Origin of the sequence: Rhizobium sp. NZLR1b (assembly GCF_019685155.1) — a bacterium.
Taxonomy (GTDB): domain Bacteria; phylum Pseudomonadota; class Alphaproteobacteria; order Rhizobiales; family Rhizobiaceae; genus Rhizobium.
The window spans coordinates 92436-323121 of sequence record NZ_JABDWC010000001.1; the positions used below are offsets into that span (position 1 = coordinate 92436).

A 230686-nucleotide genomic window follows, 5' to 3' on the forward strand; every position below is an offset into this window, starting at 1 on the left:
CCAAAGCTTTCAGCGCCGCCTCCATGACTGCTTCACTGCGGGTCGGATGGGCGTGGATGGTGCCGGCAATATCTTCCAGGCGCGCACCCATTTCGATCGCCAGCGCAAAGGCCGCCGAGAGTTCGGAGACCCCTGCTCCCACCGCCTGCAGGCCGAGAACGAGATTGGTGTCGGCGCGGGCGACGACGCGCACGAAGCCCTCCTCCGACAGCATGGTCATCGCCCGTCCGTTGGCGCTGAACGGAAACTGGCCGGTGCGGATTTGATAGCCCTGCGCCTGCGCCTCCGCCGGCGAGAGGCCGGCGCTGACAATCTCCGGATCGGTAAAGCAGATGGCGGGAACGCATCGCTTGTCCCAGGCACGCTTCTTGCCGGCGATGTGATCCCGGCCACCATCTCCGCTTGCGAGGAAGCTATGTCGATGCCAGGTCACCGCAGCTGCAGTTGCTCTCGGATGGGCGGCAAAGCCAAGGTGAGGAGCATGGCGAAAACCATGACGACGCCGTAAGGCACCTTCCGACTTGCCCGGATTTCCTCGATGCGCATGAAAAAGGCGAGATGTGCGACGCGCAGCGGCACAGGCAGCCGCAGGATCAGGAGCGTCACGATGCCGAGGACGAGGAGCAAAAGCGAAAACGGCAGCATTCCGTGCCATCCGACAAAAAGGCCGATCGGCATGAAAAGCTTGGCGTCTCCTGCTCCAAACAGCCGGAACGCCCAGAGCACCACCCCAAGCATAAACATCAGCAGACCGGCCCCTACATCGCCGCCGATTCCGCTCGACGCAAACAGCGTAGCGCCGACATCCTCGGAGCCAAGCATCACGGCCACCGCGCGCAGCGCATAAAGTGTCACGAGTGCAAGCACGAGCGTGTTGGGGATCTTCCATGTGCGGAAATCGGTCCAGGCGGCGTAGAGAAAAATAAATACTGAGAGCGAAATAATAAAGTCGGATGCCTGCAGCATAGTACTTAACCTTTTGGGCTATGATAATCTACAACGTGAGTTTGTGTTTCACTGCATGCTGGAAAATTACTCTCGTTTTACGACCAGCTATTACTTTTTAGTCTTAACTATAAGTATAGTTCCAATTTCGTCAAAGTATAAAACGATTGACTAAATTAGAATTAACAGATTATTAATATTCCCAGTCGCAGGGGCGGTCTCGACGACAAGGCAGCCGGGGGATTACGGCGCACAACTTATCTGGAGGAAATTCTCGATGAAAGCATTTGTAAATAGCGTACGCGCTTTCGCGCGGGAAGAAGATGGCGTCGCACTCACTGAATACCTCATTCTGCTTGCCCTGCTGGTTGGCGGCGTGATCACGGCGGTGACGTTGGCCGGCACCAATCTGGCTGCCGTTTGGACGGGATGGGCCGGGTGGTTCACCACCAATCTGACCGTCCCGGCTGCCTGATTGGCGTTCGAAGAAGCGAGGGGTTTTTGTTAACCCCTCTCTCCTAAATTAGCATCAATGGATGGATGTATTCCGTCCAGTGTAGCGAGTAACCGCGATGCGTTCTTCAACCATTTTTAGTTTGGTTATTGCATTTGTGCTGGCGGCAGTCGCAGTTTTCGGCATGCGCGAGTATCTCTCTGATCAGAAGGCCCGGCTGCTGGCGATGAACGGCACGACGGCCGAGGAAAGGACACTTGTCGTCGCCGCCAAGGCAATGCGCTTCGGCGACCGAATCCGGTCCGAAAATCTCAAGGCCATTCCGTGGCCCTCAAACGAAACACCTACAGGCTCGTTCGTCAGCATCGAGGCGGTCGTTGGCAACGATGCCCAGCCGCATTATGCCATGGCGGCGATTGACCCTGGCGAGCCGGTGCTATCCTCGAAAATCACGGGTACCGGCGAACGCGCCACACTGTCGGCGGTGCTCGACCAGGGCATGAAAGCGGTTTCCATCCGCGTCAACGACGTGCTCGGCGTGGCCGGCTTCGTAAGGCCCTCCGATCGCGTCGACGTGCTTCTGACCCGGGTCGTGCGCGGGCCGGCAGGCAACGATCAGACCTTCGTTGACGTGCTGCTGCAAGGCGTCAAGGTGCTAGCGGTGGACCAGACGGCCGACGAGCGCAAGGACGAGCCATCCGTCGTCAAAACCGTCACCTTCGAGGTCACGACCGATGAGGCGCAGCGTCTTACCCTCGGCTCCAGTATCGGCACGCTCTCGCTGGCGCTTCGCAATGTTGCCTCTTCCTCTATCGAACAAACCCGGCCGATCACCGTTGCCGACCTCGGTGGCGGGCCGATGGCGACGGAGCTAGGTAAGGATTTGGAAAATATCAAGTTGCCAGAACCTGAAAAACAAGTGCAGATTGTGGAGCAAAAGGTCGAGCCGGTGTTGGCGGTCGAGCCGAAGTGGGTGACAGTGGGGGTCTGGAACACGACGAAGCGCGAGGAGCACAGAGTCGGCCTGGTCCAGTGATATTTAGGCGGCATGCCGCAGGTGCGGTTAGCCGAATGAGGGGGCTAAAGCAGGCATGGCGAACGGCAAGAGAAGAATCGCAAGGACGAAAAGCCTTGCGGCACTGGCGGCAGTGTTTTCGGCCTGTGTGTGTTTAGTGCCCGGATTTGTCCGCTGCGCCAGCGCACAGGAAAAGTTTGTCACGCTGGGCAAATCGGTCCAGCATGTGACGTTACCTCCGAATGAGACGCTGACGCTCAATACCGGCCAGCCCTTCGGCGATCTCGTCATCGGCAGCGCCGATATGATCGACGTGGTGCCGCTTTCCGACCGGTCGCTGTTCATCCGCGGCAAGAAGACCGGCGCCACCAATATCTCGGTCTATGGCGACGACAAGTCGCTTCTCGGCGTCATCGACATCCGCGTCGCCAGCGATTTCAGCGAAGTCGCCGCCGCCATTCGCTCTGCCGCGCCTTCGGCCCAGGTCAGGGTGGTCAACTCCAACGACCGCATTCGCCTGACAGGCATGGTCCGTGACGGCATCGAATTGCAGCGGGTGATGGAAATCGCCCAGTCCTATTCCGACCAGCCGGTGCTCAATCAGTTGCGCGTCAGTGACAGCCAGCAGGTGATGCTGGAGGTCCGTATCATTGAAGCCTCACGCCAGACGGGTCGTGACCTCGGGATCGGGTGGTCCGGGCGCGGCAACAACGGCATCGGCAAGGCAACGACCAGCCAGGGTATCGGCGTGAACGATGACGGTAGCCTGGCCCGTACCCTCGTTGACCCCAAGGGTGCGGCAACGGGTATGCTGCCCTTCGGCCAGTTGATCGCCAAAGTGCTGGAAATCTCGGGCGGCCGCATCGACGTGGTCATCAACGCGCTCGAGCAGAAGGGATTGGTGCGTCGCCTGGCTCAGCCGAACCTCATCGCAATGAGCGGCTCGACCGCCAGCTTCCATGCCGGCGGTGAAGTGCCGATCCTAAAGACGACGAACAACGGCACGACGGTGGCCACCGAGACGGACTATCGCCCCTTCGGTGTGCGGCTGACCTTCAAGCCGGTGGTTCTTGACGACGGCGTCATCAATTTGGAGATCGAGCCTGAGGTTTCCGAGCTTGATCCATCGATCAACGTCAACGGCAATCCGGGATTCATCTCGCGCGCTGCCAGCACCACGGTAGCGCTTCGCGACGGCCAGAGCTTTGCCATGGCGGGCCTGCTGCAGTCGATCAATGCCAAGGACATCCAGCAGTTGCCGGGCCTCGGGAAGATACCGATCCTCGGCGCACTGTTCCGTTCGACGAGTTTCCAGAAGAAGGAATCCGACCTCGTTATCGTCGTCACCCCGCACATTGTGCGACCGGCCCGCCCGGGTGAGGACCTCTACAGTCCGCTCGATCAGACGCGTTCGTCTAACGACGTCGAGCTTTTCGCACTCGGCGTCTTGGAAGTCGACAAGGACATGCTCCGACGCTTTCGCAATGGCGTAGGTGTGACCGGGCCTTACGGCCATCGTCTCGACCTGAACCAGGGAGGCCAAGTTGTTTTTACAAAACGCTAAGCGCGTCCTTCTCATCCTTGCCGCCACCGGCCTCGCTTCCGGCTGCGCCGACTACATGAACCATCGCGACACGATCACCTTCGGGGCGGGGAACGCCATGGAAGCAAACAAAGCCATCCACACCGAGGACCCCTTCCCGCCGGAAGCCCAGCGAACCCGGATCGCAAGCGACGGCAAGGTGATCCGCAGGGTGGTCACTCAGTACCAGAACGGCGGCGCGGGCGTTATTCAGCCGTCGCCGGCCATGGGGGCTGATGGGACGTCGAATGGGGCGACCGTCAGCCAGTAGATATTTGAAGGGCATGAACGGCGGCAGCGCCGGAAGGGAAAATGCACAAGACAGGGTGGTCACGGCGATAGCGCCGTGATGGGGGTGTGCCAATGCTGAGTAGGGTTGTCAGACGGTTCTGGAACGATCATCGCGGCTATGTCATCGCCTTGACGCTCATCGCCATGCCAATGCTTCTCGGTTTTTCGCTGCTGGTCATCGATGTCGGCCGCAGCGGTAACCTGCATACCGATCTCCAGAACGCGGTCGATGCGATGGCGTTGGCCGGAGCCCGCGAGCTCGATGGCCGCGATGATGCCATTTCGAGGGCGCAGACCGCGATCGAGAAAATCGCCAATGACGCGGCTTTTTCCGGGGGCGGGACCGGCATGTCGCTTGGCTCGCATATTACTGTGGCCTATGACGCCGGAAACGATGCCGGGAGCACGGTTGAAGTGCTTTTTCTGAAGAGCATCCCGGCCAACGACGATACGCCCATCCCGTCTTCGATGGAAACCACAGCGGCCAGCGAAGCTTCCTATGCCTGGGTCATCGCCAAGCCGCAGGCGATGCAGACGATCTTTCCGATCCCGGTTGGCTTCACCCGCAATACGATCAACATCGCTGCCGACGCCGTGGCGGTCTACCACGCCAGCGCCTGCGACGTCACGCCGATCTTTATCTGCAATCCGTTCGAGCCGGCGGGGAACACGAGCGAAAGCGCCAGCGACGTTGCAGCGGCGGCCTTGCACACCAATTTTGCGGCCGGCAATCTCTACGGGCGACAGATCGAGCTTCACAGCACCTCGGCGTCCAGTCCCGGTCCCGGCAATTTCGGGTTCCTCCGGACCCCCTTGGGCAACGGTGCGTCTGTGCTGGCGGAGGCTCTTGCCACCGGCAATCCCGGTACCTGCTATACACAGGACAGCCTCGATACGGAGACCGGCGCAAAGGCGGGGCCCGTCGAGGACGGCGTGAATACGCGCTTCGGCTATTACTCCTCATCGTTCAACAAGACGAACGGTGACTATCGTTACCGACCTGCCCCAAACATACGCTCGGCTCAGACAATCACCGGTAAGGCAAAGAAGGGTTGCGATACCTACAATCCAGTCATGGTCGGAGCCGTTGTCGGCGATGCGACCAAGGCTCTGCCGCTAGGCTACGGAGCGGCCATGACCTCGCTTTCCGGCGGCAAGATCAGCAGCGGCAACAATTGGAAATACACGACATACTGGAACGTCGCGCAGGGAACGACAGCGCCCTCGGTGGGCACGATCCTCAGCAACTACTCCAGTTATCCCGCGCAGGCGACCGGAACACCAGGCCAACCCTCCGCTTACGATGTTTATCGTTACGAGCTTGCAAGCCCGTCTCTCATCAACCATGCCTCGGCGAATGGTGAGACCGGAACACCGGCAACTGGCGGACAGTGCTATAGCGGCCCGGATCTTTCGAACTATAGGGCGGCCGAGTATGGTGATCGCCGCGAGATCTTCTCGGCTATCGTCAATTGTGGCTATGAAGCCTCGGTCGGCCATTTAAACGGTCACAAGGCCACGCGCGCCGTGGCTTTCGCGCGCATGTTCCTGACCAAGCCGGCGATAAAGGATGCCGGCGAACGATACCTTTCCCTGGAGATGATCGATATCACCGGCAAAGGTGGTCGCGGTACGCTGGACGAATTCCTGCGGGAAGAAGCGGAGCTTGTCAGATGATGGCGCTCCGCAATTTTATCTGGCATCGGCTTTGTCTCGGCTTCTGGCGGCGGGAGGAAGGCGCGGTGCTGGCCGAAGCGCTGCTCGCAATCCCCTTTGTGACGCTCTTTGCGGCCGGGGTCCTGGAGTTTGGCAGCATCTTCTGGGAGCGTATGCAGATCGACGCTGGCTTGCGCGATGCGGGGCGCTACCTTTCGCGATGCCGACCGGTGTCGGGAACCTACGTTCCGACATGCAATCAGTCGACTGCGAAGACGATCGCCTTTTACGGAACGCAGACACCCACGGCAGACGCCAAGCCCCGTGTACCCGGCTGGAACGACCCTGCCGACATCACCATCACTGCACCCGATGCGGACGGGAACATCACCGTTTCCACTGCTCATCTCTACCAGACATCGCCCGTGTTCGGCTTTCTGGGAATCGGAGCCATCACTATCAATTCCTTCCATGAGGAAAGGTACATCGGATGGTGACCTTTCGGGCAATCAAGTCATTCTGGCAGGATAGCAGTGGTGTCAGCCTTGTCGAAGCATTGCTTACCTTTCCGATCGTCATGCTGGTATTCGCCGCCTTCATCGAGTTCGGCTATGCCATGTCGCAGTGGAATCAGACGGTCAAGGCACTGCAATATGGTGCCCGTTTGGCGGCGGTATCCGATCCGTTGACAACGAATTTCAATGCCACCTTCCCGATCGAAGCTGCCGATCCACTCAACAACGGCAAAGCGGCGCCGAACAATGCAACGATATCCTCGACCTGCGGACCGGCTCTTGCGAACTGCACGGCTGCATTGAACCGAATTGTCCTGGGAAGCGACGGCGTTTGCCAAGCGGGAACCGATCCTCACCCCGGCATTTGCGACCTCAACTGGCGCATCCAGCCGCAGAATCTGATGGTCACCTACCAGCGATCGGGGCTCGGCTATTGGGGCCGCCCGGACGGGCCCGTGCTGACGATGCGGCTGGAGGTGCGCAACATCACCTTCGATCTGCCGATCCTCGGCGGGTTGTTAGGACTTAACGACATCACCATCCCGGCCCATCCGGTGACGATCACGACGGAAGATCTAAAGACCTGTTCAACCTGCTGACTTCTTATCACGCGTAGGAAAGCGAAATGACAGCTCACATGAACATTGCTGCATCCACCAAGATCCTGGTCCTCTCCGACGACGCGGCTGCAGCGAGCTTCATGCTCGATACGTTCGGGTCGCTTTCGCGTTATGATGTCCGCCATCTGGCACTGAAGGCGCTCGGTGAAAAGGGCCGGTTCGATCCGACGCAATTTAACCTGATCGTTCTCGACGTCGACAACGGTGAATTGCTGCACCATCCGGAGCTCTCCGCGTTTCGCACCAGCTATCGGGACATCCCGCTCGTTGTCGTTTCCGAAGATTTGCCGGACGACATGCTGCGGCTGCTCTTCCGCCTGAACGGCAACGACTGGCTGAAGAAACCACTCGAGCGGCGCGCACTCATCGACATGATTTCGACCCATGCGCCAGGCACTGGGGCGAGCGACAGCCGGGTGCATGCCGTGGTCTCAGCCGTCGGTGGTGCCGGCGCCAGCATGATTGCTTCATCGCTCGCGCATGTGCTGGCCCAGCCGACCAAGAATTCCAATCCCCGGGTTGACTTGTTCGACACGGATTTTTGCGCCGGGACGCTTGGCTATTATCTTAACCTTGTCAACGACTACGACTTGAAACCGGTCATCGCCAATCCTTCTCGCGTCGATCTGGAATTCATCGATTTGGTCAGAAAGCGTCATTCGGGTGGCTTTTCACTGCTGTCCTTCAAGCAGCCATCAGTCCTTCTGGCGCCGAAGGGCGGTGAACTCGTGCTGCGTATGCTCGACGTGGCCGCCTTCGAGAGCGACCACACGATCATCGACATTCCCTATTATGACACGCCGTGGAAATATGATGTGCTCACATCGGTCAACAGCATCTGCATCGTCACCGAAATGACGGTCCCCGCGCTTTCTCAAGCCAAGGATTTGTTTGCCAATCTGGTACGGCTGCGAGGCAGTTCGGCGCAGATATTCATCGTCATCAACAAATACCGCGCCAAGCTTTTCGGCCTCGGCGTGCGCCGACAACAAACGGAGAAGATATTCAAGGATATCCCAACGCATGTCATTGCGGATGACTGGGATACCTTGAGCGAGGCGGCCAACCGCGGCGTGCTGCCATTTCAAGTGAATTCCCGGGCGCGCTTCTGCACCGCGGTCGGCAAACTCGGAGCACTGGTGCGATGAAGGCGATCGACAGTGGGCGCATGAGGTCCTGCGCCGCCCATGTCGGCCTTGTGGTTTTGGCAATTCTGGCCGTTGCCGGGGATGCCGCGGCAGCCGGGCTTGTGCCACGAAGCCTTGGGCCGACGACAAGCGCCGTGGTGGCGATCGAAAAGAACTATGCGGCTGGGACAATCGTCATCGTCACTGCGAACCGTACGCTGGATCTCGTCATCTCCGATGGACGCGCGATCCGTTACAAAATCGGAGTGGGACGAGACGGATTTCGTTGGAGCGGGACCGTCAAGGTTGGACGCAAGGCTGAGTGGCCTGACTGGCGCCCGCCTGCCGAGATGAAGGCGCGCGCAGCCGGACTTCCGGACATGGTGCCTGCCGGGCCGCTTAATCCATTGGGCGCTCGCGGGATCTATCTCTACAAGGACAGGACCGACACGCTCTACCGCATTCATGGAACGAATGAGCAGTCGACGGTCGGCGGTTTCGCATCATCGGGCTGTTTTCGCATGAGCAATGCCGACGTCATCGATCTCTATGAGAGGGTGAAAGTCGGTTCCACGGTCATTGTTAAATAGTTCAGGGGTGGGAAGCATGGCGAACGGCATCATGGGGCGTTTCTACAAGCAGCGGGAGCCGGAAAGCCGGGAACATCTGGAGGCGGCCGAACTGTCTTTAGCCGCCGCAGTTCAGAATACGCCTGCCCAACCGGCCTCTGGCAGCGCCACGGCGAGTGGCGAAGAGGCTTCGCTCGGGCCGGACATGGTTTCCGAGCGGGTCAATCTGCACCGCTACCTGCTCGATCGTATCAACCTCGGGATCCTCGACACGCTCGACAACGAGGAGATCGCCACCGAGATCCGGCCGTTGGTCAAGGACTATATCCGGAGTAACAACTTTCCGCTGAATGCCAAGGAAATCAATGATCTGATCCGCGATATCACCCACGAGATGCTCGGGCTAGGACCGATCGAGCCGTTGCTGGCCGACGACACAATCGCAGATATTCTCATCAACGGCTACAACAGCGTCTATGTCGAGCGGAGCGGCAAGCTCGAGAGCACCGCCGTGCGGTTCAAAGACGAGGACCATCTACTTCGGGTGATCAACAAGATCGTCTCGGCAGTCGGCCGTCGCGTCGACGAGTCAACGCCGATGGTTGACGCCCGCCTCAAGGATGGCTCGCGTGTCAACGTCGCCATCAGGCCGATCTCGGTCGATGGTCCGCTCGTTTCCATTCGCAAATTCACCCGCAAGCCGCTGACAATGGAGCGCCTCGTGCAATATGGTGCCATGGCCGATGCGATGCGCATCCTTCTTAGCGCCGCGGTCAAGGGCAAAGTGTCCATGGTCATTTCAGGCGGCACCGGTTCTGGCAAGACCACCTTGCTCAACGCTCTCTCGTCGCAGATTTCTCCAAAGGAGCGCCTGATCACCATCGAGGATGCGGCCGAGCTTCAACTGCAGCAGCCACATGTCGGGCGTTTGGAAACTCGACCGCCGACGCTCGACGGACGCAACGAGATTCGCCAGCGCGAACTCTTGAAAAATGCCCTACGCATGCGTCCCGACCGCATTATCGTCGGCGAGGTACGCGGCGACGAGGCGTTCGACATGCTGCAGGCGATGAATACCGGTCATGAGGGGTCGATGACGACCATTCACGCCAATACGCCCCGCGACGCTGTCGGTCGGCTTGAGCAGATGGTCGGCATGGCGGGGATGCCGATGTCGCAGTTGAGCATTCGCTCGCAGATCTCGTCCGCCATCACCATCATCGTGCAGGTCCAGCGCCTGAGCGACGGCAGTCGCAAGATTGTCTCGATTTCCGAGATCACCGGCATGGAGGGCGAAGTCCTGCAGATGCAGGAGATTATGAAATTCAAGAAACTCGGCACCGATGAAGGCGGGCGGATCCATGGAGAATTCCGCGCCACCGGCATTCGGCCGCGGTTCGTCGAGGAATTTGCCGAACTCGGGATCGAGATCCCCGGGACGATTTTTGATCCCGGTAAACCGCTGCAAACGGGACCTGTTCAATGAGCCTGACTCTGCTTTACGCGGCCGTTTTCACCGCGGCCCTTGTTGCTGTCGAAGCGATAATGCGCGGCTACTTCAAGACATCCGAACGCCACCGCGCTGTAAACCATCGGCTGAGCTTGCTCGAGGTCAGCGATGATCATCGTAAGACCTATAGCGACATGCTCAAGGAGCGCGGTGTCGGCGGCAGTTGGCGGCAAACCCCCATGATGCAGCGGCTGCTGCAGTTCTACGCCCAGTCGGGAATTAAGTTCGATGCAAGGCGATTTGCTCTCTTCACAATCGCGGGCGCACTCTTGACGTGGCTGGTCGTTCAGTTCCTCGTGCCGAGCACTCTGCTTAGAGTGCCGGTCTTTCTCCTGATTTGCCTCCTCATCCCCGCACTCGTCGTCTGGCGCGCTCGGGCGCGCCGCATGAAGAAATTCGAACTGAAGCTTCCTGAAGCGCTCGATGTCGCCAATCGCAGCTTGGCCGCCGGCCACCCGCTGCCGGCGGCGATTGCTTTGGTGGCACGCGAGATGCCTGATCCGATCGGCACCGAATTCGGCCTCCTCTCGGATGAACTCACCTACGGCGTTACACTGGACGACGCCCTTGTGAACTTGACGGACCGGGTCGGCGTCGAGGATCTGAACCTGCTTGCGATATCGTTGAGCGTACAGGCGGGAACCGGCGGCAATCTGGTGGAGATCTTGCAGAACCTTTCGAAGACGCTGCGAGACCGGACAATGCTCAGGGCAAAGGTCAGGGCGATTTCCTCGGAAGGACGCATCACGGCGATCTTCATGTCGGTCTATCCGTTTCTGCTCTACGCGATGATCAAGGCGTTGTCGCCGACCTACTTCGATCCTGTCTGGGATAGCGGCCACGGAACCACCGTGGTGAGCGTTTTGCTGGCCGTCATGGCCATCGGGAATGTCATTCTCTACAAGATGGTCAACTTCGAGTACTGAGGCGGTCATGTCGAGTGAGTATGGAATCTACCTCATCGTCTTCTTTGCAGTGCTGATCTTCTCTGCAGCAGCATCGGAGTTGTTTTTTCGGCAGCGCGAGGTCTCGGTTCGGGTGTCGAAGAGCTCGGCGGCGGCCGGCGAGGAGGTCCACCTTGGCGATACGACGATTGCCGATCTCGGCGAGGCGGAAAACCGCCTGATCCGTCGCTATTTCGAAATTACGCGACGTGACACCAATGTGAACTCCACCCAGAACCGGCTGATTCGAGCGGGGTATTTCGCTGCCGGCGCCGTAACCACCTTCCAGGTGGTTCGCGCGGTCGTCTGTATCAGCGTGCTCGTCGCGGCGGTCTGGGCCGCAAACCGGGTCGCGCCGGACATGTCGCATATCGCGACCCTGATCATTGCCATGTTTGCTGCGGGTGCGACCTTTATTCTCGTCAACATCTATATCGACCGGCGTGGCGCCGCCAAAGAGAGGGAGTACCGCCGCCTCTTTCCCGATTTTATGGATATGCTGATCGTCTGCCTCGATGCGGGGATGAGCATCGAGGCGGCGGCGAACCGTGTTGCCCGAGAATTCGTTAGCAAGCAGCAGGACTTCGGCCTGCATCTCTCGATCATGATGCTGGAAGTGCGGGGCGGCCGGCGATTGCGCGAGTCGCTCGCCAACCTTGCCACCCGCCTAAGGATTGACGAGGCCCGGTCCCTTTCCGTTCTGTTCCGCCAATCGGAGGAACTCGGGACGAGCGTAACGCAGACGCTCCGGGTCTACAGCAAGGAAATGCGCGACGTCCGCATTGTTCGCGCGGAGGAAAAGGCAAACGCCCTGCCGGTCAAGATGCTGCTGCCGCTCGGCGCGTTCCTTTTTCCGGTAAGCCTCGTCATCGTTCTCGTTCCCATTGTTATCCGTGTCGTCAGTCTTCTCGTCAGCATGAAACCCGGCGGTTGAGCCAAGCGAGGTCGTATGCAGTATTCGCTCGAACAGAATCGTAACGATGCCATCATTTCCCTCGACCCGCGAATGCCGATCGCACCGGCAAGCATAGAACAAGCCGGACTGGATTCGTCGTTCCTGCTTCGGCTGGCGTCAAAATGTGCGGCCGAGCAGGATACAATCACGGCATCTCATCTGGCTGCGCGCATGAAACTGCCGAAGGTGATCGTCAACATCCTTATCAAGGAACTCGTGAAACTTGCATACCTCGAGGCTCGCGGCCTGGCTGGTGAGGATGTGAGATCCGATATTCGATATGCGCTTTCAATGAAGGGGTTCGAATATGCCCACGCGGCCTCGCGTCAATGCCAGTATATCGGGCCCGCGCCGGTGTCGCTGGACGCGTTCTGCCGACAAGTGGGTTTGCAGTCCATCCATCACGAGCGCGTGACACCGGAGCGGCTGACCGAGAGCCTTGATGGGCTGGTGCTCGCAGACGCCTTGGTCGAAAAACTCGGGCCGGCCCTGAACTCCGGTCGCTCTATCCTGCTTTACGGACCCGCCGGAAACGGAAAGACAAGCATCGCCGAGCGGACGTCGCAGCTGTTTCGCCAAACAATCTGGGTGCCTTATGCCATCGAGGTCGGCGGCCATGTCATCAGTTTCTATGACGAGGCAGTACATCACCCATTGTCGGAGTCTGACGCAGAATCCTATCCGAAAGGGGATCAACGATGGATCGAATGCCGCCGTCCGGTGATCAAGACGGGCGGGGAATTAACCCTCGATCAGCTCGATCTCACCTTCAACGACGGACCGAATGTCTATGAAGCGCCCATACACTTGAAGGCGTCCGGCGGCGTTTTCATCATCGACGACTTCGGGCGCCAGCAAGTGGCGCCGCAGGCGCTCATCAATCGCTGGATCGTGCCGCTCGAGCGCGGATATGACTTCCTGACGCTGCATACCGGCAAGAAGTTCAGGGTTCCCTTTGACGAGCTGGTCGTATTTTCGACGAATATCGCACCGAGGGACCTTTCCGACGAAGCGGGCTTGCGGCGCCTCAAGTATAAGATCTTTGTGAACACTCCGTCGCGCGACGAATATATCAGAATTTTCAGATCGTATGCCAGCGGCAGTGGATTGGTTGTCTGTGATCCGGACCTGAACCTGTTCTACGATCGCAAGTACAATGGCGATGTACTAGCGTCTTGCTATCATCCGAAATATCTTTTGGATTTCGTCGATTCCTACTGCGAATTCAACGGTGTAGAAAGAATCGCGTCGCTCGATATGCTCGAACGGGCGTGGGAAGGTGTATTCACGTCTGGATGATTGCGGACTTCGCGCTAAGCACGGAGTCCTGAATCTATCCAATTAACGACTTACGGGGAGTGAAACGAATGACCAGCATCCCGAATATCGACGGCGAAGTAGGCGGCGCGAGACCAAGCAATATGCGAGTAATTGAGCAGAGAGGCTCAAAAAGCCCGCTCCTCGTCGGTCTTGTCCTAATGCTCTTGCCTATGAGTGCTGGCGTTCTCATCTATACTGCCAAAAACTCAGCGGATGTTCGCGAGAGCCGCGAGACCATAGCCGCGCTTAAAAGGTCCATCGATGGCCTGAGAGGACAAATGGAAAAGCAGTCGGGCAATATCGCAAGCAATGCCAAGGCCGACGAACTCGCCGTTATCCGCCAGGAGATGGATAGCCTCCAAAAGGCGATTCTTTCGATGAATGAACGGATGGGTAACGTCACAAGCGGTACACGCATGGGTTCAGCTTTGGTCCTGAGCGCGCCCGGCAAGGAACCAGCACAATTTTTCGCACCATCGCGCGGTGCCCTGCCAGCGGAAACTCAAAATAGCAGTCTTGCGTCCATCGAAGCCGGGGGCATTGCTGTCAGTGACCTGCCGCGTTACGAACGAACACTCTCGCCGGAAGGCCAGCTCATACTTCGGAAGGCACGATAACAACGACCTCAGCGAAATCTCCAAGGCAATCGCTGGACGCGGCAAGGGGCGCGGCCCGATGCTCGCAATGCGGCAAGGGCGCTAATCTCGACCCAGACGATCGCTGAAGGAACCTATCCCCGCTGAGCGAAATTCGCGCTATTCTTCATCAATTCGAGATTACGGGCAGTGACTTCGTTTCCGGGATCAAGCTCATAGGCTTTCAGGAAATACCCTCTGGCAACGCGCAAGTCACCGCGTAAAAGGTGAGAATATCCGATATTGTTGTAGTAGACCGGGGTGTTGCCGATCATTCGCGAGAGTTGCTGGTAGGCGCGGTCGGACGTATCAAAGCGGGCAACCATGTCGGCCGAGGCTGCTAAGCCCAGCCAAGCGGCCGGATCTTCCGGAAAAACGTCAACCGCTCGCTTGTAGATGGCGTAAGATTTTCCGTAGTTCTTTTCCTGAAACTGCAGTTTTCCGGTGGTTATCAACTCGTCGTTCTTATAGAAGGCGACGGCTGAATCATCCTCGAGGGTCTTTGCACTATCGCCAAAAGCAGCGAGACCATCAACGCTGGATGACTGGCAACCGGCTAAAATTGCTCCGGTCGCTATCAAAAACGCAATGCATTTAGTCCCAGCTCTGATCTGCAACATTCAACTTGATCCCCCATCAGACATTCTTGCCTAAAATTCGGATGCGTTCACCGGAAATCATCGTAAAAAAAAGCTAACAACTCAAGAATTTGAGCAAATAGTCGCAAAAAAGCGACAAACGCGGTATCCGCCGGAATGCGCCAGAGTGATAAACGCCAACGATCCACACGGCGCGAGCTCGCCGAGGAACAGGACTGACATCTCGCCGATGCCTTTCCCCGCGACCAGCATCGAGAGCGCGTATGGTTCAACACGCTGAACGAGGCATATGTTAAGGCGCGGTATTCCAGGCATTTTGAGATCGGCGAGGAGGCTCTCGCCCGGCTTGGAGAGCAATGCCTCATTGCTTGGGCTGGTCGACACGGTGTGCTCCGAGTATCTGGCGATCCTTGCGCGGAATAGCGGGTAGCAGCGTTGTGTGAATGCCTTTTGTACGTACCATTCAGTTAAACTAACCGTGCAAGCGAAGCCTTGAGGTTGGCGTTCTTCGCTTGTTCGGAAATCCTGAGACACCTCTTCTTTTTCTTTGTAATTTCCGACATATATTAAATATTATGTACGTTCCGCAGATTGTCACGCGCGGATTAAGGTGTTGGCGATGGCAACCGCCAATCTTCACTTTGTTGTTTTTGCTGTTCTCAGCCTTGGGCTTCGTCGCACCGTCGGCGTCCAGCCGCGTTGCTGTCGTCCTCAAGGTGAACGGCGCCATTGGGCCTGCGATAGCTGACTACGTGATACGAGGCATTCAGCGTGCTGGCGAACGTGGAGCGGTCTTGGTCATTCTGCAAATGGACACACCAGGTGGTCTTGACACCTCCATGCGGGAAATCATTCGCGCGATCCTTGCCTCACCAGTGCCTGTCGCGGGCTTCGTCGCACCGAGCGGGGCACGGGCTGCCAGCGCCGGCACCTATATTCTCTACGCAAGCCACATTGCGGCAATGGCGCCTGGGACCAATCTAGGTGCGGCGACACCAATCGCGCTCAGCGTAAAGCCTTTCGGCGGTGATGCGGAACCCGAAAAGAAGCCGGGCGAACCTAGTGACAAGCAGGCAGAAGCTCCGGGCAATGCCAGCGAAGCAAAAGCCGTTAACGACGCAGTCGCTTACATTCGCGGGCTTGCGGAATTGCGCAATCGCAACGCCGACTGGGCAGAGCGTGCCGTGCGCGAAGCTGCGAGCCTTTCATCCACTGCGGCAGTGCGCGAACATGCCATCGATTTCACGGCAGTTGATGTCAACGATCTCCTTGCAAAGGCACAAGGGCAGGTGGTGCGGGTCGGTCAAACGGACGCCCGGCTCGATACCTCCGGTTTAGTCGTGCAGGAATTCGAGCCCGACTGGCGCACGCGCCTGCTTTCCGTCATTACCGATCCGAACATCGCAATCATCCTGATGATGGTCGGGATCTATGGCCTGATCTTCGAATTTCTCGCACCTGGGACAATGCTTCCTGGCACGATCGGCGGCATCTGCCTCCTCCTTGGTCTCTATGCCCTGGCATTGCTGCCGGTGAGTTTTGCCGGCCTTGGGCTTATTTTCCTCGGCGTGGGATTGACTGTGGCTGAGGCGCATTCGCCAAGCTTCGGCGCTTTCGGCATTGGCGGCGGGGTAGCCGTGATCCTGGGAGCAACCATTTTGTTTGATACCGATATACCCGGCCTGGAAGTGTCGCGCGCCCTACTGGGCGCAATTGCATTTGCTGCTCTTGCTTTTAGCCTTGTCGTTGCTCGCCTGGCGTTCACCTCGCGCTTGCGCCGGGTTGCCACCGGTGCAGAGCAGATGATTGGCATTTCCGGTAAAGTTGAGAGCTGGATGGGGCTCACGGGGTATGTCATCGCACATGGCGAACGCTGGAAGGCGGTTTCCGCCGAACCACTTGTTGCCGGTGACCCTATCAGCGTGACCGGCCGCAATGGGCTGGCGCTCGAGGTCGCCAGCCGTCCTAAGGACACTTAACGGCACTCAGCAAGCAGGAGGAGAAGTCATGGATATGTTTGCAGATCTTGCCTTCTATTTGGTGGCCATCGTCATTTTGGTCGCCATCCTCGCATCCGCGGTTAAAATCCTGAGGGAATACGAACGCGGCGTCGTGTTCACACTTGGCCGCTTTACCGGAGTCAAGGGACCCGGCTTGATTCTGCTCATCCCCTATGTCCAGCAGATGATGCGGGTCGACTTGCGCACGCGCGTACTCGATGTCCCTAGCCAGGACGTCATCTCACATGACAATGTCTCGGTTCGTGTCAGCGCGGTGATCTATTTCAGGGTTATTGACCCCGAGAAGTCGACCATCCAGGTCGAGGATTTCATGATGGCAACAAGCCAGCTTGCCCAGACGACGTTGCGCTCCGTGCTCGGCAAGCACGACCTCGATGAGATGCTGGCAGAACGTGACAGGCTCAACTCGGATATTCAGGAAATCCTTGACACTCAGACGGATGCTTGGGGAATTAAAGTAGCCACTGTCGAGATCAAACATGTGGATATCAACGAGTCGATGGTTCGTGCAATTGCTCGCCAAGCGGAAGCCGAACGCGAACGCCGCGCAAAGATCATTAATGCCGAGGGCGAACAGCAAGCTGCAGCGAAGCTACTAGAAGCGGCCGAAATTTTGGCCAGGCAGCCGGAGGCGATGCAACTTCGTTACTTGAGCACTTTGAACGTCATCGCCAGCGAGAAGACTTCGACGATTTTATTCCCCTTCCCGATGGAGTTCGGCAATCTGATGGCCATTAAGCCGAAGTGATCGAACGGCTCTGGCGGTGCTCCGTCGGGCGCGACTTTGCGCGAGACGATAGCTGTCGCCATTCATCTCGAGGATGTTGACGTGGTGGGTGATACGATCGAGTAGCGCACCGGTCTTGGAGAGCGGCACGAAGCCCAGCTCATCGATGATGAGAAGCTGGTAGGTCCGGCGGAACACCGCCACCCCGTGGTCTTGGTCAGCTCGGCTCAGATGTGCAAAGCGCTTCCCAAAGCTTTCAGCGCCGCCTCCATGACTGCTTCACTGCGGGTCGGATGGGCGTGGATGGTGCCGGCAATATCTTCCAGGCGCGCACCCATTTCGATCGCCAGCGCAAAGGCCGCCGAGAGTTCGGAGACCCCTGCTCCCACCGCCTGCAGGCCGAGAACGAGATTGGTGTCGGCGCGGGCGACGACGCGCACGAAGCCCTCCTCCGACAGCATGGTCATCGCCCGTCCGTTGGCGCTGAACGGAAACTGGCCGGTGCGGATTTGATAGCCCTGCGCCTGCGCCTCCGCCGGCGAGAGGCCGGCGCTGACAATCTCCGGATCGGTAAAGCAGATGGCGGGAATGCAGCGCTTGTCCCAGGCCCGCTTCTTGCCGGCGATGATCTCGGCTACCATCTCGCCTTGCGCCATCGCCCGATGGGCCAGCATCGGCTCGCCGGTGACGTCGCCGATCGCATAGATGCCGCGCATGGAGGTGCGGCAGCGATCGTCGATCCTGAGATAAGGGCCGGCGCGATCGAGATCGAGCTCTTCGAGACCGGAGCCTGCCGTCCTCGGGCGGCGGCCGACGGTAACGAGGATGCGGTCCGCCGGCAGGCTCTCTCGCCGGCCATCGGATGTTTCGACGATCAATGTCTCGCCATTATCGGCAAGGCCGATCGCCTTCGCACCTGTCAACACCCGGACGCCGCTTTCGGTCAGCTTGCGCATGACGGGCCGCACCAGCTCGGCATCATATAATGGCAGCACCTGTGGCGTTGCCTCGACCACCGTCACCTCCGATCCCATCTTGGAAAAGGCCGTGCCAAGCTCCAGCCCGATATAACCGCCGCCGACGACGACAAGTTTTTTCGGCAGCTCCGTCAGCGACAGCGCCTCCGTCGAGGAGATCACGCGGCCGTCGAACGGCAGGTTGGCAAGCTCCACCGGATCGGAACCGGTGGCAATCACCACGGTCTCGGCGCGGATGATCTGCTGGCCGGTCTCCGTCTCCACCTCCACCGTCTTGCCGTCGCGGAAGTGGGCCCGGCCATGGACGATCTTGACCCGCGCCTTCTGTAATAGCCCCGAGACGCCGCCTGTAAGCCGGCCGACGATGCCGTCCTTCCAGGCGATCGTCCTCAAAAGATCGATCGAGGCGCCTTCGACGCGGATGCCCATCGGGTTCTTGCCGACAAGCATCTTTTGCGTCGCGTCGAATTCCTCGGCCGCATGAATTAACGCCTTGGAGGGAATGCAGCCGACCGTCAGGCAGGTGCCGCCCGGCTTGCCGGCCTCGACGATGACCGTATCGACGCCGAGCTGGCCGGCGCGGATGGCGCAGACATAACCGCCAGGGCCGGCGCCGATGACGAGGAGCTTGCAGACGATTTCTTTCATGGCTCAGCCTTCGATGAAAATGAGCGCGGGCGATTCGAGCAGCGTACGGATGCGCTGCACGAAGGTTGCCGCATCCCAGCCGTCGATGATGCGATGATCGAAGCTGGAGGAGAGGTTCATCATCTTGCGCGGTACGAACTGCGCGCCGTCCCATACCGGCCGTGTGGCGATCTTGTTGACGCCGATGATCGCCACTTCGGGATGATTGATCACCGGCGTCGAGACGATGCCGCCGAGAGCGCCCAGCGAGCTGATGGTGATGGTCGAGCCCAAAAGCTCATCGCGGGTCGCCGTCCCCGATCGCGCCGCTTCCGCCAGCCGGTTCATTTCCGCCGCGCAATCCCAGATGCCGCGCGCTTCCGCATGCCGCACCACCGGCACGGTCAGACCGGCCGGCGTCTGCGTGGCGATGCCGATATGCACGGCGCTATGACGCGTGATGATGCCGGCATCGTCGTCGAAGGTGGCGTTGACGTCGGGCTGCCCGGAAATGGCCTTGACCAGCGCCCGCATCAGGAAGGGCAGAACCGTCAGCTTCGGATGATCCGGCCTGCGGTCGCCGTTCATGGTGGCGCGCAACTCCTCGAGCGCGGTCATATCCACTTCCTCCACATAGGTGATGTGGGGGATGCGCGAGGTGGACAGCACCATTTTTTCGGCGATGCGGCGGCGCAGGCCGGTCAGCTTGATCTGCTCGGTCGCCGTCTTCCTGGCAGAACCGTTCCTTGCCGTTGCCGGAGCGGCGCCCAGGGTCAGGAATTGCTCGATATCCTCGCGCAGGATGCGGCCGGCCGGTCCGCTTCCCTGCACCTGTCTGAGATCCACCCCCTTTTCCCTGGCAAACAGCCGCACGGAGGGCGCGGCAAGCGGCTTTTCAACCGGCGCTGGCGCAGAGGCCGGCGCTGCCGGAGTGGGCTTTGCAATCTCGACCTTGGCCGTTTCGGCAGGTGGCGTCTGCGAGATCCGCACGGGCTGGGCGTCGCCGTCGCCGACATCGCCCGCCGTCTCGATCCGCACCAGCGGCGCCTTGACCGCGATCCGGTCTCCGACCTCGCCGGCAAGCCAGATGACGGTGCCGTTGACGGGAGAAGGAATTTCCACGGTGGCCTTGTCGGTCATGACGGCGGCGATCACCATATCCTCGCGAACCGGATCTCCCGCCTTCACATGCCATTCCACCAGCTCGGCCTCGGCCACCCCTTCCCCGACATCGGGCATCTTGATGATGAATTCGCCCATGGCTCAGGCCTCCATGACTTCGGCAAGTGCCCGCCCGACCCGGGCGGGACCGGGGAAATAGTCCCATTCCTGCGCATGCGGATAGGGCGTGTCCCAGCCGGCGACGCGCACCACCGGCGCTTCGAGATGATAGAAGCAATGTTCCTGTACCAGTGCCGCAACCTCGGCGCCAAAGCCGGAGGTCAGCGTTGCCTCATGCACGACGACGCAACGGCCCGTCTTGGTGACCGATTTGACGATCGTATCGAGATCGAGCGGCAGCAGGCTCCTGAGATCGATCACCTCGGCATCGATGCCGGCATCGTCTGCCGCGGCAAGCGCCACATGCACCATCGTGCCATAGGCAACCACGGTCACCGCAGACCCGGCGCGCCGCACTTCGGCCTTGCCGATCGGGATGGTGTAATGGCCGTCGGGCACCTCTCCCAGCTCATGTTTCGACCACGGCGTCACCGGCCGCTCGTGATGGCCGTCGAAGGGGCCGTTATAGAGCCGCTTCGGCTCCAGGAACATGACGGGGTCGGGATCCTCGATCGCCGCGATCAGCAGGCCCTTGGCGTCATAGGGATTGGAGGGAACGATCACTTTCAGCCCGCAGACATGGGTAAATAGCGCTTCCGGGCTCTGGCTGTGTGTCTGGCCGCCGAAGATGCCGCCGCCGGTCGGCATACGCACGACGATCGGGCAGGTGAAATCGCCGTTGGAACGGTAGCGGATGCGCGCCGCCTCCTGCGTCAGCTGGTCATAGGCCGGATACATGTAATCGGCGAACTGGATTTCGACACAGGGCTTCAGCCCGTAGGCGGCCATGCCGATCGCCGTGCCGACAATGCCGGATTCGCTGATCGGCGTATCGAAGCAGCGCGTCCTGCCGTATTTTGCCTGCAGACCTTGCGTGCTGCGGAAGACCCCGCCGAAATAGCCGACATCCTCGCCGAACACCACGACATCGTCGTCGCGCGCCATCGAGACGTCCATGGCGCTGCGCACCGCCTCGATCATCGTCATCCTGGCCATGTCAGTACCCCGCCGTCTGCCGCTGGCGGCGGATATGCGGCGGCATCTCGGCATAGACGCCCTCGAAAATGTCGCGCACCGAAGGCCTGCCGCCGGCATGCAGCGTGCCATGCGCTTCCGCCTGACGCTGTGCCTCGATCACCTCGTCGGCAATTTCAGCCTCCGCCTGCACATGCCGCTCCTCCGACCACGCGCCCTTGACGATCAGATGTTTCTTCAGCCGCAGCACGGGATCGCCGAGCGGCCAGGCCTCCGATTCCGTCTTCGGCCGATAGGCGCTCGGATCGTCGGAGGTCGAATGCGCGCCGACGCGGTAGGTGACATATTCGATCAGCGTCGGGCCGAGATTGCGCCGGGCGCGTTCGGCCGCCCAGCGGGCGACGGCATGGACGGCGAGATAGTCGTTTCCGTCGACGCGCAGCGCCGGAATGCCGAAGCCGAGGCCGCGGGCGGCGAAAGTGCCGGAACCGCCACGGGCGATGCCTTGAAAGGTGGAGATCGCCCATTGATTGTTGACGATGTTGAGAATGACGGGCGCCTTGTAGGTCGAGGCGAAGACGAGCGCCGAATGAAAGTCCGATTCCGCCGTCGAGCCGTCGCCGATCCATGCCGCGGCAATGCGGCTGTCATTCTTGATCGCCGAGGCCATCGCCCATCCCACGGCCTGCACATATTGGGTGGCGAGATTGCCGGAGATGGTGAAGAAGCCGTGTTCCTTGGAGGAGTACATGATCGGCAGCTGCCGGCCGCGAAGCGGATCGCTCTCGTTCGAGTAGATCTGGTTCATCATCTCGACCATCGGATAGTCGTCTGAAATCAGCAGGCCCGCCTGGCGATAGGTCGGGAAATTCATGTCTCCCTTGATGAGCGCCTTGCGGAAGGCGCAGCTGACGGCTTCTTCGCCGAGATGCTGCATGTAGAAGGAGGTCTTGCCCTGGCGCTGCGCCATCAGCATGCGAGTGTCGAAGGCACGCAGCTTCATCATGTTGCGAAGCCCGGTCAGCAGTTCCTCGTCGGAGAGCGAGCCTGCCCAAGGGCCAACCGCCTCGCCGTCGCGGTTCAGCACGCGGATGATCGAATAGGCGAGCTCGCGGATGTCTTCCGAAGCGACGTCCACCTCCGGCCGCGGCACGGCACCAGCCTTGGCGATCTTGACGTTGGAAAAATCGGGCTGGCCGCCCGGGCGGACGGCGGGTTCGGGGACGTGCAGGCTCAAACGAGCGGAATCCACCATGTTTTTTTATTCCTCCCTTTGCCGGCCATGCATCCCTCCCCGGAAGCAGGGCCGGATATATTGTTACAGATTGCGGGCGATCACCATGCGCTGCACGTCGCTCGTTCCTTCATAGATCTGGCAGATGCGCACATCGCGATAGATGCGCTCGACCGGGTAATCGGCCATGTAGCCATAACCTCCATGGATCTGGATCGCGTCGGAGCAGACGCGCTCGGCCATCTCGGAGGCAAAAAGCTTCGCCATCGAGGCTTCCGACAGGCAGGGCAGCCCGGCTTCCCTCAGGCAGGCGGCGTGAAAGGTGAGCTGCCGGCCGGCCTCGATCCGCACCGCCATATCGGCCAGGCGGAAGGCAACCGCCTGGTGCTCGACGATCGGCTTGCCGAAGGCGGTGCGCTCTCCGGCGTAGTCGCGCGCCGCCTCGAACGCCGCCCGCGCCATGCCGACCGCCTGCGCCGCAATGCCGATCCGCCCGCCTTCAAGATTGGCGAGCGCGATGCGGTAGCCTTCGCCTTCTGCGCCGAGCCTCAACTCGACAGGAATGCGCATGCCGTTGAAAGCGATCTGGCAGGTATCGGTGGAATGCAGGCCAAGCTTATCCTCGACGCGGATCACCTCGTAGCCTGGCGTATCCGTCGGCACGATGAAGGCGGTGATGCCTTTCTTGCCGGCATCAGGATCGGTGACGGCAAAGACGATGATGACATTGCCGTTCTTTCCCGAGGTGATGAATTGCTTGGCGCCATCGAGCACGTAGTCGTCGCCGTCACGCCGCGCCCGGGTCTTCAGGTTTGAGGCATCGGACCCCGCCTGCGGCTCGGTGAGCGCAAAGCCGCCGATCCATTCGCCGCTTGCCAGTTTCGGCAAGAAGCGCTGCCGCTGCTCCTCGGTGCCGAACTTCAGGATCGGCACGCAGCCGACGGAGCTATGCACGCTCATGATCGTCGAACACGGCCCGTCGCCGGCGGCAATCTCCTCAAGGGCGGCGGCATAGGCGACCACACCGGTATCCGAGCCGCCATAGGCCTCCGGAACCAGCATGCCGAGCAGCCCGAGTTCGCCCATCTCCTTCAGTTCCTCGCGTGGGAAGAGATGCTCCCGGTCACGCTTGGCCGCCCCCGGCGCCAGCCGGTCGCGGGCAAAATCGCGGGCGAGATCTGATATCTGCTGCTGAAGATCGGAAAGAATCATCTGTTCAACCTCTCGCCTCGTGCCGCTCGATGGCGATGGCCGTCGCCTCGCCGCCGCCGATGCAGAGCGCGGCCATGCCGCGCTTCAGGTCGTAGCGCTCCAATGCCGAAAGCAGCGTCACCAGAATCCGGGCTCCCGAAGCGCCGATCGGATGGCCGAGGGCGCATGCGCCGCCATGCACATTCACTTTTTCATGCGGCAGGTCGAGATCGCGCATCGCCGCCATGGCGACGACGGCGAAAGCCTCGTTGATTTCGAAGAGATCGACCTCCGAGAGCGCCACGCCGGTCCGGTCGGACAGTTTCTGCAGCGCGCCGATCGGCGCAGTGGCGAATAGATTGGGCGCCTGTGAATGGGTGGCATGGCCGAGAATGGTGGCGAGCGGTTGGAGGCCGCGATGCTCCGCCTCGGAGCGGCGCATCAGCACGAGGGCCGCCGCGCCGTCGGAGATCGAGCTGGAATTGGCGGCGGTCACCGTGCCACCCTCGCGAAAGGCGGGCTTCAGCGTCGGGATCTTGTCGAGCCTGGCCTTGCCGGGCTGTTCGTCGCGGCTCGTCACCTGCTCGGCTTTGCCCGATTTCACCGTGACCGCCACGATCTCGCTTTCGAAACAGCGCTCCGCAATCGCCTTCTGCGCCCGCGTCAGAGAGGCGATGGCGTAGTTGTCCTGCGCCTCGCGCGTAAACTGATAGGCCTCGGCGCAATCCTCCGCGAAGCTGCCCATCAAGCGCCCCTTGTCATAAGCATCCTCCAGCCCGTCGAGGAACATGTGATCCACGACCCGCCCATGGCCAAGCCTGTAGCCGGCACGGGCCCTGTCAAGGAGATAGGGCGCATTCGTCATGCTTTCCATGCCGCCTGCGACCGCCACCGAAGCACTGCCGGCGGCGATCAGGTCATGCGCCATCATCACCGCCTTCATGCCCGAACCGCACATCTTGTTGACGGTGCTGGCCGCTGTCGCAAACGGCAGGCCGGCATGGACGGCCGCCTGGCGGGCGGGCGCCTGCCCCTGCCCGGCCGACAGCACGCAGCCGAAGATGACCTCCTCGATCGCCTCGGCCTCGACGCGGCTGCGCTCAAGCGCTGCGAGGATCGCCACTGCTCCGAGTTCGGGTGCTGTCGCCTCCTTCAGCTCTCCCTGAAAGCTGCCGATCGGGGTGCGCGCCGCCCCGACGATGACGATGGGGTCCTGCAATGCCATCTTTCCTCCTCGGGGGCCGCTCACCGCGCACCCATTCGCAATGCGCCGTCGAGGCGGATGACCTCGCCGTTCAGCATGTTGTTTTCAAAGACATGGCGCACCAGCCCGGCAAATTCCGCCGGCCGGCCGAGCCGCGGCGGAAAGGGCACGCTCTTGCCGAGTGCGGCCTGAACCTCGGCCGGCATATCAGCCATCATCGGCGTCTCGAAAATCCCGGGCGCGATCGAAACGACGCGAATGCCGTAACGGGCAAGCTCGCGGGCGACCGGCAAGGTCATCGCCGCCACGCCGCCCTTGGAGGCGGCATAGGCCGCCTGGCCGATCTGCCCGTCAAAGGCGGCAACCGAGGCCGTATTGACGATGACGCCGCGTTCGCTTTCCGCATCCGGCTCCGCATTCTGGATCGCAGCAGCGGCAAGCCGGATCATGTTGAAGGTGCCGATGAGATTGATGCCGATGGTGCGGGCAAAACTCTCCAGCCGGTGCGGCCCGTCGCGGCCGATCACCTTTTCGGCCGGTGCCACGCCGGCGCAATTCACCAGGCCGCGTAGGCCGCCGAAGGCCTCGACCGCCGCGGCAACCACTGCTTTTCCCGCCTCGCCATCGGTCACATCCGCCTCGACGAAGCGGACATCGCGCCCGAACTCGCGGGTAATTTCCTCGCCCGCCTGCGGATTGAGATCGGCAATCGTCACGCGCCCGCCCGCCTCGACCAGCGCGCGCACCGTTGCCGCGCCGAGCCCCGAGCCGCCGCCGGTCACGATGAAACCTGCACCTGCGATTAGCATGAACCTATTCCTCCCGCCGCCGCGCCGTCCTCCAGGCACAACCGGCAGCCGCGATTCTATTCGCTCCACCTATTGCAAGCGATGACAGAACTGCTCCATTATCTCGGCCAGTTTTGCCATAGTGGGGATTGATATGGCCGAGATCGAGCGACGCATGATCGCGCCGGGTTTCGTGGAGGAAGCGCTCGACAGCCTGCGGCGGTTGGGCAAGCCGACGGCGCCGATCCTTGCCCGCGTCAGCCTGCCGCCTGGCATCGACCAGCCGGTTTCGGCGGAGACCTATGGCGCGCTCTGGCTGGCGATCGCCGCCGAGCTCGACGACGAATTCTTCGGCATGGGCGCTCGCCCGATGCGCAGCGGCAGCTTCACCCTGCTTTGCCATTGCGTGCTGCATGCGCCGACACTCGGTCACGCGCTCCGCCGGGCGCTGCGCTTCCTCGATGTCGTGCTCGACGATCCCCGGGGACGGCTCGTCGTCCGCGACGGCATGGCTGAGGTCGAGCTCAGCGATGCCGGCGCGCCGCGTTCGGCCTTCGCCTACCGCACCTACTGGATCATCCTGCACGGCATCATTTGCTGGCTGGTCGGCCGGCGCATCCCGATCCGCCTTGTCGATTTCCGCTGCGCCGAGCCCCGCCAAGGCGCCGACTACCAGCTCTTCTTCGGAGCACCGGTGCGGTTTTCTCAAGCCATCAGCCGGCTCGGCTTCGACAGCGCCCTGCTCGACCTGCCGATTTCACGCAGCGAGCAGGCGCTGAAACAGTTCCTGCGCGGCGCGCCCGCCAATATTCTGGTGCGTTATCGTTACGATGCCGGCATCGCCGCCGCCGTCCGCCGGCGCTTGTACCTGGCAACGCCCAATGCCTGGTCGAGCTTCGCCAAGCTTGCCGCCGATATGCGCATGCCGCCCTCCACGCTTCGCCACCGCCTGCACGATGAGGGGCAAAGCTATGCCGCCATCAAGGACGACATCCGCCGCGACCTCGCCGTCGACCTTCTGCTGAGCACATCGAACACCATCGGCGAGATTGCCGTGCAGCTTGGTTATTCCGAACCCAGCGCCTTCTTCCGGGCTTTCCGGAAATGGATGGGCAAGAGCCCCGAGGCTTTCCGGCGGGAAGAAGCGGAAAATCGAAGCTAAGTCAGTCGAACCGCTTGACGCGACCCGACTGGGTTCGCGCTTTCGCGAACGTCGCGCCAATCTTCATCACGAAGGATTTGCTGAAGCGACCAAGAATCTCTTGATGCGGCTCGATGTACCAGGAGTGTTCGACGATATCATAGTTATATTCGTCGACGACGATCCAACTCTGTTTGAGATCACCAATACCGGCCCGCCGGCATTCGATATCGGGAATTTCCAGGGCGATCCGCTCCGCCTGCGGCGGCTGCGTTGTGATTGCCAGAAGCACAAGATGCGTATTTCCATCGCCTGCGCTGCGGATTGCGACAACGACACAAACTGGTCGTTGTTTACGCCCTTCGGTCTCGCCCCGCTGCTGCTGCCATGCCCAGAGATAGGGATAGTATATCACTTCCCCGGGGCGAAACTCATGGCTCATCGTCGTAACCGTCACCCTTCGCCAGCCGCTCGATCGCCTCGCCGAATAACTCGGCATGTTCGTCCGGCATCTCCGAGAGGTGATGAGCACGACGTGGGTCCTTGCCGCTGCGCATGCGCTCGTAATGTTCATAGCTCATCAGCACGAAACGCGGCTTGTTATGTCGAGTGAGAACGATCGGCTCCCGGCTTGCAGCATCGGTGACGTCGCCGACCTGCTTGTTGAGATCCCCTGTCGTGAACTGTCGCATGATAATCTCCGGCTTTGTTTCCATATATTCCATATTTCCCATATTTTCAAGAAAACGGCACAACTTCGATACGGAGGCCGTCACCCGCATCCAAATCAGAGACACTTTGAACCTTCCGCAACCCGCGCTACATATTTCAGCGGGAGGACTGCCATGTTTGATTTTTCGCTCGGCGACACCGCGGACGCGATCCGTGAAACGACGGCGCGGTTTGCCGCCGATCATATTGCTCCGATGGCCGCGGAGATCGACGAAAACAATACGTTTCCGCGCCAGCTCTGGCCTCGGATGGGGGCGCTCGGCCTGCATGGGATCACCGTCGAGGAAGAATTCGGCGGGGCCGGTCTCGGTTACCTCGAGCATGTCGTCGCCATGGAGGAGGTTTCCCGCGCCTCCGCTTCCATCGGCTTGAGTTACGGCGCCCATTCCAATCTCTGCGTCAATCAGATCCGCCGCTGGGCCTCGACGGAGCAGAAACGCCGCCATCTGCCGAAGCTGATCTCCGGCGAACATGTCGGCGCGCTTGCCATGTCCGAGGCCGGCGCCGGTTCCGATGTCGTCTCCATGCGGCTGCGGGCCGACCAAAAGGGCGACCGCTACATCCTGAGCGGCACCAAGTTCTGGATCACCAATGCGCCGCATGCCGACGTGCTTGTCGTCTATGCCAAGACCGATCCGGCCGCCGGCCCGAAAGGCATTTCCGCCTTCATCATCGAAAAAGGCCTGCCTGGCTTCAGCGTCTCGAAAAAGCTCTCCAAGCTCGGCATGCGCGGCAGCGACACGGCCGAGCTGGTCTTTCAGGATTGCGAGGTGCCGGCCGAGGCGCTGATGGGGCGGGAGGGGGAAGGCGTGAAGATCCTGATGTCCGGCCTCGATTACGAACGCGCCGTGCTTGCCGGCGGCCCGCTCGGCATCATGCAGGCCTGCCTTGATGTCGTGCTGCCCTATGTGCGCGATCGCAAGCAGTTCGGCAAACCGATCGGCGATTTCCAGCTGATGCAGGCAAAGATCGCCGATATGTATGTCGCGCTGAATTCGGCGCGCGCCTATGTCTATGCCGTCGCCCGCGCCTGCGATGCCGGCCGCGCGACGCGCACGGATGCTGCCGCCGCGATCCTTTTCGCCAGTGAGAATGCCGTCAAGGTCTCGCTGGAGGCGATCCAGGCGCTCGGCGGCGCCGGCTATACCAAGGAATGGCCGGTCGAACGCTTCTTGCGCGATGCCAAGCTCTACGACATCGGCGCCGGCACCAACGAGATTCGCCGCTACCTGATCGGCCGGGAGCTCATTGCGTCATGACGGTGATTTCGACTGCGATCGACCGCGACAGCGACAGCTTCAAGGCCAATGCCGTCAAGAACAAGGCCCTGATCGACGAGCTCCACGAGCGTTCGGTCAAAGCGCGCCAGGGCGGATCGCCAACGGCGCGCGAGCGCCATACCGGCAAGGGCAAGCTCCTGCCGCGCGACCGCATCCAGCTGCTGATCGATGCCGGCAGTCCTTTCCTGGAGATCGGCACGCTGGCCGCCAACGGCATGTATGGCGACGAAGCGCCGGGCGCCGGCATCATATCAGGCATCGGCCGCGTTTCCGGCCGCGAGGTGATGATTGTCGCCAATGACGCGACGGTGAAGGGTGGCGCCTATTACCCCCTGACGGTGAAGAAACATCTGCGGGCGCAGGAGATCGCCATGCAGAACCGATTGCCCTGCCTCTATCTGGTCGACAGCGGCGGCGCCAATCTTCCGCATCAGGCCGAGGTCTTTCCCGACCGCGACCATTTCGGCGCGATCTTCTACAACCAGGCACAGATGTCGGCCGAAGGCATTCCGCAGATTGCCTGCGTGATGGGAAGCTGCACCGCCGGCGGCGCCTATGTGCCGGCCATATCCGACGAAACGGTCATCGTTCGCAATCAAGGCACGATCTTCCTCGCCGGCCCGCCGCTGGTCAAAGCTGCCACCGGCGAGATCATCTCGGCCGAAGAGCTCGGCGGCGCCGAGACCCACGGCCGCCGCTCCGGCGTCGTCGATCATGTCGCCGAAAACGACGAACATGCGCTGCTGCTGATGCGCGATATTACAGCAAGCCTCAACAGTGTGAAATCAATCGATATCGACATCACGCCGCCGCGGCGGCCGAAACTCGGTCCGGAAGATCTCTGCGGCCTCATTCCGGACGACGTCCGCTCGCCCTATGACGTGCGCGAGGTAATCGGCCGGATCGTCGACGGCTCGGAACTGCACGAGTTCAAACCGCTTTACGGCACCACGCTGGTCTGCGGCTTCGCCCGCATCTGGGGCATGCCGGTCGCCATCATCGCCAATAACGGCGTGCTGTTTTCCGAAAGCGCTCTGAAGGGCGCGCATTTCATCGAGCTCGCCTGCCAGCGCCGCGTGCCGTTGCTCTTCCTGCAAAATATCTCCGGCTTCATGGTCGGCGGCCGATACGAGGCCGGCGGCATCGCCAAGGACGGGGCAAAGCTGGTGACGGCGGTGGCAACCGCGACCGTACCGAAAGTGACCGTCATCATCGGCGGCAGCTTCGGCGCCGGCAATTACGGCATGTGCGGCCGCGCCTATCGACCGCGCTTCCTTTTCACCTGGCCGAACAGCCGCATCAGCGTCATGGGCGGCGAACAGGCAGCCTCGGTGCTCGCCACCATCCGCCGCGATGCGATGGAGGCGCGCGGAGAGGACTGGCCGGACGAAGAAGAGGCCGCCTTCAAGGCGCCGATCCGGGCCGCCTACGAGGCCGAGGGCAATCCCTATTATGCGACGGCCCGCCTCTGGGACGACGGCATCATCGACCCGCGCCAGACCCGCGATGTCCTCGGCCTTGCCTTTTCCGCCTGCCTGAATGCGCCGATCCCGAAAGGGCCGCGCTTCGGCCTGTTCCGGATGTGAGGCGGCCATGATGGAAAGCCTTCTCATTGCCAACAGGGGCGAGATCGCCCGCCGCATCATCCGCACCGCCAAGCTGCTCGGCATCCGCACGATCGCCGTCTATTCCGAGGCCGATGCCGGCCTACCCTTCGCGAGCGAAGCGGACGAGGCGATCGCCATCGGCCCGCCGGCGGCCCGCGAAAGCTACCTCTCGCAGCAACGCATCCTGGAGGCCGCCCGGAAAACCGGCACCGCCGCCATCCATCCCGGTTACGGTTTCCTGTCGGAAAATGCCGAATTTGCCGAAGCGGTGGAAAGCGCCGGCATCCTCTGGGTCGGCGCGCCCCCGGCCGCCATCCGCGCCATGGGGCTCAAGGACGCCGCGAAAGAATTGATGCAGGCGGCAGGCGTCCCCGTCACCCCCGGCTATCTCGGCCCGGACCAGAGAGAAGAGCGGCTGTCGGCAGAAGCCGATGCCATCGGTTATCCCGTGCTGATCAAGGCGGTTGCCGGCGGCGGCGGCAAAGGCATGCGCCGCGTCGACCGCCCGCAGGATTTCGCAGAGCTTCTCGCCTCATGCCGCCGTGAGGCCGCCGCCTCCTTCGGCGACGATCGCGTTCTGATCGAACGCTACATTGCCAATCCGCGTCATATCGAGGTGCAGGTCTTTGCCGACAAGCTCGGGAATTGCGTTCACCTCTTCGAACGCGATTGTTCGCTCCAGCGCCGTCACCAGAAAGTCATCGAGGAGGCCCCCGCCCCAGGCCTCGATACCGCCACCCGGGCGGTAATCTGCGATGCGGCGGTGAAGGCTGCAAGAGCGGTAAACTATGTCGGCGCCGGCACTATCGAATTCATCGCCGATGCCTCCGGTGGCCTCAATCCCGACCGCATCTGGTTCATGGAGATGAACACGCGGCTGCAGGTGGAACACCCGGTCACCGAAGCGATAACTGGCGAGGATCTGGTGCTCTGGCAGCTGAAAGTCGCCAGCGGCGAGCCCTTGCCGAAAAGCCAGGACGAGATTGTTGTCAACGGCTGGGCCTTTGAGGCCCGGCTTTACGCCGAAAATCCCGCCGCCGGCTATCTGCCCTCGACCGGCCGGCTAGACCATCTCAAGCTGCCGAAAACGGTCCGCGTCGACAGCGGCGTCGATGAGGGCGATGAGATCACCGCCTTCTACGATCCGATGATCGCCAAGATCATTGCGCATGGGCCGAACCGCGAGGCGGCACTGTCGAAACTCGCGGCCGCCTGCGCCGACGTCGAGGTCTGGCCGGTCAGATCGAATGCCGGTCTTCTCGCCCGCATCGCCGCCGACCCGGATTTTCACGCCGCCCGGATCGATACCGGCTTCCTCGACCGTCACGGTGAAAGCCTTGTGGCGACCGAGCCTGATGAAACCGTGATCGACAGCGCCGCCACCGCGCTTGCAAAGAGCGCATCTGATGAGCCTTGGTCCGCCCTCACCGGTTTTCGCGTCGCTGGGCCGAGCGACAGACGCGTCCGGGTGCGCGTCGGCGGCCACCTCTATTGGGGGCGTCTGCGCCCCGACCTCGAAGCAAAGACCATCGAGACGGACGAGACGACGGTGCTTTTCGACGCCGGCAACGCCTGGCCGATCGGCCTGCCCGTCGCAAGCGAGGTCGAGGCAAGCCACGGCGTGGGTGATGGCGCCATCCTGTCGCCCATGCCCGGCCTGGTCATTTCCGTGGATGTCGCCGAAGGCGACCCGGTCGCCAAGGGCGATCGTCTGCTGACGGTCGAAGCCATGAAAATGGAACATTCGCTGCGGGCGCCCTTCGACGGCATCGTCGGAAAGCTGCAGGTTTCCCCCGGTATCAGGGTCTCGGAAAACCAGCTGGTCGCCAGCGTCATGAAGGGAGAGGATTGATGGCCGGTCGCTACTTCGACGAATGGACGGTCGGCGACCGCATCGCTCATGAGATCCGCCGAACGGTCACCGAGACCGACAACCTGCTGTTTTCGACGCTCTCCCACAATCCGCAGCCGCTACACCTCGATGCCGAGTATGCGGCCAGCACCGAATTCGGCCGGATCGTCGTCAACGGCACCTTCACTTTTGCGCTGACCGTTGGCCTTTCTGTCGGCGACACGACGCTCGGCACGCTCGTCGCCAATCTCGGCTACGACAAGGTGACGATGCCGAAACCGGTCTTCATCGGCGATACGCTGCGGGTGGAAACCGAGGTGATGGAGCTGCGCCGCTCGAACTCCCGCCCAGACGCCGGCATCGTCATCTTCCGGCACATCACTCTGAACCAGCGCGATGAGATCGTCTGTCAGTGCCTGCGCACGGCGATGCTGAAGGTGAAACCGTCATGAGGCTGCGCTCGCTGCTCTTCGTGCCCGGCGACCGGCCGGAACGTTTCGAAAAAGCGCTCGCCTCGGGCGCCGATGCCGTCATTCTCGATCTGGAAGATTCGGTTGCGCCAGCGAGCAAGCCGAAAGCGCGCGAAAACGTACACGAGTTCACCCTGCGCCAGACCGGCGAGACCGCCCTTCTTATCCGTATCAATCCCCTCACCTCCCCGGCATTCGAGGACGACCTTGCCGCTCTGAGCGGCCTTCGCCCTTTCGCGATCATGCTGCCGAAGGCCGAGGGCGCGGCTTCCGTGCGCAAACTCGCGGCCTCGCTGACGTCGGCCGTTCCCGTTTTGCCGATCGCGACCGAAACGCCGTCGGCGATCTTCGAGATCGGCAGTTACCGGGAGGTCTCGACCAGCCTCTGCGGCCTGACCTGGGGTGCTGAGGATCTGCCCGCCGCGATGGGGGCCACGACCGCGCGGAGGACGGATGGCCGTTATACGCCACCTTACGAGCTTGCCCGCTCGCTCACGCTATTCGCAGCCCATGCCGCCGCCGTTCCCGCAATCGAAACCGTCTATCCCGATTTCCACGATCTCAAAGGTCTGAGCGCCTATCTCGGCCGCGCCCGGCGAGACGGCTTTTCCGGCATGATGGCCATCCATCCGAGCCAGATCGAAACGATCAATCACGCCTTTATGCCGGATGCATCCGAGATCGCCTGGGCCGAGAAAGTCGCCGCCGCCTTTGCCGCCAATCCCGACGCAGGCGTCATCCAACTGGACGGGCGCATGCTGGATATACCGCATCTGAAGCTCGCGCTGCGCATTCTGGCAATGGCAGGGCAAATCACTCCTGCCAACTAGAGAATTTCCATTTTTCTTCGAACCACCGAATTGTTCTATCTCGTTGTTTTCACGCAATTCCGGGCGCAAAACCGCTGCGCACTTTTGCGGGAATTGCTCTAACCCGACTTCGCAATCTGCTTGGAGGCGGCGTGCTCCGGCTCGAGGTAACCGGCACCGATGGCGACATACAGATCCACATAGTCCTTGGCGACCTGTTGAACGCTCGCGGCAAGGCTTGCCTCCGCATCGGAGACCGAACGCTGCGCGTCCAGAATATCGAGCAGCGACGAGGCGCCATCCTTGTAGCTCGTGGTCGAAAGTGCCAGCGATTCCAGCGCCGTCTGCACCTGCCGGCGCAACGGCTCCAGCGTCTGCGTGTCGCGGCGAACCGCCGACAGCGCGTTTTCGACCTCTTCGACCCCGTTCAGCACCGCCGCTTTCCACGCGAGATATTGGGTCTTCGCATCGGATTTTTCGATATCGACATTCGCGCGCAATGTGCCGCCATCGAAGATCGGCAGGTTGAGCGATGGCCCGAAAGACCAGCTCGTCAGGCTTGCGCCGCTGCCTGATGATTTGACCCAGCTCGGCGAGATCGAACCGGACAAGGTGATCGACGGGTAGAGCTGGGCTTCGGCTGCGCCGATATCGGCGGCGGCCGCCGCCAGCTCGCGCTCGGCCTTGCGAATATCCGGACGATTGCGGATGAGATCGGCGGGAATGCCAGCGCGAATGTCGCCGCGGAAGACCGGTTGGCCGGCACTCTTCTTCAGCTCGTCCGTCAGCGAAGCCGCTGGCATCCCGAGCAGCGTGGCGATGTGATGGGCCGATTCCGTGAAGCTCTTTTCGAGGCCGGGTACGTCGGCCTTTGTCGACTGCACCAGGCCCTCGGCCTGAACGACATCGAGGCGGGAGGCTGCACCGGCTTTCAGCTGCAGCTGCGTCAGTTCATAGGTCTGCTGGCGGGATTTCAAACTCGCTTGGGAAAGCGCGATGCGCTCCTGGTAGTAACGGGCGTCGATATAGCTCTCGACAAGGTCCTTGAGGAAGGTGAGCTTCGCATTGTCGGCCGTCGCATAGGCGGCCCCCAGCGAGGCGATTGCGCTCTCTTTCGAGCGACGGTACTGGCCGAAGACGTCGAGCAGCCAGGAGAGGCTGGCGTCGCCGCTCGTCGTGTTCGTAGTGCCGATTGTCGTGCGGAGCCGGCCCTTCTCGCCGGATAATGTGTGCGATGCATCGACAGTCAGGCTCGGCAAGCCGCCGGCGCCGGCGACCGTGACATTGGCGGCGGCCGAGTTGATGCTTTCGAGCGCCTGAAGCACATCGAGATTTTCGCTGAGGCCATGGGCCACCAGGCCGTCGAGCCGCTTGTCGCGAAAGGCCGTCCACCACTCAGCCACCACGACATTGCCGTTGCTCTTGTTACCTCCCTCTGCGAATTTCGCGGGAAGCGGCATTTGCGGGGGAACGTGATCCGGGCCGCTGACGCAGCCCGTCAGCAGAATTGTCAGTGCGGATGCAGCGTAGCGGAGGGATGATGGTCTTGTGGGAAACGACGTACTCACGGGCGAGCCTTCTGAACCGGGATCGTGGGTTCAGGCTTAGCGATGCCAGCGTTAATGGCGGTTAAGAAACTGTAAAGTTAGGTAAAATCCGGCACCGCCTCGTCAGGCGATGCGGATCAGGTTTCATCATTGGCCGCGCCATAGGGCGCCGGCACCCTCGGAAGCTCCAGGGTGATCGCCAGGCCGCCGGCCTCCGGCAATGATGCACGCACGCGCCCGCCATGGCGTTCGATCGCCTGCCTGCTGATGGCGAGACCCAGACCGTATCCGCCTCTCGGCACGGCGTCTTTCCCGCGTGAGAACGGCTGGAAGATCCGTTCGAGTTCGTCCCGTCCGACACCTGGCCCCTGATCCGTCACGCAGATCTTGAGGCGGTCGGCCGTCGCCTCGCAGGAGACGGTGATGCGCGAACGATCGGCTGTGTATTTTACGGCGTTGCGGACGACGTTTTCGAGCGCCCGGTAGATCAGTTCGCCTTCGACCTCGGCGCGGAAGATGCCGTCGATACTCTGCGTGATCGAGACCTCGCGCGCCTGGGCTTCGAATGCCGCATCGCCGAGGATTTCGTTGAGCAGCTCAATGACATCCAAGGTCTGCGTTTTCAGCGGCCGGCCGGAACCCGCCGTCAGCCTGGCAAGCGTCAGCACCTCGCCCACCAGCATGTCGAGCCGTTCGACCTCCCGGTCCATACGGTCCAGCATGGCGGTAAGTTTGGCCGGGCTCTGCCGGAGCACGCCGACGGCGGCCTGCAGGCGGGACAAAGGCGAACGCAGTTCGTGGGAGACGTCATGGAACAGCCTCTGCTGCGCATCCTGGAGCTCCTGAAGCCGGGCGGCGCTGGAATCGAAATCATAGGCCAGTGCCGTCACCTCATCCTTTCGGCCGGCCATTTTATCGCCGATGCGGAAGTCGAAGCGGCCATGGGCAAGCGCGCTCAAACCGTCGCGCAGATGGACGACGGGACGAATGAGGTATCGTGCCAGTGCGCCCGCCGCGATCGTGCTCGCGATCAGGATGGTGAGCCACGGCATGAACGGGCCAAGGTTGTCGAAGGTGGAACTGGCCGGCGCCGACACGGAAAGCCGATAGCAGTCGCCATCCTTCAGCACGGATCGCGTAATGACCGTGTTCTTCTCGGCGCAGGCGGCAGCTTCCCCAGGCTTCGAAAGGCTCAGGCCGAGCGGCTGCGTCTTCTCGCTTGTGGTCACGAAACGCGCGGCTGCGGCTTCGCCGTCCTCAACCAGAATGTTTGCAGTCAGGTTCAGCACGAGCGTCCGCCGCTCCTGGTCCAGCTCGCCTGCGAAGGGAACCGCCTGAACAAGTTTGACGATAAGGATAATGACAGCGAGGCTTGCCGCCAGCGTCAGCCAGATGATCCTGAAGAATTTCCAGAAAAGCCGGGGCATGATCAGTCCACGAGAAGTTGATAGCCCTGGCCGCGGACGGACTGGATCCAGGATTGCCCGTCCTCCCTCAGCCCGAGCTTCTGGCGAACACTGCTGATATGGACATCGATACGGCGGTCGAACGGCGTGAGCGGCTTGCCGAAGGCCCGCTTCGAAATCTCCTGCTTCGATACAAGCTGGCCGGCGCTGCGGGCGAGAACCTCGAGCAGGCTGAATTCGGTGCCGGTCAACTCCAAGGTCTGGCCGCGCCATTCGGCGCTTCTGCTGCCGGAATGGAGCACGAGCTGTCCTGCTTTGATCGTGTCGGTCGATACACCGGCCGCCGGCTGACCGGCGCGGCGCAGGATGGCCCGCAACCTCGCGGCCAATTCGCCCGGCGAACATGGTTTCGGCACATAGTCGTCGGCGCCGAGATTGAGGCCCGATATCCTGTCGACGTCGTCGCCTCTTGCGGTCAGCATCACAACGGGGACCTGGCTCAGCTTCCGGATCCTCTGCAGGACTTCGATCCCGTTCATCCGGGGCATCATGATGTCGAGCACGATGATATCGACCGTATTGCCGGCTGCCGCGGCAATGGCGGCGCGGCCATCCGTATCCGTTACGACGTCATATCCTTCCTCGACCAGATATTCCTGCAGAAGCGTCGTCAGCTCGGCATCGTCGTCGATGAGGAGAACCTTGTTCATTCGCATTATCCGTCATTAGAACAGGATGATTTTAGACCGGGTCGGCCTAAAATCTGAATCCTGTTCTACATTAAAGAGTGAGAGCATGATGTCGTCCGAAAACCGCTCACACTTTTCGGCATCATGCTCGAATCCGGGCAAGCCATACAGCACGAACACGCTCGCGCGGCCAAGTTTTACCTAACTTAACGCCAACTTGACCGCACTTAACATTCGCCCCGTTACCTATCCTGCCATGACATCGACGCGAGCTGCGATCGGATTGCCGTGCATCAGCCGCAATCCTTCATCGAGCTGATCGCGGATCGGGAAAGGCAGCGATGCCTTTGACCACAAGGAGTGCATCGTTGAGAAAACCATCCAAACCACTCGCCGCCGCGTTCGTTGCGGTCGCGCTTTTCTTCCCCCTCCGCAATGCCGCAGCCGAGCAGGTGGCAGCTCCCGCTCTCAACGTCTCTCTGACGGCGCCGGTGCAGCGGGACTGGCCTGAAACCGTTCCGGCGAGCGGATGGCTGAAACCCTGGCAGGAAGCGGTCATTGCCTCCGAAACCGGCGGCCTGCGCATAACCGATGTCCTGGTCGATGTCGGCTCCGTGGTCACGAAGGGACAGCCGCTCGTCCTGCTTTCCCAGGAAAGCGTGCTCGCCGATCTTCGCAAGCAGGAGGCCGCCGTCGAGACCGCCAAGGCAAGTCTTTCGAAGGCCAAGGCCAACGCCGACCGGGCGCGGCAGCTCCGTCCCTCGGGCGCGCTTTCCGACGAGAAGATTGTCGAATATCTGGCCGACGAGCAGACGGCGACGGCAAGTCTCGCATCTGAAGAGGCGGCACTCGACAGCGAAAAGATCAAGCTTGCGCAGACCACCATCACCGCCGTCGACGACGGTCTCATAACGTCCCGTTCCGCCAATCTCGGCGCTGTCGTCTCCGCCGGCACCGAGCTGTTCCGCATGGTTCGCCAGCAGCGTGTCGAATGGCAGGCCGAAATTTCAGCGCGTTACCTCCCACGCATTTCGGAAGACTTGAGCGTCAAGATCAACGGGCCGGACGGCCATGCCATTGACGGCAAGGTGAGACTTGTCGGGCCTTCGGTCAGCACCGATACCAGTCGGGCAATCATCTATGTGGCGCTTCCCACCGACGTCCGTCCGCGCACCGGCCTCTATGTCACCGGCAACATCGAATTGCAGACCTCTCCGGCGCTGACCGTTCCCGAGACGGCGATCGTGTTCCGGGACGGCATCAGTTACCTCTTCACTTCAGGTGAGGATCAGCGGGTGCAAAAGGTCAGGGTGGAAACCGGCCGCCGCAACAATGGTGAGGTGGAAATCGTCTCCGGAATAGATCGCTCGTCGAAGGTGGTGAGCTCAGGCGGCGCGTTCCTGTCGGACAACGACCTCGTGAAGATTGCGGAGACAAACTGATGAACTTCTCAGCCTGGTCGATCCGCAATCCTGTACCGGCGATATTGCTGTTTGTGATGCTGACAGCCGGTGGGCTCTTGGCCTTCAAACAGCTGCCAATCCAGAATTTCCCCGACATGGACCTTCCCACAATCAACGTCACCGCTACCCTCGACGGCGCGGCGCCGACGCAGCTCGAAACCGAGGTGGCTCGTAAGATCGAGGATAGTCTTGCCGCGCTCAGCTATCTCGACCACATCACCACGACCATCACGGACGGCACCGTTTCGATCAAGGTGTCCTTCAAGCTGGAAAAAAACAGCGAAACGGCCCTGAACGAAGTCCGCAATGCCGTCGACAGCGTCAAGGGCGACCTGCCGGCGCAGATGGAGACGCCTAGCGTCAGCAAGGTCACCGTACAGAGTTCCGCGCTGGTCACCTTTGCCGTTCGCTCGACCGCTCTCAACGAGACCGAACTTTCCTGGTTTGTCGACAATGATCTGACCAAGGCGCTGCTTTCGGTGTCGGGTGTCGGGCAAGTCAACCGCATCGGCGGGATCGACCGTGAGGTTCATGTGGATCTCGATCCCGCGACGATGGCGTCGCTGGGCGTCACCGCGGCCACCGTGTCGTCGCAGCTGAAGGCCGTGCAGACGGATACATCGGGCGGCCTTGGCGAAATCGGCGGCACCCGCCAGACCTTGCGCACGCTCGGCGCCCTGCCATCGGTCGAGGCGCTGAAGGGGCTCAAAATCCCCCTGGCGAACGGCCAGCAGGTTCGCCTCGATGACGTCGCATCCATCACCGACAGTTTCGCCGAGCGCTCCTCGATGGCCTATCTCGACGGCAAGCCGGTGATCGCGGTCGAGATCAAGCGCTCGAACGGATTTTCCGACAGCGGTGTTGCCGCCGATGTCGACAAGGCGATCAAACAGTTCGCCGCCAAGCATTCCGACGTGCAGATCGACGAGGCTTACAGCACGATCGGCCCGATCATCGGCAACTACGATGGTTCGATGCACATGCTGTACGAAGGCGCGATCCTGGCGATCATCGTTGTCTGGCTTTTCCTCCGTGACTGGCGGGCGACGATCCTGTCGGCCGTGGCGCTGCCCTTGTCGGTCATACCGACCTTCCTTGTCATGTACCTCACCGGCTTCAGCCTGAATATCGTCACGCTGCTCGCGCTGTCGCTGGTAGTCGGCATCCTCGTCGACGATGCCATCGTCGAGATCGAGAACATCGCCCGCCACCTGCAGATGGGCAAGCGGCCGATCGATGCCGCCCTCGAAGCGGCCGACGAGATCGGACTTGCCGTCATAGCAACCACCTTCACGCTGGTCTCGGTCTTCCTGCCGACGGCGTTCATGAGCGGCATACCGGGCCTTATATTCCGCCAGTTCGGCATCACCGCCGCCGTCGCCGTGCTCGCCTCGCTCGTGGTCGCGCGCCTGCTGACGCCGATGATGGCCGGCTATTTCATGAAGGCCCATCCGACCGAGGAGAAGGATGGCCGGATCATGCGTGCCTATATCGCCATCGTGAAGGCCGCCATGAACCGCAGGAAGACGACTGTGGCCGTCACTGCCATCGTCGTGGCGCTCTCGCTTTCGACCATCCCCTTGCTGAAATCGGGCTTCCTGCCCGCGTCCGACGATGCGCGGACCCAGATTACGCTGACCATGCAACCGGGCGCCACCATCGAACAGACGGATGCCACGGCCAGGAAAGCCGCGGATATTATCGGCAAGCTTCCCGACGTGACGCATGTCTTCTCAGCCGTCGGTTCGACGTCCTCGGGCGGCGGTCCCGACGCCAGCACCACGAGCGATGTCGGATCGGCCACAATCGTCGCCGTGCTGCCGCCCATCGACGAGCGCTATCGCAAGCAGTCTGAAATCGAAAACGACATCCGACAGGCGCTCTCCGTCCTCCCCGGCGTGCGTGTGGAGGTCGGCGGCGGCGGCAATGGCACGAAACTCGAGATCACGCTGGCGAGCGACGACGCAAACGTGCTCGACAGCGCCAGCACGGCGCTCGAGGAACAGCTCCGCACACTGCAGGGCATCGGAGCGGTGACATCGACAGCCGCCAGACAGGCGCCCGAGATCCAGATCACACCCGACTTTGCGCGCAGCGCAGCACTCGGGGTAACCTCGAGCGCCATCGCCGAGGCCGTGCGCGTGGCGACGAGCGGGGAATATTCCTCCGACCTGCCGAAGCTCAACCTGCCTCAGCGGCAGATTCCCATCGTCGTCCGCTTCTCGCCCGAGACGCGCACCAATCTGGACGATATCAAGAACATGCGGGTGGCGGGAACCAACGGCAACGTCGATCTCGGATCGATTGCCGACGTGAGGATTGGCGGCAGCCCCTCCCAAATCGATCGTATCGATCGGATGCGCAATGTCACCCTTTCCGTCGAACTCAATGGCCGCATCCTCGGCGACGTCAATCGCGAGGCGCAGGCGCTGCCGGCGCTCCGGCATCTTCCGTCGGGCGTCACTCTTGTCGAACAGGGCGAACTTCAGCGCAGTTCGGAACTGTTTCAGAGTTTTGCGCTGGCGATGGCAATCGGCGTCTTCTGCATCTACGCGGTCCTCGTTCTGCTCTTCCACGATTTCCTGCAGCCGCTCACCCTTCTGATGGCTCTGCCGCTCTCGCTCGGCGGCGCGTTGGTGCCGCTCGTGCTGACCGGAACGAGCTTCTCCATGCCCGTAGTCATCGGCCTGCTCATGCTGATGGGCGTGGTGACGAAGAACTCCATCCTGCTCATCGAATATGCGATCATGTCGCGTCAGCGTGGCATGGCCAGGTTCGACGCCTTGGTGGATGCCTGCCACAAGCGCGCACGGCCGATCGTCATGACCACCATCGCCATGGCATGCGGCATGCTGCCGGCCGCGCTCAGCCTGATGGGCGGGGATTCGAGCTTCCGCCAGCCGATGGCGATCGTGGTGATCGGCGGCGTGGTGATGTCGACGCTGCTCAGCCTCATCGTCATCCCCGTCATCTTCACCTTCGTCGATGATCTCGAACAGGTCCTCAAACGGTTGCTGCGCCGGATCGGCCTGGCTGAGGAGATCGCCGGAGATGAACCGCATGCGTCCAACGATCACGCGGCGGTCGCCTTCCAGCCCGAGCAGTCAAGGCGAGGGCAAGGTCAGAGATGATCTCCGCTCCTCATCTGATCGGCCAGATTGTCCAGCGCCAGACGACGGCCGGTGACGGCAAGCTCTTCGGCCGCGTTCCTCTCCCCCGGAACAAGGCCGCGGGACGTGTTCCCCCGCAGGCGGCCACAAGCCGCTTGCGCGTCCTGCTATCCGACTGACAGCGGCTCCATCGCTTCGAAATCGGGCAAGGCGCCGCTCGCATAGCCGATCGCCCCGAGCGAACCGATGGTAATCCGGCCGTCGCGGATCGACAGGAACGGTCCGTCGGCGCCCTGTTCGTAGAGATCGGCATGGGCTGCGGCAAAGCGCGCCCTCTCCGCCTGCGGTGCAGCTTGCATGCCGGCCACATAGTGATGGCCGTTGCGCTCGGCATGGGAGAGGCCGAGCAGGGAAACCAGCGCCAGATCCTGCTGCACGCTAAGCCCGGCCTGGCAGGTCAGATCCTCGCCCGAGAGGAACAAACCCGGCACCGTTCCTGTTTTGATGCGGATCGCCTTCAGCAGCGAGCGGTAAATGCCCTTGCAGGTTTTTGAGGAGACCCCGGTGTAGCCGAGCCGCCGGGCGTGGGCAAAAGCGCCGTCGCTATCGTCGCTCTCGTCGATCAGGAACGGCAACTGCGCCGCCAGATCCCCGAGCGGCGTTTCCATGGTGATCGCGCGCGCGAACGGCTGCTCGACAAAGGTAATGGCCGCACGCAGCCTCGCCAGCCGGGGCATGGCCTCGATTTGCGCCAGCAAGGCGCCGAGCTGTTCGGCAGCGTCGAACTGTTCGTTGCCGTCGACCGTCACCTGGTAGTCGGGCAGGCGGTCCAGCACGGCGGCAATCCGCGCCAGGCGGTCGATATCGGCATCGACCGTGCCCGAAAGCTTGATCTTGAACCAGCGATTGCCATAGCGCGCGATCACCGCCTCAAGGCTCTGCGGCAGGCCGTCATCGACGGGATCGATGATTTCGCCCTCGGTGATCGGGTCGAGAAGTCCGATCGTATGCCGGGCCGAGATCGACCCGGCCGGGCGAAGGCCGGCAAGCACCGCAGAGGCGCCATCCGCGTCGATATCGCCAGGCAGCATCGGGCCGCCAATGCCGACGAGGTTTTGGCGCACCGCATCGAAGAAGGAAATGCCGGCAAGACGGCAATAGGCATCGAGTGCTGCGCGGGCGATCAGCGAAGGTCCGAAACCGGCGGCCAGCGGATTTCCGGGCAGGCGCCGCACGGTTTCCATCTCGTTCAGGCGGGCGGCGGCAAACAATGTCGTCGGCGCTGAAGCTTCGAGCGACGCAGCGGCAGCGGTGCGGATCGAGCCGCGCAATTGATCGACATTCTGCGCCGGTGTCAGCGCCGGGTTTTTGTCGAACCATTTCGGCACCATCATTTCGGCGGCGGCGCCGATGGCGGTTTTGCCCTCTTCATTCTCGACGCGGACCCTGAGGAAGGCTTGCGGCGCCTTTTCCAGCGTCGCCGCGCCGAAGCGGAACGGCAGACGCAGGTTGACCTCGCGCTCGAAAGCGTCGATCTCGACGATCCTGATGCGCGGCGCCGTCACCGAACCTTGCGTGTTTCTGTCCATGCTCATGCCATCCGGTCGAGCATGGCGCGCGACACTTCGTGTTGGAGCGGCTCCCGGCGCAGCAGCCGGCCGATCTCGTCCACCATAGCCTGGCCTTGGGCGAGATGCGCCTCTTCGGTGTGGCCGGCGGCATGGGGCGAAATGGTGACATTGGCGAGACCGGGGTCGCGGAACGGGCTTTCCGGCGGCAGCGGTTCATTGTCGAAGACATCCAGAGCCGCCTCGATGCGGCCGGCGCGGATCTCGGAAAGCAGCGCCACCTCATCGACCAGCTCTGCGCGCGCCGTATTGATGAACAATGCGCCGGGGCGCAACAGCGCCAGTTCGCGGGCGCCGATCATCCGGCGCGTCTCGGGCAGGACGGGCGCATGCAGGGAAATCACATCGCTCTCAGTGAGCGCATCGTCCAGTCCTGTCCTGACGACGCCGAGCGCGGCTGCCTCGCTGCCACTGAGATAGGGATCGACGACCAGCACCCGGCAGCCGAATGGCACGAGCAAGCGCATCACCGCCCGTCCGACATATCCGGCGCCGACGATGCCGACCGTTCTGGCGCCCAGCAATCTTTGCGGCACGGCGGCGCGAACGTCGAGCCATTCACCGCCGCCGCGCAATGCATGATGCAGCCGGTGGATGCCGCGCATGGCGAGCAACGCTTCGGCGACGACGAACTCGGCAACCGAGGCGGCAATTTTCGAGGCGGCATGGGTGACGCGAAGGCCGTCGTCGAACAGACGGGCCGGGACGAGCGTACGGATGCTGCCGGCCGAATGCGCGACAAGGGCGAGTTGCGGATGGCGCTGGCGCGCGGCGAGATCGAAGGGCGGCGTGCCCCATCCGGTAAGGCAGGCCGTAGCGCCCTGCAGCAGCCGGTCGGCATCGACGGCGTCGATCGTGGCGCCGGCCGGCCAGCGCACCTCGCCGAGGGCGTTCAACTCAGCGGTCGCCGCATCGTCCAGCATCATGCGGCGGGTCTTTTCGGTCAAAAGCACGGCAATGATGGGAGCTTGTTTGCTCATGGCTCTACTCTTTCGCTGCGGCGACCAGGCGCCTGAGATGGGCAAGATCGGCGCGGACTTTAGCGAGCGCCTGTTCCCGTGGAACCCGGTATTGGGAATGCATCGAGAGCACGCCGGCAAATCCGGTGGTCACCAGATGCGCAATGATTTCGTTCCAGGGCACCATACCGTCATCGAGCCCATACCAATCCGAGTGCCAGGCACGTTGGCCGTCGGCTCCGTAAGCGCCTGGAAACCAGCCGCAGTTCTTGACGCCCATGCAACAGAACCACGGATCGAGAAGCTCAAGGCTCAGACGCCAGTCCTCGCTCCCCTCGCGAATGATCTGATTGGCCGGATCGGGATAGGCGCCGATCCTGATGGGATCGCGCCCGACGAGCAATTGCATCGCCAGCGCGCCGGAACTGTGCAGGGTCCCGCCGTGCAGCTGGATGGTCAGCTTGACGGCGAACCGTTCGGCGAGACGCTCGAAACCATCCAGGTCGCGCCGCGCCTCATCGACCTGAACCTTCCAGCGCCGCGACGGATCATAGCGCCAGAAGCCGAGCCGGACCTGGCCGATGCCGGCTTCGCCGCAATAGCCGAGAAGCCGGGATGCCGCATCGTCGGGCTGCGTCGAGTCGATGGTCGCCATCGGGCTGCGCAGGCCCGCCGCCGCAAAGAGCTTTACGGCGTTGACGATTTCCTCCGGCCGGTCGGGGGAAACGGCGTGGCCATCGCGAACGAGAAGGTCGGCACAGTCGAACCCCAGGCCCGCTGTGATCTCCGCCGCCTTCTCCAGCGGCAGGCCTTCCAGGGTTTTGGTGAAATAGGCGATATCCATGGTTCAGATCCCAGACAGGAAGGCGCTGTTCAAGCGAGAGAGATACTAAGCTCGCTGCGGCGGCCAAACGCATCGCGGGCGCACACCGCATAACGTGCGCCCTCCAGCGGCGACATATGCAGGAACGCCGTCGAGATCAGCGGCGCGGGACTGACCTTTTCAAAAGCCTTGCCGTCGGTGCTAGTGAGGACATCGTAGAAGATGGCCGGGCTCGCATCGCCGGCAGCCCAGAACAGCATGCGCTCCTCCCGGCCGCCGAGGCCGAGGTAACGTTCGACGACGAGACCGGTTGGCGCGGCCGGGGGCGCACCTGTGTCGTGCACAACAAGCACCTGCGTCAGCGACGGCAACGGCAAGTCCAGATCGACGCTGACCCGGCCTTCGTCGCAGGCGATGACGCTGATCGGATGCAGTAAGGCCGGCTCCTGGGCGCGGCGCAGGTCGGCAAATTGCGCCTCATCAGGTTCGGGCGGAGCGCCGACCGGCTCGAAGGGGCCGCGCGGATTGTTTTCGTCGCGCTGGGCCTCCCAGACCTCCATCGGATTGGTGAACTCCTCGTCGATCCGCAGCAGGCAAAGCGCGTGGCGGCCGGGAACCAGCCCGTTGACCTCGAGGCGGACGGCAGTCCGGCCCGAACGGTTGATGGAGTCGACGCTGTGGATGAGGCTGATGGAAACGCCGCCGCCCGGCAGCCGTGTCGGCAGGATCGCCAGGCCATCCTGGTCGGGCGTCAGCACCGGTTCGGCCGTCACCCTGCAGACGGTATCGCCGAGCGTTGCCAGCAGTTCCATCGCTGTCAGGCCGGGCTTTTTGATGATGTCGAAGGGCGGCGCACGATCGACATCCGTGACCAGCATGGCGAGATCGGTCTTGTGCTCCCACTGCGCCTTGGTGAAATTGCGCGAACCGAAATAGGCAAAGATCGTGCGCTGGCTCCAGCCGCCGATAAAGGCATGATCATTGCTGAGGAAGGTGAAATTCGCCGCTTTCGGGGCGATGATGCGCCGGTCGTGCTGTTCGATGATGCGGGCGATGATACCGGCGTAATAGGCTTTGCCGTGCCAGCTATGATGATCGCTCCAGCCGAGCTGCGGATCGCATTCGTCGTTGACGATCGGCAGGCCCGCAAGCCGCGGATGATGCTCCTTGAGATAATCGACGACGAGAAGCGTGCGATCGACGATGGCGTTGGTTTTCGGGGTCAGGTCATCCTTGCTGCCGTTGACGCCCTTTTCGTGGATCGAGATGTAATCGATGCGCGGCGGGCCGTCCCCGCTCAGGCAACTCGTACCGCTGTCGCAATGGGCCATGAGAGCGCGAAAGATCGGCGAGAGCGTACGGGCGGTGCCGGGTCCGCCCATCGGCAGCCCGGGATCGATGGCGTCGAGCCCAGCGACGCAGGCGTCGTAATAATTGGTGTAGCCCTTGATGCCATAGGTCCACCAGCCGGAATCGGCCTCATTCGTCGTTTCGAAATACCATGTGCGCAATTCGTCCATGCCGTAGCGGGCGCCATAGCGCTCCACCGTCACCGTCACGAGATCGCGCCAGCGCTTGACCTGGTCCATGTCCTCGTAGTCGGTGAACAGGCCCGACGGGTTGCCCATCAGCTCGAAAAACGGCTTCAGCCGATGTTCGATCATCACGTCGAGAGCGCGGTCAAGCAGCGACCAGTCGTAGCCGCCTGCGTCGCTGGTCGAGCGCAGCAGGTTGTAGAGGTAGTGGACGCGCAGGAACCTGATGCCTTCGTTCGGCAGGCCGCCGATATAGGCGAGCATCTGGCGCATCTCGGGTTCGAGCAGCAGCTCGGCAGGCGAAAAGCCGGTGCCGCGCCAGAACCGCTCGAAGGGGCGCACCGTTTGGCTGGCATCAACGTTTATTCGCGTCCGTTCACGCATGGATCGTCTCTCCTTGGGCGGAAATCTGTCCGTGCCCCGCAAAGCCGGCACGGGAGGTCAAGAGCCTGATTATTTGAACTTTTCACGCATCGCATCGATGCCGGGAATGGTTTTGGTCAGATGCTGATGGGCGGGATCGAAGCGCTGGATCAGCCCGCGGCGATGCTTGCCGACAAGAATGGTGAAGATATAGCCGCGATGGCCGGGCGACGTGACGGTCGGGTGGTAGCCACGATCGACCAGGACAGTATCGCCGTTGCGGGTCATGAGGATCTTGACCGGACCGTCGTCGTCATAAGTAATCTGGCTGCCGAAGCCGGTTTCGGGCTGGAAGCGGTAGTGATAGAGCTCCTCGTGCAGGGTCTCGGCATCGCCGTCTTCCGTATCGTGCTTGTGGGGAGGATAGCCTGACCAGCAGCCCTCGCCGGCATAGAGCTCGCTCACCAGGAGGTTGCCGCAGCGGCCGTTCTGCCGTTGCCCAAGCAGGTGGACGATCCGCCGCTGGCTATGCGTGTCGGGCGAGCCGACATTGACCGCGTCGACCTCCTCGGGCGTGACCCGGAACGGGGCGTAGCGCGTCTCGCAGAGGCCGCCGGCGATCGCAATTTCCGCCGGGCCGCCACGGGCCGATATCCGGACATTGACGTCGACGGGCGCGTAAACCGAGTCCGCATCGCCTCCCCAGATATCGGCTCGCCGGCCCACAGCTTCGAACGTGATCTCATCCACCTCGATATCCACCTGCCCCGACAGCACGACGTAGAGGCTTTCGTGCAAGGGCAGCCGCCGCGTGTCCCGACCATCGGCCGGAAGCGCGAGGAGGTCGAAGTAGATGAGATCGAGCGTCCTGGAGGAGGTATCCACAATGGGACGCTGCTCGGAGCGTGGAATGAATTCGGGCATCAATTGAACTCCGGAACGGTACGATCGGTGAAAGGATTGAGGGTCAGGGATTCGGCGTGGTGACAGGCCACTTCGTGTCCATCGACGGTGACGGTACGCAACGCCGGCAGCTCCTGCCTGCAAAGCTCGGTGGCGTAGCGGCAGCGCGGATGAAAAGCACAGCCGGGAGGCGCATGCGCGGGGTCGGCAACCTCGCCCGCCAGCCGGATGCGCCGGCCGTGGCGGCGCATCCTCGGATCGGCGATTGGCACCGCCGAGAGCAGCGCTTCGGTATAGGGATGGAGCGGACGCGAAAAGATCTGCTCCGTCGGCGCCTTTTCGACGACTCGGCCCACATACATGACGGCGATATTGTCGGAGATGTGCCGGACGACCGAGAGGTCGTGGGCGACGAAGAGATAGGTCAGGCCGAACTGTTCCTGAAGGTCCTGCAGCAGGTTGATGGTTTGCGCCTGCACGCTGACATCGAGCGCCGAGACGGCCTCATCGGCGATCACCAGCCGCGGATTGGACGCCAGCGCCCGGGCAATGCCGATGCGCTGGCGTTCGCCGCCGGAGAAGGCATGCGGATAGCGGCGCATATATTCAGGCCGCAGACCGACGCTCTGCATCAGCTCGGCGACCCGGTGCTCGAGTTCCCGTCCCTTGGCGATGCCGTTGACACTCAGTACTTCGCCGATGATGTCGATCACGGGAAGGCGCGGATTGAGCGAGGATTGCGGATCCTGAAACACGATGCGCAGGTCCCGATGGATTTCCGTGAGGGCGGGGCCTGAGAGTGCCGCGAGATCCACCGTGCCGCCGCTGCGGTCGCGATAGCGGATTTCTCCGCTGGTCGGCCGATAGATGCGCAGGACGGTGCGGGCAAGCGTGGACTTGCCGCAGCCGGATTCCCCGACAATGCCGAGTGTTTCGCCATCTTCGACGCGAAGCGAAACGCCGTCGACCGCCTTGACATGCCCGACCACCTGCCGGAATGCACCCTTGCGGATCGGGAAATGCATCCTGAGATCGTTCAGTTCGAGCAGCGGGCTTCGTTGCGTCATGGGATCGGCCATCATTGTCTTGCCTCGTAAAGCAGGCAGCTGGCGACATGCCCGTCGCCGATGGCGACGGGTTGCGGATCGCTTCGGTCGCACAGGCCCGCCCTCGCCTCTCTGCATCGCGGATGAAAGCTGCAGCCCTCGGGCCGGTCGAAACGCGAGGGCACCATGCCCTCGATGATCGCGAGCCGTTCGGTCGGCTGGCCATGCATGCGCGGCACCGATTGCAGCAGGGCCTTGGTGTAGGGGTGGGCGGGTGCATGGAAGATCGTGTCGACATCGCCCGCCTCCACCACCCGGCCGACATACATGACGACGACTTCGTCGGCGATTTCGGCCACGACGCCGAGATCATGGGTGACGAACAACACCGAGAGCCCGAATTCGGCCTGTAGCGAGGCCAGCAGGTCGAGGATATTGGCCTGGGTGGTCACATCGAGCGCGGTGGTCGGCTCGTCGGCGATCAAGAGCTTGGGACGGCAGGCGAGCGCCAGCGCGATGCAGACGCGCTGGCGCATGCCGCCGGAAAACTGGAAGGCATAATTTTCCATGCGCTCGGCCGGCCGCGGAATGCCGACCAGCGCCAGCGTCTCGATCGCATGTTCGCGCGCCTCCTTCTTTCCCATCTTGAGGTGCAGGCGGATCACTTCCATCATCTGGTTACCGATCGTATGAACGGGTGAAAGTGCGGCCATCGGCTCCTGGCTGATCAGGCCGATCTGGGCGCCGCGGATTGCCCGCATGTCGCGGCCGCGCGGATCGAGCGAGGCGAGATCAATGGCGGGTGCGGCCGGATCGGGCCGATAGCGGATCGCACCCGAGACGATCCGCCCGCCCCGCGGAACCTGATTGAGGATCGAGCGGCCGGTGATGCTCTTGCCCGAACCGGATTCGCCGACGACACAGACCGTCTTGCCGCGGGGGATGGAAAAGGAAACACCGTCGACCGCCCGCACCGTGCCCGCACCGCCGAAGAAGTGGGTCCTGAGGTCGTCGACCGCGATCAGCGCGTCGCCATCGGCGCGCCCACCGCCGGCCGCGGCGAAATTGGAATTAGTATTCATAGGGATCTGCAGCATCGCGTAATCCATCACCGAGGAAATTGAGGGCGAGCACGGTGACGATCACCGCAAGACCAGGAAGAAACAGCCATGGCGCGCTCGAGACCGCGAGAATGTTCTGCGCCTCCTGAAGCAGCACGCCCCAGCTCACCACCGGCGGGCGCAGGCCGATGCCGAGGAAGGAGAGCGCGGTTTCGGCGAGAATCATCGTCGGGATGGCGAGCGTCACCGAGGCGATGATGTGGCTCATGAAGGAAGGAACCATATGCCGCCAGATGATGCGCATTCGCGAACAGCCATCGAGATGAGCGGCGATGACGAAATCCTCAGTCTTCAACGACAGGAACCGTCCGCGCACTACCCGCGCGAGGTCGGTCCAGCCGATCAGCGACAGGATGACCGTGATCCAGAGATAGACCAGGATCGGATCGGCGCTGATCGGAACGGCGGCCGCAAGCCCCATCCACAGCGGGATCGTCGGGATCGAGTTGATGAGTTCGATGCAACGCTGGATGACATCGTCCACCCAGCCGCCATAGAGCCCGGAGATGCCGCCGAGGATAATGCCGAGGATGAGGCTGATCGTGACCCCGATCAGCCCGACGGACATCGAAACACGGGTGCCGTGCACCGTCCGGCTGAAGACGTCACGACCCAGACGGTCGGCGCCGAACAGGTAGAATGGCTTGCCGGCCTCGACCGGGCCGATCAGGTGCCGGTCCAGATCGAACAGCCCCCAAAGCCGATAGGGTTCGCCTTTGACGAAGAAGCCGACGGGAATGACTACAGCTGGATCCGGCACGTAGTTGCGGCTGAGCGCGATCGGATCGATCGTCATCGAATAGCCGTTGACATAAAGCGGGTGGAATCCGCCCGCCGGGTCGTAGCCGGCGAACCTCAGCTGCTGGGGCGGCGCATAGGTGTAGCGGGAATCGTAGGTCTGCGATGAAACCGGGGCGAGAATCTCGGCAAAGATGGCGACAAGGTAGATCAGAAAGATGACGACGCCGGCGGCCAGCGCCAGCCGGTGGCGACGGAAGCGCCGCCAGATGAGTTTCCACTGGCCGGCAACGGCGTCGGAATTGCGGACGGGTTCAGGCGATAGCGCGATGGCTTGATCGGTCATATCTATCGTCCTTCAGCCATTGCGGATACGGGGATCGAGCCAGGCGAGCAGCAGGTCTGAGATCAGCGTGCCGATCAGCGTCAGCATGCTCATCAGCAGGATGAAGGTGCCGGCCAGATACATGTCCTGGGCAAACAGGGCATTGAGCAGAAGCGGCCCGGTGATCGGCAGGCTGAGAACGATGGAGACCACCACCGAACCCGAGACGAGGTGCGGCAGCACCCAGCCGACGGTGGAGACGAAAGGGTTGAGCGCCACCCGCACCGGATATTTCAATAGCAGCCGGATTTCGCTGAGGCCCCGAGCCCGGGCCATATCGACATAAGGCTTGTTGAGCTCGTCCAGCAGGTTGGCACGCATGATGCGGATCAGCGCAGCCGTAGCGCCGGTGCCGAGCACGACGACCGGGATCCACATATGTGACACGAGATCGCCGAGTTTGGCCCAGCTCCAGGCGGCATTTATATAGCTCGGCGAATACAGCCCGCCGACGCTTTGGCCGAAATACTGCGCCGAGACGAACATCAGCACCAGCGCCAGCAGGAAGTTCGGAATGGCGAGGCCGAGGAAACCGAAGAAGGTGGCGAAATAATCGCCCACCGAATATTGCCGCACCGCCGAATAGATGCCGATTGGAAAGGCCACCGCCCAGACGAAGAGCAGCGTGGTCACCGAGACCACCATCGTCAGGCTCATGCGTGCCCAGATCAGTTCGCTGACCGGCTTGTTCCAGTCGAAAGACTGGCCGAAATCGCCATGCAGCAGAATGCCGCTGATCCATTTCCAGTATTGCACCGCCCAGGGCTGATCGAGGCCATAGCGTTCGCGCAGGCCGGCGATAACGCCGGGGTCGATGGTTTCGCTCTGCGAGGCGAGGCGCGCGGTCATCGCGGTCAGGAAGTCACCCGGCGGCAGCTGGATGATGATGAAGGTCACGACGGAGATCGCAAACATCATCGGGATCATGTAAAGCAGACGTCTGATGATGAAGCCGGCCATGTTCAAGCTCCTTCAACCGGCGATCGCCGATCGGTCTGGGTGATTGGGGCGGGGCTGGTGTCGGAAGGGCGCCCGCGGACGCCATTCCGGCCGATCATGTGTCTTATTGCTGGTAGTAGAAGGTCTCGGGCTTCGCCGGTCCCGGCGTCATGTAGAACGACGTGCTGGGGATGACCTTGGGGACGTTGCGCATAGCGGTCTTGACGATGCCGACGCGGTCCGGCTCCAGGTTGGTGCCGATGACGTAGAATTCGTCACGCGTGATCGCCAGCAGTTCTTTCATCGCTTCAAGCTGCTTTTCGAGCGTCGGGGCTTCCTGCACCTGCCGATAGAGATCCATCTGCTTCTTGGCGGCTGGGCTGGGCTCCTCAGCGTTCGGATCCTTGGGGTTCTGGTAGTAGAGGCCCCAGGCTGTCGCGAAGCTTGATTCATACTCATGCGGGAAATACCATTTGGGATCGAGCAGGCCGAGGAAATCGTAGCCCCCGCCGCCGACCCAGGCGAGACCGTCATTCTCGTTGTTCTGCAGGCGGGAGAAGATCAGCGAACGCTCGGCCGGCCGGGGCTGCATGTCGATGCCGACCGCCCGCCAGTAGCGCTGGATCATTTCGAGCGCGTCGACCTGGATCGGGCTTCCGGTCAGCGCATCGATCGCAAAGGTGATCCGCTTGCCGTCCTGACCGAGGCGATAGCCGTCGCCGTCTTTTTTGCTCAGGCCGGCCTTGTCGAGATACTGGTTGGCGAGGTCGACGTTATATTCCAGATATTGCGTCGCCATTTTCTCGTCGTAGAGCGCGGTGCCTTCGCGGGGTGCCGCCTGATAGGGCTTGGCTTGTCCGGCATAGATCAGCTGGTTGAGCTCCTCGCGGTTGATGGCATAGCTGAGGCCGATGCGAAAATCCTTGTTGGAGAAGACGGCGCGCAAGGCCGGATTCTTGTGGGTCTCGTTCAGGGTGATCAAAAGGGCGTTCGACCATGCCGGCCGGGCGATGAACAGGCCGTAACCGGCCTTCTGCTGGTTCTGCACGATGACAGTGCGGGCGTCCGTCGTCTCGATGAAGCGGTTCTGCATGTCGATTTCGCCGCTGATCGCCTTCAGGATGATCGCCTGGGTATCCTGCATCACGTCGATGGTGATGCGATCGAAGTAAGGCAGCTGATTTCCTGAAGTATCCACCTTGGCATAATAGGGATTGCGTTCGGCGACGACCTGGGTGGTGCCGTTATAGGGCGCGGTCAGCACCCAGGCGTCGAGCGTCGGGCGGCCGAGATCACGCCAGCGGCCGGGGAAGCCGATCTTGTTGTTGAAGAGCTGGACCCAGTCGGTCGCGCCGGCCGCCTTTACCAGGGCGTCGACGCCGTCGGGATTGAAATCCTTGTGGAACTGCTTGAGGTAATGGGCCGGTGCGGCAGCGAGGATATCGGAACCGCGCACGGTCGCCATGTTCATCAGGAACAGGCCGTTCGGGGCAGCGAACTTGAAGACCACCTTGTCGTCGGCGAGCTTTTCGACCTTGACGGTCTGACCACCCGCGGTCAGCCAATCCGGCGCTGCAGGCGTGATCTTGGTGTTGCGCAGCACGTTCTCGTTCCACCACACCAGATCGTCGGCGGTGAAGGGCTCGCCGTCCGACCAACGCGTGCCTTCCCGCAGGGTGAACGTGTATTCGGTGGCATTCTCGTTGACCTCGACGCTCTTGGCGATGTCGGGGATCACCTCGGTCCATTCCGGATTCCAGCGGACCAATCTCGTATAGCCGATCGAACGTTCGATCTCGCTGTCGCCGCCGCCAAAGGTGGCCGTGCGCCAGGTGCCGCCATAGGTACCGACCGATTCAAGCGGCGTCAGCACCAGTGGCTCCTTGGGCAGCCGCTTTTCAACCGGCGGCAGCTTGCCGGCGTCGACCAGCGCCTTCAATTCCGGCGACTCCTGAAAGCCGAAAGCGGCGCCGGCCCAACCGACACCCATGAGGATCGCCGCGGCAACGGTCGAAACAACCTGCCGTCTTAGAATTCTGACGTGCTGCATTCTGTCCTCCCAACATTCTGCATAGGCTATCGTTAACGTATTCTCCTCTTTTGCGAACGTTATCGTTATCGTAATCTCTTGTCAAAAAGATTCGTTCCGCCCGATACTCGACCCACAAGGCTTGGCTTTCTCGAAAATCCTGTTAGTTATCGTTATCGTAAATTCCCCGCCCTTCTCAGAGACAGCCGTTGAGCCGCCCCAAAGAACCAGACTCCAAAATAACCATCGCCGATGTCGCCCGCGCCGCAGACGTGTCGCCGATGACGGTATCGCGCGTACTCAACGGCCAGGGCGGCGCCAGCGCGGAAACCAGTCAACGCATCATTTCAGCAGCAAGCGAACTCAATTACCGGCCCAATCCCTTTGCGCGCGGATTGCGGTCCGACCGGTCGAAAACCATCGGCCTTCTGGTTCCAGACATCACCAATCCGTTTTTTCCCGAGGTCATCCGGGGGGCCGAGGATGCCGCGAGCGCCGCCGGCTACAATCTGCTTCTGGCCAATGTCGTCGAGAACAGCAAACGTGAGGAAGAACTCATCGAAACGCTGCTGCGGCATCGAGTCGACGGGATCATCGTCTGCAGCGCCCGACTGCCCGATGCGGCGCTTCATAAGGCGCTGGCGCCCCACCGCGCCGTGGTCCTCATCAACCGCGAGGCGCCCAACGAGATCGCCGGGACGATCGTCACCGACTACGAGACCGGGGCATCGCGTGCCGTCGATCATCTGGTCGAGCGCGGCCGCCGCAAAATCGCGATCGTCGCCGGGCCGCGCAGCTCGTTCGGCGGCAAGAGCCGTCTCGTCGGTTTCCGCAAGACGCTGGCGGCCCATGGGCTGAAGGCGCATGGCATCGTCTATTGCGATCCGACCGCGGCCGGCGGGCAGACGGCGGCCGCGCAGTTGCTGGCGGAAACGCCGGGCATCGATGCCCTTATCTGCTACAACGACCTCAATGCGATCGGCGCCATGAAGGCCTGCCGGGCAGCCCACATCTTGATCCCCGAGCAGATCGCCCTCATCGGCTTCGACGACATCCCGACGGCCGAACTGCTGTCTCCGGCGCTCACCACGCTGCGGGTGCAGAAACGGGAAATGGGAGAGGAAGCCGTGCGCCTGCTGCTCAGCCGCATCGCCACCAAGAACCGTCAGCACGGCATCGTCATCGTGCCCGAACTCATCGTCCGCGAAACGACCTGATTCCACTATCAACAGGAGGAATATCCCATGGATGGCGACAATCTGCATTCACTGGCCTTGCCCGAGGAGAAGAAGGCCTGGTTCGTCCACGAGCGGTTCGGCATGTTCGTGCATTGGGGGCTTTATGCCCTGCCGGCGCGCCATGAATGGGTTAAGAGCCGCGAAGAACTGAACGACGCCGACTACCAGAAATATTTCGATCATTTCGATCCCGATCTCTATGACCCGCGTGAATGGGCGAGACGCGCCAAGGCTGCGGGCATGAAATACGTGGTGCTGACGACCAAGCATCATGAAGGCTTCTGCCTCTGGGATACCAAGGCGACCGACTTCAAGGTGACCAACACGCCTTATGGCAAGGATCTGCTGCGCCCATTCGTCGACGCCTTCCGCGCCGAGGGCCTGAGGATCGGCTTCTACTATTCGCTGATCGACTGGCATCATCGCGACTTCACGGTCGATCCGCGCCATCCGCAGCGCAATCATCCCGATGCGTTAGAGATCAACGAAGGCCGTGATATGCTCCGTTATGCCGCCTTCATGCGCGAACAGGTGCGCGAGTTGCTGACCGAGTTCGGGCAGATCGACATCATGTGGTTCGATTTCAGCTATCCGCAGTGGAAGCTCGGAGAGTTGGTCGGAAAGGGCCATCGGGACTGGGAAAGCGAGAAGCTCGTGCGCATGGTGCGCGAGCTTGCCCCCGACATCATCATCAACAACCGCCTCGATCTCGCCGGTCTGCAGCCCGACATCGTCACGCCGGAACAATATATGCCGCGCGCCTGGCCGAAACGCGACGGCAGGCGCGTCGTCTGGGAAGCCTGCCAGACGCTCAGCGGTTCCTGGGGCTATCACCGCGACGAGGACACCTGGAAAAGCACGGAGCAACTGGTGCAGATGCTGGTCGGCACCGTTGCCATAGGCGGCAATCTGCTGATGAATGTCGGGCCGACGGCGCGCGGCACGCTCGACCACCGCGCAATATCAGCCCTTGCCGCCTATGAGGAGTGGATGGCGCTGCACGAGCGCAGCATCGTCGGCTGCACCCAATCGGACTTCACCGCCCCGCCCGATTGCCGCCTGACCCAGAACGGCGATCGCCTCTATATCCATCTCTTCAACTGGCCCTATAAGCATTTGCATTTCGATGCTTTGGCCGGAAAAGTCGAATATGCGCAATTCTTGCATGATGCCAGCGAAGTGACCTGGCTGCGCCCCTCCGCCAATACCTTATGGACGAACACCCAGTTCGCCGTCGCCGACGACGAACTGACATTCGTCCTGCCGGTGCGCCGACCCGGGGTCGTCGTCCCGGTCATCGAAGTCAAGCTTAAGGCCGGAAGCGCGCCCGCCGTTCAGGATTAAGATGCAACGGCTTGGGCGGGCGAGGCATGGCGTCTGCTCAGGAGAACGGCTCGGTCGGCCCCGTCGCGGGATTGGTAAACCAGCGCGGTCCCTCGGCGGTCATGTAGATATGGTCCTCCAGCCGAATCCCGAATTTTTCGGGAAAGACGATCATCGGCTCGTTGGAAAAACACATGCCGGCGGCAAGTGGCGTGTCGTTGCCGCGAACGATGTAGGGCTCCTCGTGGATCTCCAATCCGAGCCCATGACCGGCGCGGTGCGGCAATCCCGGCAGGCGGTAGTCGGGGCCGAGGGAATGTTTGGCAAGTACCTTGCGGGCGGCATTGTCGAGGCTCGAGCAGGCGGCGCCGATCCGGGCGGCGTCGAAGACGGCCTGCTGTGCCTCGCGTTCGATCCACCAGGCGCGTTCAAAGGCGCTGTTGCCGCCCTCCAGCATGTAAGTCCGGGTAATATCGGAATGATAACCGTCGATCCGGCAGCCGGTGTCGACGAGGATGACGTCGTCACGGCCAAGCACCTGATCGCCGTCGGCGCCATGCGGAAGCGCGGTCGCGGCGCCAAACGAGACGATGCAGAATGTCGAGCCGGAATCGGCGCCGGCCTGGCGATGCCGGTGATCGATGAAATCGACCACTTCGGATGATTTGATGCCGGGTTTCAACAGCGCATGCACCTGCCTGTGGACGTCGAGCGTCAGGTTCATCGCATATTGAATGAGCGCGATCTCGGCAGCCGATTTGATCCGACGCAGATCGCGGACCAGCCGTCCGCCATCGACAAGCCTTCCGGCGCCCATCGCCGCGGCCAGGGCGTGATAGAAGAAAAGCGGCAACCCATCATCGAGGGCGAGCCTGCCGCCTTGGCCGACAAGGCGCGCGATGAGCGCAGCGCTGCTCTCCTCCTCTTCGCAGACCAGGATTTCCCCCGGCAGATGCGGCAGGGTTTCGACGCGGCTGCGCTCGAAACCCGGAACGATGTAGGAAACCGCCGTCGGCGTAACGAGGGCGCCGAGAAACCTTTCGCTCGGATGCCCGACGAGCCCGGTGAAATAACGCAGGCTTTCGGTCGGTCCGAGAAGCATGCCAGCCAATCCGTGGACTTCGATCACTTGCCGAAGCCTGCTGAGGCGGCGCTGCCGCTCCTCATCGGTTATGCGGGGTACGGGGTGCTGCCACGACATTTCGTTTTCCTGCTCTTGCTGTGCGTGCTGACGGGGCCGGCGAGTGTGGACAGCCGCTGCCGGTCTTACCCATCAGCGCTATTTCGTATCGGACCGGGCCAGGCTGTTGCGGCTGACCAGCGACGGTGTCTGGAGAATATGCTCGGATGCGGTGCGACCTTCAATTCTGGAAATGAGGGCCTGGGTGGCAACCTGGCCGAGTTCCCTGCCCGACTGATCGATGCTGGCGAGATTGACAAGGCCGAGGGCTGCGGTCGATGAATTGTCGTATCCGATGACGGCGAGGTCCTCGGGCACGCGCACGCCCATCTCCATCGCCAGGCTGAGAAGGGTGATGGCGTCGAGATCGCTCCAGCAGAACACGGCGCGCGGCCTGTCTTGCCGCGACAGGAATTTTCGCATCGCCTCTTCCCGCTTTGGCGAGGCCATGGGAATTTTGACGATCGGCCCCGGCGAGCCGAGCCCGCCGCGCTGCATCGCCCGGCGGAACCCGATCTCACGCTGGCGGACGACGGAAACCGCGTGCCCCTCGCGCTCGCCGAGGCTCAGCATGCCGATATCGCGGTAGCCGCAGGCAAACAGCGCTTCGACGGCGATCTCCGCCCCCCGCTGGTCGTCGGCATTGATGGTATCGAAGGCCGTGGCGCTGGCATCGTGGTAACCGACCGTGACGATCGGTACCTGAACCGCAAATTTTGCGAGGATCTCCGAGGGCAGCCGCGGCGCAACCAGGATAAGGCCGTCCATCTTGTAGTCGATCATCGACTCGATCAACGAGGTCTCCAGTTGCACGCGCGCATCGCTGACGCCGATCATCGCCTGATAGTGCGACGGCGCCAGCACCCCGTTCACGCCGGCGATCACGTCGGGCAGGAAGGGGTTGCGGATGTCGATCAGCAGCACGCCGATGGTGAAACTCTGGCCGCGCAATCCGCGCGCCGCCCGCGAGGGGCGATATCCGAGCTCCCCGATGGCCTCGGTAACCTTTGCGCGCAGCGCTTCGCTGACGCCGTAGGCGTTCCGCATCACCTTGGAAACCGCCGCGACCGATACGCCTGCATGCGCGGCCACCGTTCGGATCGTCGCGCGATCGTTTCGTTGCGGCTTGTGTTTGTCTTCGACTGACATGAAATCCCGGGCTTGCGGCTACGGGTCGTCAATCGCCCGCAAAACCACCATGGCAGACCGGCAACGAAATTTCTATTGCGCTTTCGAAAAAAATGTAGAACGTTATACGGAGACCGTTCTACAAATCATTGGGAGGTTTTGATGAACTTTCAGCCGGCAGCCATCAGCGGCAACCGCGTTTCGCGCACCTGGTCGGGAGAGATGATCGCGCCGCTGTCGGATGGCGGCCAGGGAACGGCCGCAAGCTTCGTCGCCCAAACCTTCGAACATGACGGCTCCAAGCTTCCGGTCGAGCTGTTCATCTCGGCCCTCGGCCTCTATCGCTGCTTCATCAACGGCGCCCGGGTCGGCGACGACCTGCTGACACCCGGCTGGACGAATTACGACGATCGCCTTGCCTATCAGCGATATGACGTGTCGAACCTGCTCAAGCCAGGCCAGAACCGGATCGAGATCTGGCTTGCCGACGGATGGTACCGCTCGCCCTTGATGTGGGGCGCCAAGGCGATCGCGAACTGCTGGGGCGACAGAATCGGCGCCATCGCGGATCTCATCGGACCGGACGGCACCCTTCTTTCCACCGACACCACATGGCGGAGCGGTCTGTTGCCGATCCTGAAGTCGGGCATCTATTTCGGCGAGATCTACGATGCGCGCGCAGAAAATCTTGTAGGGACCCATGGCACCGAAAGATTGCCGTTCGACAGAGCGCTGCTCGTCGCCCATGAAACCGCGGCGGTGCGGGAATTGCCGCCGCTTGCCCCGATCGAAAGCTGGACCGACGAAGACGGCAGGACGGTTTACGATTTCGGTCAGAATGCCGGCGGTTATATCAGATATACGGTTCGGGGAGCTAGCGGTGCCGAAGTGCAGGTGGAGCATTCGGAAGTGCTCGGCCCCGACCGTCACTTCGACAATCGCAATTATCGCGCGGCCGTGGCGCAGACCGTCTATACACTGCGCGGAGACGGCGACGAGACCTACGCGCCGCATTTCACCTTTCAAGGTTTCCGCTATGCCAGGGTGACCATCACAGGCGATGCTGAGATTCTTGCAATCGCATCCATCCCGATCACGTCGGTGCCCGAGCCTGCCGGCGGCTTCACCTGCGGCAATCCCCTCGTCAATCGCCTCGTCGAGAACACCATCTGGTCGCAGCGCGCCAATTTCGTCGAAGTGCCCACAGATTGCCCGCAGCGCGACGAACGCCTGGGCTGGACGGGCGACGCCCAGGTATTTGCCGCAACCGCCTGCTGGCTGAGCGACAGCCAGTCTTTCCTGAAAAAGTATCTGCGCGATGTGATGGCCGACCAGCGCGAGGACGGCGCCGTCTCGCATTTTTCGCCGGATCCGACACGTCTGCATCCCGCCGATTTCCCGGGCTATGCCGGCTCGACCGGCTGGGGCGACGCGATTGTCGTCATCCCCTGGGTTCTCTACACCCATTACGGCGATCGGGCCGTGCTGTCCGAGTGCCTGGATTCCATGGTCCGCTGGGTCGATTTCGTCTGGTCGATCTCGGATGGTCCGCTGGTGCGCCCGCCGTCCCGCTGGGGCGATCGCGGCTTTACCTTCGGAGACTGGCTGCAGCCGGTCGGCGACAACAGAAAACCCCGTCCGACGATCGCCGACGACTGCGCGGCGACACTCTATCACTTCATCTCGACCGACCTTCTGGCGAAGATCGCAGCCGTTCTCGGCGAGCATAAGCTTGAAGATGAGATGAAGCGGCGGGCCGGCGAGATCCGGCGGGCCTTCGCCAACGAGTTCATCACGCCGGCGGGACGGCTGGCGCATAACGACCAGACGTCCTATGCGCTGGCCTTCCTGCACGATCTGATACCGGCAGAACATCGGCCAGCCGCCGAGCAGCATTTCCGTCAGGTGATCATCGATGCCGACTACAGGATCGGCACCGGCTTCATCGGCACACCTGCCCTGCTGCCGGCCCTGACGAAGCTCGGGATGGACGACCTGGCGGCAAAGGTCTTCCTGCAGGAAGACGTGCCAGGCTGGCTCTACCAGGTCTCGAAGGGGGCGACGACGATCTGGGAGCGCTGGGATTCGATGGCGCCGGACGGCACGATCTACGAACCCGACATGAACAGCTACAACCACTACGCCTATGGCGCCGTCTGCCAATGGCTGTTCGAATCCGTTGCCGGAATTTCGCCGAGCCCTGATGCACCCGGATTTGCCGAGGTGATCGTCGATCCCGCGCCGATTGCCGATCTCTCGCCGGTTGCGGCCCATCATGACATCGACCAGGGCCGCATCGAGGCCGGCTGGCATTGCACCGGCAACAAGGTCACCTATGTGCTGACCCTTCCGGAAGGATGCATCGGCCGCTTCCGGCCCGGGCGGCGGCACCGGAACCCGTCGCTCAACGGCGAGCCTGTCGTCGAGGAAGCCGTCCTTCCCCCGGGCACGCACCAGTTGGTTTTTTGGATACCGGATTCTTGAGGAGCATACACGTCACATCGTTCAGAGGAGGAACGTCATGACACATCGGATAAAGCTTATTCTCGCCGGCGCATCCGCGCTTTTGGCGTTGGTCGCGGCCGGCCCGTCGCATGCGGAAACGACGCTGTCGTTCCTGATCGACAACAACCCCGACACGGTCGCAGCGGCCGAAGCGCTGGTTGCCGCCTACCAGGCCAAGGCGCCTGACGTGACGATCGAAATCGAGCCGCGGGCGGGCGGTGGCGAGGGTGACAACATCATCAAGACGCGCCTGGCAACGGGCGAGATGTCCGATGTGTTCCTCTATAATTCCGGTTCGCTGCTGCAGGCGCTGAAGCCGGCGCAGACGCTCGTCGATCTGAGCGGGCTCGCGTCGCAGGCGAAGGTGGACGACGGCTTCAAGTCGGTGGTCAGCGCCGACGGCAAGCTCTACGGCGTTCCCTTCGGTACGGCGATGGCCGGCGGCATCCTCTACAACAGGAAAATCTACCAGGACCTCGGCCTCACCGTTCCGAAGACATGGGCTGATTTCATGGCCAACAACGCCAAGGTCAAAGCCTCAGGCAAGGTCGCCGTGGCGCAGACCTATCGCGATACCTGGACCTCGCAGCTATTCGTTCTGGCCGACTATTACAACCTGCACGCGGCGGTGCCGAACTTCGCCGCCGACTATACCGCCAACAAGGCGAAATACGCGGAAACGCCGGCGGCCATGAAAGGCTTCGAACGGCTGAAGGACATTCACGACGCCGGCCTGATGAACGAGGACTTCGGCGCGGCAAGCTATGACGACGGCCTGAGAATGGTGGCGACCGGCGAGGCCGCGCATTATCCGATGCTGAGCTTCGCAGTCGGCGCGCTCAAGCAGAATTATCCCGAGAACCTCGCAGATGTCGGGTTCTTTGCGCAGCCGAGCGACGATGCGGCGACGAACGGCCTGACGGTCTGGATGCCGCCGGCCCTTTATATTCCGCTGACCAGCCAGCACGCCGAGGAAGCGAAGAAATTCGTGGATTTCGCCGGAAGCGTCGAAGGCTGCAAGATCATGGTTGAAACCAACACCGTGCAGGGGCCTCCCTTGATCGACGGCTGCGATCTGCCTGCTGACGTACCGCCTGCGGTAAAGGACATGCTCCCCTATTTCGACGCCAAGGACAAGACGACCCCGGCGCTGGAATTCGTTTCGCCGGTCAAGGGGCCGGCCCTCGAGCAGATCACCGTCGAAGTCGGCTCCGGCATTCGCCAGCCGGCCGAAGCGGCGAAACTCTATGACGACGATGTGCGCAAACAGGCCAAGCAGCTCGGCCTGCCGAACTGGTAGCGGTCTTTCGAGACAACCTCGCTCCCGAGGGGCGAGGTTCCACCCGATCGAAGAGATAGATATGATCGAGACACGCCCCCGCTCGCGCAAATCGCCCTACCCGCTGTGGTTTTTCATTCCCGCCGCCATCATCTACGGCGTGCTGTTTCTGGTTCCGACGGTATCGTCTCTCTGGTTCAGCCTGACGCGCTGGGATCTTTCGACGGCCGAATTCATCGGGCTCGAAAACTTTCAGCAGTTCTTTTCCGAACCGTTCCTGGTCAGGGGGCTGGTCAACACGCTGATCTATGCCGTGACGACATCCGGCCTGAAGACGGTCTGCGGGCTGCTGCTGGCGGTGCTCTTGACCAGCAATATCTTCGCCCGCGGCTTCCTGCGCACGCTGGTCTTCTTTCCCGTCCTGGTCTCGACGATCGGCATCGGCATCACCTTCACCGTGATGATGCATCCGACCAAAGGCATCATCAATGTCACGCTCGAAACGCTCGGCATCCCAGGGCCGGGATGGCTCACCAATCCGGCGCTCGCGCTTTTTTCGGTGGCCCTGGTCGACCTCTGGAAGGGTGTCGGCCTCGCCACCCTGATCTTCATCGCCGGCCTTGCTGCGATCAGCCCCGACTATTATGAGGCGGCGAGAATTGACGGAGCCACGCGTCTTCAGCAATTTTTCCGGGTTACCCTGCCGCTTGTGCGTCCCGCCACCGTCACCGTCGTGACATTATCGCTGATCGGCGGGCTTCGCTCATTCGATCTGATATGGGCAATGACCCGCGGCGGGCCGGGTTTTTCCTCCGATGTGATCGCCTCGGTCATCTACAAGCAGTACCAGGCAGGCTTCTACGGTCTGTCGACCGCCGGAAACGTCATCCTGTTTGCGCTGATTGCCGCAATCATCCTGCCACTCACCCTATGGCTCAACCGGCGCGGGGTCGAAGAATGAGAAGCATCCGCCCTTATGTGACCGGCGCGATAGCCCTTGCCGTCGCTGCCGTCATCTTCGTCATGCCCTTCGTTTTCGTCGCTCTCCAGGCGGTCAAGTCGAAGTCCGAAGCGTCCCGCCTCGATTTCGAACTGCCTGCGCAGTGGCTGTTCTGGGACAATCTTGTCGCCGTCTTCAAGGCGCGCGATTATCAGCTGGTGCTTGCCTATTTCAATTCGACCCTGATCACCGTCGTCTCCGTCACCATCCTCATCCTGCTGTCGGCGATGGTCGGATATGTCATGCAGCGCCGCAAGACCGCCTGGAACAGGGTGGCATCCATTGCCCTTTTCATGGGGCTGATGATGCCGCCCGCCGTCGTTCCGACGATCGGCCTGCTGCAGGATATCGGCCTCTTCAAGACCATGACCGGGATGATCCTGATCCAGGTCGCCTATAATCTCTCGTTCTCGACCTTGCTCTACCGGTCGTTCATTTCGACCATACCGCGCGACCTCGACGAGGCGGCGCTGATTGACGGCGCAAAGCCCCGGCAGATTTTCTTCAGGGTGATCCTGCCGCTGCTGAAGCCGGTGACCGTCACCAACATCGTCGTGCAGTCGATTGCGATCTTCAACGATTTCACCAACCCGCTCTACTACCTGCCCGGCAAGGAGAACGTGACGGTGCAGCTGACACTCTATAATTTCCAGAGCATGTATACGAGCCAGTACAATCTTCTCTTCATGAACATCCTCCTCGTTACGATCCCGCCGCTGATCGTCTTCATCTTCTTCAACCGCCAGATCGTCGCGGGCATGACATCAGGCGCAGTCAAAGGGTAGTGGAATGGCTGAGCTCACTCTCAAACAGGTTCGCAAGAGCTTCGGCGCCCTCGAAGTCATCAAGGGGGTCGATCTGGAGGTTGCCTCCGGCGAGTTCGTCGTTTTCGTCGGCCCGTCTGGATGCGGGAAGTCGACGCTGCTGCGCATCATCGCCGGCCTGGAGGAGACGACGTCGGGCGCGCTGACCATCGGCGGCAAGGACGTGACCTATGCCGAACCCTCCGAGCGCGGCATTGCCATGGTGTTCCAGAGCTATGCGCTCTACCCGCATATGACCGTTGCCGAGAATATCGGCTTCGGACTTTCGCTTGCCCGCCGCCCGAAGGCGGAGATCGCCGAAAAGGTTGCTGCCACGGCCGAAACGCTGCAGCTCACCCATCTCTTGCAGAGAAAACCGAAAGCGCTCTCCGGCGGCCAGAGGCAGCGCGTCGCCATCGGCCGCGCGATCGTTCGCGATCCCCAGGTCTTCCTATTCGACGAACCGCTCTCCAATCTGGACGCGTCGCTTAGAGCTCAGATGCGTCTTGAGATCGCCGATCTTCACGCCCGCCTGAAGTCGACGATGATCTATGTCACCCACGACCAGGTCGAGGCGATGACGATGGCGGACAAGATCGTCGTGCTCAACGGCGGAGCAGTCGAGCAGATCGGCAGCCCGATGGAACTCTACCGCAATCCCGCGACACCCTTCGTCGCCGGCTTCATCGGCAGCCCGAAGATGAACCTCTATGGCGGCGAAACCGCACGGCGATTGAACTGCACAACCTACGGCATCCGTCCGGAACATATCAGGCTTTCGGAAGATGCCGGACAATGGCAAGGCAAGATCCGGCATGTCGAACGGCTCGGTGCCGATGCGATCCTCTATCTCGATGTCCCGGAACTCGGCGAGATGGTCGTGCGCGCTGAAGGCGAGACGCCGTTTGCGCCTGACATGACGGTCTGGGCAGACCCGGTCGAGGGAGCCGAACATCGGTTCTGAGGCCGGACCGAAGCCATCACGGCAAGCCGACGAAAATCCGTGTCACGCTTGTTTGTTCAAGAGAGCCGCCAGGTCCTCTTTGAGCCGGATCGGCAGATTCATCCGTTCGTGAAGAATGCTCATGACACCAAGATCACCGTTCTGAAGCTCCCGAAAGAACACATAGTGATGTTCATAGCGACCGAAATAGGCCGAACGCTGGATGTCTGCCGGAACCGCCAGACGTTGCGGAAGCTGTCGCCAGATCGACCGATCCTCGCATAAACGCCGCAAAAAGGCGTGCAGCCCGAGAATATAGGCGTCCGCCTGCTTCTCTCCCCACGCCTCGACCGTGTCACGCCAAATCTTGTCCTGCGCGACGTCGGCGCGCGGATAAAATCGATAGGCCATCACCATGCTTATCGGCGCTTGTTACGGCGGATGACGTCTTCGGCCGAAACGGCGACAAATTCGCTGTCTTCGGCCCGCATCGCGGGCGCAAGCTCCTTTTGCAGCATATCCCAGGCCTCATCACGGGTCTGCAGGTCGCGTCGAATGAGAGCACGAATATATTCGCTGGCGTTTTCATAGAGGCCGTCGTCGCCGACCTGCTGCTGGATATGATCCTGCAACTGCCCGCTGACCTTCACATGAATGCTACCCGATGCCATCGCCATACCCTTTCGTTCTTATTTATCATGGGTAGCGTAGCATATATTGTCAATATTCATCACACCCGCCTTCGCTCATCCGAGCGCATCCGTGGCTCAGAACCGGTCGGGACGCAGCGGCGCCAGATCGATGGCCGGAGTCCGTCCGGCGACAAGCTCAGAAACGAGATAGCCGGTCAAGGCGGACAATGTCAGGCCGAGATGGCCATGACCGAAGGCATAGGTGACGCGGGGCAAGCTGCGGGAGTTGCCGATGACGGGAAGCGAATCCGGCATGGATGGGCGAAAACCCAGCCACTCGTCGCTGCCTTCTCCGGCCGCCGGCAGGAGCTTTTTCACGCCCGCCCGGATCATTGCGGTCCGCCTGGGATTCAAGGGAGCGGCAAGCCCGCCGAGTTCCACCGTCCCGGCCGCACGCAGCCCGTCCGCCATCGGCACCATGTAGAAGCCGTGCTCGGGATAGCAGACCGGGCGCGACAAAAGATGACCCGCCTGCGGGAACAGGACGTGATAGCCGCGCTCGGTGTCGAGCAGCACGCGATCGCCGATCGATGCGGTGAGCTTGCGCGAATGGGCGCCGGCGGCGACGACGGCGTGGTCCGCAAGCATTCCCTTGCCCGCGATCCTGAGACCGATGCCGTCCGTGTGCGGCTCGATTGCCGAGACCTCGCCACAGACGATGTCTCCTCCGCCGTCTACAAAAGCCTGGGCGAGCGCGAAGGCGAGTTGTTTGGGGCTGGAAAACACATACGCGTCGCGGAACAGCACGCCCCTGTGGTAGAGCGGCGCGAGATTGGGCTCGATGCTGCGGATATCGGCTTGGCCCAACCGATCCATGGCGACGCCATGGCGTTCACGCAGATCGTTCTCGGCATTGGCCGCTCGGAATTGCGCTTCGGTCTTGTAGAGATAGAGGCAGCCGTCATGCCGCTTCAACCGCTCGGCGCCCGCCTGCATCACAAGCGGTTGCCAGGCGGCATCGGCGTGAGACAGCAGCACCGCCAATGTCGCGGCGATCCGCTCGACCTCGGCCTTCGTGCTCGATGCCAGGAAGGCGCGCAGCCACGGGACCAGTTGCGGCAGGTATTTCCAGACGATTGCCAGCGGACCGAGCGGATTGAGCAGCATGCCCGGCACGCGCCAGATGACGCCCGGTGTCGCGACGGGGACGACGCCGTGCGGCGCAAAGGTACAGGCATTCCCGTAGGAACAGGCCTGCCTGTAGGATGCGTCGCCCAATGGTGGCGCCGGATCGATGATCGTGACCCGGTGCCCCATTCTCTGCAGCCAGAGAGCCGAGCAGAGGCCGACCAGTCCCGCGCCGACGACTGCCACATGCCGCCGCTCGGCGTCGGGCAAGGGTGAAAGCTCGGGGAGCGGCGTGTGCATCGCCTAAACCAGGCCGGCCAGAGCGCGGGGACGATCGTTCAGCGTGGCGGCGATGATGCGCAGGGCCGTTGCCAGTTCGTCCCGCGACGATGCGCAGCCGACATTGACGCGAACGGCATGCTCGACCGGCTGGCGGTCGCAGGCAAAGGCGGTTGCAGCCATGACGGCAACGCCGTGAGCGCGCAGATTGGCGGCGAAATCCTCGCATCGCCACGGCGCCGGCAGTCTGAGCCACAGAAACATGCAGCGCGGATCGGCGGAGAAGGAATGGCCGGCGAGGATCGTCGTGACGATCGCGTGGCGCGCCCGCAGCTCTGCAAGCTGAGCCTTGAGGATCGCTTCGGCCGTGCCGTCCTCCAGCCAGCGAGTCGCCAGCAGTAGCGGCAGCGGAGAGGGCATCCAGGCAGTCGTGCGGACCGCCTCGGCAGAGAGCAGCGCGCGGCCGGGCGGGCAGGTCAGATAGCCGACGCGCAGACCCGGCGCCAAGGCCTTGGAGAGCGCGGAAATATGATAGGTCCTCGCCGGAGCAAGCGTGATCAGGGCGCTAGCGCGAGCCCCGAGCATCGGCCCATAGACATCGTCCTCGATGATGACGAGATCATGCTTTTCCGCGACCTCGACCAGTTCCCGCCGGCGGGCCTCGCTCATGGTGACGACGGTCGGGTTGTGCATCGAGGGAACCGTGAAGACGGCGCGCACCGGCTCGCGGCTGCAGATGTCGTCCAGTTCCGCCGCCGACATGCCCTCATCGTCGCTTCCAATGCCGATAATGCGGAAACGGAACATCTGGGCGAGCGCGATCAGGCCGTAATAGGTCAGCCGGTCGCAGACGATGGTGTCGCCGGGCTCTATCAGGCTGCTGATGACAGCCAGAAGAGCGTGCTGCGCGCCACTGGTGACCACGATATCGTCCTCGGACGGGTCGAAGCCGTTGAGCCTTATCCATTTCTTCGCCGCGTGACGCGCCCAGGCCGGCCCTTCCGGTGGCTGGTACTCCTGCATCTGGCGGAAGCGTTTGTCCGAGGACAGATCCGGCAGGGACTGGGCGAGGCGCTGCTGAAAATCGTCGACGGCCGGCCGGTTGACCGTCAAGTCGATGACGCCGGCCGGGCTCGCCGCCCGGTCGACCCGCGGCATGGCGCCGTCGCCAATGACGATCGTGCCGCGTCGGGTGCTGCCCATCACAAGATTAAGGTTCTGCAATTCGCGGTAGGCGCGCGTGACCGTGGAGACATTGAGCGACCGCTCCCGTGCGAGGTCACGCTGTGGCGGCAGCTGGCTGCCCGGAGGCAAGGCGCCCGAACGGATCCTCGCCTCGAGCTCGCTTGCAAGCTCCAGATAGGCCGGTATTCGCGCCTCCCGCTGCTGATTTGTCCGGGTTACTTCCGATCTTTCAGACATACAATTCCTGTAACAGGGATACAAATTCCATGTGCATCGTGCACCGCATTGGCTACCCGTGCTGCGATTCAACATCGTTTTGTGCCACATAGCACGCTTTTTCAGTATTTTCGAGATCCGTAGCCGCCACCGTACAAAATTATTTGTGTGGCTTGACAAGCGGAAATAGACCGAGACAATATAGACTAGCATCGAGACAAAGAGGCAGGGACCCGGCCGATGCAAACAGGAGGAATTCATGAGCGAGCGCTTCATTGCCTTCGAAGGCGTGCGTAAATCCTATGACGGCGTCAGCTATGTCGTGCGCGGCCTGGACCTCGATGTCGCCAAGGGCGAGTTTCTGACCCTTCTCGGTCCGTCCGGTTCCGGCAAGACCACGACCTTGATGATGCTGGCGGGCTTCGAGGCTCCGAGCAGCGGGACCATTACCCTTGCCGACACCAGGATCGACAGCGTTCCGCCACATCGCCGCAACATCGGCGTCGTATTCCAGAATTACGCGCTCTTCCCGCATATGACGGTCGGCGAGAACGTCGCCTTTCCACTGAAAATGCGCCGGCTCGGCAAAGCGGAAATTACCGAACGGGTTCGCCGCGCGCTCGACATGGTGCGCATGGCGAGTTTCGAAACGCGGCGGCCCAACCAGCTTTCGGGTGGACAGCAGCAACGCATCGCGCTTGCCCGCGCCCTGGTATTCGAGCCGCAGCTGGTGCTGATGGACGAGCCACTCGGTGCGCTCGATAAGCAGCTTCGCGAACATATGCAGCTCGAGATCAAGCATCTGCATGCCCGCCTCGGCATCAATGTCGTCTACGTTACCCACGACCAGAGCGAGGCGCTGACCATGTCGGATCGGGTCGGCGTGTTCAATGACGGCATCCTGCAGCAGATCGCGCCGCCGCATGCGCTTTACGAAACGCCGGCAAACCCTTTCGTCGCAACCTTTATCGGTGAGAACAATGCGATATCGGGCGAGATCGTCGCAATCGACAATGCGGTCTGCCGAATTCGCGCGCCTGACGGTTCGATCATCACCGGCCATGCCGGAGAAGGATTGAAGGAAGGCGCACGGGCAACTCTGGTTCTGAGGCCCGAGCGGATTCAGCTGTCGCCCGCAGCCGACGTTGCGAACCGGTTCACAGCCACGCTCAGGGAAATCATCTATCACGGCGATCATGTGAGGTTGCGCGTCTCAGCCTGCGGCTGCGATGACATCTTTGTCAAAGTTGCCGCCGCCCAGGACATTCCGGTTCAGGGATTAGGCTCGCATGCCCTCATCGGCTGGGCGCCGGAGGATTGCCGCGCGCTCGCGCTCTCCTGACCGAGTATTGATTCTTTCGTAAACGCAGCAACAAAAAGGGGAACCACCATGATGCGTTTCAACTGCATGCTTCTCAGTTCCGTCATGACTCTGGCAATCGCGGGAGCGGCGTTTGCCGAAGATACGCTGACCGTCACATCCTGGGGCGGCGCCTATACGAAGAGCCAGGAGGAGGCCTTTTTCAAGCCCTTCGCCAAGCAAACCGGCACCAAGATCCTTCAGGATGAATGGGACGGCTCGACCGCCAAGCTGAAGGGCATGGTCGAGACCGGCCAAGTAACCTGGGATGTCGTCGATGTCGAACCCAGCCATGCGCTGCAAGGCTGTGACGAAGGCTGGCTCGAAGCCATCGACTATTCGAAGCTCGGCGGCAAGGACGCCTTCATCGATGGCGCAGCGATGGATTGCGCGGTCGCGACGATCGTCTTCGGCACCATCTATGCCTATGACGCCGCCAAGTTTCCGAATGGCGGGCCGACAACCATGGCCGACCTGTTCGATACCGCCAAATTCCCAGGGCCGCGCGCCTTGCGCAAGTCGCCGAAGACCACGCTGGAATTCGCGCTGATTGCCGATGGCGTCAAACCGTCGGAAGTCTACGACGTGCTCGGGACGCCGGAGGGAGTCGATCGCGCCTTCAAGAAGCTCGACACGATCAAAAAGGATGTGAAGGTCTGGTGGACCGCCGGTGCGCAGCCGCCGCAGCTTCTCGCCGACGGTGAAGTCGTGATGACCACGGCCTGGAACGGCCGCATCTATGACGCCGTCAAGAACAGCGGCAAGAACTTCAAGATCGTCTGGGATGGCCAGGGAATGGACTTCAATCTCTGGGCCGAGCCGAAAGGCTCGAAGAACAAGGAACTGGCGGACAAATTCGTCGCCTTCACCGTCAATCCCGATGTGATGGCGCAGCAGTCGAAATATATCTCCTATGGCCCGACCCTGAAAGCGGCCATCGCCAAGGTTCCGCCGGACATTCTCGTCGATCTGCCGACAGCACCCGAGAACACCAAGACCGCATTCGTCGTCTCCTCCGAGTTCTGGGCCGACCATGATGAGGAATTGACCGAACGCTTCAATAAGTGGCTCGCACAGTAACCTCGTCGGGCGGGCGAGTGTCCCCCGGCTTCGCCCGCCCCTTTTCTCTACCGCAAAAAGGCAAGAGCGATGGTGACCGCGACAATGAATGAAGGCGACGGCTCGATGATTGCCGCCCGCATGCGGGTGAAAAGCCTCGGCAGTGCGAAAAGCAAGGCGCAGCTGCGAGCGCTGCTGCTGGTCGCGCCTTTGCTGATCTTCCTGCTGATCGTCTTCGTGCTGCCCATTGCCCTGTTGCTGACGCGCGCGGTTGACAACAGGGCAGCTTCGGCCGCCCTGCCCTACACGATGTCGGCTCTATCAGCCTGGGATGACCAATCCCCGCCGGACGAAGCGCTGTTTGCCGCCTTTGCTACCGATCTGAAACAATCGCCTCGCGACCAGATCGCCGAGGTGGCCAAGCGTCTCAACTATTATGAGACAGGCATGCGCTCGATGCTCTTGAAAACCGCACGCACGATCCGCAACGCCGAGCCGCCCTACAAGGCCGCTTTTGTTGCCATCGATCCCAAGTGGGATAGCCGGCATTACTGGACGATCATCAAGAATGCATCCCCACCCTTCACTGACTACTACCTGCTCGCCTCCCTCGACCTGGAGCGCGACGCGTCGGGCGCCATCGGCAGGGTCTCGGCGGAGAATGCGGTGCATGTCGACGTGCTGATCCGCACATTCGTCGTCAGCGCTTCGGTCACCGTAATTTGTCTGTTCCTCGGCTATCCCCTCGCCGCCCTGATCGCCCGGTCGAAAGGGGCGGTTGCCAATACGCTGCTGATCCTGGTGCTTTTGCCATTCTGGACCTCGCTTCTGGTCCGCACCAGCGCCTGGGTCGTATTGCTGCAGGGGCGCGGCGTGATCAACTCGGCACTCATCTGGTTTGGCCTGGTCGATCCCGCGCATCCCCTCGACCTGATCTACAATCGCATCGGCGTCCTGATCGCCATGACCCATATTCTGCTGCCCTTCATGGTGCTGCCGATCTACAGCGTCATGAAGAGCATACCCCCGGTCTATCTGAGGGCCGCCTCGTCGCTCGGCGCCCCGCCGGTATCGGCCTTCTTGCGCATATACCTGCCGATGAGCATGCCCGGTGTCAGCGCCGGCGGCTTGCTCGTCTTCATTCTGGCGCTCGGCTATTACATCACGCCGGCTCTGGTCGGTGGACCGGGAGACCAGATGGTGAGCTATTTCATCGCCTATTATTCCAACCAGGTCACGAACTGGGGCATGGCGGCGGCTTTGAGCACGATCCTGCTGGTGGCGGTGCTCATCCTCTACGCCGTTTACAATCGCATCGTCGGCATCGACAGGCTGAGGATAGGCTGATGACAAACTTCCTTTCTTTCCCGCGGCTGTTTTCGATTCTCTTGTGGCTGGTTGGCGGCCTGGTGATCCTGTTCCTGATCGCGCCGATCGTCGCGATCGTGCCGCTGTCCTTCAATGCCGAGCCGTTCTTCACCTATCCCATGCCCGGCCTGTCGCTGCGGTGGTATCGCGAATTCTTCGATTCCAACGTCTGGCAGCTGGCGCTGAGGAACAGCATCATCGTCGCCGTCTGCGCCACGCTTCTGTCGACCTTTCTCGGCACGCTTGCTGCGATCGGCCTCAGCCGGCCATCCTGCCCGGCGCGGGCAACGCTGACCGCGATCCTGATTTCGCCGATGATCGTGCCGGTCATCGTTTCGGCGGTCGGCATCTATTATGCCTTCGCTGCGGTCGGACTGCTCAACAGCCTGACCGGACTGGTGCTGGCCCATACGGCCATCGGTGCCCCCTTCGTGGTGATCACCGTGACGGCGACACTCGCAAGCTTCGATCACAATCTGATGCGAGCGGCATCCAGCCTCGGTGCAACCCCAGTCGAAGCGACGTTGCGCATCATGCTGCCGGTCATCGCCCCAGGGGTGGCATCCGGCGCCCTCTTCGCCTTCGTCACCTCGTTCGACGAAGTGGTGATCGCGCTCTTCATCGCCGGCTCCGAGGAACGCACGCTGCCGCGCCAGATGTGGAGCGGCGTGCGCGAAACGTTGAGCCCGACGATTGCCGCCGTCGCCACCCTCCTCATCCTGTTTTCGACGCTGTTCCTTGCCACGATCCAATGGCTGCAGCGCCGCGCCGAACGCCAGAAGATTGCGCATAGGGATTGATGAAGGAGTTGAACATGCAGATCGAGCGTTACGAAACCGGAAAGCGAATGAGCCAGGCCGTGACCTATGGCGGCTTCGTCTTCCTCGCAGGGCAGGTCGCAATCGACGCGCCGGGTGCGTCCGTCCGCGAGCAGACGACCAACATCCTGGCGCGGGTCACGCGGCTTCTGGACGGCGCGGGCAGCAATTCGACACGAATCCTCAGCGCAACGATCTGGCTTGCGGATATGTCGAGGTTCGAAGACATGAATGCCGTCTGGGATGCCTGGGTGCCTGCGGGCCATGCGCCGGCGCGCGCCACGGTCGAAGCAAGGCTCGCCGGGCCGGAATTCGCCGTGGAGATCGGCATCGTCGCAGCGATCAGGAACTGACGATCGGCCCCTGCTGGAAGGGACTGCCAACCCCTCGCCCACCTGCATGGCATAACCAGCGCGAGCGCTGAAAAGCGCTTGTCGTCGCGGCTCAACTCGATCGGCCGCCCTGAGCCCCGGGCGCAGTCGGTGAATTCAATGCCTGGCGTGACACCCTTAGTTGCAAAGCCGTGACAGTCGCCGACAACCCTTAAAAGAGCGGGTGAGCAACTTGCCTTTATACCATTTAGTCTTTAAGGACGCCCCAATTTCCAAGGCGCAGGACTGAACGAGCATGTCACATCACGAGAACACGTCTTCGGGGCTCGGTGTCACAGCCGGCGATCTGGATCGCTACTTCACATTTCTCCGCCACGCTCTTGTGAATACGACCGCCACGAGGGCAGCCGGAAAGCCGCTGGATTATGCGGCGGCAGTGACGGAATCCATGCAATTGGCCCGTGCCACGCACGATGCCGGCCGAAAGATCATGTTCATCGGCAACGGCGGCAGCGCGGCAATTGCCAGCCATATGGCGACGGACTACTCGAAAAACGGTGGGCTGCGCGCGATGGCGATGAACGATGGCGCAACGCTGACATGCCTGTCCAACGATCTCGGATATGAGAATGTGTTCGCGACGCAGATCGACATGCACGCGAGCGAAGGTGATCTGCTGGTGGCAATCAGCAGCTCTGGGAGATCGGAAAGCATTACCCGGGCCGTCCGTACGGCACGCGCCAAAGGCTGCGCCATTATGACTTTGAGCGGGTTCGCGCCAGGCAATCCGCTGCGCGACCTGGGTGACCTGAACTTTTATGTCGCTTCCGATCAATATGGTTATGTGGAGATCGCGCATCTGGCGATCTGCCATGCCGTATTGGATTTTTCCTGCGGACTTGTGCCGCCTACCCTTTCTTAAAGAGCCGTTTCACGCGCATGAATTTCCCCCGCATCCACGATCCGGAATTGACGCTTCTGACGCCCGACGATGATGTCGCCAATCCTGAAGTGACGATCCTTGTTCCTTCTCTCAACGAGGAATTGACGATTGGAACCTTCGTCGACTGGTGCCGCGAGGGTATTGCGGCAAGCGGTGCGGCTGTCGAGATCCTCATCGTCGACAGTTCGACCGATCGCACACCCGAAATCGCCCGCGACAGGGGCGCCCGCGTGTTGCGGACACCAAAGCGCGGTTTGGGCAGAGCTTACATCGATGCCATTCCACTCGTGCGCGGCAAGTTCATCATCATGGGCGATGCGGACTGCACCTACGACTTTCGGCAGATAGCGCCGTTTATCGAGGCCTTTCGGAAGGGCTACGACTTCGTGATGGGCTCTCGGTTCAAGGGCTCGATCGAAGACAACGCGATGCCGCCGCTGCATCGCTATTTCGGAACGCCACTGACCACGTGGATCCTCAATCGGATGTTCAGCAGCCGCTTTTCCGACATCCATTGCGGCATGCGGGGCATCAGCGTCGATGCCTTGCTGCGGATGGATCTTCGGTCGCAAGGATGGGAATATGCGTCGGAGATGGTGCTGAAGTCCGTGCATATGGAGCTGCCGACCACCGAAGTGCCGATCCACTTCCTGAAAGATCCGGACGGTCGGCTGAGCCATATGAAGCGGCGGGGTTGGATGGAGCCGTGGCGCGCAGGCTGGCGCAATCTCCAGGCAATGTTCGTCTACGGGTTTGATTTCTTTCTCATCTGGCCGGGCTTCCTGCTTCTGGCCCTCGGCTTGATAATTATGCTGCCCCTGCTCGCCGGGCCTATGTCCATTGCCGGTGTGCGGTTCTCGTCCAATGCCATGCTGTTTTCCATGGCCCTGGCCGTACTTGGTCAATCCATGCTGGTTTCGGCGGCAATCGGACGAGTGATTTTCGACTATTCGGGACGCGCGCAGGCCCGTTTCGAGCGGATTCTGCCTTACAATGCAACGATCTGGGGATCGGTTATCGCCGTTCTGGCAGGTGTTTTGTTGGCGGTTCCGCTCTTCGATTCCTATGTCGGAAACGGATACGTGCTGCCTGAGATCGGCGTCGAGACCAACTGGGCCGTCTTCGGGCTCTGGCTCATCATTACGGCGTTTCAGATCTTTATATCAGGGCTCATGATAAGAGCACTTGGGGTCATGCTGCCCCTCAAGAAGCCTGTGCCTCCTCTCGCGGGATAGGAGCCACGAAAGGGGCGATAATGATCGTAGGCTGGTGCACGGTTCTCTCCATAATTTTATGGGGCCTCGTGGTCGACAGAGGCATCGTTGCTTGGCTCAACCGGCGTTGCGATCAGCCCTTGCGGGACGGTACTGACTTTCTATTAAGCGGTATTCTGCCGTCCCTGGCGATCGCCGGCGGCGCGGCTACCATCCTTGGCGCATTTCACGGGCTGCGATGGGAAATCGTTCTTCCGATCGTGGCTGTCTCGATGATCTGGCGGCGGCGCGATCTCGTCACCGTTCTTCGCGACGTGGGTTCCCTGTTTCGCAAAATCGCCGCTGAATGGAAAAACGGAAACCCGTTTCCGGTGCTTGCGGCTCTCACATGCATCGTACTTTGCTATGTGTGGAGTGTTCTGGCCCTGTTTCCATCGAGCATTGCCGACGTTTGGGTTTTCCACATCCCGCTCGCAAACAGTATCATCGAGCATGCCGGCTTTGTGTCGCCGCAGATCGACCATCCCTTCTACGGCAATATTCCACTTTTCTTCAATGTGCTGTTTGCGCTCGTCATGATGGTCAGCGGTCACTGGACCGGCGCGGCGGTGGTAAATATCGCAATTTTCTTCGGATTTCTGTTCCTGCTTTCAAGCTGTGCCAGTCGTTGGCGGGCATGCGGTTTTTTCCTGGTGGCCGCTCTGATCCTCAGCATCCCGTTCTTCAGGGGGAGTGTCGGCGAACCGATGACGGATCTGGCCCGGTCGTGCTTCTCAGTCGCAGCCGTGCTTTTCCTATGGCGTTATCTGGAAACCCGGCGTCCGGCGGAGCTTTTTCATTGTGCGCTCGTGTTGGGAGGAGCGGTCGGAGGAAAATACACGGAACTGCAAATGGTTGGCCTTATCGGGCTGGCACTGATGCCAACGCTTTTCAAGGGAAGGGTATCGCTGCCGCTTTTTGTGTCATGCCTTTGCGCATTCCTCGCAGTCGCGGGCTACTGGTATGCGAAAAACCTGATCGTTCTCGGCAACCCGATCTATCCTTTCATGTTCGGTCATCCGGGCCTCACCGACGCGTGGATGGCGGATTACATGCTCGAATTGGGCCGGGCCTTCGATCCTGCCAACCGACATTTCGTGACGAACCTCGCAACTCTGCAAGGTTGGCGCGACTTCCTCCATATCCTTTACGACTGGTTCCTCGCTCGCAAACCGAATGCTTTCGTCGCTCTCGCTTTGATACTAGCCGGTCTTGCCGTGGCTTTTCGGCGCATCGCATTTCTCGCAGCGATTGTCGTTGCCATGCTTGTGATATGGTACACTGTTATGTTCAATCACATACGGTGGGCAACGCCAGCCTATCTGCTTTTCTTTTCGACCGGGTTTATCGGCGCCTCCCTGGTGCGGGAACGGCTTGATCAATGGCTCGACCGGCAGGTCCTGCCGCGGATAACCCCGCTCAAGAAAATTGTCTCTTCGCCAGTCTGCATGGTCGCCAGCCCGGTGATCATCAGCGTGCTGGCCGGGGGGCTTTGGATCTGCCATTGGTATCGCGTCGGCGGCAGCGACATCGATCCCGTCAAGGCGAAAGAACTCGACGTCGCGCTTGGGATGATAAGCGTCGACAAATATATGGAGAGCCACCGCGAAGCCTATTTCATGTATCGCTATATCGCGGACCATGACCTGCGGGCGGTTTTTCAACCTTTCGACACCGCCAACACACTTTTGTCCACGGTTTACAACGGCGGCCGCGACGGCGGCTGGCAATTGCCGCGCTACGTGCTGCCTGCGCCGGGTTCGGATATCGGCGCGTTCATCAGGGACAATCATATAGGCTACTTCATCACCACCCCTGACGTCGGCAGCGCGTTCCTCGCCGAACGCCTTGGAGAAGACAAAATGGTGATGGCCAAGACCGTCATATCCCATATGTTGCCCCGCTCCTCCCTGGTACTGACGGATCGGTTCGGCTGGAAACTCTATCGTTTTGATGCGGATCAAGCACCTTGACTATTCCGTCCGCCCAAACCTTGCTTCGCATCGGCATACCGGTCCTGAACGTGGCCGTCGCGCTCGGCCTCGTCATATGGATCGCACGCAAGGTAGATTTTTCGGAAGGGTGGGCTGCAGTCCAAGCCCTGTCGGCGACAACCATCTGGGTCAGCGTCTTCCTTCTGCTCCTGCAGGCCCTGCTTTCGGCGTGGCGATGGTGCCTTCTATCGGAAATGATAGGGCAAAGGCTGAAAATATCAGGCGCGATGAAACTCTTCATGCAAAGCCTGTTCTATAATCAAGCTCTTCCAAGTCCCATTCCGGGCGATGCCGCTCGCATATTTGGCGCCGTGAAATACGGCCTGACGGTCGGCGAAGCCACGCTTGGTGTCGTCATGGACCGCATGCTCACACTTTTCGGACTGGCGGTCGTTGCACTGATCGGGCTGATCATCATGCGTGCCGCCTACGGGCACGACTTTCCCATCCCCTATCTGACCGAGTTCACCGCGCTCGGCGTCGTCGGAACCACCGCATTGGCCATCGCCTTCGGCTGGCGTCAGCAGCTCTTCATCCGGTTTCTTCCGGCGAGGCTGCACACGCTGAGCGCCGTGTTGCGGGCTTTTATCACGCACCGGAGAATGGTCGGCATATTTCTGTTGACCCTGGTCATTCACGGGTTGAGCGTCGTCTCCTTGGAGATCCTCGTTCTCGGCCTCGGCCTCCCGCTTGGCTGGGGCCAGGCGGCAGCCGCTTTCCCGCCAGTGCTTTTGATCGCGATGGTTCCGATTTCCGTTGGAGGATGGGGCCTGCGGGAAGGCGGCATGATCATTTCACTTGCGGTGTTCGGCATAGGCACGACGGATGCCGCGACGCTATCGGTGGTTTTCGGCCTGTTGCAGCTTGTGGTCGGGTTGGCCGGTGGTGTATTCGTCCTTTCGCGTCCTCATTCGGGAAAGATCAAAGCGCTCTGATGAGCCTTAGCAGATCACATGGAGCTGCCGACATGCATGCCTTGGTAACGGGAGGGGCCGGATTTATCGGCAGCCACCTCTGCGATCGCCTTTTGAAGTTGGGCTATCGGGTAACTGCGATCGACAATCTTCATCTTGGCCGGATGCGGAACATCGACCATCTGATGGGTCTAGCGGATTTTCGTTTCCAGAAGCTGGACATGCTTGATCGGGAGGGCATGGACCAGCTCGTCGCGACGGATCGTCCTGACGCCGTTTTTCATCTCGCCGCCAATTCCGATATTGCCGCAGGCAACGCCAATGCGGAACTCGACCTCCAGCTGAACCAGCTGACGACGACGACGCTGCTTGCCATCATGCGCAAGTATGAGGTCGGCAGGCTTTTTTTCGCCAGCACCTCCGCGGTGTTCGGAGAAGCCGAAGGAAACATTCACGAGAACCACGGCCCTCTGCGGCCGATCTCGCTCTATGGCGCCAGCAAGCTTGCTGCTGAGGCCTATTTGTCCGTCTACGCGCTGTCATTCGGCATCAGGACGCTCGTGCTGCGCTTTCCCAACGTCATTGGGGAACGTTCCACGCACGGCGCAATCTACGACTTCATCAACCGGTTGAAAGCTGATCCGACGAGGCTTCAGGTGCTTGGCAATGGAAGGCAGACCAAGCCTTATCTCTATGTCGGCGACCTCGTAGACGCGATCCTCCTCGCCTGGGACAAGGCGCCCGGTGCCTATGAGGTGTTTCACGCAAGCGGCATCGGCGAAACGTCTGTCCGCGATATCGCCGAAATCGTGGTTTCCAAGGTCGCGGCCGGAGCTGCCATCGAATATGGAAGCGAGGACCGCGGCTGGCTGGGCGACGTGCCGCGCTTCAGCTACGACATAAGCCGGCTCGTAACGCTGGGCTGGTCTCCGAGGCGGAAATCGACAGAAGCCGTTGAACTTGCTGTCGAGCGGATCCTGGCGAATGGGTTCTGAGGACACTATCCGCCAGGCCATTATCATCGCCGGGGGCCTTGGAACGCGCGCTCGCAGTATGACGGGCGATGCCATTCCGAAGGCCCTTTTGCCGCTTGCCGGCGTGCCGATCATTCTGCGGCAGATCCGTATCCTGGCTCGCGAAGGTGTTCAACATGTGCGTGTGCTCGGCGGCCACCTCGGCAGCCAGCTGGAGCCTGCTCTTGCTCCGGAAGCTGAAAAACTCGGCATCAAGGTGGAAGTCTTCGTCGAGAAGTCTCCGCTCGGCACGGCAGGCTGCTTGACGACTTTGGACACGATGGCCGGCGACGTCCTGATCGTCTACGGCGACATGCTTTTCGATATCGATCTGTCGGCACTGGCGCGTCATCGCCGGCAATTTCCTGCCGCTCTGACCATTATTGCTCACCCCAACGATCATCCCCGCACATCAGATCTCGTCGTCCAGAAGAACGGTTATCTTCAGCGCCTTTTGCCCCGCAAAACCCCGCGAGATTCGGATTGGCGGAATCTGGTGCCTGCCGGTTTGTATGTTGCCTCTGAGCAATTTTTCCAGGCGCTCTTTCCGGGCCAAACGGCTGATATGATCCACGACGTCATTCCCGGTCTCCTCGAACGCTCCGTTCCGATCGCAATTTATGACACGCCGGAATATATGAAGGATACCGGGTCGCCGAACCGGCACGCTGCCGCGGAGGATGACCTCCGGCAGGAACGGGTTCATGCGGCGCATCTGTCGGTGCGAAGGCCCGCGGTTTTCTTCGATTGCGACGGCGTGCTCAACGAAGATGTCGGAGGCCATGGCGTCATTCATCCCGACCAGGTGAAGCTGATCGACCGGGCAGGCGAAGCGGTGCAGCTCGCCCGTGACGCAGGTTTCCTGACGGTTGCAGTCACGAACAGGCCGCAGGTCGCCAAAGGCTTTCTGGATGAGCCCGGCCTGGATCATGTTCTTGGTCGTCTGGAAGCTGAGCTTGCCGAGGAAGGCGGCGTCCTGGACCGTATTTACTTTTGTCCGCACCATCCGGACAAAGGATTTCCCCGTGAAGTCGCGGCGCTCAAGATCGATTGTGCCTGCCGCAAACCGGGCGATCTGATGATCCGCCAGGCAATGACGGAACTGCCGATCGAAAAAGAGAAATCCGTCATCATCGGAGATAGCCTGCGCGACATAGGCGCGGGCCGCAAGGCAGGCATCTGGGCTTACGGCGTTCGGACAGGCTATGGCCTGCGCGATGGCAAGAGCTATCCTGCCGCGGAGGCTGATATTCCACGCGCGGATCTCATCTTCGACACGGTCTATGACGCCGTTCGCTTTCAATGCAGTTATCAGGATATCGGCCACGAGCTGTCCGGAGCCATCCATCAACGTCTTTCAAATGGCGCCGGCCCGCTGCTCGTCGGCATATGCGGCCGTTCCCGCTCCGGGAAAAGCACGCTTGCGCATGCGGTCGAGCGTCTGCTCTCGGAAGCGGGACGCCGGGTAGCGAGGCTCGAGCTCGATCGCTGGATACTGCCGCTCGAACATCGGCGCCCTGATATGAACGCGGAAGAACGCAACCGGGTCGAACTCTATCCCGAGATCATCAGCATGCTGCGCCAGTCGGGACGGGTCGAAGCGCCCGGTTACGAAGCGGCAAGCCGAAGTCAGCGTAAGCACACGACCATCTATGACGCGCGCGAAGCCGACGTCATTCTCCTGGACGGCATCTTTGCCGGACATGCGTCAATCCGCGACGATGTCGATATGGCTGTCTTTGTCGAGGCTTCGCAGCAGACATTGCTCAACCGCTTTCACAAGTTCTACGCCTGGAAAGGCCTCACGCCAGCTTCCGCCGAAGGACTCTGGGTGTCGCGCATTCAGGAGGAGTGGCCGAAGATCGATCTGCAGCGGGCAGCGGCCGATATCGTCATCAATTTCGAGGAGGCAATCCTTTGATCGTTTCATCCGCACCTTTTCGGGTCAGCTTTGCCGGTGGCGGCTCGGACATAGCGTCCTATTACCGCCGTCAGGCGGGCGCGGTGTTGTCCTGCGCGATCGCCAAGTACAGCTTCGTGATCGTGCACAACTACTTCAATGAAAACAAATATCATCTGAAATATACGCGCACCGAGCTTGCCGGCACGCTCGAGGATATCGCGCATCCGCTGCTGCGTGAGGCTCTGCGGATGCATCGGGTCGAGCCCGGGATCGAAGTCGCCTCCGTCGCCGACATTCCCTCCGGGACCGGCCTTGGATCATCCAGCTCCTTTTCCGTGGCGCTGATCAACGCGCTCTATGCCCACAGGTCGCGCTTTGCTTCCAAGGACCAGTTGGCGGAAGAAGCCTGCAAGCTCGAAATCGATATCCTGAAGGAGCCGATCGGCAAACAGGACCAATACGCAGCCGCGCATGGCGGCTTGAACTTCATCGAATTCAATTCCAATGGCAGCGTGAATGTTCAACCCGTCGTTCTCAGCTCCGAAAAGATGGCTGAGCTCGAGAGCAACATCCTCCTGTTTTTCACCGGAAGTCAGCGCGATACGCGTTCGGTGCTGTCGACGCAGGTGCAAGCCATGGAAGCGGACGAAGAAAAATTCCGGACCGTCGAGCGCATGGTGCAGTTGGCTTACGAAATGCGCGACATCCTGATGGATGGGGATCTCGGCGCCTTCGGCGAAGCGCTGCATCGCGGATGGATGATGAAAAGATCGCTGACGTCGAAGATTACCAACAGCACGATCGACGAGTTTTACGATGCGGCCCGCGCTGCCGGTGCCATTGGCGGCAAGCTGGCAGGTGCCGGCGGAGGGGGATTTCTCGTCCTCTATTGCCCGAAAGACCGCCAGGAAAAAGTCCGCCAAGCGCTGTCGCATCTCAAGGAAATCGAGTTTCGCTTCGACTGGAGCGGCGCGCGCATCGCCTTTGCACAATAGAGGCTGTAAATGGCACCGCGTCTCATCATCACCGGATCGACCGGCTATATCGGCGCAAGACTGGTAGCGATGGCGCGCGAGCGCGGCTTCGAGGTGATTGAACTCGGCCGGCGGTCCGGAGCCAAGTGGCGCATCGGTGACGAGCCTGCTGCCTCCGAGCTGGAAGGGGCGGTTGGAATAGTCCATCTCGCCCATGCCTGGGCCACCGAGCCGCAGGCAGCCGAGGAAGACAACATCAATATATTGGGCACCGAGAAATTGGCGGAAGCGGCAAAGGCAGCCGGCGTGCCGCGTTTCGTTTTTTCCTCTACCACCTCGTCCAGGCAGGAAGCGCTCAACGTTTACGGCCGCACCAAGTTCAGGATCGAACAGCATTTGGCTGCCAGCCCTGCAGCGCCGATCGTTCGGGTTGCGCGAATAGGGCTCGTCTATGGCGGACCACGGACCGCCATGTACGGACTGATGGCCAAGTTGGCCGCTTTAAGTCCGGTTCTGCCAATGATAGGGCTCGGCCGCGAGGTCCAGCCCATTCATCTCGACGAAGTCGCTGAAGGCCTGCTGGCGCTGGCGACCCAAGAGAACCAGCCGCCGCAAACATTCGTGCTTGCGCAGGAAAAACCGATGAGCTTTGCTGCCTGGCTCAGAGTGCTTCGTCGCAGTCAGGGCAAGGGAAATCTCCATTTCATACCGGTTCCCCTGACCGCTGCACTCTTTGCCTGCCACATGACGAAACTCGTGCCGTTGATCCCAGCGGTCGATCCGGAGCGCGTCCTGGGGCTTGCGGGTGCCGCACCCATGGAAAGCGGGGAGAGCCTCAGGCTTCTGAACTTGAACTTGAATGACCCGATGACTGCGCTTGCTGGCGAATTCGGCCAAACAGGCGAGGAGCGATCGCGGAGTGAAGCGCGGGCTCTGCTGCAATATCTCGACGCAACAGCCACGGAAATGCAACTCCAGCGGCTTTGCGAAGGGCTTCGGCGCGAAGGGCTGTCGCCGCTCGGTCTTTCCACGACGGTGATCAGGCATCCGCGCCTGCTGGCGCTCTTCGAGCCGTCGGCCAATCGGACGCAGCATCGCCTCGCGCGAGCCCTCTACCTGGCTGACCTCGCGAGCGAACCGGAGAGGCATGCAGGCCACAAGGCCGGGTTTTTCGGCGCAGCATTGACCATCGCCAGCGATGTCCTGCTCTTTCCGCTCCGCGCGCTTTTGGCCGGGAAATATCGATGAATGCGCCCGACGCCGACTTCATCATCATCGGCAGCGGTCCTGCGGGCGTCTCCGCTGCGTTTCCGCTGATAGCGGCCGGCCGTCGAGTTCTGATGCTGGATGCCGGCGATGACGCCGGATCGCAGGAGGAAAACCGCAGCGTCCGCGTCCTGGGAAGCGATCTGGAATCGCTGCGTGCCGACGATGGCAGCTCGCCGAAACTGCAAACCCCTGCGTCACGCGGGATTCTCGAACGGTTCAAACGCGTGTCCGGAATCTCAGGCGTTGGCTTCAACCCGATTGGCAGCCTCGCGCGCGGCGGGCTCTCCAATATCTGGGGTGCGCAAGTCAGCTATCTCGACGCTAGGGATATCGCGGATTGGCCGATCGACCTCGCTTCCCTGCAGAACTCTTACGAGCGGGTATCCCAACGCATCGGGATAAGCAGCAATGCCGATGTTACGATCCACGCCAACGGCCGGGCCAGCCTACCGCTTGGTGCGACAGCCGTCCATGTTCTTCGTCGACACGAGGCCGCACAGCCGGCGGATCGGTCGTTTCGGCTATTTCCCGCCGTCAATGCCATGCTCTCCAAAGCGCAGCCTGGACGTGCGGCATGCGATCTGCGCGGCGACTGTCTCTACGGTTGCCCGAGCGGTGCGATCTATAACAGCAGGCAGGACCTGCTTGCGTTGCGCAGATCACCGCATTTTCGTTTGCTCGACAACATGCGGGCCGTCTCGTTGACACGCGGCTCGGGCTGGACGGTCGAAACGGCGGATGGATCGTCATTTTCCGCACCGCGGATCATTCTTGCCGCAGGGGTGCTGGGAACGGCCGCCCTGCTCACCGATCTCCTGCCGATTGGCGAGGAGGGATTGCGTCTCCTGAACAGTCCCACGCTGGCTATTCCTCTGCTCTCTCCCGCGAGATTGCTGCGTTCGGCGACGCCGACGCACAGCCTTGCGCAGCTCGGATTGTCTCTGCGCTATGGCGATAGCCCATCCGATTACGTGACGGGAGCGGTCTATGAAGTCGGCTCCCTGCCGGCGCAGAGTTTCGTCAACAGGATGCCGCTCGGCCGAAAGGCCGGGCGAGCCGCGTTCGAACTTATTGCCGGAAGCCTCCTCGTCGCGACGATCTACTATCCCGGCGATCAAAGCCGGAGCTACATTCATCGCGAGGTAACGGCGAAAAAAGGACTGACGGTCCGCGGCGGTTTCGCGGAAGGTTTCGACATCCGCGCCGAGGCTTTGAAAAACGCGCTTCGCCGTGAATGGAAACGGTTGGGGCTCATTCAGCTCCCGGGCGCATCGCTGGCGGAGCCGGGTATCGACGCCCATTTCGCCGGCACTCTGCCTATGGGCGAAGCCGGGCCATTTGGCACCTCCTCGGACGGCGAACTGAATCTCCATCCGGGTCTCTACGTCGTCGACGGCTCCATTCTTCCCGATCTGTCTTCGAAATACGTCACGATGACGATCATGGCCAATGCCGATCGCATCGCCCACCGTCTCGCCGAAATGGAAGCAGCCTCGGCGCTCTGAAATCCGCTGCCTCTTCAAGCTCTCAATTGCGGCAATGCCTCACCGGCCAATGATAGAAGCGGCTCGTAGTCGGCTTCGGAAAGCACGGCAAAATCGGTGAGGCCGAGTATTGCGCGCGTCGCTGTCAGCGATGGCTCGCTGATGGCGGCGTCGAGCGCATTTCGCAGCAGAAGGACCCTGTCGTCCGAGGCATCGCCCGAGGTGATGAATGGCAGGCCTGGACCTTTGGGCGTTTCGGCGATGATGCGGACCCCTTCAATCTGGCCGGGATCGAAGCGGCGAATATTGGCGTAGGTGATGCAATCGATCGCCGCGCTGTCCGCCCTGCCCTCGAGGACGGCGGCGATGCTGCCGCCGTGGCTGCCGGTTTCGATGATCCGGTCGAAGAAGCGACCGTCGCGGGCAAGCGGAGCCACGGCGGCGCGAAAGAGATTGCTGCCGGAATTGCTGTCAGGACTGTTGATCGCAGCCGTGGTGCCGCGCAAATCCTCAAGCGAGCGAAGCGAAGAATCTTTGCGGACGACGATGAAGCTGCGCATCAACGGGCCGTCGCAGCCGGGATGGTCATACACCGGCGTCGCCACCAGGCGAACCCTGCCGCGCAGGCGCCTGGCAAAGGGATAGCCGCATGTCTGCGAGAGGAGAAGGTCGGGCCTCAACCAGGCTTCGTCATAGGGCACCGTCTGGTCGAGCACCTCGGGCAGATCCGTCAGCCCGGCTTGTAAGAGATAATGTCGGAGGAATGACCAGAGTTCGGCCGTCGCATCCGCAAGCGGCGGGGATGTGAGATACATGGCAATGCTGACGAGGTGCATGCTGGGTCTTTCTTTGCGGCAAGGCGCAAATGACGACCAAGGTCAGGCAATGCCGCCCAGGCATACATACTTAAGTTCGGTATATTCGTCCAACCCGTGCCTGGAGCCTTCGCGACCGAGACCCGACATCTTGACGCCGCCGAACGGCGCCTCGGCGGTGGAGACGAGACCGGTATTGACGCCGACCATCCCATATTCGAGCGCTTCGGCGACGCGGAATACCCGCGACAGATCGCGCGCGTAGAAATACGAAGCAAGCCCGTATTCGGTGTCGTTTGCCTGTTCGATGACGTCTTGCTCGTCGCGAAACCGAAAGAGCGGCGCAAGAGGCCCGAAGGTTTCCTCGCGGGCGACCTGCATGCCGGCAGCGACATCGCGCAGAATGGTCGGTTCGAAGAAAAGGCCGCCGAGTGGGTGACGTTTGCCGCCTGAAACGAGTGCTGCACCCTTTGCGACGGCATCGCTGATATGCGTCTCGATCTTGGCGACAGCATTTTCGTCGATGAGCGGGCCAAGCACGACGTCGCGCTCCAGGCCGTTGCCGACCTTCAGCGCCGAAACGGCGGTCGCGAGCTTGGCGGCAAAGGCCTCGTAGACGCCGTCCTGGACATAGAGCCGGTTGGCGCAGACGCAGGTCTGGCCATTGTTGCGGAACTTGGCGATGATTGCGCCTTCGACCGCAGCGTCGAGATCGGCATCATCGAAGACGATGAAGGGTGCATTGCCGCCAAGCTCGAGGCCGAGCTTTTTGATCGTCGGCGCGCATTGCCGGTAAAGCAGCTCGCCCGTCCGCGTGGAGCCGGTGAACGTCAGGACCCTGATGTCACGGCTTGCCGTCAGGACCCCACCAATTGCCGCTGCGTCACCCGTGACGATGTTGAGCAGGCCAGCCGGCAGGCCGGCGCGCTCGGCGAGAATGGCGATGGCGATCGCCGAGAACGGCGTCTGCGGCGCCGGCTTGAGAACGACGGCGCAGCCGGCGGCGAGTGCGGGGCCGACCTTGCGGGTGATCATTGCGTTCGGAAAGTTCCAGGGCGTGATGGCGGCCACCACTCCAGCCGGCTGACGCAGGACGAGAATGCGCTTGTCCGGTTGGTGCCCCGGTATGGTCTCGCCGTTGATGCGTCTTGCCTCTTCGGCGAACCATTCGATAAAGCTCGCGCCATAGGTGATCTCCCCCTTGGCCTCAGCGAGCGGTTTTCCCTGCTCCAGCGTCAGGATCATCGCCAGATCGTCGCGGTTTTCGATCATCAGACGATGCCAAGCCTTGAGAACGGCGGCGCGTTCGCCGGCGGTCTTCTTCGCCCAAAGCTTCTGGGCAATGACGGCAGCTCGAATGGCCTCCTCCGTTTCCGCGGCCCCGAGGTCGGGGACCGCGCCCAGCTTCTCGCCTGTCGCCGGATTGCGGACGGTCGTCGCCGGACGGCCTTCCGCTTCGATCCAGCGGTCGGCGACCGGGCATGCTTGACGGAAAAGCGAGGGATCACTGAGTTTCATAGGACGACTTTCAACAGAAGACGTGAGCGGCACCCGGATCGAATTCCAGATGCACCGTGTCTCCACGGCTGAGCCCGGTGATCGCTTCGTGACCGAACGGCAGGCGAACCGCCAGCGCCTCGCCCCTCGCCGTTTCTGTGGAGACGTGGATATTGTTGCCGAGGAAGGTAATGTCGCTGACGGTGGCGGCGAGACCCGCTCCCGCTTGGGCGCGCGACAGCCGAATGCGCTCCGGCCTCAGCATCAAGGCTGCTTTTGTGCCGGCAGTCCCTTTTCCATGCACCGGAATGCTGTTGAAGACGGTGCCGCCGCCAAGGGAAATTGTGGCCTGCCCGTGGGAGGACGTCAGCAGGTCGCAGGAAATGAAGTCGCTGTCGCCGATGAATTCGGCGACGAAGCGGGTCTTAGGATTGGCGTAGAGTTCAGGGCCTGTGCCGATCTGGTCGATGACGCCCTTGGAAAAGACGGCGATGCGGTCGGAGAGCCGCAGGGCCTCCTCCTGGTCGTGGGTGACGTAGAGGATCGTCACTTCGGTCTGCTGGTGGATACGGCGGATCTCGTGCTGGATTTCCTCGCGCAGCTTCTTGTCGAGCGCCGACAGCGGCTCGTCCATCAAAAGCACCGGCGGATCATAGGCAAGAGCTCTGGCAAGGGCGACACGCTGTTGCTGGCCGCCGGACATCTGCGCCGGCTTGCGGTCCTCGAAGCCCTCGAGCCGGACAAGGCGCAGCATCTCCTTCACCTTGCTGTCGACCTCGGCCTTGGACTTGCGCCTGACCTTCAGCGGAAATGCGATGTTTTCGCCCACCGTCAGATGCGGAAACAGGGTGTAACGCTGGAAAACCATGCCGATATTGCGCTTGTGCGACGGCGTGGCGAGCAGGGTCTTGCCCTCGAGCGTAATGTCGCCTTTCGTCGGATTATCAAATCCCGCCAGAATGTAGAGCGTCGTGCTCTTGCCGGATCCGGACGGTCCGAGAAAGGTGAGGAACTCCCCGCGCCGAACGTCGAGCGTGACGTCGTGCACGGCGACCACGGGGCCGTATTCCTTGCGTATTCCGCGGATCTGAAGGAATGGTTCGTTCATTGTTTCAGTACCTTACGCACGACGGCAACCAAAGCCATCAAGATGATCGTCAAAAGGATGAGAAGGGTCGACGCGGCTGCGACAACAGGCGTCAGGTCTTGCCGCAGCGTCGCCCATACCTTCACGGGCAGCGTCTGCAGGGTTGGGCTGGACATGAAGATCGCCACCACCACCTCGTCCCAGGATGTCAGGAAGGAGAAGACGGCCGCCGAAAACAGCCCATGGCTGATCGCGGGAAGGGTGACCCTGATTTTTGCCTCAAGGGGCGAGGCGCCACAGAGCACCGCCGCATCCTCGATCGACTTGTCGAAACCTTCAAGCGCACTCGATATCGACAGGATCGAGAAGGGCAGCGCGAGCACGAGGTGCGAAATGACAAAGCCCGTCAAGGTGCCGCCAAGGCCGATCCTGAGAAAGAAGGCGTAGAGGGCGACCGCGAGAACTACGACGGGCAGGATCATCGGCGTCAGGAACAGCGCTTTCAGCGCATCGCGGAACATGAACGAACCACGCACCAGTCCGAAGGACGTCACAAGCCCGAGCAGCACCGACAGAACGGTGACGATGACCGCGATCTTCAAGCTCGTCAAAGCCGATTCCAGCCAGCGCGGATCGGCGAAGAGTTCGCCGTACCATTGAAGCGTCCAGCCCGGCGGCGGAAAGATCAGCCACTGCGACGAGCCGAAGGACAGTGCTGCGATAAAGACGATCGGCATCAGCAGAAAGGCTGCGGTCAGAAGCGTAATGCCGAGAAGGGCGTATTTCCACCAGCCGAGACGGTCGAAATTGAGCAACATATCAACGTCCCCCCGGATTCTGGTTGCCGAAGAATCGCAGCTGCACGGTATAAAGCGACAGGGTCACCACCAGCAGGACCAGCGCCGCAGCACCCCCCATTCCCCAGTTGACCAGCGACTGCACGAATTGTGCGATCAATTCGGCGAGCATCATGTTGGCGGTGCCGCCGAGAAGCGACGGCGTGACGAAATAGCCAAGCGACATGACGAAGACCATCAGTGCGCCGGCCGCCATGCCGGGCGTCGCCAACGGCAGGAGAACACGGGTCAGGCACTGCCACCGATTGGCGCCGCAAAGTGCCGCCGCCTGCAGCGTCGACGGGTCGATCTTCTTGATCACGCCATAGAGCGGCAGGATGATGAAAGGCAGCATGATATAGGTCATGCCGATCGTCACGCCCGTCAGATTGTTGACGAGCGCCAGCGGCTGGTCGATCAGGCCCATTCCCATCAGCATCTTGTTGATCAGCCCGGTCCGCTGCAGGAGCACCATCCAGGCATAGGTGCGGGCCAAAAGGTTGGTCCACATCGACAGGAGCAGGATCGCAAAAATCACCGACGTCAGCCGTCCCGGCATGATCGCCAGCGCCCAGGCGACGGGAAAACCGATCGCGAGCGAAATCACCGTGACGAGACCCGAGACGATGAAAGTATTGGCGAAAATCTTGAGATAGGTCGCAGACCCGATCAGCTGCGCATAGTTTCCCAGACCCGGCACGGGTTCCAGCACGCTTCGCAACAGGAGTATCGCCACCGGCACGATGAAAAAGATGCTCACAAAGGCGAAAGCCGGAACGACTCCGCTAAAACCTGTTGGCCTGCGGACCTTTGGCAAGGGCGTAATTACGCCGGAGAGATCGCTATACGTCGACATGACAGTCCTTCCCACCCGTCAATTTCCGCAGGCGCCGAGGTGCAATCGATTTCGCACCGGCGCTGCGCGGGACACGGCGAACCTTCGCCGTGCCCGTTGATCTCAAGTTTCAGCTTATTTCGCCTGCCAAGCGTACCACTTCTCGCCGATGGCATCGCGATTATCGGCCCAGTAGCTCATATCGGCGTTGACCTGGCTTGCCGTCTGCTGGTCCGGCAGGGTCTTTGCCGTTTCCGGATCCATCAGCTTGGCCGAGTCAAGGTTGATCGGCGCATACCCGGTGGCTTTTGCGAGGGCGGCCTGCGGTTCGGCCGAGGTGGCCAGTGCAATGAACTTCATCGCAGCTTCGACATTCGGCGAACCCTTCGGCACGACGAGCGCATCGGCGGCGGTGATGTTCTGTTCCCAGGAGGTTTCCACCTTGATGCCCGTCGCCGCAAGCGCCGTCATGCGGCCGTTCCAGACGCTGCCGAAGGGCGCTTCGGCCGATGCCAGCAGCTGCTGCGACTGTGCGCCGCCCGACCACCAGATGATGTCCGATTTGATCGTATCGAGCTTCTTGAAGGCGCGGTCGAGATCGAGCGGATAAAGCTTGTCGGCAGGCACGCCGTCGGCAAGTAGTGCGGCTTCGATCACGCCGGGAGCCGACCACTTGTAGAATGTGCGCTTGCCGGGAAACTTGGCCGTGTCGAACAGATCGGCCCATGTCTTCGGGCAGGCTTTGACGGCATCGACATTGCAGCCGATGACGAAGGAATAATAGAAGCTGCCGACCGAATAGTCGGTGACGAAACGCGGATCGAGCTTGGATTTGTCGATGACGGAGAAGTCGAGCTTCTCGAGCTGGCCGGTCTTGCCGGCCTGGGCGGCATAATCGCCTTCGACGTCGACGACGTCCCAGGTGACTTCGCCGGCCTCGACCATGGCCTTGAGCTTGCCGTAGTCGGTCGGGCCGTCCTGCACGACGGTGATGCCGGTCTTTTCGGTGAAGGGGCTTGCCCATGCCGCCTTCTGGGCATCCTGGGTCGTTCCGCCCCAGCTCGAGAAGACCATGTTGTCGGCGTGTGCCGGCGCGGAGACGGCCACGAATGCGGCAACCGCCGCGAATGCAAATGTCGTTTTCATGTTCCCTTATCCCTGTTTTGGTTTGTCCTACGGGTATGCGTTATGTCGTCAGTGCGCGTTGCTCCTGGGAGAAAAGCTTGCTGGCTTCATAATCTTGTTTTCCGCCACCTCGATGAGGTCGCGAATCTTGGGCAGAAAGGCCTGCCACCGGGGATCGGCCAGAAGCCGCTGGCGTCTCGCCTCTCTGTCATCCAGGCTTGTAAACGCCCAGATGTGGACGATCTCGTTGATCGTGCCGATCTCCGAGAAGAAGTAACCGACCAGCGTGCCAAGATGGCTCTTCTGGATCTCGATCCCCTCTTCCTCGACGACCTTGAGATATTGCGGGATCGTTCCGTTCTTCAGCCGATAGGTGCGGATTTCGTAAAACATCGGCGTCACCTCATCACGAAGGGATCGGGGATCGGATCGTCCGAGGTCCTCAGCCAGATCGTCTTGGTCCGGGTATAATCGAGAGCCGCGGCCATGCCGCCTTCCCTGCCGTGGCCCGACAGGCCGAAGCCGCCGAACGGCGCGATCGGCGATACGGCTCGGTAGGTGTTGACCCAGACGATGCCGGCGCGGAGCCCCTTCATCAGCCGGTGCGCCCGGGTGAGGTTCTGGGTGAAGACGCCGGAGGCCAGGCCGTAGCGGGTGTCGTTGGCAAGCCTCAGCGCCTCCGCCTCGGTCTCGAAGGAGACGACGGAGAGAACCGGCCCGAAGAATTCCTCGATCAGCGAGGGCGAGGCGACATCGTCGCAGTCGAGGATCGTCGGTTGGAAGTAATAACCTTCGCCATCGATCTTGCGTCCGCCCGTGACGAGATGGGCGCCGCTTTCGATCGATCTCTCAACGAGGGCGCCGATATTGTCCTGCTGGCGCTTGGTGGCAAGCGGGCCGACTTCGGTCGCCCTATCAAGCGGCGCGCCGATCCGGATCGCCTCGGCCTTCTCCCGCAGCAGGGCGACGAATTTGTCCTTGACGCTGCGTTCGACGATCAGGCGCGATCCGGCCACGCAGCTCTGCCCGGTCGCAGCGAAAATGCCCGCAACCTGGGCATTGGCCGCACTTTCGAGGTCGGCGTCGGCAAAGACGATGAAGGGGGACTTGCCGCCGAGTTCAAGCGAAGTGGAGGCGAGGTTTTCGGCTGAGTTTCGAACGACGTGCCGCGCGGTTTCAGGACCGCCGGTGAAGGCGACATGTGCGACCTTCGGGTGACGGCCGAGGGCGGCCCCACAGGAGGAGCCGAAACCGGTGATGATGTTGACGACACCGGCGGGAAAGCCCGCCTCATGCACCAGGCGTGCAAATTCGAGAAGCGGCGCCGGCCCGTCTTCCGAGGCCTTGACCACCATCGTGCAGCCGGCGGCGAGCGCCGGGCCGATCTTCACCGCAGACAGGAAGAGCTGGCTGTTCCAGGGCACCACCATCGCAACGACACCGATCGGCTCGCGGCGAAGCCAGACGTCCATATCCGGCTTGTCGATCGGCAGGTAGGCGCCTTCGATCTTGTCTGCGATGCCGGCATAATAACGATAATATTCGGCGACATAAGCGATCTGCGCGGATGTCTCGCGGATGATCTTGCCGGTGTCGCGCGTCTCCAGTTCCGCGAGGATCTGGGCGTTGACGGCAACCAGGTCTGCCAGCTTGTAGAGCAGCTTGCCGCGTTGGGTGGCCGTCAGTTTCGCCCACGGGCCGTCATAAAGCGCCCGGTCGGCAGCATTCACAGCCCGATCGACATCCCCTTCGCGCGCTTCGGGCATATCGGCCCAGACCGCGCCGGTCGCCGGATCGATGCTCGGATAGGAAACCTCGCCGTCCGAGAATTCTCCATCGATATAGTGCTGAAAACGCCGCATGGTCTTACTCCTGAAATGCCGGCATGACCTCGGTAATGAAGCGCTCGAGCGACGCTTTCTTGCGCTCGAAACTCATACCGGTGTCGATCCAGAAGGAATATTCGTCGTAACCGAGCGCCTCATAGGCCTTCAGCCGGTCGATGACGGTCCGGGCGTTACCAACGACATTGTTGGTGCGCATGACCTGATCCGAAAGCATGGCGTTCGCTCGGATTTGCTCGTCCGGAATCCGTTCGATCAGGCCTTGGGTAACCGGCTTCTCATTCTTGAACCAGGCAAAGAAATAATTGTAATAAACGCTCAGTTCATGGGCGGCCTGGGCGACGTCTTCTTCTGACGAGCCGACATAGGTGTGGCGCAGGAGCATGATCTTCGGCCGCTCGATATCCGGGTTCTTGGCGCAGGCATCGTTGAAGCGTTCCATCAGCGACTGAACCTCGTCGTCACCCTGCCAGAGCGGTGTGACCTGAACGTTGCAGCCGTTGGCGACGGCAAATTCGTGCGAGTTCGGATCGCGCGCCGCGACCCAGATCGGCGGGTTCGGCTGCTGCAGCGGCTTCGGCGCCGAGGTGGTTGCGGGGAATTTGAAGAATTCCCCGTCATGGGCATAGTCGCCGTTCCAGATGCCCTTGACCGCCGGGATGAGTTCGCGCATGCGCTGGCCAGCCCCCCAGGCATCGAGGCCGGGCAGCAGGCGTTCGTATTCGAAAGAATAGGCGCCGCGCGCAATCCCGATGTCGAGCCTTCCGTCGCAGATGATGTCGGCCATAGCAGCCTCGCCGGCGAGCTTGATCGGATGCCAGAAGGGGGCGATCACCGTGCCCGTCCCGAGCCTTGCCCGCGATGTGCGGCGGGCGAGATCGGCAATGGTCACGAACGGGTTGGGTGCGATGGTGAAGTCCATGGCATGGTGCTCGCCGGTCCAGATCGCATGCATGCCACCCTCGTCGGCGATCTCGCAGAGCGCGACGAATTCCTCATAGAGGCTCTTATGGCTCTGGCTGGCGTCGAGCCGTTCCATATGGACGAAGAGGGAGAACTTCATGCTTTTGCGCCCTTGGCTGGAATGGGATGAACGGTGCCGCCGGTCTCGTCACCGAAATAGACGCCGAAATTGCCGATCGAGCTTTCCATCGCAAAACGATTGACGATATCGGCGGTCGAACTGGTCTTGAATTTTGCCGCAGCCAGTGCGTCGGGTTTCACGAACCTGCCGCCGGTAGGCTCGCCGTCGCTGGCAACGGCGTGATAGACAATGTGCTGCTTGCCGTCGCTCTTGCCCTGATAAACCGAATAGAGGAAGCCGATGCTGACCTTCAGCCCGGTGAGCGCCTCCAGATACTTTTCCAGCGTCTCGGTCGGGTTGCCGTCATGGGCGTCGACGCTTGGCAGGGAGAGCACATCCTCGCCGAGCAGCAGAACCTCTCCACGGCGCTCAACGACGGCCGCGAGTTCGATATTGCCTTCGCTTGCCGCGGAAACCGCCTTGCTGGCGAGCGTTGGGGTGAAATAACCGCCACGCGCATAGCCGAGACCATTGCGGCCGCTATTGTCGAACGCTTCGATGCGCCCCATCAGAATGACATGGTCGCCAGCCTCGACGACCTGATCCATGGCGCATTCGAACCAGGCCGCCACATTTGAGAAGATCGGGCAGCCCGCCGCCCCCTTGTTCCATTCGACCGCTGCAAACCTGTCTTCGACCGGCCGCGCAAAAGTGTTCGACACGTCTTTCTGGGTTTCCGAAAGCACGTTGATCGCAAAATGCTGTGCTCCGGTCATCGTCGCGAAATTGCGCGACGTCTTGGCAAGACAAACGAGAAGCAAAGGCGGATTGAGCGACACTGATGTGAAGGAGTTCGCCGTGAAGCCGATCGGATTTCCATCCGCGTCGCAGGCAGTGACGACCGTCACGCCGGTCGGAAAAGCTCCGAATGCATCACGCAATGCTCTTGGGTCGACAGTCTGGATTGTCATCGCTCATCCTCCCCGAACGACAGCCACTCAGCGAGCAGCGAATTGACGATATCAGGCGCGGTCAGGTTCACCATATGACGATGACCCTCCACGATGCGGGCCCAGCCCCGGGGCGCGAGCGCCGCCATTTGCGTCGCCATCAAGGGCGTCGAATTCGGATCATCGGACCCCGTCAGAAACAGGGCCGGACCAGCCACGTCTTTCCAACGATCGGCATAGGTCTCGTCTCCTCCGGCGAAGGCGGCGTAAGCGACAGCATACCCTTCCGGATCGACGAGGTTGAGCCATTTCCGCGTCCGTTCCCGCGCAACGACGCTGTCCGGATCATCGCCGAACCAGCGAACCAGCGGGCCTTCCTTGTCCACGCCCGTCACCGGAATGGCGGCTGCCCGTGCGAGCACGGCAGCCTTTGCTTGCCGGTCACGCCTGTAGACGCCGTTGAGGTAAGCGACACGGCTGATACGTTCGCCGAACGTCGCAGCCGCCCCTCCCGATACCAGCGCTCCCATCGAGTGGCCGGCAACGTTCGCTGTGTCGATCGCCATCTCGTCGAGAAAGCGCCCGAACCAGGCGACGAACTCCTCGAGGCGGCTGCCCGCCGGCAATTTTACGCTCTCGCCATGTCCCGGCATGTCGACGGCGATGACACGATGGCCGGCCGACAGAAATGCGATCTGCGGCGCCCAGGCCTCAAGCCGCATGCCGACGCCATGAATAAGAACCAGCGGCTCGCCGCTGCCGGCCTCGTGATAGGCCGTTCCACTTGCCGTCTTCTTTCGGGGCAGGTCACCGGCGGCGCTCTTTGCTGCAGCGGCGCCTGAGATCGATCCGGCTGTCAGCATCTCAGCGCCCACACTTTCAAACGCCCGCAGGATTGGCGACGTCCTGCCCAAGATCTTTTAGATCCTGATAGCGATCGCCAATGCGGTGATGAGGACGTCCACCCACCGAAGCGCCAAGCGCCACGACGATCTCGTCGGCGGCAGGCGCGTCGGGGATCGAGGTCTGGATGGTCAGATAATGCGAGCGGCGGCCTTCGTCGTTCTTGTCCATCAGCGGGATCATGATCGGCGCATTGGCGGGGCCACGGGTGTTGCAGAAGGCGAGATAGGACTTGGCGCCGACGGCATGACGATAAAAATTGCCGAAGCGCAGCGTGTGGATCAGCGCGGAGGCATGTTCGATCTCGCCGTCCAGGCCGACGACGGCGGCCTTGCCATAGGCTTCGACAGCCTCGCCGGAACCGACCGCATCGATGATCATCTTGGTCAGCAATTCGCCGAGAACCGGAGCGCCCGCATGGATTTCGGGCTTGAGGTCTTCGACGAAGCCGCGGCTCGCCCAGGGGTTCTTCACGACCGCGAAGGCGGAAAACAGCTTTAGCGGCACCGCCGCGGTCTTGCCGCCTTCGATCAGCGTCGTTTCGATCTGCAGTCCGGTCTTGCGAATTTGAATGGCCATGGAGCACCTCATCTCTCTATTCAGTATTATGGTATACCATAATATATGAGTGTCAACTTGGTTTCGGCGAAGACGCAGCAAAGTCCGACGAATCACGAATTTGGCGCGTATGCGCTCCAACGCCCGAAAGCGCTTTGTTCATTCAGCGTGTTGTCGAGAGCCGGACGGCACGGCGGCGGCCTGCAGCGGCGCGACACGTCAGAACGTCAAAATTATCCCAGACTATATGATACCGCCTTATATATTATTGATTATGGCATACCATCACATCGAGCAAAGTTGGGTGTCAAGCTTGGAGTTTGAATTCTCTTCATTCCGCGGAACGTGATTGCGAAATGCGGCAGAGGCATCGACAAATGTCGATGCGACAACTCCATGCTGGCCGTCTTCCAGCGAGACAGGTGCGCGCGAAGAGATGCAACAATAGAGTAGTAGGACGGCGACCGTCTTGAAAACCGCGCGGCGCTACGCCCTATTCGGCAGTCTTCTGGGCGGACAGCACCGCTTCGGCAATTACGCTGGCGGCCGCGACATGATCCATCGCCGCCCGCTGGGCGCCCTCGCCGTCGCCGCGGCGGATGGCGTCGATGATCTTAGACATCTGCAGCGGCCCTTCAATGTCGCGCCTTTCCGTCTTGATGGTCATCGAGCGCAGGTGGTTTATGCGCACGGTGAGGAGGTTGACGACGCCCCAGGCGACATGCCTGTCAACCCTGGTGAACAGCGTTTGATAGAAGGAAGAGGTATTGGCTAGCACAGCCGTCATATCGCCGTCGCGATAACTGTTGCGGATTGCGGTCAGCGATTCTTCGAGCGCGGCGACGATTTCCGGGCTGCCACGCTCCGCACACAGCCGCGCCGCCATGCCTTCGAGCGCACCACGGATCTCATAGATCTGTTTGGCTTCCTCGATATCCAGCAGGGCGACGATCGGTCCCTTGTTCGGCAGATTGGCGACGAGCCCTTCCGATTCCAGATGTCTCAGCACCTCGCGCACGACCGTCCGGCTGACGCCGAGCTGGGCGCAGAGGTCGCGCTCGACAAGGCGGTCTCCGGGACGAAAGTATCCGTTGACGATGGCTTCGCGGACCTTGTCGAGCGCCAATTCCCGCAATGTCTTTGCAGGACGCTCGACTCTGATTGCGTCCTTAAGAGCACCGCTCATGCTGTACCTCAGTGTTGGATTGACTTTCGCATGCTCAAGTTCCGCTGCGGCAGCCGAATTCAGGAATCGTATTATGGCCTACCAAATACTGTAGCCGTCGGCGGCCAGCAATTCAACAGCACCGTGCCGAGGATATTGTCAGCCTAAAGCGCGTCGCGATCTTTCAGATTCGCTTGCCACGCTTTAGGTCTTTGGTTTTGCGCAGGTCGTCATCGCAAAACCGCTGCACACTTTTGCGCGACATGTTCTAAGCGTCGGAATTGGGCCTCGCCCTGACGATCCCTTCGACCACGGCTTTTGCCTGGACCCGAATGTCGGGAACGGCGGTGATCTCCCAGAATTGCCCTGCCGTCAAGGCGCCGACAGCAAACAGCCGAGGAGGCGAGATCCGGGACGGAGCCATCACCTCGGAAGCCGCATCCACCCGGATGCCGAGGCCAAGAGGATCAGGAACGATCAGCTGAAGCCGGTTCATCTCCTTCAAAAGCGGCGAATGGCTGATCCCGGCACGCTCCATTCCCGTGCAGTTGACCAGCCAGTCCGCCCTGATCTCAGCGATCTCACGTTGGGCTCTGACCCTGTAGCCGGCGACGAGCCCGTCTTCCCAAGGGCCGAGCGATTTCAGGAAACCTGCATGGAAGCGAACGGTTCCTTCCGAGATCAGTTTCTCGAACCCGGCGAACACCTCCGGCGCGACCCGGTGACGGTGGATGTTCCACCAGGGAAGCGCATGCCGCAAGAAACGCACCCGCTCCTCGCTCGAAAGCCGCTGCCAGAGAGCCTGTGTGACCGGCCTCAGGCCGTCCATCACGGCGCGCCAGTCGGCGACCTCTCTGCTCCTCGCCCGCAAAGTCTTCAATAGGCCGCTGATCGTACCGGGAAGCGTCTCAACGTCGATCGGCACAGGCGCCGGCGGCGTCCTCGCATGTCCGAGCGGTGCCAACCCGCGCCGCGAAAGCACGTCGATCCTGCCTCTATGGCCATGGGCGCGAAGGGCGAGAACCTGATCGATCATCGTCAGGCCGGAGCCGAGGATGCAGACTGCATCAGACGGTGCGACGCGCCTCAGCCACGAGAGCCGCCACGGGTTCTCGATGATCCGCGATCGCAGAGATGATGGGACGCCGGCCGGATCGACCGGAAGGTTCGCATTTCCGACGCCAAGGCACAGCACGACATTCTTCCCGGCAATCTCGTCGCCGTTGCCGAGTTGGAAGGCGAGCGTAGTCTTGTAGCGTTCCACGCATCCCGCCGCTTTGGCCTTGATGAAATCGACCCGGCAACGGCCGTCCCGCTTTCGAAGCAGCCGCGCAAGCGTGTCCCTGACATAAAGACCGTAATCGCCGCGCGAGGCGAAATCGCCTGCCTGCGTCAGGCGTCCACGGTTTTTCAGCCAGTCGACAAAATCGTCGGGATGATGGGGCAGCAGGCTCATGCGGCCCGCGGGAACGTTGAGGCGATGGAGATAGAGTTCCGTCCGGTATGCCGTTCCGCGCCCGAAACCGGGATCGTCACCCACGACGGCAACCTTCGCCGAAGCGGGAAGCTGCTCGATGAGATTGCAGGTCACAGCTATCGCTGAAAAACCGGAACCGACGACGATCACATCGTATATCAACGCATTCTCCCTGAAGCCTGGTAATCTTTCGTCATTCGGGCCCTGCCGCCACTCGCCGGTCCAGCAGATTGCACAAGCGGCCGAATCGCGAAAACAATTATCTGTATAGTCTATAAATATAGTTTGTTATTTCTCCCGCCAGCCCATTCTCAACCTTAGGCTTTTGAGGGTGAAATCAAGGGGCCGATCGGCTCTCAAACAACGGGGCTCAAGATGAATTTCAGAAATTTGGTTGCCGCAATCGCCGTCGGCGTCGGCACTCTGGCAACGGCGGCCGTCACTGAGGCGGCGGACAAAAAGGTCGTCGTCGGCTATCAAACCGATGCCTTGCCGTCTTCGGTGGCGATCGCAAACGGCGAATTCGCTAGGGATACCGGATACGACATCGATTTCCGCAGGTTCAATTCGGGCGCCGAAATCTTTGCGGCTATTGCCTCAGGCGACGTCCAGGTCGGCTATGTCGGCTCCAGTCCGTTTGCGGCTGCGGTATCGCGCGGGCTCGAGGTCAAGGCCTTCTACCTGGCGTCCATCTCCGGCATCGACGAGGCGCTCGTCGTCCGCAACGGGTCCGGCATCGAAAGCCTGAACGATCTGAAGGGCAAGAAGCTTGCCGCCGCACCTGTTTCCACGGACCACTATCAGCTGCTGGCGCTCGTCAAATCGCTTGGTCTAACCGAGAAAGACGTTCAGGTCTTCGCGATCCCTCAGCCCGAAATCGTCGCGAGCTATAATCGCGGCGATATCGACGGCGGTTTCGTTTGGGATCCGGCTCTGACCGAACTCAAGAAGACCGGAAAGGTTCTCGTGACCTCCAAAGACGTGGCGGACAAGGGTGCGCCGACGTTCTCGGCCTGGGTTGCGACCTCGGCGTTTGCTGCCGACAACCCGGAATTCCTGAAGGGCTTCGCCTCGGTCATCAACAAATACTACGCGTCCTTCGCCTCGGACAAAGCCGCCTGGGGTCCCGACAGCGACAATGCCAAGTCGCTCTCCAAACTTCTCGGCGGAACGCCGGAGCAGCAGGCCTCGGCTCTGAAGAACCTGACGCTGCTGACACCCGAGGCCCAGGCATCAGACGCCTGGCTCGGCGGCGGGGAGAAAGCGGGTGCCGGAAAGATCCTCAAGGACACGGCATCGTTCCTGAAGGAACAGGGCAAAGTCTCCGACGTGCTGGAAAATTACGGCACGTTCGTCACCGCAGACGCGCTTGCCGGCGTCAGCAACTGATCCTCCATGACGCCGGCGCGAAAGTCGCGCGCCGGCGTCGAAACTGCGAGTGGCACCATGCTTAAAGTCGATCACGCCTGCGTTTTCTTCGCAGCCCGCGATGGGCGGACCGTTCACGCGCTCGACCGCGTTTCCTTCGATATTCCCGAACGTGGTTTCGTCGTCGCGCTCGGCGCCTCGGGATGCGGCAAATCAACTCTTCTCAACGCGATTGCCGGCTTCCTTCCGCTTTCCGATGGCCGGATCACGCTCGACGGCCGCGCGGTCGAACGGCCAGGTGCCGATCGCGGCGTCGTCTTTCAGAAAGATGCGCTGCTGCCCTGGAAATCGGTGGCCGACAACGTCGCCCTCGGCCTAAAATTCGCCGGCATAAATCGGAAGGAGCGCCGAACGCGCGCCCTCGAGCTGCTCCGGCTCGTCGGCCTCGACGAATTCGCCGGCGCCTTTCCCTACGAGCTGTCGGGCGGCATGCGCCAGCGGGTCGGCATCGCCCGAGCTCTCGCGACAAATCCCGACATCCTGCTGATGGACGAACCGTTCGGCGCGCTTGACAGCCTGACACGCGAGCAGATGCAGGAACTGCTGGTTTCCATTTGGGATAAAACGGCAAAGAAGGTTTTCTTCATCACCCACTCGATCGAAGAGGCCTTGTTCCTGGGCACGCAGGTCCTGGTCATGTCGCCTCGGCCAGGGCGCGTCGTGGCGCGCTTCGATCTCGATTTCATCCGCCGCTTCGCCGAAACCGGCGATGCAAGATCGATCAAGGCGTCGCCGCAATTTGCCGAGCTGCGCGAGGAAATCCGCGCCATTCTGCACAGCACCGAAGACCTCAGGAGCGCCGCATGAGCGATATCGTCCAGGCTCCGCCGATTGCGGCTGATGTAGAAGACCGCCAGGTCAAGCTGGTGAAAATGGCAAGCTTCGGCGCCGGTGAGAAATCGACTGTGGCCGTCAGCATTGCCGCCGCCCTGGCGATACTGCTGCTGTGGTGGCTTGTGTCCACGCTCGGTGTCGTACCACACCTGTTCCTGCCGCGTCCGGATGAGGTGCTGACGCAGATCGGCGTCATCTATCGCGACGGTTATGCCGGCGCGTCGCTGTCCGAACATGTCTTTGCAAGCCTGTTCCGCATCGTGGTCGCAGCCCTCGTCGCCATCTCCGTCGGCATTCCGCTCGGATTGCTCATGGGCCTGAACCGCTGGGCGAAAGGTGTGCTCGACGCGCCGATCGAGTTCTACTGGCCGCTTCCGCCCCTCTCCTACCTGCCGCTGATGATCATCTGGCTCGGCATTGGCGAAACGTCGAAGATCACGCTGCTCGTGCTTGCGATGTTCGCACCGATCTGCCTCTCGGCCCAGGCGGGCGTTCGGTCACTGCCGATCGAGCGGGTCAATGCCGCCCGTTCGCTGGGCGCGAGCCGGCTGCAGCTTTTCATCGATATCGTCTTTCCCTCCGCCCTGCCCGAGATCCTTACGGGCATCCGCATTGCGCTTGGCGTCGGCTGGGGCACGCTGGTCGCCGCCGAACTGATCGCGTCTACGCGCGGGATCGGTTTCATGATCATGTCGGCGTCGCAGTTCCTGGCGACCGACGTCGTCTTCGTCGGCATCGGCATCATCGCGATCTGCGCCTTCACCTTCTCGGCCGCCCTCCGCTTTCTGGAGGCATTCCTCCTGCCCTGGAAAGGCAAGCTCTGAGGAGGATCAATGCACCGTAAATCTGGCCGCATCGGCCTGACGCCGCTGCAGGCTGCGGATCAGCACCGCCGCCTCCCTGACGATCGCCGCAAATGTCGGATCGTCGGCCTCCGCGATCGTGCCCGTCATGTCGCCGATAATCGTCGTTAAATGGATGATCGAATGGCGATGTTGCGCCTCTTCCGGCCCAATTTCGGCATCGGCCATGGTGAGCAGCGTCTGCACCAAACGCTCCATGGTTTGCCGGCGCCTACTTTTAGGGTCGCTATTCGGATCTTCGCTGAGGCGCAGGAGATCATCGACAATGTCCGACATTCCGCCTCCATTCACATCGCAAAAGCCGGCCGCGCGGAAACGATGCGCGCCGTCAAGGCATCCAGCAGCCGATAGCCGTTACGCCAGCGGCCAAAACCACTGGCGATATTGATGTGCCCGGCAAGGCCGATATTCCTGGTTTCGGCCTTCCACAGCCGGCCGAAAAGGGTCAGCCGATCGACCGTCATGTAGGCGTCGTTCATGCTGCCGACGACGATGCTCGGAAACGGCAGCGGCGCCGTCGGCATGCCGTCGAAGGCGATATGCCCCGGATGCAGAATTTCCGTGACCGGCAGATCGCATGGCGCAACGAGCAATGCCCCTTTCACGCGCCGGGCAGCGCTTCGCCCGGCCAGCCTTGCGGCGAGCAGGCATCCAAGACTATGGGCAACCAGATATGCCTCACCGGCCTCTTCAAGCGCGCCTTCCAGCCGCGGCAGCCAGTTGTCGAGGTCCGGATGATCCCAGTCATCCTGGACGACGCAACAACTGCCCGGCTGATCCTGTAGCCAGTGCTGTTGCCAATGCCCCTCTCCCGAGCCGAAAAGTCCTGGAAGAATAAGAACGTCGCTCATCAGATCAACCCGATCACCAGGGCGAACAGGAAGGTGAAGGAACTGACGACCGTGCGGATCCCTGCCGCATGCCTGAACTGCGAGATGACGCTGCCCGTTGCTCTTCCCTTATCGGGCCGACGGAAGCCGGTCTCAATGACGATTGCCATTACACCACCCTCCTCAATACCAAAGTCCGGGCATCGCGCCCCAATAGTGAAGCTCGTATTCGTGCGCCGACCGGTCCCGCTCTTCGTCCCGGGAGAATGCGTTTACGGGCTCCCGCGCCTTAGGCTCGGGGAGGCGGCCGATCGTGCGCCTCAGCCAGAAATGGAAATCAAGTTTCATGCGAACCTCCTGTCTGGAACCATCTTCCGCGGTTAGGAAATCAGCGAATGACGTCGCGCATTGGCGAGCAGATCGCGAAGCGATGCTGTTGGTCCGTAGAGCATCAGCAGGCGATTCTCTTCACGTTTGGCGAGGCGATATCGCCGAGCAAATTCGAATACGCTCCAGATTTGCTCGCTTGCCCCCGGTCTTTCCGTATCGTTCATCGTGGCCTCCCGAGATCGAACCATGGGAACGATCCCTATTGGGCGGCCGCTATTACCGGTCTTGCTTCAGGAAAGAAGGCTGCCAATTCGCCGATGACTTCGCTGATGCGGCTCGAAAGCGCTTCTGATGAGACCGCGTAATCCGCGAAATCGCGATCGGACGCATAAACAGCCGTCGGCAGCGTATGGGACATGAAAAAACCGAACAGCGGCCGAAGTTGATGCTCGACCATCAATGCATGTCGGTCGCCGCCACCCGTCGCCGTGATGATGATCGGCTTGCCCCGAAGTTCCTGCGGGTCGATCAGATCGATCAGGTGTTTGAACAGACCGGGATAGGAACCCTTGTAGGTCGGCGAGCCGATAATCAAAGCATCGGCCTTGACGATCTCGTCGACGACACGCCTGGCTTGCTCGTCGAGGTCCTTGCGCCACAAGGCGCGGCCGAGCGACGGACCAAGATCGTGCAGATCATAGGTCTTGCTCGCAAAGCCGTATCGGAGGCTCGCGCGGTCGGCGACATGCCGAACAAGTGCCAGTGTCTTCGACGGACGGTTGAAGCTGCCGGCGATGCCGACGAGTTTGAAACCTGACATGGTTTTTCCTCTCTATGGTTGCTTCAAATATTGTCTATAAAATTACTGGATTAAAGGAATGGGCGTCTCTCGTTCGGCGCTCGGTTGAAAAAACATTCGTCTTGATGATCCAACCTAAGGCCTGTCGCCGCGAAGATGACGTTCGAGGAAAGGCAAATTGTCCTGCCCCCAGTAAATCTCGCGATGATAGACATAGGTGGGAAAGCCGAAGACGCCGCTGTCGCGCGCATGCACGCGGTCTGCCGACCATTTATTCTGGACATCGTCGTCGGCTTGCCGCCGGAGAAGCGCTGCGCCATCGAAACCCGCTGCGGCAACGATCGCCTCGCGCACATCGGGCTTGCCGATATCTCTCGCCTCGCTCCAGAAGGCATGCTGCAAGGCCCTGGTAACGCCGATCCAATCTTGCCCGTCGAGATAGGCGGCAATCACGAAGAGGGAGGCCGGCGTCGGATCGCTGAGCTCCGGGCGATGTTCGAGCCGCAAATCCTTGCCGCGCACGCGCGCCCAGCGTTTGAGGTCCCGCGTCCAGTAGGCGCGCCGGATCTCCGGACGGTTGCGTGAGAAGATGCCACCATTTTCCTCGACCACCGTCGTCAGATAGGGCGTGATGACGACGTCGTTCTCTGCGGCAAGTTCGGTGAAGGCGTCGAAGCCGATGTAGGACCAGGGGGACCCAATCGAAAAGAAGTATTCTATCGTTCTGGCCACTGATGGCGTTCCTCGTAGATGATCGTTCTGGCGTCGAATAGGGCATCGGCTCGATGGCCTTCAGGAAGCGGCCTGAATTTCCGGCTGCGCTTTCCATCCGAGTTCCGATGCGATTGTTGTCACGAAGTCGTGGAGGATCTGGCGATATTCCTCGTGCTCGAACTCGTAAGGAAGCTCCAGCCGCAACTCGCCGACGTCAGGCAGGATCGGATCGGCGAAAAGCTGCTCCAATATCTCGTCCGACGTGCCGATGACATCGCGGGCGAACAAGGTCCGCCGTTCGCCCTGGGGCGAAAGCGTCCGTTCATGGCGGCCCTCGGCATAATCCCGGTAGCGGCGGCGCGTGACCGCGTCGGCATTGTCGAAAGGCACGATGACGCGGCGAGCGCGACGCGCCGCGCGGTTCCGGCGGCGCGATGGGTTTTGATCAATCTGGATTGAGCGACGAAGAAATCATCCGTCCCCTCACCCGTTATCACGTTGCCGGTCAACAGGTTGAAGCCGTTGCGGCCGGCCCACTCGGCCGAGCGTTGCGACCCGCCGCCATACCAGATCCGGTCAATCAGGCCCTTGGCATAGGGCTGCAGGCGCGGCCGCTGCTGCCCGAAAGGCGTTTTGATGAAAGTCTGCTCGTCGCCGAGATAAGTGCCGCGCAGATTGTCGGCAAAGCGCAGCACGCGATCATGCGAGAAATCGTAGCCCGTCCAGTCACCGTCGAACACGAGCGGGGCAATCAGGTCGGCATGCAGCGGCCGGCCGGCGCTGACGCCGATATTCAGCCGGCCGCGCGACAGAATATCGACGGTGGCGAGATCTTCGGCCAGCCGGTAGGGGCTTTCATAGCCGATCGGAATGACCGCGGTTCCGAGTTCGATCCGGCTGGTTCGCTGGGTCGCCGCCGCCAGGAAGGCGCTGGCGGAAGAGATGCCCGGCTCAAGATGCCGCTGGCGGACCCAGGCACTGTCGAAGCCCAACTCCTCGCCATATTGCAGTTGCTGGAGCGTCTGCTCCAATCCCGACAACGGATCGTCGGTGATATAGTTGCCGGGAGTGAGGAAGCCTATATGGCTGATGGATATATTGCCGGGGCTCATGTCGTCCCTTCCACAGGTGCTATCCGATATCAATATTTTGGAAGGCCGGGCGGGTTGGTCTCGGATGCCGGCAGGGCTTCCTCGGAGAGATGCCAGTGGTCGAGGATTTTGGCGTAGGTGCCGTTGTTGATCAGGCCATTGGTGGCAACGGTCAGCGCATCGGCGAGCCCGCTTCCCTTGCGGGTGGTGATCGCGACGTCGGAACGATCAGGCCATCCGGCGCTCAGCGTGCCGACGCGCTTGATGTTCTTGTCGCGCGCGGCGATGAAGACGAGCTCGGCGTGCGGCTGGACGATGACATCGGCCCGGCCGGAACGCAGTGCGAGAAGGCTTGCCGCCTCGTCGTCGTAATATTGCAGTTCGATCGGCTTCAGCCCCGCGGTGACATCCTCGTCGCTCCATTTCAGTAGAATGCGCTCCTGGTTGGTGCCGGCACCGACGATGATCCTGAGGCCCGCCGCATCCCTGGGTTCCTTGATTGAGATGACCGGGTTGTCGGATTTCACGAAAAAACCGTGCAGTCCCTGGCGGTAGGTGGAGAAATCGAACTTCTCCTTGCGCTGCTCGGTGACCCCGACATTGGAGATGACGGCATCATACTTGCCCGAGGTGAGGCCGAGCGGCCAGTCGATCCAGGCGACGGGCACGATTTCCAGCGTCAGGCCAAGGCTGTCGGCGATGGCATAGGCATAGTCGGGATCTGCCCCAACTACGGTTTTGGCGTCGGTGGCATAGGTGCCAAGCGGAGCACCGCCGGGGCTGACGGCGATGGTGAACTTGCCTGGCGTGACGAACTTGAAGTGCTTCGGGATCGCGGTGATCGCCGCCTCGTTCCTGGCGGCATGCAGCCTGCCCGGCTGTTGCGGGCTGAGGTCGAAATCGTCGGCTGAATGGGCCGCCCCGAAGCCGGCCAAGGCAGACGTCAGCGCCGCAAGCAGCAAGGCGCGGATTGTCGAAAAAATCGTCACGTTCGATATCTCTCCGTTTGCATTGAGAAGCAGCGGCGGACCGGCGTTTGAACGCCAGCCCGTCGGGCAATGTCAGGAGCCGCTCTTCGGCAGGCCGGGAGGATTGGTCTTTGCTTGGTCGATCGCCTCGGGGCCAAGATTCCAGGTATCGAGGATCTTCTTGTAGGCTCCGCTGGCGATCAGGTCGTTGACAACATCGGTCAAGGGAGCCGCCAGACCGCTGCCTTTGCGCGTCGTGACCGCAATCTCGGCAGTGATCGGCCAACCGCCGCTGACGGTGCCGACGAGCTTGGTCTTGCCATTGATGCGCGCCGAGTAGGCCTGCGTCGCGTTGACGCTGAAGACCGCGTCGGCTCTGCCGGACTGGACGGCGAGATCCTTGACCGCGTCGTCGTCATAATATTGCACCTCGATCGGCTTTAGGCTGGCCGCGACGTTCTCGCGGTCCCATTCCAGCAGGATCTTCTCCTGGTTGGTTCCGGCATCGGTGATGACCTTCAGGCCGGCAATATCCTTCGGCTGCTTGAGCGCCGTAATCGGGCTGTCGGCCTTGACGTAGAAGCCAAGCTCGTCCTTGCGGTAGGTCGAAAAGTCGAATTTCTGCTTGCGCTCTTCCGTGACGGTCACGTTCGAGATCACCGCGTCGAACTTGCCCGACGTCAGTCCCAGCGGCCAGTCGGCCCAGGCAACGGAAACCAGTTCCAGCTTCAGGCCGAGGCTGTCGGCGATGGCCTGCGCTAGATCGACGTCATAGCCGATGACCGTCTTGGAATCGGAGGCATAATCATGCAGCGGCAGATTGCCGCTCGAGCTGATGCCGACGGTAAAGGCGCCGTTTTCGACGAACTTGAAGCCCTTGACTTCGTCAACGCGCTTCTCGTTCTTCTCGACCCGCAGCCGGTTCGGCTGCTCGGGGCTGAGATCGAACTTCTGCTGCGCCTGAGCCGAACCGAAACCGAGTGCGGCGATGGTGACGGCCCCTGCTATGAGAAGCCTTGTTCTATCTGCAAATGCCATGTCCCGTCTCCATTTTCATTTTTAAGTTGTGGTTGTTGTCAGTCGGCCGGTGCAGCCCGTCGCGGCCCGGCATTTCGCCAGCGCTGTCGGGCGCTAGAGAACCTTGGCGAGGAATTCGCGCGTGCGGGGATGTTCCGCTTTGTTGAAGATGCGCGCCGGCGGGCCGGCCTCCAGAATGTGGCCACTGTCCATGAAGACGACGGTGTCGGCGACTTCGCGGGCAAAGCCAACCTCATGGGTGACGATGACGAGCGTCGTGCCGGTACGGGCAAGCTCCTTGATGACATCGAGCACTTCGCCGACGAGCTCGGGATCGAGCGCCGAGGTCGGCTCGTCGAAGAGCAGCACCTTAGGGCGGAGCGCCAGTGCGCGGGCGATCGCCACACGCTGCTGCTGGCCGCCGGAGAGCTGGCGTGGATAGGCGTCGATCTTGTTGCTGAGCCCGATGCGCGCGAGCAGCTCCTGCGCCAGCTGCACCGCTTCCTCGCGGCCGATGCCGCGAACCTGGATCGGTGCCTCGATGAGGTTTTCGAGCACGGTCAGATGTGGGAAGAGATTGAAGTTCTGGAAGACCATGCCGATATCGGCGCGGCGTTTGAGAATTTCGTTTTCCTTGAGTTCGTAGAGCGTATCGCCCTTTCTGCTGTAGCCGACGAAATCGCCATCGACGGAGATGAAGCCCTCATCGACACGCTCCAGATGATTGATGGCACGCAAAAGCGTCGACTTGCCGGAGCCGGACGGGCCAAGGATGGCGGTCACGCTGCCGGCAGGCAGGCTGAGCTCGATGTCATCGAGCACCTTCAGCGAACCGAAGCTCTTCGAGATACCGTGGATGCGCACCGCGCCGCCCGCGGCCCGCAGGGCCGCCGCATCCTGAAAGCCGATCTTGCGCACGGTGTCGATCGCCGTATCGAGGACAGGCAGCGGACGCCGGAAGCGCGCGAAAAATGCCTGAAAGGGAAGCGGCGTCGGATTGCGCACGGCGCCTTTGGAAAAATAGCGTTCGATATAGTGCTGGGCAACCGACAGCACCGTCATGATGATCAGATACCAGACGGTCGCGACCATCAGCAGCGGAATGACTTCGAGATTGCGGCGGTAGATCACCTGGACCGTGTAGAAGAGTTCCGGCAGCGCCAGCACGTAGACCATGGATGTGCTCTTCGCCAATCCGATGAGCTCGTTGAAGCCTGTCGGCAGGATGGAGCGCATGGCCTGCGGCAGTACGATGCGGAAGGCCTGGCGGCGGTGCGGCAGGCCGAGTGCGGCTGCAGCCTCCAATTGCCCATGATCCACCGAAAGAATGCCGCCGCGCACGATCTCGGCGAAGAAGGCCGACTGGTTGAGCGTGAGGCCGAGGAAGGCAGCGGCAAAGGGCGTCAGCAGTTGCACCGTCGGATAGTCGATGAAGACCGTATCGGTGAAAGGGATGCCGATCTTGATCGTCTCGTAGAGGTAGCCAAGATTGTTCAGTATCAGCAGCAGCACGATGACGGGGATCGAGCGCAGTAGCCAGATATAGCCCCATGAGAGACCGGAAAGCAGCGGCGACCTGGAAACGCGGGCAAGCGCCAGAGCCGTTCCGAGAATGGAACCGGATATGGCGGCAAGCGCGGTCAAAAGCAGTGTCCTGCCGAGGCCGACGAGCACCGGTTCGGCAAAGAACCATTCGGCAAAGACGCCCCAACCCCAGCGTGGATTGGTGAAGGTGGAATAAAGCACGGCGATGATGACGAAGGCGGCGAAGATCGTGCCCACGAGCTGGCCGGGATGGCGCGCCGGTACGATGCGGTAACGGGAGTGATCCTGCTTCGGTTCTGCCGTCCTGCTGCCGGGGTCGATGCCCACGAAATCCGTCGTCAGTGCCATTGTGCTTCCCTTTTATGATTGTCGGTCTTTGCCGCTTTCAGTGATTTGCGCTGGCGACGCGCAGGCGTGGCTCGGCCGCTTCGTTTTCGGGAGCCGGCTGAGCGAGATGGGTGATGTCCTTCTCGAAGGGCAGGCTCTTGTAGATCTCGGGATCGACAGCAGTGTCGAAGAGAGCGGTGTAGCCATAGGTCAGATAGAGGCCGACTGCCTCGGGCTGGCGAAAGCCGGTCGTAAGATAGATGCGGGCATAGCGCTGGCGGGCGGCCTGGGCCTCCAGTTCCACCAGCACCTTGCGGGCAAGGCCCTGGCGGCGCAGATCGGAGCGCGTCCAGATGCGTTTGAACTCGGCCGTGCGCTCGTCATACTGCTTGAAGGCGCCGCCGCCGATGGTTTGACCATTCCGCATCAACAGGAGGAAGTTGCCGTGCGGCGGCGCAAAGGCTTCGGAGGGATAGCGATTGAGCTCGGCCGCTGCACCTTCGGCATTGAAATAGGTGCCGTAGCGGCTGTCATATTCGTGGATCAACTCATCGATCAGCGGCTTGGCGCGGGGGTCGAGAGGGCTCGTATAGAGAAACGTATCGCTCATATCGTTCATCACCCGTTGTCATCAGTGAGGAAGGCCTCAACGAGCCGCACCCAGTAGCGGGCGGCAGGCGCAATGACCGAGTCGTTGAAATCATAGTGGGCGCTGTGGAGGGGAGCGCTGTCGCCATTGCCGACGAACAGGTAGCTGCCGGGATTGGCCTTCAGCATGAAGGCGAAATCCTCACTCGCGGTTCTCGGCCGGAAATCCTTCTCGATCGCCGCCAGACCGAGTGCGTCCTGTGCGACATCACGGGCAAATGCCGTTTCCTTGGCGTGATTGACCAACGCCGGAAAGCCGAGGCGATAATTCACGTCCGCTTCGGCGCCGAAGCTTTCGGCCTGGGCGCGGGCAAGGGCTGGAATACGCTCCTGCAGCAATTGGCGAACCGTCTCGCTGAAGGCCCGCATGGTGAGCTTCATCTCCACGCTCTCAGGGATGACGTTCGAGGCGGAGCCGGCATGGATCGAGCCGACGGTGGCAACCGCCATGTCCTGCGGATCGACATTGCGCGAGACCACGCTTTGCAGGGCGGTGATGAAGGAGGCGGACGCCAGCACCGGATCGACGGCGCGGTGCGGTTCCGCGCCATGGCCGCCCTTGCCGACAATCTTGATCACCGCCTGATCGACCGAAGCCATGGCAGGACCGGTGACGAAGCCGAATTGCCCCGTCGGCACACCCGGCCAGTTATGCAGCCCGAAGACCGCATCGACAGGAAACCGTTCGAACATGCCTTCCGAGATCATCTTGCGTGCGCCGGCGCCGATTTCCTCGGCGGGCTGGAAGATCAGCCTGAGCGTGCCGCTGAGATTACCGCTCTCTGAGAGATAACGGGCGGCCGCCAGCAGGATCGAGGTATGCCCGTCATGGCCGCAGGCATGCATGACGCCGGGATTGCTGCTGGCATAGGCAAGACCGGTTGCCTCCTCGATCGGCAGCGCGTCCATGTCGGCGCGAATGCCGATCCGCTTCCTGCCGTCGCCGCGCCTGAGGGTGGCGACGATGCCGGTGCCGGCAATGCCCGTCGCCACCTCGTAGCCCCAGGAGGAAAGGCGGGATGCCACGAGCTTGCTGGTCCTGAGTTCCTGGAACGCAAGCTCCGGATACTGGTGCAGATCGTGGCGAAGCGCGATGATCTCGTCGAGATAGGCGGCGATGCCCTTTTCGACCGGATCGTTGCTGCGCGGGTTCCGAGCGATGATGTCCATGACGGTTCGTCAGCGCCTCAGGCGCCGACGGCCTTTCCGCGCTCGAGGCGGTCCGCACCGGCCGCATACCGGCTTTCGCGGAAGGGCAGACCCAAATGGTCGCGCAGCGTCTCGCCTTTCAGGACCGGATCGAAATAACCGCGCTCCGTGAGGATCGGCAGGACGTATTCGGCAAAGTCGGCGAAACCCTCGGCGATGACGGGAAAACCGAGAATAAAGCCGTCGGCAGCGCCATGGTCCACCCAGCGGATGATCTCGTCGGCGATATGCTCCGCGGTACCGATGAAGGCGGTGCGCGGCGTCGCGGAATCAAGCGCGACCTGGCGGAGCGTCAGGCCCTTATCGCGCGCCGTCCTCTTGATGCGGTCGGTGGTAGCGCGGAAATTGTTTCTGCCGATATCGCCAAGTTCGGGGAACGGCTCGTCCAGCGGATAGACGGCGAAATCATGATGATCAAAGAAGCGGCCGAGATAGAGCAGCGCCTCCTCGATAGTGACGAGGTTGCGGATCGCTTGGTACTTGGCTTCCGCTTCCTCGGCCGTCTTCCCGACGATCGGGCCGATGCCGGGATAGATGCCGACCTCCGCCGCCGGGCGGCCATGCGCAATCACGCTGTCCTTGAGCTGGCGGTAGAAGGCCTGCGCCTCCTCGATAGGCCCGCCATTGGTGAAAACGGCATCGGCATGTTTGCCGGCGAGCCTGATGCCGGAATCCGAAGCGCCCGCCTGGAAGACGACCGGTTGACCCTGCTTCGAACGGCCGATGTTGAGCGGCCCCTCGACGCGGAAGAAGCGGCCCTTATGGTCGAGGCGATGCATCTTGGTCTTGTCGACAAAGACGCCGGTCTCGCGGTTGCGGACGAAGGCGTCGTCGTCCCAGGAATCCCACAGACCCTTGATCGCATCGATATAGTCCTCGGCGATCTCGTAGCGCAGTTCATGTTCGGGATGTTCGCGGCTGTAGTTGCGCCCCGAGCCCTCGAGCGGCGAGGTCACCGCGTTCCACCCTGCCCGGCCGCCACTGATGAGGTCGATCGAAGCGAACTGCCGGGCGATGGTGAAGGGATCGCTGTAGGAGGTCGAGACCGTGCCGACGAGACCGATTTTCGAGGTCGATGCCGCCAGCGCCGAGAGAATGGCGATCGGCTCGAAGCGGTTGAGGAAATGCGGAATCGACTGCTCGTTGATATAGAGCCCGTCGGCGACGAAGGCGAAAGCGATGCCGGCCGCCTCCGCGCTACGCGCCGTCGTGACGAAGAAGTCGAAATTGACACTGGCATCCGCCGGCCCGCTTGGATGCTTCCAGGCATTCATGTGACCGCCGGGACCCTGCAGCATGATGCCGAACGTGACGTGTTTCTGAGCCATGGGATCGATCTCCTTGAAAACGGTCAGGCGACGAGGGAAAGCCGCTCCTCGGCGAGCAGCTCGATGGAGGCCAGGCGCTCGGCGGTTGAAAGCGCCGGCGTGTCGAGCACGAATTCGTTGACGCCGTAGCGGCGGTGAAACTCGTCCAATTCCTTGCGGATCTGCGTTGCGGTGCCGTGCAGCACACTCGGCACCTTCTCCTCGATGCGGTAATCGGTGACGCCGGCCTGGCGGGCAAATTCAGCCGCCTGCTCCTCGCTGCCGACATTGACGGTCTGGCCGTTCGGCAGAAACACCTTGACGATGCGCAGATTGCCGACGCGCTCGCGGGCATAATCCTCGCTTTCGGCGGCAAAGGCTGCGAGCGCCAGGATCGGCCGCTTGCCGCCGGATGCCTGCTCATAGGCCTCAAAGGTCCTGCGCAGATTGTCGGGATCGCCGTTCAGGTGACCGGCAAAAACCAGTTCCCAGCCCTTCTCGGCAGCAAGTTTGGCGCTGTCGACGCTGGCGCCGAGCAGGAAACGTTCGGGAGCGGTGGGCGGGAAAGGGGTCGCCTGCGCACCCTCGTAATTCGGGTCGGCTGCGAGATAGGTGTTAAGATCGGAAAGCTGGCTGGCAAAATCCGGTTTGCTTGCCGGATCGACGCCAAGCTGCAGCGCGCGTGTCGAAAGCGGAAAGCCGCCCGGCGCCTTGCCGACACCGAGATCGACGCGGCCGGGTGCAAGCGATGCCAGAAGATTGAAGGTCTCGGCAACCTTGTAGGCGCTGTAATGCTGCAGCATGACGCCGCCCGAGCCGATACGGATTTTCGAGGTCCTGGCGAGAAGGTAGGCGATCAGCGCTTCCGGCGCCGAGCTCGCCAGATTGGACATGTTATGATGCTCGGCCACCCAGAAACGGTGATAACCGAGTTCCTCGGCTCGGGCAGCAATCTTGACCGTCGTCCGCAACGCATCCGCAGCGGTGAAACCCTGTTCGATCGGACTTTTGTCGAGAAGACTGAGGAGATAGGTCATGACATCACGAGCCGATCGCTGGTTGCAAAGTATAATCTATAAAATCAGTAGACAAACTTCGTTATAAGAAATGACATTCTCTTTCGCAGAGGTTTCGTGAAAAAAGCGGCCGCGCCTGAGATGGAAATCGGAGCCTCTCCAGGCCAGGCCTGGGGCGTTCGATATTCTGGGCCAAAGGGCGTTACCGCAGGACGCTGTCGGCGCATGTCAAGCCGATCAGCTACCTCAAAGCGCATGCGCCCGGGAATATCCGGTCACTCAAGGACAAGCTGCAGCTGATCGCCATCACGCTTCAGTCGGTCAATACGAAAACCCACGAGGCACCGGCGCCCCTGAAGGTGCCGGCGCCTATCAACCGGCAAGTCGAGGCAGGCAATTCATCCCGCTGCCAAGTCCTTCGCGACGCCGCGAACGTCTGGCAGACAGCCAATCTTGATGTGGGCGGGTCCTCACGAACCGGGGAGTAAAGATCACTCAGCCGCTTTTCAACTGCGCCATTGCAAGCAGCGTGTCAGAGCTTATCGTCGCTGAGCCGGTGAGGATCGAAAGTGCTGTCGACGTGGTGCCGGTGCCGTTGGCGACATCATACATGGCGGTGAAGCGTTTGATCAGATCGTCGACTTTGTCAGGATCCGCCAGATCCTTGATGTCGATGAAATTGTTGACCATCTCGGCTTGCTTGTCGACGTCCATGTTGGAGACATAACTGGACAGGTTGAAGGTCGTGGTAAAAAACTCGAAGAGCGCGCTGTCACCCAGAATGTCATAGGCGCTCGAAATCTCCGGCGCCTTGCGCTGGAAATAGAGCGCGAGGCGCACGCCGGTGTTGCTATCGCCCTGATCGTCCTCAAGCGTCAGCCTGACATAGGAGTCGATGGTGTCGAGCACATCGCCGCGCTGCTGCACCGTCCCGGTGGGATCGGTGGAAATATTGCCGTCCTGGTCGAAATTGAACGAGCCGACGAGTTCGGCGAAACGATTGTCGTCCAGCTTGTTGACATAACTATCTTCGTCGTCGAGATCGGAAGAAAACATCTTCTCCAATTCGTCCGACGTGACATCGTCAGGGTCGAGCCCCTTGGCCTCGAGCGCCAGGGAAACCAGGCGATCGTCGGCCAGAAATTCGCTCGCCGTGGTGATCGTCGCCATCTGCTCGCGAAAATAGCTGATCTCGTCATCCGCCGCATCGGTCGCCTCGGTCAGTTCGTTCCCTTCGAGGTAGCGGATCTTGTTCTGCTTGTAATAGGCGGCATAGTCGTCGACGACGGATTCCGACATGGCCTGCAAGGGAACGGTGACGTCGCCGTCGCTGTCGAAGTTGAAGGCTTTGCGAAAGGCGACGAACCGGTCATCGTTCAGGCTGTTGACATAGCTTTTGGCGTCCGTTGGATCGCTTTCGAGTATCTTCCGGACCTCGCTTCTCGAAACCTCGGTGGAATCGATGCCATAGGCGCGCAACGCCATTTCCCACATTTCCGGGAGATCGTCGTTGTCGTCATCGTCGTCATCGGCATTCGATACGAGGAAATCATCGATCGAGGTAACGCTGGCGATGCGCGTCGTATAGTTGTCGGTGGCGTCTTCCGTGCTGGTATTGGCGACCAGCACCTGGTAATTTTCATCGAAGGCTGCCGTGGTCGTGGCGGTCTGTTCCGACGTCTGGGCGGTGTCGCCATCGGCAAGCGCGCCGTCTTCATCGAAATTGAAGGCGTCGTGCAAATCGGACAGGCCGATCGCGTCGGCGATGTCGGCGCTTTTCAGCGCCGCGGAAATGAAAGTGTCGGATTCGTCGTCGGTCAGCCCGTAGGCGATCCTGAGATAGCCGACCAGCTTATCGTCGCTCATCAACTGATCGACGGAGGTGACGTTTCCAATTTCTGCAGCGAAATAGGTGTCATAGGCCTCTCCGGTGTCCGAAGACGCAGTGGTCGACGAGGCCACCGCATACCCACTCGTCATCAGCGAGATCTGATCTTCCGACATCACGTCGCCGTCGGTCGAGCCGTCCTCGTTGAAGTTGAAGGCTTTTGCCAGGCTGACATAGACGTCGTCGCCGAGCTGGTTGACGAAACTGTCGGGATCGTCGAGATCGCTCGTCAAAACCTCCTTCAAGAAGCTGCTTGAGGTATAGTCGGTGCTGAGACCGAAGGCCGTCAGCGCATAGTTCTTCAGCCTCGAACTCGACAGGAAATCATCGACGGAGGTGATCGACGAGATATTCTCTTCGAAATAATCCGTCTCATCCGCGATGTCGTCCGCCTCGGTGTCGAAGGACGTCTCATAAGCATCGAGCAGATTGTCCCGCTGCACGTCCGATTGCGCCGTCTTCGTCTCGCCGGAAAATTTGAAGGCGGCTGCAAACTCGGCATAGCGGCTGTCACTCAAGCTGTTGGCGAAGCTCGATGAATCGCTGAGGTCGCTTTCCAGCACCTTCTTCATGAAGGCCTTGGCATAGGTCATGTCGTCGAGCCCGTAGGCCTTCATGGCATAGGAATAGAGCTTGTAATCACCCATGAAGTCATCGACCGTCGTGACCTTGCCGATGTTTTCCTTGTAATAGGCGCTGTCGCGGGCAACCGTGGCCTGGGATGCGACGTTCGAAAGACTGGCGCCGAGATTTCGAGCGACCGAGAGGTAGCTTACATAAGTGGAAACCAACGTTTGTCCCTCTAACCTCTGGTTTTTACGCGTTTCCGAACGCAAAATCGCTCTGCGGCTTTTGCTGGATTTGCGCTAAAGCGCGTCGCATCAAACTTGATTCATGCGACGCGCTTTAGTCCTCTGTTTTTATGCATGTCGTTATCCCGGAACCGCTGCACACTTCCGGGCGACATGCTTTAAGCACGGCGGCGCCGCGCGAAAGCCTGCCGGCAATCACGGGGGAACTTTTCATCTCTGCGGGAATGTCGGCGCCGATCATGGCGAAGCACAGCCACGTCCATGTGGCCGAATCAATTTAATAGAACTCCATAGTTCTATAATTCATCTGATGCGGAATTGGAAGTTGAAAAATGCGATGCGCTTCAGGCGGCGCCGACGCCAGCGGCAAAGATGGCGATGCAACGGCGAAGATGGGCAAGCAGCCTTGCCCGATCGGGCCACGCCTGGGCCCGCCCTTCCGGCGGGCCCATACCGCCGAAGATCATGTCCATCAGCATGCGGGCGCCGCTTGCCGGGTCGTCGAGCGCCAACCTGCCTTCGGCCCGGCGATCGTTCAACCAGTCGGCAAGGTGTTGGCGGCTGGCAAGCATGCCTTCATGCTGCAGAATGTCGACAAGCTCAGGAAACTGAGCCGCCTCGCGAAAGACGAGCTGCAGGAAACCGGCACGATCCGCGTCCTTCTCCTCATCCATGTCGATCATGAAGATACGTTCGAGGCTCTCGGCGATCGAGAGATCTTCCGCGGGCCTGGGCAGATCGAGCATCATGCGCCGATGCGCGCCGACGACGGCGGCAAACAGCTCTTCCTTGCTCTGGAACAGTTTGTAGAGCGTCTGTTTCGAAACGCCTGCCTCCGTGGCGACGACCGCGGTCGTGCTTCCGGCATAGCCGCATTTTACAAAAACACGGCGAGCGATTTCGACGATATGTGCCCGCTTGTCCTCATCGCTGGAGACTTTCGGCCGGCCTCGCTTGCGCGGCTCATCTGCGGGCTCGTCGACACCATCCATGACGATCTAGACCGCCTTACCGAAGCGCATGCCGACGAGCCTGAAAAGCGGACTGCGATTTCTGAGGGATGATTTTTTCGGTTGTGGCATTAGCAATTTCGATTTAGAGAACTCATAAGTTCTGTAATGCGTTGCATCCCCACCCTCTAGCGATGGAGCGCTTATGACGACCATTTCGGCCGCAACATCAATTTCTTCCTATTCCTATAGCAAGAGCTCGACATCCGCATCCCAGGACATCCTATCCTGTAATACGGTTTCGGCAAAAAAATCAACCACAAGCCAGCAGTCCGACGAAGACACGACCAACAGTGCCGAGAAACTCATGGCCCAGTTGATGTCGCTGGCGATGAACGGCCTCACCGGTCAGTCCGGCTCCAGCCAAGAGCAGGGCGGCGGCGCCGGCATGGACGTTGCGCAGTTGGACAGCGATGGCGACGGCTATGTGAGCAAGGCCGAGTTCGTCGCAGCCCGGCCGTCCGACGTGACAGAGGATCAGGCCGGTACGCTGTTCGACAGCTTCGACAGCGAAGATTCCGGCTCGCTATCGGTCGATGCGCTCACTGAGGACATGTCCGCCCTGCAATCGCAACGTCCCGACGGACCGCCACCGCCGCCGCCGGCCGACGACGATCAGTCTGCATCCCTGATCTCCGATCTCGATACCGATGGTGACGGGCTGGTGAGCAAGGCGGAGTTCGTCGCAGGCCGGCCGTCCGATGTGACGGAAGATCAGGCCGGCACGCTTTTCGATAGCTTCGACAGCGAAAGCGCCGGGTCCCTATCGGTCGATGCGCTGACCGAGGCCATGTCCTCTCAGTCATCGCAACGTCCCGACGGACCGCCGCCACCGCCGCCCGCCGACAATGACCAGTCTGCATCCCTGCTCTCAGATCTCGATACGAATGGAGACGGACTCGTGACATTGGACGAATTCATGGCCGGTAGGCCGGACGACGTCACCGAAAGCCAGGCGAGCCAGCTCTTTGATCTGCTCGACACATCCGGCACCGGTTCATTGTCCACTGCCACGGGCTGACGACCGCCTAGTTGTTTAGACCAGGATGATTTTAGGCCCGGGCGGCCTAAATTCTGAATCCTGTTCTAAATTAGAGAGTTAGCGCATGATGTCATAAGAAAACCGCTCACACTTTTCGGCATCATGCTCTAGCAGGAACGCCGCCATAGCCGTCAGCCGAACAAATGGTGCGCCGCAATAGGCGCACGACACCAGCGCACGGATGAGCCGAAGCGCCTATCGCCATCACGGGGTCAGTCCAGACAATCAGATCATCGACCGGTGTGGGCTTTGCCCGGCGCCAGCGATGTCGTGCGCCCGCAATCCGGGATCTGGAAGCCTGTCGCCACATGGCATGTTCCCCAACCTTTAAGGATTGAGCCATGAGCATTTTTGGAAGTATGAAAACCGCCGTCTCAGGCATGAGCGCCCAGGCAAACCGGCTGAGCACGGTTTCCGACAATATCGCCAACGCAAACACGGTCGGCTACAAAGCCGTTTCCACCTCCTTCTCGTCGCTGGTCCTGCCGTCGTCCTCAGGCAATTACAATTCCGGCGGCGTCCAGACATCCGTGCGCCAGGCGATTTCCGAACAGGGCGACATCTCCTATACGACCTCGGATTACGACCTGGCGATATCAGGAGACGGGTTCTTCATCGTGCAAAGCCCCGACGGCACGCCGGTTCTTACCCGGGCCGGCGACTTCTCGGTCGATAGCGACGGCAATCTGGTCAACAGCGCCGGTTTCACCCTTATGGGGTATTCTTATGATTCCGGCGTGCCGGCGGTTGTCGTCAACGGTTTCGACGGCCTGGTGCCGGTTAACGTCGCCCAATCGGGCTTGAGCGCGATCGCTTCGACCAGCGCCTATTTCAGCGGCAACCTGAATTCCGAGGCAATTGTCGTCACGGATGCGACGACGCTGCCGAGCGCCAATTCCTCTGGTGTCACCGACGATACGCAGAAGATGTCGCTGGTTGCCTATGACAGCCTCGGCGGCACCGTCCAGTACGACTACTATTTCACCAAGACGGGTGTCACGACGGATTCAGCCGGCGCGGTCACTGGAAGCACCTGGGAAGTCTCGGTTTACCGCAATGCCGATGCAGCGACCGGCGGCACGACGTCCTTCCCCTACTCCTCCAGTGCGGTGAGCGTCGCGACGCTCTCCTTCGACGCCGACGGCCAGCTGACGTCTGCGACCGACACGGATATCGTCGATCCGGTCACGGCAAAGACGATCACCATGGATTATTCGGACTTCACCCAGCTTGCCTCCGACTTCTCGGCGACGGGCTCTGCCGATGGTCAGGCAGCCAGTGCCGTCAGCTCGGTGTCCATAGGGACGGACGGCGTGGTATCGGTCTCCTATGCGAATGGCGCGACGAAGGCGCTCTATCAGATCCCGCTTGCGACGGTCGCCAGCCCCGACAATCTGACGCTGCTCAGCGGCAACGTCTACAGCGCCAACGGATTGTCCGGCGTCACGGTCACCGGCTTTCCGCAGACGAACGGGCTCGGCTCCATCCAGTCCGGCGCCCTCGAGAGTTCGAACGTCGATCTCGCCGGCGAACTGACGGAAATGATCGAGGCGCAGCGCAGCTATACCGCCAATTCGAAGGTGTTTCAGACCGGCTCCGACATCATGGATGTCCTCGTCAACCTGAAACGATAAAGGGAGCGCCTAGATGTCGCTTACCTCCGCCTTGAACAGCGTCCAAAGTATTTTCAACAATACCGGCCAGCAAAGCAGCGTCGTCTCGACCAACATCGCCAATGTCGGAAATTCCGACTATGTCAGACGCGAGGCGTCGATAACGACGTCTCTGTCCGGCGCTCAGGTCGTCAGCATCAGCCGGGCGCAGGAAACCGCGCTGCTGGCCCAGTATCTGCAATCGAACGCCAAGGACAGCGCCCAGCAGACGCTTGTGACCGGCCTCGAAAGCCTGAAGTCGCTGACGGGCGGCAATGACTACGAGACCTCGCCGAGCACTTATCTCTCGGCATTTCAGCAGGCGCTGCAGACATTCGCTACATCGCCGAGCAGCACGACCGCCGCGCAATCGGCTGTCACCGCCGCGCAGGATCTGGCCAATTCGCTGAATACCGCAAGCGACGGCGTCCAGTCGATCAGAGCCGATGCCGATGCGGAGATCGCCACGCAGGTCTCATCGCTGAATACGCTATTGTCGCAGTTCGAAACCGCCAACAATGCGGTCAAGGGGGCGACAGCGACGGGCGCCGATACGTCCTCGGCTCTCGACGAGCGTGAAAAGCTTCTGAAGCAGATCTCCTCGATCGTCGGTGTGACCACCGCCGTCCGCGACAATAACGACATGGCGCTCTACACCTCTGACGGCACCGTGCTGTTCGAGACCATACCGCGCACCGTCACATACGTGCCCACGACAACCTACGTCGCCGGAACGGAGGGCAATTCCGTCTATATAGACGGCGTTGCGCTCGACGCCGGCGAGGGATCGACGACAAGTGCCTCGGGCAGCCTGCAGGCGCTGCTGCAGCTTCGCGACGAAATCGCCCCGACATTCCAGGCTCAGCTCGACGAGCTCGCCAAGTCCCTCGTCCAGGCCTTCTCGGAAACCGACGGCAGCACCAGCGCACCCGCACTTTTCGTCTGGACGACGGCGGCCGGAGCAACTGGAGGAACACCCTCGGATTCCGACGATATCACCGGCATCGCGTCCTCGATCTCGGTCAATCTTGCCGTCGTTACCAGCGAGGGCGGGGATGCAACGAAGCTGCGCGACGGAACGATCAGCGGCATCACCGATCTCAACAGCTCGGGCGACAGCGGCTTCTCGGACAATCTCGACGCCCTGTATACGGCGTTGACGGAACAGCGCTCGTTCTCCTCCGACGCCGGTCTTTCCACATCGCAAAGCCTGATGGACTATGCCAGTTCCTCGATCGGCTGGCTCGAACAATACCGCAGCGATGCGACGGCGGCCTCCGAAAACACATCTGCGGCGCTATCGCGCTCCGACGAGGCCTATTCCAACGAGGCCGGCGTCAACCTCGACGAGGAGCTGACGCTCCTCCTCGATATCGAACAATCCTACAAAGCGGCGACAAAGATCCTGAACGTCATCGACGAGATGTTCCAGTCGCTCCTCGATATAGCGAGCTAGTCATGAAAGCCTCTTTTGTCTCGTCATCGGCGATGCAGAACGTCCTGCGTCTGACCATCAGCCAGTCCCAAACCAAGCTGCAGCAGGCCTCGACGGAGGCGACGACCGGAACCTACGCCGATATCGGCGTCTCCCTTGGCGCCGGCGCCGCGAAAACGATCAATCTGACCAGCGCCATCGACCAGGCCGCCTCGTTCCAGTCAAGTAATGCCGTCGTCGGATTGCGCATGGACGCATCGCAGACCGCCCTTTCGAGCCTCAAGGATGCCGGCGATAGCCTGGTCTCGAACCTGACAGCGCTCCAGGCGAGCCAGGATACGACCAGCATCGCCGTTGCCCTGCAGACGGCGGGCGCCACGATTTCTCAGCTGATCTCGACGGCGAACACCGAGGTGAATGGCGAGTTCCTGTTTGGCGGAACGAACCTCGACAGCCAGCCTCTGACCGATCAGTCCTCTACGGTCTCGGATGCGATCGTGACCGCGCTGGGCGATTATGCAACCGGCCTTGGAAAAGACGTCAACGATCTGACCGGCGAGGAAATCGGCACTTTCATCACCGATACCGTCGAGCCGATGTTTTCCGAAAGCGCCTGGACGGACGCTTCGGGAGGCTGGTCGACCGCTTCCAGCACCGACATGACAAGCCGGATCAGCGGCTCGGAAACCATCACCTCGTCCACCAACGCCAATTCCGAAGGCATGCGTTATCTGGCGCTTGCCTCCGTCGTCGTCTCCGCGCTCTTCGGCCAGGATCTCAGCGCCGACGCACAGAGCACGGTGGCATCGAAGGCGATCGGTTATGCCGCGCAGGCGACTTCAGGCATCGTGACGCAGCAAAGCCAGCTCGGCCTCTCGCAAGAACGGGTCGAAAAGGCAAATGACGCGCTCGATGCCCAGTCGAGCCTGCTTCAGGGAAACCTCGTCGATCTCCAGGGCGTGGATGCCTATGAGGCTTCGACGCTCGTCAACCAGCTGCAGACGCAACTGGAAACGGCCTACACGCTCGTCTCAAAACTCCAGGGCCCGAGCCTGGTCAACTATCTCTGACGGATTGAAAATGCGGGAATTCAAGCGGCTGCAAATACCGGCCTTAACGAGAGAGCCCAACACGAGCTGCTCCGAAATCGTGGCTGAGGCCGCCTTTGCGCTTGCCTCAGGCATCATCAATACGATCCCTTTCGTCGGCAGCAAGCTCGACGAGCAACAGGCCCAGGCGTGGCCGCGATCGGGGATTTTCACCGACGACGGTGTAGAGATGACGGGAACGCCCCCCGAAATCTTCGAGCTTTGCGAGCTCCTGGCCTCCTACATCGAGAAAGGCTCGTCATTCGACGTCTTCGAGGTTTTCCACAAGATTGCTCGAATCGACCGGTTGATCGACTGGCGCCAGGGCGCCTTGCTGTCCCCCGAGTCGGAGAACACAAGACATTGATAGAATAAGAAAAATACCTTCAGGAAGGCGTCGCGATCGTGCGCGCGCCGCCAGGGAGCATGGCAAGGACCGGGCTTGCTTGTCGCCTGTGCGTTGCGGCAGTGTGGACTTTGCCATAGGGAAGACCAAGGACGATTGTCGAAGTCTGCCGGCAATGGTCTTTCACAGGCCGAGTGTTTCTTGATGTCAAAGCCGCGCGCGAAGCTTCCGTTCTCCGAAGAGACCTTGCAGGCCATGCTGGTCCGCGTGCTCCGCCCGCTGGTCAAACTCGCTCTCGCCTCCGGCTTCAACTTCACCGCTTTTTCGGTCGTCCTTCGCCGGCTTTATATCGAGGTGGCGGAGAAGGAATTCGCGCTGCCGAACAAGCAGCAGACGGATAGCCGCATCTCGCTGCTGACAGGCATCCACCGCAAGGACGTCAACCGGCTGCGCGGACTGGCGCTTGATCCATCGTTCCTGACCGTGGGCGTTTCGCAGACGAGCCGCATCCTTGCGCGGTGGCTTGCCGATCCGCTTTATTGCGATGCCGAGGACAGGCCGAGCACTTTGCCCCGGACGTCCAGCGATGGTGTTCCCTCATTCGAGAGCCTGGTCAGCGACATCACCAAAGACGTCCATCCCCGCTCCATCCTCGACGACTGGCTGGACAAGGGCATCGTCGTTGTCGACGACAACGGCTGGGTCCGGCTCAACCTTTCATCGATCGTGCCCAATGCCGGCGACGAAGCCCGCCGGCATTATTTTACCCGCAACCTTCGTGACCATGTGCAGGCGTCGGTCCTGAACCTGATGAACGACCCTCCTCCCTATTTCGAACGTGCCGTTCATTATGATGGGATGTCGCCAGCGCTCGCCGCCCGGCTCGACGAAATCGCGCGCGAGGAAGGGATGGCGATGCTTCTCAAGCTCAACAAGATCGCCCATCAGGCCATCAAGGACGATCCGGGCGGCAGCAGCCGCTGGATCTCGGGCCTCTACGTCATGACCGAGGAGCGTGAGCCGGATCCTCAGGCAGACGCCGCTTCCGAGACGGAGGCGGACGAATGAGCCCGTCAACGATCTCGAGACGACAGTTTCTGCTGGGCGGAATTGCGCTTCAGGTCCTGATACCGGCGATGACAGCCGCGCAGCCGACCGGCACCAGCGATCATGGAATCGGCGGGTCCGGTCTTTCCATTCAGGGAGGCGGCGAGAACGAAGATCACGGCATCGGCGGAACCGGCATCGTCGGGACCATCCAGGGTTTCGGCAGCATTATCGTCAACGATATCCACATACCGTTCAGCGCCACGACGCCGATCGAGATCGATGGACGACGCGTTCCCGCCAGCGCGATGAAGGTCGGTCATGTCGCCCGGGTGCTGCTCACAGGCAAGCGCGCCGCCCGCATTACGATCGTCAGCGAGGTCCAGGGCCGCATCGACCGGATTGATAAGACCGGGATAAGAATACTTTCGCAAACCGTCGACGCATCAGGTTTGGCGACGAAGGGCCTGCGGAAAGGCAAGCGGGTTGCCGTGTTCGGTATCCGCAAACCTGACGGCACGATCATTGCCCGGCGCATCGAGCCCCGCTCCGTTTCCGATGGCGTCCATGTCCGTGGTGTCCTCGTCAAGAGCGGCAATCACGTCCTGATCGGCGGCCTTTCGCTTGGAAGCACGCATGGGTATCTGGCCGGCAAACAAACACTCGTGCGTCTGAAGGCGGTTGCCGATCGATTGATCGTCACTCGTATTCAGGCCGAACCTGTCGTGCCGGGCCTGAAACGCGGTACCGTCAACATCGAGACCTTCCGGCCGGGGGACAGAGGCATGGCGGGTTCTGGACCTGGAGGTTCGGCGCCTTCCGGGTCGATGCAACTCTCCCCCGATGGTCATGGCTTCGTCGATATCGGCGTGCGGGATTCGAGCAGAATGACTGGCTTTCCCGGACCTGGTCCCAATGGCGTTGGTCCGCGCCCGCCGAATGGTCCCGGGAACGGACCGGGGCCCGATCACTCGCCTTTCGGCAGAGGCGGGCCGGGCGGCGATTTTCCCGATCCGGGCAGGCGAGGTCCGCCACCCGGCCCTGGCGGCCCGCCTCCCGGCTCGGGGCCTCCCGGGTCGCCGCCCCCCGATCCGGTTCCGCACTGAAAACGCTGTCACCCACATTGACAAATGGGAAATATTCCCATTTTATTGCTCCTGCGAATCCTGCTTTGGGTGATTCCGGGAAGGGTTTGCCGATTGGCTAACGGGTCCGCCCCATACCCGCTAGCCAATCGTTTCAAACGCTTTTTAAGTCGAACCGTATTCCCGCGTAGTTGCAGAGATGGCCCACCGCCGACCCGATGGCGCCATCCGAACCAAGTCATCTTCGCCCAAGAGGAATCAGAAATTGCTTTTGCTGGAACGCGAACCGGATATTTCGATCGAGATGGACGAACCAACCGTCGTTGCAACCTGGGAAAACCGCGCGCAAATCATCGGCATAATGAACAGCGCGCTCCAGATGAGCCAAGAATTCCAACAGCTTTGGAACAGCAGCGGCGAAACCGGCCGGCTCAGCCAGGACAATACAGATAGATTGGTCGAGCTGCTGCGCAAGATCGGCGACCTCAACGAAATGCTGATGCGATTGGCCTAAATTCTCACCGGAACGATCCAATCCAGAATTTAGACCTTTATGCCCTTGTGAATCTCGCGGCTTCCATCGACGACTGCTTCGAGATCGAGATCCGCCCCGCTTTGCGGTGAAAGGCGGGCATAGAAGGACATGGCTGGCTCTGGCCCGACTTGACAGATCTCATAGTGTTCGAGAGCCCGCTCGACAATCTCGGCGACTGAACGATTTTCGCGGCGGGCAAGCCGTCGCGCAAGATCACGCGCCTTTGCACTCCGTACGGCAAGCTGAGGTTCGGTCATACTGATCTCCTTTCTGATAAATATGACGCTCAGCATCCCGGCCAGTGAGTTGACGGATAATGGCTTACTACCAAAGTGGCCGTTGTTTGCCATCACCCCAATTTTGGACGGTTGCACCGGCCTTTCACAGGTGAGCCAACCCCCTGCCAACGAAAGAATTAACCATATCTCAGCGTTCTTGCGAAATAATGCTGCACGTAGATCAGGCGTCTCGAAGAAGAGAGGCCATAAGTTATTTGGAGACGGTCTTGGCCTTTACTATTGCGCGCAGTTTGGTGGCGTTTGGCGTCGCCGTTTCGGCCGGCCTCTTCATGTCGATCGGATTGCAGCAATCGGCGCTCGAACGGCTGAAGGTCAATGGCCCGGTTTACGAACAGGTCGTTTACGGAAAGGATCTGATCGCCGATATTCTGCCGCCGCCGCTGTTTGTCGTCGAGTCCTACATGCTCTCCTTCGAGGCGAGCAAATTTCCCGAACTGACCGATACCAATCTGGCCAAGATCGCGAATCTCAAGGCTGCTTACGACGATCGCCGCGCCTATTGGAAAACCACCCGGCTGCCGCAGGCTTTGAAGGACGAGCTTGAAAACGATGTCATCGCCAAGGGCGATGTATTCTGGGACGTGATGAACCGCGAGATCATTCCCGCCCTGACCGCCAAGGATGAAGACAAGGCGCATGGTGCGATCGAGCAATTGCGCGTCGCCTTTCATTCGCATCAGGATGCGGTCGAGAAACTTGTCGCAAATTCCGATGCCTTCCTGAAGGGCGAGGAGCGCAATGCCGCCTCGGAAATCGTCACCTGGACGATCTATGCGGGTGCCGCGGGCTTCGGCTCATTCGGCCTGTTGCTGGTGGGTCTCTATCTCTTGCGTCGCCGGGCAATCGTGCCGCTCGACGGTATGAAAGCCTATATGGGCAACCTCGCAGACGGCGATTATTCGACAGACGTTCCCTATGCCAGCCGCTCCGACGAAATCGGCGCCATGTCCAAGGCCGTGGCCGTCTTCCGCCGCAACGCGCTGGAACGCGAGGGCGCGCAGAAGCGCGAGACGGCGCTTCGCGATGCGGAATTTGAACGCGAACGCAGCCAGATGGCCGAAAAAGCCGCCGACGAGCAGATCCGCGAAATGGTGATCGATCAGCTGACGTACGGCTTGGACCAGCTATCACACGGCAATCTCGATTGCCGGATCGCCACACCCTTCGCCGCCGCCTACGAGACTTTGCGCGCCAAGTTCAACGACAGCATGGACGCACTTTGCGCCTCGATGGCCGAGATCGCCCTGACCTCCAGGCAAGTGGGCAGTTCCTCGGACGGCATTACGGGCGCAACCGAGAGTCTCGCGTCGCGCACGGAACAGCAGGCCGCGATGCTCGAACAGGCCACGGCTGCGCTCGATGAGATGAACGTCAAGGCGAAAGACGCCGCCGAGCATGCCGGCAAGGCAACCGGCATGATGGCCGAGACCCGCACCAGCGCCGAACATTCGGCCGCCGTCGTTCGCGAAGCGATCGCCGCCATGGAAAGGATCGAAGGTTCGTCGTCGCAGATCGGCGACATCGTCAACGTCATCGATGAAATCGCCTTCCAGACCAATCTTCTGGCGCTCAATGCCGGGGTCGAAGCCGCCCGTGCTGGCGAAGCGGGCAAGGGTTTTGCCGTCGTGGCGCAGGAAGTGCGCGAACTCGCCATGCGCTCGGCCAACGCCGCCAAGGAGATCAGGGCTCTGATTTCCACATCCTCGGCTCAGGTTTCCAGCGGGGTGCAGCTTGTCAACCGCACTGGCAAGGCGCTTCTGGAAATTGAAGGACAGGTCGAGCAGGTCGCCGGCCTGATTGCCCGCATCGTTTCGGTGTCCTCCGAACAGGCGGTGGCGATCGGCGAGATCAACGCCTCCGTCAATGCTCTGGATGAAGTGACGCAACGCAACGCGGCCATGGCCGTCGAAACCGCCTCGGCCTGTCGAGCGCTCGGCACTCAGACGCAGACGCTGGAAGGGGTCGTCAACCGCTTCCAGGTTGATGCGAGAGCCAGCGCGTCAAGACCGCAGAAAGCGGCTTGACGTATGAGCTGCCGCCGGAACTCCGTTCACCTCAGCCTGTAACGATCGCCACGACGGCAACGCAATCGCCTGGTTTGACCAGCCCCGAGAAATGCCGGGCACAGAGAATGCCGCTCATTCCGGCGCGGATCTCGCGGGGCGCCACCCCGGTCCGCCCGGTCGGATGGATGCGCGCAATGACGGCATCGTCAGTGACTGCGTCACCGAGATCGATGACAGGTTCGATCAGTCCCCCTTCCTCCGCGAAGGAGAAGCAGCGGCCGTCCGGCATGTCGAGCCAAGTCGTCGGACCGGCATCGACAGCGCCCGCGACGATCCCCGCGTGGCGCAAAACGTTCATCGTGCCGCGCTTGGCAATCGCCGCACTTTTGGCCGTCGCGGTACCGCCACCGCCGAGTTCCGTGGTGATGAAGACCTTGCCCATCTCCTCGGCCGCGGTGTCGTACATGCCGACCGCATCGATCTCCAGCATCTTCATCGAATAGGGCGCGGCAAAGGCAGTCACGAAGTCGAAAGCCTGCGCCTCCTGCTGCTTGTTCGGCAGGATATGGGCTGCGCAGAACGGCAGAAAATCGAGCGTCTTGCCGCCGGAATGGAAGTCGAGAACGATATCCGCCATCGGCAGAAGCACACGCTGGAAATAATCGGCGATCTTCTCCGTCACCGTGCCGTCCGGCCGGCCCGGAAAGCTGCGGTTCATGTTGCCTTTGTCGATCGGCGAGGTCCTGGTTCCCGTCTGAAACGCCGGATAATTCATGGCCGGCACGATGATAACCGTGCCCTTCACCGCCTCGGCCTTCAGCGTGCGGGCAAGATCAAAGAGCGCGATCGGTCCTTCATACTCGTCGCCGTGATTGCCGCCGGTCAGAAGGGCCGTTGGCCCCTTGCCGTTCCGGATGACGGTTATCGGGATCATCACCGACCCCCAGGCGGAATCGTCACGGCTGTAAGGCAGCCGCAGGAAGCCGTGCTGGACACCCTCGGCGGCGAAATCCACCGTCGCGCTGATCGGCGACGGTCGCAAGCCAATCTCGTTCATGACACCTCAATCCTTGACCATCAGTCTGCGCGGCACGTTGGCGAAGCATTCGACGCCGCTCTCGGTGATGAGGATGCTCTCGGTCGTCTCGAAACCCATGTCGTCGAGCCAGAGGCCGGTCATGAAGTGGAAGGTCATGCCGGGCTTCAGCTCCGTCCGGTCGCCCGGCCGCAGGCTCATGGTGCGTTCGCCCCAGTCCGGCGGATAGGATAGGCCGATCGGGTAACCGGTGCGGTTGTCCTTGACGATGCCGTATTTTTTCAGGACCGCGAAGAATGCATTGGCGATGTCCTCGCAGGTGTTTCCGGGTTTCGCGACCGCAAGACCGGCCTCCATGCCTTCCAGCGTCGCTTTTTCGGCATCGAGAAAGGCCTGCGTCGGCTTGCCGAGGAAGACGGTGCGTGACAGCGGCAGATGATAGCGATTGTAGCAGCCGGCAATCTCGAAGAAGGTGCCCTCGCCCTTTTTCAACGGCCGGTCGTCCCAGGTCAGATGCGGAGCAGATGCTTCGACGCCGGACGGCAGCAGCGGTACGATCGCCGGATAATCGCCGCCGATGCCGTCGACGCCGCGGGTGCCGGCGTCATAGATTTCCGCGACCAGATCGCATTTGCGCATGCCGACTTCGATCTTGTCGAAGATGCGCGCGTGCATGGCTTCGACGATCCGGGCGGCATTGCGCATGTATTTGATCTCGGTCTCGCTCTTGATCGCCCGCTGCCAGTTGACCAGCGCGGTCGCGTCGACGAAGCGGGCGTTCGGCAGGTGCTTCTGCAGGGCCGCAAAGGCTGCCGCCGAGAACCAGTAATTGTCCATCTCGACGCCGATCGTCAGCTTGCCGAAGCCGCGTTCGGTCAGGATCCCGCAGAGGACGTCCATCGGATGACGTTCGGTCGACTGCACATAGTGATCGGGATAGCCGACGATGTTGTCATGCTTCAGATAGGCGGTGAACTTGGCGCCGCTGGCATCCTGGCCGCGGCCGAACCAGATTGGTTCGCCCTGCGGTGGCACGATCACCGCCTGGTGCACATAAAAGGACCAGCCGTCATAGCCGGTCAGCCAGGCCATGTTCGACGGGTCACTGACGATCAGGAGGTCTACGCCCTTCGCCTCCATGGCGCGCCGTGTCTTTTCCAGCCGCGCGGCATATTCGCCGAGCGAAAACTTCAAATTGGGCTGGGTCATGTTTCTTCCCTTCTCCGGCGAATGCCGGTCAGCTTTCGAATGGGGTCCCGGCATTCGCCGCGCCGGCGCGGGCAAAAGCGAGCGTGGCGATGGCGGTATCCTGGATGCCGGTTCCCGTGAGGTCGGCGATGGTGATCTGGTGGTCGCTCGTCCGTCCTTGCGCCTGGCCGGCAACGATCTGGCCGAGTTCGGCGAAGACTTCTTCCATCGCGACCAGGCCGGCATCGATTGCGTGGTGCAGCTCGCCCAGACACCGCGTCTGTTTCAGGCTGTCGGCGACATAGAGGCCGGCGCCGGCGATGGCGGCCGGATCGATCTCGTTCTTGTGTTCCGCATCCGAGCCCATGGCCGTCAGATGCTGTCCGGGTTCCAGCCACCCGGCCTCAATGATCGGGCTTTCCGCGGGTGTGGTGGTGACGATGAGGTCGGCGCCGCCGATTGCACCCCTGGAGTCCAATGTCACGGTGACAGGAAAACCGAGCTTTCCCGCGAGTTCGGCTGCCGCGGCTTGCGCTTTGGTGGCATCCCGCGCCCAAATCCGGGCTTCGCGGATCGGCCGCACCAGCGTCAGCGCTTCGAGCTGCAGCCTCGCCTGAACGCCTGCTCCGAAGATGGCGGCTACGGAGGCATTTTCCCGCGACAGATGTTTTGCCGCGACGGCGCCGGCTGCGGCGGTGCGCACATCGGTCAGATAGCCATTGTCCAGCAGCAGCGCCTGCACCAGGCCCGTTCGGCTCGACAGCAGCACCATCATACCGTTGGTGCTCGGCAGGCCGATCTTCGGATTGTCGAAGAAGCCGGGGCTGATCTTGATTGCGAAACCTTCGATGCCGGGCACATAGGCGGTCTTCACATCGACTTCGCCGCGATATTCCGGAATGTCGAGCCGCAGGATCGGCGGCATGGCGACGGTCTTGGTGGCAAGCGCTGCGAAAGCTTGCTCGATGCAGGCGACCGCATCGCGATCGAGCGCGATGATCTTCCGCAATTCTGCTTCCGTTAGAATGATCATCCGGCTCATGGCCCACCCTCCCCGAAGATTGCCGTCTCGCCGTTGATCACCCGGCGGTGCTGTTCCATGTCGACATTCCGCCCGGACAGGATCGCGACGACGGGACCGCGGGAGCTGATCTTTCCCGCAAGCAGCGCTGCGATGCCGACGGCGCCCGCGCCTTCGATGATCTCGCGTTCGCTGAAATAGGCGTGGCGCATGCCGGCAGCGATTTCCGTTTCCGTCAGCAGGATGACGCCGTCGAGAAGTTCGCGGCACATCGCGAAGGTCACGCGATTGTCGAGGCCAATGCCGCCGCCGAGCGAGTCGGCAAGGCTCGGCACCTCCTCGACCTGCACCGGCCACCCCGCATCGAGGCTCGCCTTCATCGCCGCACCCCGCTCCATCGTCAGGCCGATCACCTTGGTCTTCGGACTGACGCCTTTGATGGCGGCGGCAACGCCCGCCGCCAAGCCGCCGCCCGAGAGCGGTACCAGCACAGTCGCGGCGTCCGGCAAGGCATCGATGATTTCGAGCCCCAGCGTCCCCTGGCCTGCGACAACAACCGGATGATCGAAGGGCGGAACCATCACCAGCCCCTCCTCACGGACCAGCCGGTCGACCTCCTGCTGCGCCTCGTCCTGTGATCGTCCGACGATGCGCACATCGGCACCGAGGCGGCGGATTTCTAAAATCTTGTTCTCCGGCACCAACCGCGACATGCAGATGGTTGCGACGGCACCTTGCGCCTTCGCCGCATGGGCAAGCGCCCTGCCATGATTTCCGGTCGAGGCTGCAACGACGCCGCGCAAGCGTTGCTCCGGCGACAGGGACAGCACCGCATTGGTCGCACCGCGCAACTTGAAACTGCCGGTCGTCTGATAATGTTCGAGCTTCAGCCAGATGGGAGTGCCGGCGATCTCGCCGAGCGATGCCGACTGCACGATCGGTGTGGCGAGCACCCGGCCGGTAATGCGCCGCGCCGCCGCACGAATGTCCTCCAGCGTAACAGACAAAGCGCTCACCATGATCTCAGCCTTCGCGATAAGGCTTGGTCATCAGCTGACCGAGTTCGGGCCGCGGCCGATCATCGCCGCAAAGCCTGAGGCAAGCCCAGGCCGTCGCGAGATTGCTGGTGACCACGGGTTTGCCGGTCTCGACTTCGATCCGGGCGGCGACCTGAGCGGCGCGCAGGGCCGTGCAGGAGATGAACAGCGCATCGGATTGCGGCGCCAGCACCTGGCGCGCGAAAGCGGCAATTTCATCCGGCGCGATCCGCGCCATTTCGCGATCATCCGTCAGGCCGAGACAGGTGAAGCGGTCGATCGTAAAACCGAGATCCGCGAAATAATCCGCCATCGGCCGGCTGGTCTCGATCGTATAGGGCGTCAGCATCGAAATCCGCCTGGCGCCGAGCGCCTTCAGACCCTTCACCGCCGCAGCCGTCGGCGTCACCACGGGAACGCCGGGTTTGGACGCGTGGATCGCCGCTTCGATGTTGCGGTCGCCGATGACGACAGAGGCGGAGGTGCAGGAATACATGACGGCATCGAGCGCCTCATCCGGCAGGATCAGGGCTGCGCCTTGCGTCAGCGACGGCTGCATCTTCAGGAGGTTTTCCGGTGTGACCGGATTGGCGTAGTGGATGCGGCTGACATAGACGCCGATGCGATCGCTGGCGACCATGCGCTGAAAGTCCACCTCCGTCGTGTGGTCCGTCGCCAGAATGACCAGGCCGATGCGCTTTTCGAGCGGCCGATCGTCCAGTCGCGGCAGCCGGCCGGCCGGGATGATTTCGATCTTTGCGGGCATGGTCAATCATCCATCCTGGCGTAACGTTCCTCGAGCCAGCGCAAGCCCACGACCGAAATCAGGCTGATGACGAGGAAGAATACGCCGACCAGCGTCATCGGCTCGATGTAGCGGTAGTTGCTGTTGGCGATGCTCTTTGCCTGGTTCATCAGTTCGAGCACGGTGATCGCCGAAAGCAGCGGCGTCTCCTTGAACATGGCGATGAAATAATTGGCGAGTGCCGGGATCATCGGCGGGATCGCCTGCGGCAGGACCACGTGGATCCAGGCCTGGCGCGTCGTCAGATTGGTGGCCTTGGCCGCTTCCCATTGTCCGCGCGGCACATTCTCGATGCCGGCGCGATAGACCTCGGCAGTATAGGTTGCATAATGAATGCCCATACCGATGACGCCGGCGACCAACGGCGCCAGCCGGATGCCGATATCCGGCAGCACGTAGAAGATGAAGTAGAGCTGCACCAGCAGCGGCGTGCCGCGGATAAATTCCGAGATGAAGCCGACCGTGCGCGACACGGCGGCGACCGGTGACCGCCGCGCAATGGCAAGACCCAGGCCGACAACCATGGCAACGGCAGCGCCGAGGATGGTCGCAAGAAGAGTGATCTTGAACCCTTCGAGAAGGGTCGGCATGATTTGCCAGACGAAGTCCCAATCCCATTCCATCCGATCAGGTCCTTATGCCGTCGAGGCTGCGCGCCATCCGCCGTTCCAGCCAGCGCATCGCCGCCGAAATCGCCAAGGCCATGAGGAAATAGAGAATGAGGATCGTCGCGAAGGGCACCAGCGTATTGCCGGTCTGCGCCCGCACCACCTGCGCCTGAAAGGTCATATCCGTCAGCGAGATCAGCGATACGACTGCCGTGCCCTTCAGAAGCTCGATTGCGTTGTTGCAGAAGGTCGGCAGCATCAGCGGCAGCGCCTGCGGCAGGATGACGTGGCGCATGCGCTGGTATCGTGACAGGTTGAGCGCAACGCAGGCTTCCGACTGTTCGCGCCCGACGGCCTTGACGGCACCGCGTACCACTTCCGCCGCATAGGCGCCGACGTTCAAGCCGAGCGCCAGGACACCCGCCTGCAGCGGCGTGAGGGTCAGGCCGGCAAAAGGCAGCACAAAATAGACCCAGAAGAGCTGGACGAAGATCGAGGTGCCACGGAAGAACTCGATATAGGCGGTTGCCAGAGCCCGCACGGCTAAGAAGCGCGACAGACGGCCGAGGCCCGCCAGGAAGGCCATGACAAGCGCCAGCGCAGATCCCATGATCGTCAGCTGGAGCGTCACCAGGGCGCCCTCAAGGATCAGTGTCAGATAGCCGGACCATACCGACATCGGCAACTCACTTCTCTGGAGATCGTTCGGGGATAAGCCGGCCGTGCCCAAGGCACGGCCAGCTGCTCGCCTCGATTACTTCGCCGCGGCGCAGAGCTTGTCGCGGCTTGTCGACATCGCCGCCTTGGCCGAGAAGCCGTAGGGCTCGATGATCTTGGCGAATTCGCCCGATTCCTTCAGCTTCTTAAGCTCGACGTCAAAGGCGTCGCGCAGTGCGACGTCCTGCTTGCGGAAGGCGGCGCCATCGCAATAGACCGGCGCATTGACGACGGGAGCGACGGTTTCGAGATTGGGATCATTCGCCTTGGCCATCAGGTCGTGGATCGACAGAACCGGCAGCGAATAGACGTCGATGCGGCCGTCCTGCAGCATCTTGATACCGCTCTGGCCATCCGGAACGACGATGACACGGTCGCGCGGCACGCCGGCCTCAAGCGCCAGCTTCTCCTCGGTACCGCCGCCCGGCGCGCCGATCTTGGCGTCCGGATTGTCGGCGATGTCCTTGTAGCTCGTCAGCTTCAGCGGGTTGCCCTTCTTCAGAGCGAAGGCCTCGGCGTCGCAGAGGATCGGCTCGGAATAAGCAACGGCATTGCAACGCTCGGGCTTCATGAACAGCCCCGCCGTAATCGCGTCATGACGACCGGCCTGTAGGCCGGGGATCATCGCGCCATATTCCGAGATCGAAGCCACCACTTCCTTGACGCCGAGTTTTTCGAAGATCGCGCGCGCCACATCGGGCGCGGCGCCCGACACTTTGCCATCGGCGCCGACGGCCGTAAACGGCGGCTCGTTGGCGATGGCGATACGGGCAAAGCCCTGCTCCTTCAGCTGCTCGAGCTTGTCATCGGCGGCGGATGCCGGGCCGGCCGCCGCCATCAGCAGCACCGACAGGCTGGCGGCGGTCAAAAGATATCCTGCTTTCATCGTTCCCAACTCCTCTGGCTTTCCTTGAGTTTGTTCTTTGCGGGCAATGTCTGTGGTCAGACGCGGTGCCCCGCCGCAATGATCTTGCGCAGGAAGGTCTGCGTCCTCTCCTGCGTCGGATTGCGAAAGATATCGCCCGGCTTGCCTTCCTCGACGATCTTGCCGCGATCGAAGAACAGCACACGGTCGGCGAAATCATGGGCGAAGCCCATTTCATGGGTGACGAGAAGCATGGTCATGTCGGTTTCGGACGCCAGCCGGCGCATGACGTTCAGCACCTCCTCGACCAGTTCCGGGTCAAGCGCCGAGGTCACCTCGTCAAACAGCATGATCTTCGGCGACAGCGCCAGCGCCCGGGCAATGGCGACGCGCTGCTTCTGCCCGCCGGAAAGCTGCGCCGGGACGCTTCTCGCCTTGTCGGCCAGGCCGACCATGTCGAGAAGCTCCATTGCCCGCTTTTCGGCCTGCGGCCGTTTGATGCCCTTTGTCAGCATCGGCGCCAAGGTCACATTGTCGAGCACGCATTTGTGCGGAAAGAGATTGAAGTGCTGGAAAACCATGCCGATCTTTTCGCGCATGCGATGCAGGTGCCGCTCATTGGCTGCCACCAACCCGTTGCTATCAGGCATGTGATAGAGCTGTTCGCCATCGACCTCGATATGGCCGCCGCTGATCGTCTCCAGCGTCATCAGGATGCGCAGGATCGTCGTCTTGCCGGAGCCGGACGGCCCGATCAGCGCCAGCTTTTCGCCCGGCATGACATTCATCGACAGGCCGTCGAGCACGGTCAGCGGGCCGTATCTCTTCACGATGTTGTCGATGCGGATGATGGGCTGAGGCATTCATGTCTCTCCCTGTTGAGACAAGCAATGCCCTAACGATGACGGCCGATCAAAATCATGTCAATTCGTAAAATAATATCATGACAATTATTCTGCGTGTGCTCAAAGGCACGGCAACGGCTTAAATCGCAAGCAGCAGCTCTTCCGGATTTCCCTGCGCCAGTGAGGCGACGATACCAAGCCCGGTGCGCAATTCGTCTTCCGTCGTCGAACCCAGCGAAATGCGCACGGCCGGCGTCCAGCCCTGATCGGCGGTGCGGAACGATTTGCCAGGCGCGATCGCTACGCCGCGCAGCCTTGCTTGCGAGACGAACCCGTCTTCCTCATGGTTGCCGGAGAGCGGCAGCCAAACGTGCAGGCTTTGCGGATGCGCCCGGTAGGACAAACCGGCCAGCATCTCCGCCGCAATCGCATGCCGGCTGGCAAGGGCGCGGCGCTGCCAGTTGACGAGTTCCATCGCCGTGCCGTCGCTGACCCAGCGGGTAGCAATCTCGGCCATGGCAGGTGTCGCCATCCAGCTGGAAACGAGATGCCGATTGGCGACGGCGGCGACATAGCGGTCGGGTGCGACGAGGTAGCCGATCCGGAGCCCCGGAACGGTGATCTTGGTGAAGCTCGTGACGTAGAGCGTCCGCTCCGGCGCAAAGGCGGCCATCGGCGGCGCGCGGTTTTCGACCATCGGACCGAGAACATCGTTTTCGATGATCGCGATGTCATGCTTTGCGGCGACGGCGGCGAGCGCCTGCCGGCGCTCCGCGCTCATCAGCGCCGCCATCGGATTGATCACCGAGGGCTGCAGGAAAATTGCCCGGATCGGCCCCGTGCGACAGGCTTCATCAAGCGCCTCGGGGATCATGCCCTGCTCATCGATCGCCAGCCCTTCGAGGTGCAGGCCGAGATAGCCGCAGAGCGGCACGAGCGTATGGTGACTGACCGCCTCTGTCGCGATGGTCGAGCCGGGCGGCGCGACGCTCATCAGCGCCACCGTCATGCCCGAGGTCGCGCCGTTCGTCACGCTGATATTCAGCGGCGACACCTCCAGTCCGCAGCGCGCCAGCCATTCGGTGGCAACGGCGCGGTGGCGCGGAAAGACCATGTTCGGCCGGAACGACAGGGCCGAGCTGGAGGGCAGGTTTTCCGAAAGCCAGCCGAAGGCCTGGCGCAGCCTTTCCAGATGGATCTGCTCGCAGACCGGCTTCAGGATCGACAGATCAATCACCTCGCCCAGCCGTTCCGGCAGATAAGGCGGCTCCGGCTCGCGCGGCCTGGTCTGGACGAAGCTGCCGCGTCCGATCTCGCCGGAGATCAGCCCCCGGCGGCTGAGCTCGTCATAGGCGCGGCTGACCGTCTGCACCGAAAGCTGCAGGTCATCCGCCAGTTTGCGGTGCGGCGGCAATTGCGTGCCGTCGGAGAGCTTGCCGTCGGTAATCGCGTTGGCGATCTGCTCGGCAAGCGAGAGATAGGCCGGCCTGCGGAGTTGCGAGGGATCGGGGCGCCACTTTGTCATGATTTCAACACTGCTGAAAATCAGTTCAATTGACAATGCCAAAATGCGCTTCCATTGTCTTTTCGCTGCGTTTGAAATGATTTCTTTCTAAAGAAAGCACCATGAAGCTCGACGCCATCGACCTGCGCATTCTCGACGCCGTCCAGCGCGACGGCCGCATCACCAAGCTGGCGCTGGCCGAAAAGGCCGGACTGTCGCCGACGCCGTGCTGGATGCGGCTGCGCAAGCTCGAAAAGGCAGGCATCATCACCGGCTACCACGCCCGCGTCGCGCCGCGGCGCATCGCCCCGGTCGCCAGCGTGATGATGGAGGTGACGCTCGCCAACCATCGTCAGGCGGATTTCGAACGCTTCGAGCGCGCCGTCGCCGCAATCGCGGAGATCGTCGCCTGCTGGTCGGTCGGCGGTGGCGTCGATTATATCCTAAAGATCATCGCCCCCGATATCGACGCCTATCAGCGGCTGGTCGACGGGCTTCTCGACCGCGAACTCGGCATCGACCGCTATTTCACCTACATCGTCACCAAAACGGTGAAGGAGGAAACAGTGCTTCCGGTGTCTTCCTTCGCCGCCATCGGCGATGAACAAAGCGCGCGCTAGAGCGCCGCGCGTCCAAAAGGACGCGCTAAGGACGCTCTAACACCTTTAACTGGCGCATAATCCTTTCCGAAAATCGATTTTTGGGGTTATGCGCTAGCCAATCTCTCTGTTAAGGCGCCATCCTTTAGACCATCTCTCTCTTTTCGCCTCCGCCAACAGACAATCTCTCGTCCGCTCCCATGGAAGACTTCATGTCACCGCAAAGGAGATTGGACATGACCGCCGTTTTTGCCCGCCCCGCCTATCATGACGCGCTGTCGCGGCTTTCCGACCGTCATCTCCTGCGCGATCTTGCCTATGTCGGCGGCCGATGGATCGCCGGCACGACGGGCAAAAGTTTCGAAGTTACCGATCCGGCTTCCTCGGGGACGCTGGCCTGGGTTGCGAACCTCGGCGCGGAGGAGACGGTAGCGGCGATCGATGCAGCATCGGAGGCCTTTGCCGCCTGGCGCGCGATGCTGCCGCAGAACCGCGCGGCGATCCTGCGCAACTGGCACGCGCTGATGCTCACGGCCAAGGAGGATCTGGCGCTGATCATGACGCTCGAACAGGGCAAACCGCTGGCGGAATCGCGCGGCGAGATCGATTACGCCGCCTCCTTCGTCGAATGGTATGCCGAGGAAGGCAAGCGGCTGAACGCCGAGAGCGTCACCAGCCACCTGCCCGGCGCCGAAATGATCGTCCGGCGCGAGGCGCTCGGCGTCGTCGGCATCGTCACGCCGTGGAATTTCCCCGCTGCGATGATCACCCGAAAGGCAGCTGCCGCGCTTGCCGCCGGCTGCGCGGTCGTCGCCCATCCCTCCTCCGAGACACCGCTTTCGGCGCTTGCCCTTGCCGAGCTCGGCGAACGGGCCGGCATTCCGGCCGGCGTCTTCAACGTCGTCACCGGCAATGCCGCGACGATCGTCGGACGCATGTGTGCCGACACCCGCCTGCGTGCCATCAGCTTCACCGGTTCCACCGGGATCGGACGGCTGATCGCTGCCCAATGTGCGCCGACCCTGAAGCGGCTGGTGATGGAGCTCGGCGGCCACGCCCCGCTGATCGTCTTTGACGACGCTGATATCGCCAAGGCGGTCGAGATCGCCGTCGACGCCAAGTTTGCCACATCGGGCCAGGATTGCCTTGCCGCCAACCGGATCTTCGTCCAGCGGCGGATCGCCGATGCATTCGCCAAGGCTTTTGCCGCCCGAATTGCCAAATTGAGGGTCGGCGCCGGGCTCGAGGATGGCGCCGAGATCGGGCCGCTGATGCATGAACGCGCCGTCGCCAAGGTCGAGGAGCAGGTCTCCGACGCGCTGGCGCGCGGCGCCCGGCTCATCGCCGGCGGCAGGCGCCACAAGGCCGGCCAGCTTTTCTATGAGCCGACGCTGCTGACCGAAGTGCCGGCGGATGCACTGATCATGCGCGAGGAAACCTTCGGGCCTGTGGCGGCCGTGACCACCTTCGACACGGAAGAAGAGGTCATTGCCCGCGCCAACGATACCGAATACGGCCTCGTCGCCTATATCGTCACGGAGAACGGCGCCCGCCAGATGCGCCTCGGGCGCGCACTGGAATATGGCATGGTGGCAGTCAACCGCGTGACGATCACCGGCGGCCCCATACCCTTCGGCGGCTGGAAGCAGTCCGGCCTCGGCCGCGAGGGTTCCCGCCATGGGCTCGAAGCCTTCACCGAGCTCAAATATCTCTGCATCGACACGGCGGCCTAAAGCTCTTTGTTTTTATGCATGTCGTTGTCCCGGAACCGCTGCACACTTCCGAGCGACATGCATTAAGCCGCTCCATTTCAAGAAGAGGATAGAACATGCTCGAGAAAAGCAACGAACTCGCCGCCTGGGACCGCGATCACTTCTTCCATCCCTCGACGCATATGGGTATGCATGCGCGCGGCGAGACGCCGACCCGCGTCGTCGCCGGCGGTGAAGGCGTTTACATCACCGACACGACGGGACGCAAAAGTCTCGACGCCTTTGCCGGCCTCTATTGCGTCAATGTCGGCTATGGCCGCCAGAAGATCGCCGACGCGATCGCCGAACAGGCAAAGAACCTTGCCTATTACCACGCCTATGTCGGCCACGGCACCGAGGCCTCGATTACGCTTTCGAAGATGATCATCGACCGCGCGCCTGATGGCATGAGCCGCGTCTATTTCGGTCTCTCGGGTTCCGATGCCAACGAAACCAACATCAAGCTCATCTGGTATTACAACAACATCCTCGGCCGGCCCGACAAGAAGAAGATCATCTCGCGCTGGCGCGGTTATCACGGCTCCGGTGTCATGACCGGCAGCCTCACCGGCCTGGCACTCTTCCATAATGCCTTTGACCTGCCGCGCGCACCGGTGCTGCACACCGAAGCACCTTATTACTTCCGCCGCCCCGACCGGTCGATGGACGAGGAGCAGTTCTCGCAATATTGCGCTGACAAACTCGAGGAGATGATCCTCGCCGAAGGCCCGGACACCGTCGCCGCCTTCATCGGCGAACCCATTCTCGGTACCGGCGGCATTGTGCCACCGCCGAAGGGCTACTGGCAGAAGATCCAGGCCGTGCTCGACAAATATGACATCCTGCTCGTCGCCGACGAAGTCGTCACCGGCTTCGGCCGTCTTGGCACGATGTTCGGCTCGGATCATTACGGCATGAAGCCGGACCTGATCACCATCGCCAAGGGCCTGACCTCGGCCTACGCTCCTCTTTCCGGCACGATCGTTTCGGAGAAGATGTGGCAGGTGTTGGTGCAGGGTTCCGACCAGATGGGGGCGATCGGCCACGGCTGGACCTATTCCGCCCATCCGATCTGCGCCGCCGCCGGCATTGCCAATCTCGAACTGATCGACGAACTCGGCATCGTCGAGAATGCCGGCACGACGGGCGCCTATTTCCGCTCGGAACTGCAGAAAGCGGTGGGCAGCCACCGCAACGTCGGCGAAGTCCGCGGCGACGGTCTGATGGCGGCGGTCGAATTCGTCGAGGACAGGGATGATCGCAAATTCTTCGATGCCAGCCGCAAGATCGGCCCGCAGGTCGCCACTGCTCTTCTCGAACGCGGCGTCATCGGCCGCGCCATGCCGCAGGGCGATATCCTCGGCTTCGCCCCGCCGCTCTGCCTGACGCGCGAAGAGGCCGACATCGTGGTCAAGGCGGCGGCGGACGCGATCGACACCGTCTTTAAGAACATCTGAGGGAGACGATCAACATGACGATCCCCGAAAAGATGGCGGCCGTATTGCTGACCGGTCATGGCGGCCTGGAGAAGCTCGCCTATCAGAGGAACGTGCCCGTCCCGAGGCCGGCGGACGGCGAGGTTCTGATCCGCGTCACGGCTTGCGGCATGAACAATACCGACGTCTGGGTTCGGCAAGGCGCCTACGGCACCGAGGACGATCCGTCCGCCGTCTCCACATGGCGAAGGCAGGGCAACACGCTGACATTTCCGCGTATTCAGGGCACCGATACGGTCGGCCATATCGTCGGCGTCGGCGCCGGCGTCGATCCGGCCCGCATCGGCCAACGCGTCATGGTCGATTTCTCGATCTACAACCGCGACGACGACAGCCTCGCCGATATCGATTACATGGGCCATGGCCGCGACGGCGGATATGCCGAATATATGGCACTGCCGGCCGAGAACGCTCATGTCGTCGCAACCGATCTGACCGACATCGAACTCGCCACCTTCTGCTGCGCCTATCTGACCGGCGAGCGCATGCTGGAACGTGCAAGGCTTGCCGCCGGCGAACGAGTCCTCGTGACCGGTGCCTCGGGCGGCGTCGGCTCGGCAATCATTCAGCTCGCACGTGCCCGCGGCGCCATCCCGATCGCAGTCGCTGGTCCCGGCAAGGAGGCGGCGATGCTCGATATCGGCGCCGAGGCAGTCGTGACCCGCGGCAAGGGCGATCTGGTCGAAGCCGTCCATTCGGCCAGCCGTGGCCAGCCGATCGATGTCGTCGCCGATCTTGTCGGCGGGCCGCTGTTCAACGACCTCTTGAAGATCCTGCGTCCCGAAGGCCGCTATACGACGGCCGGCGCCATCGCCGGCCCGGTGGTCCAGCTCGATCTGCGGACGATGTATCTGAAGCAGCTGGAACTGCATGGATCAAGCCAGGGAAGCCGCGCCGACTTCCGCCGGATCGTCGGCTATATCGAAAGCCGGAAAATCCGGCCCCTCGTCGGCGGTGTCTATGCGCTGTCGGAATTCCACCGCGCCCAGACCGATTTCATGGCAAAGAACTTCGTCGGCAAATTGGTCGTGGTTCCCGACGGAAGATAAGATCGAGATCTCCGATCACGCCGCAGACGAACCTTATTGAGTTTGCGGCGTTTCACGGTCATGGAAAATCTTTGCGGTCGCATCGGAACTTCGCTGCTTCGGAAAATCCACTTCGCGCCGGGCGGTCGCTGATGCCGACGGGCAGCACGACATACCTCACCTCTGCCGAACTCGGACGGATTCGGCGCGCCGTCGGCATAGCCCGTCTGATGGATACCGCAGTCAGATTGCCGGTCATCGGCGTGCGGATTGGTGCGGACTCGGTCCTCGGCCTCCTCCCGGCCATCGGCGACGTTGCCGGATCGCTGATCGGTCTGTTCATCATCGACGAGGCAAGGCGGCTTGGTCTTCCCGCCCACAAACTCGCCCGCATGGGCGTCAATCTCGGCGTCGACGCCGCCTGCGGCACGGTCCCGCTGATCGGCGATATCTTCGATATCTATTTCAAGTCTCACCGTCGCAACGTCGGCATCATCCTCGACCACTTTGGCGTAAGCGAAGACGAGCTGAACCGGCGAACCTGACGAAACCAATCGTCCCGGGATTGTATCACGTCCGAGCAACCTTCCCCGCCAGGAACGCCAGAGCCGCAGCACCGATTAGGCCCGAGTTCTGATCCAGTGCTGCCAGCATCACCTTGACATCCTTGAATGCCGGCATTGCCCACTGGCTGATATAGGCTTGAATGCCCGGTTGCAGCCGGTCGAATTCGTGGGAAAGCCCTCCCCCCATGACGATGATATCGGGACTGAAGATATGGATCAGGCTGGTGAAGCCGCGGCCGAGAATTTCCGCTTCCTCATCGATCAGCTGATTGGCGAGACGATCGCCATTTCTGGCTGCCGCGAAAACGCTGCGGCTGTCGATGGCGCCGCCGTTGGTGCCTAACGTCGTCTCGTGGCTTTCCATCGCCCGCATTTGCGCGCGCCGCGCAAAAGCCGGTCCGGATCCATAGGCCTCGAAACAGCCCCTGTTGCCGCAAGGGCAAAGCTCTCCGTTCGGCACGACCGACATGTGGCCGACATGCGCCGCCATGCCCTTGCGGCCGCGCACGACGCGGCCGTCCGAGATAACGCCACCGCCGATCCCGGTGCTCACCGTGACATAGACGAGGTTATCAAGCCCCTTGCCGATACCGAATTGCCACTCGCCGATCGCCGCGGCAATAGCATCGTTTTCGAGGTCGACCGGGAACGGAAACCGCTTCTGCAACTCCGCCTTCAGCGGAAAATCGACGAAGCCCGAGAGGGTCGGAATGTCAGTCGCGACACCGGCGACCGTATCGAGCGGGCCCGGAGCGGATACGCCGACGCCGACCACCGAAGCGGGGTTCGATGCTGCAAGCAGTCTATCGGCCAGGCCGCAAATCTGGACGAGCACCCGGTCGGGGCCGGCCAGCGCATCCGTTGGTTCGGCTAAGCGCGCCAGGATCCTGCCCTGCTCATCGACAAGGGCGGCCCGCACCTGCGTTCCGCCGAGGTCTATACCAATGGCAACCTGCTGCATGTGAAGACCAAAAGTTAGAGTGCGCGGACCCATGCCATCCGCTCTTCGAGCGATGGCGCATTGAAAGCCAGGGAACCGAGAACCACCGTTTCCGCACCCGACTGGCGCAGGAGAGGCACAGTGTGCTCGCGAATACCGCCATCGGCCGCAAGCACGATTCGATCGGCCGCGCCGCAGCCGGCGATGATCTGCTTTGCCTGTTGAAGCCGGGCGCCGGCCTTTTCGTCGAGGCCCTGGCCCTTGACGCCGATCGCCGTGCCAAGCAGCGTCACAAAACGCAGCCTGGAAGCGTATTTTTCGATCCGCTCGACGGGGGTATCGACCTTGAGGACCATTCCGGCTGCAATACCGCGGCGATCGAGAAGATCTAGAGCCTCGTCGGCGACGCTTTCGTTTTCGACATGAAGGCTGATCAGATCGCTGCCGGCATCGGCGAACTGCTCGACCTGCGACAGGATGATACTGTCCGCAACCATCAGATGAACGTGGATCGGGTGCGTGGAAACTTTGCGCACACCGGCGACGACATCGGGGAAAAACAACATTGCCGGCGCGAAATGCCCATCGGCGACATCGATGTGGAGGATGTCGACGTGAGGATCGACACGCGCGAGATCATCGGCGAGACGCATCAGATCGGCCGACCAGACGGAGAATTCGGCAATCAATCGATCCTTCGGAAGATCGGCGATCCAGGTTTTTTCGGGGGTAGGCATTGTTTCAGAGCTCCTTCAGAAAATTACCGACGGCAAGCCGAAAGTCGGCGACGTATTGCGGACGGCTCTCAGTTTTCGGCGTGATCTGTACGAAACGCGCGCCGGCAATCCGCGCGGCAAGAGCACGCGCGTAGGAGAGAGGATGAATGCTATCGTGATCATGGCCGATGACGAGCGTCGGCAAGGCGAGATTGCGAACGTCCGCGTCAGTCACATCAGGGCCGCCATTTGAGATCCTGGTCAGCAGTTCGGCGGTCACGTCCAGAGGCGTGCGGGAGAAAAAACCGGCAAGCGAGGCGAGATTGTCCGGGGCCTCGGCGGCGAGCCGCACTCCGACAGGACCGGCAAGAAATGCCTGCTTTGCTTCATCCGGCGGCAGGGTTTTTAGAAGCCGCCCGACTTCGGCATTGGGCGCCATATTGTCCGGCGCCGAAGCCGTCAGCCAGGCCGACCTTGCAATGATCAGAGCGTTGACAAGATCGGGCCGCTTGACCGCGAGACGCAAGGCGATCGCAGCACCCATCGAGATGCCGCCAATCACGACCGGCACCGCAAGGTTTTTCTCGATATAAGCGGCGATATCATCGCAGAAGGTCGAAATCGACAACTGCTCCAGATTGCCGGCTCGAGAACGGCCGTGACCGCGGGCTTCGACCGTAACCCGGCGATATCCGGTTTCGCGCGGAAAGACCTCATCCGTCTGCGCCGCGTCGCCGCATAGGCCGTGCTGGAATATTGCTGACACGCCCTCGCCCGCCATGTCGACGTTGAGAATGGTCCCATCGTTGGTTTCGAACGATTGAGCCCGTCTCACCGTCCTCTCCCCGCGCCTTCGCAGTCGAGCGCACTCTTCAGGAAGGTCGCCGCACCCGCCGCCTCCGAGGCTGAGAGACCATGCGTGACAAGACTGCCGGAAAAGCCAATCGCCTTGAGGCAGCGAAGATAATGCGCATAGTCGAGGACGCCCTTGCCGGCGGTCGCGAAACTGCCGTCGGGATGGCGGTCTTTCGCATGCGCCATGACGATCCGATCGGCCAGAAGATCGATCGCGGAAGACACGATGCGCCGCTGATCGTCCAGCGTCGCAACCTCGAAAAGATTGGCCGGATCGAGCACGATCTTGATGCGAGGGCTCTTCAGCGCCGAGATCAGCCGATGGGCTTTCTCAGCCGAGTTGACCACATTGGCAAGCTCGGGCTCGATACCGAGATCCACATCGTAGCGCTCGGCGATTGTGACGGCCGCTTCCATGGCTTCGAGGAGATCGCGCCAAGCTGCCGGCGTGTTGTTGTCGGCATGCGCCTTCCATTGGTCGATGGAGTCGCGTGTGCCGGTGCAGAGCGTGATCAAGCCCGTTGACATGCCGACGCAACGCTCGGCCAACGTCGCCAATTTTCGAAGCCCGACCTCGCGCATGGAAGGATCGGGATGGATCATGTTGTAGGTGCCGGATACGGCGACGATCTCGACGCCGCTGCTACGCGCCGCCTCAGTGACCGAGCGGGCCTGGGCCTCGCTAATCGTCTCCGGCATTGGTGGCAGGCCCGAGCAGGCCATATTGTATTGCGCCGAGGTGAACCCGGCCTCCGCGACCGAATTGAGGACGATCGAGGGTTTCGTACCGTCGAAGGTCTTTGCGAAAATGCCGAGCTTCATCACACGCCACCCGTGACGTCAGCCAGCGCAACCGCCTTGCCGCTTTCGACGGAACGCGCGACGGCGACCATCGCCCGTACGGAGGCCAGGCCATCATCGATGTCGGCGCCTTCCATCACTGCGCCATCCAGAATGGTGCGGGCGAAGCCTTCGACCTGACGGCGGTAGAAATGACCGTCGGCACCGAGAACGCGATGGGTCGCGCCGTCCGCTTCCCGGAAAATGTCGACCTCGCTGGTCTTGTAGTACCACGGGTTATAGGTCTTGCCCAAAATGCTGCCGTTCCTGCCGTAGATCTGGAAACCTTCGTGCCAGTCCATGCGCACCTGCACGGTGAGATCGAGGTGGCCGAGCGTGCCGGTGGCAAATTCCACCTCGACGAACCAGCACCAGATACCGGCTCGCTCGGACAGACGAGCCGCGACGGAAACGATATCGCCGGCGAAATACCGTGCCGTGTCGATCAGGTGGCAACCATGCGCAAGCATGTAGTAGCGGCGCAGGTCGGCTTTCGGATTGGCGGAGGGTTTTCGCGCATTGGCGCTGCTGACGATCAGGGGCTGGACTGCATCGGTCATCGGATAGCGATGGGTGCTGTCGCAATACCATGCTTTCAGAGCGACCATCTCACCCATCTCATCGCGGATGAAGGATTTCGCCGCCTGGAGCCCTGCGTCGAAACGCTTCATATGCCCGACTTGAAACACTTTTCCCGACCGATCGACCGCCGCCTTCAATTCAAGGCATTCCTCGACGGTGACACCGACGGGTTTCTCGCACAAGACATGCTTGCCGGCCTGAAGGGCGCGGATGGAGGCCGGGACGTGAAAAGCATCGGCGGTCGCGATGATCACGGCATCGAGGTCGGGATCGGCCAGCATCTTGTCGTAGTCGTCATAGGTTTTGCCGGCCCCATGAGTGATTGCCATACGCTGGCGAAGATCCTCGGCTACGTCGCAGATCGCATAGAGATCGGCATTGGCAGCCTTCGTGCAGCTCTCGAAGTGGGCCGCCTGGGCAATCTGGCCGGCTCCCAGTACGCCGATGCGGAGGCGTCGTTCCTGTTTTGCTGGCATCGATAAGCCCTTTGTCGGATGTTGAAGATGAACGCCGGTTTCGGCGCCGAATGGGGTGGCTTTCAAGACGTCAAACGCCGAAGACGTCTTCTGCCGGCCGAACCGCCATCGGCGCCTCTCGGCTTTTCCCAGGTCAGTTCAAAGCCATGTGCGTTTGAGGATGGAAGAAATGAAGTTTCGCCGGGTCGATTGCCAGATTGATCGATTGGCCCGTCTCGACCGCGCTGACAGCTTCGAAGCGAGCGACGGCGTTGGCGGCGCCGCTCAAGTCTTCGACGGCGTCGGGGTCGCCCGAGTCGATCCGGACCGCGTCGATCTTCAAATGCACGATCAACTCCGAGCCAAGCTCCTCGATCGACTTCACGACAACCGGGATCGTCGGATAGGACGCCCCGGACGGCAACTGGCTGTCGTAGAGATCCTCGGGCCGGACGCCAAAGATCAGGGCTTTTCCCTCGAAAGCGGAAAGGCCGGGAGCCCGCTCAAACGTGCCGTCGGACAGGGGGATGGAGAAGCCCGGCAGATGGATCCGCATGCCCTCCAGACGCCCTTCGAATAGGTTCATCGAGGGCGACCCGATGAAGCCTGCGACAAACGCATTGACCGGGCGGTGATACAAAGCCTTGGGCGTGTCCACCTGCTGTAGCACGCCGCCCTTCAGCACCGCGACGCGATCGCCCATGGTCAAGGCTTCGGTCTGGTCGTGCGTCACGTAAATCGTCGTGACGCCCAGCTGTTTCTGCAGGCTTGCGATCTCCGCGCGCATTTGAACACGCAGCTTGGCATCGAGGTTGGAAAGCGGTTCGTCCATGAGGAATGCCGCGGGCTCGCGGACCATGGCGCGGCCCATCGCAACACGCTGGCGCTGGCCGCCGGAAAGCTGTGCGGGCTTGTTGCCCAGCAAGCTTTCCAGCTGCAAGGTCTTGGCAATCTCATGCACGCGCTTGGTTCGCTCGACCTTGGTCTTTCCGGCCAGCTTCATCGAAAAGGCGATGTTGTCGAACACCGTCATGTGCGGATAAAGCGCATAACTCTGGAAGACCATGGCAATGTCCCGGTCCTTGGGGGCGAGATCGACGACGTCCTGACCGCCGATGCTCAAGGTTCCACTGCTGATTTCCTCAAGCCCGGCAATCATGCGGAGCGCGGTCGATTTTCCGCATCCGGATGGACCGACCAGGATCAGAAACTCGCCATCATGGATCGTCAGGCTCAGATCCTTGATCGCATGGTAGCTGTTTCCATAGGTCTTGCAGATTTTGTCCAGTACAACCACAGCCACGTCTCATCCTCCCATATCAGTCCGGATCACGTCTTCAAACGGCGCTCCCACCGTCTCCGATGCTTTCGACAAGAAGGCTCAGGCCTGACCTTAAAAGTCAACAAAAGAATCGATGTCAAAGCGCCATGCGTTATCGACTATTTACTATATCTATTTGAATTTGTTCATGTTTAATCCGATAACAATGGGCTTTTTTGCGAAACAATATTTTTTAACGCGCGTAATTTTTAAGGTCGGCACGGCAGCTATTGGAGGATCTTTCAACCCCTTACAATCAGCCGTGCGACTCCCCCGGGCAGTGGACGACGTCGGCACGCACTACCTCGCGCTAATCGTGATATCGCGGAATCGGGCGCGGCACGGGTGCATTTTCCGCCGCCATCCATGTCAGGCATGTTCGATTGTCTGGCAGGCCTCTGCGCCCTCCCCGTGCGGTCACGGAAATGGCGGCAGCCGTCGTGGCATAGGCAACGCAATCAAGCGGGCTCTTACCCTCAGCAAGCGCAAGAGCGTAGGCACCGTGAAAGCAATCGCCGGCGCCGGTCGTGTCGACCGCCTGAACCTGATAGGCCGGCAAATGCCAGCGGGTGGCGTCGCCTTTCTGGCGCAGGTTGCTCCCTCGTTCGCCATCGGTCAGGACAACAGCGGACCGATCCGTTGACCAAAGCTTCTCCAGGATGATCGCTGGATCATTTTCACCGGTGTAATCTCTAGCGAAAGCGAGCGGCAGCACCAGATGGTCGGCGAAGGCGAGGATTCGGTCCGTCGCGGCACCGACCGTCCATTCGATATCGGCTATCACGGCTAGGCCAAGCGCGCGCGCCCGCGCCACAACACTTTCCGAGTGCGTCGCGTAACCATCGATCAGCAGGACCGGGGCCTGCATCAAAACATTGTCGGGCAGCGCGTCCGACGTGCCGTGCAGCACATCGTCGTCATAGGCTATGAACCGGTCGCCGTCAGGACCGACCGTGATCACCGAGCGGATCGGCGCGGCAGCGGCATGGCGTGGCGCCAGAGATATGTCGACACCCTCGCGCTCGAGCTCGGCACCGGCCAGATCGGCCGCAGGCTCATCGCCGAGCCATCCGATGAAGCCGGCGCGCCCGCCAAGCCGGGCGACGGCGACAAGAGCCGTCGCCACGTTGCCGCCATGGTCCGTAGTCCGCTTCGTCACCTTCCCCTTGCCGGCCGAAAGCCCTCGATCAACATAGATGATGTCATCGATTGCCAGGGCGCCGAAGCCCAGAACCTGGAGCGAGCGCGACATGTCTCAAGCCCCGGCAGCCGCCAGTGCCTCCTCTGGCGCCATCCCCTTATGAATGACGAGCTTGAAGGCGCGCGCCGCCATGGTCGTATCGCCGTGCCCCCAGAGGTTGCGGCCGACGACCGCCCCCTTGGCGCCAGCGCGCAAGGCTTCCGAGGTCTGGACGAGCGCTCCAAGCAGCGTATCGGTCTTCGGGCCGCCGGCAATCACAACCGGGATCGGGCAGGTCGCGACAGTTTCCCGGAAGGACTCGAAATCTCCGGTGTAGCCGACCTTGATCACGTCGACGCCGGCTTCGAAACCGATACGAACCGCATAAGCAATTTCATCCGGGGTAAACACGATCTTGCCGCCGTCGGAGAAATCCCGGGGATAGACGTGGGCGACAACCGGCATCTCGTAGCGAGCGGCGGCGTTGACCGTGTCGGTGAGCCAGCGGATGTACTCTCCTTCGGTGGCGCCGCGCACCGGAATGGCGACAGCCAGGGCGTCTGCACCATAGCGCACAGCGTCTTCCGGGGTCGCAATGAGCTGGCGAATCCGGTCGTCGGCGGTGAAGCAGCCACCCTGAATGACGAGGGCTGCCTTCCCGGCGTATTCCGACCAAAGGTGCCGCGCCGCGCCAGGCTGGATGCTGATGTAGTCGGGGCCTCCCGCCATGACGCGTTTGAGCGCGCCCGGCAGATCGGCAAGCCCGCCCTCACGAACATTGCCATAACCGACAAAATGATCGACCGCGCCTCCAAACAAATGACCCGATGGGTTCGAGAACAGGCGTGCGAGGCGGATTTTGGTTCCGAGACCCATGGCGATACTTCCTTTAAGATTGCTGGCTTTACGATTGCTGGCTTTGCGATTGACGGCTTCGTTGCTGGAAAAACCCTAACTCGAAAACAAACAAATGTTCAATATTTCGAATTCTTTCGTTTCCACGCGGCAAGAAAATTTTTAACGTGCTTTTTTCACTCCAAGGAGCTATTTCTGCAGCAGAAGCCGTACAAACACGCGGCTGGCTTTCGTTTTTCAAAAGTCGCTTTATCGCAACGGCGCGCGCGGCAGTCGGGATCGCATATGCTTGCAGAACAGAGGCGGCAGCAGATCATGCTGGAACTTCAACGGGTCGGCCAGGCTCGCACCCGCCAGCTCGCGGTATTCTTCGAGGTCTCGGAAGTCACGATCCGCTCCGACCTCGAGATCATGGATGCAAAGAAGCAGTTGATCAAAACCCATGGTGGGGCAATCGCTTTGCCGTCCGACTCGCCGGCCGCAGCCTTCGAGGAACGCATGCAGCGTAATTTCGATGCGAAGCGGCGCATCGCCCAGATGGCCGCGCGGCAGATCATCGACAACCAGTCGATCGTCTTCGACAGCGGTTCGACGTTGCTGCAGGTGGCCATGCAGATGCCCCAGGTCAACAACGTCGTGGTCGCGACGACGGCGATGAACATCGCGCAGCACCTGATGTACCGGCCGGGACTTGACGTGCACATGATCGGCGGCCGGGTGTTTCCCAGCACCGTCAGCACGATCGTATCGGACTCCGATAAGGCGGTCGGCGGTCTCGTCGCCCACCAGGCCTTTGTCAGCGCTCACGCGATCGATCAGGCCTTCGACGTCGTCGATGTCTCAGAAGATATTGCGCGGACCAAGCGCAACCTGGTTCGCATGGCCCGGCGTGTCGTACTTGTGGCGGATTCGAGCAAATTTGACATCGGCGCCTCCTCCAAAGCCTTCTCGCTGTCGCGCGTCGATCTGATCATCACGGACAGCAACATGCCGCACAGCATTCGCCACCGATTGGACAAGCTCGGCGTGGAGGTGCGCTACGCGTGACCGGCAGCCAGCCTCGCCAATTCAGCCGCGAGCCGGGAGAGGCATTGTCGCGCGCGGAAGATTTTCGTCGACCCCAAGGGAAACGAGGCGCGTTAGAACCCCAGCTGTCGAAGCGTCTCGCGGTTCACGCGAACGGCCGCCGCCGGATCGGTTCCGGCATGGTCCGATTCTTCCTCCACCACGATCCAGCCGGTGAACTCCGGCGCATCCCGAACGGCCGAGATCACGGCGGGCACGTCGCAGACGCCTTCGCCGAGCATCGCCCAGATCCCGCCGGCGTCGACATCCTTCAGATGCACGTAGCGGATACGGTCCCGGTAGGCCGAAAGCGTTTCGTCGATCTGCTGGCCGCCGCGCAGAATATGGCCGGTGTCCGGCACCCAACCCACCCGTGGATCGAGGAGAACAAACAGGCGGTCATAATCGTTCCGGGTGAAGAGAAGCGTATTGTGGTGCGAGGAAGGGTGGACAGCAACGGCGACACCGGCCGACCGTCCGATCTCGGTCGCGCGATTGTAGCACTCCGCTGCGATGGCGAATTTCTCATCGCGCGGGCCATCCGAAACGACGGTGGCCGATCCCATCGACACCATCGCACCGGGAAAGTTCGCCACGAAATCCACCCAGCGCCGCGCCGTCTCCAGATCGGAAGCGATTTTTTCCGCCACCGTGAAGCCGCTGGCGGAGCCGAAGGCAAAGGAAACCAGCGTCAAACCGGCGTTTGTCAAAGTACGGGCAAAGTCGGCAGGCTTAAGCACGTAGTGACCGATCATCGTGTCGGTGATTTCGAGACCGGCATATCCGCCATCGGCGATGGCGCGCACCAGATCATCCGGCCCCCCGCCCCAACCCTTGCCCAGCATCTCCCAGGTGAATGTCTGGCAGCCGATTTTCAGCGCAGCATTGTTCATAATTTGGTCCTGACCTATTCGTTGGTGACAGCCGATATCGAAGCCGGCGCCTTCGCGGAGGCGATCATCGAGGCACTTGGTGTCCGCATTGCCGAAACGCATTCTTCAACAAGAGGGTCGAGACCCTCTTCATCGGGGAGTTGCGACGCCTCCCAACGTCTTGTCATTTCGTAGGGGAAAATGTTAGCGTGCGTCAACATAATTTATATCTCGCGCGTCAAACATAGCATTCCTCAACTCTGTGAGCACGCAACGGCAAGGTCAGGTCTAGATGGAAGGGACCAATGAAATGAAACTCAAGATCGGCGTTGTGGGATGCGGCAACATTTCGCTCGCCTATATGCGCAATGCGCCGCTGTTTCGCGGCGTCGAGATCACCGCCTGTGCCGATCTCAATGCAGACGCCGCCAAGCGCCGCGCCGCTGAGTTCAACCTGCGGGCGGCCGACGTCGATGCCCTCATTGACGATAAGAACATCGACCTGATCCTCAACTTGACGATCCCGGCTGCCCATTTCGACGTCTCGATGCGGGCGGTGTCGGCGGGCAAACATGTCTTTACCGAGAAGCCGCTCGGCGTCACGGCCGCAGAAGGACGCCGATTGGTGGATGCGGCCGCCGAAAAGGGCCTCATGCTCGGTTCGGCGCCGGACACCTTCCTCGGGGCAGCCGGACGTCATGCCCGGCGGCAGATGGAAGCCGGCGCCATCGGCAAGCTGGTGACGGGGACAGCCTTCATGATGGGCCGCGGCATGGAGCACTGGCATCCGGACCCCAGCTTTTACTATCAGGCCGGCGCCGGCCCGGTCATGGATATGGGCCCCTACTATCTCACGATGATGGTCAATCTGATGGGGCCGATCCGACGTGTGCAGGCCGTTGCCACAAGCGGGCAGGAAGAGCGGCTCATCACCGCCGAAGGGCCGAAGCAGGGCACCAGGTTCAAAGTGGGAACACCGACCAGCGTGCTTTCGCTGCTGGAATTTGATTGCGGCGCCACAGTCACCTTCGGCACCTCCTGGGACGTCTTCCGCCACTCCAACCACCCCATTGAGCTGCACGGCACCGAAGGATCGCTACGCCTGCCCGACCCTGATAATTTCAGCGGCCGTGTCGCGCTCTCCAGTCGTGGCGCGCCCTGGCAGGAAACCGATACATCAGGCGAACTCTTCGGTGCGGCCAATTGGCCGATCGCAGCACCGGACCGCGCCAACTATCGCATGCTTGGTCTTGCCGATCTTGCCCGCGCCATCATCGAAGGCCGTACGCCGCGCGCTTCAGGCGATCTCGCGCTGCATGTGCTAGATGTCATGGAAGCAACCCTCCGGGCAGGTGAAACCGGTGTCGCGCAGACCATTCCAGGTACTGTTGCCCAGCCAAGGGAATTGCGGGAAGACGAAGCACGGAGCCTGCTTGCATGACACAACTGGATGAATCCGCAAAACGCGCACTTGCGTGGCCGGGCGATCCGCAGGAGCCTGTGGAAAGCTGCACGCCGGCGCTGGCGCGGCAACAATATCTGGACGGTTTCGCAGACATCCAGTGGCCGCTCGAGGATGTGGCCGAGATACTGGAAAGGCATGCCGGCGCCATCCGGCTGAAGATATGGCGCGGCCGCACAACGCCGCGCGAGCGGGCTCCCGCCTTGCTTTATATCCATGGTGGCGGCTTTGTGATCGGCGCGCCGGAAACCCATGAGGACATTTGCCGGACGCTTGCCAATATCGCTGGCGCCGTCGTGGTTTCGCCCGACTACCGCCTCGCCCCGGAACATCCCTTTCCGGCGGCGATCGAAGACTGCGCAGCCGCGCTCGTCTGGATGACGGATCAGGCTGCTGCACTCGGCATCGATCCGGCGCGAATTGTCGTTGGCGGCGACAGCGCCGGCGGAAATCTCGCCGCCGTCATCGCTCTGCTGGCACGCGACGGACAGGTGCCGGCTGTCATCGGTCAGGTGCTGATCTATCCGGTGACCGACCAGTTGCAGGCAACCGACAGCTACTTGCGTTACGATGAGGGTTTCGGCCTGACGTCAGCGGCGATGCGATGGTTCCGGGACCACTATCTGCCGGACCCTGCTAGCCGGTCCGACTGGCGGGCCTCGCCGCTTCGCGCCGCGTCACTGGCGGGCGTGGCGCCCGCCGTCGTGATCCTTGCCGGCCACGACGTGCTGTTTGACGAAGGGGCCCTCTATACCGAGCGGCTGAGCTCCGAAGCCCAGGCCACAAGCCACACCTGGCCTGGACAGATCCATGGCTTCGTCTCGAAGCGCCGGGCCATTCCGGAGGCGCAAGAGGCTCTTGAAGCCATTGCAACGGCATGGCGCACCATGGACCCGGCGCTCACGCGTTGAGCCCGCCTCAAGCCGAGTCGCGCATCACCAGTGTTGCTTCCAGGATGACCCTCTTTATCGAAGGGGTCGTCCCCTCGTCCTCGCTTTCGATATGAGACAGCAAAAGCTCCACGGATTTCGCTGCGATCTCCGGCGCGTTCTGGGCCATCGTCGTCAGCGACGGACAGGTATATCGGCTCAGCGGATGATCGTCGTGCCCGGCGATGCGCACGTCGCAACCGTCGTTGCGCCCGATTTTCAGGCCGGAAGCGAATGCGGCCGCCATGGCGCCGAAAGCGAAGCGGTCGTTGGCGCAGAGCAGTGTTTTGCCGGGCAGGCCGCCACGCGCAAGAATTCTCTGCATCTGCTCGTATCCGAGACGCTCGAACTCCCAGGACGGTGGTGCGTCACAATCGATGACCAGCGGTGAATGCCCTTCCCTTGCCATGGTCGCGCGGTAGCTCGCCTGCCGCTCGCCGGCGTTTTCCGTCAGATGCGGAATTTCCAGGAATATCGGCGGCTCACCGGACCGGCAGAGATATTGCACGATGGCTGCCATGCTTTGTGCGTTGTCGTTGCCGACATAAGGAAGGTCGCCGCTGGCCGGATTGTCGAAGCAGACGACGGGGATTGCGTCCTTCAGTCTTTCCAGCGCGGAGCGGCGCAAGCCGGCTCCGAGCGGCGCCACGATCGCACCTGCAACCTTCAGCGAGAGCAATGTCCGCACCGCCTCGGCCTCCAGCTCCGGCCGCGTGTGCGAAGAGATCTGGACCGGCCAGAAGCCTTTTTCGCGCAACTCCAGCTCGATCAGCGACACGACCTGCACATAAAAGGGATCCGACATGGTCGGGACCAGGATCCCGATATTTCTGGTCCGCTTGCGATTGAGGTGCCGCGCGAAAAGGTTCGGCTCGAAATTCGACTTCTTGAGGGCCGCCTCGATACGCTTGCGGGTCACCTCCTTGATCTGCGAGGGATCATCGAAATATTTCGACAGCGTCGGACGCGATACGCCGGAGGCGGTCGCGAAATCGTCCATCGATTTATAACTTTTCTTGGCCATTCAGTTCCTTATCGGCGGGACGAGGCGCCGGATCAAAATGATTTCGCATCAACGGCAAATCCACTGACGCGCCAAATCACGCATGGGGCAATTTGTACAGAGCGTTTTTGGCGCCCGGAATTGCAGACTCGGCTCCCTTTCGAAAACCGAAATATTCCCTCCACCTGCGATTTGCAGCGGCTGCGCCTCGTGGCTGCAAAAACGCTTGTTTCAGGCCGCAAATCGGAAAATTTCGCAGTGAAGATGACGCACTTCCCATGTTTCGTCTTGTTGAGCAAACTTTCATTTGTTTACGAAAGTAAAGAAAAAATGAGTCACAAGCAACACAAATGCTTGAAAAAAGAATTGATTCCAACGGTAGATTTTATCCTGTCTTGTCAGTTACTTATCCTGTTATTCGCCGCCAACGCAGGTCTCTCATCCTTTCTCGATCGCAGTTCTTCGTTGACAGATAGGTGCCTCAGGGAACCTACTTTGTCTACGGTCTTGAGGAGGATCGATTAACTGAAATCTATGGGAGGCACAGATGAATATTAGAAAATTCAGCATGACGATGCGGGCTGCCGTGGCTGTATGGGCGCTTTGCGCCACATCGGCATTTGCCGACACCACCATCGAATTTATTCAATGGTGGGAACCGGAAATGCCGTCCGGGGCCCTGCGCGGCATCATGAACGATTTTGAGGCGGCAAACCCCGGCATCAAGGTGACGCTGGTTAGCGGCCCCTATGCCACGACGCGTGACCAGATCGTCGTCGGCGCCGCCTCCGGAACCCTCAGCGACGTCGTCGGCCTGGATGGCGCCTGGGTCAACGGGCTCGCCAAGCAGGGCGCGATCGCCTCCATGGACGAACTGATGGAGAAGGCGAAATACGACAAGAGCCAGATCACCGATATCGTCAAGGTCGATGGCAAGAGCGTGATGTTCCCGCTGGCTTCCTTCGTCTACCCGGTCTTCGTCAACCTGGATATCGCCAAGGCGTCTGGCGTCGACAAATTGCCGACCACGCGCACGGAATTCGCCGAAGCCGCCAAGAAGATGACCGACGGCTCGAAGAACCAGTATGGTTGGGTTCTGCCGCTATCGCTGCAGTCCCCGAGCGGAATCCAGAATGACGTGATGTCCTGGGTCTGGGCCTCCGGCGCCTCGATGATGAAGGACGGCAAGCCCGATCTTGAAAATGACGCCGTCGTCGGCACGCTCGACTATCTTGCTTCCCTCAACAAGGAAGGCGTTATTTCTCCCGGCATTTTCGCCAAGAAGGAACAGGACAAGGTCGAGGAATTCGTCAATGGCCGCGTCGGCATGATGGTCGATTCCCTCGCACATGTGAACCTTATCCGCGAGCGCAATCCGAAGCTCAAGTTCGGCATCTCGGCCCTGCCCGCAACCGACGGCTACACCGGCAAACGCGGCATGCCCTATGCGTCCTGGGGCATCGGCATCAGCGACGGCAGCAAGCACAAGGAAGAAGCCTGGAAGCTTGTGGAATATCTGATGAGCCCCGACGTCAATGGCCGTCTGGTCTCGATTGCCAACGCCTTCCCCGGCAACGTCCATGCCAAACCGGACTTCGTGGCATCGGACCCGATCTTCGCGGAAGCTTTTAAAATCTTCCAGAGCGGCTATCCTGCCAACGAATTCGTCGGCCTTCCGGTAGCCGAAGAGCTGATGCGGGACATGAACGTCGAAGTTCAAAAGATGTTCGACGGCGGCCAGTCGGCCAAGGATGCGGCTGCCAATACCGAGAAGGTCTGGCTCGCGAAGTTCTAATGCATGTCGCCCGGAAGTGCGCGGCGGTTCCGGGATAACGACATGCATAAAACAAAGGACTAAAGCACGTCGCTTTCACGAGATCACCGGCAGAGCGACCTGGCGCTGCCGGTGAAAGTCGTCAAATCTTCGCATAATGGGAAGTCACAGCTCATGAATCATTCCGCTCCGGCTCTGGTCGCTGCGCAAGTCAAAGCGCGAAGGAAAGGAAGACTTCGTTACAGCACCTTGAGGAAGCTGGTGCCGTATTTCTACGTGTCGCCGGCCACCCTGCTGCTGGTTCTGCTGATGCTGTTCCCCATGGTGATGGTCTTCAAATATTCATTGATGGACGGCGCCATCATGAAAAAGGACGCTGCGTTCGCAGGGGTCCAGAATTACCTGACCATCTTCGAAAATCCGGTGTTCTGGCAGTCGGTCGCCCAGACGATGTATTTCACGATCATGAGCGTCGTCTTCCACTTCATCATCGGCTTGGCTTTCGCGCTGCTGTTGAACACCAACCGCGTCGATCCGCTTATTCGGAGCGTCCTGCGTGTGCTCTTCATCCTGCCCTGGCTGTTCACCGCCGTGATCATCGCCATCATCTGGCGTTTGCTGCTCGATCCGAACGGCGTCGTCAACAGCGTGCTGATGGCGCTCCACATCATCAATTTCAAGGTCGAGTGGTTTTCCTCGACCCGCACCGCCATTCACGCCTTGACCTTTGCAAACATCTGGGCGGGTTATCCGCTTTATATGGTCAGCCTGCTTGCCGGTCTCCAAGGCATTTCGAAGGAGCTTTACGAGGCAGCCGGGATCGATGGTGCCAACGAACTGGAAAAATTCTGGTACATCACCATCCCGCAACTGATGCCGATCATCATCAGCATCGCGCTTCTCGATTTTATCTGGACGATGCAGGTTTTTCCGCTCGTCTGGATGACGACGGGCGGCGGTCCGATCTATTCGACGGAAGTGCTATCCACCTTCACCTACAAGCTCGCCTTCTCCCAATATGAATTTTCGCTGGCTTCGGCGAGTGCAATGATCATCCTCATCATTTCGATGAGCGTCACCTACTTCTACATCAAACACCAGCAGCGAAGGTGACCGTCATGGCAAAGCGTTCCTTCAAGAACTCGGCACTGCCGACCATCCTGACCTATCTCGGACTGGCGATCGGCCTGGTCTTTTCGACCTTCCCGATCGTCTGGATGTTTTTCAGTTCACTGAAATCGAATACCGAAATCTTCGCTCTTCCGCCGCGGCTTTTGCCGAAGGATTTTACCCTGGCCGCCTATCTGACGATCTTCAACGATCCGGTGAAGGTGCGGTTCTTCATCAACAGCTACTTCGTCGCCGGCGTCGTCACCTGCCTCACCCTCGTCATCGCTATCCTGACTGCTTACGGCTTCAGCCGCTATTCCTTCCGCTTCAAGAATACCTTGAACATCTTCATCATCAGCACGCAGACCGTTCCGCCCATCACCCTTCTGATCCCCTATTTCGGAATGGTAGTCGCCTTCAGGATCTTCGACACATATCTGGCACTGATCCTCACCTATATGGTCTTTACACTGCCTTACGCAGTCCTGCTGATGACGGGCTATCTCAACACCTTACCGAAAGAGCTGGACGAGGCCGTTCTCGTCGATGGCGGTTCGAGCTGGACGGCACTTTGGCGCGTCATCGTGCCCGTCTCCATCCCCGGGATTGTTGCTACGGCGGTCTACACTTTTCTGCTGGCGTGGAATGAATTCCTCTTCGCACTGACGCTGACAAAATCGATGAATCTCAGAACCGTTCCGATCGGCATCCAGCTGCTGATGGGCCAGCATGCTTTCGAATGGAATGAAATGATGGCAATGAGCGTGCTCGGCTCCCTTCCCCTCCTGGTGCTTTACCTGGTTGCTCAACGCTACTTCCTGGCGGGCATGACCGCCGGTTCGGTCAAAAGCTGAGGGAGCGCAAACTCATACCGCGGGCGGATCGCTTTTTTAATCTACCTGCCCGCACGATTGCCGCTCGACGCCCCAACCGCGGAGGGCATCGCAGACCTCGGCTCTGGTTGGTGCACCGATGCGTCCGCCGAACACCTGGCATTTCAGCGCCGCCGCCATCGACGACAAGCGCATCGTCTCGGCGATCGGCACGCCTTCTGCGATCGCCAGAGCGAAAGCGCCATGGAAGATATCGCCTGCTGCGAGCGTATCGACGGCCCTCACCTTCGGAGCCGCCAGATGGAAAATCTCGCCGGTTTGGTCATCGAACCAGAAGGAGCCGTTTTCCCCTGATGTGACGCTGATGAAGGCCTGCTCGAACTTTCGCTTCAGGAGGCCAACGGCCTTCGCCGTCTCCGCAGTTCCGGTAAGGCGCTCGGCGGCCGGCTGTGAAAACACGATGTGACTGGCCGCCGGTGCAAGCATCTCGATTACGCCATCGCCCGCAACGTCGCCATCGAGAATGGCTGGCCTGCCGGCCTCTCTGGCTGCGAACAGCGTCCGCAGCGCAAGCTTCGGCCAGCGGACGTCGACGAGCACAGCATCGAAAGCAGACACGTCGTGTTTTGTCACCGGTTTGACCGTCTCGTGCAGCCCGGCATCGTAGAAGGGCACAATCAGCCGCTCGCCCTGATCATCGACAAGGATCGTCGAGACCGCCGAGCGGGCGCCTACCACACGAACCATACCGCTCGTATCTACTCCGCTATCGCTGAGCTCCGCAATGATGCGTTCGCCGGTGGCATCATCGCCAACAGCACCCCAGAGGTTGGCATTGCCACCCAGCCGGGCGACCGCAAAGGCCGCGCTCGACGCCATACCCTCGGCGATCTGCAGCATATCGTAGGGGAGAATTTTGCCCTGGCCGGTCGGCAACGAGCGCACACGAAACAGCGTGTCGAGCACCGCAGCGCCGACACATAAAACGCTGCGCGCCGGACCCGAGCGTGATGCCGAAAAGTGCGAGCGGTTTTCGGACGACATCATGCTCTAACTCTTTAATTTAGAATAGGATTCAGATTCTAGGCCGACCGGCCTAAAATCATCCTGGTCAAGCAGGCAGGCGAAAGCAGAAGAAGTCGCCAAAACCGTCGTCTCACCGGCTCACTTGACGGCTCCGGCCGTCAGCCCAGCCACGATCTGTCGTTGCGCAAACACCGTCAATATCAGCACGGGCAAAGTGACGATCAGCGCCGCCGCCGCAAGCGGCCCCCAACTGACCTGTTCGAACGAAAGCATGTTGTAGACCGCGACCGGCAGCGTGCGGGTCTCGCGACTGGCGAGCACGATACCGAAGACGAAGTTGTTCCAGGAGAAGATGACCGACAGGATGAAGGCGACGACAATGCCGGGTTTGGCGATCGGCAAAGCGACCAAGCGGAAAATCTGCCAGGGTGTGGCGCCATCGATGCTGGCGGCCTCTTCCAGTTCCATCGGCGTCGTCTCGAAATAACCGATCATGATCCATACGACGATCGGCACTGTGACGACGAGATGGATGATGATCTGCGGCAGGAGCGTGCCGAGCAGGTTCAGCCATTGGAAGAGCAGGAAGAGCGGAATCAGGAAGGAAAGGCCGGGCGTCATACGCGCGATCATGATGACCATCGCCGACTTCTCGGCCTTCAGGCGCGCGATGCCATATCCGGCCGGCACGCCGATCAGCAGTGCCAGAAGCGTGGCGGCACCTGTCACCACCACCGAATTCCACAGATACAGGAAGAAGTTGTTCTCCTCGAAGACCTTCAGATAGTTCGACCAAGCGAAACGCTCAGGAATGAAGATCGGCGGATAGGCACCGCTGTCGATTTCATATTTCAGCGACAGCGAGATCATCCAGAGGAAGAACAGGACGACCGGCGATATCATCACAAGGGCAACAAACAGCAGTCCGATACGATCGAGCGTTCTGCGCTTCATCAGCGTGCCTCCCCGTCAGACCAGTTCGCACGCTGCCGGAGCATCAAAAGGACGAAGGACAGCAGGACGATGAGGATGAAGAAGACAACTGCCATGGCCGAGCCATAGCCGATGTCGTAATAGGCGAAAGCTGTGTTGTAGAGATAGATATTGATCGTTTCCGACGCCGTGCCCGGCCCGCCCTGGGTCATGGCATAGATGATATCGAAACTTTTCACCGCATCGATGCTGCGGATGATCACCGCAATCATCAGGAAAGGCGCGATCATCGGCAGGGTTAGATAGCGGAATTTCTGCCAGACATTGGCTCCGTCGATTTCGGCGCTTTCATAGGGCTCGCGCGGAACCGCCGCCAGACCGCCGAGCACGATCAGCATGATAAGCGGCGTCCATTGCCATGTCTCGACCAGCACCAACGAAGGGATGACGCTGGTCTGATTATAGATCCACTCCTGAGGGCCGATGCCGATCAAGGATAGAAGATAATTGAGGACGCCGAGCTGCGGGTGGAACATCATGGTCCAGACGAGAGCGATGGCGACGGGCGTCGCCATCATCGGCATCACGAATATACCGCGCAGAAGACCGCGGAGCGGAAATTGCGTATCGAAAATCAACGCGGCGAGCGTCCCTAGAAAGAGCGGCGCCACCACCGAGAGCGTCGTGTAGAGCACCGTATGCCAGAGCGACTCCCAGAAGCGCATGTCCACGGCCAGGCGGGCGTAATTGTCCAGTCCTGCAAAGACCTGGGACTGGCCAAGCGTCCAGCTGTTGACGCTCATCCAAAGGGTAAACACCCATGGAAAAACGATGACGGCCGCAATGACGATCAGCGCCGGAATGACGAAGGGCCAGTAGTTGGGAGCAACGCGACCAGCGTTGCTCCTTCCCTTCGAGGCGGCCTTGGCCGCTGCGGCCGTTTCGATGCTTGCCGAGGCCATTATCCCTCGCTCTTCGCCAGGACGGGTTCGAACTGTGCCGTCGCGGCCTTGAGTTCGGTCTCTGGATCGCCGCCGCCGATCATGTTGGTAAGACCGACGCCATAGATGTCGCGGAACTCGGTGACCGGAATGATCACCGGCAGCGCGAGCTGCGAGATCTTGCCGGAACCCGCAACCGCATCAAGCCATGCGGCCGGCATCTTGACACCTTCGCGAACCTTGGCATCCGCAAGGATCGACTGGCGGAAAGGAACGCCGGCACCGGCCTGCAGCAGGCGTGCGCCCATGTCGTGGGAAATCGCCCATTGGCAGAAGAGGTAGGCTGCTTCCTTGTTCTTGCTTGCCGCAACGACACCAAGGCCGTCGCCGAATGTGCCTGCGGCCTGTGCTTTCGGGCCTTTCGGCATCACACCGTAACCGACCTGGCCGACGACACGCGACTTTTCCGGATTCTCGATCGGCGGAGCAAAACCGACGCCGTCCAGCCACATGCCGATCTTGCCCTGCAGGAAGGCCGACTGCGCCTCGGCCCAGTTGAAGCCGGAGACGCCGGGAGGGGCGGTCTTGGTCATTAGTTTCTGGTAAAGCTTGGCTGCGTCGATCGCTTCTGGCGATGTCGTGCGCAGCTTGCCATCGGGGCCGAGCGGGCTCGAACCATAGCCGAGCAGCAGCGACGTCCAGACCGGCGTATTGGCGTTCTTCAGGCCGCGGGCGACGAAGCCGTAGGTATTGGTCGACGGATCGGTGAGTGCTTGGGCCGCACTTACCAGTTCTTCGAACGTCGTCGGATAGGACAGCCCCTTCTTCTCGAACAGCGCCTTGTTCCAGTAGATGATCCAGTAATCGACAGAGAACGGAAGCGAGCGCAGAACGCCGCCAGAATCCTTGGCGAAGGTCAGGCCGGCTTCGGCGAAATCGCTTTCCGTGAGCGACGGATCGGTCAGGGACGAATCCTTGAGAAAGCCGCTGATATCGGCAAGCCAGCCGCCCTTTTCAAATTGCCGCTTCTGCACATGGTAGCTCATGTGGACGACGTCGAAGCTCGGCTTGCCCGAGCTGAGCTCGATGGTCGTCTTCTGGCGCTGCTGTTGTTCGGGCGTCGCTTCGGCATTGACCTTGATGCCGGTGAGTTCCTCGAACTCGGACAGGTATTTGACGAGCGTCTCGCTGCGCGGGCTCTTGACCAGGTTGACTTCGAGTGTCGTCCCGGCAAAGCGCTTCCAATCAACGGCAGCGGATGCCGACCGCATGCCGAGCATGCTGCTGGCTCCAAAAGCGGCGGTCCCCGCCAGAAAGCCGCGCCTCGTCGGATTCAAAAACGATGACATTTGATTGCTCCTCCTCTTGCCGGCGATCTCCTCACCCCCGGCTGCTTATTTTCCGATTATATCCTGAGCGCACGATCTCTTGCATGATTGATATGTGCGACAAGGCTGTTGACGGCGTCCTCCGCCGATCGTCGTTCGATCGCCTCGAGCACCTTCAGGTGCTCACCCATGACAGGTCCGACGTGACCGTCGATGCGAAAACGATCCTGACTGATCAGGCGCATCTTGATCGAGTTTACCCGGTAGGCGTTCGAAATGATGGTATTTCCCAAGGCATCGATAAAAGCGTCGTGCATGCCCCAATCGACGGCCTGCGCGTGCAGTTCCAATTCGTGCGATCCATCGCCGCCGCGAATGGCATCGGCGATATCGCGATGCTGCTTCAAAAGTCTGGCGACCGTCTCGTCAGATGCAGAGCGGGTGAAAAGCGCAACAGCTTCCTTCTCCAGGAAAACGCGCAGCTGGAACGCCTCGCGAATGAGATTAAGGTCGATATGGGCGATCTGTAAGCCGCGCTGAGGCACAGTCTTGATCAGCCCTTCGGCTTCCAGCCTCGGAATGAGCTCTCGGATGGCGCCAAGTGTCAGTCCTGTCAACTCGACGAGGCGGCGCTGCGAAACGAACTGACCGGGGCGCACATCACGCGCAAGAAGGTGGCGCGTGAAGCTCTCATACGCCTTTTCCCGGAGTGTCGGCTGCTCGTCTGTGCCGTCCATCGCCTCTCCCAGAAACATCTTTGCCCTATGCCGCCTTCGAGCGGAAAAGACCATCGAAAGCGAGAGCGAGTTCCGCCTGCCCTTCCGCGGATATTGAAACGAGCGGCGGACGAACAGCAAGCCATATATCATCCGACGTCAGTTGCGCGACCATGACCTTTACGGCAGCCGTCACCGGAAATTTCAGCAGTTCGGCGACGAAGTCCTCGATGCGGGAATCATCCTTGCCTTCCTCCGCCATCAGCTTGACTTCGCGCGGTACGAAATTCGCCATGCCCGAGATTGCACCCTGGCCGCCAAGCCGCACGCCCTTCGCCAGATGACGTTCGTCCCCCACCAGGATGACGAGATCGCCATGCGCTTTCAACAGTGTTTCCGTAAAAGGCCAGTCGCCGGAGGAGTCCTTGACGCCTATGACGACATCGGGAAAGGCTGCCCGCAGCCGGCCGATCAGCGATACGGTCAGCGGAACCATGGTGACCGAGGGGATGTTGTAGACGATAATGTCTCGCGCCTTGACGCCGAGGGTGGCGAACACAGCCGAAAACCACTGGAACAGGCCGTCGTCACTGACGTTCTTGAAATAGGAAGGGGGAGCAAGCAGAATGTTGCGAACCCCCTTGGAAAGCGCACGACCTGCCTGCGACGCCGCATCCTCGGCGGCGTCGACCAGCACGCCGACGAGGATTTTGCTCGCTTCTATCCCACTCTCGATCATGGAAGCCAGAACACGTTCACGTTCCTGCGTTCCGATGGACGAACCTTCACCCGTCGTTCCGAACAGCGTTACGCTCGAGCATCCGGCAGCGAGGCTTCGCTTTGCCTGCTCGATCATAACATCGATGGCGATATCGCCATTGTTGCCGAACGGCGTGGCGAGAGCGACTGACAGCCCAAATTTCTGGGTCAAATATGCTTCCTCCAATGATTGAGGCTAGACGTAGCAGAGTGACATGTTAGTTGTAAAGAGGTGATTGCATCCTCAATCGTTATGCGATTGCCGCTCCCGTTCCCTCATCCAACATGCCTTGCTGTTGCTCCGCTTGCCCGCACGAGCGCCATCAGCATCGGGCCGATTGCAAACTCGCCCCGCTCTGTCCTTCGGGTCAGATTCCTGAGATAACCCCCAGGAGAATTGATATGCCCTCCCTTCTCCAGGATGCAGGCAATCACCGTCGCGGCATTTTCCGGCCCCATGCCTAAGCAGGCTTCCTCATAGGCCGAGGGACTGACGCCGAGCATCGAGCGTACGATCACCGCCGCCGACATCAGATCTCGCCAGTTGCCGATGGCTCCGCCGGGACCATAGTCAAGGATTTGAGGGCAGGCTTGCAGAACGAGGCCGAGCGGGAAGGATTTCAGGCTCGGCGCGGCCACCGGATCGGCCGCGCCTCCCGCTCCGTTGCTCATCCTGCCGGAAAGCTTCGGCTGCTCCAGTCTTCGCTCGTCAGGCGGTCCGGCGTTCGGCTCGTTATCGGCCACAGCGCTTTCGCCCTGCTTCGGTTCGAAGCTTGGTTCAAGTTCATAGTTGGAGTTGGGGTTTGAATTCTGTTTGTGACGCTCAATGTGAGACTCATTGGCGTCTGTTTTTTGTCTTTTTACATGCCTTTCCAGCAGGTTGACGGCTTCGTCACGCAAGAGGCCCATCTCGTCGAGCACAGAAGCCAGGCTTTCGACTGTCGCCACGCGCGGAATTCTCGCGACAAGTGCGCGAAACATCAGCGTCATCGTCTCCCAGTCGCCCGGAATCGCTTCGTCGAGCGCCACCGAAATCAGTTTGGAGATATCACGTCGGCAAACCGTCAGGCGCTCTCGGGTCGCTCTCAGCAGTTCCCGGTCGGCGACCGTCTGGGCGGCCAGGCTTTCGATCTCGGCCGCGCGTGCGAGCAGCGGCGCGATACTGAAGCCGAAGGCTTCGCCGATGGCCCCTGCCCCGTCGCGGCGGGCATAGCGCTTTCCATTCGGGCTGTCCTTGCGCAGGATCAGGCCGGACTCGACCAGAACCGCCAGATGCCGCCGCAGCGTCGCCGGCGTCATTCCGCGAGCGCGGAGCGAAAGCTGCGCATTCGACGGGAAGACGATCAGGCCCTTCTCCTCAGAGATTTCATCATCGGGGTAAAAGGTCAAAAGCGCGTCGAGCACCGTCAGCGCTCGATCGGTCACGCCGAGCGACGGCCGCGCCTCGCAGATTGCCCGAAACAGCTTCCACTTGCTGCGTTTCATTCCCGGCTCGATGGTCTCGGCCAGTTGCTGGCTTGCCAGCATGCCAAGTGACATCGGCCGCCGCCCAAAGGGCGTCGTCACATATCCACTCTCCATTTGCCTTCACCTTCGTTCAGGCAAAAGAAAACCATCCACCAATTTGGTGCCTAAGACGCTTGACTGTGATTCGTGGAAATGCGATTCTCGATGTGCTTAAGATCTGAGAAGGGCTTCCACGACGGCGTCGTTGGGGGCCTTTTTCTTTTGCGCGCTACGCTCCTCTGTCCTTGTTGAACTCCTGGAACAGGCCCTTCAGCCTTTCCTGGACGAACTGATCGAAACCGGGTGCGGTCTTGCCGTCAAAGACGAAGGTCGCACCGGACGCTGTCGTTTTGATCATCACCGGCACGCCGCTAAGCTGGGTTTGGGCAATCGTCGGTTTCGCCGACGCCGTCCGTCTGGTAGCCAGCACGAGCGCCCGGTGAAACCGCTCGTCGCTCGAGATTTTTCGAGCGTCGTCCGCGGACAACTCGGCGATGATTTTCTCGATGTCGGCACCTTCAAGCCGCTCGCCCAGCTCCAACCACCGCCGACGACCGATATCGGGCGCCGCGCCGATGGCATTGACGAGATCAAGGGGAACCTGCCGTATGACGATCAGCATTCTCGACAGCGCCGCCTTATCGACGGCGAGAGCCGCCATGATCACATCGCGGCCGAAGCTCCGTTCTTCGAGCCTCGATGCGAAGAGCGCGCGCTCGATGTAGGAAAGATTGGTTCGAGCGCTGTTTTCCTGCCCCTGGCTGACGACCAGTTGACCGTCCGTGAGCTCGCGGATGACAGCGCGCACCCTGATGCCGATTACTCGAGTGGCGGCCAGACGACGATGGCCGTAGGCAACCTGATACCGTCCCTTGGTTTCGGGATGCGGACGGATGAGGATCGGAACCTGCTGACCGTGCTCGCGGATCTGCTCGACAAGCTGCGCGAGTTCCGTCGCGTCGATCGCCAATCGATCGCTGACGAAGGAGGCGTCGATCAGGGCGGGATCGAGCTCGACGATGGTCTGGCCGGCGGCAAGCTGCCGTTCCAGTTCACTCGCCCGCTCCATTTTCTCCGTAATATTGCCCAGCGTCTTGGTAATGCCGCCGACTGGCGCCGCGCTGCGCTCCTGCGGCACGAACCCGGCGATCGGGCGATTGTCGCGCGGTAGGACCATTTCCACCCTAGCCGGGCTCGGAGCAGAGATTTCGATGAGGTTCTTGCGCGCCATCGACTATTTCCTTCCCCAGGTGGAGCGAAGATGCGCCTCGATCTCGCTATTCACCAAGTTGAGGGACTCCAGCGCCCGATCATAGGTTCCGCGGGTGAACTGCGACCGCTCGACCTCGTAAAGGGTCTGCTTGGTGACGCCAGCGTCGGCGACTGCTGTCGACTTCACCATGGCGTTGTGGAGCATTCGGTTACCGAAGATCGCCCGCATGAAGCCAGTCATCTGGCTCTGCGGCCCGTCGTTCGGCTCGAAGCGCGTCACGAGATAGCGCATCCAGTCATAGCTGGTGCGCCCGCCGGCCTTCTCCACGACCGACATCAGCTCGCTCGTCATCGTCAGAAACTGCGACATCGACATGACGTCGAGCATCTGCGGATGGACCGTGATCAACACCGAGGTCGCTGCGCAGAGCGCCGACATCGTCAAGAACCCCAGCTGCGGCGGGCAGTCGATGACGACGACGTCGTAAAGACTTTCGATCTCGGTCAGGACCTCGCCAATGCGGGCGAAGAACATCGTCTCCGCTTTACCCGACGACATCGCCTTCGGCGTCTCGTGCTCGAACTCCATCAGCTCGAGATTTCCTGGAATGAGATGCAGATTGGGCGTATAGGTGGCGCGCACGATGTCGGCGATTGGGCGCGGATCCTCATAGCGGATGGCGCCGTATATGGTTTCGCCCTCACCGACGTCGAATTCCGGCTGATGGCCGAAAAGAGCCGACAACGAGGCCTGCGGGTCGAGGTCGACGGCGAGCACGCGGTAACCCCTGAGCGCCATGAACTGCGCCAAATGGGCTGCGGTCGTAGTCTTGCCCGAGCCGCCTTTGAAATTCATGACGGAGACGATCTGGAGCTTCTCTCCCGGCCTGCGGGCCGGCACATATTTCGGCGTTCCGTTTCGCTCGTCAAGAACCCGGCGAATCCGATCCATATCCGTTGCGCTATAGAGCCGCCGTCCGTTGGCCAGCGGATCGGGGCCATGGCCATCGGCAGCCACCTGCCGGAGATAACCTTCGCCGATGCCGATAAAGGACGCAGCTTCCGCCGGCGAAAATGTTCTGATGGTCTTTTGGGAAAGCGGCGGGAAGATTTTTGCCTGATGCTGCTGAAGTTGATAGGACAACTCCTTCGCATCTGTTGCCAGAAGCGAAGGGAGATGCTCTTGATCGTCCTGAAGAGCAAGACTCGGCTGCATGATCTGTTTCCCAAATAACTGCGCAATTTTGAACGAAAGCGCCCCAGTTGCGCAGTTACTATATGCCGCGATTCGTGACTGAATTACAAATGCTTAACCAAAAGGCATGTCGAGGCATGCGAAACGGCCGCGGGAAGCTGGCGATTTGGCGGACCAATCGGCGGAATTTGCGCCCACCCGAGCGCAGAAGAGCAAGGCCAATGCCGTCGTTATGCACATGAATTCATCGAATTTGACCCGGAGAAGCCAGCGGGCGGAAAACCTCGCGTCGGTCGGGTCGAGACGATAGCCGGAAATCGTGTAGCGTCCGCTGGCGCCTGGCCGGTCGCCCGATGGAAATCATCCGTTCCGCACAGACCGCGGCCAAGCCTACATGAGGCAATATCGTCGGCAAATGCCCCGCGCCATGGGCGAGACTATGCTCACCATTGCGCGGGGCGGTCGACGAACCGGGGGAGAATGCAACGAATAACGCTGGAGGCGGCATGTTCGATGGCTATCGTTCTGCAATCAAGCTTTTGTCACACCACGACCGGACCAATGTTGATCCGGCCGCGGGACCGTACCGCTTATTTGTTGGACGCAGCGTCTTCGATGACCTTCGCTACTTTATCGGGATGAGAAACCATTACGACGTGGGACGCACCTTTAACCACAACCGTCTCTTTGGAGCCCGCTCTTTCCGCCATCCATGCAAGCGCTGCCGGCGGTATGTTTTTATCCGCATCGCCGTAAACGAACCAGGAAGGGATATTCTTCCAGGTCGCCGAAGTTGAAGCCTCGCCAAGAGCCTTATCCGTGATCGGACGCTGCGTTGCGGCCATCAGCTTGCCCTCCGCCTTAGATACATCTGCGGCGAATTGATCGTGAAACTCGCCCTGCTTGATGTACAGATCCTTTACTCCACCATCCAACAGCACCGGTTCGGCAAGGGTGGGTGCGAGCGTGCTTCCTGGAAACTTACCTGAAAGCGCGAGCGCCGTTTCTCCAACATCGGGCGCGAAGGCCGCGACGAAGACCAGCGATTTAACGTTCGCGCTGTGTGCTGCTGCCTCGTTGATGACTACGCCACCGTAGGAGTGACCGACGAGAACAACGTCGGTCTTCAATCCGGCGACCACTTTGCGCACATAATCGCCATCGGACGTGACGCTTCGAAGCGGATTAGCGACCGCCACCACCGGATATCCATCCTTTTCCAGACGTGTGATCACGCCATTCCAACTGGAGGCATCGGCAAATGCGCCATGAACAAGTACAACCGTCGGCTTTTCGGCCGCGTTGGCATGCAAAAGGCCAGCTACGGTCATTGCGGCGGCGGCGACAAACATCTTCACCATCATCAAACTCCTTTGTATCGTGTACGATTAAATTATGCACAACCATCCACAAAGGCAAGCCCTAAATTCCATATTCACTTTGATTTGAAATTGCCTTTGCCTCGTGTTCACGGTAACCGGCGTTCCGATGCCACATTGCGCTGGCTGCCCTAATCCGTGATCGACTCTATGGATTAGCAACGGGAGTTACTCCGGAGGTCGATGGCGTTGAAGGACGCGACAAATGTGCGCCGGTTGCGGTCATCGTCGAGTCATGATGGCCGCTCGAACGGTCTTCAGAAAGTCCGCGTACTTAACGCCGCTCGCACGGATAACGACCTGTTGCGCAATCATGAGACCAAACAGCATGTAAAGGAACGAAAACAGCCACCAGAGCGGGCGCATAAGGTCGTGCTGGATCACGTAAATGAAGGTGTAAAGAGAGATCGGAAACAGTACGAAGGCTGCCGTGACCAAGCCGGGCGAATAGAAGTGCTTCATCCGAAACATTCTGATCATAGCCGTATGCATCACCACTTCCATGATGCCGAGCATCATCGCGGACATTGCGAGAAACGGGACATTCGGAAAGAACAGTGGCACAAAGGCGATGACCAGCACGTAGGCGGCCGTGACGACTTCTCCAAACCAGCGGCTGCTGGCCGTGAAGTGGAGATGCTCGGTGATCAGTTCCACGAAACCGCCGGGAAACCGCCCTTCTTCCCACAGGTGCATGACCAGTCCGATGAAGAACAGGCCGGACATTCTCTGAAGGACGGTTAGTGCCTCCCAGTTCACGCCGACATAGATTGCCACGCCGACGCCGAGCGCGGCCATGACGTAGAGATTTCGTTCGAGAATGAATCGGATCATGGCGTGGGTTCCTTCTGGTCGGGAATTGATGCGGCCATGCCGCGCAGGATCGTTTCCGCGTGTTGGCTGGCGAGGGCTTCAAGATCGGGCGCATTGGCCCTCGAACCGAACGCCTCGTGATAGAGGAGTGCCACCGAGATCGGGCCGATTATCGAAAAGGCATACAGCCTTGGATCGCCCGGCCTCACTTCGCCTCTGTCCTGCGCTTTGGCGACCATGCCTGCAATGAGATCGAGCATTCGTGCCGCCAGTTCATCATGCCAGACGGCGGCCAGATCGGGGAAGGCACGGCCTTCGGCAAGCATCACGCGGGCCAGACCGGGCAGACGATCATCGCCCAGGCTTTGAGCGGCCCGTTTGAGCAGCATCGGCACGAATTCGGCGAGCGACCCTTCGAAGGCCTTGCCAGCTTTCTCGACCACTTCAAGATGGTTGGTGAGCAGGTGTTGGACAACTGCACGAAACAGGGCCTCCTTGGTATCGAAGTAGCGATACAGCGTGCCTTTCGCGACGCCCGCCCGCCGTGCCACGTCGTCGAGTTTGGTGTTGGCAAACCCGTTTTCCGCAAACAGCGCCATCGCAGCATCGACGATCTCGGAAGGTCGAGCGTCTTTACGGCGGTTCCACTTTGGTTTCGCGTCTGTCATCGGCGACCCTGCTGCGAATGCCAGTCCTTTAGCCATGGAATGAGTGGCGACCACAGGAAGTTGAACAGTTGAATGCCGATCAGCGTGTCGCCCGAGATCAGGCCCCGCGAGAAAGCCACCAATGATGCAGCCAACACGCCGTTCACCAGTAGCCCGGCCAGAAAGATGGTAGCGATGCCAGATCTTCCGATGAGCGGGTTCTTCCAGGTGGCGAAGGCGACCCAGACAGACAGCGGAAGCAGCACGACGAACGCCGTGAGGACGCCTGGATTGTAGTCGCCCGTCGCTGCAAACATGCCGATATGGGACAACGCATTGACGAAGTGGACACCGTAGAGGCCGAGGCCGACAAGCGGATACAGGCGGCTCAGCAACGCGCAGATCAGGCCTGCGATCCAGATCACCGGAATGTTGATCGCGACGTACAGGGACGGAGGGTAAGCACAGTCCGGATAGGGCGGTTGCCCGAATGTCGCGCAGACGAGATTAGGAAATGCGAAGAACTGCCCGAGCATGTCGACGCCATACTCCTCCGTCTGGTGGAGCATGTACCCGGCGGGAGCAAGCCAGGCCAGCCATCGGGGATCACGCCAACGCGACACGCTTCTTTCGCCGCGTAGCGCATCAGTCCCGAACAGCACCACGAGGAGGATCGCTGCAATGAATAGCCCGATCCACGGCCAGTTCATATCGAACCATCCAAAGGGCATGTGAACTCCTGTCTCGATGCTACAAACGGGCCTTGCATTGACGATTTGACTTGAAGAGAGCATAAATGACTCTGAAGTCAATTACGAGAACTGATCGTTCATCGCCATCCGCAAAGGAACAAGCTATGACCACTCCTGTTTTCGCCATACCTGAATCTACCCCGTTTGAAGACCTGCTTTCCCTGAAAGGCCGCCGTGCCATTATCACGGGTGGAACGCGCGGGATTGGCGAAGCCATCGTGCTGAGGCTCGCCCAGGCGGGTGCCGAAGTCGTCGTAACGGCGCGAGGCCAGGAAGCCCTCACCAAGATCGAGGAAAAGGTGTCGGCCTTCGGCGGGCGTGCCATCGGTTTGCAGGCCGACGCCAGCAAAATGGAAGACGCGAAGCGTGTGATCGATTTTACGGTCAGCAAGCTCGGCGGCGTCGATATTCTGGTCAACAACGCCGCCGTCTTCCCACCGCGCCTTTCGGTCGAAATGACTGAGGAGATTTGGGATCAGACCGTCGATACTGATCTGAAGGGTCCGTTCTTTCTCTCCAAGTTGGCGGCACTCGAAATGATCCAGGCCGGTCATGGCGGACGCATCATCAATGTGCTCTCGACAGAGATATTCAAACCCACCGGCTTCCTCGCCCCCTACGGCGCGGCGAAATCCGGACTGATGGCAGTAACGCAATCGATGGCGGTGGAACTCGGGCCACACGGTATTCAGGTCAACGCGGTCATTCCGGGTGCAACGATGACCGCCGAGCGGATTGCCATGATGCAGAATAGCGCGACCAAGGCACCGTTTTCGGATGCGCCGACCGACGCTCCGCTGACGCTCGCCAAGCAACAGGAATTGCTGCAGAAGGGCGGCTTGGCCGAGCATTTGGGCAACATGCCGCTCGGCCGAACCGGGTATCCTGACGACCTTGCCAAGGCCGTACTGTTCATGGCGTCTGATCTGGCGAGCTATGTGAACGGAACCTCTCTGACCGTCGATGGAGCGCAAACTCTTCGATGAAACCAAGGGTTCTCGGAGAGCATAACTGGTGGAGCTTCTCTGCGAACGCTTGGACACTGGTTCATGATGGCCTTCTTTATATGTGTTGTTCCGCCCGATAGTTCCACGGCAGAAGTTCTTCGATGTGCCTCTGCCTGTGACCCTCTACGATGGCAGTGAGCGTAGCGCTCAGATATGTGAATGGATCGACATCATTGAGCTTGCACGTCTCGACCAGCGAGGCGATGGTCGCCCAGTTCTCCGCCCCAGCGTCATGGCCAGCAAACAGAGCGTTCTTGCGGTTTAGCGCTATCGGTCGGATCGTTCTTTCGACGCTGTTGTTGTCGATCTCGACGCGGCCGTCGGTCAGGAACACGCACAGGCCATCCCAGTATTTGGCGATGTAGGCGAGCGCCTCGCCAAGCGGCGACTTGCCAGCGACACGGGCACGATGTTGGCTCAGCCAGGTCCGCATGTTAGCGATCAACAGCGCTGACCGTGTCTGCCTTCCAGTCAGACGTGCGTCGGGGTTGAGACCGCGCAGCTCGGCTTCGATGCGATAGAGTTCGCCGATCCGCTTCACGCCTTCCTCGGCAATAGGCGCTGGGCCAGTGCGGGTGATCTCGACCAACTTCCGCCGAGCGTGCGCCCAACAGTAGGCCAGCCGGATGTCGGGACCAACACGGTCCGGCGCGATCAGCCGATTATATCCGGCGTAGCCACCCACTTGAAGGATGCCCGTGAACCCATGCAATATCCGTTCGGCATGCTGCCCACCGCGACCGGGAGCATAGGTGAAGGCTACTGCAGGTGGAGCACCGCCGCACCATGGTCGGCCGTCACGAGCCAGCGCCCAGAAGTATCCGGTCTTTGTTTTGCGGGAGCCTGGATCGAGCACCGGTGCACGGGTCTCGTCCATGAACAGCTTCGTCGAACGCTTCAAATCGGCGATCAGAGCATCGAAAACCGGACGAAGTTCGAATGCCGCCCGGCCGACCCAATCGGCGAGTGTCGAACGGTCAAGATCGAGACCCTGGCGGCCCATGATCTGGGCCTGCCGGTAGAGCGGCAGATGGTCGGCATATTTGGAGACCAGCACATGCGCGATGGTTGCTTCGGTCGGCAATCCGGCGTGGATCAGTCTAGCGGGCGCAGGAGCTTGGGCAACACCGTCGGTGCAGGTGCGACAGGCATATTTGGGGCGGCGGGTGACGATGACACGGAACTGCGCAGGGATGACATCCAGCCGTTCGGACACGTCCTCCCCGATGCAATGCAGGCCGCCGCCACAGGTGCAGATCAAGCCCTCCGGTTCGATGGTCTCTTCGACACGAGGAAGGTGTGCGGGAAGAGAGCCACGATTGGCGGCGCGAGGTTTGGGGCTTGGTTTGCCCGAGGGGCTATCGGATTCATCTTCGGCATGGATGGCCGCTATGGCTGTTTCCAGGTCTTCCAATGCGAGATCGAATTGCTCGGGATCGGCCTTCTCGGACCTGCGGCCGAAGGCAGCCTGCTTGAAAGCGGCGACCAGCTTCTCCAGTCGCTCGATCCGGTCATCCTTGCGAACTTCACGCGCCTGAGCCGCGATCAGCATCGCCTTCAGGGCAGCGACATTGTCAGGAAGATCGGCGGCGTCCAACATGGTCGAAGTCTATCAAAGCCAGCTTCACTTCGCCGTTGGAATTTGCCGCCCGAGTCATCGTGACGCACCTATTCGATGGCTTCCGGCGCTCTCGATTCCACAGAACGGACCCGACGCCAGTCGAGCCCGGCAAACAGCGCCTCGAACTGAGCATGCCCCAAGGTCATCAGACCGTCCCGGATATCTGGCCAGGTGAAGGTGTGTTCTTCGAGCCGCTTGTAAGCCATCACCAGACCGGTGCCATCCCAGTAGATCAGCTTCAACCGGTCGGCCTTGCGTGACCGGAATATGAAGACTGCTCCTGTGAATGGGTCCTTATGCAGCTCGTTCTTTACCAGCGCCGCCAGCCCATCGTGGCCTTTACGGAAGTCGACAGGCTTGGTCGCCACCATGATCCGAACCCGGTTCGATGGAAAGATCATGCCGGAACCGCGCATGCACGCGCGACAGCGGCGATCCGGGCGGCAGACGCGCCTTCTTCCAGACGGATCGTGACACCGCCAACGATGACCTCGGGGCGACTGGCTCTTTTGATCGGCGGCTCCGAAGCGGGCGGATCGATGATCACCGCTGCGAACTCTACCGCATCCTCCGGTGCAGGTAGTACAAGCTTTCCCTGCCGCGCCATCGTTCGCCAAGTCGAGAGGTGGTTCGGCTTCAGGCCGTGACGCTCTGCGACCTCATCGACCATCGCGCCGGGCCGAAGGCTCTCCGAAACGATCTGCGCCTTCACCTCGTCCGGCCAGTGCCGGTGAACCTCACGTCCAGACTTCCTGGTCGTGAGAACCTCCAATGTAGTCTCCATGGAGAAACTCCCGTTGCTCGTCCATGGATAGGCGATCACAGATCAGGGCGGCGATGACAATGTGGGAGCAGAACACCGGTTACTGTTCACGAAGTAACGTCAACTCCGGTCGATAGGAAACCTCCAAAGACGGTCGCGCAGCGATAGCCGAGGTCGGTACGAGGTTCAGGGTCTCAACGGATTTCGGCGTGAATTTCTCTACAGGCGAAACGAGGCCATTCGCCGGCAGAACTAATCCGCCATCGATTGGTAGAGCCAGTCGGAGAGCGTCTCGGCCGCCACCCGTGCGCCGGCGCCGGGAAGCAATGCGTCATCGGTCAATTCGACACCGAAATACGATGTGGACGGATCCGTTATCACCGGCCGCTCGTCTTCGTTCGCGGCCAGATAGATCCGTGCGACGTCATCGATACCGAACTGTTCCGGGCCGCCGATTTCGACGATACCGCCCAAAGGCGTTGCGAGGGTCAATTCGGCCAGAAAGGCGGCGACCTCCGAGGCTGCGACCGGCCTCATCAAGGCTGGCGGCAATCGAAAGACGTCGCCTTGCGCACCGATGTCGATCAATCCGTTTATGAACTCGTAAAACTGGGTGGAGCGGAGGATCGTATGAGGGCGATTTGAAGCCCGGATGAGATTTTCCTGCACCATTTTCGCGCGAAAATAGTCGCTTTCCACGAGCCGGGGCGCGCCGACGACGGAGAGGGCGAGATAATGCCCGACGCCTGCCTCGGAGGCGGCGGCAAGCAAATTCTTCGTCGACGCCCTGAAGAAATCCAGTGCCGCACTGTCGCCGAATGATGCGGCGTTGGTCACGTCCACGACGGCGTCGGCTCCCGCTATAGCCGCGTCAAGGCCTTTACCGGTCACCGTATCGACGCCAAACGACAAGGACGCGTCCGTAACCTCGTGGCCCAACCGGCGCAGGCCTTCACTGAGCCGCGTTCCGATGAGACCGCTTGCTCCCACCACGGTGATTTTCATGTCTGCATCCTCACGATCGATTGGATCGACAATGACCGGAAGGCCAAAACCCTTCCATCATGCGTGTGGCTCGGCGCCTTAGCCGTAGGTACAATGGAGTAGACCGAAGGTTTAGGATGACCCACCGGAACGGGAGCGGTCTCCCGCTTGCTCCTTCGCGCCGACGATCCGGACCCGGTGCAACACTACCCCTCCGCGCAATGTATGGATTTCCATGAGTTGCGACGGTGGTTTGACGGGATTACGGTTCGTAGCATGAGCTCGCCAGCCCCGACATCAAGAACGAGTGCTGCACCAAATGCTGATGATCCCCCGGCCTTGTCTGTCCGGCAGGAGCGGTGGATGACGAACGTCTGGTCGCACCGCCCCCGCGCCCTGTATCTCGGGCTCTTCATCGCCGCCTATGTGCTCGGCTGCGGCTTTGCCCAATCGCTCGCGATCGTGCCGGGAACGGGCATTTCCATCTGGCCTCCGGGCGGGCTTTTCATCGCAACGCTCATCCTCGCCCCCAGGCGCAGCTGGCCGTGGTGGATATTGGGGGGCTGCCTGGCCGAGCTGTTCAGCAATGCCCTCTGGTTCCACAGTCCGCTGCCGGCGGCCTTTCTGATGTATGTCGGCAACGCTCTTGAAGCAGTGGTCGCGGCATGGCTGGTCAATCGGACCTTGAAGCGGCCGGCTCAGTTGGAAACCTTGCAGGAGGTTCTCGCATTCATCGTCCTGGGCGCCGGAATTGCGCCAATCGTGAGCGCGACGGTGGGAAGCGCGACGCTCGCGTGGTTCGGCATCCAATCGCAGTCCTTCGTGACCGCCTGGCCTCTCTGGTGGATCGGTGATGCAACCGGCGTCCTGATCGTCGCGCCGCTGGCGCTCTCCGTCTTCCATAACTGGCGCGGCAAGACCCGGCTCTCGGCGGCGCAATGGGTGGAGGCTTGCGTCCTTGGGCTGATTTTTCTCGGTGTCGCCGCTCTTTCGCTCAGCGGCTACCTTCCCTTCGCCTACATCATCATGCCGCCCCTTCTTTGGGCCGCAGTCCGCTTCGAATTCAAGGGTGCGGCCATATCGCTCGCCCTCCTCGCCCTGATTACGGTCGTCTTCACGATAACCGGCGCCGGCCAATTTGTCGGCGATGCCGAGTCCCAGAAACACAAGCAGATCATGCTGCAGCTTTTCCTGGCGATCTCGGCATTTTCGGCGCTGATCGTCGCCGCCATATCCAGGCAACATCAGCTGGCCGTGCTCACGTTGCGCCAAAGCGTTGAGACGTTGCGCGAGCAGGAGCGGGAGCTCTCGCAGCTTGTCGACATGGTTCCGAGCCACGTCTGGCGTCTGACACCCCAGGGCGAACCGACCTTCTTCAACAGACGGATGATCGATTTCCTCGGTCTCGATGTCGCGGATTCGGACAGGCCCGGCATGAGCCGGCTGGAAGCGGTCATCGGGGCCATCATTCACCCCGATGATGCAACCGGCTTCGGGGAGGCGCTCAACCATTGCCTCGTGACCGGCGAAAACTTCGCCATGCGGTATCGGCTGCGTCGCGCCGACGGCATCTATCATTGGATGTCGAGCCGCGCCGAGCCGATGCGGGATCGGGCCGGCAGCATCGTCCAATGGTATGGCCTTTGCCACGACATCGACGATCAGGTCCGTGCCGAAGAGGCGGTGCGCCAGAGCGAGCGAGCGCTGCAGCAGATGATCGACGCGGTGCCGGTTCGCGTCTGGAGCGTGGAGCCGGCGAGCGGGTCGGTCTATTTCAACAAACGCTATCAGGACCATTTCCGCGCCGTCATCGCCAATTTCGACGCTCTCGGCGAGCCGCGCATCGAAGAACTGCTGCGGCAGCTGATTCATCCCGAAGACGCGCCCGACGTCCAGCGCACGCTGCAGAACTGTTTCGAAAGCGGCGGCGGTACCGCCATGCGGTTTCGCTGGCGCGAAAAAGACGACATCTACCGCTGGGCGGAATGCAGGGTGGAACCCCGGCGCGACGGCAACGGAACGGTCGTGCAGTGGTACGGCGTTTCTCTCGACGTCGACGAAGAGGTGCGCGCCCTGGAAGCATTGCGTGATCGCGAGCGCGAACTGTCGCAGCTTGTGGACATGGTCCCGGTTCACATTGGCCGCATGGCGCCCGACGGCAAACCGACCTTCTTCAGCAGGCGCACCCTGCAATCCATTGGAATAGATGACGTCGCTGCCTGGGACAGGCCTGATATCAGTCGATTGGCGGCCATCATCGGGGCGACCGTGCATCCAGAGGATGGACCTCGTATGAAAGAGGTGCTCGCTCACGCGCTTGCGACCGGCGAGCCTTACACAATCCGGTATCGCCGGCGCCGCGCCGACGGCGTATATCGCTGGATGCAAGGTCGCGCGGAGCCGTTGCGGGATCAGAATGGCGCGATCGTGCAATGGTACGCGGCTGCGATCGACATCGATGACGAGGTCAGCGCACAACAGGCCCTGCGTGAGCGGGAACGGGAGCTGTCACAGCTCGTCGACATCGTACCGAGCCTTCTCTGGCGCCTGAATGCCGAGGGGGAGCCGACCTTCTTCAACCAGCGGCTGATCAATTTTCTCGGTCCCGATATTGCAGACACAGGCAAGCCCGGTATGAACCGGCTGTCCGCCATCATCGAAGCCGCCATTCATCCCGACGATGCGGAGAGCCTTGCCGAGGCGCTAAGGCATTCCTTCGCCACCGGCGAGCGCTTCTCGAAACAATATCGCCTGCGGCGCGCTGATGGCGTCTACCGCTGGGTCAGAGGCAGCGCCGAACCGTTGAGGGACGAGAGCGGGCGGATCATTCAATGGTACGGCCTGACCCATGACATCGACGATCAACTTCGCATCGAGGAGGAGTTGCGTGAGAGGGAGCGGTCGCTCTGGCAGATCGTCGAAACGCTGCCGGCAATGATCGATTGCGCAGCGCCCGATGGGGAGCCGGTATACCGCAACCCTCAGCTGCGCGATTTTCTCGGATATAAGCTCGAAGAGCTGGACGGTACGGGAAAAACCCGGCTGGACGGCACGCTCGATGCCGGCGTTCATCCCGACGACGTGGCCGGGGTCAAAGAGAACTATGCCCATTCATTGCGCACCGGCGAGCCCTATGCGCGCCGGCATCGTCTGCGGCGCCACGATGGCGAATATCGCTGGGTCGAGACGCGTGCGGCACCGATGCGCAATGCCGAAGGCGTTATCGTCCAGTGGAACGTCATCTGCCTTGATATCGACAGTGAGGTTCGCACGGAAGAAGATCTGCGTCAGGCGCGAGAGGGCCTTGCGCGGGCAAGCCAGGTGGCGAGCCTTGCCGAGCTTTCGGCCTCCATCGCCCATGAGGTGAACCAGCCGCTCGCGGCCGTCGTCGCCAACTCGCATGCCTGCCAGCGCTGGCTGATGGCGGAACCGCCGAATATGGAGCGGGCACAGAGGACGGTCGAGCGCATCATCCGCGACGCCAACTCGGCCGCGGATGTCGTCAGCCGTATCCGCGCCCTGTTCAAGCAATCCGCAGACCGGAGGGTCTACACGACGCTCGCCGGCGTCGTCGACGAAGCCCGCAATCTCATGGCCGACGAAGCGGCACGGCGGAGCGTCAGGCTGAACGTGGACGTCGATGCAAACCTTCCGCTTATCGCCATCGATCGGGTCCAGATCCAGCAGGTCCTGATCAATCTCGTCCGCAACGGCATCGAGGCGATGGACACTGTCGCCGGCGACAAGGTGATCGGCATGCGCGTGCGCCATATGGGGAATGCCGTACAGACCGAAATCAGTGATCGCGGTCAGGGTATCGCGTTCCCCGAGAAGATGTTCGAGCCGTTCTTCACGACCAAGGAAAATGGCATGGGCATGGGTCTGGCGATCTGCCGCTCGATCGTCGAGCTGCACGGCGGACGATTGTGGGCAGAGAAGAACAATCCGCACGGAGCGACGTTGATCTTCACGTTGCCGATAGAAACGAAGGCGGCGTCATGACGGTCGATGACCATATCGTCTTCATCGTCGATGACGACGGACGTGTCCGGGAGGCGCTCAGCGAGCTCATGGACGCGCACGGCATGCGCGCCATCGCCTTCGAATCCGCCGGCGATTACGTGAGAGCGGACAAGTCGGATGTAGCCGCCTGCCTCATCCTCGATATCGAGCTGCCTGACATCAACGGCCTCGACCTGCAGAGACAGATCGCCGACGGGGATCATCCGCCGATCGTCTTCATTACCGGACATGGCGACATCCCCTCGTCCGTGCGTGCGATCAAAAGCGGCGCCGTGGATTTCCTGACCAAACCGTTCAGTGACGCGGATCTCCTGGCAGCAATCCATGCGGCGCTCGCCCAGGATCGGGTGAAGCGATCGGAACGTGCCGAACTCGATATGCTCAAACGACACTATCTCGACCTGACGCCGCGCGAGCGCGAGGTGCTGCCGCTCGTGGTCAGCGGTCTTCTCAATAAGCAGGCAGCAGCCGAATTGGGGATCAGCGAAGTTACGCTGCAGATCCATAGAAGAAATGTGATGCAGAAAATGGCGGCGGCGTCGCTCGCCGATCTCGTGCGGATCGCGGAGAAATTGGAAATACCGATTACCCACTCGCGCCGAGTGGGGGGGAATTGAACATGAACGAGACAAGACATGTTGTCGCAATTGTCGACGACGATCCAAGACTGCTTGAATCGATGGGCGACCTTCTGGAATCGGCGGGTTATGTGGCCCGCGGCTTCCCGTCGGCGGGCTCGCTGCTCGTCAGCGGGCTGTCGGACCTCGACCTGCTCATCACTGATATCGGAATGCCCGGCATCGACGGCTTCGAGCTTCGTGACCTGGTCAGAAAATCACGTCCCGAGTTGCCGGTGTTCCTGATCACGGGTCGCCACGAGATAGCCGATCAGGGCCGTGCTCAGGGCACGGGCGGGTTTTTCCGCAAGCCCTTTGATGCCCAGGCCCTGCTGTCGGCCATCGCCAACGCTTTACACCAATCGAGAGATGGAGGGTAACATGAGAGTTGACCAGCCGTTGCAGCGGAGATCGGCGCCGTTATCATTGCAGGGCAGATGTGAAGAGTTAGAGCCGCTCGTCATTATCGTCGATGACGACGCATCGGTTCGCGAGGCGCTGTCGGAGTTGATCCTGTCGGCGGGTTTTCAGTCGATTAGTTTTGCCTCGACCCGAGAATTGCTTGATGCCGATATAATGGAAAACCCCGGCTGCCTGATCCTCGATGTGCGCATGCCTGGAGCAAGCGGCCTTCACCTGCAGAGCCATCTGGCCGAAAACGGCATTTCCAAGCCGATCATTTTTCTGACCGGCCACGGAGACATCCCGATGACCGTTCAGGCAATGAAGGCGGGTGCTGTGGATTTTCTCACCAAGCCGGTGCGGGACCAGACGCTGCTCGACGCCATCACCGCGGCCATTGCGATGGATGCCGAGCGACGGGCCGAAGCCGCAATCGCCAAACGCAATGTCAAACGCCTGGAGACGCTGACGCAGCGCGAGCGCGAAGTTCTGCACGAAGTGGCGCGCGGACGCCTCAACAAGCAGATCGCCTTCGATCTCGGCATCAGCGAAGTGACGGTCAAGCTGCATCGCAGCAACGTCATGCACAAGATGGAGGCCGCCTCGATTGGCGAACTGATCCGGGCCTGGGAGACGCTGCCCGCGCAAATGCGGCAGACAGGCTCGCGTTAATTTTTTTGCCAGGCCCTTTCCAAAACGACGAGACCCGACCTCGCACATCAGCTGCCTGTCCATTTGATGCGCGCCGTATCCGATTCGCGTCGAAAAAGACGGCGCGGCGCCAGCAATGGGTTTCGCCTTGGCACCCATGCGTTATCTCTAAATTAAAGCTCAGGGATATGACCTCATGCCCGGCTTAGATTTCATAAAGGAGATCACGCCTGTACAATCGATCACCAGCCTCGCCCTCCCCTGAAGCCAACGCCTTCGACATCGAAGCAAACTTCTTGTCGGCCATGGGGAACGCCAAACGGCTTCACATTCTGCATCTGTTGACCGAGGGAGAAGTGTCCGTGACCGTCCTGGCTGATGAAGTGGGACTGAGCCAATCTTCGACTTCCCAGCATCTGGCAATTCTTCGAGAACAAGGACTCGTGCAGACGCGAAGGTCTGCCCAGACGATCTTTTATTCACTTCAATCCGGCACGGCCAGGACGATGCTCGATACGCTCGCCGACATCTTCGGATCGTGCCATCGCTCCCCGGTAGACAGCGCCCGAGCCGGGCACCTGACGAAATGACGAGCCCCGCTCTTGCCGCTCGTAATTGGTCTCCGATTCTGCTGAGGATGATCTTGCAGGCGTCAGGTCGGATGCATCGGTTTCTGATGGACGTTTGATGTACGCCTCCTAGACCACGGTGTGATTACGTCTCAATTGCGAATGGAGATAATCAACCACATCAGGAACGGAACGGTCAGCAGGAGGCGATGATGGACGTATATGAGGCAGTCACTAGCCGACGGTCGGTGCGCGGATTCAAAGACAAACCTGTGGCCAGGGAGATACTTGAGCGCGTGCTGTCCGCCGCGGCTTGGTCGCCGTCAGGATCGAACATCCAGCCGTGGAATACCTATGTGATGACCGGCGCGACGCTGGCCGAGCTCAAGACATCCGCCGTCGAGCGCGTGGCCCACGGCGACGCCTGGGATACGCGGCAGTACGAGATGTATCCGCCCGCGATGAAGTCCCCGTACGGGGAGCGCCGATCCGCCTTCGGCAAGGAGCGCTACAGCGCGCTCGGCATTGCGCGCGAGGACTGGGAGGCGCGCCAGCGGGCAGCAATCGCCAACTGGAACTGCTTTGGCGCGCCCGCCGCCCTGTTCTGCTACATCGACCGTGACCTGGGCCTACCCCAATGGGCCGACGTCGGCATGTATCTGCAGACCGTCATGCTGCTGCTGCGCGCCGAAGGACTGCACAGTTGCCCGCAGATGGCGTGGTCACAGGTTCGCGAGACGGTCGCGGAGGTCCTGTCACCCCCGGACGGGCTCATCCTCTTCTGCGGCATGTCGATCGGCTACGAGGACCCAGCGGCAAGTTCTGCCCATACGGGCCGCGCCCCGCTCGCCGAGACGGTCACTTTCGTCGGTGATTAGTGACGTGCGCTCGAAGGACAAGAGAGCCCTTTTATGATTCTTGCGCAAGACGTCCTTGTCATGCGTGATATTGGAGAACGCCATGACCACGCATAAAGTAGGCTATCTCATCGGCAGCCTCGCCAAGGGCTCGATCAATCGCAAGCTTGCCAAGGCGTTGGTGCGGTTCGCCCCGCCGGAACTTGAAATGTCGGAGATATCCTTCAAGGACCTGCCGCTCTACAGCTACGACTATGACGCCGACTATCCCCCGGCCGGCAAGGCATTCAAGGCGGCAATCGCGGCCGTCGACGCCGTGCTGTTCATCACGCCCGAATACAATCGATCCATACCTGGCGGGCTGAAAAACGCAATCGACTGGGCAAGCCGCCCCTACGGCACCAACTCGTTCACACGCAAGCCGTCAGCGGTTATCGGCACGTCACCTGGCGCGATAGGCACAGCCGTCGCCCAGCAGAATTTGCGCAGCGTGCTTAGTTTCTGCAACTCTCCCCAGATGAATGCCCCGGAAGCCTACATCCAGTTCACACCGGGGCTGATCACCGATGACGGCGAGGTCACGAACGACACCACCGCCGATTTCCTTCGCATTTTCATGCGGGACTTCCATGTCTTCATCGCAAGGGTTCGCTCGGTGCTGCCGAAAGACGCCTAGTGGGCACATAAAAGGAACTGGCCGCCCCATGCGGCAGCAGCCAGTTCCCGATTTTCGAGACGTCTCTAAGCGAAGGCGTAAGAACCGTCCGGCCGCTTCGGCACGCGCCGCTGCCAGTGGATATAGCCTTCCTCCTCCATCGCCTTCTCGTCCATCTCGACGCCCCAGCCGGGCCGATCCGGGCGCAGTTCGAGATAGCCGTCCTTCGGTAGATAGGGATCGACGACGTAACGGGTTTCGCCTTCCCGCTTCTCGATATCGTTGCCGCCATAGACGTAGGCCTGGCCCTTCGGCAGCCGGTATTCGAGGATACGAAAATTCTGCGCCGCAGCTGAAAAATGCACGTTGACCGCCGTTGCCAAGGGGCCCATCGGGTTGTGCGGCGCGACGCCGACAAAGAAGGCTTCGGCGAGCGTGGCAATGCGGCGCATTTCGCTGATGCCGCCGACGACGCAAATATCCGGCTGGATCAGATCGGCGCCCTTGACCTGCAGCAGCCGCAGGAACTCGTTCCTGTTGTAGAGCGACTCGCCGGTCGCCAACGTGCAGTTAAGGCCCTGCTTCAGATCGCCCCAGGCCTCGATGTTTTCTGGCCGTAGCGGCTCCTCGAAAAATAGCGGGTCGTAGGGGGCCAATGCATTGCCGAGCTGGCGAGCGGCGACCGGCTCGAAAATCTTCGCATGCGCGTCGAAGGCGATCTCGTATTCGTCGTTGACCGTTTCGCGAAGCGAGCGGAAATAATCCGCCGAGGCCTTCACGACATTGCCCCAGCGATTGGAGTGCATGTCGATCCGCCAGGGGCTGAGCTTGAAGGCGGTGAACCCCCATCCCTCCTTCAGGCGATCGAATTCGTCGCGGGCCGCCGGCGCATCGGGAGCGGTATAAACCCCGGCATAGACCTTGATGCGGTCGCGCACCTCGCCGCCGAGCAGCTTATAGACCGGGAGATTCGCCGCCTTGGCCGCAAGGTCCCACAGGCAATGATCGAGCGCGGAGATCGCGGCAAGGCCAAGCGCGCCCGGCGGGAACCGGCTCTGCTGGACCAGCAGATTGACCAGATACTCGACGCGAGTCGGATCCTGGCCGGACAAAAATCCGCAGAGATAATCGAGCAGCGGCGGAAGCGCCTTGTCCGGCCCGTGATTGTAGCATTCACCCCAGCCCGTAAGCCCGTCATCGGTATCGAGCGCGACGATCACGCGCGGACGGTCCTTGTCGCGGGTCATGAAAACCCGCATGCGGTCGATCTTCATCATTCTGTCCTTCTAGCGATTGAAATAATTGCGACGCGCCACGCGCGTCTGCACGTAGACGTGCTCGTTGTCGGTTCCGGGATTATAGACGCCCGCAGCTGCCGGCACCGAGACGTTGCCGGCACTGGGGAAACGCGCCACGAAGGCTTCGTCGATATCACAGCCAAGTCCTGGGCCATCGGGAACGGCGATCAAACCGTCGACCTGTTGCGGATGCGGCACGATCGTCCGGCGGCGGCCGTCCCAGTCATCGTCGAGGCGCTCGAGAATGAGAGCGTTCGGGATTGCCGCAAGCAGATGCAAGGCCGCATATTCCGCCACCGGCCCGAGCGAGCCGGAATGCGGCGCCATCTGAATATGATGGGCTTCGGCCATGGCGGCGATCTTCTTCATCTGGGTGATGCCGCCGGCCCGGCCGGTGTCCGGCTGGATCACGTCGACCAGTTCCTTCTCGATAAGCTCGCGCTCGCCGAAGATGGTCGCCGAGCGCTCGCCGGCCGCAAGCGGCACATAAGCTGCATCGCGGATACGCCGGTAGCCGTCGATATTCTCCGGCGCGATTGGATCTTCCACCCACATCAATTCATAGGGCTCGAGCGCCCGCACCAGCCGGCAGGCATCCGCAGGCGTCAGCCACGGCGGCCCATGCAGGTCGATGGCAATGTCCATGTCGTCGCCGACGGCATCGCGGAGCGCGGCGACCTTGCGAACGGGATCGGCGACCCCGCCGCACTTGATCGCCTTTATCCCGCGTTCCTTGAGCGCAAGTGCGCGCTCGGGCGTATTCGCATGCGAATAGATCGGTATCCGGTCGCGCACCTTGCCGCCGAGCAGCATCCAGACAGGCACGCCAAGCGCCTTGCCCTTGATGTCCCATAGGGCCATGTCGATGCCGGTCATCGCACCGCCTCCGACAGTTCCGAGCATACCATGGCCCATCATGGCGATATGCATCTTCTGCCACAGCCGTTCGATATGGGCCGGATCTTCGCCGATGAGGAGGGGTGCAAGATCATGGATCGCGGTCTCGACGACACGCGGCCAGCCCGAGCATTCACCGATGCCGGTGATACCCTCGTCGGTATCGACCTTCAAAAAGAGCCAGTTTCTGGTGCCGCCGAATTGCTTGGAGGCGCCGCCACCGGAACGCTGATCGGAAGCCCAGTTCGAGGGGTCTGGCTGGCCGACATGCATGAGAAAAGTCCGGATCCCGGTGATCTTCATCTCTGAGAACTTCCATTCCTGAGGTTGTCGGGCGCGACGTAGCGGAAACGCCTGGAATGATCGCGGTCACGCGGATCTGGACGGGGGATCGCTGATATCAGCGCCTGCGTGTAGGCGTGCTCGGGTGTACGGCAGACCTTCTCCGCCTCGCCGATTTCGACGAGTTGGCCTTTGTACATGACGCCGACACGGTCGCACATGTAGCGGATGACGCCGATATCATGGCTGATGAAGATATAGGCGAGGCCGAGTTCGTCCTGCAGGCGCATCAGGAGATCGAGCACCTGCGAGCGCACGGAGACATCGAGCGCCGAGGTTGCCTCATCCGCGACGATGACGCGCGGATTGAGCGTGATGGCCCGGGCAATGCCAATGCGCTGGCGCTGACCACCGGAGAATGCGTGCGGGTAGCGTTCGCGTGCTCTCGGATCGAGGCCAACTTGCTCCATCAGATGGCAAACCCGCTCTTCCAGCGCCCGCCCCTTGGCGACGCCGTTGACGAGCAGCGGCTCGCCGATGATCTGGGAGACGGTCATGCGTGGATTGAGGGAGCCGAAAGGATCCTGAAACACCATACGCAATTCGCGGCGCGCGGCGGCCAGTGTGGGACCTTTTGCCGTCGCCAGATCGATGATGTCGCCATCGGCGCGGCGATACAGGATTTCGCCGGCAGTCGGATCGAGCAGCCGCATGATCGAGCGGCCCATCGTCGTCTTGCCGGAGCCACTCTCGCCAACGATGCCGAGGGTCTCGCCCGGCAGCAGCGAAATGGAAACATCGTCCAGCGCCTTCACCTCTCCGAAATCCATCGAGACGTTGCGCAGTTCGAGGATCGGCGCTTGGGTTCTGTCGAGCGGCGCGCGCGCCAGGCGGATTTCCGCCTTCTGCTCCAGCTTCAGCACCGAGCCGATCAGCATGCGGGTATAGTCGTCTTGCGGCGCATGAAAGATCTGCTCGACCGGCGCATATTCCTTGGCGACGCCGTTATGCATCACCAGCACATCGTCGGCGATCTGCGCCACGACACCCATGTCATGCGTGATGAACAGAACGGCCATTCCATTGGCCTTTTGCAGGCGGGCGATAAGGTCGAGAATCTCGGCCTGCGTCGTCACGTCGAGAGCCGTGGTCGGCTCGTCGGCGATTAGGAGCTGAGGTTTACAGGCGAGTGCCATAGCAATCATCGCGCGCTGGCGCATCCCGCCGGAATATTGAAAGGCATACCGATCCAACGCCTTTTCCGGCGAGGGAATCTCGACCTGCTTGAGCAGCGATATGGCCTCAGTGCGCGCCTCTGCCTTGCTCATCCTGGTGTGGAGACGAAGCGCCTCGACGATCTGGTTGCCGACCGTGTGGATCGGCGACAGCGACGACATCGGCTCCTGGAAGATCATGGCGATGTCGCGGCCACGGATCGCCCGGATCTGACGCCCGCGCGGATTGAGGCTGGTCAGATCGGTCGAGCCGCCGTTTTGATCGTTCAAGATGATCGATCCGCCGGATATGCGGCCAGGCGCGTCGACGATCTGCAGGATCGAACGCGCTGTCACCGACTTGCCGGATCCGCTTTCGCCGACGACACAAAGCGTCTTGCCCGGTTCGATCGAGAAAGACAGGTCGCTGACGGCGCGAAAGATGCCGGTCCGCAGTGGAAATTCGACGGTCAGGTTTTTCACCTGGAGCAGCGGCCTGCCGGCGATGGGAACGATATCGGTCATGCCGGCCTCATTTGTTGTACGGATCGGCCGCATCGCGCAGGCCGTCGCCGAGAAGGTTAAGCGCCATCACGGCGACCACGACGGCGCAGCCCGGCATGAAGAGCCATGGCGCGGTGGCGATCGAGCGAATGTTCTGGGCCTCGCGCAAAAGCACGCCCCAGGAGATGGTCGGCGGCTGCAGCCCGAGCCCCAGGAAGGAGAGAGAGGTTTCGGCAAGGATCATCGCCGGCACCGCAAGCGTGATCGACGCAATGATGTGGCTGGCAAAGCTCGGCAGCATGTGGCGAAAGATGATGCGTCTTTCGCGAACGCCGTCGAGTCTCGCGGCGGCGACGAACTCCTCTGTTCGCAGCGACAGGAAGCGGCCGCGAACGACGCGGGCAAGCTGCGCCCAGCCGGTCAGCGACAGGATGATCGTGATCATCATATACTGCAGCGTCGCCGGCCAATCCTGTGGCAGGGCCGCGGCCATGGCGAGCCAGATCGGTATCGTCGGCAGCGACAGAACGAAATCGATCACGCGCTGCATAAAGAAATCGATGCGGCCGCCGTAATATCCCGAGATACCGCCGAGCACGATACCGAGCATGAGCGAGAAGAAGACGCCGACGAGGCCGATCGACAACGAGATCTGCGAGCCTTGCACCGTTCGGCTGAAAACATCGCGCCCAAGCCTGTCGGCGCCGAAGAGAAGCAGCGGCGTCGTCTTGTCGGGCGAGGCGATCAGGTGGATGTTTGACTTGAACAGACCGAATACGGAATATTCATAGCCGCGCCCGAAAAATTGGACGTCGACACGCTTTGTCGTGTCTTCCTTGAAGATGGCGGCCAGTGTTTCCGGATCGCGGGTCAGCTTCATCGGATAATAATGCGGGCCGAAGGAAAAGCCATTCTGCGTGTCGATCAGATGCAATCTCTGCGGTGGGTGAAAGGTCGCCCGCGCATTTTGCAGGTTCGGATCGTTGATGGCGAAGAAGCCGGGAACCAGGGCAACGATATACATCATCACGGTGACGACAAGCGCCACCATGGCCAGCCGGTGCCGGCGGAAAGCCCACCAGATCAACTGCCACTGCGATGCGACGGCGGCGCGATCCGGCTGAATATTTGTAACGGTGATGTCAGCCACGTTAGGCTCCTATTCCAACCGGATGCGGGGATCGACCAGCGCAAGCAGGATGTCGCTGATCAAAGAGCCTATCAGCGTCAGAGCGCAGATCAGCAGAACGAAGGCACCGGCCAGATACATGTCCTGGGCCATCAGCGCCTGCAGCAGCAAAGGTGCGGCCGTCGGCAGATTTAGGACGATGGCGACGACAACCGAGCCGGAAATGAGGTTGGGCAGCAGCCAGGCAATGGTCGAGATGAACGGATTGAGCGCGATCATCATTGGGTATTTCATCAGCAGCCGGAACTCTGAGAGACCTTTTGCCCTTGCCGTCGTCACGTAAGGCTTCGGCAGTTCATCGAGCATGTTGGCGCGCATGACACGGATGAGGCTCGCGGTCGATGAAACGGCAAGAATGATGACCGGAAGCCAGAGATGCGAGAAGAGATCGATCATCTTGGCGAAGCTCCAGGACGCGTTCTCGTATTCGGGCGAAAACAGCCCGCCGACATCCTGTCCGAATTCGACCGCCGCGACATACATCAGCACCAGCGCCAGCAGGAAGGACGGAACGGCCAGGCCGAAAAAGGTGAAGGCGGTGAAGAAATAGTCCCCGATCGAATATTTGCGCACAGCGGAATAGACGCCGATCGGCAGGGCGATCGCCCAAGTGGCGATCAATGTCGACAGGGCCAGAACAAGCGTCAGCGCCATGCGCTCCCAGATAAGGTCGGAGACGGGCTGCTGCCATTCGAAAGAAATGCCGAAATCGCCGCGCGAGAGGATGCCCCATATCCATTTGAAGTATTGGACGAGCATCGGATCGCCGAGGCCGAAGCGCTCGCGTAATTGTGCCGCCGTGTTCTGATCGACGATTTCGTTGGATGCCGCCAGTGTTGCGATATAGGTCGTGACATAGTCGCCCGGCGGCAGCTGGATCAGCACGAAAGCGAGAAAGCTGACGGCAAAAAGCGATGGAATCATCCATAGGAAGCGTTTGGCGATGAAGACCAGCATAGGGCGTCTCTTGCATTGAACGCCGCCCCGACTCCTTCGGCTGGACGGCCGAAAAGGCATTGGGGGACAGACTTGAAGGAAGACGCCGTGCCTGATGGCACGGCGCCGGAGATCCGAATCAGCTCGTGAAGGTGAATTGCTGTGGCAACGCAGGCCCCGGATTAGGCCAGGACCAGCTATCCGGCTGCTTCTCGGGAACGTTGCGCAGATTGTTGCGGATGATGCCGAACCCGCCGACCGCGAGGCAAAGCCCGACGGTCTCGAATTCCTCCGCGGCGATGTCGAAGATCTGCTTCATGACCGCACCGCGCTTGTCGAGATCGGCCGTCGAACGCGCTTCGTCAAAGAGCTTCATGCGCTTTTTCTGGCTTTCCGGCGGCTCTTCGCCGCGTGCACCGTTGGAGGTGTACCAAAGCGTCCACGGAATGGCGTAACGCGAACCCTGCGGATGGAAGGCGAAGAAATCGCGCGGATCGAGCATCGGATCGAGACCGCCGGGCCCCGGCCACACCTGCGCATCATGGGCATTGTCGTCGCCGCGGGTGTAATAAAGCGCCCGCTCGATGGTATTGACCTTCATGTCGATGCCGATCTGGGCCCAATGCGTCTTGACCAGTTCGAGCGCGTCGACCAGATCGGGATATAACGTCGGAATGACGTCGATCGAGAAGAACACCTTCTGGCCATCGGGCCGAAGGCGGAAGCCGTCGCCGCCCTTCTTGTAGCCGGCCTGATCGAGCATCGCGCCTGCCTTGTCGGCGTCAAATTCGGTGAACTGGCGCGCGTATTTCTCGTTATACCACGGATGGGTTGGACGCGGCCCCGCCTGGTAAGGCTCGCTCTGCCCGAAATAGACAATATCGATGAGCTCTGGGCGATTGATGCCGATCGACAAGGCCTGCCGAAACGACTTGTCCGCAAACATCTTGCGCATGGCAGGATCTTTGTGGGTGATATTGAAATAGATCTGGCATTGTTGCGAGGCCGAAGGCACCAGCGTCAGCAGTCGATAGTCGCCTTTTTCCATGTTCTTGGACAGCGTCGGCTTGTTGGCAAGCACGCTGATATGGCGCTCCTGGATGTCGATCTTTCCCGAAATGACGTTCAGCATCAGCGATTCGACGTCCTGCGAGATGCCGAAGTTGATCTCATCGATGTAGGGAAGCTGGTTGCCTTCGGTATCGACCTGCCAGAAATAGGGATTGCGGGTCATGACGACACGCGTCGCGCCGCCGGCATAAGGCTCTTTCACCACCCATGGATCGAGCGTCGGCTTGTCGACGTTGCCCCACCGCGACGGGATCTCGATGTCACCGCACCGGCTGCGGAACAGCTCCGTCCAGCTGGTGACGCCGGCCTTCTTCGCATCGGCCTCGATATTGGGATTATATTTCGGCAGGAACTGGCTGCAGTAATGCTTTGGAAAGAGCGTCGGATGCTGACCAAGCGGCGTGGCGAGGTTTTCCAGGTAAAGCGCGTTGGCCGCCGCAAAGGTGAACTTCACCGTATAGTCGTCGATTTTTTCGACGGTCACCGGCTTGCCGGCGACAGCAAGCTGCGCTGGTGTCGAGCTGTAGAGCTCGGTATTCTTGACGCAGTCTTCGATCGCAAAAACGACGTCATCGGCCGTAAAGGGATGACCGTCCGACCAGCGCACACCTTCGATGAGATGGAAGGTGAATTGCGTCGCGTCGTCGCTGACTTCCCAGCGCTCGGCAAGGTTCGGCTCCACAGCGGTAAACTCGAGGTTCCAGCGCACCAGGCTCTGGTTGCCGACCATGCGCAGAATGCCGTTATGGTCGGATGAACCGCGAAGGCCGCGGCGCAGAGAGCCGCCATAGGTGCCGATTTTTTCGAACGGCTTGACGACCATCGGCTTTTTCGGCAGGCGCTCGGCGAGCGGCGGCAGTTTTCCATCTTTCACAAGCTGTGCAAGTGCGGGTGCTTCACCGCCTGCGGCGGCGGAGACGCGACCAGCGACGGATAGCGCGGCGACACCGGCCATGCCGCCAAGCACGGCGCGGCGGGTAACGCCACGCGACAGTATTTCATTAGGCATCGAGTTCCTCCGTTTTTATGCCGGCGCAGCTTTTTAGACCGGCGGATGCGGCGGGCTCCCGACCCGCCGCCTGCGCCCTCCTCGGCGCTACGACCGAACCATAGACACGTTCCCAAATGATTACAAGAGTTGACAGATAATTACAAATTTTGTAGCGATGCAACATCAGAACTTGAATTGCCTGCCCGGAATACAAGGCTACAGCGAACTAAATACGGCGATCTGTTAGAAGCTGTGAGCTGCCATGGAGATATGATGCCGGCGACAGCAAGAGCCCACAGCGTTCAGAGAAAAGGACGATCATGACATTCGCGGTCGACGCCGTTTCGAACAGAGCCGCAACGCGGTTCAGCGACATCATCTACGAGAAAATCGTGGGGATGATCGCCGACGGCAACTTTCCGGTGAACGAACGATTGCCGTCGGAGACGAAGCTCGCTGCTGATTTCGGCGCATCGAGACCGGTCGTGCGCGAAGCGCTCGAACGCTTGAGAGCCGATGGTCTGGTCGTTTCACGCAAGGGCTCCGGCTCCTATGTCAGGCAGAGGCCGGATTCGTCGATGCTGAAAATGGTGCCGGTCGGATCGCTCGCGGATGTTCAGCGGTTTTTCGAATTCCGCGCCGGTCTCGAAGCCGAGGCGGCGGAGCTTGCCGCGCGAAACTGGCAGCCGGACGACAGGGAACGGATAACCGCAGCGCTTCTTTCGATCGAGCAATGCCTGCGCAACGGAGAGCTCGGCGCCGAGGAGGACCAGGCTCTGCATGATGCAATCGCCATGGCGACCGGCAACCAGTTCCACATCACCGTTCGCGAATGGTTCAGGCCGCATTTCGCCATCGGCCATTCGGTTACGCGAAGCTTGAGCCTGAAACGGACCCTGGAGCAGATCCGTAGCGTCCAGGATGAGCACGCGGTGATCGTGGAGGCGATCTTCGCACGGCAGGAAACCGAAGCTCACGATGCAATGAAGAAACACATATTGAATGCCCGCGCCCGCATGTTCCAGGGCGTTTGAGCGAGAATGGGAGGAAGAACGATGAAACGGATCGCTGTGACGGGTGCTGCCGGACGTGTAGGAACCCTGCTGCGCCCGCTCCTCCGCGGGCATGTCGAGCACGTCAGCCTGATCGACCTGCAGGAACCGGCTGAGCTCGGCGGAAACGAGACGTTCGTAAGGGTCGACCTTGCAAAGCTCGACGAGGCAACGGCTGCGCTGAAAGATATCGACGGCATCGTTCATCTGGCGGGCATCGCAAGCGGCATCGACATGAACGCCATTCTGCACGCCAATGTGCTCGGAACCTACAATCTTTACGAAGCGGCACGGATCAACAAGATCCCCAGGGTCGTCTATGCGTCGAGCAACCATGCGACCGGCTTCTATCCGCGTGACGAAGTCATATCGCCGCTCGATCCCATGCGCCCCGACAGCCCTTATGGACTTTCCAAATGCTGGGGCGAACTGGTGGCGGGGCTTTACTACGACACGTCGGGCATTCGCTCCCTTTCCATCCGTATCGGCAATGCCGGCACCTACCCCAACAGCGAGCGATCGGTTGCGATCTGGATCAGCGCGCGAGATCTGGCGCAGCTGGTGCGGATCGGGCTGTCCCACCCGCTGATCGCCGCGACAGTCATCTACGGCGTTTCCGATACCGACGAGAAATGGTGGGATAACGATCTGGCAACGAGGCTCGGTTACCAACCACAGGACCGGCCGCGCGATCACGCCCGCATCGAACAGGGATCTGAAGGGCCGGTAGCGCTTGCGTTCCAGGGTGGCGGGTTCTGCGAGATCAATCACGACGGCACCATCCGCATGCGTGACGCCGAAGGTTTGGCCAAGAGCCTGGAGGCGGCCGAATGACGGCGCCTCGGATCATCCGCCCAGAAATCCGTTCCGTCATCCAGCAGCCGCTGACGGTCGGTGAATCGCCGGTATGGGACGATGAGACCGGCACGCTGTGGCTGGTCGATATCCTGGCGCCAGCGGTTGTCCGGCTTTCGGCGTCAGGACAGATCGATCGTTTCGACATGCCGGCGGCGATCGGCAGTCTCGGGCTGTGCCGAGACAACAGGATCGTCGTGGGCCTTCAGACGGGCGTCCATCTCTTCGATCCCGTCTCGGGAAAAATCGAATTTCTGTGCGACCCGGTCGGGCGGGATATCAATGGCCGCCTCAACGACGGCAAGGTCGGCCCCGACGGCCATTTCTGGGTCGGCTCGATCAGCGAAGCCAAGCCGCAGGTGAATGACGCAGCACTTTTCCGCGTCGGGGCCGATGGCAGCACGCGGACCGTCGCAACGGGGTTGACGAGTTCCAATGGTCTCGCCTGGTCGCCGGACGGCCGGCGGATGTATCACTCCGACAGCCGCCAATGTTTCCTGCAGGCATTCGACTTCTATCCTGAGACGGGCAGTCTCGGTAAAGGACGTCGCCTTCGCAGCTTCACAGAAGATGAGGGGCGGCCGGACGGGGCGACGACCGATCGCGACGGGCTTTACTGGAGCGCCGGCGTCTCCGCCGGCCGGGTCAACCGGATATCGCGCGAAGGCGAAATCGTCGAGATTTACATTCTGCCGGTCGCAGCACCGACAATGCCGTGTTTCGGCGGACCCGATCTCAGCACGCTCTTCGTCACCAGCCTGTCGACGGACCGCACCGGACGGTTCGAGGCGGGAACGGTCATCGCCTTCGACGTGGATGCAGAGGGGCTGCCGCCCTTCCGCTTCGGCAACCAATCATCTTGAAAGCGAACGGGGAAGAGAAATGAGCATCGCGATCATGCGCAAGGCGCTTACCGGCGTGTCGGGCGTTCCCGTCACGGCCTATGACGGTAAAGGCAACGTCGAACCTGCGATCACGGCCAAGGTCTATGCGCGAGTGGCGGCAGCAGGCATCCACAACATCGTTGCTGCCGGCAACACCGGCGAGTTTTACGCCCTGACGCCGCAAGAGATCCGGATCGTCCACGAAGCAGCGGTTTCAGGCGTCAATGGCCGGGCGCCGGTGACGGCGGCCATCGGCCGCTCGCTGCGCGAGGCGATCGGTATGGCGAGGGATGCGGCTGCGATCGGCGCCTCCGCCGTCATGTCGCATCAGCCCGTCGATCCTTTCGCAGCACCATCGGCCCAGATCGGCTATTTCTGCGATCTTGCGGATGCTTCCACCCTGCCGCTCATCGCCTATGTCAGAGCCGAGGGTTTCGGGGTCGACGATATCGTCCGTCTCGCCAACCACGGCAATATTGCCGGCATCAAGTTTGCAACGACCGATCTGATGCTGCTGTCCAGAGCCATCCCCGCAGCCGATCCGGCCGGGGCGCTGTTCGTCTGCGGCCTGGCGGAAAGCTGGGCGCCGACATTTACCGCGGCCGGCGCGCGCGGCTTCACCTCGGGTCTCGTCAACGTTGCACCGCAGCTTTCGCTTGCCGTCCATGCTGCGCTCGAACAAGGCGATTTCGCCGCGGCACGGGCGATCGTCAACCGGCTCGAACCATTCGAGCGGATGCGGACCAAATTCCGCAACGGTGCGAACGTCACGGTCGTCAAAGAAGCCGTCACCTATTCCGGCCTCGATGTCGGTCCCGTGCGCGTGCCGGGATTGCCGCTGCTCGACCAAAATGATCGCGAGGAACTTCATCGGTTGCTTCGAGGCTGGGAGGCCGACGGCACCATTCAAATAGATCCGGACCGGCAGCAATCTGCCAAGGCGGCCGGCTGAATTCGACTATTTCCGCAAAACAACAGGATTGGGAGGTCTAGAGATGCTGAAACAGCTACTGACAACGATCGCAATTACCGGTGCCCTAGTAACGACGCAGCCTGCCTTCGCCGCATCGCCGCCCAATATGCTGGTGATCGGCACCAATCTCACCGGTATCCGGACGCTCGATCCGGCCCAGAATAACGCGCGCACGGTTTCCGAACTGATTTCCAATCTTTACGACAATCTCGTGCAGCTGTCGCCTGAGGATCTCAAGACGCTGAAGCCGATGCTTGCGACGCAATGGAGCGTCTCGCCAGACGGCAAGATCATCACGCTCACCTTGCGCGACGACGCCGTTTTCCAGAGTGGCAACAAGGTGACCGCCGAGGATGCGGCCTGGTCGATCCAGCGCGTCATCAAGATGGGCCAGGTCGGCTCCACCGACGTCGCGCTCTGGGGCTTCACACCAGACAATGTCGAAAAGCTCGTTCGGGCCAAGGATGAACATACGCTCGAGATCGAACTGCCGCAGACCGTGAATACCGATCTGGTGCTCTATTCGCTGGCCGGCTCATCACTCGGCATCGTCGACAAGAAGACGGTGCTGTCGCATGAGGCCAACGCCGATTTCGGCGGCGCCTGGCTTTCCGCCAATTCCGCCGGCAGCGGGCCGTTCAGCCTGGCGCAATGGCGCCCGAACGACGTCGCTATCTTCAATGCGCAACCGAAATATTGGGGCGGCAAGCCGGCCATGGCCCGCGTCGTTGCCCGCCACATCCCGGAATCCGGCAATCTCCGGCTGCAGCTCGAAGCCGGCGACGTCGATGTCGGCCAGTATGTGGCAAGCGGCGATCTCGATGCGCTCGCCACCAAGAAGGATATGGTGATCGAGAACGTACCGGGTCTCGGCTTCTACTACATCGCCCTCAACCAGAAAGACCCGGACCTGCAAAAGCCGAAGGTCCGCGAGGCCTTCCAGCACGCCTTCGACTGGAAGGCGATCTCCGGCAACATCATGCGGTATACGGGCTTTCCCTGGCAGTCGATGATCCCGCGCGGCATGATCGGCGCTCCCGAGCAGGCCGACGTCCGCTATGATTACGATCCCGCCAAAGCCAAGCAGCTGCTGGCGGAGGCCGGATATCCCAACGGCTTGAGGAAGGTGCTCAATCCGTCGGGGGCCGCGACCCTGCCCTTCGCCGAAGCGCTGCAGGCAAGCGCCCGGGCCGCAGGGCTCGATCTCGATCTGGTGCCCGGCGAGTTCACGCCCGCCTTCCGCGAGCGCAAATTCGAAGTGCTGCTCGGCAATTCTGGCGCCCGCCTTCCCGATCCCTTTGCCGTCGCCACACAATATGCCTTCAACCCCGACAATAGCGACGAGGCACGCCTCGGCAGCTATTACCTCTGGCGCACGGGCATGAAGGTGGACGACCTCAATTCGCTCATCGATCAATCGATGAAGGAGCGCGATACGGTCAAGCGCACGGATATCTTCAAGAAGATGGACGGCATTTACTCCGGCATGGCCGCCCCGCTCGTCATCTTCTTCCAGCGAACCGACCCCTATGTCATGCGCGCCAACGTCAAAGGCTATCACGGGCATACGACCTGGTCGACGCGCTGGCATGACGTGACCAAGGAGTAGAGCGCGTGGCAAGCGCCGATCTGACATCGAAGCAGGAGAGCAGCCGTCATTCTCAGGCGGGCGGGTTTGCCGATGCAGCCCCGCACCCCTTGACCAGCCTGCTTCGACGCTTAGCGGGGCGTGTGGTGGCTGTTGTCACCACGCTGCTCGGCCTGCTTTTCCTGACCTTTTCGATGGGCCGCCTGCTTCCCGCCGACCCGGTACTGTCAATCACCGGGCCGGAGGTCAGCAAGGAGGTCTATGATCGGGTTTTCAATGAGCTGGGGCTTGGGCAGCCGATCTGGATGCAGTTCCTCTCCTATGTCGGCAAGATCGCCACAGGCGACCTCGGCACGTCGGCGACGACGGGCCAGCCGATCCTTACGGATCTCATGATGATTTTTCCCGCGACGATTGAGCTTGCCATCATCGCCATGATCATCGGCGCCATTATCGGCATTCCCTTGGGCGTCACGGCCGCCGTCAGACGCGGGACGATCATCGATCACATTGCCCGGATCATCGCCCTCGCCGGCCACTCAATCCCGATTTTCTGGACCGGGCTGATGGCGCTCTTCATCTTCTACGCCAAGCTCAAGCTGGTCGGCGCATCGGGCCGGGTCGATGTCTTCTACGAGGGCCTCGTCACGCCGATGACCGGCTTTCTTCTGATCGATGCGGCAATCCAGCAGCAATGGGAAGTGTTTCAGAATGCGGTCGGCCACATCATCCTGCCGGCGTCAATCCTCGGCTATTATTCCGTCGCCTATATCAGCCGCATGTCACGAAGCTTCATGCTGGAACAGCTCAGCCAGGAATACATCATCACCGCGCGGGCAAAGGGGCTCGGCACCCGCAAGGTCGTCTGGCGCCATGCCTTCAGGAACATTCGCGTGCAGCTCTTGACGATCCTGGCGCTGACCTTCGGCGGGCTGCTCGAGGGCGCGGTGCTGATCGAGACGGTCTTCGGCTGGCCCGGGCTCGGCCAATATCTCACCCGCGGGCTGCAGATGAACGACATGAATGTCGTGATGGGTTCGGTGCTGACGATCGGCGCCGTCTTCCTGACCATCAACATCCTGTCGGACTTCCTTTATCGCATTCTTGATCCGAGAACACGGTGACGCCATGACGATCTCCACCGAAGACGTAAACAGCGCCAATGCCGGCGGCTTCAGAAAATGGCTGCTGGCGCCGGAGCCTCAGGGCTGGTTTCAGTCGTCGACGCAGCAGATCCATCAGGGCTGGCTGAAGTTCAGCCTGCACCCGCTTGGCCTGGCAGGCCTCTTCATCGTCGTGCTGTTGATCGTGGTGGCGACGGCAGCCCCACTACTGACAAGCTACGATCCGATCGCGCAGGATATGGCCGGGCGGCTGGCGCCGCCCTCGGCAGCCCATCTTCTCGGCACCGACAATTTCGGCCGCGACGTCTTTGCGCGGGTGATCTACGGCGCCCGTACGACGCTCTACATCATCATGCTGGTGACGATCATCGTCGCACCACTCGGCCTGCTGATCGGCACCGTCTCGGGATATTTCGGCGGCATCGTCGATGAAATCCTCATGCGCATCACCGATATTTTCCTCTCCTTCCCCGGGCTGGTGCTGGCGCTGGGTTTTGCCGCAGCGCTCGGCCCTGGTATCACCAACGCGATCATCGCGATCTCGCTGACGGCTTGGCCGCCGATCGCCCGCCTGGCACGCGCCGAGACGCTCAGCCTTCGCAAGGCGGATTATATCGCCGCCGTGCGGCTGCAGGGCGCGACATCACTTGCGATCATCATCCGCCATATCCTACCGATGTGCATCCCCTCGGTGATCGTCCGCGTCACCCTCAACATGGCCGGCATCATCATCACTGCCGCCGGTCTCGGCTTTCTCGGCCTCGGTGCGCAGCCGCCCTGGCCGGAATGGGGCTCGATGGCCGCCAGCGGGCGCGAGTTCATGCTCGACAGCCCGTGGGTGATCGCCGCACCCGGCATCGCCATTGCGCTCGTCAGCCTCGCCTTCAACCTCGTCGGCGATGCGCTGCGCGATGTTCTTGATCCGAGAGGTTCGGAATGACAGAGCCCCTGATCGATATTCGTAACCTCGAAATCGCCTATGGCGGTGGGCACATGCGCGCGGTGCGGGGCGTCAGCTTTGCACTCGGACAGGAAAAACTCGGCATCGTCGGCGAATCCGGATCGGGAAAATCGACCGTCGGCCGCGCGATCATGAAGCTGCTGCCGCCGACCGCGATCGTCCGAGCCGAGCGGATGGCGTTTCGCGACGTCGACCTCATCAAGGCAGACGAGCGGACGATGATGACGATAAGGGGACGGCGGATCGGCCTGATCCTGCAGGACCCGAAATATTCGCTCAATCCGGTCATGCGGATCGGCGAACAGATCGCCGAAACCTACCGCTTCCATCATCCAAAGGTCAGCAAGGCAAAAACTTACGCCCAAGCGCTCGACATGCTCGAAGCCGTCCAGATCCGCGATCCCGAGCGCGTCGCCCGCCTCTATCCGCACGAAATATCGGGCGGCATGGGCCAACGCGTGATGATCGCCATGATGCTGATTGCCGAACCCGAGGTGCTGATCGCCGACGAGCCGACATCAGCACTCGACGTGACGGTAAGGCTTGAGATCCTGGCCCTGCTCGACGAGCTCGTTGCGCGCCGCAATCTCGGCTTGATCTTCATCAGTCACGACCTCAATCTCATCAGGAATTTCTGCGACCGCGTCCTCATCATGTATGCGGGCCGCGTCGTGGAAGTGCTCGAGGCGCGCGATCTCGACAAGGCCAGACATCCTTATACCCAAGGGTTGCTGGCATCCCTGCCGACGATCGACAATCCCCCTGCCCGGCTGCCGATCCTGAAGCGGGATCCCGCCTGGCTTGACGACCTCGCACTGGAGCCGCCGCGGTGATCAGAATTGACAATCTCACCATCCGTTTCGGACACGGCCAGCGGCCGGTTGTCAGAGATGTAAACCTCACCGTCGAGAGGGGAACGGCATTCGGCCTGGTCGGCGAATCCGGCTGCGGAAAATCAACGGTTCTTAGAGCTCTCTCCGGCCTCAACGCCAATTACGACGGCAACATCGAACTCCAGGGCGAGACGCTGGACCGGCAGCGCAGCCGGCCGTTCTATCGCCGCGTGCAGATGGTGTTTCAGGACCCCTACGGATCGCTCCATCCCCGCAAGACCATCCGCTCGCAGCTGAAAGAACCGCTGCGCAACCAGGGGCTGGAGACGAATTCCGTCGACGTCAACGCGGTGCTGAGATCGGTCGGCCTCGATCCGGCGCTGAGCTACCGATTTCCGCATCAGCTCTCCGGCGGGCAGCGCCAGCGCGTGGCGATCGCCCGTGCCCTGATGCTGAACCCGGACGTCCTGCTTCTCGACGAACCGACATCGGCGCTTGATGTGTCGGTTCAGGCCGAAATCCTCAACCTGCTGCAGGATCTGCGCGCCGAGCGCGGCCTTACCTATCTGCTCGTCAGCCACGATCTCGCCGTCGTCTCCCACATGTGCAGCCGCGTCGCCATCATGGAAGCGGGCGAGATCGTCGAACAGGTCGAGATCGAGGCGTTGCGAAGAGGCGCGGTCGAACATCCCTATTCGCAACGCCTGCTGCGCGCGAGCCGGATGTACGGAAGGGCATAGCTAGCGACAGCTGTGGATTTTCGCCGTTGAGATCAGGTTACGGCAGCGGCCTTGCCGGTGGCGTAAGCGGGAAGGTCAGACGGAAGCATGCGCCGGGACCGGGCCGGACTTCGGCGCGTCCCGCATGCAGGCGCATAATCTTCTGGACGAGATCGAGGCCAAGGCCCACCCCACGACCATCGTGCCGCAGGCGATGGAAGGCCTCGAAAATCTGTTCTCGCTCCGCCTCTGGAACTCCCTTCCCCTCGTCACAGACCTCCAGCCATCCGGCTGCGGAGACACGGACGCTGATCGTTCCCTGTCTTCCGCCGTAGTTAATGGCGTTTTGGACAAGGTTTGTCAGTGCGCGCTCGATGGATGTCTCGTCGCCGGACACCAGTATTTTGTCACCCTCCGGTTCGAAGCGCATTTCGTATCCGGCACCGAAGGCCAGCGGCGCAAGGTCGATGACGACGCGCTCGGCAAGGTCCACCAGGTCGACAGCTGTAAACGCGACCATCTGCTGTTCCAGACGCTGCAAGTCGAGAAGCTGGCCCGTCAGCGCGGTCAGCCTGGCGGCATCCTCCAGGAGGCGGACCTTCAACGGCCCGGGCGGAAGCCCCGAAAGGCGCGTCGTCAGGATAGCGATCGGCGTGCGGAGCTCGTGGGCCGCATCGGTCAAAAATCTCCTGTGGCCCGTATATCCCTTGTCGAGCCTGGTAAGCGCTTCGTTGACGGCATTGACGAAGGGTAGAATCTCAAGCGGCACGCCGCTGGCGGACAATCTCGTGCCGCTCCGATGGATATCGATCTTCTTCGTCTCTTCGGCCGCGTGGTCGAGGCCTTTCAGTGCGCGGCGAACGACGAACGGCGTCACGAGGAACGTTGCAACTGCGGTGATTGCGATCAATATCGCCATCACCGTCAGGAGACCTTGGCTCGACTCGAGTATCTGGGCAATGGTGACATGTCCCTGCGCGCCCGACATGATCTTGACCCGCCCGGCAGGCGTTTCCTCCCAGTGGACTATCGCGAGCGGCAATGCGTCCTTCTCGAAATTTTGGATCAGATCGGCATATGTGATAACATCCAACGCCGATACCGCAGACATGACCTCCAATGGGACGCGGCCTTCCGTCAGTTGCTGTCCGTTCGCATCTCGAACCAGAAACCAGAGATTGGGGATCTGCGATCTGAGTTGGACCAGTTCCTGCGTTGGGGAGATGAACAGCTTTCCGTCGGGGCCGCGTTGAATCGCGTTGCGCACCACTTCGGGTGTCGTCCTGTCATTGACCCCGTGATTGATGTATCCGAAGTACCAGAGAAACCCGATAGTGGCGAACATGCCCACGAAGATCACCACCAGCATCACGATCTGCGCGGTTGTGATATGCATGACCAATCGCCACCGCAGAGATCGGGGCTCGACGAGGCTCATGGTTCCTCCCTCAACAGATAACCCACTCCCCTGACACCGTTGACGATGACACCGCTGTCCGCATCCGCAAGTTTTCTGCGAAGGCGCGAAACCTGGGTGTCGAGTGCGTTCGGCTGCACCTCGTCATCGATTGCGAAGACGGCTTCCATCAACGACGAACGCGGCACCATACGGCCGAGGCGTCGCAACAGCGCTTCAAGGACGAGCAATTCTCGGCGTGTCAGCTCAATCGCGTTGTCGCCGACCCTGGCCTCGTGATTGAAGTGGTCATAAGAGAGCCGGCCGATCGTCACGATGTCGCGCTGCATCGTAGCTGGTCGGCGCATGAGGGCTCGAAGCCGCGCCACAAGCTCCTCGAATGCGAAGGGCTTGGTCAGATAGTCGTCCGCGCCTTGTTCGAGGCCCTCGACACGGTCGGTCAGCTCCCCCCGGGCGGTCAGGACAAGTACTGGCACAAGGTTTCCTTTGGCGCGCAGCTTCGGAATCAGAGACAGTCCTTCGCCATCAGTGAGTTGCCGATCGAGAATAAGCACGTCATGCAGGCCGGGAGCAGTGATCAGCTCAGCGTCAGCAAGACTGGTCGCATGATCGAGAACCATGCCGCTACCTGCAAGCGCGTCACGCAGCGCAGATGCCATCTCAGGCTCATCTTCAACCAACAATACTCTCAAGACGAACCTACCTCGTTGGAACGGCTTATCTTCTTACGGGCGCTCCATGTCGGCAACCTTGCACGAGAAACATAAGCCCGGTTTTTCCGAAATTCTGGCCAATCCGGGCTGCGACAGACTGCCGACATGTAAAACTGACATTAGCTGTGTATGAGGCACAAACGCTTTCCGCATTCAGTCTGGTGCCGTGACCCGGATCAACAATGATGTACACCCTAAAAATACTCATGCTCTTGCCATTGCTTTACGAAACGAACGGAGCGCGGCATGGGCATCACTGATATTTTTCTGTTCCTTGGCGAATGGTTTCGCAATCCGCGCAGCGTGGCGGCCATTGCACCGTCCGGCCGCGCCTTGGCTTCATTGATGACAAGGGACATTACGGCGCGGACGGGTAAGGTTCTGGAACTTGGACCAGGAACGGGAGCATTCACGCAGGCCCTGATCGAACGCGGCGTCCGGGAAGAAAACCTCACTCTGATCGAGTGCAGTCCGGACTTCGCAAGGCTTCTGGAAGCGCGGTTTCCCCGGGCCCGGTTGTTGGAAATGAATGCGGAGCAACTGAACCGGCTGACATTGTCCGATATTCCGGTGGGCGCGATCGTTTGCGGCCTGGGACTGCTAAACATGTCGCATCAAAGGGTCGCCAGTATCATGAAAGGCGCCTTCTCCTGTTTAAAGTCCGGCGGCGAGTTCTTCCTGTTCACCTATGGCGCTGCCTGTCCGGTGCACAAGTCCATACTTGCGGAACTCGGTCTTGAGGCCAAACGCCTGGGACGAGCTTATCTCAACCTTCCACCCGCAGCGGTCTATCGCATTACGCGGCGTGTTGAGGAGACGATGGCATGAGCTCATCGGAGCTGTTGCCCCTAGTCGTTCAATTTGGCGTCTTGGGCATGTTCGCCGCGGCGGTGTTCGAAAAGACCATACCCATCGTACCCTCCTATCTCATGCTGCTGATCTTCGGCTCCGCCACGTCGACGATCATGGAGCTGGCTGCCGTCATTGTCGTGACGTCCAGCGGTTCGTTGATTGGGACAGCATGTGTCTACACGTTCGGTCGCTCCTTTGGAGAAGAGCGTGTCACTCGGGCGGTCGACAAATACGGGAGGTTCGTCTTTCTGCCCCTCGAACGTTATCGGCATCTTGCCAATGCCTATCGCCGAAATCACTTCGCTGTCTCACTCTGCGGCCAGATAATCCCTGTAGCGAGGCTTTACCTGTCGTTGCCGGCCGGCGTGCTTAAGCTGCGGGCCGATCGTTTTCTCGTCGCCTCGGCGATCGGGATCACGACCTATAACACGTTTTTCCTGACCACCGGATTCGTGTTGCGCGGAGCCGCCCATGACCCGGTCAAAACAGGCGTTCTCTTGTCCTTGGCGCTTGTGGCCGTTGAAATCGTAGTTGCAGGCAGCATGCGATGGCTCATGCGGCGGCAGAGGACGGCGCGAACATAAGCCTCAGACCGAGCAAGGGCTAGTTCGTAGAGTGGGAGGCAAGCATCCCGCTTAACGGCGCGTTGCCAAAGCGGGCGAGATCGTCGAGGTCGAAGAGGTACCGTGGAAACATCCCTATTCGCAACGCCTGCTGCACGCGAGCCGGATGTACGGAAGGGCGTAGCCATCCGGCACGCCCTCGCTCTCTCTTGGATCACCGCAAGTGGGCGTCGATAGCGGAAACGATCTCTTCCCAATCATCGGGATGAATTTCGTGGCCGCCACCTTCGAGCCGAACAAGCTTCGCTCCCCGGACAGTTCTTGCCAGCAGTTCGCCGTGTTCAACCTGATAAATCGGATCCGCCGTTCCGTGTATGACAAGCAGGGGCGCGGCCAGTTCTCCCAATTTTCCTTTCAAGGTCTGGCCGCCCTTCAGCATGAAATGATTGGTGGCGTTGACGAAGCTTTTCGCCCGCCTGACGTCCCGTTCGACAAAGGCGCGCGCCCGCCGTTCGTCGTAGGGATGGGCCACACCGGCGATCTCTTGAGTATCCTTGACAAGGAATTCGATGACCTGGGCATCGTCTGTCCAGTCGACGGTCTCGCCCGTCGCTGCATGCGCCATGTAGGCGCCGGTGGTATGCGGTAGAGCACTGGTATCAATGCCCATCGGCGTGGTGGAAATCAGCGTCAGCGTCTTGATGCGTTTGGGATGCGAGAGCGCTGCGATCTGGGCGATCGTGCCGCCCAACGACATTCCGATCAGATTGGCGCCGTCGATACCGTAGCCATCGAGTATTCTGATGGCGTCCTCAGCCATGTCGTCCATTGTATAGGGAGGTTCCCCCGGCTCGTAGATCGTCGAGCGGCCGGTGTCTCGATTGTCGTAGCGAATGACATAAAATTTGCGATCGGCAAGTGTTTGGCAGAACTCGTCCGGCCACCACAGCATTGACGCCATGGCGCCCATGATCAACAGGATCGGCTGATACGCCGGGTTGCCAAATGCCTGCGTGGCGATCTCGACGTCGTCAAATCTGATAATGCGTTCACTCACTTGGGGCGTCCTTTACGTGTACTGGGTGAAGCGGCGAAAACCTTGGGTCCTGGTATCAGCAGGCATCCCCATATTGGGGCTAAGGCAGCGGTGCCGCATCGGGCATTTTCAGTAGGACAGGTCAAAAACACTCGGGAGCAACAGCGGCGGCACTGACACCAAATCCCCTTCCACCCGTGGAAAATTGAACAGCTGCGCGTCGATGGAGATCGCCGGTGTCCGAAATCGGCACATCGCTCCTCGGCCGATGTTCGCCGCACATGGGATGACTACGTCTCCATCTCTGCTAATCTCAAACCGCACGTACCGGAGGATTTTGTGCCGACATCTCATAGACGATCTCTGTTCTCTGGCCGCGCAGCAGAACTCGATGCGATGGAAGCCGCGTTCCGGGATGTCTCCGGCGGGCGGCAACGTTCCTTTCTTCTCGGGGCAGAAGCCGGCGGCGGCAAGAGCCGGCTGGTTGAAGAGTTTGCCGACCGACTGTCCGGCCGTGCCCTGTTCCTGAAAGGCGGCTGCATCGAGCAGCGGGAATCAGCATTGCCCTATGCGCCTGTGACGGCTGTGCTCCATGAACTGGTTCAGCTGCGCGGCGCGCCATCAGCGCGGTCGCTTGTCGGCGCCGAGGGTGCCCGTGAGTTGGCATGGCTTCTTCCCGAATTCGGCGAGACCTCCGAAAGGTATGATGCGGGCATCGCAAGAGCACGGCTGTTCGAAGCGCTGCGAAAATTGTTCGAAGAGCTTGCACGAGAAATGCCGCTCGTCCTGGTCGTCGAGGATATACACTGGGCCGACCAGACCACGTGCGATCTGCTTCGCTTCCTCGCGGCGCGGCTGAGGAAAATTCGGCTGATGCTGATCGTCACCTATCGACCCGAGGAGACCAGCGGCAGCAACGCACTGCGGACGACTATTGCCGACCTCTCCCTTTCCGAGGGTGCCGAGGTGTTGAAGCTTCCCCGCCTCACGCGGGCGGAGGTCGCAGCACAACTCAAAGGGCTGCTCGGGCGCCCGCCAACACCTGCTGTCATCAATGAGGTTCATACGCGGTGCTGCGGGATACCGCTTTTCACCGAGGCCCTCATCGATGCAAGCGGAGGCTTGCGTACGGATTTTCCCGGCTCGCTCATCGACTACCTGCTCAAAGCCGTCAGGGATTTGCCGGCGTCCACGGCCGAGCTGTTGAAGGTGGCGGCGCTCGGCGGCCCGCATATCGCCCATGGGCTTCTTCGCAGCGTGGCGGATAAGTCCGACCTTGAACTGGCAGATTTGCTGCGCCCTGCGATTTCGGCCGGGATCCTGGTGCCCGATGGCGACGGATATGCGTTCCGCCACGCCCTTATCCACAAAGCGGTGCGAGGCGACCTGATTGCCGGCGAGAGGATGGCCATTCATCGCGCCTATGCCGAAGTGCTCGAACGCGGTCCGGTTCCAAGCTACCGGGTTTGGCATGCCGTTGCGCTCGCCCGCCACTGGCACGGTGCCGGCGAAGCCGAACATTGCCTGCGGTGGGCCTGGCAATCGGCTGCAGAAGGCGCCGCGACTTTCGCCTATGCGGACCAGATGGAGATGCTGAAGCTCGTGCTGGCGGCGTGGCCCGACGTCGATAATGCGGCCGACTTGATCGGCGCGGATCCCTGCAGGGTGCTGGAACTGGCTGCCGATGCCGCCTGCTGGGCAGCGGAAGCGGAACAGGGACTGGCTTTTGTCGAACGCGCACTCGCCGAGGTGGATGCCGAGCGCGACGGCACGCAGCTGGCAGCCCTTCTGCTGCAGCGCGCGGTGATGCGTCAGCACACGCTTATCCCAGGCGAAATCGCCGATCTGGAACGAGCGCTTGATCATGCGCTCGATCCCACAAGGCTGCGCGCGGACGGACTGGGGCAGTTTTCCCGGGCGCTGATATTGCGGGGAGAGTTCGATCGCGCCAGGCGCTTAGGCGACGAACTGAAGGATCTGTCGGAGAGGCTCGATGACGAGGAGTACCGTATCGAGGCGCTGATCGTCGCGGCCTCTGTGGACATGGCATCGGACAGTTCCCGCATCGACGCCCATTGGAGCGTGGCCAAGCGCGCCGAGCAAGCCTCCATCGGCCGGGTCGAGGTGCTGGCGGGTGCCTCCCTCCTTCAAGCCCTGTTTGCGACAGGAAAATACGCTGAGGTCATCGAAGTCGGACCGGCGATCTTTGCGCGGACCGTCGAGTTCGGTCAGGCCCGGTATATCGGGGCGATCGTGGGTTCGGCTTTGTGCCGCGCCTTGCTCGCCGTCGGCCGCGTTTCCGAAGCCATTGAGACGTGCGAACGGATGGCGGCATTGGATCCGCTGCCGCTTGGGCTTGTTCATGTTTTCGAATGCCAGGCGGAGATTGCCCTGGTGTTAGGGGATTCGGATCGAATTGCCGCAGCCGCAAGCTCCTTGCGCGCTCTGCCACCGGGTCCTCAGGTTGCGAGCCGCATGGCGGCCAATCTTCTGAGATTCGATATCGAAAGCTGCGCGCTGGCGGGCGATGCGGATCAGTCTGCGATACTGATAAGATCCGCTTCGACCCATATCGAGAAGCAAGGAAGCGTCTCATGGCCGCTGCTGGCCTCGGCCATGCGTGTTGCCGTCGATACGAGTCAGAAAGATGCCGCCCGGCAGCTCGCGGACCTTGCCGCTCGGTCGCCGTGCCGCAACATAGTGGAGGAGGCCGAGAGGCTGGGCATTTCGGCCGAGATGTCGCGCACCGCGGGGTCCGACCTCGATGGCTGGGAAGCGCTTGCCCAAAACTGGGCTGATTTGAGCCAGCCCTTTCGGCAGGCCTATGCCCTTATGCAGGCCGGTGGCGCTGCGGTGAATGCCGGCAAGCGCGCCAGGGGTGCGGGTCATTTACGGCAAGGCGCTGATCTTGCCCATTCGATCGGCGCCCGCCTCCTCTGCGATCAGATCGAGACGCTGGCCGCAAAGGCTCGTATTGATCTTCGAGGTGGGACGGACGGCGGTATGCCGAAGGCACCGCTTGGCCTGACGGACCGGGAATTCGAGGTGCTCCGGCTTGTCGCTGCAGGACAAAGCAATCGCGAGATCGCCGACAATCTGTTCATTTCTTCGAAAACGGCGAGCGTTCATGTCTCCAACATCCTGAGCAAACTCTCCGTCCCCAGCCGCGGCGCTGCAGCCGCGATGGCGCACCGGCTGCGGATGGTTGATCCCGCCTAAATGTTAGCTTCCAGGAGATTGCCTGGCTGAACCCTCCTGATTGGCCGCTCTCACGAGGTCGGCATCGCATTCAATTCTTTCGTTGCCTAGGCATTTTGCCTGATGTGCGTGCGCGGCCTTACGCTGAGCATGGTGATACGAAGCGCTGAGCGGCGTTAGTATTCCATCATTCGGAGGTCAAAATGCCCACTTCTTCCGCCACTTTGGCCGGCACGCAACGCACGATCGATTCCTATGAAGATTGTGCGGATGATTATAGTCGCATCGTTGATCCGTTTCCCTCACCCAGCCTGGAGACGGCGTTGCGTCAAGTCGCCGTCGCCGCCGGCAAAGTAGGCCGGATCCTTGAGATTGGCTCCGGCCCCGGATGGGATGCGGATTTCCTTGAGACCCAGGGCGTTTTGGTAAGGCGAACCGATGCCACGCAACGCTTTCTCGAACTGCAGGCGGCGCGCGGCAAGCAGGGCGAGTTCCTCAACGTCATCACCGACGACCTCGGCGGCCCCTATGACGCTGTGATCGCTCTCTGTGTCCTCATCCATGTGCCTCGCGACCAGACCGGCCAAGTCCTTGAAAAGATCGTCGCAGCGCTACGCCCCGGAGGCGTCTTCCTGGTGACGATGCGTGATGGCGACGGGGAGACGAGCGGTGCCTACCATATGACCTACTGGCGCCGGGACGACTTCGCGCTGTGCATCAAGGCCGCCGGCATGGATCTTGAATGGGACGCATACCGCTTGGGTCGTAACAACGAAGCGTGGAACACATTTTACGCACGGAAACCCGGATGACGCGCAGCGATTTCGTGCGCTTCGCGATGCAAAGGCTGCTATCAGGCGTTCCTTATCAAACGATAGGCGTCGGCTGCGCAGGCCGTTTTCATTTCCAGCTCGTGTAATCGGCGGCGACGCAACCGAACGGCGCGCGATCCTGACCAAACCGCTTCTTTAGTTGCTCGCATCCCCACGCGTTTAACGGCGCCGGCATGAGATTGTTGATGTCCATTCCAGGCGATTGGAATTGCGTCGAGGAGGTTGTGACATACCAAAGCCAGAAGCCGACCACACCGACGACCATCAGAAGCAACACACCGAAGAAAAACTGCAGCCGCTTCCATATCGATACCGTTCTTTTGGCTTCTTCAATCAGCACCGGCACACCCTGATCGCTTGCTTGCTTATGCGCTAAGGGTGCAAGAGCCGCGGTGCGCTCGGCATCCGTGAGCTCGACCCGCTGCAGACGATCGTCCAGAAGCACTGGCAGGGCTGTATTGCCGTGCCGGACAGCCAGTCCGATCGCCTTGCCATTGGCTTCACCGACGATCAGCGGTTCCTGTCCGCTCTTCATCCGCGTGTAAGCCGAACGCCCTGTTTTGTCGGCGGCAATCTTGTCATTGTAGGTGATGGAAAGGACGCCGCGTTTTCGGTCGAATGCGCTGATCTCGACCGGGACCGGGATCAGCCTGGCGGGCCGGCGCAATTGCCCCTTGACCCGCCAAATGCGGATACCGAGAAAAATCATCCCCAGGCTCATGGCGCCAAGCAGGACCACAAACAGAGTGAGGGTGATAATCCTGTTCCAGAGCATGTCTAGACCGAGACTCATCGTCGCGAGTTCCGGATGATCGGCGGAAATCACAAGACCGGTTTCATAATCGCCGGTATGGAAATCGACGAACATGACCTCGACCTCGGTGTCGTAGTTTCGTCCACCGTAGCTGTAGACAAGGCGTGCCTCGCAGTCGGTGAAGACTGCCTTGCGTGTCGTGCATTTCCCGTTTTGCACGTCACCATCTTCGAGTACCAAAGGGTTCTGGCTGATCTGGAAATCGCGGATCACGCCCGGTGCTTCCGAGACGAATAGAAAGACAGCCAACGCCAGGATAATGGGCGTTGACCAGAAGTAGGCGTTCGGCGTGGAGATGACGTTGCGCGCCAATGAAAGCGGGCGACTGGGGAGTACAAGCGAAGACAATGGCGTTGGACCCCTCATGTGACAGCGCCGCGCGCCGGTAAAGCTTCAGACAGCAACCGATGACGAGCAGCGGAGTTGGCGTCATTCTGATCGGCTTGCATAATCCCGACTACAACTTGATGCGAAGGATTCGCAATCCCTTTATGCACGCTTGGGCAGCATTCCTACGTCGATCCTGTTGATACGCACGCGCGCATGACACCACCGTCGCAAGAGGAGTGAGTTGCAAGCCTGAATGCTTCCCATACGGAACCAAATCACCGCCGAGCGATTATATGACGACCCTTCTCCTCGATTTGCTAAGCGTCGTGATGCTGATGTCCCGTGGGCCAAAAATTACTCACATGATCCAGGTCATTGCATGCTCCGTCGCCATTGCGACCGGGTCGGGGGTCATGGCCGGCGGTGCCCATGCCGACGAATCAGCCTTCCTAAAAACACTTGCGGGAAGTTGGAGCGGTAAAGGGACGGTGAAAGTGCGGACAAATGCACCCACTCTCAAAGTCACGTGCCGCTTCAAGTCGGACACAAACACGAATTCCCTCGCACTCAATGGGCGCTGCACCAGCCTCATGATCTTTTCCCGCATCATCAGCGCCAATCTCAAGACGAGCGGTGACAGCTACACCGGCTCCTATGTCGGGGCGGGAACCGGCACCGCGGGTCTTGGCGGCAAGCGCAACGGCGATGCCATAAACCTCGCGATAAAGTGGGCCAAGGAGGTAAATGGCGATCGACGTGCGCAGATGACGATCAAAAAGATCGGTGCGTCGGGCATGCGTCTTACGACCGTCGATACCGACCCCGCCACAGGTCGATCGGTTGTCACGAGCCTGATTGACCTTCAACGAAGCTAGTGCCTTCGTTGCTTTTGAATTGCGTCAACGGCATGAAGGTTGATAGAGAAGCGTCGGCGGTATAGTTTCGCTTTCGCAAATCGACGAATGACACAAGGAATAGTTATCTCATGCCGACAGGTACGGTTAAATTCTTCAATGACGACAAGGGCTTCGGCTTCATTACCCCTGAGGATGGCGGACAAGACGTGTTCGTGCACGTGTCTGCGCTGCAGCGCGGCGGCTCGCTCCGCGAAGGCGACAAGGTCAGCTTTGACGTCGGACAGGATCGCAAGACCGGAAAATCAAAGGCTGAGAACGTCTCAACCCTCTGATCGAAAGTCGAAGATTGCCCAGCCCGCGTTAAGCGGGTTGGGCTCCTCGTCGCAGTCCGCAGGCAAGAATGCCTTAGCGCGATAGGCTGTCACGACGGTAACCAAGCGTTGCGCGTGTCGTTTTGGGGTACCGGGACGGCAAGGCGTTTCACGCATTCACTTCAGGCAATCCCAAGAGTTATTGCCCTGACAGGATACTCTCGGCGGCCTTCTCGGCAATCATGATCACCGGCGAGTTGGTATTGCCCGAGACGATCGTCGGCATGATCGATGCATCGACGACCCGCAGCTTCGCCAGCCCATGCACCCGCAATTGTGAATCGACGACCGCCATCGTGTCGCTGCCCATCTTACAGGTGCCGACCGGATGGAAGATCGTGGTGGCGATATCGCCGACGCGACGAATCAGATCCTCGTCACTTTGGTATTCCGCGCCCGGCAGCATTTCCTGTGGCCGGTACTTGGCGATGGCCCCGGCCTCCATCAGCCGGCGGGCATGCCGAATCGATTTTGTTGCAACGATCCGGTCGCCGACGGTCGAAAGATAATTCGGGCGGATTTCCGGTGCCACGGAAAGGTCCGGGCCGCCAACATGCACGGTGCCTCGGCTTTCCGGCCGCAGATTGCAGACCGAAACGGTGACGGCGGGATATGTGTGCAGCGGCTCGCCCAGCCGGTCGGTGCTCAAGGGCTGCACGTGATATTCGAGATCGGCGGTCGGACCGGACCGGCGCAGCATATATTCAAGCCCCATCCCGGCCCGGGTGAACAGGTTGTGATAGAGCTGGTTCAGCGTCTTTGCGCCCTCGATGCGGAAAATCGTGCGAATCTGTAGGTGGTCCTGCAGGTTTTCGCCGACGCCCGGAAGTTCATGGGCGACGTCCAGTCCGGCAGCGGACAACACATCCGGGCGGCCAACCCCGGAAAGCTCCAGGATTTTCGGCGAATTGATCGCACCGGCAGACAGAATGACCTCGCGACCGGCGCGAGCCAGATGAGTTTGCCCGTTGAGCCGGAACCGCACGCCGGTCACCATCCTGCCGTCGAATTCCAGTCGTTCGGTTTCGGCGCTGGTCAGCACACGCAGATTGGCCCGCTTCATCGCCGGGCGCAGAAAGGCCTTGGTGGTGTTCCAGCGCAGGCCGCCGCGCTGATTGACCTCGAAATAGCCTGAGCCCTCATTATCGCCATTGTTGAAATCGTCGGTTTTGGGAACGCCGAGTTCTTCGGCCGCATCGCGAAAGGCATCGAGGATCGGCCAGGAGAGCCGTTGCCTTTCCACCCGCCATTCGCCGCCCGCCCCGTGCATGCACGACTTGCCACGATAGTTGTCCTCGGATTTCAGGAAATAGGGCAGCACGTCGTCCCAGCCCCAACCGGAATTACCCGCCTGCCGCCAGCCGTCGTAATCGGCCGCTTGCCCGCGCATGTAGATCATGCCGTTGATCGACGAGCAGCCGCCCAAGACTTTTCCACGCGGATAGGGCAGCGACCGGCCGTTCAGTCCGGCTTCCGCCGCCGTCGTCATCATCCAATCGGTGCGGGGATTGCCCATGCAGTAGAGATAGCCGATCGGCACATGCACCCAATGATACCGATCGCTGCCGCCGGCTTCGAGCAGCAGGACGCGGGTTTTCGGATCGGTCGACAGCCGGTTGGAACGCATCCCGCCGATCCCGCGCCGACGATGATGTAGTCGTAGCTTCCCGCATCAATGGCGGCATCATTCACACGCATGTTCACGCCGCCACTCCCGCTGCCGCCGGCGCGACTGCCGTCAGACGCCGCCAGAGCGGTGCCATCGCTTCGGCAATATCCTGATAGAGCGCGTAGCGCCGCGCATAATGTGCCTCAAGCGAGATATCCGGACGATAATGCCGCTCGGTCTGGACCATCGCCGCAGCACCAGTGCCGAAGTCCGCGAAGATTCCGACGCCGGTTCCCGCCGCAATCGCCGCCCCCAGCGCACCGGTTTCGCGCGAGCGGGCAACGGTGACGGGAACGCCGAGCACATCGGCAAAGATCTGCGGCCAGATCAGGCTGCGCGAGCCGCCGCCGGACAGCACGGCTTCGTTGAAATCAGCGCCGGCCTTTCGGATCGCCTCGATATGCTGGCGATGGCCGAAGGCGACACCTTCGAGAAGCGCGCGAACCAGATGCCCCTTGGTGTGCCAACCGGCAAGACCGTAGAAGCCGGCGCGTGCGTGGCCGTCCTGCTGGGCGCCGTAGAGATAGGGATGATAGAGCGGGTCGTCTGCGGCGGGCTTGATCACCGCAGCCAGCGCGCAGCAGGCATCGAAAGGGGAAACGCCTTCCGCATGCTCGCCTTCGAAGAACTCCCGCACCAGCCATTCGAGATTGGCAGCCGAGGTGGCGCTGTTCTCCATCGCCATGTAGCGAGTGCGATCGAAAGTCGAGGACATGAACACCGGCCCGTCGAGGTCGGGACCGTCGATGATGACCTGGTTGATGCTCCAGGTGCCGGCAATGATCGAGGCACTGCCGGTGCACGAAACGCCCGAGCCGAGCGCCGAGGCGACTACGTCGAACAGCCCGCCGACCACCGGCGTGCCGGCAGCCAGCCCGGTCTGCGTCGCCACCTCTTCCGTGACCGTGCCGGCAATGTCGGCGCTTTCGATGAGCGGCGGCAAGAGGTCCATGCAATCGCCCAGTCCATAGGCCTCCATCAACGCCCTGTCGTAGCGGCGCGCGGCAAGATCGAGCAAGCCCGCCCCCGACATGTCGGACACCTCGCTGACGCGGCGGCCGGTCAGCCGATTGACGATAAAATCCTTGGAGAAGAACACCGTACCGATGCAGTCGAACAGGTCCGGCCGGCGACGCTTAAGCCAGGCAAGCAATGTCGGCGTCTGGGATGGCCACGGACGCTGGCGGGCAATCGGATAGGTCCGCTCACCAACGCCAGCCTCTCGCCATTCATCGACCAGCCCGGCCGCCCGCGTGTCGAGCGACTGGATGCCGAGCAGCGGAGCGCCGTCGCGATCAAGCGCATAGAGGCCGTTGCCATGTCCGGCGCAACCGATTGCGGCGATTTCCTCCGGCTGGATCTTCGCCTTTTCGATGCAGGCGCGGATGACCTGCCGTGCATTCGTCCAGAGTTCGTCCAGCCCCCGCTCGACATGCCCCGGGCTCGGCATGCGGCTGTGCCCCTCTTCGGAAGCAGCCGCGATTTCGTTGCCATGCCGGTCGAAAATCACCGCCTTGATTACGGTATTTCCGGCGTCGAGCCCCAAAAGATAGTCTCCCATGCAGAACCCCTCCCAAGGTTCGAAATCGCTATTCAGCCTGCTGATAGAGCGCAAAGGCCTGTTCGCCGCTCGCATCCTCGTGGACGATCGCCATCAGCCCGCGCACCACGGCGCTCGGATTGGCGTGCTGATAGATGTTGCGCCCATAAACCATGCCCACAGCACCCTGTCGCATCAAGGCCGCCGATTTGTCGAAAACGGCACGAAGATCTTCCTTGCCGCCGCCGCGGACGAGAACCGGGCACCGGGCTGCCTCCACCACCCTGTGGAAATCCTCGGCATGGGTGGTTGGGTCCGCCTTGACGACATCGGCACCCATCTCACGGGCGAGCCGGGTCAACGTAACGATCTTGTCCGCATCGCCATCGACCATATAACCACCCTTTTCGGTGACCGGCTGCATCACCAGCGGCTCGATCATCAGCGGCATGCCATACTTGTCGCAATCGGCCCGCACGCGCGAAATATTCTCAACGCACTGGCGGAACAGGTCCGGCTCGTCCGGCAGCATGAACAGGTTGACGACGACGCAGGCTGCATCCATTTCGATCGCGCCGATCAATGGCTCGGCCTCGTTCTGCAGTACCGCCCACATGTCGCGGTGGCGAATTCGGTTATAGGGATTGCCCATGTCGATGCGTATGACCAGCGACGGCTTGTCCTTGCCGGGCACGTCCTGCAGCAGGTCCGCCTGGCCGTAATTCATCTGGATCGCATCCGGCCCGGCAGCGACCAAGGCGTTGACGACGGCCTGAATATCCTCCAGCCCGTCGAGGAAGGATGGCTCATTGCAAACGCCGTGATCGATCGCCACGTCGAGGCAGCGGCCGCCGTCGAACAGCCGGTTCATCCGGACTTTGCTGTTGTGTCGCATTCTGTGCTCCTTGGTTCGTTCCTTGCGGAAAGCATGTCTTCGTTGACGCCGTGGCGTTCGTTGAGAAGGGTGAGAAAACGGTGACGCTCACTGGCACGGTGGCCCGGCGTCCAGCGCTTTTCCTGCGCCAGCAGGTCGAGCGCGGCATCCATCATGTCGAGCGAAAGCTCGCCCGAAACGGCGAGCGTGGTGCGCCGCAAAAGCAGGTCGTCGAGATGCTCCACTGCTTCATCGCGGATCAGCAACTGCAATTCGCGCACCGAATAGCCGGCGTGCGGCAGCGCTGCATCGGGGCCTGCCGCGATGAAACCGGCAATCGCCTCAGCATCCGTGCCGTACCGGGCGAACAACTCAGCCATGCGCCCGCCGGAAAGGCCTTTGGCGGACGCCACCTGCGCAAGCCAGGCGGATTTGTTGGCGGGAAATGCCCGCCCGCCGCCGATCGGCCGATCGGTTGTCGCAACGCTGCGCCCTCTGCCTAGCCCTTCCAGAGCCATGTCGGCCGCCAGTTCTCCGAAGGACCGGAATGTCGTCCACTTGCCGCCGATCATGCAATGCACCGGCGGCCCGCCCCCGGACGGCTCCAGCACCGTGCAGAAATGATCGCGCGGGATGCGTCCGGTAAAACTGTCGGTGCTGGCCGGCAGCGGCCGCACGCCGGAAAACTGGAAAACGATCTGCTGCGGCCGGATGGTGATATCAGGCAGCACGAAGGCGAGCGATTGCAGGATATAATCCCGCTCGTCCGCCTCGCAGCGCACCGTTTCCGGATCATCGACGCGGATATCGGTGGAACCGACGAGAACCTTGCCGAGATAGGGAAACAGGATACAGATCCGTCCGTCCTCGTTCTCGTAGTAGATCATGTGATCGGCAAGTGCATCGCGCAGCTCCGCATTGTCGATGATGAGATGCGAGCCCTTGGTGCCGCCCATCAGCGGTGCCGGCCGTGCTTCCGGCGAAAACAGGGTTTGATTGGCGACGTCGATCCAGCCGCCGGTGGCGTTGATGATCAGCGACGGTTCGACGGCAACGGCTGCGCCGCCTACCCGGTCCTCGATGCGATACCGGCCATTTTCCATCCGCCGCAGTTCGGCATAGTTCAGCGCCATCGCGCCGGAATTGCCTGAAAGACCATCCTGCAGAAGCTCGATGCCCAGCCGCTCGGGATGGCTGACCCAGGCGTCGAAATAGGTGGCGGAACTCTTGATGTCGGGATTGAGCGCCGGCCACTTGGCAAGCGTCACGCGCCGGCCGCGAAACTGGTGGCGCGGCATCAGCGCTCGCTTGCGCGTCAGGGAATCATAGATGCTCAGGCCTGCCTTGATGGCGACAGCGCCGCGGCGGCTCGGGCGGCGGCTGAGGCCCAGGAAGCGGACGATGCCATTGCCGAGGCCGGAAAAAATGTCGAACACCGGCACCGTCGTCGGCAGCGGCGCGACGTAATGCGGCGCGTTGCGCAACAGCCGGTCGCGCTCGACCAACGATTCCTTCACCAGCTTGAATTCGCCGTTTTCAAGATAGCGAAGCCCGCCATGCACCATGCGGGACAACGCCGAACTGGCACCGGAGCAATAGTCGTGCTTCTCGACGAGCAGCACATTCAGGCCCTGCAGCGCCAGCTCCCGAAAGACGCTGATGCCGTTGATGCCGCCGCCGATAATGCACACGTCAACCTTCGGGCTCTGGCGAAGCCCGTCCAATATCTCTTCACGTTTCATGATGGCGATCCGCTATCTCATGTCAGTCAGTTTCGCCGCTATGGCCGTATCGATGGCCGCACGATCGGCCGCATCCAGCCGGATGATGCCGGCCCGGGCATTGTCGATTGCTTGTGCCGGATTGCGCGCCCCGCAGAGCGCAAAGGTCACGCCGGGCTGTGCCAGCGTCCAGGCAATCACGGTCTGGGCGATACTGGCGCCGTGTTTTTCGGCTATCGGGCGGATGGCGTCGGCAAGCGCCGTTGCCTTCCGGCGGTTGGCGACCGAAAAGCGCGGATTGTCCTTGCGCTGGTCGTCGCCGGAAAACACACGGTCCGGACCGATGGTGCCGGACAGCAACCCCAGCGCCAGCGACGAGTAGCTCAGCGTCGCGATGCCGTTCACGTTCGTCAGCGGCAGAAGCTCCGCCTCGATCTCACGGTCGATCATGCTGAACCGCTCCTGGATCGCATCGAGGCCACCGGCAGCGATATAGGCATTGAGGTCGTCGCGGCTGACATTGCTTGCGCCGATCGCCCGGATCTTGCCCGAGGTGCGCAGATCTTCCAGCGCCCGCATGGTTTCCTCGACCGCTGTCGTCGGGTCCTGCCAATGGGTGATGTAGAGGTCGATATAGTCGGTACCGAGCCGCCTCAGGCTTTCCTCGACCTCATGCAGGATCGCATCGCGGCCGAGATAACGGTGGACCGGTTTGCCGTCCTGATCGAAGAAATGACGGCCCTTCTGCGTATGCCAGACAAGGCCGCATTTGGTGGCGATGACCGCCTTGTCGCGGCGACCGGTCAAGGCCTTGCCGACGATTTCCTCGGAACGTCCGAGCCCATAGGCTGGCGCCGTGTCGATCAGGGTCACGCCGGCGTCGAGCGATGCCTGGATCGCGGCGATCGATTCTGTTTCGTCAGTCCCGCCCCACATCCAGCCGCCGATTGCCCAGGTGCCAAGCCCGACCGCCGAGGCGGAAACGCCGGATTTGCCGATCTCACGTGTCAATTGCTGCCCGCTCATGCCCATTTTCCTTCGCCATTCGCCAGTGCCAGCACCCGCGCACCCGTCGCCTCATCGGTCACCAGGGTATCCAGATGATTACCCCTGAGAACGCTGAGGATCGGGCCTGCCTTGTTCGGCCCGCTCGCCACACCGATCTTGGTGGGAATCGAGGCGAATTCCGCCAGCGTCAACGACACCAGCGAACGATTGAGACTGTAATCGCAGATCTGGCCACGATCATCGAGCAGATGCGCCAGCAATTCGCAGGAGGCGCCGGACTGCTCGATCGCGGCGCGGTCGGTGCTTGAGGAGGGATGCAGGTCGTAATAGCTGGAATCGTCCGACAGGATCGAGCCGATGCCGACGACGGCCACCTTCGCCTCGCGCGCCCGTTTGAAAACGTCTGCGACGGAACGCATGTTGATCAGCATCGCCCGCTGCTCGGCGTCATCGGCAAAGAGCGGTGCGTGGATCTGGTAGGAACGCCCGCCAAGCCGGTCGGCCATCAAGGTCGAGACATGGTTGACGTCGGTGTAGTGCTTACCCTGCACGCAGCCGGTTGCCGGAATGACCTCGACATCGAAACGGCGCGGCGGCTGCAGACCGGCGACGACGGCGCTCACCCCTTTGCCACCAGTGATGCAGATCGTATCGCCGTCGATGATCTCTTCCAGCAGCAACCGCGCTGCCGCTTCGCCGACAGCTTGCAGCGCCGTCTGCGGATTGTCGGACACTGTCGGCACCACCACGGCGCGGCCGATGCCGCCAAGCGCTCGCAACTGTTCTTCCATATCGACCAGCGGCTCGACCGGCGACTTGATCTTGATCTCCACCAGGCCGAGCTGGCGGCCGCGCTTGATCAGGCGGTTGACGGTGGCGTGCGAGATGCCGAGCTGATCGGCAATCTGCGCCTGCGTCAGTCCTTCGAGAAAATGCAGGACCAGAGCCCGGTGCATTTGCCGGGCGATGACGATTTCCTCGCGCGGCGCGTTTGCGGGTCTGAGTTTGGCTATCGGCATATCAGGCAGCCTTCCGCTTGTGCAGGAAATGGTCGATCGAGACGGCAGCAAGCAGAATGCAGCCTTTGATCATGTCTTGCCAATAGACGGACACGTCGAGCAAGATCAACGAGCTTGTGACGACCGACAGCAGGGCAATACCGAGAATTGCCCCGAGGATGGTGCCGGAGCCGCCATTCAGCGACGCACCGCCAATCACCGAGGCGGCGATGATGTTGAGCTCCATGCCGACGCCGAAGGTCGGGGTCGCGGCGCCGAAGCGGGACATGTAGATCACCCCGGCAACACCGGACAGCGTGGCGCAGAGCACCGTCACCCAGAACTTCACCTGGTTGGTCTTGATGCCGGAATAGAGCGCCGCCTTCTCGTTGCTGCCGGTGTAGAACACCTTGCGGAAGGCGGTCGCCCGGCGCAGCAGGAAATCGAACAGCGCGACGACGGCAACGAAGATCAGGATCACATAGGGGACACCGAAGAACGTGCCCTGCCCGACCGCCTTGAACGAGGGCGGCAAGGTGAACAGCGACAGCGGCGTGCCCTTGGTAATGATCAGGCAGATGCCGCGCACGATGACCATGGCCGCAAGCGAGGTGATGAAGTGGTTGAGCCCGACGACCGTGACGAAGAAGCCCATGACACAGCCGATCAGGCCGCTGGCAATGATCCCGATCAGGGATGCGCTCCACGGATCGAGCCCGATCAGGAACAGCGAGCCAGACAGCACCATCGAGAAGCAGACGACCGAGCCGACCGACAGGTCAATGCCGCCGACAATCAACAGGATGGTCATTCCGACGACGACGATCCCTTCCACCGAGAACGACATCAGCATCGCCCGAAAATTGCCGAGCGTCAGAAAATGCGGCGAGGCAATGCTCATGACGATGCAGAGCGCCAGGATGATCGCGATCAGTCCCGCCTCGCGCATTGTCCCCAGCCGTTTCCAGCCGGGCGCGCGTGGCTGATGTGCCGTTGCCAACGTTGCGTCCGCCATGACCTTGTCTCCTGCCCCTGCTTTTTCTCTATGCGGCATGCTCTGATGCCCTTGAACTATCGTGACCGCCGATCCCCGACGCCAACCGCATGATCGCCTCTTCCGTCATCGCCTCGCCCTCGACTTCGCCTGCAACCCTGCCTTCGTGGATGACCAGCACCCGGTCGCACAGGCCGAGAAGCTCCGGCAGTTCCGACGAGATGACGACGATGCCGATGCCGGAGCGTGCGAGATCGCGCAGCAGCCGGTGAATTTCCGATTTGGCGCCGACATCGATGCCGCGGGTCGGCTCGTCCATCAGGATGACCTTGGGGTTAACCGCCAGTTGCTTGGCAATCGCCACCTTCTGCTGGTTTCCGCCCGACAGCGACGACATCGGCATGTCGATGCCACCCATCCGCACGCCGAGCCGGCGGACCAGGTCGCGGGCTCGATCCGCCTCGGCTTTGGAATTCAACAGCCCAAGCGGTCCGGTCAGTGATTTCAGATCGAGAACGGCAATGTTCTGGGCGATGGAAAGATCGAGGAATATGCCGGAGCCTTTCCGGTCTTCCGACAGGTAAACGACGCCTGCCTGCGCGGCCTGCGCATAGGACCGCGTCTGCAGCCGCTGCCCATGCAGTTCAACCTCGCCGGCAATCACCGGCCGCAATCCGCAAATACCTTCGGCGATCTCGGTGCGGCCGGAGCCGATCAACCCGCCGACACCAAGAATTTCGCCCTTGCGCAGTTCGAAGCTCACATCCGTGAAGCGGCTGCCGTCGCCGAGATCGCTGACGCTTAGAATGATCTCGTCGGTCCGCTCCGCCGGCGCCTGCTTTTCCGGATAGAGTTGGGTGATCTCGCGTCCAACCATGCGACGCACCACATCATCCGGCGTCAAATCCACCACCTTCTCCGTCGAGACATAGCGGCCATCGCGGAACACGGTGACCCGGTCGCACAGGCTGAAGATTTCGGCCATGCGGTGGCTGATATAGATGATCGAAATACCTTGCGCCCTGAGGTCGCGGATGATCCCGAACAGGATCTGCGTCTCCGATTCCGTCAGCGCTGCCGTCGGTTCGTCGAAGATCAGCACCCGGCATTCGAGCGTCAGTGCCTTGGCGATCTCGACAAGCTGCTGGCTGGAAATCGACAGGTCGCCGACTTTACGGCGGACGTCGATCGGCGCCAGCCGGTTCATCACGACCTGCGCATCCCCCGCCAGCTTGCCATAATTCATGAAAGGCGAGCGGCGGCGGTTGGTAGCGGCCATGAACATGTTCTCGGCCACCGTCGCATCGGGGCAGAGCGCGATTTCCTGATGCACGAGGCCAAGCCCGAGCGATTGCGCCACGGTCGGCGACGTCACTTTTACCGGCGCGCCGTCGACAAGAACGTACCCCTCGGTCGGCTGCAGCACGCCGGCAATGATGTTCATCAGCGTCGACTTGCCCGCGCCGTTTTCGCCGCAAAGCGCATGAACCTCGCCTTTTTCCAGGCTGAAACTCACCTCCGTCAACGCCTTCACCGCACCGAAGTGCTTGCTGACATTGCGGATTTCCAGAACCGGCACCGACGCCATCATCGTCTCCTCTTCACGCTCGCGATGGCTGTCCGGGGATTCATGCCTCGGACAGCCGGCACCTACTGCGCCGCGCGTCGTTTCAGACGCGCAAAGGTCGCTGTAACGCTTTGGTCCGCTGCATAATTTGTCCTTAAGTCGATTCCGATTTCAGGAATTATGCAGTGGGCTTACTCATCGATGCCTTTGGTGCCCCGCCGTTTGAGGTACTTATCCCAGTAGAAGTCGTCGGCATTATCGGCCGTGACGATCGACAGGCCGTTGTCGACGAATGGAATACTCATCGGGTTGAAGCTGGCGCGCTTGGCGTCGTTCATCGGGTCGATGAGTTCCGGATGTTTGGCCAGCCACAGGAGCATGAAGCCCATGTAACCCTGCATGCCTTGGTTCGGGTTGATCGAGCCGAACACTTCGCCCGCCTTGATCATGTCGAGGATGTTGGCGTTGACGTCGGCGCACATCACCAGGATTTTGCCGCCGCTTTCCTTGTTGGCCTGCGAAGCGCCGATCGCCGAATTCGCTTCCGGCATGAAGACGGCGCCGAGGTTCGGATGTGCCTGCACCAGGCTCATCAGGCCCTGATAGGCCTTGTTCGGGTCCTGGTTGGAGGCAGCGCGGCCGACCAGCTTCATATCCGGATATTTTTCCTCCATACGGGCGATGAAGGCGGCGATACGCTTGTCGTGGTTGTCCTGGCCCGGATTTTCGAGAACGGCATATTCGCCCTTGCCACCCATCTTTTCGGCAATCGCGTCGGCCGCATAGGTGCCCTCACGGGTATTATCCGATGTGATGAACGAAATGCGCTTGGAGAGCGGCGCATCGGCCGCGAAGGTAACGACCGCCGTGCCCTGATCGATAGCCCGGTTGATCGGCTCGATAAACGGGTCGGAGTTCATCGGATGAACGAGGATACCGGCCGGGTTCTGGGCCAGCGCCTGGTCGAAGGTGGCAATCTGCTTGTTGACGTCATATTCCGGCGTGCCGGTATAAGCCGTCTCGCAACCGAGCTGCTGACCGGCCTGCTTGAACATCTCATAGACCGGAAACCAATATTCGACGCCCGAGACCATCACATTCATGACGTATTTTTCGCCCGGCTTGCAGCGGAACGGATTTTCCGTGTCTGCGCTGGCCACGCCAGCCAATAGTGTCGATGCGAGGACCGCCAATGCGGTCGTGCTTAGAAATCTGCGCAAGTTTCCTCCTCGAGGCCGAGGCCCCTCCCAAATATCCGGCGGCACCTGAGCGGCTGCCGATGATCCATTGAAGACCGGAGTTCCTCCTCGAAGTCCGGTATGGGCAGGTAATCCCAACGATAGAGAGCTGTCAATAAAATTCATGCACTGAAATATATTTCACATGAAATCACTGAAGGTCCGACTGTGTGCCCAATCGCTTTTCCTCGACGCAAAGAACGGCTAGCGGTGAAGGACGCCGGCTTCCTCAGCCGCAACTTTGAATGCCAATGCGGCAGCGGATGGATCTGCCCGCCCGTCAACGGCGTCCGTGCAGATCCTCTTCGCGACGGCGAAGGAGGCTGCTCTCTCACGCGGCCAACAGGTCATGAGATATGCGAGCGCGTCCCGGCTGCTGCGGATACTCTTAAGGTGGTCGCCATCCCCAATGATGACCTCAACGGGTTGGTCCCAAAAATCGCGGCGCATCGACATCTCTTCAGCTCCTTCAGCTATCGGCTGAACGTCATCTGCGCGGGCTCGTTCCAGCATAGGGCTTTAGTCCTATGAAGAGCCATCGACCGGACCAACACGCTACGGAACAATTCCATCGGCTAACGATCTGATTGGACCACGCTGCGCGTCGCGGGCGGTTCTCGTCCACTGGATTGTGATCCTCCTTGGCTATACAGCAAGGGAGGTATTCCGAGCCCATCCCATTAAGGTGCAATTCGTCTATGACAAAAAAAGTTTATCTGGCCGGTCCGGAGGTCTTCCTTCCAAACGCCCGTGAAATGCTCGACCGGAAGGCAGCGCTTGCGCGCGAGGCGGGACTTTTCCCACTCTCGCCCGGTGATCTGGAAATCCCGCACACGAACTCGAAGCGCGAGCGCGCAGCGGCAATAAACGCGGTGGACGAAAAGATGATGATGGAGGCTGACGCCATCATCGCCAATCTGACGCCCTTTCGTGGCATTGCCGCCGATACCGGGACGGCCTTCGAACTCGGATTCATGTGCGCAAGTGGTAAGCCGGTATTCGCCTACACGAATGTGGCCCGAGATCACAGCGGACGGGTGAGCGATCTTTACGGCGGGGCCCTCGCCTATGATGCCGACGGTCGACTGCGAGACCCGAACGGGATTGCCGTCGAGGATTTCGGCCTGGCCGACAATCTCATGCTGCACGCCGGGATCGAGCGGCGCGGTGGCGTCCTCATCGTCGGAGACGCGCCTCGGGATGCGCTCTATACCGACCTCGCCGCATTCAAGACGTGTCTCGCCATCGCCGTTGAAAAGCTGCGCTAAAATGCTTGGTTCAGGCGTTCGAGGTCGAGGATAAATCGCCCGAATTCGTTTATCTTCCGCGCAAAGCTATGAATTTGGTTCCCGTTCAAGCGCTGGCCTACCCGAGGATCTGATGCGGCAGCGTTAATCCGAAGGCTTCACGCGCCATCAGGCAGGCATCATCTCCAGGAACGCATTCGCGACAAACGACAGGCCGAATATCGTAAACGAGGCACGATGTCTCAAAACCGACCCGACCTGCCAACGCAGAGCAACGCGACCCGCTACAACGCATTCCCGTCTCATCTGCCGCAACGAAGCGCGGTGGCAGCAAATCGAGAGCAGCATCACTTTCCGTAGAAAATCTTGGCCAATCCGATGAAAAAGAGCAACACGCGCCGCAGCTTTGGCAATCTATATCGCTTAGTGAGTTCATACCCAACTCCTACCACGACACCCGCCCTTAACGCAAAGTGCTTGAAACAGAACTCGAAAGGGATATCGGACGACGCGCTCGCTTGCGGCTGAAGGCGATGGCCGCCGCAATCGCGACGGCCATCAAGCACTCGACTTAGCGTAGCGAACGGAACGCCGCCCGAACTTCGTTCGTGAAGATCGCGGGCTGTTCCCAAGCGGCGAAATGTCCGCCGTTATCAACCTCGTTGAAATAGATCAGGTTGCCGTAGGCTCGCTCTGTCCACGACCTCGGGGCTTGATAAATTTCCCCTGGGAAGACGCTGACCGCCACCGGCAACGTCGGGATCTTGTCGAGGGCATTGAAGTTGTTGGTATGGTCTTCCCAATAGATTTGGGCAGCCGAGGCACCGGTCTCCGTGAACCAGTAGAGCGAAATGTCGTCGAGCATCTCGTCGCGCGTCAGGACCTTTTCCGGCTGCTTGTCGCTAAATGTCCATTCAGCAAACTTGTCGTACATCCAAGCGGCCATTCCGACCGGTGAATCTACCAACGAATAGCCGATGGTCTGCGGACGGGTGACCATCATTTGCGCGTAGGCAGCGCTATCTCGGTAGAAGATCGCCAGCTTATCGAAACAAGCTCGCTCCTCCTCGTTGAACTCTTCGGGTGCGGCAGCGCCTGCAGCGAGGAGAGGTACGATTTCGCGCGGGACGATTGCAGGCATGGTGAGATGAATGCCCAGCAAACCGGGAACGTTCTGATGCGCCATGCGCTGCGAGATGACCGAGCCGCAATCGCCACCCTGGGAGACGTATTTTTGGTATCCGAGCCGGTCCATGAGCGTGCTCCATGCGCGACCGATGTGGTCGGAACCCCATCCCCGCACGTCCGGTTTACCGGAAAAACCGAAGCCCGGAATCGAGGGAACGACCAGATGGAAGGCATCCTCGGCCCTCCCGCCGTGCGCTGTCGGGTTTGTCAGCGGATCGATGACCTTGAGCATTTCAAGGATCGAACCCGGCCAGCCATGGGTCATGATCAACGGCAGCGCGTTCTCGTGCCTGGAGCGGACGTGGATGAAATGGATGTCGAGCCCATCGATTTCGGTAATGAACATCGGAATGGCATTGAGCTTTTCCTCGACCTTCCGCCAGTCGTAACCGTCCTGCCAATAGTTCACGAGGGCGCGAAAACGGTCGAGCTGGACGCCCTGGGAGTCGTCACCCACGGTTTCCTTGGCGGGCCATCGCGCTGAGGCAAGGCGCTGCTTCAACTCTTGGAGAGCGCTGTCGGGAACGCTTACCTTGAAAGGTCGAATCTCGTGGGCTGCGCCAGTGGAAGCAAATGACATCGCAGGCTTTAATATCGTTGCAGTGCCGGCGATGGCGGCGGCCGCCAGAAAATTGCGGCGGTTAATATCAGGAGGGAGGGACGTCAAAGGGAAACTCCGTTTTAGGGTTGAATTTTCGCCCTAAGACGGTGCCTTTTTCATGTATCCGAGATATGTCCGAGGTCACGCCGATTTGTATCCGCAGATGTCCGGCATAGCGGCGAGGACGCCCCGCTAGGGAACGTGACGGGAGCACCGCGGCCCCAGCGATGGCGGCGATCAATCAAATTGCGGGTGAAACTAACCGTTGACATCGGCGGTGTTAAAGCTGAAGCCGACCTCGGCCGCGCCTGAGCGGCCCCTCTTGCAAGGACGCCATATGAAGACCAAGACGGCCGCAGCCAATGCCGGAAACCTGATCATGACCGGCGTCGTGCTGATGCTGCTCGGCGATCTGCTCTTTGCACTGAACGATGCGATGGGCAAGTGGCTGGTCGCAAGCTTTGCCGTCGGCCAAGTGCTGGTTATCCGCTCCGTCGGCGCTTTCGTCGTGCTCGGGCCGATGATCGCGCGACAAGGGCCGATGGCCCTGTTTCGCGTCGAACAGAAGGGCCTCCAGTTCATCCGGGTCGCCATGGCGACCGCCGATGTTGCCCTGTTCTACGCCGCCGTCGCCTATCTGCCGCTCGCAGATGTCATGACCTTCTATATGGCCGGGCCGATCTACATTGCGGCGCTCTCGCATTTCTTTCTCGGAGAGAAGATCGGCTGGCGCCGCTGGCTTGCCGTTCTGCTTGGCTTTGCAGGTGTCGTCATTGCACTGCGTCCATCGACGGCGATGCTGTCGCTTCCGTCGCTCTTCGGTCTTCTCGGCAGCCTTGCCTTTGCGCTGTCGCTGGTGATGAGCCGCTATCTACGTTCGACCAGCGATACGACGCTCGTGACATGGCAGACGATCGCCGCCCTGGCGACCGGCATCGTGTTGAGCATCGGCCATTGGCAGCCGGCAACACTCGTCGATTGGGCCGGCATGCTATTGCTCGGGATCGTCGCCTCCTGCGCGCACCTGCTGATCACACGCTCGCTGAAGCTCGCGCCGGCATCGCTGTTGGCGCCGCTGCAGTATACGCTGCTGCTCTGGGCGATCATTCTGGGCTATTTCTTCTTCAATGATATTCCCGATGCACAGATCGTCATCGGCGCCGCAATCATCGTCTTTGCCGGGCTCTTCATCTTCCACCGGAAGAACCTGAAAGAGACGGTTCCGGTCGAAGCCGTCCCGCCCGACGGCCATTGAGGGTATAGCGCCGCTTATCTTCAGCTTTGCATAGGACGCTGCTGTAACCCCTGGAATTCCTGCATACTTC

Annotated in this window: 211 protein-coding genes and 8 pseudogenes; 96 read left to right on the forward strand and 123 right to left on the reverse strand. The window is 61.1% G+C overall.

The genetic code is table 11. From position 1 onward, the window contains the following. Together HJB84_RS00430 and HJB84_RS00435 are read right to left on the reverse strand one after the other, a co-directional pair. Positions 1-376 (reverse strand): annotated as a pseudogene (locus HJB84_RS00430) (dihydrolipoyl dehydrogenase); the annotation flags it as partial. 53 nt (positions 377-429) lie between these two features. After that, a complete protein-coding gene (locus tag HJB84_RS00435) occupies positions 430-966 on the reverse strand; it encodes a prepilin peptidase (RefSeq protein ID WP_221114951.1) in 537 nt (178 codons plus the stop codon). A gap of 256 nt (positions 967-1222) precedes the next feature. Between HJB84_RS00435 and HJB84_RS00440 the strand changes: the two genes are divergently transcribed. From HJB84_RS00440 to HJB84_RS00505, 14 genes are all read left to right on the forward strand, one after another. Next, positions 1223-1420 (forward strand): Flp family type IVb pilin, encoded by a 198-nt coding sequence (locus tag HJB84_RS00440; RefSeq protein ID WP_207584920.1) that lies wholly within the window; start codon positions 1223-1225, stop codon positions 1418-1420. 97 nt (positions 1421-1517) lie between these two features. Continuing rightward, positions 1518-2435: a Flp pilus assembly protein CpaB gene (gene cpaB / locus HJB84_RS00445; RefSeq protein ID WP_207584919.1), complete on the forward strand. Its 918-nt coding sequence runs from the start codon at positions 1518-1520 to the stop codon at positions 2433-2435. A gap of 55 nt (positions 2436-2490) precedes the next feature. Next, a complete protein-coding gene (locus tag HJB84_RS00450) occupies positions 2491-3978 on the forward strand; it encodes a type II and III secretion system protein family protein (protein WP_221114952.1) in 1488 nt (495 codons plus the stop codon). Continuing rightward, positions 3959-4267 carry a hypothetical protein gene (locus HJB84_RS00455; RefSeq protein WP_207584917.1) on the forward strand — a complete coding sequence of 103 codons (309 nt, stop codon included), beginning with the start codon at positions 3959-3961 and terminating at the stop codon, positions 4265-4267. The genes HJB84_RS00450 and HJB84_RS00455 overlap by 20 nt, the downstream gene beginning before the upstream one ends. A 92-nt stretch (positions 4268-4359) precedes the next feature. Beyond that, entirely contained in the window at positions 4360-5964 is a 1605-nt protein-coding gene (locus tag HJB84_RS00460; protein WP_221114953.1) for a TadE/TadG family type IV pilus assembly protein, read from the forward strand. After that, positions 5961-6440 (forward strand): TadE/TadG family type IV pilus assembly protein, encoded by a 480-nt coding sequence (locus tag HJB84_RS00465; protein WP_207584915.1) that lies wholly within the window; start codon positions 5961-5963, stop codon positions 6438-6440. The genes HJB84_RS00460 and HJB84_RS00465 overlap by 4 nt, the downstream gene beginning before the upstream one ends. Then, on the forward strand, positions 6434-7057 hold the full coding sequence (locus tag HJB84_RS00470; RefSeq protein ID WP_207584914.1) for a TadE/TadG family type IV pilus assembly protein: 624 nt from the start codon (positions 6434-6436) through the stop codon (positions 7055-7057). Before HJB84_RS00465 ends, HJB84_RS00470 begins: the two co-directional genes overlap by 7 nt. 26 nt (positions 7058-7083) lie before the next feature. Then, positions 7084-8226, forward strand: a complete 1143-nt coding sequence (locus HJB84_RS00475; RefSeq protein ID WP_207584913.1) for a pilus assembly protein — start codon at positions 7084-7086, stop codon at positions 8224-8226. Beyond that, a complete protein-coding gene (locus HJB84_RS00480; protein ID WP_207584912.1) occupies positions 8223-8795 on the forward strand; it encodes a L,D-transpeptidase in 573 nt (190 codons plus the stop codon). The genes HJB84_RS00475 and HJB84_RS00480 overlap by 4 nt, the downstream gene beginning before the upstream one ends. Before the next feature lie 16 nt (positions 8796-8811). Continuing rightward, positions 8812-10260, forward strand: a complete 1449-nt coding sequence (locus HJB84_RS00485; protein WP_207584911.1) for a CpaF family protein — start codon at positions 8812-8814, stop codon at positions 10258-10260. Further along, positions 10257-11210: a type II secretion system F family protein gene (locus HJB84_RS00490; RefSeq protein WP_207584910.1), complete on the forward strand. Its 954-nt coding sequence runs from the start codon at positions 10257-10259 to the stop codon at positions 11208-11210. Before HJB84_RS00485 ends, HJB84_RS00490 begins: the two co-directional genes overlap by 4 nt. A gap of 7 nt (positions 11211-11217) precedes the next feature. Then, complete coding sequence (locus HJB84_RS00495) at positions 11218-12162, forward strand: type II secretion system F family protein (RefSeq protein WP_207584909.1); 945 nt, start codon at positions 11218-11220, stop codon at positions 12160-12162. Between the two features lie 15 nt (positions 12163-12177). Further along, the gene (locus HJB84_RS00500) at positions 12178-13482 is read left to right on the forward strand and encodes an AAA family ATPase (RefSeq protein ID WP_221114954.1); all 1305 of its coding nucleotides are present in this window, start codon (positions 12178-12180) and stop codon (positions 13480-13482) included. Between the two features lie 68 nt (positions 13483-13550). After that, positions 13551-14120, forward strand: coding sequence for a hypothetical protein (locus HJB84_RS00505; protein ID WP_221114955.1), 570 nt, complete (start codon positions 13551-13553; stop codon positions 14118-14120). A 113-nt stretch (positions 14121-14233) separates the two neighbouring features. Here HJB84_RS00505 and HJB84_RS00510 read toward each other — a convergent pair whose 3' ends face one another. Beyond that, a complete protein-coding gene (locus tag HJB84_RS00510) occupies positions 14234-14758 on the reverse strand; it encodes a tetratricopeptide repeat protein (protein ID WP_207584906.1) in 525 nt (174 codons plus the stop codon). Positions 14759-14929: 171 nt separating this feature from the next. Between HJB84_RS00510 and HJB84_RS33405 the strand changes: the two are divergent. The 3 genes and pseudogenes from HJB84_RS33405 to HJB84_RS00520 all read left to right on the forward strand — a co-directional run. Further along, positions 14930-15167: pseudogene (locus HJB84_RS33405) on the forward strand (nucleotidyltransferase); the annotation flags it as partial. A 145-nt stretch (positions 15168-15312) separates the two neighbouring features. After that, a complete protein-coding gene (locus tag HJB84_RS00515) occupies positions 15313-16716 on the forward strand; it encodes a nodulation protein NfeD (RefSeq protein WP_221115166.1) in 1404 nt (467 codons plus the stop codon). A 28-nt stretch (positions 16717-16744) separates the two neighbouring features. After that, positions 16745-17506: a slipin family protein gene (locus HJB84_RS00520; RefSeq protein ID WP_207584905.1), complete on the forward strand. Its 762-nt coding sequence runs from the start codon at positions 16745-16747 to the stop codon at positions 17504-17506. Here HJB84_RS00520 and HJB84_RS00525 read toward each other — a convergent pair. The 8 genes and pseudogenes from HJB84_RS00525 to HJB84_RS00560 all read right to left on the reverse strand — a co-directional run. After that, positions 17453-17668, reverse strand: a pseudogene (locus HJB84_RS00525) (ATP-binding protein); the annotation flags it as partial. The gene HJB84_RS00520 and the pseudogene HJB84_RS00525 overlap by 54 nt on opposite strands. A gap of 44 nt (positions 17669-17712) precedes the next feature. After that, complete coding sequence (gene lpdA, locus HJB84_RS00530) at positions 17713-19110, reverse strand: dihydrolipoyl dehydrogenase (RefSeq protein ID WP_221114956.1); 1398 nt, start codon at positions 19108-19110, stop codon at positions 17713-17715. Between the two features lie 3 nt (positions 19111-19113). Beyond that, a complete protein-coding gene (locus tag HJB84_RS00535; RefSeq protein ID WP_221114957.1) occupies positions 19114-20349 on the reverse strand; it encodes a dihydrolipoamide acetyltransferase family protein in 1236 nt (411 codons plus the stop codon). A 3-nt stretch (positions 20350-20352) separates the two neighbouring features. Further along, a complete protein-coding gene (locus HJB84_RS00540; RefSeq protein WP_221114958.1) occupies positions 20353-21366 on the reverse strand; it encodes an alpha-ketoacid dehydrogenase subunit beta in 1014 nt (337 codons plus the stop codon). Position 21367: 1 nt separating this feature from the next. Beyond that, positions 21368-22600 carry a 3-methyl-2-oxobutanoate dehydrogenase (2-methylpropanoyl-transferring) subunit alpha gene (locus HJB84_RS00545; protein WP_221114959.1) on the reverse strand — a complete coding sequence of 411 codons (1233 nt, stop codon included), beginning with the start codon at positions 22598-22600 and terminating at the stop codon, positions 21368-21370. A gap of 63 nt (positions 22601-22663) precedes the next feature. Next, positions 22664-23791 carry an acyl-CoA dehydrogenase family protein gene (locus HJB84_RS00550; RefSeq protein ID WP_221114960.1) on the reverse strand — a complete coding sequence of 376 codons (1128 nt, stop codon included), beginning with the start codon at positions 23789-23791 and terminating at the stop codon, positions 22664-22666. A 4-nt stretch (positions 23792-23795) separates the two neighbouring features. Then, positions 23796-24995, reverse strand: coding sequence for an acetyl-CoA C-acyltransferase (locus HJB84_RS00555; protein WP_221114961.1), 1200 nt, complete (start codon positions 24993-24995; stop codon positions 23796-23798). Between the two features lie 20 nt (positions 24996-25015). After that, on the reverse strand, positions 25016-25783 hold the full coding sequence (locus HJB84_RS00560; RefSeq protein ID WP_207584898.1) for an SDR family NAD(P)-dependent oxidoreductase: 768 nt from the start codon (positions 25781-25783) through the stop codon (positions 25016-25018). 133 nt (positions 25784-25916) lie between these two features. Here HJB84_RS00560 and HJB84_RS00565 point away from each other — a divergent pair, with 133 nt between their 5' ends. Beyond that, the gene (locus HJB84_RS00565; RefSeq protein ID WP_221114962.1) at positions 25917-26924 is read left to right on the forward strand and encodes an AraC family transcriptional regulator; all 1008 of its coding nucleotides are present in this window, start codon (positions 25917-25919) and stop codon (positions 26922-26924) included. A gap of 1 nt (position 26925) precedes the next feature. On the opposite strand, the gene HJB84_RS00570 is transcribed toward HJB84_RS00565, so the two are convergent. Then, complete coding sequence (locus HJB84_RS00570) at positions 26926-27345, reverse strand: hypothetical protein (protein ID WP_207584896.1); 420 nt, start codon at positions 27343-27345, stop codon at positions 26926-26928. Next, positions 27335-27595, reverse strand: coding sequence for a type II toxin-antitoxin system Phd/YefM family antitoxin (locus HJB84_RS00575; RefSeq protein WP_207584895.1), 261 nt, complete (start codon positions 27593-27595; stop codon positions 27335-27337). Before HJB84_RS00575 ends, HJB84_RS00570 begins: the two co-directional genes overlap by 11 nt. A 153-nt stretch (positions 27596-27748) precedes the next feature. Here HJB84_RS00575 and HJB84_RS00580 point away from each other — a divergent pair, with 153 nt between their 5' ends. From HJB84_RS00580 to HJB84_RS00600, 5 genes are read left to right on the forward strand one after another with little or no spacing between them, the layout of a single operon-like run. Next, positions 27749-28894, forward strand: coding sequence for an isovaleryl-CoA dehydrogenase (locus HJB84_RS00580; protein ID WP_221114963.1), 1146 nt, complete (start codon positions 27749-27751; stop codon positions 28892-28894). Next, positions 28891-30501, forward strand: coding sequence for a carboxyl transferase domain-containing protein (locus HJB84_RS00585; RefSeq protein WP_221114964.1), 1611 nt, complete (start codon positions 28891-28893; stop codon positions 30499-30501). The genes HJB84_RS00580 and HJB84_RS00585 overlap by 4 nt, the downstream gene beginning before the upstream one ends. Before the next feature lie 7 nt (positions 30502-30508). Then, positions 30509-32374: an acetyl/propionyl/methylcrotonyl-CoA carboxylase subunit alpha gene (locus tag HJB84_RS00590; protein WP_221114965.1), complete on the forward strand. Its 1866-nt coding sequence runs from the start codon at positions 30509-30511 to the stop codon at positions 32372-32374. Beyond that, a complete protein-coding gene (locus HJB84_RS00595; protein ID WP_221114966.1) occupies positions 32374-32826 on the forward strand; it encodes a MaoC family dehydratase in 453 nt (150 codons plus the stop codon). Before HJB84_RS00590 ends, HJB84_RS00595 begins: the two co-directional genes overlap by 1 nt. After that, positions 32823-33674, forward strand: coding sequence for a CoA ester lyase (locus HJB84_RS00600; protein WP_221114967.1), 852 nt, complete (start codon positions 32823-32825; stop codon positions 33672-33674). Before HJB84_RS00595 ends, HJB84_RS00600 begins: the two co-directional genes overlap by 4 nt. 98 nt (positions 33675-33772) lie before the next feature. Here the strand turns inward: HJB84_RS00600 and HJB84_RS00605 are convergent, their stop codons facing one another. The 3 genes from HJB84_RS00605 to HJB84_RS00615 all read right to left on the reverse strand — a co-directional run bounded on the left by HJB84_RS00605 (position 33773) and on the right by HJB84_RS00615 (position 37316). Further along, positions 33773-35221 (reverse strand): efflux transporter outer membrane subunit, encoded by a 1449-nt coding sequence (locus HJB84_RS00605; RefSeq protein WP_221114968.1) that lies wholly within the window; start codon positions 35219-35221, stop codon positions 33773-33775. A gap of 116 nt (positions 35222-35337) precedes the next feature. Beyond that, positions 35338-36627, reverse strand: coding sequence for an ATP-binding protein (locus tag HJB84_RS00610; protein WP_221114969.1), 1290 nt, complete (start codon positions 36625-36627; stop codon positions 35338-35340). Positions 36628-36629: 2 nt separating this feature from the next. Next, positions 36630-37316 carry a response regulator gene (locus tag HJB84_RS00615; protein WP_221114970.1) on the reverse strand — a complete coding sequence of 229 codons (687 nt, stop codon included), beginning with the start codon at positions 37314-37316 and terminating at the stop codon, positions 36630-36632. Between the two features lie 320 nt (positions 37317-37636). Between HJB84_RS00615 and HJB84_RS00620 the strand changes: the two genes are divergently transcribed. Together HJB84_RS00620 and HJB84_RS00625 are read left to right on the forward strand one after the other, a co-directional pair. Next, positions 37637-38737, forward strand: a complete 1101-nt coding sequence (locus tag HJB84_RS00620; protein ID WP_221114971.1) for an efflux RND transporter periplasmic adaptor subunit — start codon at positions 37637-37639, stop codon at positions 38735-38737. Continuing rightward, on the forward strand, positions 38737-41889 hold the full coding sequence (locus HJB84_RS00625) for an efflux RND transporter permease subunit (RefSeq protein WP_221114972.1): 3153 nt from the start codon (positions 38737-38739) through the stop codon (positions 41887-41889). The genes HJB84_RS00620 and HJB84_RS00625 overlap by 1 nt, the downstream gene beginning before the upstream one ends. Before the next feature lie 146 nt (positions 41890-42035). Here the strand turns inward: HJB84_RS00625 and HJB84_RS00630 are convergent, their stop codons facing one another. From HJB84_RS00630 to HJB84_RS00675, 10 genes are all read right to left on the reverse strand, one after another. Continuing rightward, positions 42036-43463 (reverse strand): mandelate racemase, encoded by a 1428-nt coding sequence (locus HJB84_RS00630; RefSeq protein WP_221114973.1) that lies wholly within the window; start codon positions 43461-43463, stop codon positions 42036-42038. Beyond that, complete coding sequence (locus HJB84_RS00635) at positions 43460-44476, reverse strand: hydroxyacid dehydrogenase (protein WP_221114974.1); 1017 nt, start codon at positions 44474-44476, stop codon at positions 43460-43462. The genes HJB84_RS00630 and HJB84_RS00635 overlap by 4 nt, the downstream gene beginning before the upstream one ends. Before the next feature lie 4 nt (positions 44477-44480). Further along, entirely contained in the window at positions 44481-45299 is an 819-nt protein-coding gene (locus HJB84_RS00640) for a sugar phosphate isomerase/epimerase (protein WP_221114975.1), read from the reverse strand. A gap of 29 nt (positions 45300-45328) precedes the next feature. Further along, the gene (locus HJB84_RS00645; RefSeq protein WP_221114976.1) at positions 45329-47197 is read right to left on the reverse strand and encodes a GH39 family glycosyl hydrolase; all 1869 of its coding nucleotides are present in this window, start codon (positions 47195-47197) and stop codon (positions 45329-45331) included. Positions 47198-47266: 69 nt separating this feature from the next. Then, positions 47267-48100, reverse strand: coding sequence for a 5-deoxy-glucuronate isomerase (locus tag HJB84_RS00650; protein ID WP_221114977.1), 834 nt, complete (start codon positions 48098-48100; stop codon positions 47267-47269). Next, positions 48100-49158 carry an ABC transporter ATP-binding protein gene (locus HJB84_RS00655; protein WP_221115167.1) on the reverse strand — a complete coding sequence of 353 codons (1059 nt, stop codon included), beginning with the start codon at positions 49156-49158 and terminating at the stop codon, positions 48100-48102. The genes HJB84_RS00650 and HJB84_RS00655 overlap by 1 nt, the downstream gene beginning before the upstream one ends. Further along, on the reverse strand, positions 49158-50207 hold the full coding sequence (locus HJB84_RS00660) for an ABC transporter ATP-binding protein (protein WP_259670984.1): 1050 nt from the start codon (positions 50205-50207) through the stop codon (positions 49158-49160). Before HJB84_RS00660 ends, HJB84_RS00655 begins: the two co-directional genes overlap by 1 nt. Beyond that, positions 50197-51330 (reverse strand): ABC transporter permease, encoded by a 1134-nt coding sequence (locus tag HJB84_RS00665; protein WP_221114979.1) that lies wholly within the window; start codon positions 51328-51330, stop codon positions 50197-50199. The genes HJB84_RS00660 and HJB84_RS00665 overlap by 11 nt, the downstream gene beginning before the upstream one ends. 12 nt (positions 51331-51342) lie before the next feature. Beyond that, entirely contained in the window at positions 51343-52329 is a 987-nt protein-coding gene (locus HJB84_RS00670) for an ABC transporter permease (RefSeq protein ID WP_207584875.1), read from the reverse strand. Positions 52330-52432: 103 nt separating this feature from the next. Beyond that, a complete protein-coding gene (locus HJB84_RS00675; RefSeq protein ID WP_221114980.1) occupies positions 52433-54358 on the reverse strand; it encodes an ABC transporter substrate-binding protein in 1926 nt (641 codons plus the stop codon). A gap of 188 nt (positions 54359-54546) precedes the next feature. Here HJB84_RS00675 and HJB84_RS00680 point away from each other — a divergent pair, with 188 nt between their 5' ends. Both HJB84_RS00680 and HJB84_RS00685 read left to right on the forward strand, forming a co-directional pair. Next, complete coding sequence (locus tag HJB84_RS00680) at positions 54547-55554, forward strand: LacI family DNA-binding transcriptional regulator (protein WP_207584873.1); 1008 nt, start codon at positions 54547-54549, stop codon at positions 55552-55554. A 24-nt stretch (positions 55555-55578) separates the two neighbouring features. Then, positions 55579-56919: pseudogene (locus HJB84_RS00685) on the forward strand (alpha-L-fucosidase); the annotation flags it as partial. A 37-nt stretch (positions 56920-56956) separates the two neighbouring features. Here HJB84_RS00685 and HJB84_RS00690 read toward each other — a convergent pair. Further along, a complete protein-coding gene (locus HJB84_RS00690) occupies positions 56957-58099 on the reverse strand; it encodes a Xaa-Pro peptidase family protein (protein WP_221114982.1) in 1143 nt (380 codons plus the stop codon). Positions 58100-58177: 78 nt separating this feature from the next. Beyond that, entirely contained in the window at positions 58178-59227 is a 1050-nt protein-coding gene (locus HJB84_RS00695; protein WP_221114983.1) for a LacI family DNA-binding transcriptional regulator, read from the reverse strand. 141 nt (positions 59228-59368) lie between these two features. Between HJB84_RS00695 and HJB84_RS00700 the strand changes: the two genes are divergently transcribed. The 5 genes from HJB84_RS00700 (at position 59369) to HJB84_RS00720 (ending at position 65757) form a co-directional block, all read left to right on the forward strand. Beyond that, entirely contained in the window at positions 59369-61690 is a 2322-nt protein-coding gene (locus tag HJB84_RS00700; protein ID WP_221114984.1) for an alpha-L-rhamnosidase, read from the forward strand. 37 nt (positions 61691-61727) lie between these two features. Next, positions 61728-63011, forward strand: coding sequence for an ABC transporter substrate-binding protein (locus HJB84_RS00705; RefSeq protein ID WP_221114985.1), 1284 nt, complete (start codon positions 61728-61730; stop codon positions 63009-63011). A gap of 61 nt (positions 63012-63072) precedes the next feature. Further along, on the forward strand, positions 63073-63951 hold the full coding sequence (locus HJB84_RS00710; RefSeq protein ID WP_207584865.1) for a carbohydrate ABC transporter permease: 879 nt from the start codon (positions 63073-63075) through the stop codon (positions 63949-63951). After that, positions 63948-64775, forward strand: a complete 828-nt coding sequence (locus HJB84_RS00715; protein WP_207584864.1) for a carbohydrate ABC transporter permease — start codon at positions 63948-63950, stop codon at positions 64773-64775. Before HJB84_RS00710 ends, HJB84_RS00715 begins: the two co-directional genes overlap by 4 nt. Before the next feature lie 4 nt (positions 64776-64779). Further along, positions 64780-65757, forward strand: a complete 978-nt coding sequence (locus HJB84_RS00720) for an ABC transporter ATP-binding protein (protein WP_207584863.1) — start codon at positions 64780-64782, stop codon at positions 65755-65757. Positions 65758-65799: 42 nt separating this feature from the next. On the opposite strand, the gene HJB84_RS00725 is transcribed toward HJB84_RS00720, so the two are convergent. The 4 genes from HJB84_RS00725 to HJB84_RS00740 all read right to left on the reverse strand — a co-directional run bounded on the left by HJB84_RS00725 (position 65800) and on the right by HJB84_RS00740 (position 69197). Then, the gene (locus HJB84_RS00725) at positions 65800-66150 is read right to left on the reverse strand and encodes a type II toxin-antitoxin system RelE/ParE family toxin (RefSeq protein ID WP_221115168.1); all 351 of its coding nucleotides are present in this window, start codon (positions 66148-66150) and stop codon (positions 65800-65802) included. Positions 66151-66155: 5 nt separating this feature from the next. Beyond that, positions 66156-66407 (reverse strand): transcriptional regulator, encoded by a 252-nt coding sequence (locus tag HJB84_RS00730; protein WP_097621406.1) that lies wholly within the window; start codon positions 66405-66407, stop codon positions 66156-66158. A 96-nt stretch (positions 66408-66503) separates the two neighbouring features. After that, positions 66504-67796: an FAD-binding oxidoreductase gene (locus HJB84_RS00735; RefSeq protein ID WP_221114986.1), complete on the reverse strand. Its 1293-nt coding sequence runs from the start codon at positions 67794-67796 to the stop codon at positions 66504-66506. Positions 67797-67799: 3 nt separating this feature from the next. After that, a complete protein-coding gene (locus HJB84_RS00740) occupies positions 67800-69197 on the reverse strand; it encodes a PLP-dependent aminotransferase family protein (protein ID WP_221114987.1) in 1398 nt (465 codons plus the stop codon). A 238-nt stretch (positions 69198-69435) separates the two neighbouring features. Between HJB84_RS00740 and HJB84_RS00745 the strand changes: the two genes are divergently transcribed. The 14 genes from HJB84_RS00745 (at position 69436) to HJB84_RS00810 (ending at position 85881) form a co-directional block, all read left to right on the forward strand. Next, positions 69436-70518 (forward strand): ABC transporter ATP-binding protein, encoded by a 1083-nt coding sequence (locus HJB84_RS00745; protein ID WP_221114988.1) that lies wholly within the window; start codon positions 69436-69438, stop codon positions 70516-70518. Positions 70519-70566: 48 nt separating this feature from the next. After that, entirely contained in the window at positions 70567-71616 is a 1050-nt protein-coding gene (locus tag HJB84_RS00750) for an ABC transporter substrate-binding protein (protein ID WP_221114989.1), read from the forward strand. 69 nt (positions 71617-71685) lie between these two features. Further along, entirely contained in the window at positions 71686-72942 is a 1257-nt protein-coding gene (locus tag HJB84_RS00755) for an ABC transporter permease (protein ID WP_221114990.1), read from the forward strand. Beyond that, positions 72942-73763, forward strand: a complete 822-nt coding sequence (locus HJB84_RS00760) for an ABC transporter permease (protein ID WP_221114991.1) — start codon at positions 72942-72944, stop codon at positions 73761-73763. Before HJB84_RS00755 ends, HJB84_RS00760 begins: the two co-directional genes overlap by 1 nt. Before the next feature lie 14 nt (positions 73764-73777). Beyond that, entirely contained in the window at positions 73778-74134 is a 357-nt protein-coding gene (locus HJB84_RS00765) for a RidA family protein (RefSeq protein ID WP_221114992.1), read from the forward strand. 274 nt (positions 74135-74408) lie between these two features. Continuing rightward, positions 74409-75035 (forward strand): SIS domain-containing protein, encoded by a 627-nt coding sequence (locus HJB84_RS00770; protein WP_221114993.1) that lies wholly within the window; start codon positions 74409-74411, stop codon positions 75033-75035. Positions 75036-75052: 17 nt separating this feature from the next. Then, positions 75053-76291, forward strand: a complete 1239-nt coding sequence (locus HJB84_RS00775; protein WP_221114994.1) for a glycosyltransferase family 2 protein — start codon at positions 75053-75055, stop codon at positions 76289-76291. Between the two features lie 20 nt (positions 76292-76311). Next, the gene (locus tag HJB84_RS00780) at positions 76312-78282 is read left to right on the forward strand and encodes a hypothetical protein (protein WP_221114995.1); all 1971 of its coding nucleotides are present in this window, start codon (positions 76312-76314) and stop codon (positions 78280-78282) included. Next, on the forward strand, positions 78279-79238 hold the full coding sequence (locus HJB84_RS00785; RefSeq protein ID WP_221114996.1) for a lysylphosphatidylglycerol synthase transmembrane domain-containing protein: 960 nt from the start codon (positions 78279-78281) through the stop codon (positions 79236-79238). Before HJB84_RS00780 ends, HJB84_RS00785 begins: the two co-directional genes overlap by 4 nt. Positions 79239-79270: 32 nt before the next feature. Next, on the forward strand, positions 79271-80212 hold the full coding sequence (locus HJB84_RS00790; protein ID WP_221114997.1) for an NAD-dependent epimerase/dehydratase family protein: 942 nt from the start codon (positions 79271-79273) through the stop codon (positions 80210-80212). Beyond that, on the forward strand, positions 80202-82151 hold the full coding sequence (locus tag HJB84_RS00795) for an HAD-IIIA family hydrolase (RefSeq protein ID WP_221114998.1): 1950 nt from the start codon (positions 80202-80204) through the stop codon (positions 82149-82151). Before HJB84_RS00790 ends, HJB84_RS00795 begins: the two co-directional genes overlap by 11 nt. Further along, entirely contained in the window at positions 82148-83128 is a 981-nt protein-coding gene (locus HJB84_RS00800; RefSeq protein ID WP_221114999.1) for a GHMP kinase, read from the forward strand. The genes HJB84_RS00795 and HJB84_RS00800 overlap by 4 nt, the downstream gene beginning before the upstream one ends. 9 nt (positions 83129-83137) lie before the next feature. After that, positions 83138-84355: an NAD(P)-dependent oxidoreductase gene (locus HJB84_RS00805; protein WP_221115000.1), complete on the forward strand. Its 1218-nt coding sequence runs from the start codon at positions 83138-83140 to the stop codon at positions 84353-84355. Then, complete coding sequence (locus tag HJB84_RS00810) at positions 84352-85881, forward strand: FAD-dependent oxidoreductase (protein ID WP_221115001.1); 1530 nt, start codon at positions 84352-84354, stop codon at positions 85879-85881. Before HJB84_RS00805 ends, HJB84_RS00810 begins: the two co-directional genes overlap by 4 nt. 14 nt (positions 85882-85895) lie before the next feature. Here HJB84_RS00810 and HJB84_RS00815 read toward each other — a convergent pair whose 3' ends face one another. The 14 genes from HJB84_RS00815 to HJB84_RS00880 all read right to left on the reverse strand — a co-directional run bounded on the left by HJB84_RS00815 (position 85896) and on the right by HJB84_RS00880 (position 100138). Next, positions 85896-86696, reverse strand: a complete 801-nt coding sequence (locus HJB84_RS00815; protein WP_207584851.1) for a phosphate/phosphite/phosphonate ABC transporter substrate-binding protein — start codon at positions 86694-86696, stop codon at positions 85896-85898. 42 nt (positions 86697-86738) lie between these two features. Beyond that, positions 86739-88193, reverse strand: coding sequence for an NAD-dependent succinate-semialdehyde dehydrogenase (locus HJB84_RS00820; protein ID WP_221115002.1), 1455 nt, complete (start codon positions 88191-88193; stop codon positions 86739-86741). Positions 88194-88203: 10 nt separating this feature from the next. Beyond that, the gene (locus HJB84_RS00825) at positions 88204-89280 is read right to left on the reverse strand and encodes an ABC transporter ATP-binding protein (RefSeq protein ID WP_221115003.1); all 1077 of its coding nucleotides are present in this window, start codon (positions 89278-89280) and stop codon (positions 88204-88206) included. Continuing rightward, positions 89277-90077 (reverse strand): ABC transporter permease, encoded by an 801-nt coding sequence (locus tag HJB84_RS00830; protein WP_164006719.1) that lies wholly within the window; start codon positions 90075-90077, stop codon positions 89277-89279. The genes HJB84_RS00825 and HJB84_RS00830 overlap by 4 nt, the downstream gene beginning before the upstream one ends. Before the next feature lies 1 nt (position 90078). Then, a complete protein-coding gene (locus tag HJB84_RS00835; protein ID WP_207584849.1) occupies positions 90079-90951 on the reverse strand; it encodes an ABC transporter permease in 873 nt (290 codons plus the stop codon). A gap of 114 nt (positions 90952-91065) precedes the next feature. Continuing rightward, on the reverse strand, positions 91066-92076 hold the full coding sequence (locus tag HJB84_RS00840; RefSeq protein WP_221115004.1) for an ABC transporter substrate-binding protein: 1011 nt from the start codon (positions 92074-92076) through the stop codon (positions 91066-91068). Positions 92077-92124: 48 nt separating this feature from the next. Next, the gene (locus HJB84_RS00845; RefSeq protein WP_207584847.1) at positions 92125-92448 is read right to left on the reverse strand and encodes an NIPSNAP family protein; all 324 of its coding nucleotides are present in this window, start codon (positions 92446-92448) and stop codon (positions 92125-92127) included. 5 nt (positions 92449-92453) lie between these two features. Then, positions 92454-93917 (reverse strand): aldehyde dehydrogenase, encoded by a 1464-nt coding sequence (locus HJB84_RS00850; RefSeq protein ID WP_221115005.1) that lies wholly within the window; start codon positions 93915-93917, stop codon positions 92454-92456. A 4-nt stretch (positions 93918-93921) separates the two neighbouring features. Beyond that, on the reverse strand, positions 93922-94962 hold the full coding sequence (locus HJB84_RS00855) for an LLM class flavin-dependent oxidoreductase (RefSeq protein ID WP_221115006.1): 1041 nt from the start codon (positions 94960-94962) through the stop codon (positions 93922-93924). Then, positions 94959-95894 carry a flavin reductase family protein gene (locus HJB84_RS00860; RefSeq protein WP_221115007.1) on the reverse strand — a complete coding sequence of 312 codons (936 nt, stop codon included), beginning with the start codon at positions 95892-95894 and terminating at the stop codon, positions 94959-94961. Before HJB84_RS00860 ends, HJB84_RS00855 begins: the two co-directional genes overlap by 4 nt. Next, positions 95891-96736, reverse strand: coding sequence for an alpha/beta fold hydrolase (locus tag HJB84_RS00865; protein WP_207584843.1), 846 nt, complete (start codon positions 96734-96736; stop codon positions 95891-95893). The genes HJB84_RS00860 and HJB84_RS00865 overlap by 4 nt, the downstream gene beginning before the upstream one ends. 16 nt (positions 96737-96752) lie before the next feature. Beyond that, positions 96753-97355: an amino acid synthesis family protein gene (locus tag HJB84_RS00870; RefSeq protein WP_221115008.1), complete on the reverse strand. Its 603-nt coding sequence runs from the start codon at positions 97353-97355 to the stop codon at positions 96753-96755. 472 nt (positions 97356-97827) lie between these two features. Further along, positions 97828-98520 carry a GntR family transcriptional regulator gene (locus HJB84_RS00875; RefSeq protein ID WP_207584841.1) on the reverse strand — a complete coding sequence of 231 codons (693 nt, stop codon included), beginning with the start codon at positions 98518-98520 and terminating at the stop codon, positions 97828-97830. Between the two features lie 247 nt (positions 98521-98767). Then, on the reverse strand, positions 98768-100138 hold the full coding sequence (locus HJB84_RS00880; RefSeq protein ID WP_207584840.1) for an FAD/NAD(P)-binding protein: 1371 nt from the start codon (positions 100136-100138) through the stop codon (positions 98768-98770). Between the two features lie 213 nt (positions 100139-100351). Between HJB84_RS00880 and tauA the strand changes: the two genes are divergently transcribed. From tauA to HJB84_RS00895, 3 genes are read left to right on the forward strand one after another with little or no spacing between them, the layout of a single operon-like run. Then, on the forward strand, positions 100352-101365 hold the full coding sequence (gene tauA, locus HJB84_RS00885; protein ID WP_207584839.1) for a taurine ABC transporter substrate-binding protein: 1014 nt from the start codon (positions 100352-100354) through the stop codon (positions 101363-101365). A 57-nt stretch (positions 101366-101422) separates the two neighbouring features. Further along, a complete protein-coding gene (locus HJB84_RS00890; protein ID WP_221115009.1) occupies positions 101423-102211 on the forward strand; it encodes a taurine ABC transporter ATP-binding protein in 789 nt (262 codons plus the stop codon). After that, positions 102208-103062, forward strand: coding sequence for an ABC transporter permease subunit (locus HJB84_RS00895; protein ID WP_221115010.1), 855 nt, complete (start codon positions 102208-102210; stop codon positions 103060-103062). The genes HJB84_RS00890 and HJB84_RS00895 overlap by 4 nt, the downstream gene beginning before the upstream one ends. Positions 103063-103068: 6 nt before the next feature. Here HJB84_RS00895 and HJB84_RS00900 read toward each other — a convergent pair whose 3' ends face one another. From HJB84_RS00900 to HJB84_RS00970, 15 genes and pseudogenes are all read right to left on the reverse strand, one after another. Continuing rightward, the gene (locus HJB84_RS00900) at positions 103069-103377 is read right to left on the reverse strand and encodes a hypothetical protein (RefSeq protein ID WP_207584836.1); all 309 of its coding nucleotides are present in this window, start codon (positions 103375-103377) and stop codon (positions 103069-103071) included. 11 nt (positions 103378-103388) lie between these two features. Continuing rightward, a complete protein-coding gene (locus HJB84_RS00905; protein WP_207584835.1) occupies positions 103389-103952 on the reverse strand; it encodes an alpha/beta hydrolase in 564 nt (187 codons plus the stop codon). Then, entirely contained in the window at positions 103952-104101 is a 150-nt protein-coding gene (locus HJB84_RS00910) for a hypothetical protein (protein WP_207584834.1), read from the reverse strand. Before HJB84_RS00910 ends, HJB84_RS00905 begins: the two co-directional genes overlap by 1 nt. Before the next feature lie 13 nt (positions 104102-104114). Then, a complete protein-coding gene (locus HJB84_RS00915; RefSeq protein ID WP_207584833.1) occupies positions 104115-104279 on the reverse strand; it encodes a hypothetical protein in 165 nt (54 codons plus the stop codon). 32 nt (positions 104280-104311) lie between these two features. Further along, complete coding sequence (locus HJB84_RS00920) at positions 104312-104509, reverse strand: hypothetical protein (RefSeq protein ID WP_207584832.1); 198 nt, start codon at positions 104507-104509, stop codon at positions 104312-104314. Between the two features lie 11 nt (positions 104510-104520). Then, positions 104521-105081, reverse strand: coding sequence for an FMN reductase (gene msuE, locus HJB84_RS00925; protein ID WP_221115011.1), 561 nt, complete (start codon positions 105079-105081; stop codon positions 104521-104523). Positions 105082-105195: 114 nt separating this feature from the next. Then, on the reverse strand, positions 105196-105792 hold the full coding sequence (locus HJB84_RS00930; protein ID WP_207584830.1) for a 2-hydroxychromene-2-carboxylate isomerase: 597 nt from the start codon (positions 105790-105792) through the stop codon (positions 105196-105198). A 60-nt stretch (positions 105793-105852) separates the two neighbouring features. Next, positions 105853-106886: pseudogene (locus HJB84_RS00935) on the reverse strand (LLM class flavin-dependent oxidoreductase). A gap of 29 nt (positions 106887-106915) precedes the next feature. Further along, positions 106916-107854 carry an ABC transporter substrate-binding protein gene (locus HJB84_RS00940; RefSeq protein ID WP_221115012.1) on the reverse strand — a complete coding sequence of 313 codons (939 nt, stop codon included), beginning with the start codon at positions 107852-107854 and terminating at the stop codon, positions 106916-106918. A 72-nt stretch (positions 107855-107926) separates the two neighbouring features. Continuing rightward, on the reverse strand, positions 107927-108871 hold the full coding sequence (locus HJB84_RS00945; RefSeq protein WP_221115013.1) for an ABC transporter substrate-binding protein: 945 nt from the start codon (positions 108869-108871) through the stop codon (positions 107927-107929). A gap of 93 nt (positions 108872-108964) precedes the next feature. Beyond that, on the reverse strand, positions 108965-110743 hold the full coding sequence (locus HJB84_RS33945; protein ID WP_221115014.1) for an amino acid ABC transporter permease/ATP-binding protein: 1779 nt from the start codon (positions 110741-110743) through the stop codon (positions 108965-108967). Between the two features lie 37 nt (positions 110744-110780). Continuing rightward, a complete protein-coding gene (locus HJB84_RS00955) occupies positions 110781-111332 on the reverse strand; it encodes a GNAT family N-acetyltransferase (RefSeq protein ID WP_221115015.1) in 552 nt (183 codons plus the stop codon). An 8-nt stretch (positions 111333-111340) separates the two neighbouring features. Beyond that, positions 111341-112540, reverse strand: a complete 1200-nt coding sequence (locus tag HJB84_RS00960) for a M20 aminoacylase family protein (protein WP_221115016.1) — start codon at positions 112538-112540, stop codon at positions 111341-111343. 17 nt (positions 112541-112557) lie between these two features. After that, positions 112558-113907 (reverse strand): LLM class flavin-dependent oxidoreductase, encoded by a 1350-nt coding sequence (locus HJB84_RS00965; RefSeq protein ID WP_221115017.1) that lies wholly within the window; start codon positions 113905-113907, stop codon positions 112558-112560. A 23-nt stretch (positions 113908-113930) separates the two neighbouring features. After that, complete coding sequence (locus tag HJB84_RS00970; RefSeq protein ID WP_207584823.1) at positions 113931-114923, reverse strand: LLM class flavin-dependent oxidoreductase; 993 nt, start codon at positions 114921-114923, stop codon at positions 113931-113933. Positions 114924-115084: 161 nt separating this feature from the next. On the opposite strand from HJB84_RS00970, the pseudogene HJB84_RS34050 reads away from it, so the two are divergent. Then, positions 115085-115359 (forward strand): annotated as a pseudogene (locus tag HJB84_RS34050) (prevent-host-death protein). Between the two features lie 38 nt (positions 115360-115397). Here the strand turns inward: HJB84_RS34050 and HJB84_RS00975 are convergent. After that, positions 115398-117581 (reverse strand): DUF1217 domain-containing protein, encoded by a 2184-nt coding sequence (locus HJB84_RS00975; RefSeq protein WP_207584822.1) that lies wholly within the window; start codon positions 117579-117581, stop codon positions 115398-115400. Positions 117582-117946: 365 nt separating this feature from the next. Then, positions 117947-118594 carry a TetR/AcrR family transcriptional regulator gene (locus HJB84_RS00980; protein ID WP_207584821.1) on the reverse strand — a complete coding sequence of 216 codons (648 nt, stop codon included), beginning with the start codon at positions 118592-118594 and terminating at the stop codon, positions 117947-117949. A gap of 163 nt (positions 118595-118757) precedes the next feature. Here HJB84_RS00980 and HJB84_RS00985 point away from each other — a divergent pair, with 163 nt between their 5' ends. From HJB84_RS00985 to HJB84_RS01020, 8 genes are all read left to right on the forward strand, one after another. Next, positions 118758-119633 (forward strand): EF-hand domain-containing protein, encoded by an 876-nt coding sequence (locus HJB84_RS00985; RefSeq protein WP_221115018.1) that lies wholly within the window; start codon positions 118758-118760, stop codon positions 119631-119633. A 362-nt stretch (positions 119634-119995) separates the two neighbouring features. Then, on the forward strand, positions 119996-121288 hold the full coding sequence (locus HJB84_RS00990) for a flagellar hook protein FlgE (RefSeq protein ID WP_207584819.1): 1293 nt from the start codon (positions 119996-119998) through the stop codon (positions 121286-121288). A gap of 13 nt (positions 121289-121301) precedes the next feature. Next, on the forward strand, positions 121302-122762 hold the full coding sequence (flgK, locus tag HJB84_RS00995) for a flagellar hook-associated protein FlgK (RefSeq protein WP_207584818.1): 1461 nt from the start codon (positions 121302-121304) through the stop codon (positions 122760-122762). A 2-nt stretch (positions 122763-122764) separates the two neighbouring features. Then, positions 122765-123811, forward strand: a complete 1047-nt coding sequence (locus tag HJB84_RS01000) for a flagellar hook-associated family protein (protein WP_221115019.1) — start codon at positions 122765-122767, stop codon at positions 123809-123811. A 10-nt stretch (positions 123812-123821) separates the two neighbouring features. Continuing rightward, complete coding sequence (locus HJB84_RS01005; RefSeq protein WP_207584816.1) at positions 123822-124196, forward strand: hypothetical protein; 375 nt, start codon at positions 123822-123824, stop codon at positions 124194-124196. 183 nt (positions 124197-124379) lie between these two features. Continuing rightward, a complete protein-coding gene (locus HJB84_RS01010; protein WP_221115020.1) occupies positions 124380-125243 on the forward strand; it encodes a DUF6502 family protein in 864 nt (287 codons plus the stop codon). Further along, positions 125240-126328 carry a DUF5666 domain-containing protein gene (locus HJB84_RS01015; protein ID WP_207584814.1) on the forward strand — a complete coding sequence of 363 codons (1089 nt, stop codon included), beginning with the start codon at positions 125240-125242 and terminating at the stop codon, positions 126326-126328. Before HJB84_RS01010 ends, HJB84_RS01015 begins: the two co-directional genes overlap by 4 nt. A gap of 244 nt (positions 126329-126572) precedes the next feature. Next, positions 126573-126821, forward strand: a complete 249-nt coding sequence (locus tag HJB84_RS01020) for a hypothetical protein (RefSeq protein WP_221115021.1) — start codon at positions 126573-126575, stop codon at positions 126819-126821. A 29-nt stretch (positions 126822-126850) separates the two neighbouring features. On the opposite strand, the gene HJB84_RS01025 is transcribed toward HJB84_RS01020, so the two are convergent. Next, positions 126851-127099 (reverse strand): plasmid stabilization protein, encoded by a 249-nt coding sequence (locus HJB84_RS01025; RefSeq protein WP_221115022.1) that lies wholly within the window; start codon positions 127097-127099, stop codon positions 126851-126853. Between the two features lie 248 nt (positions 127100-127347). On the opposite strand from HJB84_RS01025, the gene HJB84_RS01030 reads away from it, so the two are divergent. Continuing rightward, entirely contained in the window at positions 127348-129165 is a 1818-nt protein-coding gene (locus HJB84_RS01030) for a methyl-accepting chemotaxis protein (protein ID WP_207584811.1), read from the forward strand. Positions 129166-129196: 31 nt separating this feature from the next. On the opposite strand, the gene doeB is transcribed toward HJB84_RS01030, so the two are convergent. The 10 genes from doeB to HJB84_RS01080 all read right to left on the reverse strand — a co-directional run bounded on the left by doeB (position 129197) and on the right by HJB84_RS01080 (position 138794). Next, positions 129197-130204, reverse strand: coding sequence for a N(2)-acetyl-L-2,4-diaminobutanoate deacetylase DoeB (doeB, locus tag HJB84_RS01035; protein ID WP_221115023.1), 1008 nt, complete (start codon positions 130202-130204; stop codon positions 129197-129199). Positions 130205-130210: 6 nt separating this feature from the next. After that, positions 130211-131392, reverse strand: a complete 1182-nt coding sequence (gene doeA / locus HJB84_RS01040) for an ectoine hydrolase DoeA (protein ID WP_221115024.1) — start codon at positions 131390-131392, stop codon at positions 130211-130213. A 28-nt stretch (positions 131393-131420) separates the two neighbouring features. Next, positions 131421-132413: an ectoine utilization protein EutC gene (gene eutC, locus HJB84_RS01045; RefSeq protein WP_221115025.1), complete on the reverse strand. Its 993-nt coding sequence runs from the start codon at positions 132411-132413 to the stop codon at positions 131421-131423. Continuing rightward, positions 132410-133411: a hydroxyectoine utilization dehydratase EutB gene (eutB, locus tag HJB84_RS01050; protein WP_221115026.1), complete on the reverse strand. Its 1002-nt coding sequence runs from the start codon at positions 133409-133411 to the stop codon at positions 132410-132412. The genes eutC and eutB overlap by 4 nt, the downstream gene beginning before the upstream one ends. Positions 133412-133415: 4 nt before the next feature. Further along, the gene (eutA, locus tag HJB84_RS01055; protein ID WP_207585169.1) at positions 133416-134195 is read right to left on the reverse strand and encodes an ectoine utilization protein EutA; all 780 of its coding nucleotides are present in this window, start codon (positions 134193-134195) and stop codon (positions 133416-133418) included. Positions 134196-134197: 2 nt separating this feature from the next. After that, positions 134198-134857 carry an ectoine/hydroxyectoine ABC transporter permease subunit EhuD gene (gene ehuD / locus HJB84_RS01060; RefSeq protein ID WP_207584806.1) on the reverse strand — a complete coding sequence of 220 codons (660 nt, stop codon included), beginning with the start codon at positions 134855-134857 and terminating at the stop codon, positions 134198-134200. Positions 134858-134861: 4 nt separating this feature from the next. After that, positions 134862-135521 (reverse strand): ectoine/hydroxyectoine ABC transporter permease subunit EhuC, encoded by a 660-nt coding sequence (gene ehuC, locus HJB84_RS01065; protein WP_221115027.1) that lies wholly within the window; start codon positions 135519-135521, stop codon positions 134862-134864. A gap of 75 nt (positions 135522-135596) precedes the next feature. Continuing rightward, the gene (gene ehuB, locus HJB84_RS01070) at positions 135597-136445 is read right to left on the reverse strand and encodes an ectoine/hydroxyectoine ABC transporter substrate-binding protein EhuB (protein WP_207584804.1); all 849 of its coding nucleotides are present in this window, start codon (positions 136443-136445) and stop codon (positions 135597-135599) included. Positions 136446-136501: 56 nt separating this feature from the next. Then, entirely contained in the window at positions 136502-137287 is a 786-nt protein-coding gene (ehuA, locus tag HJB84_RS01075) for an ectoine/hydroxyectoine ABC transporter ATP-binding protein EhuA (protein ID WP_207584803.1), read from the reverse strand. A 121-nt stretch (positions 137288-137408) separates the two neighbouring features. Beyond that, complete coding sequence (locus HJB84_RS01080) at positions 137409-138794, reverse strand: PLP-dependent aminotransferase family protein (protein WP_207584802.1); 1386 nt, start codon at positions 138792-138794, stop codon at positions 137409-137411. Positions 138795-138895: 101 nt separating this feature from the next. Here HJB84_RS01080 and HJB84_RS01085 point away from each other — a divergent pair, with 101 nt between their 5' ends. From HJB84_RS01085 to HJB84_RS01105, 5 genes are all read left to right on the forward strand, one after another. After that, a complete protein-coding gene (locus HJB84_RS01085; protein ID WP_207584801.1) occupies positions 138896-139393 on the forward strand; it encodes an Lrp/AsnC family transcriptional regulator in 498 nt (165 codons plus the stop codon). Between the two features lie 215 nt (positions 139394-139608). Then, the gene (locus HJB84_RS01090; RefSeq protein WP_221115028.1) at positions 139609-141105 is read left to right on the forward strand and encodes an NAD-dependent succinate-semialdehyde dehydrogenase; all 1497 of its coding nucleotides are present in this window, start codon (positions 139609-139611) and stop codon (positions 141103-141105) included. A 95-nt stretch (positions 141106-141200) separates the two neighbouring features. Continuing rightward, positions 141201-142580, forward strand: a complete 1380-nt coding sequence (locus HJB84_RS01095) for an aspartate aminotransferase family protein (RefSeq protein ID WP_207584799.1) — start codon at positions 141201-141203, stop codon at positions 142578-142580. 14 nt (positions 142581-142594) lie between these two features. Continuing rightward, positions 142595-143668, forward strand: a complete 1074-nt coding sequence (locus tag HJB84_RS01100) for an alcohol dehydrogenase family protein (protein ID WP_207584798.1) — start codon at positions 142595-142597, stop codon at positions 143666-143668. 131 nt (positions 143669-143799) lie between these two features. Continuing rightward, a complete protein-coding gene (locus tag HJB84_RS01105; RefSeq protein ID WP_207584797.1) occupies positions 143800-144192 on the forward strand; it encodes a DUF4112 domain-containing protein in 393 nt (130 codons plus the stop codon). 25 nt (positions 144193-144217) lie between these two features. On the opposite strand, the gene HJB84_RS01110 is transcribed toward HJB84_RS01105, so the two are convergent. The 8 genes from HJB84_RS01110 to HJB84_RS01145 form a co-directional block, all read right to left on the reverse strand. Beyond that, positions 144218-145174, reverse strand: coding sequence for an ROK family protein (locus tag HJB84_RS01110; protein ID WP_207584796.1), 957 nt, complete (start codon positions 145172-145174; stop codon positions 144218-144220). Between the two features lie 14 nt (positions 145175-145188). Then, positions 145189-145890 carry a ribulose-phosphate 3-epimerase gene (locus tag HJB84_RS01115; protein WP_221115029.1) on the reverse strand — a complete coding sequence of 234 codons (702 nt, stop codon included), beginning with the start codon at positions 145888-145890 and terminating at the stop codon, positions 145189-145191. A 4-nt stretch (positions 145891-145894) separates the two neighbouring features. Then, positions 145895-146704 (reverse strand): alpha/beta fold hydrolase, encoded by an 810-nt coding sequence (locus HJB84_RS01120; RefSeq protein ID WP_221115030.1) that lies wholly within the window; start codon positions 146702-146704, stop codon positions 145895-145897. After that, positions 146701-147546, reverse strand: coding sequence for a sugar phosphate isomerase/epimerase (locus HJB84_RS01125; RefSeq protein ID WP_221115031.1), 846 nt, complete (start codon positions 147544-147546; stop codon positions 146701-146703). The genes HJB84_RS01120 and HJB84_RS01125 overlap by 4 nt, the downstream gene beginning before the upstream one ends. Next, the gene (locus HJB84_RS01130) at positions 147546-148622 is read right to left on the reverse strand and encodes a Gfo/Idh/MocA family protein (protein ID WP_207584792.1); all 1077 of its coding nucleotides are present in this window, start codon (positions 148620-148622) and stop codon (positions 147546-147548) included. The genes HJB84_RS01125 and HJB84_RS01130 overlap by 1 nt, the downstream gene beginning before the upstream one ends. A 133-nt stretch (positions 148623-148755) precedes the next feature. Beyond that, complete coding sequence (locus HJB84_RS01135) at positions 148756-149904, reverse strand: ABC transporter ATP-binding protein (protein ID WP_221115032.1); 1149 nt, start codon at positions 149902-149904, stop codon at positions 148756-148758. A gap of 328 nt (positions 149905-150232) precedes the next feature. Then, positions 150233-151174 (reverse strand): PfkB family carbohydrate kinase, encoded by a 942-nt coding sequence (locus tag HJB84_RS01140; protein WP_207584790.1) that lies wholly within the window; start codon positions 151172-151174, stop codon positions 150233-150235. 3 nt (positions 151175-151177) lie between these two features. Then, positions 151178-151978, reverse strand: a complete 801-nt coding sequence (locus HJB84_RS01145; RefSeq protein WP_207584789.1) for a class I fructose-bisphosphate aldolase — start codon at positions 151976-151978, stop codon at positions 151178-151180. A 264-nt stretch (positions 151979-152242) separates the two neighbouring features. Between HJB84_RS01145 and HJB84_RS01150 the strand changes: the two genes are divergently transcribed. After that, on the forward strand, positions 152243-153004 hold the full coding sequence (locus HJB84_RS01150; RefSeq protein ID WP_221115169.1) for a DeoR/GlpR family DNA-binding transcription regulator: 762 nt from the start codon (positions 152243-152245) through the stop codon (positions 153002-153004). A gap of 92 nt (positions 153005-153096) precedes the next feature. On the opposite strand, the gene HJB84_RS01155 is transcribed toward HJB84_RS01150, so the two are convergent. Beyond that, positions 153097-153915 (reverse strand): sugar phosphate isomerase/epimerase, encoded by an 819-nt coding sequence (locus tag HJB84_RS01155; protein WP_207584788.1) that lies wholly within the window; start codon positions 153913-153915, stop codon positions 153097-153099. A gap of 271 nt (positions 153916-154186) precedes the next feature. Between HJB84_RS01155 and HJB84_RS01160 the strand changes: the two genes are divergently transcribed. Further along, positions 154187-155335 (forward strand): Gfo/Idh/MocA family protein, encoded by a 1149-nt coding sequence (locus HJB84_RS01160; RefSeq protein WP_221115033.1) that lies wholly within the window; start codon positions 154187-154189, stop codon positions 155333-155335. Beyond that, positions 155332-156267 (forward strand): alpha/beta hydrolase, encoded by a 936-nt coding sequence (locus HJB84_RS01165; RefSeq protein WP_207584786.1) that lies wholly within the window; start codon positions 155332-155334, stop codon positions 156265-156267. Before HJB84_RS01160 ends, HJB84_RS01165 begins: the two co-directional genes overlap by 4 nt. Positions 156268-156274: 7 nt before the next feature. Here the strand turns inward: HJB84_RS01165 and HJB84_RS01170 are convergent, their stop codons facing one another. After that, a complete protein-coding gene (locus tag HJB84_RS01170) occupies positions 156275-157309 on the reverse strand; it encodes a LacI family DNA-binding transcriptional regulator (protein ID WP_207584785.1) in 1035 nt (344 codons plus the stop codon). 526 nt (positions 157310-157835) lie between these two features. On the opposite strand from HJB84_RS01170, the gene HJB84_RS01175 reads away from it, so the two are divergent. From HJB84_RS01175 to HJB84_RS01185, 3 genes are all read left to right on the forward strand, one after another. Continuing rightward, positions 157836-159083: a sugar ABC transporter substrate-binding protein gene (locus tag HJB84_RS01175; protein WP_207584784.1), complete on the forward strand. Its 1248-nt coding sequence runs from the start codon at positions 157836-157838 to the stop codon at positions 159081-159083. Positions 159084-159236: 153 nt separating this feature from the next. Further along, complete coding sequence (locus tag HJB84_RS01180; protein ID WP_207584783.1) at positions 159237-160175, forward strand: carbohydrate ABC transporter permease; 939 nt, start codon at positions 159237-159239, stop codon at positions 160173-160175. 5 nt (positions 160176-160180) lie between these two features. After that, positions 160181-161026, forward strand: a complete 846-nt coding sequence (locus tag HJB84_RS01185) for a carbohydrate ABC transporter permease (protein WP_207584782.1) — start codon at positions 160181-160183, stop codon at positions 161024-161026. A gap of 36 nt (positions 161027-161062) precedes the next feature. Here the strand turns inward: HJB84_RS01185 and HJB84_RS01190 are convergent, their stop codons facing one another. From HJB84_RS01190 to HJB84_RS01250, 13 genes are all read right to left on the reverse strand, one after another. After that, entirely contained in the window at positions 161063-162049 is a 987-nt protein-coding gene (locus HJB84_RS01190) for a sugar kinase (RefSeq protein ID WP_221115170.1), read from the reverse strand. Between the two features lie 120 nt (positions 162050-162169). Next, a complete protein-coding gene (locus HJB84_RS01195; RefSeq protein WP_221115034.1) occupies positions 162170-162985 on the reverse strand; it encodes a carbohydrate ABC transporter permease in 816 nt (271 codons plus the stop codon). Next, positions 162985-163926 carry a carbohydrate ABC transporter permease gene (locus HJB84_RS01200; RefSeq protein WP_207584780.1) on the reverse strand — a complete coding sequence of 314 codons (942 nt, stop codon included), beginning with the start codon at positions 163924-163926 and terminating at the stop codon, positions 162985-162987. Before HJB84_RS01200 ends, HJB84_RS01195 begins: the two co-directional genes overlap by 1 nt. Further along, positions 163926-165254 (reverse strand): ABC transporter substrate-binding protein, encoded by a 1329-nt coding sequence (locus HJB84_RS01205; RefSeq protein WP_221115035.1) that lies wholly within the window; start codon positions 165252-165254, stop codon positions 163926-163928. Before HJB84_RS01205 ends, HJB84_RS01200 begins: the two co-directional genes overlap by 1 nt. Before the next feature lie 56 nt (positions 165255-165310). Continuing rightward, a complete protein-coding gene (locus tag HJB84_RS01210; protein ID WP_204330037.1) occupies positions 165311-165988 on the reverse strand; it encodes a GntR family transcriptional regulator in 678 nt (225 codons plus the stop codon). A gap of 7 nt (positions 165989-165995) precedes the next feature. Beyond that, positions 165996-166880 carry a dihydrodipicolinate synthase family protein gene (locus HJB84_RS01215; RefSeq protein ID WP_221115036.1) on the reverse strand — a complete coding sequence of 295 codons (885 nt, stop codon included), beginning with the start codon at positions 166878-166880 and terminating at the stop codon, positions 165996-165998. 104 nt (positions 166881-166984) lie between these two features. Continuing rightward, on the reverse strand, positions 166985-168289 hold the full coding sequence (gene repC, locus HJB84_RS01220) for a plasmid replication protein RepC (RefSeq protein WP_221115037.1): 1305 nt from the start codon (positions 168287-168289) through the stop codon (positions 166985-166987). 154 nt (positions 168290-168443) lie between these two features. Next, complete coding sequence (repB, locus tag HJB84_RS01225; protein ID WP_221115038.1) at positions 168444-169445, reverse strand: plasmid partitioning protein RepB; 1002 nt, start codon at positions 169443-169445, stop codon at positions 168444-168446. Between the two features lie 3 nt (positions 169446-169448). Beyond that, on the reverse strand, positions 169449-170642 hold the full coding sequence (repA, locus tag HJB84_RS01230) for a plasmid partitioning protein RepA (RefSeq protein ID WP_221115039.1): 1194 nt from the start codon (positions 170640-170642) through the stop codon (positions 169449-169451). A 569-nt stretch (positions 170643-171211) separates the two neighbouring features. Then, positions 171212-171982: an alpha/beta fold hydrolase gene (locus HJB84_RS01235; RefSeq protein ID WP_221115040.1), complete on the reverse strand. Its 771-nt coding sequence runs from the start codon at positions 171980-171982 to the stop codon at positions 171212-171214. A 240-nt stretch (positions 171983-172222) separates the two neighbouring features. Then, a complete protein-coding gene (locus HJB84_RS01240; RefSeq protein WP_221115041.1) occupies positions 172223-172834 on the reverse strand; it encodes an HXXEE domain-containing protein in 612 nt (203 codons plus the stop codon). Beyond that, positions 172831-173481 (reverse strand): TetR/AcrR family transcriptional regulator, encoded by a 651-nt coding sequence (locus HJB84_RS01245; RefSeq protein WP_221115042.1) that lies wholly within the window; start codon positions 173479-173481, stop codon positions 172831-172833. The genes HJB84_RS01240 and HJB84_RS01245 overlap by 4 nt, the downstream gene beginning before the upstream one ends. Beyond that, on the reverse strand, positions 173478-174191 hold the full coding sequence (locus tag HJB84_RS01250) for an HXXEE domain-containing protein (protein ID WP_221115043.1): 714 nt from the start codon (positions 174189-174191) through the stop codon (positions 173478-173480). Before HJB84_RS01250 ends, HJB84_RS01245 begins: the two co-directional genes overlap by 4 nt. Positions 174192-174316: 125 nt before the next feature. Here HJB84_RS01250 and HJB84_RS01255 point away from each other — a divergent pair, with 125 nt between their 5' ends. After that, positions 174317-175198: an SDR family NAD(P)-dependent oxidoreductase gene (locus HJB84_RS01255; RefSeq protein ID WP_221115044.1), complete on the forward strand. Its 882-nt coding sequence runs from the start codon at positions 174317-174319 to the stop codon at positions 175196-175198. A gap of 76 nt (positions 175199-175274) precedes the next feature. On the opposite strand, the gene tnpC is transcribed toward HJB84_RS01255, so the two are convergent. From tnpC to HJB84_RS01275, 4 genes are all read right to left on the reverse strand, one after another. Next, positions 175275-176819 carry an IS66 family transposase gene (gene tnpC / locus HJB84_RS01260; RefSeq protein WP_221115045.1) on the reverse strand — a complete coding sequence of 515 codons (1545 nt, stop codon included), beginning with the start codon at positions 176817-176819 and terminating at the stop codon, positions 175275-175277. Positions 176820-176887: 68 nt separating this feature from the next. Next, positions 176888-177241 (reverse strand): IS66 family insertion sequence element accessory protein TnpB, encoded by a 354-nt coding sequence (tnpB, locus tag HJB84_RS01265; protein ID WP_221115046.1) that lies wholly within the window; start codon positions 177239-177241, stop codon positions 176888-176890. Then, positions 177238-177624, reverse strand: coding sequence for an IS66-like element accessory protein TnpA (gene tnpA / locus HJB84_RS01270; RefSeq protein WP_221115047.1), 387 nt, complete (start codon positions 177622-177624; stop codon positions 177238-177240). Before tnpA ends, tnpB begins: the two co-directional genes overlap by 4 nt. 231 nt (positions 177625-177855) lie before the next feature. Beyond that, entirely contained in the window at positions 177856-178608 is a 753-nt protein-coding gene (locus tag HJB84_RS01275; protein ID WP_221115048.1) for an SDR family oxidoreductase, read from the reverse strand. 342 nt (positions 178609-178950) lie between these two features. On the opposite strand from HJB84_RS01275, the gene HJB84_RS01280 reads away from it, so the two are divergent. The 7 genes from HJB84_RS01280 to HJB84_RS01310 all read left to right on the forward strand — a co-directional run bounded on the left by HJB84_RS01280 (position 178951) and on the right by HJB84_RS01310 (position 186382). Next, the gene (locus tag HJB84_RS01280) at positions 178951-182589 is read left to right on the forward strand and encodes a PAS domain-containing protein (protein WP_221115049.1); all 3639 of its coding nucleotides are present in this window, start codon (positions 178951-178953) and stop codon (positions 182587-182589) included. Next, positions 182586-183227: a response regulator transcription factor gene (locus tag HJB84_RS01285; RefSeq protein WP_221115050.1), complete on the forward strand. Its 642-nt coding sequence runs from the start codon at positions 182586-182588 to the stop codon at positions 183225-183227. Before HJB84_RS01280 ends, HJB84_RS01285 begins: the two co-directional genes overlap by 4 nt. Before the next feature lie 2 nt (positions 183228-183229). Next, positions 183230-183607 carry a response regulator transcription factor gene (locus tag HJB84_RS01290; RefSeq protein ID WP_221115051.1) on the forward strand — a complete coding sequence of 126 codons (378 nt, stop codon included), beginning with the start codon at positions 183230-183232 and terminating at the stop codon, positions 183605-183607. Position 183608: 1 nt separating this feature from the next. Continuing rightward, complete coding sequence (locus tag HJB84_RS01295; protein WP_221115052.1) at positions 183609-184301, forward strand: response regulator transcription factor; 693 nt, start codon at positions 183609-183611, stop codon at positions 184299-184301. A gap of 209 nt (positions 184302-184510) precedes the next feature. Then, complete coding sequence (locus tag HJB84_RS01300) at positions 184511-184870, forward strand: helix-turn-helix transcriptional regulator (protein WP_221115171.1); 360 nt, start codon at positions 184511-184513, stop codon at positions 184868-184870. Between the two features lie 191 nt (positions 184871-185061). After that, entirely contained in the window at positions 185062-185727 is a 666-nt protein-coding gene (locus HJB84_RS01305; RefSeq protein WP_221115053.1) for a nitroreductase, read from the forward strand. Positions 185728-185809: 82 nt separating this feature from the next. Then, positions 185810-186382 carry an NADPH-dependent FMN reductase gene (locus HJB84_RS01310; protein WP_221115054.1) on the forward strand — a complete coding sequence of 191 codons (573 nt, stop codon included), beginning with the start codon at positions 185810-185812 and terminating at the stop codon, positions 186380-186382. Positions 186383-186447: 65 nt separating this feature from the next. Here the strand turns inward: HJB84_RS01310 and HJB84_RS01315 are convergent, their stop codons facing one another. From HJB84_RS01315 to HJB84_RS01340, 6 genes are all read right to left on the reverse strand, one after another. Then, the gene (locus HJB84_RS01315) at positions 186448-187635 is read right to left on the reverse strand and encodes a mandelate racemase/muconate lactonizing enzyme family protein (RefSeq protein ID WP_207585201.1); all 1188 of its coding nucleotides are present in this window, start codon (positions 187633-187635) and stop codon (positions 186448-186450) included. A gap of 12 nt (positions 187636-187647) precedes the next feature. Beyond that, complete coding sequence (locus tag HJB84_RS01320; RefSeq protein ID WP_221115055.1) at positions 187648-188859, reverse strand: mandelate racemase/muconate lactonizing enzyme family protein; 1212 nt, start codon at positions 188857-188859, stop codon at positions 187648-187650. Next, positions 188856-190577, reverse strand: coding sequence for an ABC transporter ATP-binding protein (locus HJB84_RS01325; RefSeq protein WP_221115056.1), 1722 nt, complete (start codon positions 190575-190577; stop codon positions 188856-188858). The genes HJB84_RS01320 and HJB84_RS01325 overlap by 4 nt, the downstream gene beginning before the upstream one ends. Before the next feature lie 7 nt (positions 190578-190584). Continuing rightward, positions 190585-191706, reverse strand: coding sequence for an ABC transporter permease (locus HJB84_RS01330; protein WP_207584765.1), 1122 nt, complete (start codon positions 191704-191706; stop codon positions 190585-190587). A 9-nt stretch (positions 191707-191715) separates the two neighbouring features. Next, on the reverse strand, positions 191716-192702 hold the full coding sequence (locus HJB84_RS01335; RefSeq protein WP_207584764.1) for an ABC transporter permease: 987 nt from the start codon (positions 192700-192702) through the stop codon (positions 191716-191718). Positions 192703-192820: 118 nt separating this feature from the next. Then, the gene (locus HJB84_RS01340) at positions 192821-194761 is read right to left on the reverse strand and encodes an ABC transporter substrate-binding protein (protein WP_207584763.1); all 1941 of its coding nucleotides are present in this window, start codon (positions 194759-194761) and stop codon (positions 192821-192823) included. A gap of 302 nt (positions 194762-195063) precedes the next feature. Here HJB84_RS01340 and HJB84_RS01345 point away from each other — a divergent pair, with 302 nt between their 5' ends. From HJB84_RS01345 to HJB84_RS01385, 9 genes are read left to right on the forward strand one after another with little or no spacing between them, the layout of a single operon-like run. Further along, positions 195064-195777 carry a FadR/GntR family transcriptional regulator gene (locus HJB84_RS01345; RefSeq protein ID WP_207584762.1) on the forward strand — a complete coding sequence of 238 codons (714 nt, stop codon included), beginning with the start codon at positions 195064-195066 and terminating at the stop codon, positions 195775-195777. Positions 195778-195798: 21 nt separating this feature from the next. Continuing rightward, positions 195799-196629, forward strand: a complete 831-nt coding sequence (locus tag HJB84_RS01350) for an NAD(P)-dependent oxidoreductase (protein ID WP_207584761.1) — start codon at positions 195799-195801, stop codon at positions 196627-196629. Next, complete coding sequence (locus HJB84_RS01355; protein ID WP_207584760.1) at positions 196626-197513, forward strand: SMP-30/gluconolactonase/LRE family protein; 888 nt, start codon at positions 196626-196628, stop codon at positions 197511-197513. The genes HJB84_RS01350 and HJB84_RS01355 overlap by 4 nt, the downstream gene beginning before the upstream one ends. Before the next feature lie 19 nt (positions 197514-197532). Continuing rightward, positions 197533-198486 carry a dihydrodipicolinate synthase family protein gene (locus HJB84_RS01360; protein ID WP_221115057.1) on the forward strand — a complete coding sequence of 318 codons (954 nt, stop codon included), beginning with the start codon at positions 197533-197535 and terminating at the stop codon, positions 198484-198486. A gap of 43 nt (positions 198487-198529) precedes the next feature. Continuing rightward, entirely contained in the window at positions 198530-200116 is a 1587-nt protein-coding gene (locus HJB84_RS01365; protein ID WP_207584758.1) for an ABC transporter substrate-binding protein, read from the forward strand. A gap of 5 nt (positions 200117-200121) precedes the next feature. Then, entirely contained in the window at positions 200122-201219 is a 1098-nt protein-coding gene (locus HJB84_RS01370) for an ABC transporter permease (protein WP_207584757.1), read from the forward strand. A gap of 4 nt (positions 201220-201223) precedes the next feature. Further along, positions 201224-202159 (forward strand): ABC transporter permease, encoded by a 936-nt coding sequence (locus HJB84_RS01375; protein ID WP_207584756.1) that lies wholly within the window; start codon positions 201224-201226, stop codon positions 202157-202159. Then, positions 202156-203013 carry an ABC transporter ATP-binding protein gene (locus tag HJB84_RS01380; RefSeq protein WP_207584755.1) on the forward strand — a complete coding sequence of 286 codons (858 nt, stop codon included), beginning with the start codon at positions 202156-202158 and terminating at the stop codon, positions 203011-203013. Before HJB84_RS01375 ends, HJB84_RS01380 begins: the two co-directional genes overlap by 4 nt. After that, positions 203010-203753 carry an ABC transporter ATP-binding protein gene (locus HJB84_RS01385; protein WP_207584754.1) on the forward strand — a complete coding sequence of 248 codons (744 nt, stop codon included), beginning with the start codon at positions 203010-203012 and terminating at the stop codon, positions 203751-203753. Before HJB84_RS01380 ends, HJB84_RS01385 begins: the two co-directional genes overlap by 4 nt. Before the next feature lie 37 nt (positions 203754-203790). Here HJB84_RS01385 and HJB84_RS01390 read toward each other — a convergent pair whose 3' ends face one another. Both HJB84_RS01390 and HJB84_RS01395 read right to left on the reverse strand, forming a co-directional pair. Further along, the gene (locus tag HJB84_RS01390; protein WP_259670986.1) at positions 203791-205128 is read right to left on the reverse strand and encodes a sensor histidine kinase KdpD; all 1338 of its coding nucleotides are present in this window, start codon (positions 205126-205128) and stop codon (positions 203791-203793) included. A gap of 38 nt (positions 205129-205166) precedes the next feature. Further along, a complete protein-coding gene (locus HJB84_RS01395; protein WP_207584752.1) occupies positions 205167-205841 on the reverse strand; it encodes a response regulator transcription factor in 675 nt (224 codons plus the stop codon). 267 nt (positions 205842-206108) lie between these two features. Between HJB84_RS01395 and HJB84_RS01400 the strand changes: the two genes are divergently transcribed. The 3 genes and pseudogenes from HJB84_RS01400 to HJB84_RS34055 form a co-directional block, all read left to right on the forward strand. Next, positions 206109-206690 carry a class I SAM-dependent methyltransferase gene (locus tag HJB84_RS01400; protein WP_207584751.1) on the forward strand — a complete coding sequence of 194 codons (582 nt, stop codon included), beginning with the start codon at positions 206109-206111 and terminating at the stop codon, positions 206688-206690. Beyond that, positions 206687-207298, forward strand: a complete 612-nt coding sequence (locus HJB84_RS01405; protein ID WP_207584750.1) for a DedA family protein — start codon at positions 206687-206689, stop codon at positions 207296-207298. The genes HJB84_RS01400 and HJB84_RS01405 overlap by 4 nt, the downstream gene beginning before the upstream one ends. A 61-nt stretch (positions 207299-207359) precedes the next feature. Beyond that, a pseudogene (locus tag HJB84_RS34055) lies at positions 207360-207461 on the forward strand (ABC transporter ATP-binding protein); the annotation flags it as partial. 30 nt (positions 207462-207491) lie between these two features. Here the strand turns inward: HJB84_RS34055 and HJB84_RS01410 are convergent. After that, the gene (locus HJB84_RS01410) at positions 207492-208334 is read right to left on the reverse strand and encodes an alpha/beta fold hydrolase (RefSeq protein WP_221115059.1); all 843 of its coding nucleotides are present in this window, start codon (positions 208332-208334) and stop codon (positions 207492-207494) included. Between the two features lie 318 nt (positions 208335-208652). Between HJB84_RS01410 and HJB84_RS01415 the strand changes: the two genes are divergently transcribed. Further along, the gene (locus HJB84_RS01415; protein ID WP_221115060.1) at positions 208653-211532 is read left to right on the forward strand and encodes an AAA family ATPase; all 2880 of its coding nucleotides are present in this window, start codon (positions 208653-208655) and stop codon (positions 211530-211532) included. 182 nt (positions 211533-211714) lie between these two features. Then, positions 211715-212323, forward strand: a complete 609-nt coding sequence (locus HJB84_RS01420; RefSeq protein ID WP_207584747.1) for a class I SAM-dependent methyltransferase — start codon at positions 211715-211717, stop codon at positions 212321-212323. Positions 212324-212411: 88 nt separating this feature from the next. Here the strand turns inward: HJB84_RS01420 and HJB84_RS01425 are convergent, their stop codons facing one another. Then, on the reverse strand, positions 212412-213524 hold the full coding sequence (locus HJB84_RS01425; protein WP_207584746.1) for a hypothetical protein: 1113 nt from the start codon (positions 213522-213524) through the stop codon (positions 212412-212414). A gap of 326 nt (positions 213525-213850) precedes the next feature. Here HJB84_RS01425 and HJB84_RS01430 point away from each other — a divergent pair, with 326 nt between their 5' ends. Together HJB84_RS01430 and HJB84_RS01435 are read left to right on the forward strand one after the other, a co-directional pair. Further along, positions 213851-214363, forward strand: a complete 513-nt coding sequence (locus tag HJB84_RS01430) for a hypothetical protein (protein WP_207585200.1) — start codon at positions 213851-213853, stop codon at positions 214361-214363. Positions 214364-214473: 110 nt separating this feature from the next. Further along, the gene (locus tag HJB84_RS01435; RefSeq protein WP_003572688.1) at positions 214474-214677 is read left to right on the forward strand and encodes a cold-shock protein; all 204 of its coding nucleotides are present in this window, start codon (positions 214474-214476) and stop codon (positions 214675-214677) included. A gap of 178 nt (positions 214678-214855) precedes the next feature. Here the strand turns inward: HJB84_RS01435 and HJB84_RS01440 are convergent. From HJB84_RS01440 to HJB84_RS01485, 10 genes and pseudogenes are all read right to left on the reverse strand, one after another. Next, positions 214856-216414: pseudogene (locus HJB84_RS01440) on the reverse strand (GMC family oxidoreductase). 2 nt (positions 216415-216416) lie between these two features. Then, complete coding sequence (locus HJB84_RS01445) at positions 216417-217946, reverse strand: FGGY-family carbohydrate kinase (protein WP_221115061.1); 1530 nt, start codon at positions 217944-217946, stop codon at positions 216417-216419. Between the two features lie 28 nt (positions 217947-217974). Next, entirely contained in the window at positions 217975-218796 is an 822-nt protein-coding gene (locus tag HJB84_RS01450; protein ID WP_221115172.1) for a class I fructose-bisphosphate aldolase, read from the reverse strand. After that, on the reverse strand, positions 218793-220541 hold the full coding sequence (locus HJB84_RS01455; protein ID WP_221115062.1) for a glycerol-3-phosphate dehydrogenase/oxidase: 1749 nt from the start codon (positions 220539-220541) through the stop codon (positions 218793-218795). Before HJB84_RS01455 ends, HJB84_RS01450 begins: the two co-directional genes overlap by 4 nt. Positions 220542-220553: 12 nt before the next feature. Then, positions 220554-221546 (reverse strand): aldo/keto reductase, encoded by a 993-nt coding sequence (locus HJB84_RS01460; RefSeq protein WP_221115063.1) that lies wholly within the window; start codon positions 221544-221546, stop codon positions 220554-220556. Further along, complete coding sequence (locus tag HJB84_RS01465) at positions 221543-222547, reverse strand: sugar-binding transcriptional regulator (RefSeq protein WP_221115064.1); 1005 nt, start codon at positions 222545-222547, stop codon at positions 221543-221545. The genes HJB84_RS01460 and HJB84_RS01465 overlap by 4 nt, the downstream gene beginning before the upstream one ends. Position 222548: 1 nt before the next feature. Further along, the gene (locus HJB84_RS01470; protein ID WP_221115065.1) at positions 222549-223541 is read right to left on the reverse strand and encodes an ABC transporter permease; all 993 of its coding nucleotides are present in this window, start codon (positions 223539-223541) and stop codon (positions 222549-222551) included. 28 nt (positions 223542-223569) lie between these two features. After that, entirely contained in the window at positions 223570-225108 is a 1539-nt protein-coding gene (locus HJB84_RS01475) for a sugar ABC transporter ATP-binding protein (RefSeq protein ID WP_221115066.1), read from the reverse strand. Between the two features lie 170 nt (positions 225109-225278). Continuing rightward, complete coding sequence (locus tag HJB84_RS01480; RefSeq protein WP_221115067.1) at positions 225279-226307, reverse strand: substrate-binding domain-containing protein; 1029 nt, start codon at positions 226305-226307, stop codon at positions 225279-225281. A gap of 222 nt (positions 226308-226529) precedes the next feature. Then, the gene (locus HJB84_RS01485; protein ID WP_311044110.1) at positions 226530-226838 is read right to left on the reverse strand and encodes a DUF982 domain-containing protein; all 309 of its coding nucleotides are present in this window, start codon (positions 226836-226838) and stop codon (positions 226530-226532) included. Between the two features lie 185 nt (positions 226839-227023). On the opposite strand from HJB84_RS01485, the gene HJB84_RS01490 reads away from it, so the two are divergent. Further along, complete coding sequence (locus HJB84_RS01490; protein ID WP_207584738.1) at positions 227024-227593, forward strand: nucleoside 2-deoxyribosyltransferase; 570 nt, start codon at positions 227024-227026, stop codon at positions 227591-227593. 97 nt (positions 227594-227690) lie between these two features. Here HJB84_RS01490 and HJB84_RS01495 read toward each other — a convergent pair whose 3' ends face one another. Next, a complete protein-coding gene (locus HJB84_RS01495; protein ID WP_207584737.1) occupies positions 227691-228008 on the reverse strand; it encodes a YkgJ family cysteine cluster protein in 318 nt (105 codons plus the stop codon). A gap of 135 nt (positions 228009-228143) precedes the next feature. Further along, positions 228144-229427, reverse strand: a complete 1284-nt coding sequence (locus tag HJB84_RS01500; RefSeq protein ID WP_221115068.1) for an epoxide hydrolase family protein — start codon at positions 229425-229427, stop codon at positions 228144-228146. 271 nt (positions 229428-229698) lie between these two features. On the opposite strand from HJB84_RS01500, the gene HJB84_RS01505 reads away from it, so the two are divergent. Beyond that, on the forward strand, positions 229699-230616 hold the full coding sequence (locus HJB84_RS01505) for a DMT family transporter (RefSeq protein ID WP_221115069.1): 918 nt from the start codon (positions 229699-229701) through the stop codon (positions 230614-230616). Positions 230617-230686 lie beyond the last annotated feature (70 nt).

Excerpts from the sequence above, each read along its gene's own strand:
- HJB84_RS00435 (WP_221114951.1), bottom strand. The coding sequence starts at position 966 with ATGCTGCAGGCATCCGACTTTATTATTTCGCTCTCAGTATTTATTTTT.
- HJB84_RS00440 (WP_207584920.1), top strand. The coding sequence starts at position 1,223 with ATGAAAGCATTTGTAAATAGCGTACGCGCTTTCGCGCGGGAAGAAGAT.
- cpaB (WP_207584919.1), top strand. The coding sequence starts at position 1,518 with ATGCGTTCTTCAACCATTTTTAGTTTGGTTATTGCATTTGTGCTGGCG.
- HJB84_RS00450 (WP_221114952.1), top strand. The coding sequence starts at position 2,491 with ATGGCGAACGGCAAGAGAAGAATCGCAAGGACGAAAAGCCTTGCGGCA.
- HJB84_RS00460 (WP_221114953.1), top strand. The coding sequence starts at position 4,360 with ATGCTGAGTAGGGTTGTCAGACGGTTCTGGAACGATCATCGCGGCTAT.
- HJB84_RS00465 (WP_207584915.1), top strand. The coding sequence starts at position 5,961 with ATGATGGCGCTCCGCAATTTTATCTGGCATCGGCTTTGTCTCGGCTTC.
- HJB84_RS00470 (WP_207584914.1), top strand. The coding sequence starts at position 6,434 with ATGGTGACCTTTCGGGCAATCAAGTCATTCTGGCAGGATAGCAGTGGT.
- HJB84_RS00475 (WP_207584913.1), top strand. The coding sequence starts at position 7,084 with ATGACAGCTCACATGAACATTGCTGCATCCACCAAGATCCTGGTCCTC.
- HJB84_RS00480 (WP_207584912.1), top strand. The coding sequence starts at position 8,223 with ATGAAGGCGATCGACAGTGGGCGCATGAGGTCCTGCGCCGCCCATGTC.
- HJB84_RS00485 (WP_207584911.1), top strand. The coding sequence starts at position 8,812 with ATGGCGAACGGCATCATGGGGCGTTTCTACAAGCAGCGGGAGCCGGAA.
- HJB84_RS00490 (WP_207584910.1), top strand. The coding sequence starts at position 10,257 with ATGAGCCTGACTCTGCTTTACGCGGCCGTTTTCACCGCGGCCCTTGTT.
- HJB84_RS00495 (WP_207584909.1), top strand. The coding sequence starts at position 11,218 with ATGTCGAGTGAGTATGGAATCTACCTCATCGTCTTCTTTGCAGTGCTG.
- HJB84_RS00500 (WP_221114954.1), top strand. The coding sequence starts at position 12,178 with ATGCAGTATTCGCTCGAACAGAATCGTAACGATGCCATCATTTCCCTC.
- HJB84_RS00505 (WP_221114955.1), top strand. The coding sequence starts at position 13,551 with ATGACCAGCATCCCGAATATCGACGGCGAAGTAGGCGGCGCGAGACCA.
- HJB84_RS00510 (WP_207584906.1), bottom strand. The coding sequence starts at position 14,758 with ATGTTGCAGATCAGAGCTGGGACTAAATGCATTGCGTTTTTGATAGCG.
- HJB84_RS00515 (WP_221115166.1), top strand. The coding sequence starts at position 15,313 with ATGTACGTTCCGCAGATTGTCACGCGCGGATTAAGGTGTTGGCGATGG.
- HJB84_RS00520 (WP_207584905.1), top strand. The coding sequence starts at position 16,745 with ATGGATATGTTTGCAGATCTTGCCTTCTATTTGGTGGCCATCGTCATT.
- lpdA (WP_221114956.1), bottom strand. The coding sequence starts at position 19,110 with ATGAAAGAAATCGTCTGCAAGCTCCTCGTCATCGGCGCCGGCCCTGGC.
- HJB84_RS00535 (WP_221114957.1), bottom strand. The coding sequence starts at position 20,349 with ATGGGCGAATTCATCATCAAGATGCCCGATGTCGGGGAAGGGGTGGCC.
- HJB84_RS00540 (WP_221114958.1), bottom strand. The coding sequence starts at position 21,366 with ATGGCCAGGATGACGATGATCGAGGCGGTGCGCAGCGCCATGGACGTC.
- HJB84_RS00545 (WP_221114959.1), bottom strand. The coding sequence starts at position 22,600 with ATGGTGGATTCCGCTCGTTTGAGCCTGCACGTCCCCGAACCCGCCGTC.
- HJB84_RS00550 (WP_221114960.1), bottom strand. The coding sequence starts at position 23,791 with ATGATTCTTTCCGATCTTCAGCAGCAGATATCAGATCTCGCCCGCGAT.
- HJB84_RS00555 (WP_221114961.1), bottom strand. The coding sequence starts at position 24,995 with ATGGCATTGCAGGACCCCATCGTCATCGTCGGGGCGGCGCGCACCCCG.
- HJB84_RS00560 (WP_207584898.1), bottom strand. The coding sequence starts at position 25,783 with ATGCTAATCGCAGGTGCAGGTTTCATCGTGACCGGCGGCGGCTCGGGG.
- HJB84_RS00565 (WP_221114962.1), top strand. The coding sequence starts at position 25,917 with ATGGCCGAGATCGAGCGACGCATGATCGCGCCGGGTTTCGTGGAGGAA.
- HJB84_RS00570 (WP_207584896.1), bottom strand. The coding sequence starts at position 27,345 with ATGAGCCATGAGTTTCGCCCCGGGGAAGTGATATACTATCCCTATCTC.
- HJB84_RS00575 (WP_207584895.1), bottom strand. The coding sequence starts at position 27,595 with ATGCGACAGTTCACGACAGGGGATCTCAACAAGCAGGTCGGCGACGTC.
- HJB84_RS00580 (WP_221114963.1), top strand. The coding sequence starts at position 27,749 with ATGTTTGATTTTTCGCTCGGCGACACCGCGGACGCGATCCGTGAAACG.
- HJB84_RS00585 (WP_221114964.1), top strand. The coding sequence starts at position 28,891 with ATGACGGTGATTTCGACTGCGATCGACCGCGACAGCGACAGCTTCAAG.
- HJB84_RS00590 (WP_221114965.1), top strand. The coding sequence starts at position 30,509 with ATGATGGAAAGCCTTCTCATTGCCAACAGGGGCGAGATCGCCCGCCGC.
- HJB84_RS00595 (WP_221114966.1), top strand. The coding sequence starts at position 32,374 with ATGGCCGGTCGCTACTTCGACGAATGGACGGTCGGCGACCGCATCGCT.
- HJB84_RS00600 (WP_221114967.1), top strand. The coding sequence starts at position 32,823 with ATGAGGCTGCGCTCGCTGCTCTTCGTGCCCGGCGACCGGCCGGAACGT.
- HJB84_RS00610 (WP_221114969.1), bottom strand. The coding sequence starts at position 36,627 with ATGCCCCGGCTTTTCTGGAAATTCTTCAGGATCATCTGGCTGACGCTG.
- HJB84_RS00615 (WP_221114970.1), bottom strand. The coding sequence starts at position 37,316 with ATGAACAAGGTTCTCCTCATCGACGACGATGCCGAGCTGACGACGCTT.
- HJB84_RS00620 (WP_221114971.1), top strand. The coding sequence starts at position 37,637 with ATGCCTTTGACCACAAGGAGTGCATCGTTGAGAAAACCATCCAAACCA.
- HJB84_RS00625 (WP_221114972.1), top strand. The coding sequence starts at position 38,737 with ATGAACTTCTCAGCCTGGTCGATCCGCAATCCTGTACCGGCGATATTG.
- HJB84_RS00630 (WP_221114973.1), bottom strand. The coding sequence starts at position 43,463 with ATGAGCATGGACAGAAACACGCAAGGTTCGGTGACGGCGCCGCGCATC.
- HJB84_RS00635 (WP_221114974.1), bottom strand. The coding sequence starts at position 44,476 with ATGAGCAAACAAGCTCCCATCATTGCCGTGCTTTTGACCGAAAAGACC.
- HJB84_RS00640 (WP_221114975.1), bottom strand. The coding sequence starts at position 45,299 with ATGGATATCGCCTATTTCACCAAAACCCTGGAAGGCCTGCCGCTGGAG.
- HJB84_RS00645 (WP_221114976.1), bottom strand. The coding sequence starts at position 47,197 with ATGCGTGAACGGACGCGAATAAACGTTGATGCCAGCCAAACGGTGCGC.
- HJB84_RS00650 (WP_221114977.1), bottom strand. The coding sequence starts at position 48,100 with ATGCCCGAATTCATTCCACGCTCCGAGCAGCGTCCCATTGTGGATACC.
- HJB84_RS00655 (WP_221115167.1), bottom strand. The coding sequence starts at position 49,158 with ATGGCCGATCCCATGACGCAACGAAGCCCGCTGCTCGAACTGAACGAT.
- HJB84_RS00660 (WP_259670984.1), bottom strand. The coding sequence starts at position 50,207 with ATGAATACTAATTCCAATTTCGCCGCGGCCGGCGGTGGGCGCGCCGAT.
- HJB84_RS00665 (WP_221114979.1), bottom strand. The coding sequence starts at position 51,330 with ATGACCGATCAAGCCATCGCGCTATCGCCTGAACCCGTCCGCAATTCC.
- HJB84_RS00670 (WP_207584875.1), bottom strand. The coding sequence starts at position 52,329 with ATGGCCGGCTTCATCATCAGACGTCTGCTTTACATGATCCCGATGATG.
- HJB84_RS00675 (WP_221114980.1), bottom strand. The coding sequence starts at position 54,358 with ATGCAGCACGTCAGAATTCTAAGACGGCAGGTTGTTTCGACCGTTGCC.
- HJB84_RS00690 (WP_221114982.1), bottom strand. The coding sequence starts at position 58,099 with ATGTCGTGGCAGCACCCCGTACCCCGCATAACCGATGAGGAGCGGCAG.
- HJB84_RS00695 (WP_221114983.1), bottom strand. The coding sequence starts at position 59,227 with ATGTCAGTCGAAGACAAACACAAGCCGCAACGAAACGATCGCGCGACG.
- HJB84_RS00700 (WP_221114984.1), top strand. The coding sequence starts at position 59,369 with ATGAACTTTCAGCCGGCAGCCATCAGCGGCAACCGCGTTTCGCGCACC.
- HJB84_RS00705 (WP_221114985.1), top strand. The coding sequence starts at position 61,728 with ATGACACATCGGATAAAGCTTATTCTCGCCGGCGCATCCGCGCTTTTG.
- HJB84_RS00710 (WP_207584865.1), top strand. The coding sequence starts at position 63,073 with ATGATCGAGACACGCCCCCGCTCGCGCAAATCGCCCTACCCGCTGTGG.
- HJB84_RS00715 (WP_207584864.1), top strand. The coding sequence starts at position 63,948 with ATGAGAAGCATCCGCCCTTATGTGACCGGCGCGATAGCCCTTGCCGTC.
- HJB84_RS00720 (WP_207584863.1), top strand. The coding sequence starts at position 64,780 with ATGGCTGAGCTCACTCTCAAACAGGTTCGCAAGAGCTTCGGCGCCCTC.
- HJB84_RS00730 (WP_097621406.1), bottom strand. The coding sequence starts at position 66,407 with ATGGCATCGGGTAGCATTCATGTGAAGGTCAGCGGGCAGTTGCAGGAT.
- HJB84_RS00735 (WP_221114986.1), bottom strand. The coding sequence starts at position 67,796 with ATGCACACGCCGCTCCCCGAGCTTTCACCCTTGCCCGACGCCGAGCGG.
- HJB84_RS00740 (WP_221114987.1), bottom strand. The coding sequence starts at position 69,197 with ATGTCTGAAAGATCGGAAGTAACCCGGACAAATCAGCAGCGGGAGGCG.
- HJB84_RS00745 (WP_221114988.1), top strand. The coding sequence starts at position 69,436 with ATGAGCGAGCGCTTCATTGCCTTCGAAGGCGTGCGTAAATCCTATGAC.
- HJB84_RS00750 (WP_221114989.1), top strand. The coding sequence starts at position 70,567 with ATGATGCGTTTCAACTGCATGCTTCTCAGTTCCGTCATGACTCTGGCA.
- HJB84_RS00755 (WP_221114990.1), top strand. The coding sequence starts at position 71,686 with ATGGTGACCGCGACAATGAATGAAGGCGACGGCTCGATGATTGCCGCC.
- HJB84_RS00760 (WP_221114991.1), top strand. The coding sequence starts at position 72,942 with ATGACAAACTTCCTTTCTTTCCCGCGGCTGTTTTCGATTCTCTTGTGG.
- HJB84_RS00765 (WP_221114992.1), top strand. The coding sequence starts at position 73,778 with ATGCAGATCGAGCGTTACGAAACCGGAAAGCGAATGAGCCAGGCCGTG.
- HJB84_RS00770 (WP_221114993.1), top strand. The coding sequence starts at position 74,409 with ATGTCACATCACGAGAACACGTCTTCGGGGCTCGGTGTCACAGCCGGC.
- HJB84_RS00775 (WP_221114994.1), top strand. The coding sequence starts at position 75,053 with ATGAATTTCCCCCGCATCCACGATCCGGAATTGACGCTTCTGACGCCC.
- HJB84_RS00780 (WP_221114995.1), top strand. The coding sequence starts at position 76,312 with ATGATCGTAGGCTGGTGCACGGTTCTCTCCATAATTTTATGGGGCCTC.
- HJB84_RS00790 (WP_221114997.1), top strand. The coding sequence starts at position 79,271 with ATGCATGCCTTGGTAACGGGAGGGGCCGGATTTATCGGCAGCCACCTC.
- HJB84_RS00795 (WP_221114998.1), top strand. The coding sequence starts at position 80,202 with ATGGGTTCTGAGGACACTATCCGCCAGGCCATTATCATCGCCGGGGGC.
- HJB84_RS00805 (WP_221115000.1), top strand. The coding sequence starts at position 83,138 with ATGGCACCGCGTCTCATCATCACCGGATCGACCGGCTATATCGGCGCA.
- HJB84_RS00810 (WP_221115001.1), top strand. The coding sequence starts at position 84,352 with ATGAATGCGCCCGACGCCGACTTCATCATCATCGGCAGCGGTCCTGCG.
- HJB84_RS00815 (WP_207584851.1), bottom strand. The coding sequence starts at position 86,696 with ATGCACCTCGTCAGCATTGCCATGTATCTCACATCCCCGCCGCTTGCG.
- HJB84_RS00820 (WP_221115002.1), bottom strand. The coding sequence starts at position 88,193 with ATGAAACTCAGTGATCCCTCGCTTTTCCGTCAAGCATGCCCGGTCGCC.
- HJB84_RS00825 (WP_221115003.1), bottom strand. The coding sequence starts at position 89,280 with ATGAACGAACCATTCCTTCAGATCCGCGGAATACGCAAGGAATACGGC.
- HJB84_RS00830 (WP_164006719.1), bottom strand. The coding sequence starts at position 90,077 with ATGTTGCTCAATTTCGACCGTCTCGGCTGGTGGAAATACGCCCTTCTC.
- HJB84_RS00835 (WP_207584849.1), bottom strand. The coding sequence starts at position 90,951 with ATGTCGACGTATAGCGATCTCTCCGGCGTAATTACGCCCTTGCCAAAG.
- HJB84_RS00840 (WP_221115004.1), bottom strand. The coding sequence starts at position 92,076 with ATGAAAACGACATTTGCATTCGCGGCGGTTGCCGCATTCGTGGCCGTC.
- HJB84_RS00845 (WP_207584847.1), bottom strand. The coding sequence starts at position 92,448 with ATGTTTTACGAAATCCGCACCTATCGGCTGAAGAACGGAACGATCCCG.
- HJB84_RS00850 (WP_221115005.1), bottom strand. The coding sequence starts at position 93,917 with ATGCGGCGTTTTCAGCACTATATCGATGGAGAATTCTCGGACGGCGAG.
- HJB84_RS00855 (WP_221115006.1), bottom strand. The coding sequence starts at position 94,962 with ATGAAGTTCTCCCTCTTCGTCCATATGGAACGGCTCGACGCCAGCCAG.
- HJB84_RS00860 (WP_221115007.1), bottom strand. The coding sequence starts at position 95,894 with ATGACAATCCAGACTGTCGACCCAAGAGCATTGCGTGATGCATTCGGA.
- HJB84_RS00865 (WP_207584843.1), bottom strand. The coding sequence starts at position 96,736 with ATGCTGACAGCCGGATCGATCTCAGGCGCCGCTGCAGCAAAGAGCGCC.
- HJB84_RS00870 (WP_221115008.1), bottom strand. The coding sequence starts at position 97,355 with ATGGCCATTCAAATTCGCAAGACCGGACTGCAGATCGAAACGACGCTG.
- HJB84_RS00875 (WP_207584841.1), bottom strand. The coding sequence starts at position 98,520 with ATGAGCGGTGCTCTTAAGGACGCAATCAGAGTCGAGCGTCCTGCAAAG.
- tauA (WP_207584839.1), top strand. The coding sequence starts at position 100,352 with ATGAATTTCAGAAATTTGGTTGCCGCAATCGCCGTCGGCGTCGGCACT.
- HJB84_RS00890 (WP_221115009.1), top strand. The coding sequence starts at position 101,423 with ATGCTTAAAGTCGATCACGCCTGCGTTTTCTTCGCAGCCCGCGATGGG.
- HJB84_RS00895 (WP_221115010.1), top strand. The coding sequence starts at position 102,208 with ATGAGCGATATCGTCCAGGCTCCGCCGATTGCGGCTGATGTAGAAGAC.
- HJB84_RS00900 (WP_207584836.1), bottom strand. The coding sequence starts at position 103,377 with ATGTCGGACATTGTCGATGATCTCCTGCGCCTCAGCGAAGATCCGAAT.
- HJB84_RS00905 (WP_207584835.1), bottom strand. The coding sequence starts at position 103,952 with ATGAGCGACGTTCTTATTCTTCCAGGACTTTTCGGCTCGGGAGAGGGG.
- HJB84_RS00910 (WP_207584834.1), bottom strand. The coding sequence starts at position 104,101 with ATGGCAATCGTCATTGAGACCGGCTTCCGTCGGCCCGATAAGGGAAGA.
- HJB84_RS00915 (WP_207584833.1), bottom strand. The coding sequence starts at position 104,279 with ATGAAACTTGATTTCCATTTCTGGCTGAGGCGCACGATCGGCCGCCTC.
- HJB84_RS00920 (WP_207584832.1), bottom strand. The coding sequence starts at position 104,509 with ATGGTTCGATCTCGGGAGGCCACGATGAACGATACGGAAAGACCGGGG.
- msuE (WP_221115011.1), bottom strand. The coding sequence starts at position 105,081 with ATGTCAGGTTTCAAACTCGTCGGCATCGCCGGCAGCTTCAACCGTCCG.
- HJB84_RS00945 (WP_221115013.1), bottom strand. The coding sequence starts at position 108,871 with ATGGCATTTGCAGATAGAACAAGGCTTCTCATAGCAGGGGCCGTCACC.
- HJB84_RS33945 (WP_221115014.1), bottom strand. The coding sequence starts at position 110,743 with ATGGCACTGACGACGGATTTCGTGGGCATCGACCCCGGCAGCAGGACG.
- HJB84_RS00955 (WP_221115015.1), bottom strand. The coding sequence starts at position 111,332 with ATGAGCGATACGTTTCTCTATACGAGCCCTCTCGACCCCCGCGCCAAG.
- HJB84_RS00960 (WP_221115016.1), bottom strand. The coding sequence starts at position 112,540 with ATGGACATCATCGCTCGGAACCCGCGCAGCAACGATCCGGTCGAAAAG.
- HJB84_RS00965 (WP_221115017.1), bottom strand. The coding sequence starts at position 113,907 with ATGGCTCAGAAACACGTCACGTTCGGCATCATGCTGCAGGGTCCCGGC.
- HJB84_RS00970 (WP_207584823.1), bottom strand. The coding sequence starts at position 114,923 with ATGACCTATCTCCTCAGTCTTCTCGACAAAAGTCCGATCGAACAGGGT.
- HJB84_RS00980 (WP_207584821.1), bottom strand. The coding sequence starts at position 118,594 with ATGGATGGTGTCGACGAGCCCGCAGATGAGCCGCGCAAGCGAGGCCGG.
- HJB84_RS00985 (WP_221115018.1), top strand. The coding sequence starts at position 118,758 with ATGACGACCATTTCGGCCGCAACATCAATTTCTTCCTATTCCTATAGC.
- HJB84_RS00990 (WP_207584819.1), top strand. The coding sequence starts at position 119,996 with ATGAGCATTTTTGGAAGTATGAAAACCGCCGTCTCAGGCATGAGCGCC.
- flgK (WP_207584818.1), top strand. The coding sequence starts at position 121,302 with ATGTCGCTTACCTCCGCCTTGAACAGCGTCCAAAGTATTTTCAACAAT.
- HJB84_RS01000 (WP_221115019.1), top strand. The coding sequence starts at position 122,765 with ATGAAAGCCTCTTTTGTCTCGTCATCGGCGATGCAGAACGTCCTGCGT.
- HJB84_RS01005 (WP_207584816.1), top strand. The coding sequence starts at position 123,822 with ATGCGGGAATTCAAGCGGCTGCAAATACCGGCCTTAACGAGAGAGCCC.
- HJB84_RS01010 (WP_221115020.1), top strand. The coding sequence starts at position 124,380 with ATGTCAAAGCCGCGCGCGAAGCTTCCGTTCTCCGAAGAGACCTTGCAG.
- HJB84_RS01015 (WP_207584814.1), top strand. The coding sequence starts at position 125,240 with ATGAGCCCGTCAACGATCTCGAGACGACAGTTTCTGCTGGGCGGAATT.
- HJB84_RS01025 (WP_221115022.1), bottom strand. The coding sequence starts at position 127,099 with ATGACCGAACCTCAGCTTGCCGTACGGAGTGCAAAGGCGCGTGATCTT.
- doeB (WP_221115023.1), bottom strand. The coding sequence starts at position 130,204 with ATGAACGAGATTGGCTTGCGACCGTCGCCGATCAGCGCGACGGTGGAT.
- doeA (WP_221115024.1), bottom strand. The coding sequence starts at position 131,392 with ATGACCCAGCCCAATTTGAAGTTTTCGCTCGGCGAATATGCCGCGCGG.
- eutC (WP_221115025.1), bottom strand. The coding sequence starts at position 132,413 with ATGAGCCGGATGATCATTCTAACGGAAGCAGAATTGCGGAAGATCATC.
- eutB (WP_221115026.1), bottom strand. The coding sequence starts at position 133,411 with ATGGTGAGCGCTTTGTCTGTTACGCTGGAGGACATTCGTGCGGCGGCG.
- eutA (WP_207585169.1), bottom strand. The coding sequence starts at position 134,195 with ATGCCCGCAAAGATCGAAATCATCCCGGCCGGCCGGCTGCCGCGACTG.
- ehuD (WP_207584806.1), bottom strand. The coding sequence starts at position 134,857 with ATGGAATGGGATTGGGACTTCGTCTGGCAAATCATGCCGACCCTTCTC.
- ehuC (WP_221115027.1), bottom strand. The coding sequence starts at position 135,521 with ATGTCGGTATGGTCCGGCTATCTGACACTGATCCTTGAGGGCGCCCTG.
- ehuB (WP_207584804.1), bottom strand. The coding sequence starts at position 136,445 with ATGAAAGCAGGATATCTTTTGACCGCCGCCAGCCTGTCGGTGCTGCTG.
- ehuA (WP_207584803.1), bottom strand. The coding sequence starts at position 137,287 with ATGCCTCAGCCCATCATCCGCATCGACAACATCGTGAAGAGATACGGC.
- HJB84_RS01080 (WP_207584802.1), bottom strand. The coding sequence starts at position 138,794 with ATGACAAAGTGGCGCCCCGATCCCTCGCAACTCCGCAGGCCGGCCTAT.
- HJB84_RS01085 (WP_207584801.1), top strand. The coding sequence starts at position 138,896 with ATGAAGCTCGACGCCATCGACCTGCGCATTCTCGACGCCGTCCAGCGC.
- HJB84_RS01090 (WP_221115028.1), top strand. The coding sequence starts at position 139,609 with ATGACCGCCGTTTTTGCCCGCCCCGCCTATCATGACGCGCTGTCGCGG.
- HJB84_RS01095 (WP_207584799.1), top strand. The coding sequence starts at position 141,201 with ATGCTCGAGAAAAGCAACGAACTCGCCGCCTGGGACCGCGATCACTTC.
- HJB84_RS01100 (WP_207584798.1), top strand. The coding sequence starts at position 142,595 with ATGACGATCCCCGAAAAGATGGCGGCCGTATTGCTGACCGGTCATGGC.
- HJB84_RS01105 (WP_207584797.1), top strand. The coding sequence starts at position 143,800 with ATGCCGACGGGCAGCACGACATACCTCACCTCTGCCGAACTCGGACGG.
- HJB84_RS01110 (WP_207584796.1), bottom strand. The coding sequence starts at position 145,174 with ATGCAGCAGGTTGCCATTGGTATAGACCTCGGCGGAACGCAGGTGCGG.
- HJB84_RS01115 (WP_221115029.1), bottom strand. The coding sequence starts at position 145,890 with ATGCCTACCCCCGAAAAAACCTGGATCGCCGATCTTCCGAAGGATCGA.
- HJB84_RS01125 (WP_221115031.1), bottom strand. The coding sequence starts at position 147,546 with ATGAAGCTCGGCATTTTCGCAAAGACCTTCGACGGTACGAAACCCTCG.
- HJB84_RS01130 (WP_207584792.1), bottom strand. The coding sequence starts at position 148,622 with ATGCCAGCAAAACAGGAACGACGCCTCCGCATCGGCGTACTGGGAGCC.
- HJB84_RS01140 (WP_207584790.1), bottom strand. The coding sequence starts at position 151,174 with ATGTCGCGCTCGCTCCAGGTTCTGGGCTTCGGCGCCCTGGCAATCGAT.
- HJB84_RS01145 (WP_207584789.1), bottom strand. The coding sequence starts at position 151,978 with ATGGGTCTCGGAACCAAAATCCGCCTCGCACGCCTGTTCTCGAACCCA.
- HJB84_RS01150 (WP_221115169.1), top strand. The coding sequence starts at position 152,243 with ATGCTTGCAGAACAGAGGCGGCAGCAGATCATGCTGGAACTTCAACGG.
- HJB84_RS01155 (WP_207584788.1), bottom strand. The coding sequence starts at position 153,915 with ATGAACAATGCTGCGCTGAAAATCGGCTGCCAGACATTCACCTGGGAG.
- HJB84_RS01160 (WP_221115033.1), top strand. The coding sequence starts at position 154,187 with ATGGAAGGGACCAATGAAATGAAACTCAAGATCGGCGTTGTGGGATGC.
- HJB84_RS01165 (WP_207584786.1), top strand. The coding sequence starts at position 155,332 with ATGACACAACTGGATGAATCCGCAAAACGCGCACTTGCGTGGCCGGGC.
- HJB84_RS01170 (WP_207584785.1), bottom strand. The coding sequence starts at position 157,309 with ATGGCCAAGAAAAGTTATAAATCGATGGACGATTTCGCGACCGCCTCC.
- HJB84_RS01175 (WP_207584784.1), top strand. The coding sequence starts at position 157,836 with ATGAATATTAGAAAATTCAGCATGACGATGCGGGCTGCCGTGGCTGTA.
- HJB84_RS01180 (WP_207584783.1), top strand. The coding sequence starts at position 159,237 with ATGAATCATTCCGCTCCGGCTCTGGTCGCTGCGCAAGTCAAAGCGCGA.
- HJB84_RS01185 (WP_207584782.1), top strand. The coding sequence starts at position 160,181 with ATGGCAAAGCGTTCCTTCAAGAACTCGGCACTGCCGACCATCCTGACC.
- HJB84_RS01190 (WP_221115170.1), bottom strand. The coding sequence starts at position 162,049 with ATGTCGTCCGAAAACCGCTCGCACTTTTCGGCATCACGCTCGGGTCCG.
- HJB84_RS01195 (WP_221115034.1), bottom strand. The coding sequence starts at position 162,985 with ATGAAGCGCAGAACGCTCGATCGTATCGGACTGCTGTTTGTTGCCCTT.
- HJB84_RS01200 (WP_207584780.1), bottom strand. The coding sequence starts at position 163,926 with ATGGCCTCGGCAAGCATCGAAACGGCCGCAGCGGCCAAGGCCGCCTCG.
- HJB84_RS01205 (WP_221115035.1), bottom strand. The coding sequence starts at position 165,254 with ATGTCATCGTTTTTGAATCCGACGAGGCGCGGCTTTCTGGCGGGGACC.
- HJB84_RS01210 (WP_204330037.1), bottom strand. The coding sequence starts at position 165,988 with ATGTTTCTGGGAGAGGCGATGGACGGCACAGACGAGCAGCCGACACTC.
- repC (WP_221115037.1), bottom strand. The coding sequence starts at position 168,289 with ATGGAGAGTGGATATGTGACGACGCCCTTTGGGCGGCGGCCGATGTCA.
- repB (WP_221115038.1), bottom strand. The coding sequence starts at position 169,445 with ATGGCGCGCAAGAACCTCATCGAAATCTCTGCTCCGAGCCCGGCTAGG.
- repA (WP_221115039.1), bottom strand. The coding sequence starts at position 170,642 with ATGCAGCCGAGTCTTGCTCTTCAGGACGATCAAGAGCATCTCCCTTCG.
- HJB84_RS01235 (WP_221115040.1), bottom strand. The coding sequence starts at position 171,982 with ATGGTGAAGATGTTTGTCGCCGCCGCCGCAATGACCGTAGCTGGCCTT.
- HJB84_RS01240 (WP_221115041.1), bottom strand. The coding sequence starts at position 172,834 with ATGATCCGATTCATTCTCGAACGAAATCTCTACGTCATGGCCGCGCTC.
- HJB84_RS01245 (WP_221115042.1), bottom strand. The coding sequence starts at position 173,481 with ATGACAGACGCGAAACCAAAGTGGAACCGCCGTAAAGACGCTCGACCT.
- HJB84_RS01250 (WP_221115043.1), bottom strand. The coding sequence starts at position 174,191 with ATGCCCTTTGGATGGTTCGATATGAACTGGCCGTGGATCGGGCTATTC.
- HJB84_RS01255 (WP_221115044.1), top strand. The coding sequence starts at position 174,317 with ATGACCACTCCTGTTTTCGCCATACCTGAATCTACCCCGTTTGAAGAC.
- tnpC (WP_221115045.1), bottom strand. The coding sequence starts at position 176,819 with ATGTTGGACGCCGCCGATCTTCCTGACAATGTCGCTGCCCTGAAGGCG.
- tnpB (WP_221115046.1), bottom strand. The coding sequence starts at position 177,241 with ATGATCTTTCCATCGAACCGGGTTCGGATCATGGTGGCGACCAAGCCT.
- tnpA (WP_221115047.1), bottom strand. The coding sequence starts at position 177,624 with ATGGAGACTACATTGGAGGTTCTCACGACCAGGAAGTCTGGACGTGAG.
- HJB84_RS01275 (WP_221115048.1), bottom strand. The coding sequence starts at position 178,608 with ATGAAAATCACCGTGGTGGGAGCAAGCGGTCTCATCGGAACGCGGCTC.
- HJB84_RS01280 (WP_221115049.1), top strand. The coding sequence starts at position 178,951 with ATGACGAACGTCTGGTCGCACCGCCCCCGCGCCCTGTATCTCGGGCTC.
- HJB84_RS01285 (WP_221115050.1), top strand. The coding sequence starts at position 182,586 with ATGACGGTCGATGACCATATCGTCTTCATCGTCGATGACGACGGACGT.
- HJB84_RS01290 (WP_221115051.1), top strand. The coding sequence starts at position 183,230 with ATGAACGAGACAAGACATGTTGTCGCAATTGTCGACGACGATCCAAGA.
- HJB84_RS01295 (WP_221115052.1), top strand. The coding sequence starts at position 183,609 with ATGAGAGTTGACCAGCCGTTGCAGCGGAGATCGGCGCCGTTATCATTG.
- HJB84_RS01305 (WP_221115053.1), top strand. The coding sequence starts at position 185,062 with ATGGACGTATATGAGGCAGTCACTAGCCGACGGTCGGTGCGCGGATTC.
- HJB84_RS01310 (WP_221115054.1), top strand. The coding sequence starts at position 185,810 with ATGACCACGCATAAAGTAGGCTATCTCATCGGCAGCCTCGCCAAGGGC.
- HJB84_RS01315 (WP_207585201.1), bottom strand. The coding sequence starts at position 187,635 with ATGAAGATCGACCGCATGCGGGTTTTCATGACCCGCGACAAGGACCGT.
- HJB84_RS01320 (WP_221115055.1), bottom strand. The coding sequence starts at position 188,859 with ATGAAGATCACCGGGATCCGGACTTTTCTCATGCATGTCGGCCAGCCA.
- HJB84_RS01325 (WP_221115056.1), bottom strand. The coding sequence starts at position 190,577 with ATGACCGATATCGTTCCCATCGCCGGCAGGCCGCTGCTCCAGGTGAAA.
- HJB84_RS01335 (WP_207584764.1), bottom strand. The coding sequence starts at position 192,702 with ATGCTGGTCTTCATCGCCAAACGCTTCCTATGGATGATTCCATCGCTT.
- HJB84_RS01340 (WP_207584763.1), bottom strand. The coding sequence starts at position 194,761 with ATGCCTAATGAAATACTGTCGCGTGGCGTTACCCGCCGCGCCGTGCTT.
- HJB84_RS01345 (WP_207584762.1), top strand. The coding sequence starts at position 195,064 with ATGACATTCGCGGTCGACGCCGTTTCGAACAGAGCCGCAACGCGGTTC.
- HJB84_RS01350 (WP_207584761.1), top strand. The coding sequence starts at position 195,799 with ATGAAACGGATCGCTGTGACGGGTGCTGCCGGACGTGTAGGAACCCTG.
- HJB84_RS01355 (WP_207584760.1), top strand. The coding sequence starts at position 196,626 with ATGACGGCGCCTCGGATCATCCGCCCAGAAATCCGTTCCGTCATCCAG.
- HJB84_RS01360 (WP_221115057.1), top strand. The coding sequence starts at position 197,533 with ATGAGCATCGCGATCATGCGCAAGGCGCTTACCGGCGTGTCGGGCGTT.
- HJB84_RS01365 (WP_207584758.1), top strand. The coding sequence starts at position 198,530 with ATGCTGAAACAGCTACTGACAACGATCGCAATTACCGGTGCCCTAGTA.
- HJB84_RS01375 (WP_207584756.1), top strand. The coding sequence starts at position 201,224 with ATGACGATCTCCACCGAAGACGTAAACAGCGCCAATGCCGGCGGCTTC.
- HJB84_RS01380 (WP_207584755.1), top strand. The coding sequence starts at position 202,156 with ATGACAGAGCCCCTGATCGATATTCGTAACCTCGAAATCGCCTATGGC.
- HJB84_RS01390 (WP_259670986.1), bottom strand. The coding sequence starts at position 205,128 with ATGCATATCACAACCGCGCAGATCGTGATGCTGGTGGTGATCTTCGTG.
- HJB84_RS01400 (WP_207584751.1), top strand. The coding sequence starts at position 206,109 with ATGGGCATCACTGATATTTTTCTGTTCCTTGGCGAATGGTTTCGCAAT.
- HJB84_RS01405 (WP_207584750.1), top strand. The coding sequence starts at position 206,687 with ATGAGCTCATCGGAGCTGTTGCCCCTAGTCGTTCAATTTGGCGTCTTG.
- HJB84_RS01420 (WP_207584747.1), top strand. The coding sequence starts at position 211,715 with ATGCCCACTTCTTCCGCCACTTTGGCCGGCACGCAACGCACGATCGAT.
- HJB84_RS01425 (WP_207584746.1), bottom strand. The coding sequence starts at position 213,524 with ATGAGGGGTCCAACGCCATTGTCTTCGCTTGTACTCCCCAGTCGCCCG.
- HJB84_RS01430 (WP_207585200.1), top strand. The coding sequence starts at position 213,851 with ATGATCCAGGTCATTGCATGCTCCGTCGCCATTGCGACCGGGTCGGGG.
- HJB84_RS01435 (WP_003572688.1), top strand. The coding sequence starts at position 214,474 with ATGCCGACAGGTACGGTTAAATTCTTCAATGACGACAAGGGCTTCGGC.
- HJB84_RS01445 (WP_221115061.1), bottom strand. The coding sequence starts at position 217,946 with ATGGGAGACTATCTTTTGGGGCTCGACGCCGGAAATACCGTAATCAAG.
- HJB84_RS01450 (WP_221115172.1), bottom strand. The coding sequence starts at position 218,796 with ATGAACCGGCTGTTCGACGGCGGCCGCTGCCTCGACGTGGCGATCGAT.
- HJB84_RS01455 (WP_221115062.1), bottom strand. The coding sequence starts at position 220,541 with ATGAAACGTGAAGAGATATTGGACGGGCTTCGCCAGAGCCCGAAGGTT.
- HJB84_RS01460 (WP_221115063.1), bottom strand. The coding sequence starts at position 221,546 with ATGAGCGGGCAGCAATTGACACGTGAGATCGGCAAATCCGGCGTTTCC.
- HJB84_RS01465 (WP_221115064.1), bottom strand. The coding sequence starts at position 222,547 with ATGCCGATAGCCAAACTCAGACCCGCAAACGCGCCGCGCGAGGAAATC.
- HJB84_RS01470 (WP_221115065.1), bottom strand. The coding sequence starts at position 223,541 with ATGGCGGACGCAACGTTGGCAACGGCACATCAGCCACGCGCGCCCGGC.
- HJB84_RS01475 (WP_221115066.1), bottom strand. The coding sequence starts at position 225,108 with ATGGCGTCGGTGCCGGTTCTGGAAATCCGCAATGTCAGCAAGCACTTC.
- HJB84_RS01485 (WP_311044110.1), bottom strand. The coding sequence starts at position 226,838 with ATGCTGGAACGAGCCCGCGCAGATGACGTTCAGCCGATAGCTGAAGGA.
- HJB84_RS01490 (WP_207584738.1), top strand. The coding sequence starts at position 227,024 with ATGACAAAAAAAGTTTATCTGGCCGGTCCGGAGGTCTTCCTTCCAAAC.
- HJB84_RS01495 (WP_207584737.1), bottom strand. The coding sequence starts at position 228,008 with ATGAACTCACTAAGCGATATAGATTGCCAAAGCTGCGGCGCGTGTTGC.
- HJB84_RS01505 (WP_221115069.1), top strand. The coding sequence starts at position 229,699 with ATGAAGACCAAGACGGCCGCAGCCAATGCCGGAAACCTGATCATGACC.